The sequence below is a fragment of the Stenotrophomonas sp. AS1 genome (assembly GCF_048957655.1).
Lineage (GTDB): Bacteria > Pseudomonadota > Gammaproteobacteria > Xanthomonadales > Xanthomonadaceae > Stenotrophomonas > Stenotrophomonas bentonitica_A.
The window spans coordinates 1-228844 of sequence record NZ_JARVXM010000003.1 but is presented as its reverse complement, the minus strand read 5'-3'; the positions used below and the strand labels follow the sequence as shown (position 1 = coordinate 228844).

Annotated in this window: 207 protein-coding genes, 8 tRNA genes and 1 pseudogene (1 of these 216 cut by a window edge); 131 read left to right on the top strand and 85 right to left on the bottom strand. The window is 66.8% G+C overall.

The window, feature by feature from the left end; all coding sequences use genetic code 11:
- Window positions 1-324: the start of a TonB-dependent receptor gene (locus PV764_RS05330; protein ID WP_421116264.1), read on the bottom strand. 2718 nt of this gene lie to the left of the window's left edge; the window shows 324 of its 3042 coding nt (coding positions 1-324); it begins with the start codon at window positions 322-324; the stop codon falls past the left edge of the window.
- Window positions 325-596: 272 nt separating this feature from the next.
- Between PV764_RS05330 and dcd the strand changes: the two genes are divergently transcribed.
- On the top strand, window positions 597-1169 hold the full coding sequence (gene dcd, locus PV764_RS05325) for a dCTP deaminase (RefSeq protein ID WP_019182646.1): 573 nt from the start codon (window positions 597-599) through the stop codon (window positions 1167-1169).
- A gap of 272 nt (window positions 1170-1441) precedes the next feature.
- On the opposite strand, the gene PV764_RS05320 is transcribed toward dcd, so the two are convergent.
- Genes PV764_RS05320 through PV764_RS05310 form a run of 3 tightly spaced genes read right to left on the bottom strand, consistent with a single transcriptional unit; the run spans window position 1442 to window position 2721 of the window.
- Window positions 1442-1609 carry a LiaI-LiaF-like domain-containing protein gene (locus PV764_RS05320; RefSeq protein ID WP_019182647.1) on the bottom strand — a complete coding sequence of 56 codons (168 nt, stop codon included), beginning with the start codon at window positions 1607-1609 and terminating at the stop codon, window positions 1442-1444.
- Window positions 1610-1624: 15 nt separating this feature from the next.
- Complete coding sequence (locus tag PV764_RS05315; protein WP_019182648.1) at window positions 1625-2047, bottom strand: HIT domain-containing protein; 423 nt, start codon at window positions 2045-2047, stop codon at window positions 1625-1627.
- Window positions 2044-2721, bottom strand: coding sequence for a dienelactone hydrolase family protein (locus PV764_RS05310; RefSeq protein WP_102788068.1), 678 nt, complete (start codon window positions 2719-2721; stop codon window positions 2044-2046). Before PV764_RS05310 ends, PV764_RS05315 begins: the two co-directional genes overlap by 4 nt.
- A gap of 203 nt (window positions 2722-2924) precedes the next feature.
- On the opposite strand from PV764_RS05310, the gene rimO reads away from it, so the two are divergent.
- Together rimO and PV764_RS05300 are read left to right on the top strand one after the other, a co-directional pair.
- Window positions 2925-4289: a 30S ribosomal protein S12 methylthiotransferase RimO gene (rimO, locus tag PV764_RS05305; protein WP_261997113.1), complete on the top strand. Its 1365-nt coding sequence runs from the start codon at window positions 2925-2927 to the stop codon at window positions 4287-4289.
- The gene (locus PV764_RS05300; protein WP_421116263.1) at window positions 4286-5119 is read left to right on the top strand and encodes a DUF3025 domain-containing protein; all 834 of its coding nucleotides are present in this window, start codon (window positions 4286-4288) and stop codon (window positions 5117-5119) included. Before rimO ends, PV764_RS05300 begins: the two co-directional genes overlap by 4 nt.
- 110 nt (window positions 5120-5229) lie before the next feature.
- Here PV764_RS05300 and greB read toward each other — a convergent pair whose 3' ends face one another.
- Both greB and PV764_RS05290 read right to left on the bottom strand, forming a co-directional pair.
- Window positions 5230-5733 carry a transcription elongation factor GreB gene (greB, locus tag PV764_RS05295; protein WP_019182651.1) on the bottom strand — a complete coding sequence of 168 codons (504 nt, stop codon included), beginning with the start codon at window positions 5731-5733 and terminating at the stop codon, window positions 5230-5232.
- Window positions 5734-5788: 55 nt separating this feature from the next.
- On the bottom strand, window positions 5789-7294 hold the full coding sequence (locus PV764_RS05290) for a helicase HerA-like domain-containing protein (protein ID WP_019182652.1): 1506 nt from the start codon (window positions 7292-7294) through the stop codon (window positions 5789-5791).
- A 121-nt stretch (window positions 7295-7415) separates the two neighbouring features.
- Here PV764_RS05290 and PV764_RS05285 point away from each other — a divergent pair, with 121 nt between their 5' ends.
- Both PV764_RS05285 and PV764_RS05280 read left to right on the top strand, forming a co-directional pair.
- Window positions 7416-9020 (top strand): transglycosylase SLT domain-containing protein, encoded by a 1605-nt coding sequence (locus tag PV764_RS05285; RefSeq protein WP_046273248.1) that lies wholly within the window; start codon window positions 7416-7418, stop codon window positions 9018-9020.
- A 114-nt stretch (window positions 9021-9134) separates the two neighbouring features.
- Complete coding sequence (locus tag PV764_RS05280) at window positions 9135-9476, top strand: ribonuclease E inhibitor RraB (RefSeq protein WP_046273247.1); 342 nt, start codon at window positions 9135-9137, stop codon at window positions 9474-9476.
- Between the two features lie 99 nt (window positions 9477-9575).
- On the opposite strand, the gene asd is transcribed toward PV764_RS05280, so the two are convergent.
- Complete coding sequence (gene asd / locus PV764_RS05275; protein WP_046273246.1) at window positions 9576-10418, bottom strand: archaetidylserine decarboxylase; 843 nt, start codon at window positions 10416-10418, stop codon at window positions 9576-9578.
- Window positions 10415-11065, bottom strand: a complete 651-nt coding sequence (locus tag PV764_RS05270; protein WP_019182656.1) for an SCO family protein — start codon at window positions 11063-11065, stop codon at window positions 10415-10417. Before PV764_RS05270 ends, asd begins: the two co-directional genes overlap by 4 nt.
- A 147-nt stretch (window positions 11066-11212) precedes the next feature.
- On the opposite strand from PV764_RS05270, the gene prmB reads away from it, so the two are divergent.
- From prmB to PV764_RS05235, 7 genes are all read left to right on the top strand, one after another.
- Entirely contained in the window at window positions 11213-12142 is a 930-nt protein-coding gene (prmB, locus tag PV764_RS05265; RefSeq protein ID WP_019182657.1) for a 50S ribosomal protein L3 N(5)-glutamine methyltransferase, read from the top strand.
- Window positions 12139-13242, top strand: a complete 1104-nt coding sequence (aroC, locus tag PV764_RS05260; protein ID WP_019182658.1) for a chorismate synthase — start codon at window positions 12139-12141, stop codon at window positions 13240-13242. The genes prmB and aroC overlap by 4 nt, the downstream gene beginning before the upstream one ends.
- A complete protein-coding gene (locus tag PV764_RS05255) occupies window positions 13235-14290 on the top strand; it encodes a 2-hydroxyacid dehydrogenase (RefSeq protein ID WP_421116262.1) in 1056 nt (351 codons plus the stop codon). Before aroC ends, PV764_RS05255 begins: the two co-directional genes overlap by 8 nt.
- A gap of 207 nt (window positions 14291-14497) precedes the next feature.
- Window positions 14498-15523 (top strand): aspartate-semialdehyde dehydrogenase, encoded by a 1026-nt coding sequence (locus PV764_RS05250; protein WP_019182660.1) that lies wholly within the window; start codon window positions 14498-14500, stop codon window positions 15521-15523.
- Between the two features lie 88 nt (window positions 15524-15611).
- On the top strand, window positions 15612-17675 hold the full coding sequence (locus tag PV764_RS05245; RefSeq protein WP_046273316.1) for a FimV/HubP family polar landmark protein: 2064 nt from the start codon (window positions 15612-15614) through the stop codon (window positions 17673-17675).
- Window positions 17676-17821: 146 nt separating this feature from the next.
- Complete coding sequence (gene truA / locus PV764_RS05240; protein WP_046273243.1) at window positions 17822-18595, top strand: tRNA pseudouridine(38-40) synthase TruA; 774 nt, start codon at window positions 17822-17824, stop codon at window positions 18593-18595.
- Complete coding sequence (locus tag PV764_RS05235; protein WP_019182664.1) at window positions 18592-19248, top strand: phosphoribosylanthranilate isomerase; 657 nt, start codon at window positions 18592-18594, stop codon at window positions 19246-19248. The genes truA and PV764_RS05235 overlap by 4 nt, the downstream gene beginning before the upstream one ends.
- A gap of 140 nt (window positions 19249-19388) precedes the next feature.
- On the opposite strand, the gene PV764_RS05230 is transcribed toward PV764_RS05235, so the two are convergent.
- On the bottom strand, window positions 19389-20279 hold the full coding sequence (locus tag PV764_RS05230; protein ID WP_019182665.1) for a LysR family transcriptional regulator: 891 nt from the start codon (window positions 20277-20279) through the stop codon (window positions 19389-19391).
- 95 nt (window positions 20280-20374) lie between these two features.
- On the opposite strand from PV764_RS05230, the gene trpB reads away from it, so the two are divergent.
- The 5 genes from trpB (at window position 20375) to glmM (ending at window position 25485) form a co-directional block, all read left to right on the top strand.
- Entirely contained in the window at window positions 20375-21601 is a 1227-nt protein-coding gene (trpB, locus tag PV764_RS05225) for a tryptophan synthase subunit beta (protein WP_019182666.1), read from the top strand.
- Window positions 21598-22296: a hypothetical protein gene (locus PV764_RS05220; RefSeq protein WP_046273241.1), complete on the top strand. Its 699-nt coding sequence runs from the start codon at window positions 21598-21600 to the stop codon at window positions 22294-22296. The genes trpB and PV764_RS05220 overlap by 4 nt, the downstream gene beginning before the upstream one ends.
- A gap of 1 nt (window position 22297) precedes the next feature.
- On the top strand, window positions 22298-23110 hold the full coding sequence (gene trpA / locus PV764_RS05215; RefSeq protein ID WP_019182668.1) for a tryptophan synthase subunit alpha: 813 nt from the start codon (window positions 22298-22300) through the stop codon (window positions 23108-23110).
- Between the two features lie 138 nt (window positions 23111-23248).
- Window positions 23249-24133: an acetyl-CoA carboxylase, carboxyltransferase subunit beta gene (gene accD, locus PV764_RS05210; RefSeq protein ID WP_019182669.1), complete on the top strand. Its 885-nt coding sequence runs from the start codon at window positions 23249-23251 to the stop codon at window positions 24131-24133.
- Complete coding sequence (gene glmM / locus PV764_RS05205; RefSeq protein WP_019182670.1) at window positions 24133-25485, top strand: phosphoglucosamine mutase; 1353 nt, start codon at window positions 24133-24135, stop codon at window positions 25483-25485. Before accD ends, glmM begins: the two co-directional genes overlap by 1 nt.
- A 72-nt stretch (window positions 25486-25557) precedes the next feature.
- Here the strand turns inward: glmM and PV764_RS05200 are convergent, their stop codons facing one another.
- Window positions 25558-26412 (bottom strand): polysaccharide deacetylase family protein, encoded by an 855-nt coding sequence (locus PV764_RS05200; RefSeq protein ID WP_421116261.1) that lies wholly within the window; start codon window positions 26410-26412, stop codon window positions 25558-25560.
- Window positions 26399-27550 (bottom strand): glycosyltransferase family 4 protein, encoded by a 1152-nt coding sequence (locus PV764_RS05195; protein ID WP_070425592.1) that lies wholly within the window; start codon window positions 27548-27550, stop codon window positions 26399-26401. Before PV764_RS05195 ends, PV764_RS05200 begins: the two co-directional genes overlap by 14 nt.
- A 392-nt stretch (window positions 27551-27942) precedes the next feature.
- Between PV764_RS05195 and PV764_RS05190 the strand changes: the two genes are divergently transcribed.
- From PV764_RS05190 to pnp, 27 genes are all read left to right on the top strand, one after another.
- A complete protein-coding gene (locus PV764_RS05190; protein WP_421116260.1) occupies window positions 27943-28878 on the top strand; it encodes an isopenicillin N synthase family dioxygenase in 936 nt (311 codons plus the stop codon).
- Window positions 28879-29345: 467 nt separating this feature from the next.
- Window positions 29346-30101 carry a triose-phosphate isomerase gene (gene tpiA, locus PV764_RS05185; RefSeq protein WP_046273238.1) on the top strand — a complete coding sequence of 252 codons (756 nt, stop codon included), beginning with the start codon at window positions 29346-29348 and terminating at the stop codon, window positions 30099-30101.
- Window positions 30102-30156: 55 nt separating this feature from the next.
- Window positions 30157-30597, top strand: coding sequence for a preprotein translocase subunit SecG (secG, locus tag PV764_RS05180; RefSeq protein WP_026069698.1), 441 nt, complete (start codon window positions 30157-30159; stop codon window positions 30595-30597).
- A 49-nt stretch (window positions 30598-30646) separates the two neighbouring features.
- Window positions 30647-30731, top strand: a tRNA-Leu gene (locus PV764_RS05175).
- Between the two features lie 112 nt (window positions 30732-30843).
- Complete coding sequence (locus tag PV764_RS05170) at window positions 30844-31200, top strand: NADH-quinone oxidoreductase subunit A (RefSeq protein ID WP_026069699.1); 357 nt, start codon at window positions 30844-30846, stop codon at window positions 31198-31200.
- On the top strand, window positions 31191-31745 hold the full coding sequence (locus PV764_RS05165; RefSeq protein ID WP_019182677.1) for a NuoB/complex I 20 kDa subunit family protein: 555 nt from the start codon (window positions 31191-31193) through the stop codon (window positions 31743-31745). Before PV764_RS05170 ends, PV764_RS05165 begins: the two co-directional genes overlap by 10 nt.
- A 32-nt stretch (window positions 31746-31777) precedes the next feature.
- Window positions 31778-32530 carry an NADH-quinone oxidoreductase subunit C gene (locus PV764_RS05160; RefSeq protein ID WP_019182678.1) on the top strand — a complete coding sequence of 251 codons (753 nt, stop codon included), beginning with the start codon at window positions 31778-31780 and terminating at the stop codon, window positions 32528-32530.
- Window positions 32527-33834, top strand: a complete 1308-nt coding sequence (locus tag PV764_RS05155; protein ID WP_046273237.1) for an NADH-quinone oxidoreductase subunit D — start codon at window positions 32527-32529, stop codon at window positions 33832-33834. The genes PV764_RS05160 and PV764_RS05155 overlap by 4 nt, the downstream gene beginning before the upstream one ends.
- 94 nt (window positions 33835-33928) lie before the next feature.
- A complete protein-coding gene (gene nuoE, locus PV764_RS05150; protein ID WP_019182680.1) occupies window positions 33929-34456 on the top strand; it encodes an NADH-quinone oxidoreductase subunit NuoE in 528 nt (175 codons plus the stop codon).
- Window positions 34457-34459: 3 nt separating this feature from the next.
- Window positions 34460-35800 (top strand): NADH-quinone oxidoreductase subunit NuoF, encoded by a 1341-nt coding sequence (nuoF, locus tag PV764_RS05145; protein ID WP_019182681.1) that lies wholly within the window; start codon window positions 34460-34462, stop codon window positions 35798-35800.
- On the top strand, window positions 35797-38031 hold the full coding sequence (gene nuoG / locus PV764_RS05140) for an NADH-quinone oxidoreductase subunit NuoG (RefSeq protein ID WP_019182682.1): 2235 nt from the start codon (window positions 35797-35799) through the stop codon (window positions 38029-38031). The genes nuoF and nuoG overlap by 4 nt, the downstream gene beginning before the upstream one ends.
- Window positions 38028-39134, top strand: coding sequence for an NADH-quinone oxidoreductase subunit NuoH (gene nuoH / locus PV764_RS05135; protein WP_019182683.1), 1107 nt, complete (start codon window positions 38028-38030; stop codon window positions 39132-39134). Before nuoG ends, nuoH begins: the two co-directional genes overlap by 4 nt.
- 3 nt (window positions 39135-39137) lie before the next feature.
- Window positions 39138-39626 carry an NADH-quinone oxidoreductase subunit NuoI gene (gene nuoI, locus PV764_RS05130; RefSeq protein ID WP_017355930.1) on the top strand — a complete coding sequence of 163 codons (489 nt, stop codon included), beginning with the start codon at window positions 39138-39140 and terminating at the stop codon, window positions 39624-39626.
- 9 nt (window positions 39627-39635) lie between these two features.
- Complete coding sequence (locus PV764_RS05125) at window positions 39636-40292, top strand: NADH-quinone oxidoreductase subunit J (RefSeq protein ID WP_026069700.1); 657 nt, start codon at window positions 39636-39638, stop codon at window positions 40290-40292.
- The gene (gene nuoK / locus PV764_RS05120; RefSeq protein WP_019182685.1) at window positions 40289-40594 is read left to right on the top strand and encodes an NADH-quinone oxidoreductase subunit NuoK; all 306 of its coding nucleotides are present in this window, start codon (window positions 40289-40291) and stop codon (window positions 40592-40594) included. The genes PV764_RS05125 and nuoK overlap by 4 nt, the downstream gene beginning before the upstream one ends.
- A gap of 7 nt (window positions 40595-40601) precedes the next feature.
- The gene (nuoL, locus tag PV764_RS05115; RefSeq protein ID WP_019182686.1) at window positions 40602-42794 is read left to right on the top strand and encodes an NADH-quinone oxidoreductase subunit L; all 2193 of its coding nucleotides are present in this window, start codon (window positions 40602-40604) and stop codon (window positions 42792-42794) included.
- A 23-nt stretch (window positions 42795-42817) separates the two neighbouring features.
- A complete protein-coding gene (locus tag PV764_RS05110) occupies window positions 42818-44326 on the top strand; it encodes an NADH-quinone oxidoreductase subunit M (RefSeq protein WP_019182687.1) in 1509 nt (502 codons plus the stop codon).
- 36 nt (window positions 44327-44362) lie between these two features.
- Window positions 44363-45823: an NADH-quinone oxidoreductase subunit NuoN gene (gene nuoN, locus PV764_RS05105; protein ID WP_046273236.1), complete on the top strand. Its 1461-nt coding sequence runs from the start codon at window positions 44363-44365 to the stop codon at window positions 45821-45823.
- A gap of 121 nt (window positions 45824-45944) precedes the next feature.
- A tRNA-Met gene (locus PV764_RS05100) sits at window positions 45945-46021 on the top strand.
- Between the two features lie 217 nt (window positions 46022-46238).
- Window positions 46239-46315, top strand: a tRNA-Met gene (locus PV764_RS05095).
- A gap of 472 nt (window positions 46316-46787) precedes the next feature.
- Window positions 46788-47378 carry a ribosome maturation factor RimP gene (rimP, locus tag PV764_RS05090; protein ID WP_019182689.1) on the top strand — a complete coding sequence of 197 codons (591 nt, stop codon included), beginning with the start codon at window positions 46788-46790 and terminating at the stop codon, window positions 47376-47378.
- A gap of 4 nt (window positions 47379-47382) precedes the next feature.
- A complete protein-coding gene (gene nusA / locus PV764_RS05085) occupies window positions 47383-48894 on the top strand; it encodes a transcription termination factor NusA (RefSeq protein ID WP_019182690.1) in 1512 nt (503 codons plus the stop codon).
- Between the two features lie 95 nt (window positions 48895-48989).
- Complete coding sequence (gene infB, locus PV764_RS05080) at window positions 48990-51632, top strand: translation initiation factor IF-2 (protein WP_019182691.1); 2643 nt, start codon at window positions 48990-48992, stop codon at window positions 51630-51632.
- Between the two features lie 75 nt (window positions 51633-51707).
- Entirely contained in the window at window positions 51708-52130 is a 423-nt protein-coding gene (gene rbfA / locus PV764_RS05075) for a 30S ribosome-binding factor RbfA (RefSeq protein ID WP_019182692.1), read from the top strand.
- 118 nt (window positions 52131-52248) lie between these two features.
- A complete protein-coding gene (gene truB / locus PV764_RS05070; RefSeq protein ID WP_019182693.1) occupies window positions 52249-53160 on the top strand; it encodes a tRNA pseudouridine(55) synthase TruB in 912 nt (303 codons plus the stop codon).
- Window positions 53161-53333: 173 nt separating this feature from the next.
- On the top strand, window positions 53334-53594 hold the full coding sequence (gene rpsO / locus PV764_RS05065) for a 30S ribosomal protein S15 (protein WP_019182694.1): 261 nt from the start codon (window positions 53334-53336) through the stop codon (window positions 53592-53594).
- A gap of 147 nt (window positions 53595-53741) precedes the next feature.
- Window positions 53742-55853: a polyribonucleotide nucleotidyltransferase gene (pnp, locus tag PV764_RS05060; RefSeq protein WP_019182695.1), complete on the top strand. Its 2112-nt coding sequence runs from the start codon at window positions 53742-53744 to the stop codon at window positions 55851-55853.
- Between the two features lie 246 nt (window positions 55854-56099).
- Here pnp and PV764_RS05055 read toward each other — a convergent pair whose 3' ends face one another.
- A complete protein-coding gene (locus PV764_RS05055; protein ID WP_026069701.1) occupies window positions 56100-56483 on the bottom strand; it encodes a VOC family protein in 384 nt (127 codons plus the stop codon).
- Window positions 56484-56847: 364 nt separating this feature from the next.
- Between PV764_RS05055 and PV764_RS05050 the strand changes: the two genes are divergently transcribed.
- From PV764_RS05050 to PV764_RS05040, 3 genes are read left to right on the top strand one after another with little or no spacing between them, the layout of a single operon-like run.
- A complete protein-coding gene (locus tag PV764_RS05050; RefSeq protein WP_421116259.1) occupies window positions 56848-57126 on the top strand; it encodes a hypothetical protein in 279 nt (92 codons plus the stop codon).
- Window positions 57048-58028 (top strand): glycoside hydrolase family 18 protein, encoded by a 981-nt coding sequence (locus PV764_RS05045; protein WP_421116258.1) that lies wholly within the window; start codon window positions 57048-57050, stop codon window positions 58026-58028. Before PV764_RS05050 ends, PV764_RS05045 begins: the two co-directional genes overlap by 79 nt.
- A gap of 50 nt (window positions 58029-58078) precedes the next feature.
- Window positions 58079-59677: a winged helix-turn-helix domain-containing protein gene (locus PV764_RS05040; RefSeq protein ID WP_421116257.1), complete on the top strand. Its 1599-nt coding sequence runs from the start codon at window positions 58079-58081 to the stop codon at window positions 59675-59677.
- Here PV764_RS05040 and PV764_RS05035 read toward each other — a convergent pair.
- The 4 genes from PV764_RS05035 to PV764_RS05020 all read right to left on the bottom strand — a co-directional run bounded on the left by PV764_RS05035 (window position 59646) and on the right by PV764_RS05020 (window position 62969).
- Window positions 59646-60725: a serine hydrolase domain-containing protein gene (locus PV764_RS05035; protein ID WP_421116256.1), complete on the bottom strand. Its 1080-nt coding sequence runs from the start codon at window positions 60723-60725 to the stop codon at window positions 59646-59648. The two genes, PV764_RS05040 and PV764_RS05035, sit on opposite strands and share 32 nt — an antisense overlap.
- Window positions 60726-60833: 108 nt before the next feature.
- Window positions 60834-62399, bottom strand: a complete 1566-nt coding sequence (locus PV764_RS05030; RefSeq protein ID WP_421116255.1) for a PepSY-associated TM helix domain-containing protein — start codon at window positions 62397-62399, stop codon at window positions 60834-60836.
- 10 nt (window positions 62400-62409) lie between these two features.
- Complete coding sequence (locus PV764_RS05025) at window positions 62410-62673, bottom strand: hypothetical protein (RefSeq protein WP_019182701.1); 264 nt, start codon at window positions 62671-62673, stop codon at window positions 62410-62412.
- Window positions 62673-62969, bottom strand: coding sequence for a hypothetical protein (locus tag PV764_RS05020; RefSeq protein WP_046273234.1), 297 nt, complete (start codon window positions 62967-62969; stop codon window positions 62673-62675). Before PV764_RS05020 ends, PV764_RS05025 begins: the two co-directional genes overlap by 1 nt.
- 409 nt (window positions 62970-63378) lie before the next feature.
- On the opposite strand from PV764_RS05020, the gene thrS reads away from it, so the two are divergent.
- From thrS to PV764_RS04975, 9 genes are all read left to right on the top strand, one after another.
- Window positions 63379-65283 carry a threonine--tRNA ligase gene (gene thrS, locus PV764_RS05015; RefSeq protein WP_019182703.1) on the top strand — a complete coding sequence of 635 codons (1905 nt, stop codon included), beginning with the start codon at window positions 63379-63381 and terminating at the stop codon, window positions 65281-65283.
- Window positions 65284-65331: 48 nt separating this feature from the next.
- Window positions 65332-65871 carry a translation initiation factor IF-3 gene (gene infC, locus PV764_RS05010; RefSeq protein WP_172838068.1) on the top strand — a complete coding sequence of 180 codons (540 nt, stop codon included), beginning with the start codon at window positions 65332-65334 and terminating at the stop codon, window positions 65869-65871.
- Between the two features lie 482 nt (window positions 65872-66353).
- Window positions 66354-66551: a 50S ribosomal protein L35 gene (rpmI, locus tag PV764_RS05005; protein WP_017355265.1), complete on the top strand. Its 198-nt coding sequence runs from the start codon at window positions 66354-66356 to the stop codon at window positions 66549-66551.
- Between the two features lie 10 nt (window positions 66552-66561).
- Entirely contained in the window at window positions 66562-66921 is a 360-nt protein-coding gene (rplT, locus tag PV764_RS05000; protein ID WP_017355264.1) for a 50S ribosomal protein L20, read from the top strand.
- Window positions 66922-67116: 195 nt separating this feature from the next.
- Window positions 67117-68112, top strand: coding sequence for a phenylalanine--tRNA ligase subunit alpha (locus PV764_RS04995; RefSeq protein ID WP_019182705.1), 996 nt, complete (start codon window positions 67117-67119; stop codon window positions 68110-68112).
- A gap of 90 nt (window positions 68113-68202) precedes the next feature.
- A complete protein-coding gene (gene pheT / locus PV764_RS04990) occupies window positions 68203-70584 on the top strand; it encodes a phenylalanine--tRNA ligase subunit beta (RefSeq protein WP_019182706.1) in 2382 nt (793 codons plus the stop codon).
- A 26-nt stretch (window positions 70585-70610) separates the two neighbouring features.
- Window positions 70611-70910, top strand: coding sequence for an integration host factor subunit alpha (locus PV764_RS04985; protein ID WP_005410432.1), 300 nt, complete (start codon window positions 70611-70613; stop codon window positions 70908-70910).
- Window positions 70891-71247, top strand: coding sequence for a MerR family transcriptional regulator (locus PV764_RS04980; protein WP_019182707.1), 357 nt, complete (start codon window positions 70891-70893; stop codon window positions 71245-71247). Before PV764_RS04985 ends, PV764_RS04980 begins: the two co-directional genes overlap by 20 nt.
- 67 nt (window positions 71248-71314) lie before the next feature.
- Window positions 71315-71391: transfer RNA gene (locus PV764_RS04975), tRNA-Pro, on the top strand.
- A gap of 86 nt (window positions 71392-71477) precedes the next feature.
- Here PV764_RS04975 and PV764_RS04970 read toward each other — a convergent pair.
- Both PV764_RS04970 and PV764_RS04965 read right to left on the bottom strand, forming a co-directional pair.
- Window positions 71478-72440: a hypothetical protein gene (locus PV764_RS04970; RefSeq protein WP_019182768.1), complete on the bottom strand. Its 963-nt coding sequence runs from the start codon at window positions 72438-72440 to the stop codon at window positions 71478-71480.
- Between the two features lie 82 nt (window positions 72441-72522).
- A complete protein-coding gene (locus PV764_RS04965; protein WP_026069711.1) occupies window positions 72523-72984 on the bottom strand; it encodes an Lrp/AsnC family transcriptional regulator in 462 nt (153 codons plus the stop codon).
- A 119-nt stretch (window positions 72985-73103) separates the two neighbouring features.
- Between PV764_RS04965 and PV764_RS04960 the strand changes: the two genes are divergently transcribed.
- The 4 genes from PV764_RS04960 to PV764_RS04945 all read left to right on the top strand — a co-directional run bounded on the left by PV764_RS04960 (window position 73104) and on the right by PV764_RS04945 (window position 75696).
- The gene (locus PV764_RS04960) at window positions 73104-73721 is read left to right on the top strand and encodes a LysE family translocator (RefSeq protein ID WP_019182770.1); all 618 of its coding nucleotides are present in this window, start codon (window positions 73104-73106) and stop codon (window positions 73719-73721) included.
- Between the two features lie 31 nt (window positions 73722-73752).
- Window positions 73753-74598 carry a 3-methyl-2-oxobutanoate hydroxymethyltransferase gene (panB, locus tag PV764_RS04955; RefSeq protein WP_421116254.1) on the top strand — a complete coding sequence of 282 codons (846 nt, stop codon included), beginning with the start codon at window positions 73753-73755 and terminating at the stop codon, window positions 74596-74598.
- A 372-nt stretch (window positions 74599-74970) separates the two neighbouring features.
- Complete coding sequence (locus tag PV764_RS04950) at window positions 74971-75426, top strand: GNAT family N-acetyltransferase (RefSeq protein WP_046273232.1); 456 nt, start codon at window positions 74971-74973, stop codon at window positions 75424-75426.
- Window positions 75427-75522: 96 nt separating this feature from the next.
- A complete protein-coding gene (locus tag PV764_RS04945) occupies window positions 75523-75696 on the top strand; it encodes a DUF1328 family protein (protein ID WP_019182774.1) in 174 nt (57 codons plus the stop codon).
- Between the two features lie 94 nt (window positions 75697-75790).
- On the opposite strand, the gene PV764_RS04940 is transcribed toward PV764_RS04945, so the two are convergent.
- From PV764_RS04940 to PV764_RS04925, 4 genes are all read right to left on the bottom strand, one after another.
- Window positions 75791-76561 carry a transporter gene (locus PV764_RS04940; protein WP_019182775.1) on the bottom strand — a complete coding sequence of 257 codons (771 nt, stop codon included), beginning with the start codon at window positions 76559-76561 and terminating at the stop codon, window positions 75791-75793.
- Window positions 76562-76696: 135 nt separating this feature from the next.
- Window positions 76697-77113: a hypothetical protein gene (locus tag PV764_RS04935; RefSeq protein ID WP_046273231.1), complete on the bottom strand. Its 417-nt coding sequence runs from the start codon at window positions 77111-77113 to the stop codon at window positions 76697-76699.
- Between the two features lie 38 nt (window positions 77114-77151).
- On the bottom strand, window positions 77152-77364 hold the full coding sequence (locus PV764_RS04930; protein ID WP_046273230.1) for a hypothetical protein: 213 nt from the start codon (window positions 77362-77364) through the stop codon (window positions 77152-77154).
- Window positions 77365-77366: 2 nt separating this feature from the next.
- The gene (locus PV764_RS04925) at window positions 77367-78155 is read right to left on the bottom strand and encodes a MipA/OmpV family protein (protein ID WP_019182778.1); all 789 of its coding nucleotides are present in this window, start codon (window positions 78153-78155) and stop codon (window positions 77367-77369) included.
- A 115-nt stretch (window positions 78156-78270) separates the two neighbouring features.
- Between PV764_RS04925 and PV764_RS04920 the strand changes: the two genes are divergently transcribed.
- The 3 genes from PV764_RS04920 (at window position 78271) to PV764_RS04910 (ending at window position 80624) form a co-directional block, all read left to right on the top strand.
- Window positions 78271-78945, top strand: coding sequence for a response regulator transcription factor (locus tag PV764_RS04920; RefSeq protein WP_019182779.1), 675 nt, complete (start codon window positions 78271-78273; stop codon window positions 78943-78945).
- Window positions 78942-80306, top strand: a complete 1365-nt coding sequence (locus PV764_RS04915) for a sensor histidine kinase (RefSeq protein ID WP_421116253.1) — start codon at window positions 78942-78944, stop codon at window positions 80304-80306. Before PV764_RS04920 ends, PV764_RS04915 begins: the two co-directional genes overlap by 4 nt.
- A gap of 69 nt (window positions 80307-80375) precedes the next feature.
- Complete coding sequence (locus PV764_RS04910) at window positions 80376-80624, top strand: hypothetical protein (RefSeq protein WP_019182781.1); 249 nt, start codon at window positions 80376-80378, stop codon at window positions 80622-80624.
- Window positions 80625-80636: 12 nt separating this feature from the next.
- Here the strand turns inward: PV764_RS04910 and PV764_RS04905 are convergent, their stop codons facing one another.
- Window positions 80637-80903, bottom strand: coding sequence for a peptidase (locus PV764_RS04905; RefSeq protein WP_174704337.1), 267 nt, complete (start codon window positions 80901-80903; stop codon window positions 80637-80639).
- 282 nt (window positions 80904-81185) lie between these two features.
- On the opposite strand from PV764_RS04905, the gene PV764_RS04900 reads away from it, so the two are divergent.
- The 3 genes from PV764_RS04900 (at window position 81186) to PV764_RS04890 (ending at window position 83273) form a co-directional block, all read left to right on the top strand.
- On the top strand, window positions 81186-82226 hold the full coding sequence (locus tag PV764_RS04900; RefSeq protein ID WP_421116374.1) for a linear amide C-N hydrolase: 1041 nt from the start codon (window positions 81186-81188) through the stop codon (window positions 82224-82226).
- A gap of 61 nt (window positions 82227-82287) precedes the next feature.
- Entirely contained in the window at window positions 82288-82548 is a 261-nt protein-coding gene (locus tag PV764_RS04895) for a hypothetical protein (protein WP_284128939.1), read from the top strand.
- A gap of 167 nt (window positions 82549-82715) precedes the next feature.
- A complete protein-coding gene (locus tag PV764_RS04890; protein WP_046273229.1) occupies window positions 82716-83273 on the top strand; it encodes a DUF3011 domain-containing protein in 558 nt (185 codons plus the stop codon).
- A gap of 116 nt (window positions 83274-83389) precedes the next feature.
- Here the strand turns inward: PV764_RS04890 and dxs are convergent, their stop codons facing one another.
- The 9 genes from dxs to PV764_RS04845 form a co-directional block, all read right to left on the bottom strand.
- Window positions 83390-85300, bottom strand: a complete 1911-nt coding sequence (dxs, locus tag PV764_RS04885) for a 1-deoxy-D-xylulose-5-phosphate synthase (protein ID WP_046273228.1) — start codon at window positions 85298-85300, stop codon at window positions 83390-83392.
- A gap of 116 nt (window positions 85301-85416) precedes the next feature.
- Window positions 85417-86076, bottom strand: coding sequence for an HNH endonuclease (locus tag PV764_RS04880; protein ID WP_019182787.1), 660 nt, complete (start codon window positions 86074-86076; stop codon window positions 85417-85419).
- 260 nt (window positions 86077-86336) lie between these two features.
- Window positions 86337-88130 carry an acyl-CoA dehydrogenase C-terminal domain-containing protein gene (locus PV764_RS04875; RefSeq protein WP_284128941.1) on the bottom strand — a complete coding sequence of 598 codons (1794 nt, stop codon included), beginning with the start codon at window positions 88128-88130 and terminating at the stop codon, window positions 86337-86339.
- Window positions 88131-88177: 47 nt separating this feature from the next.
- A complete protein-coding gene (locus PV764_RS04870) occupies window positions 88178-88663 on the bottom strand; it encodes an LEA type 2 family protein (RefSeq protein ID WP_046273225.1) in 486 nt (161 codons plus the stop codon).
- 174 nt (window positions 88664-88837) lie between these two features.
- Window positions 88838-89377 carry a lipocalin family protein gene (locus PV764_RS04865; RefSeq protein WP_046273224.1) on the bottom strand — a complete coding sequence of 180 codons (540 nt, stop codon included), beginning with the start codon at window positions 89375-89377 and terminating at the stop codon, window positions 88838-88840.
- 123 nt (window positions 89378-89500) lie between these two features.
- Window positions 89501-90217 (bottom strand): hypothetical protein, encoded by a 717-nt coding sequence (locus PV764_RS04860; protein ID WP_019182791.1) that lies wholly within the window; start codon window positions 90215-90217, stop codon window positions 89501-89503.
- A gap of 126 nt (window positions 90218-90343) precedes the next feature.
- Window positions 90344-90937, bottom strand: a complete 594-nt coding sequence (locus PV764_RS04855; protein ID WP_421116252.1) for a hypothetical protein — start codon at window positions 90935-90937, stop codon at window positions 90344-90346.
- A 38-nt stretch (window positions 90938-90975) separates the two neighbouring features.
- Window positions 90976-91051: transfer RNA gene (locus PV764_RS04850), tRNA-Phe, on the bottom strand.
- 203 nt (window positions 91052-91254) lie between these two features.
- Window positions 91255-92436 (bottom strand): YbfB/YjiJ family MFS transporter, encoded by a 1182-nt coding sequence (locus tag PV764_RS04845; protein ID WP_046273222.1) that lies wholly within the window; start codon window positions 92434-92436, stop codon window positions 91255-91257.
- Between the two features lie 92 nt (window positions 92437-92528).
- Between PV764_RS04845 and PV764_RS04840 the strand changes: the two genes are divergently transcribed.
- Entirely contained in the window at window positions 92529-93335 is an 807-nt protein-coding gene (locus tag PV764_RS04840; RefSeq protein WP_052727519.1) for an AraC family transcriptional regulator, read from the top strand.
- Here PV764_RS04840 and PV764_RS04835 read toward each other — a convergent pair.
- A complete protein-coding gene (locus tag PV764_RS04835; RefSeq protein ID WP_046273221.1) occupies window positions 93325-93714 on the bottom strand; it encodes a hypothetical protein in 390 nt (129 codons plus the stop codon). The genes PV764_RS04840 and PV764_RS04835 overlap by 11 nt on opposite strands.
- Before the next feature lie 223 nt (window positions 93715-93937).
- Between PV764_RS04835 and PV764_RS04830 the strand changes: the two genes are divergently transcribed.
- A complete protein-coding gene (locus PV764_RS04830) occupies window positions 93938-94960 on the top strand; it encodes an NADP-dependent oxidoreductase (protein WP_284129009.1) in 1023 nt (340 codons plus the stop codon).
- A 124-nt stretch (window positions 94961-95084) separates the two neighbouring features.
- Window positions 95085-95255, top strand: a complete 171-nt coding sequence (locus tag PV764_RS04825) for a hypothetical protein (protein WP_019182797.1) — start codon at window positions 95085-95087, stop codon at window positions 95253-95255.
- Between the two features lie 69 nt (window positions 95256-95324).
- Here the strand turns inward: PV764_RS04825 and PV764_RS04820 are convergent.
- Both PV764_RS04820 and PV764_RS04815 read right to left on the bottom strand, forming a co-directional pair.
- Window positions 95325-95400: transfer RNA gene (locus PV764_RS04820), tRNA-Ala, on the bottom strand.
- A 103-nt stretch (window positions 95401-95503) separates the two neighbouring features.
- The gene (locus tag PV764_RS04815) at window positions 95504-95692 is read right to left on the bottom strand and encodes a hypothetical protein (protein WP_019182798.1); all 189 of its coding nucleotides are present in this window, start codon (window positions 95690-95692) and stop codon (window positions 95504-95506) included.
- Window positions 95693-96171: 479 nt separating this feature from the next.
- Between PV764_RS04815 and PV764_RS04810 the strand changes: the two genes are divergently transcribed.
- Window positions 96172-98403, top strand: coding sequence for a TonB-dependent receptor (locus tag PV764_RS04810; protein WP_421116373.1), 2232 nt, complete (start codon window positions 96172-96174; stop codon window positions 98401-98403).
- Between the two features lie 86 nt (window positions 98404-98489).
- Here PV764_RS04810 and rnd read toward each other — a convergent pair whose 3' ends face one another.
- Window positions 98490-99569, bottom strand: coding sequence for a ribonuclease D (gene rnd, locus PV764_RS04805; RefSeq protein ID WP_421116251.1), 1080 nt, complete (start codon window positions 99567-99569; stop codon window positions 98490-98492).
- A gap of 228 nt (window positions 99570-99797) precedes the next feature.
- Here rnd and PV764_RS04800 point away from each other — a divergent pair, with 228 nt between their 5' ends.
- On the top strand, window positions 99798-101693 hold the full coding sequence (locus PV764_RS04800; RefSeq protein ID WP_421116250.1) for a formylglycine-generating enzyme family protein: 1896 nt from the start codon (window positions 99798-99800) through the stop codon (window positions 101691-101693).
- 103 nt (window positions 101694-101796) lie between these two features.
- Window positions 101797-102699 (top strand): M48 family metallopeptidase, encoded by a 903-nt coding sequence (locus PV764_RS04795; RefSeq protein WP_070470864.1) that lies wholly within the window; start codon window positions 101797-101799, stop codon window positions 102697-102699.
- Between the two features lie 30 nt (window positions 102700-102729).
- On the opposite strand, the gene xseA is transcribed toward PV764_RS04795, so the two are convergent.
- A complete protein-coding gene (xseA, locus tag PV764_RS04790; protein WP_421116249.1) occupies window positions 102730-104070 on the bottom strand; it encodes an exodeoxyribonuclease VII large subunit in 1341 nt (446 codons plus the stop codon).
- Window positions 104071-104131: 61 nt separating this feature from the next.
- On the bottom strand, window positions 104132-105220 hold the full coding sequence (gene queG, locus PV764_RS04785; RefSeq protein ID WP_046273216.1) for a tRNA epoxyqueuosine(34) reductase QueG: 1089 nt from the start codon (window positions 105218-105220) through the stop codon (window positions 104132-104134).
- Between the two features lie 72 nt (window positions 105221-105292).
- Between queG and PV764_RS04780 the strand changes: the two genes are divergently transcribed.
- The 6 genes from PV764_RS04780 (at window position 105293) to PV764_RS04755 (ending at window position 112851) form a co-directional block, all read left to right on the top strand.
- Complete coding sequence (locus PV764_RS04780) at window positions 105293-106771, top strand: NAD(P)H-hydrate dehydratase (protein ID WP_421116248.1); 1479 nt, start codon at window positions 105293-105295, stop codon at window positions 106769-106771.
- A 2-nt stretch (window positions 106772-106773) separates the two neighbouring features.
- Window positions 106774-107256 carry a tRNA (adenosine(37)-N6)-threonylcarbamoyltransferase complex ATPase subunit type 1 TsaE gene (tsaE, locus tag PV764_RS04775; RefSeq protein ID WP_019182806.1) on the top strand — a complete coding sequence of 161 codons (483 nt, stop codon included), beginning with the start codon at window positions 106774-106776 and terminating at the stop codon, window positions 107254-107256.
- An 82-nt stretch (window positions 107257-107338) separates the two neighbouring features.
- Window positions 107339-108955: an N-acetylmuramoyl-L-alanine amidase gene (locus tag PV764_RS04770; protein WP_421116247.1), complete on the top strand. Its 1617-nt coding sequence runs from the start codon at window positions 107339-107341 to the stop codon at window positions 108953-108955.
- Between the two features lie 104 nt (window positions 108956-109059).
- Window positions 109060-110934, top strand: coding sequence for a DNA mismatch repair endonuclease MutL (gene mutL / locus PV764_RS04765; protein ID WP_421116246.1), 1875 nt, complete (start codon window positions 109060-109062; stop codon window positions 110932-110934).
- A gap of 10 nt (window positions 110935-110944) precedes the next feature.
- On the top strand, window positions 110945-111886 hold the full coding sequence (locus PV764_RS04760; RefSeq protein ID WP_019182809.1) for a DUF1684 domain-containing protein: 942 nt from the start codon (window positions 110945-110947) through the stop codon (window positions 111884-111886).
- Window positions 111887-111888: 2 nt separating this feature from the next.
- Window positions 111889-112851, top strand: coding sequence for a TraB/GumN family protein (locus tag PV764_RS04755; RefSeq protein WP_019182810.1), 963 nt, complete (start codon window positions 111889-111891; stop codon window positions 112849-112851).
- Window positions 112852-112953: 102 nt separating this feature from the next.
- On the opposite strand, the gene phaR is transcribed toward PV764_RS04755, so the two are convergent.
- The 3 genes from phaR to gluQRS form a co-directional block, all read right to left on the bottom strand.
- Window positions 112954-113493 carry a polyhydroxyalkanoate synthesis repressor PhaR gene (phaR, locus tag PV764_RS04750; RefSeq protein ID WP_019182811.1) on the bottom strand — a complete coding sequence of 180 codons (540 nt, stop codon included), beginning with the start codon at window positions 113491-113493 and terminating at the stop codon, window positions 112954-112956.
- Window positions 113494-113674: 181 nt separating this feature from the next.
- Window positions 113675-114415, bottom strand: coding sequence for an acetoacetyl-CoA reductase (gene phbB, locus PV764_RS04745; protein WP_019182812.1), 741 nt, complete (start codon window positions 114413-114415; stop codon window positions 113675-113677).
- A 53-nt stretch (window positions 114416-114468) separates the two neighbouring features.
- Window positions 114469-115374, bottom strand: a complete 906-nt coding sequence (gluQRS, locus tag PV764_RS04740; RefSeq protein ID WP_421116245.1) for a tRNA glutamyl-Q(34) synthetase GluQRS — start codon at window positions 115372-115374, stop codon at window positions 114469-114471.
- A gap of 93 nt (window positions 115375-115467) precedes the next feature.
- Here gluQRS and htpX point away from each other — a divergent pair, with 93 nt between their 5' ends.
- On the top strand, window positions 115468-116340 hold the full coding sequence (gene htpX, locus PV764_RS04735) for a protease HtpX (protein ID WP_019182814.1): 873 nt from the start codon (window positions 115468-115470) through the stop codon (window positions 116338-116340).
- Between the two features lie 113 nt (window positions 116341-116453).
- Here htpX and PV764_RS04730 read toward each other — a convergent pair whose 3' ends face one another.
- Window positions 116454-117281 carry an inositol monophosphatase family protein gene (locus PV764_RS04730; protein WP_019182815.1) on the bottom strand — a complete coding sequence of 276 codons (828 nt, stop codon included), beginning with the start codon at window positions 117279-117281 and terminating at the stop codon, window positions 116454-116456.
- 119 nt (window positions 117282-117400) lie between these two features.
- Here PV764_RS04730 and PV764_RS04725 point away from each other — a divergent pair, with 119 nt between their 5' ends.
- The 3 genes from PV764_RS04725 to PV764_RS04715 are packed head-to-tail and all read left to right on the top strand — an operon-like array spanning window position 117401 to window position 121282.
- Window positions 117401-118174 (top strand): RNA methyltransferase, encoded by a 774-nt coding sequence (locus PV764_RS04725; RefSeq protein WP_019182816.1) that lies wholly within the window; start codon window positions 117401-117403, stop codon window positions 118172-118174.
- Between the two features lie 55 nt (window positions 118175-118229).
- On the top strand, window positions 118230-119159 hold the full coding sequence (locus PV764_RS04720) for a phosphate/phosphite/phosphonate ABC transporter substrate-binding protein (RefSeq protein WP_019182817.1): 930 nt from the start codon (window positions 118230-118232) through the stop codon (window positions 119157-119159).
- Window positions 119156-121282, top strand: a complete 2127-nt coding sequence (locus PV764_RS04715; protein WP_070425552.1) for a putative bifunctional diguanylate cyclase/phosphodiesterase — start codon at window positions 119156-119158, stop codon at window positions 121280-121282. Before PV764_RS04720 ends, PV764_RS04715 begins: the two co-directional genes overlap by 4 nt.
- Here the strand turns inward: PV764_RS04715 and epmB are convergent, their stop codons facing one another.
- Complete coding sequence (epmB, locus tag PV764_RS04710) at window positions 121283-122287, bottom strand: EF-P beta-lysylation protein EpmB (RefSeq protein ID WP_284129017.1); 1005 nt, start codon at window positions 122285-122287, stop codon at window positions 121283-121285.
- A 126-nt stretch (window positions 122288-122413) separates the two neighbouring features.
- Here epmB and efp point away from each other — a divergent pair, with 126 nt between their 5' ends.
- The 5 genes from efp to PV764_RS04685 all read left to right on the top strand — a co-directional run bounded on the left by efp (window position 122414) and on the right by PV764_RS04685 (window position 126730).
- Entirely contained in the window at window positions 122414-122983 is a 570-nt protein-coding gene (gene efp / locus PV764_RS04705; protein WP_019182820.1) for an elongation factor P, read from the top strand.
- Window positions 122984-123236: 253 nt separating this feature from the next.
- Window positions 123237-124580 (top strand): TRZ/ATZ family hydrolase, encoded by a 1344-nt coding sequence (locus tag PV764_RS04700; RefSeq protein ID WP_019182821.1) that lies wholly within the window; start codon window positions 123237-123239, stop codon window positions 124578-124580.
- Window positions 124581-124596: 16 nt separating this feature from the next.
- Window positions 124597-125328 (top strand): bifunctional 2-polyprenyl-6-hydroxyphenol methylase/3-demethylubiquinol 3-O-methyltransferase UbiG, encoded by a 732-nt coding sequence (gene ubiG, locus PV764_RS04695; protein ID WP_421116244.1) that lies wholly within the window; start codon window positions 124597-124599, stop codon window positions 125326-125328.
- Window positions 125321-126004: a phosphoglycolate phosphatase gene (locus PV764_RS04690; protein WP_284129020.1), complete on the top strand. Its 684-nt coding sequence runs from the start codon at window positions 125321-125323 to the stop codon at window positions 126002-126004. The genes ubiG and PV764_RS04690 overlap by 8 nt, the downstream gene beginning before the upstream one ends.
- A gap of 18 nt (window positions 126005-126022) precedes the next feature.
- Window positions 126023-126730 carry a squalene/phytoene synthase family protein gene (locus PV764_RS04685; RefSeq protein ID WP_261997019.1) on the top strand — a complete coding sequence of 236 codons (708 nt, stop codon included), beginning with the start codon at window positions 126023-126025 and terminating at the stop codon, window positions 126728-126730.
- A gap of 77 nt (window positions 126731-126807) precedes the next feature.
- On the opposite strand, the gene PV764_RS04680 is transcribed toward PV764_RS04685, so the two are convergent.
- The 3 genes from PV764_RS04680 to yidD are packed head-to-tail and all read right to left on the bottom strand — an operon-like array spanning window position 126808 to window position 129254.
- On the bottom strand, window positions 126808-127650 hold the full coding sequence (locus tag PV764_RS04680; protein WP_046273206.1) for a M23 family metallopeptidase: 843 nt from the start codon (window positions 127648-127650) through the stop codon (window positions 126808-126810).
- Complete coding sequence (locus PV764_RS04675; RefSeq protein ID WP_046273205.1) at window positions 127650-128996, bottom strand: dihydroorotase; 1347 nt, start codon at window positions 128994-128996, stop codon at window positions 127650-127652. Before PV764_RS04675 ends, PV764_RS04680 begins: the two co-directional genes overlap by 1 nt.
- On the bottom strand, window positions 128997-129254 hold the full coding sequence (gene yidD / locus PV764_RS04670; RefSeq protein ID WP_019182827.1) for a membrane protein insertion efficiency factor YidD: 258 nt from the start codon (window positions 129252-129254) through the stop codon (window positions 128997-128999).
- 272 nt (window positions 129255-129526) lie between these two features.
- Here yidD and dksA point away from each other — a divergent pair, with 272 nt between their 5' ends.
- Window positions 129527-130798, top strand: coding sequence for an RNA polymerase-binding protein DksA (gene dksA / locus PV764_RS04665; protein WP_046273204.1), 1272 nt, complete (start codon window positions 129527-129529; stop codon window positions 130796-130798).
- A 66-nt stretch (window positions 130799-130864) separates the two neighbouring features.
- Here the strand turns inward: dksA and PV764_RS04660 are convergent, their stop codons facing one another.
- The 3 genes from PV764_RS04660 to cysS all read right to left on the bottom strand — a co-directional run bounded on the left by PV764_RS04660 (window position 130865) and on the right by cysS (window position 134072).
- Entirely contained in the window at window positions 130865-132118 is a 1254-nt protein-coding gene (locus PV764_RS04660) for an MFS transporter (RefSeq protein WP_046273203.1), read from the bottom strand.
- Window positions 132115-132555, bottom strand: a complete 441-nt coding sequence (locus PV764_RS04655; RefSeq protein WP_019182830.1) for a SufE family protein — start codon at window positions 132553-132555, stop codon at window positions 132115-132117. The genes PV764_RS04660 and PV764_RS04655 overlap by 4 nt, the downstream gene beginning before the upstream one ends.
- 149 nt (window positions 132556-132704) lie before the next feature.
- Entirely contained in the window at window positions 132705-134072 is a 1368-nt protein-coding gene (gene cysS / locus PV764_RS04650) for a cysteine--tRNA ligase (RefSeq protein WP_046273202.1), read from the bottom strand.
- Between the two features lie 255 nt (window positions 134073-134327).
- Between cysS and PV764_RS04645 the strand changes: the two genes are divergently transcribed.
- The 11 genes from PV764_RS04645 to PV764_RS04595 all read left to right on the top strand — a co-directional run bounded on the left by PV764_RS04645 (window position 134328) and on the right by PV764_RS04595 (window position 146078).
- Entirely contained in the window at window positions 134328-134900 is a 573-nt protein-coding gene (locus PV764_RS04645) for a hypothetical protein (RefSeq protein ID WP_046273201.1), read from the top strand.
- Window positions 134901-135260: 360 nt separating this feature from the next.
- Window positions 135261-136271: an N-acetylornithine carbamoyltransferase gene (locus PV764_RS04640; RefSeq protein ID WP_019182833.1), complete on the top strand. Its 1011-nt coding sequence runs from the start codon at window positions 135261-135263 to the stop codon at window positions 136269-136271.
- Between the two features lie 131 nt (window positions 136272-136402).
- Window positions 136403-137596 (top strand): argininosuccinate synthase, encoded by a 1194-nt coding sequence (locus PV764_RS04635; protein WP_046273200.1) that lies wholly within the window; start codon window positions 136403-136405, stop codon window positions 137594-137596.
- Window positions 137597-137793: 197 nt separating this feature from the next.
- A complete protein-coding gene (locus PV764_RS04630; protein WP_421116243.1) occupies window positions 137794-138882 on the top strand; it encodes an acetylornithine deacetylase in 1089 nt (362 codons plus the stop codon).
- Window positions 138883-138955: 73 nt separating this feature from the next.
- Entirely contained in the window at window positions 138956-140281 is a 1326-nt protein-coding gene (locus tag PV764_RS04625; protein WP_046273198.1) for an acetylglutamate kinase, read from the top strand.
- 5 nt (window positions 140282-140286) lie between these two features.
- Entirely contained in the window at window positions 140287-140886 is a 600-nt protein-coding gene (locus PV764_RS04620; protein ID WP_019182837.1) for a GNAT family N-acetyltransferase, read from the top strand.
- Window positions 140883-141836, top strand: coding sequence for an N-acetyl-gamma-glutamyl-phosphate reductase (gene argC, locus PV764_RS04615; RefSeq protein ID WP_046273197.1), 954 nt, complete (start codon window positions 140883-140885; stop codon window positions 141834-141836). The genes PV764_RS04620 and argC overlap by 4 nt, the downstream gene beginning before the upstream one ends.
- A 75-nt stretch (window positions 141837-141911) precedes the next feature.
- The gene (gene argH, locus PV764_RS04610; RefSeq protein ID WP_046273196.1) at window positions 141912-143207 is read left to right on the top strand and encodes an argininosuccinate lyase; all 1296 of its coding nucleotides are present in this window, start codon (window positions 141912-141914) and stop codon (window positions 143205-143207) included.
- Between the two features lie 70 nt (window positions 143208-143277).
- On the top strand, window positions 143278-143538 hold the full coding sequence (locus PV764_RS04605) for a YciI family protein (protein WP_046273195.1): 261 nt from the start codon (window positions 143278-143280) through the stop codon (window positions 143536-143538).
- Window positions 143539-143551: 13 nt separating this feature from the next.
- Window positions 143552-144700: a glutamate 5-kinase gene (gene proB / locus PV764_RS04600; RefSeq protein ID WP_046273194.1), complete on the top strand. Its 1149-nt coding sequence runs from the start codon at window positions 143552-143554 to the stop codon at window positions 144698-144700.
- Window positions 144701-144815: 115 nt separating this feature from the next.
- Complete coding sequence (locus PV764_RS04595; RefSeq protein WP_046273193.1) at window positions 144816-146078, top strand: glutamate-5-semialdehyde dehydrogenase; 1263 nt, start codon at window positions 144816-144818, stop codon at window positions 146076-146078.
- A gap of 96 nt (window positions 146079-146174) precedes the next feature.
- Here PV764_RS04595 and pgaD read toward each other — a convergent pair whose 3' ends face one another.
- From pgaD to PV764_RS04570, 5 genes are all read right to left on the bottom strand, one after another.
- Window positions 146175-146660: a poly-beta-1,6-N-acetyl-D-glucosamine biosynthesis protein PgaD gene (gene pgaD / locus PV764_RS04590; RefSeq protein WP_421116242.1), complete on the bottom strand. Its 486-nt coding sequence runs from the start codon at window positions 146658-146660 to the stop codon at window positions 146175-146177.
- Window positions 146657-147904, bottom strand: a complete 1248-nt coding sequence (pgaC, locus tag PV764_RS04585) for a poly-beta-1,6-N-acetyl-D-glucosamine synthase (protein WP_019182844.1) — start codon at window positions 147902-147904, stop codon at window positions 146657-146659. Before pgaC ends, pgaD begins: the two co-directional genes overlap by 4 nt.
- A gap of 7 nt (window positions 147905-147911) precedes the next feature.
- Window positions 147912-149807 (bottom strand): poly-beta-1,6-N-acetyl-D-glucosamine N-deacetylase PgaB, encoded by a 1896-nt coding sequence (pgaB, locus tag PV764_RS04580; protein ID WP_421116241.1) that lies wholly within the window; start codon window positions 149805-149807, stop codon window positions 147912-147914.
- Between the two features lie 10 nt (window positions 149808-149817).
- Window positions 149818-151854, bottom strand: a complete 2037-nt coding sequence (gene pgaA / locus PV764_RS04575) for a poly-beta-1,6 N-acetyl-D-glucosamine export porin PgaA (protein ID WP_046273189.1) — start codon at window positions 151852-151854, stop codon at window positions 149818-149820.
- 346 nt (window positions 151855-152200) lie between these two features.
- The gene (locus tag PV764_RS04570; RefSeq protein WP_421116240.1) at window positions 152201-153418 is read right to left on the bottom strand and encodes a CynX/NimT family MFS transporter; all 1218 of its coding nucleotides are present in this window, start codon (window positions 153416-153418) and stop codon (window positions 152201-152203) included.
- A gap of 507 nt (window positions 153419-153925) precedes the next feature.
- Between PV764_RS04570 and PV764_RS04565 the strand changes: the two genes are divergently transcribed.
- The 6 genes and pseudogenes from PV764_RS04565 (at window position 153926) to PV764_RS04540 (ending at window position 166394) form a co-directional block, all read left to right on the top strand.
- Window positions 153926-155635 carry a ShlB/FhaC/HecB family hemolysin secretion/activation protein gene (locus PV764_RS04565; RefSeq protein ID WP_421116239.1) on the top strand — a complete coding sequence of 570 codons (1710 nt, stop codon included), beginning with the start codon at window positions 153926-153928 and terminating at the stop codon, window positions 155633-155635.
- Between the two features lie 55 nt (window positions 155636-155690).
- Window positions 155691-164545: pseudogene (locus PV764_RS04560) on the top strand (hemagglutinin repeat-containing protein).
- The gene (locus tag PV764_RS04555) at window positions 164542-164949 is read left to right on the top strand and encodes a hypothetical protein (protein ID WP_421116238.1); all 408 of its coding nucleotides are present in this window, start codon (window positions 164542-164544) and stop codon (window positions 164947-164949) included. The pseudogene PV764_RS04560 and the gene PV764_RS04555 overlap by 4 nt, the downstream one beginning before the upstream one ends.
- 28 nt (window positions 164950-164977) lie before the next feature.
- Window positions 164978-165391 (top strand): hypothetical protein, encoded by a 414-nt coding sequence (locus tag PV764_RS04550; RefSeq protein WP_284129034.1) that lies wholly within the window; start codon window positions 164978-164980, stop codon window positions 165389-165391.
- Window positions 165384-165815 carry a hypothetical protein gene (locus tag PV764_RS04545; RefSeq protein ID WP_284129035.1) on the top strand — a complete coding sequence of 144 codons (432 nt, stop codon included), beginning with the start codon at window positions 165384-165386 and terminating at the stop codon, window positions 165813-165815. The genes PV764_RS04550 and PV764_RS04545 overlap by 8 nt, the downstream gene beginning before the upstream one ends.
- 60 nt (window positions 165816-165875) lie before the next feature.
- Window positions 165876-166394: a hypothetical protein gene (locus tag PV764_RS04540; protein ID WP_152663728.1), complete on the top strand. Its 519-nt coding sequence runs from the start codon at window positions 165876-165878 to the stop codon at window positions 166392-166394.
- A 315-nt stretch (window positions 166395-166709) separates the two neighbouring features.
- Here the strand turns inward: PV764_RS04540 and PV764_RS04535 are convergent.
- From PV764_RS04535 to PV764_RS04515, 5 genes are all read right to left on the bottom strand, one after another.
- Window positions 166710-166786, bottom strand: a tRNA-Pro gene (locus tag PV764_RS04535).
- Window positions 166787-166925: 139 nt separating this feature from the next.
- A tRNA-Pro gene (locus tag PV764_RS04530) sits at window positions 166926-167002 on the bottom strand.
- Between the two features lie 48 nt (window positions 167003-167050).
- The gene (gene cydX, locus PV764_RS04525) at window positions 167051-167164 is read right to left on the bottom strand and encodes a cytochrome bd-I oxidase subunit CydX (protein WP_019182852.1); all 114 of its coding nucleotides are present in this window, start codon (window positions 167162-167164) and stop codon (window positions 167051-167053) included.
- Window positions 167165-167194: 30 nt separating this feature from the next.
- Entirely contained in the window at window positions 167195-168349 is a 1155-nt protein-coding gene (gene cydB / locus PV764_RS04520; protein ID WP_019182853.1) for a cytochrome d ubiquinol oxidase subunit II, read from the bottom strand.
- A gap of 15 nt (window positions 168350-168364) precedes the next feature.
- The gene (locus PV764_RS04515; protein ID WP_019182854.1) at window positions 168365-169954 is read right to left on the bottom strand and encodes a cytochrome ubiquinol oxidase subunit I; all 1590 of its coding nucleotides are present in this window, start codon (window positions 169952-169954) and stop codon (window positions 168365-168367) included.
- A gap of 227 nt (window positions 169955-170181) precedes the next feature.
- Between PV764_RS04515 and cydD the strand changes: the two genes are divergently transcribed.
- From cydD to PV764_RS04500, 3 genes are all read left to right on the top strand, one after another.
- Complete coding sequence (gene cydD / locus PV764_RS04510) at window positions 170182-171912, top strand: thiol reductant ABC exporter subunit CydD (protein ID WP_019182855.1); 1731 nt, start codon at window positions 170182-170184, stop codon at window positions 171910-171912.
- Window positions 171909-173579: a thiol reductant ABC exporter subunit CydC gene (gene cydC, locus PV764_RS04505; protein ID WP_019182856.1), complete on the top strand. Its 1671-nt coding sequence runs from the start codon at window positions 171909-171911 to the stop codon at window positions 173577-173579. Before cydD ends, cydC begins: the two co-directional genes overlap by 4 nt.
- Window positions 173580-173685: 106 nt before the next feature.
- Complete coding sequence (locus PV764_RS04500; protein WP_284129036.1) at window positions 173686-175020, top strand: S41 family peptidase; 1335 nt, start codon at window positions 173686-173688, stop codon at window positions 175018-175020.
- A gap of 31 nt (window positions 175021-175051) precedes the next feature.
- Here the strand turns inward: PV764_RS04500 and PV764_RS04495 are convergent, their stop codons facing one another.
- From PV764_RS04495 to ccmA, 11 genes are all read right to left on the bottom strand, one after another.
- Window positions 175052-175336, bottom strand: a complete 285-nt coding sequence (locus PV764_RS04495; RefSeq protein WP_284129618.1) for a DUF1294 domain-containing protein — start codon at window positions 175334-175336, stop codon at window positions 175052-175054.
- A 50-nt stretch (window positions 175337-175386) separates the two neighbouring features.
- Complete coding sequence (metX, locus tag PV764_RS04490) at window positions 175387-176499, bottom strand: homoserine O-acetyltransferase MetX (RefSeq protein ID WP_019182859.1); 1113 nt, start codon at window positions 176497-176499, stop codon at window positions 175387-175389.
- A 73-nt stretch (window positions 176500-176572) separates the two neighbouring features.
- Window positions 176573-177601, bottom strand: coding sequence for a tetratricopeptide repeat protein (locus tag PV764_RS04485; protein ID WP_421116372.1), 1029 nt, complete (start codon window positions 177599-177601; stop codon window positions 176573-176575).
- Window positions 177595-178077, bottom strand: a complete 483-nt coding sequence (locus PV764_RS04480) for a cytochrome c-type biogenesis protein (RefSeq protein WP_421116371.1) — start codon at window positions 178075-178077, stop codon at window positions 177595-177597. The genes PV764_RS04485 and PV764_RS04480 overlap by 7 nt, the downstream gene beginning before the upstream one ends.
- Entirely contained in the window at window positions 178046-178657 is a 612-nt protein-coding gene (locus PV764_RS04475) for a DsbE family thiol:disulfide interchange protein (protein WP_070425522.1), read from the bottom strand. The genes PV764_RS04480 and PV764_RS04475 overlap by 32 nt, the downstream gene beginning before the upstream one ends.
- Before the next feature lie 9 nt (window positions 178658-178666).
- On the bottom strand, window positions 178667-180580 hold the full coding sequence (locus tag PV764_RS04470; protein ID WP_421116237.1) for a heme lyase CcmF/NrfE family subunit: 1914 nt from the start codon (window positions 180578-180580) through the stop codon (window positions 178667-178669).
- Window positions 180581-181042 (bottom strand): cytochrome c maturation protein CcmE, encoded by a 462-nt coding sequence (gene ccmE / locus PV764_RS04465; protein ID WP_019182864.1) that lies wholly within the window; start codon window positions 181040-181042, stop codon window positions 180581-180583.
- A complete protein-coding gene (ccmD, locus tag PV764_RS04460) occupies window positions 181039-181224 on the bottom strand; it encodes a heme exporter protein CcmD (RefSeq protein WP_019182865.1) in 186 nt (61 codons plus the stop codon). Before ccmD ends, ccmE begins: the two co-directional genes overlap by 4 nt.
- Window positions 181221-181985, bottom strand: a complete 765-nt coding sequence (gene ccmC / locus PV764_RS04455; protein WP_019182866.1) for a heme ABC transporter permease CcmC — start codon at window positions 181983-181985, stop codon at window positions 181221-181223. Before ccmC ends, ccmD begins: the two co-directional genes overlap by 4 nt.
- A 123-nt stretch (window positions 181986-182108) precedes the next feature.
- Window positions 182109-182804, bottom strand: a complete 696-nt coding sequence (gene ccmB / locus PV764_RS04450) for a heme exporter protein CcmB (protein ID WP_019182867.1) — start codon at window positions 182802-182804, stop codon at window positions 182109-182111.
- Window positions 182801-183430: a heme ABC exporter ATP-binding protein CcmA gene (gene ccmA / locus PV764_RS04445; RefSeq protein WP_070425518.1), complete on the bottom strand. Its 630-nt coding sequence runs from the start codon at window positions 183428-183430 to the stop codon at window positions 182801-182803. Before ccmA ends, ccmB begins: the two co-directional genes overlap by 4 nt.
- Window positions 183431-183532: 102 nt before the next feature.
- Between ccmA and PV764_RS04440 the strand changes: the two genes are divergently transcribed.
- The 3 genes from PV764_RS04440 (at window position 183533) to PV764_RS04430 (ending at window position 186169) form a co-directional block, all read left to right on the top strand.
- Window positions 183533-184681, top strand: coding sequence for a pyridoxal phosphate-dependent aminotransferase (locus tag PV764_RS04440; RefSeq protein WP_070425517.1), 1149 nt, complete (start codon window positions 183533-183535; stop codon window positions 184679-184681).
- Between the two features lie 17 nt (window positions 184682-184698).
- The gene (locus PV764_RS04435; RefSeq protein WP_421116370.1) at window positions 184699-185505 is read left to right on the top strand and encodes an amidohydrolase; all 807 of its coding nucleotides are present in this window, start codon (window positions 184699-184701) and stop codon (window positions 185503-185505) included.
- 229 nt (window positions 185506-185734) lie between these two features.
- Complete coding sequence (locus PV764_RS04430; protein WP_019182871.1) at window positions 185735-186169, top strand: hypothetical protein; 435 nt, start codon at window positions 185735-185737, stop codon at window positions 186167-186169.
- 148 nt (window positions 186170-186317) lie between these two features.
- On the opposite strand, the gene PV764_RS04425 is transcribed toward PV764_RS04430, so the two are convergent.
- The 3 genes from PV764_RS04425 to PV764_RS04415 are packed head-to-tail and all read right to left on the bottom strand — an operon-like array spanning window position 186318 to window position 190029.
- A complete protein-coding gene (locus PV764_RS04425) occupies window positions 186318-188078 on the bottom strand; it encodes a pseudouridine synthase (protein ID WP_421116236.1) in 1761 nt (586 codons plus the stop codon).
- Window positions 188071-189108: an SMC-Scp complex subunit ScpB gene (gene scpB, locus PV764_RS04420; protein WP_019182873.1), complete on the bottom strand. Its 1038-nt coding sequence runs from the start codon at window positions 189106-189108 to the stop codon at window positions 188071-188073. The genes PV764_RS04425 and scpB overlap by 8 nt, the downstream gene beginning before the upstream one ends.
- Window positions 189109-189123: 15 nt before the next feature.
- Entirely contained in the window at window positions 189124-190029 is a 906-nt protein-coding gene (locus PV764_RS04415; protein WP_421116235.1) for a segregation and condensation protein A, read from the bottom strand.
- Between the two features lie 346 nt (window positions 190030-190375).
- Here PV764_RS04415 and PV764_RS04410 point away from each other — a divergent pair, with 346 nt between their 5' ends.
- From PV764_RS04410 to PV764_RS04365, 10 genes are all read left to right on the top strand, one after another.
- Window positions 190376-190675, top strand: a complete 300-nt coding sequence (locus tag PV764_RS04410) for a YciI family protein (protein ID WP_019182875.1) — start codon at window positions 190376-190378, stop codon at window positions 190673-190675.
- A complete protein-coding gene (locus PV764_RS04405) occupies window positions 190672-190941 on the top strand; it encodes a BolA family protein (RefSeq protein ID WP_070470362.1) in 270 nt (89 codons plus the stop codon). Before PV764_RS04410 ends, PV764_RS04405 begins: the two co-directional genes overlap by 4 nt.
- Before the next feature lie 148 nt (window positions 190942-191089).
- Window positions 191090-192127: a LacI family DNA-binding transcriptional regulator gene (locus PV764_RS04400; RefSeq protein WP_019182877.1), complete on the top strand. Its 1038-nt coding sequence runs from the start codon at window positions 191090-191092 to the stop codon at window positions 192125-192127.
- A gap of 90 nt (window positions 192128-192217) precedes the next feature.
- On the top strand, window positions 192218-195277 hold the full coding sequence (locus PV764_RS04395; protein ID WP_019182878.1) for a TonB-dependent receptor: 3060 nt from the start codon (window positions 192218-192220) through the stop codon (window positions 195275-195277).
- 226 nt (window positions 195278-195503) lie between these two features.
- A complete protein-coding gene (locus tag PV764_RS04390; protein WP_019182879.1) occupies window positions 195504-197117 on the top strand; it encodes a glucoamylase family protein in 1614 nt (537 codons plus the stop codon).
- A 33-nt stretch (window positions 197118-197150) separates the two neighbouring features.
- A complete protein-coding gene (locus tag PV764_RS04385; protein WP_421116234.1) occupies window positions 197151-198467 on the top strand; it encodes a sugar ABC transporter substrate-binding protein in 1317 nt (438 codons plus the stop codon).
- Window positions 198464-199345, top strand: a complete 882-nt coding sequence (locus PV764_RS04380; RefSeq protein WP_019182881.1) for a carbohydrate ABC transporter permease — start codon at window positions 198464-198466, stop codon at window positions 199343-199345. Before PV764_RS04385 ends, PV764_RS04380 begins: the two co-directional genes overlap by 4 nt.
- Window positions 199342-200178 (top strand): carbohydrate ABC transporter permease, encoded by an 837-nt coding sequence (locus tag PV764_RS04375; RefSeq protein ID WP_019182882.1) that lies wholly within the window; start codon window positions 199342-199344, stop codon window positions 200176-200178. The genes PV764_RS04380 and PV764_RS04375 overlap by 4 nt, the downstream gene beginning before the upstream one ends.
- On the top strand, window positions 200175-203357 hold the full coding sequence (locus tag PV764_RS04370) for a discoidin domain-containing protein (RefSeq protein ID WP_261996995.1): 3183 nt from the start codon (window positions 200175-200177) through the stop codon (window positions 203355-203357). The genes PV764_RS04375 and PV764_RS04370 overlap by 4 nt, the downstream gene beginning before the upstream one ends.
- The gene (locus PV764_RS04365) at window positions 203357-204235 is read left to right on the top strand and encodes an endonuclease/exonuclease/phosphatase family protein (protein WP_019182884.1); all 879 of its coding nucleotides are present in this window, start codon (window positions 203357-203359) and stop codon (window positions 204233-204235) included. The genes PV764_RS04370 and PV764_RS04365 overlap by 1 nt, the downstream gene beginning before the upstream one ends.
- Window positions 204236-204512: 277 nt before the next feature.
- Here the strand turns inward: PV764_RS04365 and PV764_RS04360 are convergent, their stop codons facing one another.
- The gene (locus tag PV764_RS04360) at window positions 204513-207941 is read right to left on the bottom strand and encodes an Rne/Rng family ribonuclease (RefSeq protein ID WP_284129039.1); all 3429 of its coding nucleotides are present in this window, start codon (window positions 207939-207941) and stop codon (window positions 204513-204515) included.
- Between the two features lie 403 nt (window positions 207942-208344).
- Here PV764_RS04360 and PV764_RS04355 point away from each other — a divergent pair, with 403 nt between their 5' ends.
- Window positions 208345-209322, top strand: coding sequence for an RluA family pseudouridine synthase (locus tag PV764_RS04355; RefSeq protein WP_026069733.1), 978 nt, complete (start codon window positions 208345-208347; stop codon window positions 209320-209322).
- Between the two features lie 214 nt (window positions 209323-209536).
- On the opposite strand, the gene zupT is transcribed toward PV764_RS04355, so the two are convergent.
- The 3 genes from zupT to PV764_RS04340 form a co-directional block, all read right to left on the bottom strand.
- Window positions 209537-210346, bottom strand: coding sequence for a zinc transporter ZupT (gene zupT / locus PV764_RS04350; RefSeq protein WP_019182887.1), 810 nt, complete (start codon window positions 210344-210346; stop codon window positions 209537-209539).
- Window positions 210347-210531: 185 nt separating this feature from the next.
- Complete coding sequence (locus tag PV764_RS04345; RefSeq protein ID WP_019182888.1) at window positions 210532-210951, bottom strand: energy transducer TonB; 420 nt, start codon at window positions 210949-210951, stop codon at window positions 210532-210534.
- A gap of 4 nt (window positions 210952-210955) precedes the next feature.
- Window positions 210956-211297, bottom strand: a complete 342-nt coding sequence (locus PV764_RS04340; RefSeq protein ID WP_019182889.1) for a 4a-hydroxytetrahydrobiopterin dehydratase — start codon at window positions 211295-211297, stop codon at window positions 210956-210958.
- 90 nt (window positions 211298-211387) lie between these two features.
- On the opposite strand from PV764_RS04340, the gene PV764_RS04335 reads away from it, so the two are divergent.
- Window positions 211388-211987 carry an NfuA family Fe-S biogenesis protein gene (locus PV764_RS04335; RefSeq protein WP_019182890.1) on the top strand — a complete coding sequence of 200 codons (600 nt, stop codon included), beginning with the start codon at window positions 211388-211390 and terminating at the stop codon, window positions 211985-211987.
- A 9-nt stretch (window positions 211988-211996) separates the two neighbouring features.
- Window positions 211997-213739 (top strand): hypothetical protein, encoded by a 1743-nt coding sequence (locus PV764_RS04330; RefSeq protein ID WP_284129040.1) that lies wholly within the window; start codon window positions 211997-211999, stop codon window positions 213737-213739.
- Between the two features lie 108 nt (window positions 213740-213847).
- Here PV764_RS04330 and PV764_RS04325 read toward each other — a convergent pair whose 3' ends face one another.
- Both PV764_RS04325 and PV764_RS04320 read right to left on the bottom strand, forming a co-directional pair.
- Window positions 213848-214294, bottom strand: a complete 447-nt coding sequence (locus PV764_RS04325; RefSeq protein ID WP_284129041.1) for a barstar family protein — start codon at window positions 214292-214294, stop codon at window positions 213848-213850.
- Entirely contained in the window at window positions 214291-214755 is a 465-nt protein-coding gene (locus tag PV764_RS04320) for a ribonuclease domain-containing protein (RefSeq protein WP_019182894.1), read from the bottom strand. The genes PV764_RS04325 and PV764_RS04320 overlap by 4 nt, the downstream gene beginning before the upstream one ends.
- Before the next feature lie 266 nt (window positions 214756-215021).
- Between PV764_RS04320 and PV764_RS04315 the strand changes: the two genes are divergently transcribed.
- Entirely contained in the window at window positions 215022-215633 is a 612-nt protein-coding gene (locus PV764_RS04315; protein WP_019182895.1) for a superoxide dismutase, read from the top strand.
- A gap of 80 nt (window positions 215634-215713) precedes the next feature.
- On the opposite strand, the gene PV764_RS04310 is transcribed toward PV764_RS04315, so the two are convergent.
- On the bottom strand, window positions 215714-216562 hold the full coding sequence (locus PV764_RS04310) for an endonuclease/exonuclease/phosphatase family protein (RefSeq protein WP_019182896.1): 849 nt from the start codon (window positions 216560-216562) through the stop codon (window positions 215714-215716).
- Window positions 216563-216739: 177 nt separating this feature from the next.
- On the opposite strand from PV764_RS04310, the gene PV764_RS04305 reads away from it, so the two are divergent.
- Both PV764_RS04305 and PV764_RS04300 read left to right on the top strand, forming a co-directional pair.
- Window positions 216740-218302, top strand: a complete 1563-nt coding sequence (locus PV764_RS04305; RefSeq protein ID WP_070470348.1) for an oligopeptide:H+ symporter — start codon at window positions 216740-216742, stop codon at window positions 218300-218302.
- 7 nt (window positions 218303-218309) lie between these two features.
- Window positions 218310-218933 (top strand): rhomboid family intramembrane serine protease, encoded by a 624-nt coding sequence (locus PV764_RS04300; RefSeq protein ID WP_019182898.1) that lies wholly within the window; start codon window positions 218310-218312, stop codon window positions 218931-218933.
- A 154-nt stretch (window positions 218934-219087) separates the two neighbouring features.
- Here the strand turns inward: PV764_RS04300 and PV764_RS04295 are convergent, their stop codons facing one another.
- Window positions 219088-219267 carry a hypothetical protein gene (locus PV764_RS04295; protein ID WP_019182899.1) on the bottom strand — a complete coding sequence of 60 codons (180 nt, stop codon included), beginning with the start codon at window positions 219265-219267 and terminating at the stop codon, window positions 219088-219090.
- Between the two features lie 213 nt (window positions 219268-219480).
- Between PV764_RS04295 and PV764_RS04290 the strand changes: the two genes are divergently transcribed.
- Genes PV764_RS04290 through cfa form a run of 3 tightly spaced genes read left to right on the top strand, consistent with a single transcriptional unit; the run spans window position 219481 to window position 221836 of the window.
- The gene (locus tag PV764_RS04290; RefSeq protein WP_019182900.1) at window positions 219481-219783 is read left to right on the top strand and encodes a GNAT family N-acetyltransferase; all 303 of its coding nucleotides are present in this window, start codon (window positions 219481-219483) and stop codon (window positions 219781-219783) included.
- 23 nt (window positions 219784-219806) lie between these two features.
- Window positions 219807-220703 carry a DUF3298 and DUF4163 domain-containing protein gene (locus tag PV764_RS04285; RefSeq protein ID WP_026069735.1) on the top strand — a complete coding sequence of 299 codons (897 nt, stop codon included), beginning with the start codon at window positions 219807-219809 and terminating at the stop codon, window positions 220701-220703.
- Window positions 220704-220717: 14 nt separating this feature from the next.
- Window positions 220718-221836 (top strand): cyclopropane fatty acyl phospholipid synthase, encoded by a 1119-nt coding sequence (gene cfa, locus PV764_RS04280; RefSeq protein ID WP_019182902.1) that lies wholly within the window; start codon window positions 220718-220720, stop codon window positions 221834-221836.
- A gap of 75 nt (window positions 221837-221911) precedes the next feature.
- On the opposite strand, the gene PV764_RS04275 is transcribed toward cfa, so the two are convergent.
- The gene (locus PV764_RS04275; protein ID WP_421116233.1) at window positions 221912-224083 is read right to left on the bottom strand and encodes a M3 family metallopeptidase; all 2172 of its coding nucleotides are present in this window, start codon (window positions 224081-224083) and stop codon (window positions 221912-221914) included.
- A gap of 341 nt (window positions 224084-224424) precedes the next feature.
- Here PV764_RS04275 and PV764_RS04270 point away from each other — a divergent pair, with 341 nt between their 5' ends.
- Entirely contained in the window at window positions 224425-224907 is a 483-nt protein-coding gene (locus PV764_RS04270) for a glutathione peroxidase (protein ID WP_046274194.1), read from the top strand.
- A gap of 228 nt (window positions 224908-225135) precedes the next feature.
- On the opposite strand, the gene PV764_RS04265 is transcribed toward PV764_RS04270, so the two are convergent.
- The 3 genes from PV764_RS04265 to PV764_RS04255 all read right to left on the bottom strand — a co-directional run bounded on the left by PV764_RS04265 (window position 225136) and on the right by PV764_RS04255 (window position 228630).
- On the bottom strand, window positions 225136-225681 hold the full coding sequence (locus PV764_RS04265) for a TlpA disulfide reductase family protein (protein WP_019185906.1): 546 nt from the start codon (window positions 225679-225681) through the stop codon (window positions 225136-225138).
- 202 nt (window positions 225682-225883) lie between these two features.
- Entirely contained in the window at window positions 225884-226663 is a 780-nt protein-coding gene (locus tag PV764_RS04260; RefSeq protein WP_046274192.1) for a ferredoxin--NADP reductase, read from the bottom strand.
- A 95-nt stretch (window positions 226664-226758) separates the two neighbouring features.
- Complete coding sequence (locus tag PV764_RS04255) at window positions 226759-228630, bottom strand: ABC transporter ATP-binding protein (protein WP_070470337.1); 1872 nt, start codon at window positions 228628-228630, stop codon at window positions 226759-226761.
- Window positions 228631-228844: the final 214 nt, after the last annotated feature.

The window sequence follows — 228844 nt, the reverse complement described above, 5'->3', positions numbered from 1 at the left end:
GCTGGATGCCGAGGCGAAGCTGGCAGTGGTCGACTGGCCGGCGACGACATTGACGCGCGTGGTGTTCACCGCACTGCCGCCACTGAAGGTGGTGACCTCATAAGTGCCGATGGGCAACTGCGAGAAGCTGAAGCGGCCGTCGGTTCCGACGGTGACTTCGCGGGTGGCACCGGAGGCCAGGCTCTTGACCTGAACCTTCTCCGCCGTAGCGCTGCCGTTGATGTTGCCGGAGGTGCTTTGTGCGAAAGAGGTGCCGATGCATGCGCTCAACATCAAGGCGAGTGCGGTACGGGCGAACTTGCGTCCATGGATGGTGTGTTTCATCAGATTCCTTTGCGTGATGCTTTACGGTGACTGAATATCCCTACCTGAATCGAGTGTTCAGGCTTAATGAAACCATAATGAACAGTTCTTCGCGGCGCAACCATTCTGTAAAAATGAGATAATCAGAAGTTATATGTCTCACTTTAGAGTGAGCGTGGTTGGGCTGATTCGCGCCTTTCCCGGTCACGCTGAAGCGCGTAGGCGAGCATCACAGGTCGCTGTAGAATCGCTGGCCCGGGCGTCTGTCCAATTGTTCCCAGCCAGGATCGAACATGAGCATCAAGAGTGACCGCTGGATCCGTCAGATGGCCGAGCAGCACGGCATGATCGAGCCGTTCGAAGCTGGCCAGGTCAAGCAGGCCAACGGCCAGCGCATCGTCAGCTACGGCACCTCCAGCTACGGCTACGACGTCCGTTGCTCGCGCGAGTTCAAGGTGTTCACCAATATCAACTCCACCATCGTGGACCCGAAGCACTTCGATCCGGGCAGCTTCGTGGACATCGTGGGTGATGAGTGCATCATCCCGCCCAACAGCTTCGCGCTGGCGCGCACCGTGGAGTACTTCCGCATCCCGCGCGACACGCTCGTGGTGTGCCTGGGCAAAAGCACCTACGCGCGCTGCGGCATCATCGTCAACGTGACCCCGCTGGAGCCGGAGTGGGAAGGGCATGTGACCCTGGAATTCAGCAATACCACGCCGCTGCCGGCGCGCATCTACGCCAATGAAGGCGTGGCGCAGATGCTGTTCTTCCAGGCCGACAAGGACGATATCTGCGAGACGTCCTACAAGGACCGCGGTGGCAAGTACCAGGGCCAGACCGGCGTGACCCTGCCGCGGACCTGATGATCACGCGGGTGGCGCGGCGCACCTGATCGATCCCCGGGCGTGCTGCCGCGTCCGCGCCTGGTAGAGCCGACCGTTGGTCGGCTGCTTCTGCGGTTACCGTTACCCATCAAGGGGCGACCACAAAAAAAGCGCGGAGTACTCCGCGCTTTTTTTGTGGCTTGGTCCGACGTGCGGCGTGGTGACCAAAAGCAGCGGACCGAAAAGCAGCGGACCGAAAAGCAGCGGGCCCAAAAGCAGCGGGCCGAAAAGCAGCGGACCAACGGTCCGCTCTACTTGCCTCGGCCGAACAGCAGGCCGATGCCAACCGCCACCAGCACGACCGGCCACCAGGTGAGGATCAGCTTTCCCATGTTCATGTTGGTCCAGCCCAGATTGCTGGCCAGCAGGAACAGGCCGACAAGGATCAGGACGATGGCGGCGACAAGGTTGGAACGCATCAGGGGCAGGGTCCGCTAGGGCTGGGGCGAATATCCTAGCCGTTCCTTCCAGAGTGCGACACGCTCGGCCAGCACCTCTGGGTCAAAACGGTGTGCCTGCCCCTGGCCCCAGACCGGGCCCGGCCATGCCGGATCGCCGACATGGCGCCCGATCACATGGAAATGCAGCTGGCGCACGATGTTGCCCAGCGAGCCGATGTTGATCTTCTCGACCCCATCGGTGCCCTTGAGCGCCTTGCACGCCCGGTTCAACTCGGTCCGCAGCTTGTCCTGCTGCTCGCCATCCAGGTCGATCCATTCGGTCACGCCACTCAGGCGTGGGACCAGGATCAGCCAGGGATACCTTTCATCGTTCATCAATCGCACTTGCGATAACGGCCCTTCTGCTACCAGTACGCTGTCGGTGGCCAGGCGTGAATCCAGTTCGAACTCGCTCATCCAAGATGCTCCGCAAAGAAGTCCAGGGTGCGTTCCAGCGCCAGGTGGGCGCTGTCTGGATCATACGCATGTCCGACGCTGCGGTTGAAGGCATGATCGGCCGGGTAGACGAACGTGGCCATCTGCGGCAGCTTCTCGCGGTGGGCCTTGATCGCTTCAGGCGGGATGCTCTTGTCCTGGGCGCCGAAGTGGAACATGACCGGCGCCTTGGGCGCTTCGTCCAGGTACTTCACATTGCGGGCGCCGTAATAGCTGACTGAGGGCAGGCCCAGGCGCAGCGCGGAGAGCAGGGCGATGCTGCCGCCCCAGCAGTAGCCCACCGTGCCGACCTTGCCAGCCGGTGCCAGCCGCGACGCGGCGGCCCGGACGATCTCCAGCGCTTTTTCCACCCCGAGTTCGTCCACCATCTGCAGGCCGGCGGCCACGCCTTCACTGTCGTAAGGCAGTTCCGGCGGTTCGGTCCCGTCCGGGGCCGAGTCGGCCAGGTCGAAGAACGAGGGGGCCAGCACCGCATAGCCCTTGGCGGCATAGTCGTCGGCCACCGCGCGGATGTGCGGGTTGGCGCCGAAAATCTCCTGGATCACCACCAGGCCCCCGCGCGGTTTGCCTGCCGGCGTTGCCTGCCAGGCGCGGACCGGTCCGTAATGCGTATCGAGCGTGATCCACTCACCCATGGTGTGAGACTCCGTTGGTTCAGGCATTCATTATCGGCCCCGCGCGGGTTAGCGTGATGTCAGCGGGCATGCGGTATCTGGCGGGATCGACCCGATCCGGTTCAGGGGCGCGGGCTGAACGCCGGTATACTTGCCGCCGTTTCCGGCCCCAGGTCCCCACGCCATTCCGGCATGGGCCCAGGCCCCCAGAGTCCTTGCGATCCATGTCCCAGCTGAACCCCAAAGTCGGCTTCGTCAGCCTTGGCTGCCCGAAGGCCCTTGTCGATTCCGAGCGCATCCTGACCCAGCTGCGGTCCGAGGGCTACGACATCGTTCCCTCTTATGACTCGGCCGACGTGGTGGTGGTCAACACCTGCGGCTTCATCGATTCGGCCGTGACCGAGTCGCTGGATGCGATCGGCGAGGCGATGAACGCCAACGGCAAGGTGATCGTCACCGGTTGCCTGGGCAAACGCCCGGAGCAGATCCGCGAGGCCTACCCGAACGTGTTGGCGGTGTCCGGTCCGCAGGACTACATGAGCGTGATGGAGGCCGTGCACGCCGCGCTGCCGCCCAAGCACGATCCCTTCGTGGATCTGGTGCCCGATTACGGCATCAAGCTGACCCCGCGCCATTACGCGTACCTGAAGATTTCCGAAGGCTGCAACCACAAGTGCAGCTTCTGCATCATCCCCTCGATGCGCGGCAAGCTGGTCTCGCGCCCGGTGGATGAGGTGCTGCGCGAAGCCGAGCGGCTGGTGCGTGGTGGCGTCAAGGAACTGCTGGTGGTGTCCCAGGACACCTCGGCCTATGGCGTGGACGTGAAGTACGCCGAGCGCATGTGGCGTGACAAGGCCTACCAGACCCGCCTGAAGGCGCTGTGCGAAGGCCTCTCCGAGCTGGATGCGTGGACCCGCATGCATTACGTCTACCCGTACCCGCACGTGGACGAGATCGTGCCGCTGATGGCCGAGAACCGGATCCTGCCGTACCTGGATATCCCGTTCCAGCATGCCAGCCCGCGCATCCTCAAGCTGATGAAGCGCCCGGGCGCGGTCGACAAGACGCTCGAGCGCGTGCAGCGCTGGCGCCAGCTGTGCCCGGACATCACGGTGCGCTCGACCTTCATCGTCGGCTTCCCCGGCGAGACCGATGCCGAGTTCGAGGAGCTGCTGAGCTTCCTGGACGAGGCGCAGCTGGACCGCGTCGGTGCGTTCGCTTACTCGCCGGTCACCGGCGCGACCGCCAACGATCTGCCCGGTGCGGTGCCCGAAGAAGTGAAGCAGGAGCGCCTGGCCCGCTTCATGGAGCGCCAGGCGGAGATTTCCGCCGCGCGCCTGGAAGCCAAGATCGGCACCGTGCAGCAGTGCCTGGTCGATGCCATCGAAGACGGCATCGCGGTGGCCCGTTCCAAGGCCGATGCACCGGAGATCGACGGTCTGGTGCATATCCAGAACGCGGAAGAAGCCAAGCTGCGCGTGGGTCAGTTCGTCGATGTGGAGATCACCGAGAGCGACGACCACGATCTGTTCGGTGACGCGATCCTCGCCGCCGAAGCGCGCAAGCCGTTCGATCTGCACGTGCTGTGATCGTATCGGCGTCGGCTGCCGATACTGGCGGTCGACGCCGCTTCATCGCACCACCGCGCAACGCGGTGGATGCGGCCTGCTTCGCACAGCCGATCTATGCCGGGCTGCGCGAGTTCCAGGATCTGATGGGCGCATCCGACTGGCCCACCATCGCAGCACTCGATGCGCGCCTCGCGTTGCCAGACAAGCATCTGGCCGAGCAGGACGAGGCGTTGCTGGCCGACGGCCTGCACTATGAAACGCGCATCGCCGGGCGCGGCCGGATCGCCACGCGTGCGGACAACTGGCATGACCTGTTCAACGCCCTGATCTGGGCGCGTTACCCTGCCATCAAGCGCGCGCTCAACCAGCAGCAATGCCGGCACATCGCGGCGATGGCGCCGGGGCAACGCAACCGTGCGCAGGCTGCACTGACCCAGTTCGACGAAACAGGCGTGATCGTGCGGGTGCGCGACCCTGCGCTGCTGGGCGCATGGGACCGGCACGACTGGCCGGCGCTGTTCGTGGACGGAGCAGGGCACTGGCGCAACGGTGATATCGCCGTCGCGGCGGTGATCGGGCATGCGCTGCTGGAGCAGGCCCTGCTGCCGGACCGCCTGCTGGTCGGCAAGTGCGTGGTGGTACCGAGTGATGACGATGCCAGTGCGGTCGCGGCGGTGGCGCAGGCCATCGCGGACGGTGAGCGGCTTGGTGATCCGTTGGAGCTGCGTCCGTTGCCGTTGGCGGGGATTCCCGGGTGGCACGCGCGGCAGGCGGCGGCCTTCTATGCGCAGGCCGACTACTTCCGCCCGTTGCGCCCGGGGCGCGTGTATCCCACAGCGCTGGGGTGATTCGGCGGCTGCAGTGATGATGTGCGCGCATTTCACGTAGGGCGTGGCACTACTCCCGGTGGTTTCCAACATCCCCGGTAGATCCACGCCACGCGTCGATGCACTTGCCGTCAGCCGGGATACGCCACCGACAGGATCGCAAACCCATGGCGGCCACTGGGCAGTTCCACTTCGAACTCATCGTCCACGCGCTTCTTCAGCAATGCGCGGGCCAAGGGCGAATCGATGCTGATCCAGCCGGCACCGGCGTCGGTCTCGTCCGGACCAACGATGCGGTACACGTGGATATCGCCCGAGTCGACGTTCTCCAGCTCGACCGTCGCGCCGAAGAACACGGCGTTCGGATCGGTCGGCGCCGTATCGACGATGCGCAGCGCCTCCAGTCGCTTGGTCAGGTAACGCACGCGCCGGTCGATCTCACCCAGCTGCTTCTTGCGGTAGGTGTATTCGGCATTCTCGGAGCGGTCGCCTTCCGCGGCGGCGGCGGCCAGCGCCTTCACCACCTCCGGGCGCTTGTGCCGCCACAGTTCATCCAGTTCGGTCTTCAGCCGCTGGTGGCCCTGTGCGGTGATCAGGGCCGTGCTTTTTTCCGCGGGGGGACGCCAACGCGACATCAGGTCTGCTTGTGCTCGTCAAAAGGTGCCGCGCCATGCGGCGCGACACGGAGTATCAGCGCTTTCCGCCGAAAATACCGCCCAGCAGGCCGCGCACGATCTGGTTGCCCAGCTTGGTGCCGACGGTGCGCGTGGTCTGCTTGGCCATGGTTTCGATCATGCCCTGGCGGCGCTTGGTGCCGAAGATCGCATCCTTGATCGACTGGCCGAAGCCGCCTTCCTGCGCCTCATCCTGCTGGCGGGTGCGGGCCTTGGGCGCATCGGCCTGCTCGACCGCCTGCTGCGCGCGCTGCGCCAGCCGTTCCGCCGCCGATTCGCGATTGATCGCGGTGTCGTAGCGGGTGCCGACCGGGCTGCCGGCGCGCACCTGCGCACGTTCGGCCTCGCTGATCGCACCCATCCGGCAGCGCGGCGGTGCGATCTGGGTCTGCTGCACGGGGGAGGGGATGCCCTTGTCCTGCAGTGTGGAGACCAGCGCCTCGCCGGTACCCAGCTTGGCCAGCGTGGCAGCCACGTCCAGTTTCGGATTGGGCACGAAGGTTTCGGCGGCGACCTTCACCGCCTTCTGGTCGCGCGGGGTGAACGCACGCAGCGCGTGCTGCACGCGGTTGCCGAGCTGGCCAAGAATGTTGGCCGGCACGTCATCGGGGAACTGCGAGCAGAAATACACGCCCACGCCCTTGGAACGGATCAGCCGGACCACCTGCTCGATGCGCTGCGCCAACGCGGGCGGTGCGTCATCGAAGAGCAGATGCGCTTCATCGAAGATGAAGACCAGCTTGGGCTTCTCCAGATCGCCCACTTCCGGCAGTGTTTCGAACAGCTCCGAGAGCAGCCACAGCAGGAAGGTCGAGTACAGCCGCGGTTTCAGTACCAGCTGGTCGGCGGCGAGGATGCCGATCACGCCGCGGCCGTCGTGGTTGACGCGCATGATGTCGGCCAGCTCCAGCGCAGGCTCGCCGAAGAAGGCCTCGCCGCCGTCCTGCGACAGGCGCAGCAGCGAACGCTGGATGGCCGCCACCGTCTGCGCGCTGACCAGCCCGTATTCGGTGGAGATGTCCTTGCGCTCTTCGGCGACCAGGCCGAGCAGGGCGCGCAGGTCATCCAGGTCGAGCAGCAGCAGGCCGCGGTCGTCGGCGAGCTTGAACACGATGTCCAGCACGCCGGCCTGGGTGTCGTTGAGCTCCAGGATGCGGGCCAGCAGGGTCGGGCCCATCTCGCTCACCGTGGTGCGCACCGGGTGGCCGAGCTTGCCGTACAGGTCCCAGAAAATGGTGGGGCTGGCGGCGGGCGCGTAGTCGGCCACGCCCAGGTCCTTCGCGCGCTGCAGCAGCGCATCCGTCCCGGCACCGGCTACGGCGAGGCCGGACACGTCACCCTTCACATCAGCCAGGAACACCGGCACGCCGATCCGCGAGAAGCCTTCGGCCAGCGTCATCAGGGTGACGGTCTTGCCGGTACCGGTCGCGCCGGCCACCAGGCCGTGCCGGTTGCCCAGCCGCGGCAACAGGGTGACGGGGATATCGTCGGTGATGCCTTTGCCGAGCAGAATCGGATCCATGGTCAACTCGCAGTGTGAATAGGCGGGATTCTAAACGTCGGCACTGACCGGCCGGCAGACGGGTTGCCCCGATGCAAGCGGCACGGCTACTCTGCCCCATCGTTCGCACACAGTGCCAAAAATGCCCGTTCCTGTCTTGCTTGTCCGTGGTTGGCCGTTGCTGGCGGTCGCCGCGATGCTGTCGTTCGTCCCCGAGGCCCATGCCCAGCGCGTCTCCGCCCGCGACAAGGCCAAGGTGGAGGCGCTCGATCAGCGCATGACAGCCGCCGAGAAGCGCTACAACGCGGCGCTGGTGCTGGTGAACAATGCCGACCCGAAAGGCACCAACGAGGCCGATGCCGCGCTGGAGGACATGGAGGATGTGATCAGCGCCTGCGTGGCCCAGAAGGGCTGCCAGGTCAGCAACCTGCTGCCGACCTACAAGCGCCTGCTCAAGAGCAACGCCGACAGCCAGCAGGACAGGGAGGACGGCACCGTCATCGCCGACGGCACCCTGCTGGAGGCCGACCCGGACCATGTCGGCCCGCTGGCTGCCGACGTGCCCGAAGCTGCCCGCGCCGCAGCGCTGCTCAATGACAAGCGCCACGCCTTCGACACCATGGTCGAGTACAACCCGGCCGTGCAGGCGGGCATCCGCCGCTGGCTGACCGACATGCGCCCGGCGCTGCTCACCAGCTACGAGAACTACCAGAACCTGCGGGCGGTGATGTGGCCGGAGTGGGAAAAGCGTGGCCTGCCCGAAGCGTTGCTGTTCGGCATCATGGCCAAGGAATCCAACGGGCGGGTGCATGCGTCCTCGCGTGCGGGCGCGGCGGGGTTGATGCAGTTCATGCCGGCCACCGGCCGTCGTTTCGGCCTGGGCCCGGATGGCACCGGCTTCGACACCCGCTTCGATGCGCGCAGCGCGGCCGAGGCCAGCGCCACCTACCTCAACGAGCGCATGCGCGAGCTCAACAACAGCGTCGAGCTGTCGCTGGCCGGTTACAACGGCGGTGAGGGCCGTGCCATCCGGGTGTTCCGCCAGTATCCGGGCCAGAGCTTCTGGACCGACAGCGTCTACAACCAGTTCCCGGGCGAGACCAAGGACTACGTGCCGATGGTGATCGCCGCGGCCTGGATCTATCTGCACCCGCAGCAGTACGGCGTGGAGTTCCCGAAGATCAGCGCACAGCCGGCCACCATCCGCCTGGCCAAGTCGACCACGATCTATGAACTGACCATCTGCCTGGGCAGCACCGGCACCCGCGACGGCTACATGCGCGCGCTGCGCAACCTCAACCCGCGCTATGAGGCCGACGGCTGGATTCCGGCCGGCACCACCATCAACGCGACCACCCGCATCGCCGGGCTGTACAACCGCTTCTGTGTCAGCGGCCCGCGTGCCGATCTGGCCCGCACCCTGATCACCGCCGACCTCAATGCGGCGATCGTTCGCCCCACGGCGGTGAGCTACACCGGCAACGTGGCGGTCGGCAGCGTGGTGCCGGTCGCCCAGGCCCAGGCGATGCCAGCGGTGACCCCGGCCGCCCCGGTGGCGGTCCCGGCCGCCAAGCCCAAGGCCAAGCCGGCGCGCAGCTACAAGGTCGGCAAGGGCGAGACCCTGGGCAAGATCGCCGCCAGGTTCCAGTGCGACGTGCCCACGTTGGCGCGGGCCAACGGCCTCAAGGCCCCGGCCTATTCGCTCAGGCAGGGCCAGAGCATCAAACTGCAGGGCTGCGACAAGTAAGCCATAACCGGGTAGGCTCGCCGGCATCACGCCTGCGGCCGCCCGGCCCAGCACATCCATCGCAGCGTCGGCCACGTGCCGGCGCTCACCGCAACACGCATACAGGACAGCAAGATGGATATCACCGCAATCAACGAGATGTTCGCCAACATCCGTGAAAACACCGATTGGGACCTCAACGGCCCGATGCTGTGGGGCTACTTCTTCGTCAACACCACCCCGGAGCCGCTGCACGGCCTGGGCGAGAAGCTGGTCGAACTGGGGTACACCCTGGTGGAAGTGTTCGAACCGGATCTGGAAGAGGGCGAAGCCCCGTACCACGTGCTGCACGTGGAGCGCGCCGAGGTGCACACCGAAGCCTCGCTGGATGCCCGCAACCACGAGCTGCAGGCCCTGGCCGAAGCGAACGGCGTGGAAGACTACGACGGCATGGACGTCGGCCCGGTCGAGGTCTGATCGAGCGGAACATCGCACACAAAAAAACGCCCCGGTTTCCCAGGGCGTTTTTTTATGGGCGTGAGCCCGGGTAGTGCCGGCCATGTGCCGGCCCTACCGTCACTTCAGGGTGGCCAGCGCCTGCCCCAACTGCACCGCATGCTCGGCGTCCAGATGCGGCGCGAACTCGGCCACGCCTGGCGGCAGCAGCACGATCACGGTCGAGCCGTAATTGAAGCGCGCCATCTCCGCAAAGCGCTCCAGGGTGATGCCCTTGCCGCGGTAATCCTTGCGGGTGATGGTATCGCCGTAGGCCGGGATCTCCTCGCCGCCCCACACCGTCTCCACGCCGGAGACCAGCAATGCGCCGACCATCACCGAGACCATCGGGCCGAAATCGGTATCGAAGTGGCAGACCAGGCGCTCGTTGCGGGCGAACAGCCCGGGCACCTTGTTCACCGCCGCCGGCCCGACACTGAACAACCGACCCGGCACATGCACCGTCTCGCGCAGCGTGCCGGTCCACGGCATGTGCACGCGGTGGTAATCCTTCGGCGAGAGATACACCGTGGCGAACAGGCCGTGGTGGAAGACTTCCGCATCCTTGGCATCGCCCAGCAGTTCGGCGGCGGTGAAGGACTGCCCCTTGGCCTGGAAGATGCGCCCGTCCTCGATCGTGCCCAGCTGGCTGATCCGGCCGTCGGCCGGCATGACCAGCGTGCGCGGATCGGCATCGGCCACGCGCGCGCCCGGCTTCAACGCACGGGTGAAGAACTGATTGAAGGTGCGGTAGCTGCGCGGGTCCGGGTTGGCGGCTTCGGCCAGGTTCACGCCGAACTTGGCGGTCACGGTATCGATCAGCCAGCGCGAGATCCGCGGGTTGCTCGAGTACGCCAGTCTGCGCGCCATGGACGACAGCAGGCGGTGGGGCAGGGCGTAGCTCAGCGTGGTCATCAAACTCATGGGGCGGATTTCTCGGTCAGCAGTTGCAGGTCGCGGGCGATGGCCTGCGCTTGGAAAGGAGGGCGGATCAGGCCGGCCAGGCGGCCTTCCGGGTCCAGCACGGCCAGGCTGGCCGAGTGCTCGAGGGTGTAGTCCTCGGGGTTTTCATCGAAATGCTTGCCGGGCACCTTCTGGAACACGAAGCCCAGCGAGGTGGCGAAGCGCTCCAGCGAGGGCACATCCGCCGTGGCCGCCAGCGTGTCCTTGTGGAAGGCGTGGACGTACTCGCCCAGCCGCGCCGGGGTGTCGCGCTCGGGATCGACCGAAATGAAGACCAGCCGCGGGCGCAGTGTTTCAGGCAGGGCTTCCCACTGCTTCTGGGCCTGGGCCAGATCGGCCAGCGTGGTCGGGCAGACGTCCGGGCAGAAGGTGAAGCCGAGGAACACCAGGGTCCAATGGCCCTTCAGCTCGCCGGGGATCAGGCGGGTGCCGTCGGACTGGCCGAGGTTGAAATCGGGCAGCGGGCGCGGCTGCGGGTAGAACGTGATCGATTCCGTGGCCGGTCGTTCACCGCCCGGCTTGGGCGCGAAGACCTTCTGGGCCACGACCAGGCCCAGCCCGGCGGCCAGGGCGATCAGCAGGATGATGCCGACATTGCGATTGAACATAAGGGCCCCGTCCCGGAAGTGGCCACCATGATAGAGGGATGCGGGCGATGGCGTCCCATGCGGCAGCCGCACCCGTTTCGACTGCAACGGATGCCCCGGCCCGCCCCAGCGCCTATAATCGAGGGCCACTTTGTCTGTTGCCCCGCCATGACTGCCGAAACGGCCGCCGAACTCCACACGATCATCGACCTGATCCGCTACGGCACCAGCCGTTTCAACGCCGCCGGGCTGACCTTCGGGCACAGCTACGACAACGCCCTGGACGAAGCCACCCAGCTGGTCCTGCACAGCCTGCACCTGCCGCATGACCTTGGCCCGGCCTATGGCCAGGCGCGCCTGCTGCAGGACGAAAAGGTCCGCGTGCTGGAGCTGTTCCAGCGCCGTATCGACGAGCGCATCCCGGCCGCCTACCTGACCGGTGAGGCCTGGTTCGCCGGCCTGAGCTTCAAGAGCGACGCGCGCGCCCTGGTGCCGCGCTCGCCGATCGCCGAACTGATCGAGTGCGGCTTCGAGCCGTGGCTGGCCGGCCGCGATGTCCATCGCGCCCTCGACCTGTGCACCGGCTCGGGCTGCATCGCCATCGCCATGGGCCACTACTACCCGAACTGGGAAGTGGACGGTGTGGACCTCAGCGACGAGGCCCTGTCGCTGGCCGAAGAGAACAAGGAACGGCTGCAGACGCCGAACGTCACCCTGCTCAAGTCCGACCTGTTCAACGGCCTGACCGGCCGTCATTACGACCTGATCGTCACCAATCCCCCGTACGTCACCAACGACGAGACCGATGCCCTGCCGCAGGAATACTCCTACGAGCCGGAAATGGGCCTGCGTGCCGGCGACGATGGCCTGGACCTGGTGCTGAAGATCCTGCGCGATGCCCCGCTGCACCTGAGCGAGGATGGCCTGCTGATCTGTGAAGTGGGCGAGTCCGAGCAGCACCTGTACAAGCTGCTGCCGGAAGTGGATTTCCGCTGGGTCGAGTTCAAGGTCGGCCAGATGGGCATCTTCGCCGTCGAGTGCCGCGAACTGATCGCGCACAGTGCCCGCATCACCGAACTGGCAGCGCAGCGGCCGTGAGTTCCAACAGCTTCGGCAAACTGCTGACCGTCACCACCTTCGGCGAATCGCACGGTCCGGCGATCGGCTGCGTGGTGGACGGCTGTCCGCCGGGGCTGGAGATCAGCGCCGACGAATTTGCCCACGACCTGCAGCGGCGGGCCACCGGCAAGAGCCGGCACACCTCCGCGCGGCGCGAAGCCGATGAGATCGAGATCCTGTCCGGGGTGTACGAAGGCCGTACCACCGGCACCCCGATCGGCCTGCTGATCCGCAACACCGACCAGCGCAGCAAGGATTACACCAACATCGCCCAGCAGTTCCGTCCGGGCCATGCCGACTACAGCTACTGGCAGAAGTACGGCATCCGCGATCCGCGCGGTGGCGGTCGTTCGTCCGCGCGCGAAACCACCATGCGCGTCGCTGCCGGCGTCATCGCCAAGAAGTGGCTGCTGCAGCGCCATGGCGTCACGGTGCGTGGCTATCTCTCGCAGCTGGGCGAGATCACCCCGACCGGCTTCGACTGGTCGGTGGTGGAAGACAACCCGTTCTTCTGGCCGGTCGCCGATCAGGTGCCGGCGCTGGAAAGCTACATGGATGCGCTGCGCAAGTCCGGTGATTCGGTCGGCGCGCGCGTCAACGTGGTGGCTGACGGCGTGCCGCCGGGCTGGGGCGAGCCGATCTACGGCAAGCTCGATGGCGATCTGGCGGCCGCGCTGATGAGCATCAACGCGGTCAAGGGCGTGGAGATCGGCGACGGCTTTGCCAGCGCCGCGCAGAAGGGCACCGAGCACCGTGACCTGCTCACCCCGCAGGGCTTTGCCAGCAACCATGCCGGCGGCATCCTCGGTGGCATTTCCACCGGCCAGCAGGTCACCGCCTCGATCGTGCTCAAGCCGACCTCCAGCCTGCGCCTGCCCGGTGCCACGGTGGACGCCAGCGGTGCCTCGGTCGAGGTGATCACCACCGGTCGCCACGACCCCTGCGTCGGCATCCGCGCCACGCCGATCGCCGAGGCGATGATGGCACTGGTGCTGATGGACCAGGCGCTGCGGCATCGCGCCCAGTGCGGCGATGTCGGCGAGATCACCCCGCGCATCCCGGGCACGATCGATGGCTGACCCGCGCCCCAAGGTCTGGGTCAGCCAGCCCCTGTTCGACGATGTCGTCGCGCAGCTCGGGCAGCATTTCGACCTGACCATGACCGGCGACGTCACCCGCTATACGCCGCAGGGGCTGGCCGAGCAGTTGGCTGGCGTCGATGGCGCGCTGATCACCCTCAACGAACGCATCGGCGCGGCCGAGATCGCCAACGCGCCGCGACTGCGCGCGATCGCCAACGTCGGTGTGGGCTACAACAACCTGGATATCGACGCGCTCAGCGCCGCCGGCATCCTGGCCAGCAACACCCCGGACGTGCTGACCGAGACCACGGCCGACCTCGGGTTCGCGCTGCTGATGGCCACCGCGCGCCGCATCACCGAATCCGAGCGCTGGTTGCGCGATGGCCAATGGGGCCAGTGGTCGTTCCAGACCATGCTCGGTGCGGATATCCACGGCAGCACGCTGGGCATCCTCGGCATGGGCCGCATCGGCCAGGGCATCGCCCGCCGCGGCGCGCACGGCTTCGGCATGCGCGTGCTGTACCACAACCGCTCGCGGCTGCCCGAGGCCACCGAGGCCGAGGTCGGTGCGCAGTACGTGGACCTGGACACCCTGCTGGCGCAGGTGGATCACCTTGTCCTGGTGCTGCCGTACAACGCCTCCTCGCATCACATCATCGATGCCGCCGCGCTGGCGAAGATGAAGCCGACCGCCACCCTGGTCAACATCGCCCGTGGCGGCATCGTGGATGAGCTGGCGCTCGCCGATGCCCTGGCCAAGGGTCGCCTGGCCGCGGCCGGGCTGGATGTGTTCGAAGGCGAGCCGACGGTGCGCCCGGAGCTGCTCGCCCTGCACAACAGCGTGCTGACCCCGCATATCGGCAGTGCCAGCCAGGCCACGCGCCGGGCGATGGTGCAGCTGGCCGTGGACAACCTGACCGCCGCACTGGGGCAGGGGCCGAACGCGGGCAACCCGCCGAGCGCGATCAACGCCGACGCTGTCGCTGCCGTGAAAACCGGCGGCGCGACCGTGGGCGGCAAAAAAATCGACGACGCAAAACGATAGGGAACCGCGCTGGCCAACAGGCGAGGTTCCCGAACCGGAAGGTGCCGACCGTCGGTCGGTACACATCCCCAAGGCACGGCAGGTACCGATCGTTGGTCGGCACGCACATTCAACATTCCGGCAGGTACCGACCGTTGGTCGGTACACATCCCCCCAAACAAGGCAGGTACCGACCGTTGGTCGGTACGCCCAACACGAGGTTCCCCCATGAGCAATCCAGATCGTCGTTTCCACGTCGCCGTCGTCGGTGCCACCGGTGCTGTCGGCGAAACCATGCTGGCCATCCTGGCCGAGCGCAACTTCCCGATCGCCACGCTGAGCCTGCTCGCGTCCTCGCGTTCGGCAGGTGGCGAGATCGAGTACCAGGGCGAGAAGATCAAGGTCCAGGACCTGAGCACCTTCGATCCGAACGGCGTTGACATCGCGCTGTTCTCCGCCGGTGGCAGCGTCTCCAAGGAATTTGGCCCGAAGTTCGCCGCCGCCGGTGCGGTGGTGATCGACAACTCCTCGGCCTTCCGTTACGACGATGACGTGCCGCTGGTCGTCTCCGAAGTGAACCCGGAGGCGCTGAAGCACCGCCCGCGCGGCATCATCGCCAACCCGAACTGCTCGACCATGCAGATGCTGGTCGCACTTGCCCCGCTGCACCGCCAGTACGGCATCGAGCGCATCAACGTGGCGACCTACCAGTCCGTCTCCGGCGGTGGTCGCTCGGCGCTGGAAGAGCTCGGCAAGCAGACCGGCCAGCTGCTCAGCTTCCAGGACATCGACCCGCAGCGCTTCCCGGTGCAGATCGCGTTCAACCTGATCCCGCATATCGATGACTTCCAGGACAACGGTTTCACCAAGGAAGAGATGAAGCTGGTCTGGGAAACGCGCAAGATCCTCGGCGATGACAGCATCCTGGTGAACCCGACCGCCGTGCGCGTGCCCGTGTTCTACGGTCACTCCGAAGCGGTCACCATCGAAACCCGCGACAAGGTCACCCCGGATGCCGCGCGCGAACTGCTGGCGCGTTCGCCGGGCGTGGAAGTGGTCGACAAGCACGAGGCCGGTGGCTATCCGACCCCGGTCACCCATGCCTCGGGCACCGATGCCGTCTACGTCGGGCGCATCCGCGAGGATCTGTCGCACCCGCGTGGCCTGAACCTGTGGATCGTCTCGGACAACATCCGCAAGGGCGCGGCCCTCAATGCCGTGCAGCTGGCCGAGCTGGTCGCCGCCGAAGGCTGATCGCGCGGTGGTCGGCGGCATGGGGATGCCGCCGACAGCCCGCATTGAAACATCGCCGATCACGGGGGGAGCCGCTATATTGGCCGCCATGAAGAACCGGGCTCCGGGCGCAGTGCGTCCGCTCAAGTATGTATCGACGCTGCTGCTGGCCCTGGCCAGCAGTTCGGCCATGGCCCTGGGCCTGGGCGATATCCGGGTGCTGTCCAAGCCGGGCCAGCCGCTGCTGGCCGAAATTCCCGTCATTTCCGCCGATCCTTCGGAACTGGAAAACCTCCGCGTCGCGCTGGCCTCGTCGGCCACGTTCGCCCGGGTGGGCCTGGAGCCGCCGTCCGGGCTGGTCAGTGAGCTGCAGTTCGAGCTGACCCGCAATGCGCAGGGCCGCGCCGTGGTGCGCGTGAGCAGCCAGGCACCGGTCGCCACGCCCTCGTTGAATTTCCTGATCGAAGCCGACTGGGGGCAGGGCCGCCTGGTCCGTGAGTATTCCGCCCTGGTGGACGCGCCCAACAGCGCCGCCACCGTGGCCGAGCCGGAGATCGTCGCCCCTGCCGGCGCGATGTCCAACGCCATCATCCGTGAGCCCGCACCAGAGGCCGCACCTGTTGCCGCCACGCCGTCGCGTGGTGCGCAACCGGCCACCACGCCGCGCCCGGCCGCGCCACGTGCGGCACCCAGTGCGCCGGTCGCCGCTGATGGCAGCGTTACGGTGCAGCGCGGGCAGACCCTCTCGCAGATCGCCGGCTCGCTGGCCCGCGAGCAGGGCATCAACCGCGACCAGGCGATGATCGCGCTGCTGCGGGCCAATCCCGATGCCTTCATCCGTGGCAACGTGAACCTGCTCAAACAGGGCGCGGTGCTGCGCACGCCGGGCGCCGACGGGGTGGCGCAGATCGATGCAAAGCAGGCTGCGGCGATCGTGCGCGAGCACACCGCGCAGTGGCGGCAGTCGCGTGCGGCGATCCCGCAACCGGCCGACAGTGGCGTCGCCGCAGCGCCGGCACCCGCCACCGCGGCCCCGGCCGCCACCCAGGGCGCTCGCCTTGAAATCGCGCCGGCCGTTGCCGCCGCAGGCACCACCGCAGGTACAACCACCGGCACCGCTGCCGGCACCGAGGGCGACATGCTGGCTAACGAACAACTGCGACAGGCCAAGGAAGACGTTGCCACGCGCGATGCCGAGATCCAGGAACTGCGTGAGCGCGTGGCCGAGCTGGAAAAGCTCAAGGCGCAGCAGGCCTCGCTGATCGAGATGAGGGACACCGACCTGGCCGCCGCGCAACAGCGTCTGGAGCAGGCGCCCGGTACGCGCGACAGCGCCGGCGGTGGCTGGTACTGGCTGGGCCTGGTCGTGCTGCTGCTGGTGGTCGGGGGATGGGCGCTGCTGCGCCGCCGCAAGCCGTCGCCGCTGCCGCCACTGGCGCGTGATGGGCTCGACGGCGCCTCGCTGGCCGCGGCCGTGCCGGCGGCCGACCAGGGGGACGAACTGGCCGCACAGCGCGATGACGCGCACCGCTTGCCCGACGAGCAAGCCGTTGCCGACGCCGACGTCTATGCCGGGCTGCGCCGTGAGCCGGTCTTCTCGCCCACGCCTTCCATGCACGACGCCGAGCCGCAGGTTCCTCTCGATGATCCTCGCTGGAGCGCCCCCGCGACGGACGAAGCGCCGGTGTTGCCGGAGGTCGAGCCCACCGCTGCATCCGCCTACGGCATCGAGGCCGACGCGCAGCATGTGACCGTGGACGATGCGCTGTTCCGTGACCCGGCACCGCTGATCGAGCCGCCGGCGCACGCGTTGGAAGCCCAAGCGCACCCCTCGTTCCGCGGCGTCTTCGAATTCCCGGACGAATCCGTGGCCGGCGAAGCGCACGGTTCAGAGGCGAGCGATGATCACGCTGGCTTCGACGCTGCGCCGGTCATCGCCAGTGCGGACGACACGGCCCGCGCGGATGACATTGCCGATGCTGCTGCTCCGCCAGCCGACGAGGCCCCCATCGCCCCGGTCGGCAGCCCTGGCCGCGACCGCCTGGAACTGGCCATTGCCTATCTGGACCTCGGTGACGCCGAGACCGCGCGCACGCTGCTGCACGAAGTGGCCGTCGGTGCCGACCCGCACAGCCAGGCCGAGGCGCGCGAACTGTTGGCGCGGCTGGGATGAGCCACGTCCGCCCGATGGCAATCCGCGCACGCCCGCTGGAGCACGTCGCGTTCGCTTCCAGCGAACCGGCCGTGTGGTCCGAGCGCGACGCTGCCTGATGCACCACCCGGCGCTTGCGCCGGTCCCCCAAAACACAGAGGTTCACCATGCGCTACGCACTGGGCGTGGAATACGACGGCAGCGAATTCAAAGGCTGGCAGCAGCTCGGTGAGAGCGGCTGCCCGAGCGTGCAGGCCAGCCTGCAGGAAGCGCTGTCCTCGGTGGCCAATGCGCCGATCCAGGTCGTGTGTGCCGGGCGTACCGATGCCGGCGTCCATGGCGAATGCCAGGTCGTGCATTTCGATACCGACGTCGTGCGCGATCCGCGCAGCTGGATGCTGGGCACCACCACCCGCCTGCCGCGTTCGATCGCCGTGCGCTGGTGCGTTCCGGTGGCCGATGAGTTCCATGCGCGCTTCGCCGCGCGCGCGCGCCGCTACCGCTATCGCCTGCTCAATCGCCAGGTCCGCCCGGCGCTCTATCGGCAGACCTTGAGCTGGGAGCGCCGGCCGCTGGATGCCGGGCTGATGCATGCGGCAGGGCAGGCCCTGCTGGGCGAGAACGACTTCAGTGCCTTCCGCAGCGTGCAGTGCGAGGCCCTGCACGCGCGCCGGAACATGCAGTCGCTCTCGGTGACCCGCCAGGGCGAGGTGGTGGAGGTCGCCGTTCAGGCCAATGCATTCCTTCATCACATGGTGCGCAATATCGTCGGTTCACTGATTCTGGTCGGTTGTGGTGAGCAACCGGTCTCGTGGATGGAGCAGTTGCTGGCCGGGCGCGACCGTACCGTCGCCGGCCCGACCGCTCCGCCGCAGGGATTGGTCTTCGTTGGTCCCCTGTACCCCGACAACTGGCAGCTGCCTGCCGAGGTCACCTTATGAGCCGCTCCTTCTACCGCACCCGTATCAAGTTCTGCGGCATGACCCGTGCCGGTGATGTGCGCCTGGCCGGCGAGCTCGGCGTGGACGCGGTCGGCTTCATCTTCGCCCGCGAGAGCAAGCGCCGGGTCGCCCCGGCCGAAGCGCGCGCGATGCGCCAGGCGATCGCGCCGATGGTGGATGTGGTGGCCTTGTTCCGCGACAACAGCAAGGAAGAGGTGCGCGAGGTACTGCGTACCGTCCGGCCGACCCTGCTGCAGTTCCACGGGGACGAAGACGAGTCGTTCTGCCGCAGCTTCAACATGCCCTACCTGAAGGCCGTGGCGATGGGCGGCAAGGATGAGGTCAACGCCCGTCAGCTGCAGCTGCGATACCCCAGCGCGGCCGGGTTCCTGTTCGACAGCCACGCTCCCGGCGGCGGCGGCGGAACCGGCGTGGCCTTCGACTGGACCCGCCTGCCGACCGGTCTGCACCGGCCGTTCCTGCTGGCGGGGGGAATCACCCCGGACAACGTCTTCGATGCGATCGTGGCGACCCTGCCATGGGGCGTGGATGTCTCCAGCGGCATCGAGTCCGAGCCGGGCATCAAGGACGGGTACAAGATGCGCAAGTTCGTGGAAGAAGTGCGCCGCGCCGATTGCCACGAAGCGGATTGATCCGCAGGCCCCACGCGTAGGCCACGACCGTTGGTCGTGGCGGCGTCATTCCGCCCGCTGCGCGGTAGTGCCGGCCGCTGGCCGGCAACCTGATAAATCTGCCGCCGTCCGGCTGGCCACGACCGTTGGTCGTGGCGCGCTCATCCCGCCAGCTGCGCCGTGAGCCAGTCCGCCAGCGCATCCACCCGGGGGTCCGCCGCGCCCTCCGGGGTCGCCAGAACCCAGAACCCGCCGGTCGCGCCGAATCCCCACGGTGCCAGCAACCGACCTGCGGCCAGGTCATCGGCGACCAGCGGCTCCGGCGCGATCGCCACGCCAAGGCCCGCGACCGCCGCTTCCAGCAGGTAGTACAGATGCTCGAAGCCGCTGCCCAGCTGCAGCTGCGCCGGGTCCAGCCCATGCGACAGCGCCCATGCCGGCCATGCCTGCGGGCGCGAGGTGGTATGCAGCAGGGGCTCGGCCAGCAACGCTGCCGGCGGCTGATGGCGCAACCGTGCCGCCGCTGGGTGGTGGGGGCTGATCACCACGCCCACGCGCTCGGGGGCCAGTTCCCGCACCTGCCACCCGCGCGGCCACGGTGGCTGGGCCAACAGCAGGACCGCATCCAGACCCTGCTGTTCGCTGGTGAAGCTGCCGTCCTGGGCAGACCAGTGCAACGGCAGCTGGGGCAGGGCGCTCTGCAGCGCCTGCAGGCGCGGAATCATCCAGCGCGCCAGGATGCTGCCACTGCAGCCGAGCACCAGCGCTTCGGGCCGCTGTTGGCGCTTGAGCGCCACGACCGCCTCGCGGATCTGTTCGAAGGCGCCTTCGCAGGCGGCCTGCAGGTCCTTGCCGGCGCGGGTCAGGCGCAGCCCACGGCCTTCCCGCTGGAACAATGCAACGCCCAGGTACTCTTCGAGCAGACGCAACTGGCGGCTGATCGCGCCATGGGTGACATGCAAGGCGTCGGCCGCCCGGCCGACCCCGCCCAGGCGGGCGGCCGCCTCGAAGCTGCGCAGCGCATTGAGCGGGGGCAACGGTCCGTCGGTCATGTGAGTTTTCCTGACAGGTCGCGACAGATATTATCGATATTCCTGTCATGACAGGTGCGTTAAATTGGCAGCCTGTCTCCACCGGCTGTCGCGCTATGTCCGCTTCCCCCACTTCCCCCATCGTCGATTTCCACGCCTACCCCGATGCCAACGGCCATTTCGGCCGCTATGGCGGAAGTTTCGTCGCCGAGACCTTGATCGGGCCGCTGCAGGAGCTGGCCGCCGCCTATGACCAGGCACGTCGCGATCCGGCCTTCATCGCCGCCTATGACAAGGACCTGACCCACTACGTGGGCCGTCCCAGCCCGATCTACCATGCCGAGCGCCTGAGCCAGCAGGTCGGCGGTGCGCAGATCCTGCTCAAGCGCGAGGACCTCAACCACACCGGCGCGCACAAGATCAACAACACCATCGGCCAGGCGCTGCTCGCCGCGCGGATGGGCAAGAAGCGCATCATCGCCGAAACCGGTGCAGGCCAGCATGGCGTGGCCAGTGCCACCGTAGCCGCACGCCTGGGCCTGGAATGCGTGGTCTACATGGGCGCCACCGACATCGAGCGGCAGAAGATCAACGTCTACCGCATGAAGCTGCTCGGCGCGACAGTGGTGCCGGTCACTTCCGGCTCGGCCACCCTCAAGGACGCGCTCAACGAGGCGATGCGCGACTGGGTCACCAACGTGCGCGACACCTTCTACATCATCGGCACCGTGGCCGGCCCGGATCCGTATCCCCGCATGGTGCGCGATTTCAACGCGATCGTCGGCCGCGAAGCCCGCGCGCAGATGCTCACCGATTACGGTCGCCTGCCCGATGCGATCACCGCCTGCGTCGGCGGTGGCAGCAATGCGATCGGCCTGTTCCACGCGTTCCTCAACGATCGCGACGTGCGCATCGTCGGCGCCGAAGCGGCCGGCGATGGCATCGAGACCGGCCGTCACGCCGCCTCCATCGCGGCCGGCCGCCCGGGCGTGCTGCATGGCAACCGCACCTATGTGATCTGCGATGACGACGGCCAGATCACCGAGACCCATTCGGTCTCGGCCGGGCTGGACTACCCGGGCGTCGGCCCGGAGCACGCCTTCCTGGCCGATGCCGGGCGCGCCGAGTACGTGGGCATCACCGATGACGAAGCGCTGGCCGCGTTCCACCAGCTGGCGCACAGCGAAGGCATCCTGGCAGCGCTGGAATCCAGCCATGCGGTGGCGCAGGCGATCAAGATCGCCCGCGAGCTGCCGCGCGACAAGCTGGTGCTGTGCAATCTGTCCGGCCGCGGCGACAAGGATGTACACACCATCGCTGCGCGCGAGGGTCTGGTGCTGTGAATCCGCTGCTGCGCCAGGGAAGTGCGCTGCTGATGGTGGTCGGCCTGACCGGATGCACGCCGCCGGATCCGCCGGTGCTGCCGGCGCCTGCCGCAGCGGTCGGTGCGGTCGCACCGGCGCGGCAACTGGCCAGCAATGACGATGACATCGCCAATCGCCCGATCGAGGACGAGCCGGCGCCGCCTGCCGCGGCGGAGGCCACCGTGGCTGACGAGGCCGCCCCTTCGGTGGTCTCGGTCGCGCTGGATCATGCAGGCGATGTGCTGATCGGGCAGCGCTTCACCGAGCTCGCCGCCGATGGCCCCTGGCATTCGGCCGGGCTGAGCGAGGGCGAGCCGAGCGGTGCGTGCGAGTACTACGAGCGGGGCAACCTGCCCGAGGGCGTGTCGATGATGGTCGAGGACGATCACGTGCAGCGCTTTGAACTGGCCCCGATCGAGGACTCCTACGAGGCCATCACCCAGCCGGGGCCGTTCGGGCTGCGCCTGGGCATGACGCTGGAGGAAGCGCTCAAGCGCTTGCCGCCGGGCAGTACGCGCGCACCGCATGCCTATGACCCGGAAACGGGCGAATACCTGACCTGGCAGGACCCCGGCTCGGATCTGGCGATCCGGCTGGAGATCTTCGACGGGGTGATATCGAAGTTGTACTGGGGCGCCAGTGGCGCCGTTGAACTGATTGAAGGATGTGCCTGAGATGTCCGTGGACCGTATCGATGCCTGTTTTGCCCGCCTGCGCGCTGAAGGTCGCAAGGCGCTGATTCCCTTCATCACCGCTGGTGACCCTGGCCTGGACGCCACCGTGCCGGTGATGCACGCCCTGGCGGCTGCCGGTGCGGACGTCATCGAACTGGGGGTGCCGTTCTCCGACCCGATGGCCGACGGCCCCACCATCCAGCGCAGCTCCGAGCGCGCGCTGGGCCGCGGGGCAGGGCTGCGCTACGTGCTGGAAACGGTCGCAGCCTTCCGGCGGGACGATGCCACCACCCCGGTGGTGCTGATGGGCTATCTCAACCCGATCGAGATCCATGGCACGGCCCGCTTCGCGCAGTCGGCGATCGCCGCGGGCGTGGACGGCATCCTGCTGGTCGACCTGCCGCCGGAAGAAGCCGCCGAAACCCGTGAGATCTTCACCGCGGCCGGTCTGGCGCTGATCCTGCTGGCCTCGCCGACCACGGCCGACGCTCGTCTGGATACCTTGTCCGCGATGGCCGAAGGCTACCTCTACTACGTCAGCTTTGCCGGTGTGACCGGCGCATCCGAACGCCTGGACAGCAGCGCCGCCAGTGCCCGCCTGCGCGACCTGCGCAGCCGCTCCAGCGTGCCGGTGGTGGCCGGCTTCGGGATCAAGGATGCGGCCAGTGCGGCGGCCATGGCCGTGGAGGCCGATGGCGTGGTGGTGGGCAGTGCACTGGTGGCCGCATTGGGCGAGGCGCCCGATGCCACGGGCGCAGCACGGACCGCGCAGGCATTCCTCACGCCGCTGCGACGCGCTCTCGACGCCGCCTGAAGCACGCAAACGTACGTACCAGAATGGTTTACGTCAGCCCCCCGGCAACCGCCGGGGGGTGCCCGAGCATGGAAACGGTGAGCTAGACTGTCCGCCTTTGCGGCCCCCGGGCCGCCCTGAACGGAAGTAGCATCCCGCATGAGTTGGCTCAGCAAGTTGATGCCGTCTGGCATCCGCACCGACAACGTCCCCAGCAAGAAGCGCAGCGTCCCCGAGGGCCTGTGGGAGAAGTGCAGCAGCTGCGGCAGCGCGCTCTACCGTCCTGAGCTGGAAGAGAACCTGGAAGTCTGCCCCAAGTGTGGCCACCACATGGCCATCCGCGCGCGTGCGCGCCTGGCCGCGCTGTTCGATGCGGACAGCACCACCGAGATCGGTGCGCGCCTGGGGCCGACGGACCTGCTCAAGTTCAAGGACCAGAAGAAGTACAGCGAGCGCATCAAGGCCTCGCAGAAGAACACCGGCGAGTACGACGCACTGATCGCCATGCAGGGCCTGATGAAGGGCCGCCCGCTGGTCGCCTCCGCGTTCGATTTCGCCTTCATGGGCGGCTCGATGGGCTCGGTGGTCGGTGAGCGTTTCTCGCTGGCTGCGGAAAAGGCATTGGAGATCGGTGCGCCTTACGTGTGCTTCTCCGCCAGTGGCGGCGCGCGCATGCAGGAAGGCCTGTTCTCGCTGATGCAGATGGCCAAGACCTCGGCCGCGCTGGGTCGCCTGCGCGATGCCGGCCTGCCGTACATCTCCGTGCTGACCCACCCGACCACCGGTGGCGTGTCGGCCTCCTTCGCGATGCTGGGCGACATCAACATCGCCGAGCCGCAGGCATTGATCGGCTTCGCCGGCCCGCGCGTGATCGAGCAGACCGTGCGCGAAAAGCTGCCGGAAGGGTTCCAGCGTTCGGAGTTCCTGCTCGAGCACGGCGCGATCGACCAGATCTGCGACCGCCGCGAGATGCGCGATCGCCTGTCCGAAATCCTGGCCATGCTGGCACGCCAGCCGGCGCCGGCACCGGACGCGGCGGCCTGATGGCGTCGCGCAAGTATTTCGGCACCGACGGCATCCGCGGCAAGGTCGGTGAGGGCGTCATCTCCGCCGATTTCGTGCTGCGCCTGGGCAATGCGCTCGGGCGCGCGCTGACCGAGCGCAACGGGCACCGCCCGGTGGTGGTGATCGGCAAGGACACCCGCATCTCCGGCTACATGTTCGAAGCCGCGCTGGAGGCCGGGCTGGTCGCGGCCGGTGCGGACGTGCAGCTGCTCGGCCCCATGCCGACGCCGGCGGTGGCCTTCCTCACCCGCACCCTCGGTGCGGATGCGGGCATCGTCATCAGCGCCTCGCACAACCCGCATTACGACAACGGCATCAAGTTCTTCTCCGCCGATGGCGAAAAGCTCGATGACGCCACCGAGCTGGCCCTGGAAGCGGCGCTCGATGCGCCGTTCACCACGGTCGAGTCCGAGCGGCTGGGCAAGGCCATGCGCGCGCGGGATGCGGTCGGCCGCTACATCGAATTCTGCAAGGCCAGCGTGCCGCGCGGGTTCGATCTGCGTGGGCTGAAGATCGTGCTCGACTGCGCGCACGGTGCCACCTACCACGTTGCCCCGCTGCTGTTCCGCGAGATGGGCGCGCAGGTGGTCAGCATCGGTGATGCACCCAACGGGCTGAACATCAACGATGGCGTCGGCTCGATGCACATCGACAATCTGGCCGCGAAAGTGCGCGAAGTCGGCGCTGATTTCGGCATCGCCTTCGACGGTGATGGCGATCGAGTGCTGATGGCTGATGACCAGGGCAATCCGGTCGATGGCGATGACCTGCTGTTCGTGCTGGCCCAGGCCTGGCAGCGCAGCGGTCGCCTGCATGGCCCGGTGGTCGGTACGTTGATGACCAACTTCGGCCTGGAGCAGGCACTGGAACGGCTGAACATCCCGTTCCAGCGCAGCAACGTCGGTGACCGGTACGTGCATCAGGCGCTGGTGGAAAACAACGGCGTGCTCGGCGGCGAAGCGTCCGGCCATCTGCTGTGCCTGGACCGCGCCACCACCGGTGATGCGATCGTCAGTGCGCTGCAGGTGCTGGAAGTGCTGCGCCGTGACGGCACCTCGCTGCGCCAGGTGCTGTCGGTACTCAACAAGGTGCCGCAGAAGACCGTCAACGTGCGCCTGCAGGGCGCTGCCAAGGCCACCGTACAGGCCGAGAGCGTGCAGGCTGCGCTGCTGGCTGCACAGCAGGCAGTGAAGGGGCGCGGCCGCGCGTTCCTGCGGCCCTCGGGCACCGAGCCGGTGGTGCGTGTCACCGTCGAGGCCGACAGCGCCGAGTTGATGCAGTCCACGCTGGACAGCCTCTCGGCGGCGGTGAAGGCGGCGGCCGCGGCCTGAGCCGGGCAGCGAGGCCGGAAACTGGAAACGCCCCGGGAAACCGGGGCGTTTTCGTTGCGGCGGGGTAGCGCGTTACGGCCCCGGCACCATCTTCTTTTTCTTCGCCTTGAAGCGGTTGAACAGCGGCGCGATCAGTGGGTGGTAACTGTAGGCGATGCGCTTGCGCAGCCAGCTCGCCGGCCGGTTGCGGATCGCGAAACGGTAGATGTGTTCTGGATCGCCACCGACCACGTTGCGGCCGAACGGATGGGTGGTATGCAGGTACTTGAAGCCGTGCGCCCGCGCGATCTGCACGTAGTCCTCGTCGAAGTCGCCGTACGGCCAGCACAGGGTGTCCGAGACCTCGCCCAGCTGCTGCTGCAGGATGTCGCGCGCCACCGACAGGTCGCCGGCGATGCCCTGGCGCTTGTGCTCGCGGGAGATCGCCTGCTTGAGCCAGCGGGTGTGCGTGTGCGTGTGGCAATGCACTTCGAAGGTGCCGGCGGCGATCATCGCGCGCGCCTCGCTCCAGCGCATCATCACATCGTCCGGGCGGTTGTCGCGCAGGATCGCCTCCTCGCAGCCGCGATGGTCCGGTGTCGCGGGCAGGGTGGCGCCGGGCTGGCCCGCATGCGGGCGGACATCGCCTTCGCCCATCCAGCCGGTCACCACGAAGACGACCGCGTGCATGCCGTACTTGGCCAGGATCGGATGGGCGTACACCCGGTTGTCCAGGTAACCGTCATCGAAGGTGATCACGATCGACCTGGCCGGCGTCGGCTTGCCCGCGAGGAAATCCGCGTACTGGTCCAGCGTCAGCGAGGTCCAGCCATTGGCCGCCAGCCAGGCGATCTGGCTTTCGAAGTTTTCCGGCGAGACCGTGATCATCCCCGGGGACGGGGAGACATGGTGGTGCATCAGCACCGGGACGGATCTAGCGTTGGCCATGGCCCAGTTCCTTCAACCACTGGTGGTAATAGTGTTCGGTCGCTTCAGTGTGACCGGTCGGGGTGAAGCGGTGCGCGCTGCGCATCCATTCCCAGCCCGCCAGGCCCATCTGCTGGCGGCGGTCGGGCTGTTCGATCAGGGTGCGCAGTGCGTTGGTCAGCGCGGCCTGGTCGCCCAGCGGCGCGAGCAGGGCATTGCTGCCTTCCACTACCATCTCCGGTACGCCGCCCACGCGCGTGGCCACGATCGGCACGCCGACGTAGGCCGCCTCGAGGAACACCGTGCCGGCCGCTTCCTTGTGGGTGGCCAGCGCGAAGATATCGAAGCCGGCCATCAACCGGCAAGCGCCCTGGCGGTAGCCCAGCAGGTGCACCTGCGCGGCGATGCCGAACTGCTCGCGCAGGGCGATCAGGCGATCCATCACCGGCTGGCCATCACCGACGATCACCAGCTGCACGCGCGGGTTGGCCTGGCAAAGTGGCGCCATCGCCTTGAGCAGCTCCAGGTGGCCCTTGGGTTCGCGCAGCACTGCGACACAACCGACCACGATCTGCTCGTCGCTGAAGCCCAGTTCGGCGCGCACGTCGGCGCGGGTGTCCTGCAGGCACTGCCACGGGTCGCGCTTGGCGATCTGCGACCACTGCGGCGGCACCGCGATCGGCGGGACGATTCCCACACGCGCATCGTCGATGCCGCGGCTGACCATCAGTTTCTTGACGAAGCTGCTCACGGTCATCACCCGGTGGGGCAGGCCGGTGTAGGTCAGCAGCGAGTTGATCGGGCTCATCAGGTGGCGCGAACGCACCACCAGCGGCGTGCCGCCCAGGCGGGCGCCGGCGGCGGCAATCAGGCTGTCGCGGCGGCTGGTGGTGTTGACCACGTCATAGCCATGGCGACGTACCAGGCGCGAGACCGACCAGATGCCGCGCAGCATGCGCAGCAGGCCGCCCATCCTGAGCGCGTGCACGGTGAAGCCGGCTTCGCGTGCCATCTCGCCCAGCCGCGCGCCGGGCTGGCACAGCAGCGAGACGTCATGGCCGCGATCGCGCATGGCCAGCATGTGGCGGTAGATGTAGATCTCCTGCCCGCCAAATCCCTTGGCAGCCTCGGTATGGAGAATTTTCAGTGGAGCGTTCATCGGTGGACAGTCCATGTGTGGAAACGCGCCCGCGGCAGGCGCGGGCGGCCGTCGTCATTGCCTGCGGAATCGCGCCAGCGCATCCCATGCGCTGTGCGGTGCCGTGGGTGGGAGGTCGTGCGTGCACATCGGCCACGGGGTCGGCCCTGCCGGCGTGAGCCGGCGCAACGCCATCGGCGATGAGGGGGAGGGCAGGGCATCCATCAGGCGGGCGGGGCAAGGAGTAAAGGGGGCGGCGCGTCAGCGTCACCGTTGGCCCGTTCTGGCCGTCTGGGCGCGCGCATTGTATCGGTTTGTATCAATGTATCGGTGGCGGGGTTGGCCCGATCTGGCACAATGTTCAGCCGGGCCACAGCTGGCCCACCGACCACCATGAACAAGCAGGAATCGCTGTGAGCCAGATCCCCACCCTCGACATCACCCGTTTCGACACCGACCGCGATGCGTTCGTGGCTGAGCTGGGTGCGGCCTACCGCGAATGGGGCTTTGCTGGCATCCGCAACCACGGCATCCCGCAGGCCGATATCGACGCCGCCTACGAGGTCTTCAAGGCCTTCTTCGCGCTGCCCGAAGAGACCAAGCGCCAGTACCACGTGCCGGGCAGTGGCGGCGCGCGCGGCTACACGGCCTTCGGCGTGGAGACCGCCAAGGGCTCGCAGCACTTTGATCTGAAAGAGTTCTGGCACATCGGCCGGGAGATCCCGGACGACTCCCCGTACCGTGAGGTGATGGCCCCGAACCTGTGGCCGAGCGAGGTGCCGGGCTTCCGCGAGCGGGGTTACGGGATCTACCAGGCGCTGGACAAGCTGGGCTCGCGCGTCCTGTCGGCGCTGGCGCTGCACATTGGCCTGCCGGAGGACTTCTTCACCGACAAGACCAACAACGGCAATTCGATCCTGCGCCCGATCCATTACCCCCCGATCACGGCGGAGAACATCCCGAACGTGCGCGCCGGGGCCCATGGCGACATCAACTTCATCACGCTGCTGGTCGGCGCCAGTGCGGCCGGCCTGGAAGTGCAGTCGCACGAGGGCAAGTGGGTGCCGTTCACCTCCGACGCGGACACCATCGTGGTCAACATCGGCGACATGCTGCAGCGCCTGACCAACCATGTGTACCCCTCCACGATCCACCGCGTGGTCAATCCCCCGGGCGAACAGGCGCGCCAGCCGCGCTACTCGGTGCCGTTCTTCCTGCACCCGAACCCGGATTTCCTGATCGACGTGCTGCCGACCTGCATCACCCCGGAGAACCCGAGCCGCTACCCGGAGCCGATCACCGCCCACGGCTTCCTGGAAGAGCGCCTGCGCGAGATCAAGCTGAAATGAGCCACGAAGGCCGCCGAAAGGCGGCCTTCTTCATTCCAGTAGTGCCGGCCGCTGGCCGGCTCCAGACATACTGGCCCTGCTGCATTCAGCTATTCGCTGCTACGTGTTGGGCGATCGCTGCCATGCCCAGCCGGGACGCGCCGTAAACCCGTCCATGGGGGCTCGACGTGCGCCATCCATGGCGCCCGACGGTCCCGGCTGGGCACGGCAGCGCTCGCCCCCGACAGATTTCCTCGTCGGATGGCAGGGCAGGGCAGACTCAATGCCGACCGGGCGCTTCGTAGCTGTTCCATGCAGGCCGACCCACTGTCAGAGGGCAGGCACGTCCACCGGCCCCGACGCCCTTGCTTCTAACTTTCGTCCGCAGCGGAAAATAAATATCCAATTGAAATGTAAGCGTTTTCCCACCAACGCCATTTCGTTGCATCCGTTATCATGGCCGGCTGATACCCAAAGGAGCCCCCGCCATGCGCCGCAAGATCGTCGCCGGTAACTGGAAGCTGCACGGCAGCCGCCAATTCGCCACCGACCTGGTCAGTGACCTGGTTGCCGACCTCCCGCTGCAGGGCGTCGACGTCGTGGTCCTGCCGCCGCTGCCGTATCTGGGCGAGCTGGTCGAAGCCTTCGAAGGCCGCGCCGTCGCGTTCGGCTCCCAGGATGTCAGCAGCAATGAAAAGGGCGCCTACACCGGTGAAGTCTCGGCCACCATGCTGGCCGAAGTCGGGGCCCGCTACGGCCTGGTCGGTCACTCCGAGCGCCGGCAGTACCACGCTGAAAGCAGCGAACTGGTCGCCCGCAAGTTCGCCGCCGCTCTGCATGCCGGTCTGACCCCGATCCTGTGCGTCGGTGAGACGCTCGAGCAGCGCGAAGCCAACCAGACCGAGGCGGTCATCGCCGCCCAGCTGGCCCCCGTGCTGGATCTGGTCGGGGCCGCAGGGTTCGCCCAGGCCGTGGTCGCCTATGAGCCGGTCTGGGCCATCGGCACCGGCCGGACCGCCTCCAAGGAGCAGGCCCAGCAGGTCCACGCGTTCATCCGTGGCGAAGTGGCCAAGCTCGATGCTAGAATTGCGGATTCACTGTCGATCCTCTATGGCGGCAGCGTGAAGCCCGACAACGCCGCGGAACTGTTCGCACAGCCCGATGTCGATGGTGGGCTGGTGGGCGGCGCCTCGCTGGTGGCCGCGGACTTCCTTGCCATCGCTGCCGCGGCGGCGGGGCGCTAATTAGTTACGTTGTCGGCCCAACCGCCGGCACGACATGTCCGAGGACGGATTCGAAATGCTGATGTTGATCCTCAATGTGGTCTACGTGCTGGTCGCAGTGGCCATGATCGCGCTCATCCTGATGCAGCGTGGTTCCGGCGCGGCCGCAGGGTCGGGTTTCGGTGCCGGCGCCTCGGGCACCGTGTTCGGCGCGCGTGGCGCGTCCAACTTCCTGTCCAAGTCGACCAAGTGGCTGGCCGTGGTGTTCTTCGGCATCAGCCTCTTCATGGCCTGGTACGCCAGCCATGGCTCGCGCCCGGCGGCGCAGCAGGACCTCGGCCTGATGTCGGCGCCGGCCGCCACTGCGCCGGCCGCACCGGCAGGCGAGCTTCCGGCCGTGCCCAAGGCCCCGGAAACCCCGGCGCAGCAGCCTGTTCCGTCGGCCACTGTGCCGGCTCAGGCGGAAACTCCGAAATCTGGTGAAGAAAAGCCTTCGGAAGGCACCCAGACTCGCTGAAGACGGTTACAATATGCGGCGCACTGGAGAACAACCGGTGCGATCGTAAGCCCAGGTGGCGGAATTGGTAGACGCACTACCTTGAGGTGGTAGCGACGAGAGTCGTAGGGGTTCGAGTCCCCTCTTGGGCACCATTTGTTTGTAAGCGGGTTCGTCTGGCGCGCAAAGCGCCAGGTAGCGGTATCCGTCCACTCCCCCATGCCAAAGCGCCTGCAGGCGCAGCGGCAGAGGCAAGAGAGAATCGCTGTGCTGGCCGAATATTTGCCGTCTCTGCTGTTTCTGATCGTTGCCACCGGTATCGGCGTTGCGCTGATGCTGGTTGGCCGATTCCTCGGTCCCCGACGTCCTGATCTTAAAAAGCTCTCGCCGTACGAATGCGGCTTCGAGGCTTTCGAGGACGCGCGCATGAAGTTCGATGTGCGCTACTACCTGATCGCGATTCAGTTCATCGTATTTGATCTGGAAATCATCTTCATCGTGCCGTGGACCCAGGTCTTCATGGAACTGGGCGCACGTTCGCTGGTCACGATGGGCCTCTTCGTAGGCATGCTTTTCCTCGGTTTCATTTACGTCTGGAAGAAGGGAGCGCTGGAATGGGAGTAATTCAGACGCTCGACGGCCTGATGAACAACCCGGTCCCGGAAGGGCGGGTCGATGACATCCTGCGCCCCGAAGGCGACAACCCCCTGCTCGAAAAGGGCTACGTGACCACCAGCGTCGATGCGCTGTTGAATTGGGCGCGTACCGGTTCGATGTGGCCGATGACCTTTGGTCTGGCCTGCTGCGCAGTGGAAATGATGCACGCCGGTGCGGCGCGCCTGGATCTTGACCGTTACGGCGTGGTGTTCCGCCCGTCGCCGCGTCAGTCCGACGTGATGATCGTGGCCGGCACCCTGGTCAACAAGATGGCTCCGGCCCTGCGCAAGGTCTATGACCAGATGCCGGACCCGAAGTGGGTCATCTCGATGGGCAGCTGCGCCAACGGTGGCGGCTACTACCACTACTCCTATGCAGTAGTGCGTGGCTGTGACCGCGTGGTGCCGGTGGACATCTATGTCCCCGGCTGCCCACCTACCGCCGAAGCGCTGGTGTACGGGATCCTGCAGTTGCAGAAGAAGATCTGGCGTACGCAGACCATCGCCCGCTGACATCCCTCCTGACAAGAGCACGCCAAGCCCCCATGGCAGAGCAAGCACATTCCTTCATCGACCGACTTTCCGCACGTTTCGCAGGTGCGCAGGTCTTCGTGGTCGAACCCCGCGGCGAAGTGACGCTGGAAGTGCCCGCCGCTGACTGGCATGCCACCGCTCTGGCGCTGCGCGACGAATTCGGTTTCGAGCAGGCCGTTGACCTGTGCGGCCTGGATTATCTCGGTTATGGCAGCGACGAATGGGATACGGCCGATGTGTCGTCCCAGGGTTTCAGTCGTGGCGTCGAGGGCAAGTCCGTCGGCCGTTTCGCCTGGGGTGAATTCCCCACCCGCGAAACCAGCGATGGCGCCCAGCCGCAGCCGATCCCGCTGCAGCGGTTTGCCGTGGTCGCCCAGCTGCGTTCCTACCAGCACAACCTCACCATGCGCATCCGCTGCTTTGCGCCGAACGAGGAACTGCCGGTGGTCGCCTCGCTGACCAACATCTGGCCGGGCCTGAACTGGTTCGAGCGCGAAGCGTTCGATCTGTTCGGCGTGATCTTCGAAGGTCACCCGGACCTGCGCCGCATCCTGACCGACTATGGCTTCGTCGGCCATCCGTTCCGCAAGGATTTCCCGCTGATCGGCAACGTCGAAGTGCGCTACGACGAAGAAAAACAGCGCGTCATCTATGAACCGGTGACCTCGGTCGAACCGCGTGTCGGCGTGCCGCGCGTGATCCGTGACGACGCCCGTTTCCAGACCGCTGCCGGTGAATCCGCGCAGTCGGAGGCAAGCAAGTGAGTGAATTCACCCAGGCCAGCCAGGCCTTTGCGAGCAACCCGGCCGAACTGCGCCAGGAGATCCGCAACTACACGATGAACTTCGGTCCGCAGCATCCGGCCGCGCACGGTGTGCTGCGCCTGATCCTGGAAATGGACGGCGAAACCATCATGCGTGCCGACCCCCACGTGGGCCTGCTGCACCGTGGTACCGAAAAGCTGGCCGAGTCCAAGCCGTTCAACCAGTCGATCGGCTACATGGATCGCCTGGATTACGTGTCGATGATGTGCAACGAGCACGCCTACGTGCGCGCGATCGAGACCCTGATGGGGATCGAGGCGCCGGAGCGTGCGCAGTACATCCGCACCATGTTCGACGAAATCACCCGCATCCTGAATCACCTGATGTGGCTGGGTTCCAACGCGCTCGATCTGGGCGCGATGGCGGTCATGCTGTACGCCTTCCGTGAGCGCGAAGAGCTGATGGACTGCTACGAAGCGGTCTCCGGCGCGCGCATGCACGCAGCGTACTACCGTCCGGGCGGCGTCTACCGTGACCTGCCGGACCACATGCCCAAGTACAAGGAATCGCGCTGGCACAAGGGCAAGGCCCTGAAGAACCTCAACGCCTCGCGCGAAGGTTCGCTGCTGGACTTCCTGGAGAACTTCACCGTCGAGTTCCCCAAGCGCGTGGACGAATACGAGACCCTGCTGACCGACAACCGTATCTGGAAGCAGCGTACGGTCGGCATCGGCGTGGTCACCCCGGAACTGGCCCATGCCTGGGGCATGACCGGCGTGATGCTGCGTGGCTCGGGCATCGCCTGGGATCTGCGCAAGAAGCAGCCGTATGCCAAGTACGATGCGGTCGAGTTCGACATCCCGCTCGGCAAGGAAGGTGACTGCTACGACCGTTACCTGTGCCGCGTGGCCGAGATGCGCGAATCCAACCGCATCATCAAGCAGTGCGTCACCTGGCTGAAGGCCAACCCGGGCCCGGTCATGGTCAAGAACTTCAAGGTCGCGCCGCCCAGCCGCGAAGACATGAAGGACGACATGGAAGCGCTGATCCATCACTTCAAGCTGTTCAGTGAAGGCTACTGCGTTCCGGCCGGCGAAACCTACGCCGCCGTCGAAGCGCCCAAGGGCGAGTTCGGCTGCTACCTGATGTCCGATGGCGCCAACAAGCCGTTCCGCGTGCACCTGCGCGCGCCGGGCTTCGCCCATCTGTCCTCGATCGACTCGGTCGTGCGCGGGCACATGCTCGCCGACGTGGTGGCCATGATCGGCACCTACGACCTGGTGTTCGGTGAGGTGGACCGGTGATCGCATCCGCTTGCACGATGCCTGACACCCGCCGGCTGCTGCCGGCGCTGCAGGTTCTGGTTTTTAACGATTTCGTATTCGCTGAGGTCGGCCGATGAAGGCGACAGGTAATTTCGAGGCGGCGCGCGACGTCGACCCGATGGTGGTCTTGAGTGACAAGACCCGTGCGCACATCGATCACTGGCTGGCCAAGTTCCCGCCGGATCGCAAGCGCTCGGCTGTCCTGCAGGGCCTGCACGCCGCACAGGAACAGAATGCGGGCTGGCTGACCGACGAGCTGATCGCCGGCGTCGCCAAGTACCTGGACCTGCCGCCGGTGTGGGCCTACGAGGTCGCCAGCTTCTATTCGATGTTCGAACTGGAGAAGGTCGGCCGCCACAACGTCGCCTTCTGCACCAACATCAGCTGCTGGTTGAACGGCGCCGAAGACCTGGTCGCGCACGCCGAGAAGAAGCTCGGCTGCAAGACCGGTCAGTCCACCGCCGATGGCCGCATCTACCTCAAGCGCGAAGAAGAATGCCTGGCCGGTTGCGCCGGTGCGCCGATGATGGTCATCAACGGCCATTACCACGAGCGCCTGACCGTCGAGAAAGTCGACGAGCTGCTGGACGGGTTGGAGTAAGACATGGCACATCATCACGCACCCAGTGGTCCGGTCGGTCCCGCACCGTTGCCGCACCAGGTGGTCTACACCACCCTGCATTACGACACTCCGTGGTCGTATGAAAACTACCTCAAGACCGGCGGTTACGCCGCCCTGCGCAAGATCCTCGAAGAGAAGATCTCGCCGGAGCAGGTCATCGAGATGGTCAAGCAGTCCAACCTGCGCGGCCGTGGCGGCGCGGGCTTCCCGACCGGCCTGAAGTGGTCCTTCATGCCCAAGGGCACGATGCAGAAGTACATCCTGTGCAACTCGGATGAATCCGAGCCGGGTACCTGCAAGGACCGCGACATCCTGCGTTACAACCCGCATTCGGTGGTGGAAGGCATGGCGATCGCCTGCTACGCCACTGGCTCGACCGTGGGCTACAACTACCTGCGTGGCGAGTTCCACCACGAGCCGTTCGAGAACTTCGAGCAGGCCCTGGCCGACGCGTACGCGAACGGCTGGCTGGGCAAGGACATCCTCGGCAGCGGCGTGGACATCGACATCTACGGTGCGCTGGGCGCCGGCGCGTACATCTGCGGCGAAGAAACCGCGCTGATGGAATCGCTGGAAGGCAAGAAGGGCCAGCCGCGCTACAAGCCGCCGTTCCCGGCCAACTTCGGCCTGTACGGCAAGCCGTCGACGATCAACAACACCGAGACCTATGCCTCGGTGCCGGCGATCATCCGCAACGGTCCGGAGTGGTTCCAGGGCCTGAGCCTGACCAAGAACGGCGGCCCGAAGATCTTCTCGGTCTCCGGCTGCGTGCAGAAGGGCGGCAACTTCGAAGTGCCGCTGGGCACCACCTTCGACGACCTGCTGGAAATGGCAGGTGGTCTGAAACCGGGCCGCACGCTCAAGGGCGCGGTCCCGGGCGGCGTCTCGATGCCGGTGCTGAAGGCTGAGGAGCTCAAGGGCCTGCAGATGGACTACGACACCCTGCGTGCCCTGGGCACCGGTCTGGGGTCGGGCGCCATCGTGGTGCTGGACGACAGCGTCTGCTGCGTCAAGTTCGCCTGCCGCATCAGCCAGTTCTTCCACAAGGAATCCTGTGGGCAGTGCACCCCGTGCCGTGAAGGCACCGGCTGGATGCACCGCGTGCTGGAGCGCATCGTCGCCGGCAAGGCCACGATGGAAGACCTGCATCAGTTGAAGACGGTGGCCGGCCAGATCGAAGGCCACACCATCTGTGCGTTCGGTGAAGCGGCGGCATGGCCCATCCAGGGCTTCCTGCGCCAGTTCTGGGACGAATTCGAGTACTACATCGTCAACGGTCATTCGATGGTTGACGGCAAGAAGGTGGAGGCAGCCGCCGCATGAGCGCGCAACCCGTAAACCCGAGCGTGCCACCGGATCATGTGACCGTCGAAATCGACGGCCAGTCCCTGGTCGTGCCCAAGGGCTCGATGATCATCCAGGCCGCCGACAAGGCCGGCATTCCGATCCCGCGCTTCTGCTACCACGAGAAGCTGCCGATCGCCGCCAACTGCCGCATGTGCCTGGTCGACGTGGAAAAGTCGCCCAAGCCGGCACCGGCCTGCGCCACGCCGGTCATGGATGGCATGAAGGTCGCCACCCGCAGTGAAAAGGCGCTGAAGTTCCAGCGCTCGGTGATGGAATTCCTGCTGATCAACCATCCGCTGGACTGCCCGATCTGCGATCAGGGCGGCGAGTGCGAGTTGCAGGACGTTTCGCTGGGCTATGGCCGTTCGGTCAGCCGCTTCAACGAGCGCAAGCGCGTGGTGCCCGACGAGGACATCGGTCCGCTGGTGGCCACCGAAATGACCCGCTGCATCCAGTGCACCCGCTGCGTCCGCTTCACTGCCGACGTTGCCGGTACCTACGAACTGGGTGGCATGTACCGCGGTGAAAACCTGCAGATCGGCACCTACGACGGCAAGCCGTTGACGACCGAGCTGTCCGGCAACGTCGTCGATGTCTGCCCGGTCGGCGCGCTGACCAACAAGGTGTTCCAGTTCCGCGCCCGTCCGTGGGAACTGACCGCGCGTGAGTCGCTGGGTTACCACGACGCGATGGGCTCGAACCTGTTCCTGCACGTGCGTCGCGGCGAAGTGCTGCGCGCAGTGCCGCGCGACAACGAAGCCGTCAACGAATGCTGGCTGTCCGATCGCGACCGCTATTCGCACCAGGGCCTGTACAGCGATGACCGTGCGGTCAAGCCGCTGCGCAAGGTCAACGGCGAGTGGAAGGAAGTGAGCTGGGCTGAAGGCCTGGCCGCCGCCAAGGAAATCTTCGCCGCGAACCAGGGCGACGACCTCGGCGTGCTGGTGCACCCGTCGGCCTCGAACGAGGAGGGCGCGCTGCTGGCCCGCCTCGCCAGCGGCCTGGGCACCACCAACATCGATCACCGCATCAACAACCGCGACTTCTCCGACGCCGCCACCGCCGAAGTCTTCGGCCTGCCGCTGGCCGAGATCGAAGGCGCGGACAGCATCGTCGTGCTCGGCAGCAACATCCGTCACGAGCTGCCGCTGCTGCATGCCCGCCTGCGCAAGGCACAGACCACGCGCAACGCGAAGATCCATGCCGTCAATCCGGTCGACTTCGATTTCGCGTTCAAGCTGGCCAGCAAGCAGATCGTTGCCCCGTCGGCCTTCATCGACGCGCTCGGCAATGCCGACCTGCGCGACGCGGTCAAGGGCGCCAGCAATGCCGTGCTGATCGTCGGTGGCATCGCCGAAAACCACCCGCAGGCTGCCGCGATCCGCGCCGCCGCGCGTGATTTCGCTGCCGCGACCGGTGCCAAGCTGTGCCGCATCCCGCAGGGCGCCAATGCCGTGGGCCTGACCCGCGCCGGCGTGCTGCCGGCCGGCAAGGACGTCAACGCCATGCTGGCGCAGCCGCGCAAGGCCTACGCCATCTACGGCATCGAGCCGGGCCTGGACTTCGCCGACGCCGCCGCTGCCCGCAAGGCACTGGCCGGTGCCCAGGTGGTGGCCTTCAGCCAGTTCGCCTGTGCCTCGACCCGCGATGTGGCCGACGTGATCCTGCCGATCGGCGCGCTGCCGGAAGTGGATGCCACCTTGACCAACCTCGATGGTCGCGAGCAGTCGGCGCGTGCCGGCGGCAAGCTGCCGGGCGAGGCGCGTGAAGGCTGGCGCGTGCTGCGTGCACTGGGCGGCGAACTGTCGCTGACCGGTTTCGAGTTCACCGATCTGGCCGGCCTGCGCGCCAGCCTGGCCCCGGTCAGCGTCAACGTGTCGTCTTCGGCGGCCACGCCGGTAGCGGGCGAGGGCCTGGAAGTGACCTCGACCGCCGCGATCTACCGCACCGATGCGGTGGTCCGTCGTGCCCAGGCGCTGCAGTCGCATCCGCTCAACAACGCCCCGCGCATCGTGCTCAACGCCGACGACGCTGCCCGCCTGCAGTTGGTGGAAGGCCAGATGGCCAAGGTCGGCACCGATGCCGGCCGTGCCACCTTGCCGGTGGTGGTCGACGCCCGCGTTGCCGCTGGGTCGGTCTGGATTGAATCGGGCCACGGTGCAACCGCACCGCTGGGTGCCGCACGCGTAACGGTGGTGGCTGCATGAACGAATTGCTGTTGAACGCGGTCGACCCGCTGCACCAGTGGCTGCTGTCACTGGGCGACATCGGCGCGCTGCTCTGGATCATCCTGAAGATCCTGGTGATCGCCATGCCGGTGATCATCTCGGTGGCCTTCTACGTGGTCTGGGAGCGCAAGCTGATCGGCTGGATGCACGTGCGTCATGGCCCGATGTATGTCGGCATGGGCATCTTCCAGGCCTTCGCCGACGTCTTCAAACTGCTGTTCAAGGAAATCATCCAGCCGAGCAGCTCGCACAAGGCGATGTTCATCCTTGCGCCGCTGATCACCCTGGGCCCGGCCTTCGCGGCCTGGTCGGTGATTCCCTTCGACGCCCGGATCGTGCTCTCCAACGCCAACGCCGGCCTGCTGTACCTGCTGGCGATGACCTCGCTGGGCGTGTACGGCATCATCCTGGCCGGTTGGGCCTCCAACTCGAAGTACGCGTTCCTCGGTGCGATGCGCGCCTCGGCGCAGATGATCAGCTACGAAATCGCGATGGGCTTTGCCCTGGTCGGCGTGATGATCGCCTCGGGCAGCCTCAACCTGAGCAACATCGTGATGGCGCAGGCGGGCAGCTCCGGTCTGTTCGACTGGTTCCTGCTGCCGCTGTTCCCGCTGTTCATCGTGTACTGGGTGTCCGGCGTTGCCGAAACCAACCGCGCGCCGTTCGACGTCGTGGAAGGTGAATCGGAAATCGTGGCCGGCCACATGGTCGAATACTCCGGTGGTGCGTTCGCGCTGTTCTTCCTGGCCGAATACGCCAACATGATCCTGATCAGCTTCCTGATCTCGATCTTCTTCCTCGGTGGTTGGCTGAGCCCGTTCCAAGGTTGGTTCGACATCCAGCTCAGCAACCAGGCCATTGCGCCTTGGGTTGAGTGGATCTGGGTGGGCGGCTGGCCGTGGCTGCTGCTGAAGGTCTTCTTCTTCGCCAGCTCCTACATCTGGTTCCGTGCCAGCTTCCCGCGCTTCCGTTACGACCAGATCATGCGTCTGGGCTGGAAGGTCTTCATCCCGCTCACCATCTTCTGGATTGCAGTGACGGCGTTGATGGTGTTTTACGGCGTGATCCAGAAGGGCGTCTAAGCGATGAACCGAATTACCCATTACTTCAAAAGCCTGCTGCTCCTTGAGCTGCTCGGTGGTCTGTGGCTGACCCTGAAGTACGCCTTCAAGCCCAAGTACACGCTGATGTACCCGATGGAGAAGTTCCCGCAGTCGCCGCGTTTCCGCGGCCTGCACGCGCTTCGCCGCTACCCCAACGGCGAGGAACGCTGCATCGCATGCAAATTGTGCGAAGCGGTGTGCCCGGCGCTGGCGATCACCATCGATTCGGCCAAGCGCGAGGACGGCACCCGCCGTACCACCCGTTACGACATCGATCTGTTCAAGTGCATCTTCTGCGGCTTCTGTGAAGAAAGCTGCCCGGTGGACTCGATCGTCGAGACCCACATTCTCGAGTACCACTTCGAGAACCGTGGCGAGAACATCGTTACCAAGCCGCAGCTGCTGGCCATCGGTGATCGGCTTGAAGCCGAGATCGCCGAGCGTCGCGCCGCCGATGCCGCTTTCCGCTGAGGTCGAATGATGGATTGGGTAAATATCAGTTTCTGGGTCTTCTCCATCGTGGCGGGCATTTCCGCTGCGGCGGTGATCAGCGTGCGCAATCCGGTCTATGCCGTGTTGTGCCTGATCCTGACCTTCTTCTCCGTGGCCTGCATCTGGATCCTGGTCGGCGCCGAGTTCCTGGGCGTGGCCCTGGTGCTGGTCTACGTCGGCGCGGTCATGGTGCTGTTCCTGTTCGTGGTGATGATGCTGGACATCGATCCCTCCAACCTGCGTGAGGGCTGGGTGCGTTACCTGCCGCTCGGCCTGGTGGTGGCGGTGACGATGCTGGTGCAGATGCTGGTGCTGATCGGCGTGAAGGGCAGGGCGGTCAATCCGTTCCCGGCCGACAACGCTGCCGCGCTGGCTGCCGACACGTCCAACATCACCTGGCTGGCCCGCAGCCTGTTCACCGAATACCTGCTGCCGTTCGAGTTCGCCGCCGTCATCCTGACCGTGGCCGTGGTTGCCGCCGTGATGCTGACCCTGCGTCGCCGCACCGGCCTGAAGACCCAGAACCCGTCCGAGCAGACCATGGTCAAGGGCAGCGACCGCCTGCGCGTGGTCAAGATGGACGCGGAGAAGCCGGTCGTGCACACCAACATCAAGCCGTCCAGCAACGAGGAGGCGCAGCCATGATCACGCTTGGCCACATTCTGGCGCTCGGCGCGGTGCTGTTCTGCATCAGCCTTGCCGGCATCTTCCTCAACCGCAAGAACATCATCGTGCTGCTGATGTCCATCGAGTTGATGCTGCTGTCGGTCAACATCAATTTCGTCGGGTTCTCGCGTGAGATGGGTGATACGGCCGGACAGCTGTTCGTCTTCTTCATCCTGACCGTGGCCGCGGCCGAGGCCGCCATCGGCCTCGCGATCCTGGTAACCCTGTTCCGTACTCGCCGCACCATCAATGTCGGCGAAGTCGATTCGCTGAAGGGCTGATCCGTAGATGGAAATCACTCTCTCCAAGAGTCTGTTGATCGCAGTGGTGCTCGCACCGCTGTTCGGCAGCATCATCGCCGGCCTGTTCGGTCGTCAGGTCGGTCGCGCTGGCGCGCAGGCGGTCACCATCCTCGGCGTGGCGGTCAGCTGCGTGCTGTCCAGCTATGTGCTGTACATGCTGCTGTGGGGCGGCGCCCAGCCGTTCAACCAGAACATCTATACGTTCTTCGAAGTGGGCCAGTACTCGGCGCACGTCGGCTTCATGGTCGACAAGCTCACCGCGATGATGATGGTCGTGGTGACCTTCGTGTCCTTCCTGGTGCACGTGTACACCATCGGCTACATGCAGGATGACCCGGGCTACCAGCGGTTCTTCAGCTACATCTCGCTGTTCACCTTCTCGATGCTCACCCTGGTGATGAGCAACAACTTCCTGCAGCTGTTCTTCGGCTGGGAAGCGGTGGGCCTGGTCTCGTACCTGCTGATCGGCTTCTGGTTCAAGCGCCCGACCGCCATCTTCGCCAACATGAAGGCCTTCCTGGTCAACCGTGTCGGTGACTTCGGCTTCATCCTCGGCATCGCCGGCGTGTTGTGGGTGTTCGGCACCCTGGATTACGCCACCGTGTTCGCCAACGCGCAGGTGCTGGGCCACCCGGATGCGCTGATCCAGATCTGGTCGGGCACGATCAACCTGTTCGGCACCTCCATTCCGGTGATGAGCGAGCCGGTGATCTGGTCGGTCGCCACCGTGATCTGCATCTGCCTGTTCATCGGTGCGATGGGCAAGTCGGCCCAGGTGCCGCTGCACGTCTGGCTGCCGGACTCGATGGAAGGCCCGACCCCGATCTCGGCCCTGATCCACGCCGCGACCATGGTCACCGCGGGCATCTTCATGGTCACCCGCATGTCGCCGCTGTTCGAGCTGTCCCAGACCGCGCTGAACTTCGTGCTGTTCATCGGTGCCACCACCGCGTTCTTCACCGGCCTGATCGGCATCGTGCAGAACGACATCAAGCGCGTCGTCGCGTACTCCACGCTGTCCCAGCTGGGCTACATGACCGTCGCCCTGGGTGTGTCGGCCTACTCGGCGGCCGTGTTCCACCTGATGACCCATGCCTTCTTCAAGGCGCTGCTGTTCCTCGGCGCGGGCTCGGTGATCATCGCCATGCACCACGAGCAGGACATGCGCAAGATGGGCGGCCTGCGCAAGTACATGCCGATCACCTTCATCACCATGTGGATCGGTACGCTGGCCCTGGTCGGCACCCCGTTCTTCTCCGGCTTCTACTCCAAGGACACCATCATCGAGGCCGCGCAGCACCACGCGCATGTGTCCTCGAGCTGGGTGGCGACCTACGGGTACTGGGCGGTGCTGGGTGGCGTGGTCGTCACCAGCTTCTACAGCTTCCGCCTGCTGTTCCTGACCTTCCATGGCAAGGAACGCTTCCGCGATGCGCATGACGATCACGGCCATGGCCATGACGATCATCACGCCGCAGACGCGCACGCAGCCGACGCCCACCATGGCGACGCGCATGATGACGATCATGGCCACGGCCATGGCGCGCATGAGCCGCACGAAACCCCGTGGGTGGTGACGCTGCCCCTGATCCTGCTGGCGATCCCCTCGATGGTCATCGGTTTCTTCAGCATCGGTCCGATGCTGTATGGCACCGACTGGGCCGGCCACCACGCCGACACCGCCATCCCGGGCCAGGTGCATTCGTTCTTCACCGGCATCGTTGATTTCTACGACCCGGCGCGCAACACCATTGGTGCGCTGGCCGAAGAATTCCACGGCCCGGTGGCTTTCGCGATCCACGGCATGATGGCCCCGGCCTTCATCCTGACGGTGGTCGGCTTCCTGCTGGCGGCGCTGTTCTACCTGTGGAAGCCGGAACTGGCCGGCAAGGCCCGCAAGACCTTCGCGCCGATCGTGTCGGTGCTGGAGAACAAGTACGGCTTCGACAAGCTCTGGATCGGCGGTTTCGCCGGCGGCGGTATCAAGCTCGGCAAGGTTTCGCGCGCGATCGACACGAATGTGGTCGATGGTGTGGTGGTCAACGGTTCGGCGCGCCTGATCGATCTGGCGGCCAACCTGCTGCGTCGCACCCAATCCGGTTTCCTCTATCACTACGCCTTCGCGATGATCATCGGCCTGATTGCCCTTCTGGGCGTCCTGATGCATTACCTGCGTTGATGACCTGTACGGAATAAGAAGACGTGTCGAACTGGCCCCTACTTAGTGTTCTCATCTGGCTGCCGATCATCGGCGGTGCATTGATCCTTGCCATCCGGGATGCCCAAACCGCCCGGTGGGCGTCCCTGGGCGTCGCGGTGCTGACCTTCGTGGCCAGCCTGTCGCTGCTCAGCGGCTATGACACGGGAATCGACGCGCTGCAGTTCGTCGAGACCCGCGCCTGGATCCCCGCCTACGACATCGGCTACAACCTCGGCGTCGACGGCATCGCGATCGCGCTGATCCTGCTGACCACGCTGGTCTCGGTGCTGGCCCTGATCGGTGCCTGGAGCGCGATCGACAAGCGCGTGAACCAGTACGTGGCCGCCTTCCTGATCCTGGAAGGTGTCACCGTCGGTATCTTCTCGGCGACGGACGCGATGCTGTTCTACGTGTTCTTCGAAGCGATGCTGATCCCGATGTTCCTGATCATCGGTGTCTGGGGCGGCCCGCGCCGCATCTACGCCGCGCTGAAGTTCTTCCTGTACACCTTCCTCGGCTCGGTGCTGATGCTGGTGGCCCTGATCTACCTGTACCTGAAGGGCGGCAGCTTCCAGCTGGCCGACCTGTACCAGCTGCAGCTGTCGGGCAAGGAACAGACGTGGATCTTCTTCGCCTTCCTGATCGCCTTCGCGGTCAAGGTGCCGATGTTCCCGGTCCACACCTGGCTGCCGGACGCCCACGTGGAAGCGCCGACCGCCGGTTCGGTGATCCTGGCCGCGATCGCCCTGAAGATCGGTGGCTACGGCTTCCTGCGCTTCAACCTGCCGATCGTGCCGGACGCCTCGCATGAGTGGGCCTGGCTGGTGATCGCGCTGTCGCTGGTGGCGGTGATCTACGTTGGCCTGGTCGCCCTGGTGCAGGACGACATGAAGAAGCTGATCGCCTATTCGTCGATCGCGCACATGGGCTTCGTGACCCTGGGTACCTTCATCGCCATGTGGCTGGTGCGCGACGCCGGCAACCCGGATGCCGCCCGTCTGGGCCTGCAGGGCGCGATGGTGCAGATGGTTTCGCACGGCTTCGTGTCCGGCGCGATGTTCTCCTGCGTCGGCGTGCTGTATGACCGCATGCACAGCCGCCGCATCGCCGATTACGGCGGCGTGGTCAACGTGATGCCCTGGTTTGCCACCTTCGCCATGCTGTTCTTCATGGCCAATGCCGGCCTGCCGGGTACCAGCGGGTTCGTCGGTGAATTCATGATCATCATGGCCAGCTTCCAGCGCAATCCGTGGCTGGCACTCGGCGCGGCGAGCACCCTGGTGATCACCGCGGCGTATACGCTGTGGCTGTACAAGCGCGTGTTCTTCGGTGAAGTGGCCAACGCCCATGTCGCCGAGCTGAAGGACATCAACGGTCGCGAGTGGCTGGTGTTGGGTGTATTCGCCGTGGGCACCCTTGCCCTGGGCCTGTACCCCAAGCCGCTGACCGACCTGATGGAGCCCTCGATCGCGAAGCTGGCGATGCAGATCGCATCCAGCAAGCTGCTGTAATCGGGCCGTCGAGAGTATTGATTCCAGGATTTGATGATGACCACCTCGCCGCTGTTGCCACTGACCGCCGCTGACCTCCCGCCGCTCGCTCCCGAGCTGGTGCTGGTCGGCAGTGCGTTCGCCCTGTTGATGCTTGATCTTTTCATCAGTGAGAAGAACAAGATCTGGACCCACCTGTTCTCGATCGCTGCGCTGGCGGTCGTGTTCTTCATGCTCGCCACCGGAGTGGGCGGGCAGGGCGAGGTCTTCCACGGCATGTTCGTCCGCGACAACGCGGCCGATGTGATGAAGACCGTGATCGTGCTGTGCAGCGGCCTGACCCTGATCTACGGCTGGAGCTACCTGCGCGAGCGCAAGCTGTACCAGGGCGAGATCCCGGTGCTGATCCTGTTCGCCACCGCAGGCATGATGATCCTGGTCTCGGCCGGCAGCCTGCTGATGGTCTACCTCGGCCTGGAACTGCTGGCGCTGTGCTCCTACGCACTGGTCGCCAGCAACCGTGAAAACGGCCTGGCCTCGGAAGCGGCGATGAAGTACATCGTGCTGGGTTCGCTGGCCTCGGGCCTGCTGCTGTACGGCATGTCGCTGATCTACGGCGCCACCGGCTCGCTGCATCTGGATGCGATCAACGCTGCCATTCCGCACACCGAAGAGAAGATGCTGCTGCTGACCGGCGCGGTGTTCATGATCGCCGGCGTGGCCTTCAAGCTGGGTGCCGCCCCGTTCCACATGTGGCTTCCCGACGTGTACCAGGGTGCCCCGGCACCGGTCGCGCTGTTCATCAGCTCGGCCCCGAAGCTGGCCGCGTTCGGCATGGCCTACCGCCTGCTGGAGATGGGCGTGGGTCCGCTGGCCGACGAGTGGAAGTACCTGATCGGTGGGCTGGCCGCACTGTCGCTGGTGATCGGCAACCTGATGGCGATCGCGCAGACCAACCTCAAGCGCATGCTGGCCTTCTCGACCGTCTCGCACATCGGCTTCCTGCTGATGGGCATGGCCGGCGGTGGCGAGCGTGGCTACTCGGCGGCGCTGTTCTACGCCCTGAGCTACGCGATCATGTCCACGGCCGCGTTCGGCGCGATCATCGCGCTGTCGCGCAATGGCTTTGAAGCCGAGAAGATCGAAGACTTCAAGGGCCTCAACGCCCGCAACCCGTGGATGGCCGGCCTGGTGCTGTGCATCATGGCGTCGCTGGCAGGCATCCCGCCGTTCCTGGGCTTCTGGACCAAGCTGGCCGTCCTCGGCGCGGCGATCCAGGGCGACATGCTGTGGCTGGCCATGGTCGGCGTGATCTGCGCCGTGATCGGCTGCTTCTACTACCTGCGCGTCATCAAGGTCATGTACTTCGATGAGCCGGTGGGCGAGCCGCTGCCGGCCAACAACGACCGCGTGCTGGGCGTGGTGCTGGGCGTGAACGCGCTGGCGCTGCTGGCCCTGGGCGTGGCGTGGAACCCGATCATGGTGTGGTGCCAGCAGGCATTTGCACAAATTTCGTAAAAAACGATACAAACGTGCGCAACTCGTGTAATATTCATCTCCTGAGTTGTTGATGCAGCGGTTTCGCCAGAAGATCGTTGCTAGGAAGTCCCCCGGGCCTTCCGCACTCATCCGCTTCTGCTGCGGGGTGGAGCAGTCTGGCAGCTCGTCGGGCTCATAACCCGAAGGTCGCAGGTTCAAATCCTGCCCCCGCTACCATATAGCTCCGGTGCAAACCGGAGGCAGTGGACGAATCAAGCGATACCGGAAACGGTGTCGCTTTTTTCGTTCCAGGCCCGGTAGAGCCGACCGTTGGTCGGCTGCTCTCCTGGGCAGGGGAGGAAACCGTCCCCCGGCTGCCGTTCCTCGATGCGAGGTATTCGTTTCAACATGGGGTTGCACGGGAATGAAAACTCCCTTACAATTCCGCTTCTGCTGCGGGGTGGAGCAGTCTGGCAGCTCGTCGGGCTCATAACCCGAAGGTCGCAGGTTCAAATCCTGCCCCCGCTACCACAGAAAATCTGCAGTGCAGATGCAGTAGACGAAAAGGCGATCTCGGTAACGAGGTCGCTTTTTTCGTTGGGTCACGGCGCCTTCTGCGGACCTGCCCGCGCCGCTGCCCACGACGAGGGTCACAGCTTGGCTGTTCAGCTTTCCGAACAGGGACACCAGAGGCCACCCCAACCATTGCACCAGCGCGGTGCAACGGCTATCATCAGTGGCTTAGCGGACTGTCTATTCCTATCCCCTCAAGGGATATGAACAGGCCCCGCGACCGGCTTCCAGGAACGGCAACCTGTACCCAGGCCGCCGTGACCCCCCGGAACGCTGGGCTCGCAGATTCGCACCACGTGCGCATCTGCACCGGAATCCAGCATGACCGGAGTTGTACCGGACAGGGGCCCAACGGGCCCTTTGTTGTTTCCGGAAGGTGGTCCAAGCCATGGACCAGACCGTATTTCTTTTCAACGAATCAAGGCCGACTGTGAGCGACAAGGCAACCGAAATCGCGAATCTGCTCGCCCCCACCGTTCAGTCGCTGGGTCTCGAGCTGCTGGGCGTGGAATATCTGACCGCCCCGGGTGGTGCCACGCTGCGCCTGTACATCGACGTGCCGCTGGCCGAACAGCCCGAGCGTATCGTCAACATCGACGACTGCGAGCGCGTCAGCCGCGAAGTGTCCGCCCAGCTGGACGTCGAAGACCCGATCACGGCGAACTACACGCTGGAAGTGTCTTCGCCGGGCGTGGACCGCCCGCTGTTCACCGGTGAGCAGTTCCAGCGCGCCATCGGCGAATCGGCCAAGGTGACGCTCAGCCTGCCGCAGGACGGCCGCCGCCGTCTGCAGGGCGAGATCCTCGCCGTGGATATCGAACAGGGCACGGTGACCTTCAAGGTCGACAATGCTCCGTTCACCGCCGACATCGAAAACATCGACAAGGCACGCATCATGCCGGACTGGGCCGCCCTCGGCCTGGCTCCGACCAAACCGACTGGCCCGGCACCCAAACAGGGTGGCAAGGCGAACAAGAAACCATCCAACGAGCCGGCGGCCAAAAAGCCGCGCGCGGAGTGAGCCAATGAGCAAGGAACTTTTGCTGGTAGTGGATGCGGTCGCCAACGAAAAAGGCGTCCCGCGCGAAGTCATCTTCGATGCCATCGAGGCAGCGTTGGCTTCGGCTGCCAAAAAGCGTTACCCGGAAGAAGAAGTGCTGGCCCGTGTGTCGATCGACCACAAGGACGGCAACTACGAAACCTTCCGCCGCTGGGAAGTGGTGGCCGATGACGTGGTCATGGAGTCTCCGGACCGCCAGATCCGTCTGATGGACGCCATCGATGAAGCCGACGGCGTGGAAGTCGGCGATTTCATCGAAGAGCAGATCGAAAACCCGGACTTCGGCCGTATCGCCGCGCAGGCCGCCAAGCAGGTGATCGTCCAGCGCGTGCGCGAGGCCGAGCGTCAGCAGGTGGTCGATGCGTGGAAGGATCGCGTTGGCGAACTGGTCACCGGTGTGGTCAAGCGCGCCGAGCGCGGCAACATCTATGTGGACCTGGGCGGCAACGCCGAGGCCTTCATTCCGAAGGACAAGGGCATTCCGCGCGACGTGCTGCGCGCTGGCGACCGCGTGCGCGGTTACCTGGCCGAAGTCCGTTCGGAACCGCGTGGCCCGCAGCTGTTCATCAGCCGCGCCGCCCCGGAATTCATGATCGAACTGTTCAAGCTCGAAGTGCCGGAAGTCGGCCAGGGCCTGGTCGAGATCAAGGCCTGCGCACGTGATCCGGGCGACCGCGCCAAGATCGCCGTGCTGGCCCACGATTCGCGTACCGATCCGATCGGTGCCTGCATCGGCATGCGCGGTTCGCGCGTGCAGGCCGTGTCCAACGAGCTCAACGGCGAGCGCGTGGACATCGTGCTGTGGAACGAGAACCCGGCCAACTTCGTCATCAATGCGATGGCGCCGGCGGAAGTGCAGTCGATCATCGTCGATGAAGAAAAGCACTCGATGGACCTGGCCGTGGCAGAAGAACGCCTGGCCCAGGCGATCGGCAAGGGCGGCCAGAACGTCCGTCTTGCCAGCCGCCTGACCGGTTGGCAGCTCAATGTGATGACCCAGGACCAGGTGACCGCCAAGTCCGAGGCAGAGCAGGGCGTTGCCCGCCAGCTGTTCATGGACAAGCTGGAAGTGGATGAGGAAATCGCCGCCATCCTGGTGACCGAAGGCTTCAACACCGTGGAAGAAATCGCCTACGTCCCGGTCGGCGAACTGCTGGCCGTGGAAGGCTTCGACGAAGACATCGTCGAAGAGCTGCGTGCCCGTGCCCGCGATGCGCTGCTCAACGAAGCGCTGGCGGTGGAAGAAGGTCTGGAAGACGGCTCGCCGTCGGAAGACCTGCTCGCCCTGGAAGGCATGGACGAGGCAACCGCCTACGCCCTGGCCGGTCACGGCGTGCGTACCAGTGAGGACCTGTCGGACCTGGCCGCCGACGAGATCCTCGAGTTCGGCATCGAGGACATGGACCAGGAGCGCGCCGCCGCCCTGATCCTTGCCGCCCGAGCCGAGGAGATCGCCCGCCTGGAGCGCGGCGAATGAGCCAGCGATGAACAGTGCCCTGACCCGCTCAGGGCTTAGACTCCGCGCTGCCTTCGCACGTTTCGAGGGAGCGCCAACCAGATCATAGGATCCGAATGTCGCAGCAAACCACCATCCGCAAGCTTGCCGAACTGGTCAATACCCCGGTCGATAAACTGCTCGTACAACTTGCCGAAGCCGGCATGAAGTTCAGCGGTCCCGACCAGGTCGTGACCAGTACCGAGAAGGTGAAGCTCCTGGGCTTCCTTCGTCGCTCGCACGGCAAGACCGAGCAGCCCGTTGAGAGCACCGACGAAGCCGCCAAGAAGATCACCCTGAACCGTCGCAAGTTGCAGGAAGTGACCGTCAGTGCCGGCCGCAGCAAGACCACCGTCAACGTGGAAGTGCGCCAGAAGCGTACCTACATGAAGGACGCCAGCGGCAAGCCGATGACCGCGGATGAGGAGCGCGCCGACATCCTGCGCAAGCTGGAGGAATCCCGCCAGCGCAATCTGGACGAGCAGCGCGCACTGGCCGAGAAGGACCGTGCGCGCGATGAAGAGATCGCCCGCAAGCGTCAGGAAGAAATCGACGCCAAGGAACGTGCCGAAGCCGAGCGCAAGGCGGCTGAAGCCGCTGCCGAAGCGGCCAAGAACGCACCGCCGGCCCCGGCCCCGGTTGCCGCCAAGCCGGCTGCTGCCGATGCACCGGCGCGCAATGCGCGCCCGGCGGCACCGTCGGCTGCCCGTCCGGCGCCGCGTTCGGACGATCGCAACTCGAACAACAACAACAACCGTCCGGGCGCCAAGCGCGACGACGATGGTGGCAACCGCTTTGCCGGTCAGCTGCATCTGTCGGCCGCCGATCGTGCCCGCCGCGGCAACAACAGCAACTCGCGCGGTCGTCCGACCGGGCGCGTGCAGCACGGCAGCCGCCGTGACAGCAACCAGTCGCGCAGCGGCGGTGGTGCCCATGGCTTCGAACGTCCGGTCGCTCCGATCGTGCGTGACGTCACCATCGGCGACACCATCACCGTCGCCGATCTGGCCCAGAAGCTGGCCGTCAAGGGCGGCGATGTGGTCAAGGCGCTGTTCAAGATGGGCGTCATGGCGACCATCACCCAGACCATCGACCACGACACCGCCGCGCTGGTGACCGAAGAACTCGGCCACAACGTGATCCGTGCCAACACCAACGACGCCGAAGACGCGCTGCTGGCGCTGGCCGGTGGCAACCAGGGCGAGCCGGTGGCACGTCCGCCGGTGGTCACCATCATGGGCCACGTCGATCACGGCAAGACCTCGCTGCTGGATTACATCCGCCGCACCAAGGTCGCCACGGGCGAAGCCGGTGGCATCACCCAGCACATCGGTGCGTACCACGTTGAAACGCCGAAGGGCGTGATCAGCTTCCTGGATACCCCGGGCCACGCGGCGTTTACGTCCATGCGTGCCCGCGGTGCCAAGCTGACCGACATCGTGGTGCTGGTGGTGGCGGCCGATGACGGCGTCATGCCGCAGACCAAGGAAGCCATCCAGCACGCCCGTTCGGCGGGTGTGCCGCTGATCGTGGCGATCAACAAGATCGACAAGTCCGGCGCCGATCCGATGCGCGTCAAGAACGAGCTGCTCACCGAGCAGGTCGTGTCCGAAGACTTCGGTGGCGATACCCAGATGGTCGAGATCTCGGCCAAGGCCGGCCTGGGCATCGACGACCTGCTGGACGCGATCTCGATCCAGGCCGAACTGCTGGAGCTGAAGGCCGTGGCCGACGGCCGCGCCAGCGGCGTGGTCATCGAGTCCTCGCTGGACAAGGGCCGTGGCCCGATCGCCACCGTGCTGGTGCAGCAGGGTTCGCTGAAGAAGGGCGATTACCTGGTCTGCGGTATCCAGTACGGCCGCGTGCGCGCCCTGTTCGACGAAACCGGCGCACAGCCCGACCAGGCTGGCCCGTCGATTCCGGTGCAGGTGCTGGGTCTGTCCGGCGTGCCGGATGCCGGCGATGACTTCGTCGTGGTCGAAGACGAGCGTCTGGCCAAGGACGTCGCGCAGCAGCGCGAAACCAAGCGCCGTGAATCGCGCCTGGTGCAGTCCGCTGGCAGCCGCATGGAAGACATCATGGCGACCCTGGGCAAGGGCGATGGCCAGCAGGTGCTGAACCTGGTGATCAAGGCCGACGTGCAGGGTTCGGTGCAGGCGCTGAGCCAGGCACTGGTCGCGCTGTCCAACGACGACATCCGCATCAACGTGATCCACTCCGGCGTGGGCGGCATCACCGAGTCGGACGCCAACTCGGCGGTTGCCTCCAAGGCCACCGTGATCGGCTTCAACGTGCGTGCCGACGCCTCCGCGCGTCGCATCATCGAGTCCAACGGTGTGGACCTGCGTTACTTCTCGATCATCTATGACGTGATCGATCAGGTGAAGCAGGTGGCCTCCGGTCTGCTCGGCGTGGAAATCCGCGAAGAGATCATCGGTATCGCCCAGGTCCGCGATGTGTTCCGCAGCTCGAAGTTCGGTGCGGTCGCAGGCTGCATGATCATCGAAGGTACGGTGAAGCGCAGCAAGCCGATCCGCGTCCTGCGCGACAGCGTCGTGGTCTTCGAAGGCGAGCTGGAATCGCTGCGTCGCTTCAAGGAGAACGTCGAGGAAGTCCGCAACGGTACCGAATGCGGTATCGGCGTGAAGGCTTACAACGACGTCAAGCCGGGTGACCAGATCGAGTGCTTCGAGCGTATCGAAGTGCCGCGCACCCTGTAATGTTCCAGGCCGGACCGCATCTCGCGGTCCGGCTTTTTCGCTTTCGCATCACCCTTCAAGACGAGTCCGCCTACCGTGCCAAAGACCTTCCATCGAACCGACCGTGTTTCCGCCCAGATCCGCCGTGAACTGGGAACACTCGTGCACAACGCAGTGCGTGAACACGGCCTGCCTTCGGTGAGCGTCTCCGACGTGGAAATCACCCGTGACATGGCGCATGCCAAGATCTTCGTCACGGCGCTGATGCCCGAACGTTCGGTGGAAGCGATGAAGGGCCTGAAGGAACTGGCCTGGGGCCTGCGCATGGAGCTGGCGCGTGCGATGAAGCTGCGCCACGTGCCCGAACTGCACTTCCACTACGATGATTCGGTGGATCGCGGCGAGCGCATCGACAACATCCTGCGCGATCTGCCCGATACGCTGGCGGCAGAGAAGAGCCGGCAGGGCGATGACGACGGTGGCGACGATGCTGCCGACGAAGGCGAAAAGAACGCCTGATGGACCAACAGCCCGCAAGGGCTGTTGTCTTATGGGGTGGGGCCTGTCGCAGTGCGACCGCTCCGCCGGAGGCCGGATTGACCGGCAGCGCCACACGGCGCCGATTTGAATTGAATGCATGGCACCCCGAATTTCGTTCCGTCGCCTGGATGGCATCCTGCTGCTCGACAAGCCGACCGGCATGAGCTCCAACGCAGCCTTGCAGGTGGCACGCCGTCTGTACCGCGCCGAGAAGGGCGGCCACACCGGCAGCCTGGATCCGCTGGCGACTGGCCTGCTGCCACTGTGCTTTGGTGAAGCCACCAAGATCGCCGGCCTGCTGCTCGGCTCGGCCAAGGCCTATGACGCCGAGGTGGTGCTGGGCCAGACCACCGATACCGATGATTCCGATGGCGCGGTACTGCGCGAGCGGCCGGTGCCGGCCATCAGCGCGGCCGAGCTGGAGGCTGCCCTGGCACCGCTGCGCGGTCGCATCCGCCAGCGCGCTCCGATCTACTCCGCGCTCAAGCAGGGCGGCGAGCCGCTGTATCTGAAGGCGCGCCGCGGTGAGGCGATCGAGGCTCCCGAACGCGACGTGGAGGTCCACGCCCTGGAGGTGCTGGACCAGCAGCCGACCCGTCTGTCGCTGCGGGTGACCTGCGGTTCAGGCACTTACATCCGCAGCCTGGCCCGCGATCTGGGTGAGACCCTGGGCTGCGGCGCCCATATCGCCGGCCTGCGCCGGCTGTGGGTGGATCCCTTCCGTGACGCGCCGATGGTCACCCTTGAGACCCTGCGTGGCCTGGCCGAGCAGGGCGATGAGGCCGGCATGGAGGCCCTGCTGCTGCCGCTGGACGCGGGTCTGGCGCATTACCCCCGGGTTACGCTGAACGAGGAGCAGACCCCTCGGTTCCGCGTGGGCCAGCGCATCCGCGATGCTGGCTGGCCGCAGGGTGGGGTAGTCGTGTTCGGGCCGGGCGAGGCGATCCAGGGCCTGGGGCAGGTCGACGAGACCGGTCTGCTGGCCCCGCAGCGCCTGTTCAACCTCTGACCGGCCACGGCCGGGCACCACCTCGGTCCTTGTCCCGGACGGCCGCTGACGTTACAATTTCGCGGCCTTTTCAGGCTTCCCGCGTTCTGCGGGTTCATCCTTTCGTTAACGGCGAGTCGCGCGGTACGTCAACCTGACGTTTCTGCGGGCCACGCATCCAAGAGAAAACTGATATGTCGATCGACACCCAGAAGGTCATTGAAGAAAACAAGCGCAGCGCGGCTGACACCGGCTCCCCGGAAGTCCAGGTCGCCCTGCTGACCGCCCGCATCGAACTGCTGACCGGCCACTTCAAGACCCACAAGAAGGATCACCACAGCCGTCGTGGTCTGCTGCAGATGGTCAACCGTCGCCGCAGCCTGCTCGACTACCTGAAGAAGAAAGACGCTCCGCGTTACAAGGCCCTGATCGAAAAGCTCGGCCTGCGTCGCTAAGCACGAACCCCCACCGCGGCGCAGGAATGCGCCGCGGTTTTGTTTTGGTAGTACCGCAATAAACGCCTGGGCCGGACAACCGGTCACCCGTCGGCGGCAAGGGTCGCCCGCGGTCCATTGAAGAAAGCATCATCCAAGGAAACCCCCGTGGCAAAAATCACCAAAACCTTCCAGTACGGCAAGCACACCGTCACGCTTGAAACCGGCGAAATCGCCCGTCAGGCCGGCGGTGCCGTCATCGTCAAGTTCGACGACACCGTGCTGCTGGTCTCCGCCGTTGCCGCCAAGAGCGCGCGTGAGGGCCAGGACTTCTTCCCCCTGACCTGCGACTATCAGGAGAAGTTCTACGCAGGTGGCCGTATCCCGGGTGGCTTCTTCAAGCGCGAAGGCCGCGCGACCGAAAAAGAGACGCTGATTTCGCGCCTGATCGATCGCCCGATCCGTCCGCTGTTCCCGGAAGACTACAAGAACGAAGTTCAGATCATCGCCACGGTGATGTCGCTGAACCCGGACATCGATGGTGACATCGCTGCCCTGATCGGCGCCTCGGCCGCGCTGTCGCTGGCCGGCACCCCGTTCAAGGGTCCGATCGCCGCCGCCAAGGTGGGTTACAAGAACGGTGAGTACATCCTCAACCCGACCGTGACCGAACTGAAGGATTCGGAGCTGGAACTGGTTGTCGCCGGTACCGCCAACGCCGTGCTGATGGTGGAATCCGAAGCCGCGCTGCTGTCCGAAGACGTGATGCTGGGCGCTGTGACCTTCGGTCACCGCGAAATGCAGAAGGTCATCAACGCGATCAACGAGCTGACCGTGGAAGCCGGCACCAAGCCGTCGACCTGGGAAGCCCCGGCCAAGAACACCGCGCTGATCAGCGCCCTGCAGGAAGCCATCGGCCCGCGCCTGGGCGAAGCCTTCCAGGTGCGCGACAAGCTGCAGCGCCGTGACGCCATCTCGGCGATCAAGAAGGACGTGACCGAGTCGCTGGCAGGCCGTGTGGCCGCTGACGGCTGGAACCCGGCCGAACTGTCGAAGGAATTCGGCGAGCTGGAATACAGCACCATGCGCAACTCGGTGCTCGACACCAAGGTCCGCATCGACGGCCGTGCGCTGGACACCGTCCGCCCGATCTCGGTGAAGACCGGCATCCTGCCGCGTACCCACGGTTCCTCGCTGTTCACCCGCGGTGAAACGCAGGCCATCGTGACCATCACCCTGGGCACCGCCCGTGATGGCCAGGTCATCGATGCCGTTGCCGGTGAGTACAAGGAAAACTTCCTCTTCCATTACAACTTCCCCCCCTACTCGGTGGGTGAGACCGGCCGCATGATGGGCCCGAAGCGTCGCGAAATCGGCCACGGCCGCCTCGCCAAGCGCGGCGTGCTGGCAGTGATGCCGTCGCTGGAAGCGTTCCCGTACACCATCCGCGTGGTCTCGGAAATCACCGAATCCAACGGCTCCTCGTCGATGGCCTCGGTCTGCGGTTCCTCGCTGGCCCTGATGGACGCCGGCGTGCCGGTCAAGTCGCCGGTGGCCGGTATCGCCATGGGTCTGGTCAAGGAAGGCGATCGCTTCGTCGTCCTGTCCGACATCCTGGGTGACGAAGATCACCTGGGCGACATGGACTTCAAGGTGGCCGGTACTGCTGAGGGCATCTCCGCCCTGCAGATGGACATCAAGATCGAAGGCATCACCGAAGAGATCATGAAGCAGGCACTGCAGCAGGCCAAGGCTGGCCGTCTGCACATCCTGGGTGAAATGGCCCACGGCCTGACCGCCCCGCGCGAAGAGCTGTCGGACTACGCGCCGCGCCTGCTGACCATCAAGATCCACCCGGACAAGATCCGCGAAGTGATCGGCAAGGGTGGTTCCACCATCCAGGCCATCACCAAGGAAACCGGCACCCAGATCGACATCCAGGATGACGGCACCATCGTCATCGCCTCGGTCAACGCCATCGCTGCGCAGGCTGCCAAGGCCCGCATCGAGCAGATCACCTCGGACGTCGAGCCGGGCCGCATCTACGAAGGCAAGGTCGCCAAGATCATGGACTTCGGTGCGTTCGTCACGATCCTGCCGGGCAAGGACGGTCTGGTCCACGTGTCGCAGATCTCCAGCGACCGCGTCGAGAAGGTCGGCGACGTGCTGAAGGAAGGCGATGTGGTCAAGGTCAAGGTCCTGGAAGTCGACAAGCAGGGCCGTATCCGCCTGTCGATGAAGGCCGTCGAAGAAGGCGAAGGCGCCGCTGCCGCCGAGTGATCGGCCCACGCCGATCGGAGGGTAGGTGAGGACCGTTGGTCCTCACGCTTTCCGGATGGTAGGTGAGGACCGTTGGTCCTCACGCTTTCCGGATGGTAGGTGAGGACCGTTGGTCCTCACGCTTTCGCAGACAAGAAAAAGCGGGCTTCGGCCCGCTTTTTTTGTGCCCGCATGTCCAACCAACAGCGCCGGTTCGCGGTGGAGTGCCATGCCATGCCACGCATGGCTGCCGTTGGGTGGGGCGCATTACGCCAGATAGCGCGATACCTCGATCAGATTCCGGTCCGGATCGCGGAAATACACCGACAGGATCGGTCCGGTCGCACCCGTCCGCTGGACCGGTCCTTCTTCGACGGTCACGCCCTGCGCCTGCAGGTGCGCCAGGATCTCGTCCATGGTCGCGTAGGTGATCAGGCACAGGTCCGCCGAGCCCGGTGTCGGCCGTTCGGCCTTGGGGTCGAATTCGTTGCCGTGCGCATGCAGGTTGATCTTCTGCAGGCCGAAGCGCAGCGCCTTGCGTCCCTCGCCGAAGATATCCACCTCCATGCCCAGCACGCGGTGGTAGAACTCACAGGTCGCGGCGACATCCGCCACGGTCAGGACCAGGTGGTCCAATCGGTCGATATGCAGGTCGGTCATCGGTGTCACGCAGCAGGCAGTCACTATCGCTGAACTGTAAAACCGATGACGCAAGGCGGGGGTGAACACCTGTCGCCGTCAGGCATGCACGCATGCAGGCATACATGCGGGCGGCGCGGGCGGGCGGCGCGGCAGAGCGGGACAGACCGCGCGAACGTCCGCTGCGGGCGGCGACTTCGAGTGACGCGTCCGTGGCGCGTACCGGGTGTTGCCGCACGGCCTGTGGACAGCCGCCAGGCCTGCGTGGGTCAGCCGTCAGTGTCCGCTGGACGGATTCGCAGGACATCACCGCGCAAAGCGCCCGCGCACCACAGCACGCTGCTAACGTGGCTTCGCCTTCGCCCCGGGAGATCCCATGTTCCGTCCAACCGTCGCTGTCCTGGTCGTTCTGATCGCCAGCGTGATGCCGCAGGCCGCCTCCGCCACGGAGTCGTTGCCCAAGGTGATCGGCGCGTACTACCCGGGGGGGGCGGCGGACCGCTACCCAGTGGAGACCATTCCGGCCGATACGCTCACCCATCTGTTCTATGCGTTCGCCACCATCGACCAAGGTCAATGCCTGGTCGCGCCGCAGGCCGATGCGCATTTCAGGGCACTGGCCGCGCTCAAGCGCATCCGACGCTGCACACCCTGATCTCGATCGGCGGCTGGAACGCAGGCGGGTTCTCCGATGCGGCGCTGACCGCGGAAAGCCGCGAACGCTTCGTGGCCTCCTGCGTGGCGATGTTCTTCGAGCGCCATCGCGGCAGCTTCGATGGCGTGGACATCGATTGGGAGTTCCCGGTATATGGCGGCCCGACCCAGATCACCGACCACCCGGAAGATCGCCGCAACATGACCCTCCTGGTGCGCGAGTTCCGCCGCCAGCTCGATGCGCTGGACAAGAAAGACGGCCAGCACCGGCTGGTCACCGCCGCGCTGCCCGCCGGCCGCGTGCAGACAGATGGCCCGTATGATCCGGCCCGCAGCTATGAACTCAAGGAGCTCGGCCGCACGCTCGATTTCATCAACCTGATGAGCTACGACATGGGCACCGGCTTCTCGGCGGTGTCCACCTTCAACGCGCCGCTGCACGCGGTGCCGGAAGATCCGCTGTCGCCGGAACTGAAACGCTGGAACAGCGTGGCCGGGGCGGTGGCCTACTACGAGCAGCACGGTGTGCCGAAAGACAAGCTGGTGCTCGGCGTGCCGTTCTACGGCCGTGGCTTCCAGCTGGAGAGCGATGCCAACCAGGGCCTCTACCAGCACTACAGCGCGCCGCATCCGGCCGGCGACTGGCGGCAGATCCAGGCCAGCATGCTCGGCCAGCCCGGCTGGGAGCGGCACTGGCACCCGGTCGCGCAGACGCCGTGGCTGTACAACGCCACCGGGAAGGTCTTCGTCAGCTATGAGGATCCTACCTCGATCGGTCTGCGCGCCAGCTTCGCCAAGGACAGCGGTCTGCGCGGCGTCTTCATGTGGGAGCTGACCGGTGACGACGCGCAGGGCAGCCTGCTCAAGGCCATGGTGGCACCGTTCCGGGAACCTGCGAAGTAAGCGCGCCGAAGGCCGCCGCCACGCACGCGGCGTGCCCTATGCTTGCCGCCATGGAGACCGTCCGCCTGCTGGATCTGCACATCGACCGCCCTGCCCAGCAGGTGCGGCGAGGGGATCAGGTATTGCCGGTCGGCGGGCTGAGTTGGCGGCTGCTGGACTGCCTGCTGGCCCACGGCAACGCCGTCGTCGATTTCGACACGCTTGCCGATCAGGTCTGGGCACCGGCGGTGGTCGGCGAGGATGCGATCAGCCAGCGGGTGAAGCTGCTCCGGCAGGCGCTGGGCGATGACGGCCGCCGGCCGCGCTACATCCGCTCGGTTCGTGGCCGTGGCTACCAGTTGTGCGCCTCGCCGCAGCCGGTGATGCGTAATGCCGTTGCCAGCGCCAGCACGGAGGGCGCTCCCGTCGCACCCGGCGCGCGCGCACCCGCACGGTGGGTCTGGCTGGCTGGGGTAACGGTCGCCGCTGCTGCCGTCGTGTTCACCTTGGTACGTCCCGCCAGCGCACCGGCGTCGCCAGCGGAGGCGGTCCTGCAGCGGGCCGCCTATTACGCGGGTATCGGCCAGGCCAGCAACAACGAACGGGCGATCGCGTTGTACCGCCAGGCGCTGCAGATCGACCCTGAATCGCTTATCGCACGGCGTGGACTCGCCCGAGCGCTGGCGGCCGATGCCTGCTTGTTCAACGGCGCGCGCGAGCGTGCGCAGGAGGCGCTGGTGTTGAGCAGCCAGCTGGTGCTCAAGGCGCCGGAAGATGCCGCCGGCTGGGCCGCACGCGGCTATGCCCACGACTGCCTCGGTGCGATGTCGCACGCCATGGCGGACTACCGGCAGGCACTGCGGCGCGACCCGGGTGACGAGCGCACGCACGCATCGCTGGCCTATCTGCAGCAGGAAAAAGGCGACCTCGCGCAGGCCCTGCAGGACAACCTGTCGTTGCGCGCGCCCGAGCGGGTTCGGTTCCGCGACGTGCAGGTCGCACGCGAGCTTGAGCTGTTGGGGTTCACCGATGCGGCCGCTCGCCGGCACGCGCACAACTTCCAGCTCTATCCGGACAATGTGTTCGCCAACATCGCCTGGCCGCACAGCCTGTTGGCAATGGGGGAGTCGGCCAAAGCACAGCAGGCGCTGGATCAGGCACTGGCTCGCGGGACGCCACATCCGCAGTTGCTGCGCCTGCAGGGCGAGATGCTGTTGTTGAGCGGGAATCGGAAGGGCGCCGCCGAAGCCTTCGAGCAGAGCCGGGCATTGCGCCCGCAGCAGTCGATGGGGCAGACCCTGGCCGGCCTCTATGGCGATTCGGCGCCTGCCCCGACCTGGATCGCCGAGCGCCTGCAGATGCTGGAAGGGCAAGGCGATGATGGCTGGTCCGACACCGCACTGGAGCGTGCGATGTTGCTGCAGGCCCAGGGCGATGAGGCCGCTGCGCTGGTGGCCCTGCATCACGCGGTGAACGCTGGCTTCCGCGACGCGGCGTGGTTGCGCGCCACCCCTTTGTTTGCGCCGCTGCACGGTGCGGCCGGCTGGCAGGAACTGCTCGACACGATCGAGACAGACGTATCCGCCCAGCGCGCCCGGGTGTTGGCCGCCCCATGGCGGCCAACAGACCTCGATGGCCTCAGCGCAGCGCGGGCAGCAGGAACTCGGTAAGGATGCGGCGCGACTGCGGGTGGGCGTAGCTGCGGTTGTAGGCCTGGCTGGTGATCACCGCGACCAGCTTCTTGCCGGGTATCACGAACACGTAGTTGCCGCCGTTGCCGGACATCGTCCAGACCGTGGTCTGGTGCCCATCGACCGGAAGCTTCAGCCCCCACCACTGATAGCCGTAGTCGCTGCCATCACCGGTGGTGGCCTGGGCGCTGACCATCGCGCGGACATAGCGCGCCGGGATCAGCTGCTTGCCCTGCCAGCGCCCCTCGGCGAGCACCAGCTCGCCCAGCCGCGCGAGGTCCCGGCTGCGGTAGCGCGTCCCGCCGCCGCCCATGCCGATGCCCTCCGGAGAGCGGTTCCATCGGCGTGTGGTGATCCCCAGCGGTCGTTCCAGCGCCTGCGCGGCATAGTCGGCCAAGGGCTGCTTCGTGGCCTGTTCCAGCACCGCGCCGAGCACGAAGGAATTGGCCGTGCAGTAGGCATGCGCGCGACTGTGCGGGCTGTCTTCCGGGCGCGTCATCCACGGTGCGAAGCCCTTGACCGGCAGCGACAGCACGAAGTCCAGCCAGTGCTCGGTCACGTACATGCGTTCCTCGTGGCCGGCCGAGAACGCGTTTTCGTCATCACATTCCCACAGCGTGCTCATGGTGAGCAGGTCTTCCACGGTGGTGGCGCGCAGTCGCGGGTCGACCGGATGGTGGGCCGTGAACGCCGGGAAGTAGTCGTACACGCGGGCCTGCACGCCGGGCAGGGAGCCGTCGCCGATGGCGGCGCCGACCAGCATCGCGGTGACACTCTTGCTGGCCGAGCGCACGTCGTTGAGGGTGTCCGCCGAGCCGCCGTTGAAGTAGCCCTCGTACGCCACCTGGCCGTCCACCAGCAACACGATGCTGGTGACTTGCTTGATGTCCTGGGTGGCGATCGCCGACTCCAGCGCGGTGATCCGGGCTGCGTCCAACTGGGTGGGCCCGGCCAGTGCGGTCGGTGGCAGGACAACCGCCAGGGCGAAGATCAGCGCGGCGGAAAAACGGGGGCGACAGGGGTGCATGGGCAAGGCTCCTCGAGATGAGGGCCGACTACGCCATGGGGCGGTCTGAAGTGCTGGAAACCCGGCTGAAGAATTCTGAAGGCCCGCCGCAGCAAGCCTTCGAGGCGATCAGCGTGGTGCACTCCAGACGCTGTTCGGATCACCATGCCGTGCCCGGCGCAGGCTCGCACGCGCCAGGGTGGCAAAACCAAAGGCCAGTGCCAGCGCCACCGCGTCCACCCAGAACAGCGGCCAGTAGCCCCGTGCCGCGCTCGCCCACGGCCAGAAGCCGGTCAGGGCGCCATGCATTACCGCTACCAGCGCGGTGCTGATCGCGGCCGCCCACAGCAGCTCACGGGCCGCCTGGTCGGGGCGACGCAGCGCCGCCCACAGGGCGCAGACGCCCCAGGTGACGAAACAGATCCAGCGGATGCCGTGGTCCACCGCCTGCGGCGCGACCTGCTCCAGGATCTGTGCGCCGACGAAGCTGGCCGAGATCGCCACGCACAACCCGATGCATACCCCCACGGTCGCGCGGGCCATGTTGATCTGCGCGCGACCTTGTTCGACCTGGCGTCGCTTGCGCCGCGATTCGATCCACAGCAGGTTGCCGGAGTAGAACAGGAAGGCGCCGCCCAGGCCGAGCAGGAAGTACAGCCACACCACTACGCCATTGCCGAATTCACCGAAATGCAGCGCATAGGCGGCACTCAGGGTGGCGTGGTTGGCATCGCGTTGGCCAGGCAACTGGCTGCTCAGCAGGCGGCCGCTGGCCGCATCCAGGCCGACCGCGCCGAGCGGCCCCAGGGTGCCGCCGGATTCGCCGGTGATCTCGATCGTGGCGTTGGCATCGCCGGCATGGGCGAGCTTGAGGAAGGCCGGCTCGAAATCAGCTACGCCCTGCGCCCGGGCCACCTCGATGGCGCGGGCATGCAGCATGCGCAGGTTGGTTTCATCGCCTGGCTGGCCGCTGGGCTCGCGTATCGGCGCGGTGTCCATCGCTGCCGGCACCGCCTGCAGCAACTTGCCGTCGAAGATCAGCGGATTGAGCGCCGCCATCTGCAGGAAGATCAGGCAGAGCAGTGCGCCGGTCACCGCGAACATCAGGTGGAAGGGCAGGCTGAGTACGCCGATCACGTTGTGCGCGTCCTGCCACATCTGCTTGAGGTTGCGGCCCGGGCGCAGCGCGAACAGATCGCCCAGCAGTCTGGGCAGGTGGATGACCAGCCCGCTGAGCAGGGCCACGCCATACAGCAGGCTGACGATGCCCATCAGGTAGGTGCCCGCGACCGGCAGGCCGAGGCTGTAATGCAGCTCGTTGACCAGCTCCGCCAGCCCGGTCTGCGGGGGCGTGACACTGCCGTCGTAATGGTCCAGCCACGCGTACAGCCAGGTGCCCTTGGCATCCTGCCAATACGCGATCGGCTGCGGGTGATCGCCACCGGGGAAGGTCATGCCGACGTGGGCACGCGCGGCCGGGTGGCGTTCGAGCACGCCATCGAGCAGGCGTTGCGCGTCGTCCAGGCTCGCGGCCGGCGTGTCCACCGCATGCGGGGTCTGCCACAGCGGCAGATCGTGGTGGAACAGGGTCAGCGCGCCGGCGTAGAACGCGACGAACAGCGCGAAGCCGGCGACCAGGCCGACCCACGTGTGCACGGTGGTGAAGGTACGCAGGGTCTGGGAACTGAACTTCATCGCATCGCTCTCATTGCACCGCGCCGGTCAGGCGCAGCAGCCACAGCAGGCCGAACCCGGCCACGGCGGTGGCACTCATCACGGCCCACGCCCGCAGCCCGGTGCGGAAGCTGAAGGCCCAGATCGCGGCCAGCATCCACAGCGGGATGAACGCGATCAGGCTGGGTACCAGCGCGTTCTGCCACGGCCCCGGCGGCAGCCAGGCGATCAGCCCGGTCGCCGCGGCGGCCACGAAGAACCCCGCCAGGACGCCGGCGCCGGCCCGTGCCCACATCAGCGTGTCACCTGCGCCGGCCGGTGCCAGGCGGCGAGCAGGGGCAGCGCGATCGCCACCAGCATCCAGCTGCACAGCATCACCACCACGCCGGTGGCGATGCCCAGATTGGCGATCCACAGCCAGAGCGCCGCCACCGCGGCGATCAGGCTGATCTGCCGGCCCAGGCGGCCGGCCCGGCGCAGGCGCGGCCAGCGGCAGTGCGGCGAGGCGGCATACAGCGCCAGCGCCGAGAACGCCGAGCCGGCCAGCGCCAGGCTGCAGAAGCCAAGCGAGGTCAGGGCGACCGTGATCATCGGGTGGCCGCCAGCGCACGCGGCAGGGCGCGGCAGGCCGGGAAGGAAGCGGGGCAGGGCATGGGGGAATCCAATCGGCAACCCTGTCCTGGTCAGGACAGTAACCCGCGCATGGTAATCATTGCCGTTTATGGGCGCCACACGTACACATTCAGGCGCCTGGGCGGGGGGGCACGCCGGCGCGCGGCGGCGCATTCATCGGCAGATTGGTTTAAGATCAGGGCATCTCTATCGAGGCAACAAGGTGGCCCGCGCCCTGCGCCGGTCTAGCGTGTGACATGAGCACTACCACCGCCCACCGCTGAACGCCCCCGACGGCCCCTGACGCAGGCGCCTTTGTGGCGCTTTTTTATTGCCTCGCCCCCGGATTCTCCAGGCCCCCTGCGGGCCACCAGACCAAAGCACTCTCATGATCGCGATCACGCTCCCCGACGGCAGCCGCCGTGAATTCGAACATCCCGTCAGTGTCATGGACGTCGCCCAGTCGATCGGCGCCGGCCTGGCCAAGGCCACCATCGCCGGTTCGGTGGATGGCGTGCTGGTCGATGCCAGTGACGTCATCGACCACGATGCCAGCCTGCGCATCATCACCGCCAAGGACGAGGAGGGCGTTGAGATCATCCGCCACTCCGCCGCCCATCTGGTTGGTCATGCGGTCAAGCAGCTGTACCCGGACGTCAAGATGGTGATCGGCCCGGTCATCGCCGAAGGCTTCTACTACGACATCTACTCCGAGCGTCCGTTCACGCCCGAGGACATGGCCGCCATCGAAAAGCGCATGGCTGAGCTGATCGCGCAGGACTACGACGTGATCAAGAAGGTTACCCCGCGTGCGGAGGTCATCGAGATCTTCAAGGCGCGTGGCGAAGACTACAAGCTGCGCCTGATCGAAGACATGTCGCCGGAGATCCAGGCGATGGGCATGTACTACCACCAGGAATACGTGGACATGTGCCGCGGCCCGCACGTGCCCAACACGCGCTTCCTGAAGGCCTTCAAGCTGACCCGCATTTCCGGCGCCTATTGGCGCGGCGACGCGCAGAACGAGCAGCTGCAGCGCGTCTACGGCACCGCCTGGGCCGACAAGAAGCAGCTCGATGCGTACATCAAGCGCATCGAAGAGGCGGAGATGCGCGACCACCGTCGCATCGGCAAGCAGCAGGACCTGTTCCACCTGCAGGAAGAGGCCCCGGGCCTGGTGTTCTGGCACCCGAAGGGCTGGGCGCTGTGGCAGGTGGTCGAGCAGTACATGCGCAAGGTGTACCGCAATACCGGCTACGGCGAAGTGCGCTGCCCGCAGATCCTGGACGTGTCGCTGTGGCAGAAGTCCGGCCATTGGGACAACTACCAGGACGCGATGTTCTTCACCGAGTCGGAGAAGCGTACCTACGCGCTCAAGCCGATGAACTGCCCGGGCCACGTGCAGGTGTTCAACCAGGGGCTGCACAGCTACCGCGATCTGCCGATCCGCTACGGTGAGTTTGGTGCCTGCCACCGCAACGAGCCCTCCGGCGCGCTGCACGGCATCCTGCGCGTGCGTGGCTTTACCCAGGACGACGGCCACGTGTTCTGCACCGAAGACCAGGTCGAGGCGGAAGTGACCGCGTTCCACCAGCAGGCGCTGGCGGTGTACCAGCACTTCGGCTTCGAGGAGATCCAGGTCAAGATCGCGCTGCGCCCCGAATCGCGCCTGGGCGATGACAGCACGTGGGACAAGGCGGAGGGCGCATTGCGCTCGGCCCTGTCCAGCTGCGGGGTGGAATGGCAGGAGCTGCCGGGCGAGGGCGCCTTCTACGGCCCAAAGATCGAGTACCACCTCAAGGATGCCATCGGCCGTACCTGGCAGTTGGGCACGATGCAGGTCGACTTCATGATGCCTGGCCGCCTTGGCGCCGAGTATGTGGACGAAAACAGCCAGAAGAAGCATCCGGTCATGCTGCACCGCGCGATCGTCGGTTCCATGGAGCGTTTCCTGGGCATCCTGATCGAGCACCATGCCGGCCAGTTCCCGGCCTGGCTGGCCCCGACCCAGGTGGTGGTGGCCAATATCACCGACGCTCAGGCTGAATACGTCAGTGAAGTCAGGAAAACCCTTGCAGATCAAGGGTTCCGCGTGAACGCCGATTTGCGCAACGAGAAGATCGGATATAAGATTCGCGAGCATACGCTGCAGCGGGTCCCGTACCTGCTGGTGGTTGGCGACCGTGAGAAGGAAAATGGCGCCGTGGCCGTGCGTACGCGCTCTGGCGAAGATCTGGGCAGCATGTCCGTCCAGGCCTTCATCGAGCGGTTGCAGGCAGAACAGTCCGTGTAAGAAAGTCCCGGCCCTGCGGATGCTCCGCGATGGGCCGGTTTGATTCCTCTGGGAGATTGCAATATCAGTACCCCTGACAACAAACAGAACCGCAAGAATCAGGAAATCCGGGTGCCGCGCGTCCGCGTGATCGGCAGCGACGGAGAAATGATTGGTGTGTTGACGCGTGACGAAGCGCTGTCGATGGCCGAAGACGAAGGTCTGGACCTGGTCGAGATTCAGCCGCAGGCTGATCCGCCGGTGTGCAAGATCATGGACTTCGGCAAGTTCAAGTTCGAAGCGCAGAAGAAGGCCAACGAGGCCAAGAAGAAGACCAAGCAGGTCGAGATCAAGGAAGTGAAGTTCCGCCCGGTCACCGATGAAGGTGATTACCAGATCAAGCTGCGCAAGATGCGCGGGTTCCTGGAAGAGGGCGACAAGATCAAGGTCAACATCCGCTTCCGTGGCCGTGAAATGAGCCATCAGGAACTGGGTCGCGAGATGGCCAGCCGGATCGAGGGTGATCTGGGCGAAGACATCGTGATCGAGTCCCGTCCGCGCCTTGAAGGCCGGCAGATGGTGATGATGATCGCGCCGAAGAAGAAGTAACCGGCCATCGGGCCTGGCCCGAACCGGCGGGAAGTAGAGCCGACCGTTGGTCGGCTGGACAGCCCACCGCGGCAAAGGTAGAGCCGACCGTTGGTCGGCTGCCCAGCCCCGGCCGCACCTCTTCGCGCACCACGCAGCGGGCGCCCATCGGCGCCTTCTGTCGTTTCCCGCGCGCGGCCTGGCGTCACGCCCGGGCTCGCGCCCGTTCCGTTCCGTTCAGGTTCGGCCGCGCCGCGGTAAACACCCGCCCAATCAAGCGTTTGCAACTGTCCGTATACACGGGCATAATGGGCGGCCCCGTTTTGCGGGGGTGCTGTTTTGAACGGTTTCCCGCCCCACAAAGGCACGCTGTTCCAACGGCAAACAGGACCGGCCTGGTTCCCATCGGGGATCCCGGGCTTACAAGCAGGCAAGGGCACGGACGGAAAGTGTGGCAATGCCACCGCCCTGGTCAGTGACAAAACATCATCAAGGACATAGCAATGCCCAAGATCAAGACCAACCGGGCGGCGGCCAAGCGTTTCCGCAAGACCGCCTCCGGCAAGTTCAAGGCTGGCCACGCCAACCGCAGCCACATCCTCACGAAGAAGTCGACCAAGCGGAAGCGCAATCTGCGTCAGACGAACCATGTTCGTGCAGAAGACGCAGGCCGTTTGAACCGTATGCTTCCCTACCTCTGAGGACTGACCCATGGCACGAGTAAAGCGTGGCGTACAGGCGCGTCGCCGCCACAAGAAAATTCTGACCCTGGCGAAGGGTTACTACAACGCTCGCCGCAAGGTCTTCCGCGTTGCCAAGCAGGCCGTGATCAAGGCACAGCAGTACGCCTACATCGGCCGTAAGCAGAAGAAGCGCAATTTCCGTTCGCTGTGGATCACCCGCATCAACGCGGCTGCCCGCATCAACGGCCTGAGCTACAGCCGTTTCATGAACGGCCTGCTCAAGTCCGGCATCACCCTGGACCGTAAGGTTCTGGCTGACATCGCCGTGCACGACGCAGCTGGTTTTGCTGCACTGGCCGAAAAGGCCAAGGGCGCACTGGCGGCATAAGTCCATTCCCCTGCCGTTGCCGTTCACGCGCAACGGCTGTGGGTAAGGCAAATGCATGGGGAAGGGCGCAAGTCCTTCCCCATTCTTTTTTGTGTTGGCGGTGGCCCTCCCGGTGCCATCGATCGACAGCGCTGGCGACGGGGGTCGGCCCGACGCGCATCGCGATGGCATACCGACGCGAGGCTCCGGCTATCCATGAGTGACATCCAATCCCTGACCACGCAGGCACTGGCCGACGTGGCCGCTGCCCAGAGCCCCGACGCGCTGGAAGCCCTGCGCGTGGCCCTGCTGGGCAAGAACGGCAGCATCACCGCCCAGCTCAAGCAGCTCGGTGGCCTGCCGGCCGATGAGCGCAAAGCCGCCGGCGAAGCCATCAACCGTGCCCGTGACGCGCTGACCAGCGCGCTGGGTGATCGCAAGACCGTGCTGGAAGACGCTGCGCTGGACGCGCGCCTGGCCGCCGAAGCGATCGACATCACCCTGCCGGGCCGTCGCGAAGAGCGCGGTGGCCTGCACCCGGTGACCCGTACCCTGGAGCGCATCACCGAGATCTTCGGCCGCCTGGGTTACGAGCTCTCCGAAGGCCCGGAAATCGAAGATGACTGGCACAACTTCGAAGCGCTGAACTTCCCGCCGCACCACCCGGCGCGCGCGATGCACGACACTTTCTATTTCGGCGATGGCCGCCTGCTGCGCACGCATACCTCCGGTGTGCAGGTGCGCTACATGGGCGAGCACGCTCCGCCGCTGCGCATGATCGCGGCCGGGAAGGTGTACCGCAGCGACAGCGACCAGACCCATTCGCCGATGTTCCACCAGGTCGAAGGCCTGCTGGTCGACGAGCACTCCACGTTCGCCGATCTGAAGGGCACGCTGTCCGAGTTCGTGCGCGCGTTCTTCGAGCGCGATTTCGAGATGCGTTTCCGTCCCAGCTACTTCCCCTTCGTGGAACCCGGCGCGGAAGTGGACATCGCCTGGCAGCAGCCTGACGGCAGCACCCGCTGGCTGGAAGTGCTTGGCTGCGGCATGGTCCACCCGAACGTGCTGCGCAGCGTCGGCATCGATCCGGAGCGCTACACCGGCTTCGCCTTCGGCCTGGGCGTGGAGCGCTTTGCGATGCTGCGTTACGGCGTCAACGACCTGCGCGCGTTCTTCGAAAACGACGTGCGGTTCCTGAAGCAGTTCGCGTAACAGCGTAACCGCCGGGCAGCCCCCGGCGCTACGTCGCACCACCATTCATCACGGCCCAGGCGCCTGCGCCGGGCCCACCAGGGTGACACCATGAAATTCTCTGAAAACTGGCTGCGCAGCCACGTCCCGACCACCGTCTCGCGCGATGAACTCAGCGCGGTGCTGACCGCGATCGGTCTGGAAGTGGAAGAGGTCGATGCGCTGGGCGATGGCCTGCAGCATGTGGTCGTGGCGAAGATCATTTCCGCCGAACGCCATCCCGAAGCCGACCGCCTGCAGATCTGCCAGGTCGATGCGGGGCAGGGCGAGCACCTGCAGATCGTATGCGGTGCGCCGAACGCGCGCCCGGGCCTGGTCGCACCGCTGGCAATGGTGGGCGCCCAGATCGGTGATCTGAAGATCAAGCCGGCCAAGCTGCGTGGCGTGGAATCCAACGGCATGCTGTGCTCGGCCAAGGAGCTGGGCCTGGACACCGATGCGTCCGGCCTGTTCGAACTGCCCGACGATGCGCCCGTCGGCCAGACCCTGGTCGAGTACCTCGGCCTGCCCGACGCCAGCATCGAGATCAAGCTGACCCCGAACCGCGCCGACTGCTTCAGCATCCGCGGCATCGCCTTCGACGTGGCCGCTGCGTGCGCCAGTGAAGTGGTGCCGTTCGACGCTGCGCCGGTGGCCGCCGTGGGCACGCGTGAACTGTCCATCCAGCTGGACGCGGGCGCCGAAGCACCGCGTTACGTTGGTCGCGTGATCGAGGGCGTCAACGCCCGTGCCGCGACCCCGCTGTGGATGGCCGAGCGCCTGCGCCGCAGTGGGGTGCGCCCGGTGTCGCTGCTGGTGGACGTCACCCAGTACGTGATGCTCGAGCTCGGCCAGCCGATGCATGCCTTCGATCTGGGCACCCTGCAGGGCAGCATCGGCGTGCGTCGTTCGCGTGCGGGTGAGACCCTGAAGCTGCTCGATGGTCGCGACGCCGCGCTGGACGACAGCTTCCTGCTGGTCACCGATGCCGACCGCCCGATCGCGCTGGCCGGCCTGATGGGCGGCTTCGATACGCGCGTCACCGACGACACCACCAACGTGTTCCTGGAGGCCGCGCACTTCGCGCCCGCCGCGATCATGGGCCGTGGCCGCAAGCTGGGCCTGCACACCGATGCCGGCCACCGCTTCGAGCGCGGTGTCGACCCGGTGCTGCCGCGCGCGGCGATCGAGTACGCCACCCGCCTGATTTTGGACCTGGCCGGCGGCACCCCCGCGCCGGTCACCGAGGCCGTGCGCGACGCCGACCTGCCGGCGACCGCCACCATCGGCCTGCGCCGCGCCCGTATCGCGCGCGTGCTGGGCATCCAGATCGCCGATGCCGATGTGGAGCGCATCCTGCGCGCGCTGGGCATGGACGTGGCCCCGACCGCTGATGGCTGGCAGGTCACCGCGCCGAGCCGCCGTTTCGATATCGCCATCGAAGAAGACTTGATCGAAGAGCTGGCCCGTATCCACGGGTACGAGCAGATTCCGACCACGCTGCCGGGCGGTGCCTCGCGCATCGCCATGCCGACCGAGACCCGCCTGGACGACCTGAGCGTGCGCCGCCAGCTGGTGGCCCGTGACCTGCAGGAAACCATCAATTACGCCTTCGTCGATGCCGCGCTGCTCGCGCAGTGGCAGCTGAGCGAGGGTCTGGTCGCGCTGGCCAATCCGCTGTCGGCCGAACTGGCGGTGATGCGCCCGTCGCTGCTGCCGGGCCTGGTCGCCACCCTGGGCCGCAACGCCGCCCGCCAGCTGGGCCGCGTGCGCCTGTTCGAACTGGGGCGCGTGTTCCACCAGCAGGCTGGCGAGGGCCAGCCCGCGCCGCTGGAAACCCAGCGCGTGGCTGCCGCGATCTGTGGCGATGCCGACACCCAGCAATGGGGCCTGCCGACCCGCAAGGTCGACTTCCATGACCTCAAGGGCGACCTGGAATCGCTGGCTGGTGCCAGCGGCGCCGAGCTCGAGTTCAGGCCCTCGCAGCGTCCGTACGGCCACCCGGCACGCTCGGCCGAGGTCTACCGTGACGGCGTGAGCCTGGGCTGGATCGGCCAGATCCACCCGCGGCTGGCCAAGGCCATGGATATCGACGTGGACGTGGTCGCCTTCGAGCTGGACCTGGCCCCGCTGGCCGCCCGCGCCCTGCCGCGCGCCACCGACCTGTCGCGCTTCCCGTCGATGCGCCGCGATCTGGCCTTCCTGGTGCCCGAGGCCGCCGCCTGGGCCGACCTGGAAGCGACCCTGCGCCGGGCTGCCGGCCCGCTGCTGCGCGAGGTCACGCTGTTCGACCGGTACGTCGGCCAGGGGGTCGAGCCGGGCTTCAAGAGTCTCGCTATGGGCTTGATTTTGCAGGACAAGTCGCGCACTCTGACGGACCGCGACGTGGATGCGGTGGTGGCCGAGGCGGTCTCTGCCATGGAGCGTGAACATCACGCCCGGATCCGCGGTTGAGCGGGAAGCATGGGGGATAGCAGGCAATGGCATTGACCAAGGCGGAGATGGCCGAGAAGCTGTTCGACGAAGTCGGTCTGAACAAGCGCGAAGCCAAGGAATTTGTCGACGCGTTCTTCGATGTGCTGCGTGAAGCATTGGAACAGGGACGTCAGGTGAAGCTGTCCGGCTTCGGGAATTTCGACCTGCGGCGCAAGAACCAGCGCCCGGGTCGCAACCCCAAGACCGGTGAGGAAATTCCGATTTCCGCCCGTACGGTGGTCACCTTCCGTCCGGGCCAGAAGCTCAAGGAAAGGGTAGAGGCATATGCTGGATCCGGGCAGTAACCGAGAACTTCCGCCGATACCGGCCAAGCGCTACTTCACCATCGGTGAGGTCAGCGAACTGTGCGACGTCAAGCCGCACGTGCTGCGCTACTGGGAAACCGAGTTCCCCAGCCTGGAGCCGGCCAAGCGCCGCGGCAACCGCCGCTATTACCAACGCCACGACGTGCTGATGGTCCGCCAGATCCGCGGCCTGCTCTACGAGCAGGGCTACACCATCGGCGGCGCGCGCCTGCGCCTGGAAGGCGCCGATGCGCGCGAGGAATCGGCGCTGAGCAACCAGATCATCAAGCAGACGCGGATGGAACTGGAAGAAGTGCTTCAATTGCTGCGCCGCTGAACCATTTTTCACGCAAACCCGTTATACTCGTCGGCCCGCTGAGAGGCGGGGACATTGCCAGCATCATCGGGGCGTAGCGCAGCCTGGTAGCGCATCTGCCTGGGGGGCAGAGGGTCGTCGGTTCAAATCCGGCCGTCCCGACCAATGTTGGTGATTCGATCAAAGGCTTGTGCAGCGATGCGCAGGCCTTTTTTCTTTGTGGGCTGCTTACCCGCGGCGGTGCTCACGGCTCAGCGAATGTACCCGGACCGCAAGATCACCTCATCCACCGCCGCCACATCGTCGTACCGCAGCTCGATCAACGTGGCGATCGCCTTGGCTTTGTCCGGTTGTGCCGCGTAGTACGCGCTGGCGATGCGATACCCCACGTAATAACCCAGATCACTGACGCCGAAACGGTTGGCGCTGCTGTTGTACAGCCAGTCGCGGTAGTCGTTGCCGCGACGGTCCGCCTGGAACTGCCGCTTGAGCTCGGCCTCGTGCGTCGGTCCATACACGTACAGCGGCAGGTCGGGCTTCTTTCCGGTGACCCGTTCGGCCACCAGTTCCGCCACGCCCTCACGCAGCGCGTACTGCGCCAAGGTGTCGCCGGCCTCGATCTGCTGGGTGTGGATGTACTCGTGGATGTTGTTCTGGCCGTTGTTGTGGAATGGCTGGGAGGCATAGAACGTGCGCAGTCGCGTCTGCAACGGCTGGGGAAGTTCGGACACGTCCACGGTGTCATCGCCCAGGGCGAGTTCGGCGCCGATCAATACCTTGTCGTCCAACGTGGTGCCGCCGGTGCGCAGCACGCCGATCGCATAGGTGATGCTGGCCGGGCGCAATGCCGGATACAGGCGTTTCAACGTGGCAAGGTCAGCTTCCAGCCCGGTGGTCGCAGCGAAGGCCCGGTGGGTCAGCGGGCGCACAGACGCCCAGTAGCGCGGCCAGGCATCGATCGCGGCCACGTACTGCCCGGCGGTATAGGCGCGGGCCTGCATCAAGGCATGCAGGCCGGGCGTGCCCCTGTCGATGTAGAGCAACTGGATGAGCTGCTGTCTGCGCGCTGGGTCTGGTTCGCTGCGGATCGCATCGTGGGCGATCCAGAAGTTCTCGATGTCGGCGGTGACCACCTGCGCCGAGCCGTGTTGCTCGGCCGCGGCCGAGCCCAGCGGCAGTAGGCCAGCGATGAGCAGCGTCGGGAGTATCCGCATCCATGGCTTCATGTCGTTCCTCGTCCGGTGGCTGTCCCACCGTTGGATGCCGGCAGCGGCCAGAAGGTTTAGAGCCGTCGCCTCACTGAGCGTGCAACGGCAACGGCCGGTCGATCACCACATCCTTCATCACCAGGGTCGAGGTCAGCCGCTGCACGCCGGGCAGGGCGGAAAGGTGTTCGTCGTAAAGCTGCCGGAACGCGGCCAGGTCGCGGGTGATGACGTGCAGCAGGTAGTCCGGATCGCCGAACAGGCGCTGCGCCTGCAGGACCTGGGGCACCTCGGCGACAGCCTGCTCGAAAGCGTCCACGGCGTGGCGGTCGCCGTCGCGCAGGGTGATGAACACCAGCGCCGAGAACTTCAGGCCCAGCGCGGCGGGATCGAGCTCGGCGCGGTAGCCCCGGATCGCGCCGGACTGTTCCAGCGCCCGCACGCGACGGTGGCAGGGCGAGACGCTCAGGCCGATGCGCTCGGCCAGTTCGGTCACGGTGAGGCGGCCGTCCTTCTGCAGCTCGGCAAGAATCCGCTGGTCGGTGATGTCCATGCGCAAGAGTTTCCTCCTGAGTGGCCGTGCCGGGCAAGTATTTGGAAGCACATTCCAAAGGAGCGGGAATATTCTTCTGTCTGGCACACGGATCGCGGCAAGACCGCCCTTTGGACCCCATGCAACCCAGCGTCATTGCCGCCTTCTGGGCGGTCTCGATCCTCTTCGTGCTCACCCCCGGCGCGGATTGGGCGCACGCGATCGCTGCCGGCCTGCGCGGGCGCGCGGTAGTGCCGGCGGTGGCCGGGTTGTTGTCCGGTCACCTGCTGGCGATCGGGCTGGTCGCTGCGGGCGTCGGCGCGCTGTTCGCCCAGGCACCGGTCGCGCTGCACGTACTGACCGTCCTGGGCGCGCTGTATCTGCTGTGGCTGGGCATCGGGCTGCTGCGCCATCCGCCGGTCGCCGCCGCCGAAGCGGGGCAGGCCGTGGCGGGCTGGCGCCACTGGGCGGTCAAGGGCGCCTGCGTGAGCGGGCTCAATCCCAAGGTGCTGTTGCTGTTCCTGGCGCTGCTGCCCCAGTTCATTTCCGCCAGCGCGGCATGGGCGATGCCTGTGCAGATCCTCGCGCTGGGCATGGTGCATCTGGTCAGCTGCGCGGCGGTCTATCTGGCCGTCGGGTATGGCGCCGGTGCCGTGCTGCGCACCCGCCCCCGTGCATCACGCGTGGTCGGCCGCATCTCGGGCGCCGCGATGATCCTGATCGCGGTGCTCTTGCTGAGCGGAACCGGCACACTCTGACCCCACGTTGTTCCCCACCAGGATCCTTCGCATGACCGAACAGCTCCATCCCTACGCGACCCCGGGCAGTGCCCCGGTCCCGGCCCCGCGCGTGCGTATCCCGCATCTGCAGCAGATGAAGGAGCGCGGCGAGAAGTGGGCGATGCTCACCGCCTACGACATGTATACCGCGGCGATCTTCGAAGACGCCGGCATTCCGGTGCTGCTGATCGGCGATTCGGCGTCCAACAACGTGTTCGGCAACGACTCGCTGCTGCCGGTCACGGTCGATGAGCTGATGCCGCTGGTGCGCGCGGTGAGCCGCTGCACGCGCCGGCCGCTGGTGATCGCCGATCTGCCGTTCGGTTCCTACCAGGCCTCGCCGGAGCAGTGCTTCCATACCGCCGTCCGTTTCATGAAGGAAGGCGGGGCGCATGCTGTCAAGCTGGAGGGCGGCATCGAGATGGTGCCGCAGGTACGCAAACTGGTCAGCTGTGGCATTCCGGTAATGGCGCACATTGGCTTCACGCCGCAGTCGGAGCATCAGCTGGGTGGCTTCCGCGTGCAGGGGCGGGGCGACGATGGCGCGCGCCTGATCGAGGAAGCGCGTGCGCTGGAGGCGGCAGGTGCGTTCGCCGTGCTGATGGAGATGGTGCCCGGCGCGGTTGCCGCCCAGATCACCGCGGCGCTGAAGATCCCCACCGTCGGCATCGGGGCGGGCAGCGACTGCGATGCACAGGTGCTGGTCTGGCAGGACATGGCCGGGCTGCGCACCGGCAAGCTGCCGCGCTTCGTGAAGCAGTACGCGGACATGCACGGGCTGCCGCAGAAGGCGGCACGTGAGTTCGCGGCTGAGGTGGGGGCAGGCACGTTCCCCGGCCCGGAACACACGTTCTGATCGACAGGCGTATCGCCTGAGGCGCGTGCCCACCCCGCCCAATGCCGCCGGTCAGCATCCGGTGCTGGATCATCTGGAGCTGATCGTGGGCGCGCAGGGCGATGCGCAGGGGCTGAGCATGCACACGCGGGTGTTCGGGGCTGGCGATTGGACCGGGCAGGGCGCGTGGCGCTCGGTGTCCTGGGTGCTGCCGGTGCCCGCACGCGGCGGGTTCGTCCGTGCCCGGGGCAGCAGTACTGCCGAGCGCTCGCCACTGCCCGATGTGCCGGGTGAGGATCCCTGGCCTGCCCCCGCATGCGACGAAGAATGGGCGGGTAGGGGCCATCGGGGTAGAGTGACTGCTCAACCCCATGGACGAGGAAAGAGAAAAAGATGGCGGTGCGCACCTTGCTAGCGGCGGATCTGGAACAGGCCAGCCGCATCTGTATGGCGGCCTTCATGGGATCGGTGGCCGATTCACTGACCCCAGTGGGTATCGAGACGTTTTCCCGCATCGCTTCGGTGGAAGGATTCCGTACGCGGATGTCGCACGACAACCTCATGCTGGTGTTCGAACAGCAGGACCGTATCGTCGGTGTGGCGGAGCTCAAGGAGGGCCGCCACGTGGCGATGTTGTTCGTGGACCCTGCCGCTCAGCAGCAGGGCATAGGCAAGGCGCTGATGGCCGCCATGATCGATCACGCACGCGTGGATGTGCTGAGTGTCAGCGCTTCGCTGTCGTCGGTGCCGGCGTATGAGCGCTATGGCTTTGCGTGCGCAGGCGAGGCGGCCGAATCCTCCGGCCTGAGGTATCAGCCGATGAACATGCAGCTCATGGCCCGCCCCTGACTTCACACCGTTCAGCCGACGCGTTCACGAAGGTGAGACAGCCCAGTGGCTACGGTGGAGTCCTGTCATTCAACCCGATTCGGGGAAAGGATCATCATGATCAAGTGGGCCATCATTTTTGCTGTCATCGGCCTGATCGCCGGCGCCCTCGGTTTTGCGGGCATCGGTGGCGCCGCCATCGGCATTGCCAAGTTCCTGTTCTGGGCGGGCATCATCATCGCCGTCGTGCTGTTCGTACTGGGCATGACCATCGCCAAGAAGGTGACCTGACCGGGCGCGCGCCTGCGCCAACGGTCAGGAACGAAGGCCTGCGCGATTTCGCGCAGGCCTTTTCATTGGTGGCTCTCGTTCCAGCGCACGCAGCTCACTGGAAATACACCGATACCCCCAGCCCGGCCTGCGTGTCCGGGCTGTCCTCATCCAGGCCCACGTCGAACGAGGCATCCAGCTGGACTGTCGGGGTCACCATCCAGGTGATGCCAGCCCCCGCTATTCCGGTCGAAGGCTCACCGTCGCTATCGGTGAAGCCCGCCTCCAGATAGGTGCTGATGGTATCGGTGGCGGCAAAGCTCAGGCTGGGTGCCCAGGTCACGCTGTCCTCGCTGCCACCGCGGGTGACATTGGCGTACAGCGCGCCGGTCCAGTGATCGTTGAACGCGTACTCGTAGCTCGCACCCAGCGCGTACTGCGTGGCGCCTTCGCTGAAGTCGCGCGAGCCGGTGGCGAAGGTGGTACTGGCCAACAGCGCCACGGCGTGCGTGTCCGAGGGCAGGGGCAGGGCGAACTTCAGGCCGACGCCCACATCACCGGCACCGCTGCTGCGCTCGGCGGGGGCATTGCGCGGTGCCACGCGCAGATGGTTCCAGGGCGAGGTGAAGGCCTGCAGTTCCACATGGCTGGCCAACCCGATACGGAGGTTGATGTCGGCACTGTACTGCGTGCTCAGCACCCCCCCGTCGTCGCGGTCGCGGCTGAAAGCGGGCAGCCCCGCCTCGAGCGCGACGCCACCGCGGGGCAGGGTCGAGGCGGCAAAGCCCATGCCGGGGCGATCGAAGGCCAGGTCCGGCGGCGCGTCCTGCTGCGCGTGCACCGCACCGGAGAACAGCAGGGAAACCAGCAGGGCCCAACACCGCATGCGCACGCTCCAGGCCGGCCGATACCGGCATCAGGCGCAGTCAGCCTGCCCCTTGGCCAGAATGTAGCACGGTGATTTCGGCGGTCATGTGCAGGTGTCGGCGACACCCGCCCGAAGGGCGGTGTGCGATGTCGCTCAGCGCGCCGGCCGGGTCATGGCGATGAGGGCATCACGCACGCGCTCGGTCGCCGCGTCCGGCGTGGCGTCACAACCGAGCACGCAGGCGCGGAGCAGGAAGCCATCGGCGGCATGCCGCGCGGCGGTCAGCTGCGCATCACCACGGTCCAGCGGATGGTCGCGCAGGACCGCATCGAGCCACGCACGCCGTGCGGTGATCCAGTCGCTGTCGACGTGGTGCGGCCGGCACTGCGCACTGATGGTGCGCCCGATATCGAACAGCTCGGCGATGTAGGCACGCGAGAACCGGCCATGGGCCTGGCTGTCACGGTCCATGCGCTGCTGGATCGCGCGGTGGAGATTGGCCACGATCGCATGCGCGGCCAGGTCATCATTGGCTGCTCGCAGCAGCAGGGTATCGGTTGCGTTGTGCATTCGCGCCTCCAGGACACCGGTGGGGGAAAAACGTGGGTTCAGCCGCGTGGCAGCGCCGGACCGCCCTGCCGCAGCAGCGTGTCCAGCAGCGCGACAACGCGTTCGCCCTGGCCTTGGCAGGCCAGTTCGAACGTGGTCTGCCCGTCGAGCGCGGGCAGGGGGGAATGCAGAATCCATTCAAGAACGGCGGCGCGGTCCGGTTCGATCTGCAAGGCCAGATCCGCGACACGACGTACGATTCCCTGACGCATGATCAGAATCCGTAACTGAGGGAGAGGGCGGCGGTGTCCATGTGATCGCCACGGGTCATCGGGCTGTCGCGCACGGCATCGGCCAGCGACGTGCGACGGATCGATGCGGTCGCGGTCCAGCGGGGGCCCAGCGGCATCACCGCGGCGATGTCCATGTATGGCGACACGCCGCTGCCGGCCGAGTAATGCGCCAGGCCACTGCGGGCCGCTTCGCGCTGGCTCACGCCGAAGTAGTAGTCGTTGAGATCGGCGCTGGTGTAGGTCACCCCCACCGCGGGCATGAAGGTCACGCGGCCGGCGGGAACCGGGTAGGCGTATCGGGCATCGGCCGAGAAGCCGCCCCCGTGCCCGGTCACTTCGGCCTGCGCGTTGGCCTGCAGCACGCCCCAGTCGGCCTGGTGGCGCCAGGACACGCCCAGCATCCCGGACAGGCTGCGGTTGTCCAGCTGGCGCAGCTGCGGGTCATGACTGTCCCGGCGTTTGAAGCGCATCACGTACGGCGAGGCGGTGAGTGCCAGTTCGGACTGCGCGGTCTGGTGGAGGCGATAGCCCACGCTGCCACCGCGGAAGAAGAACGAGCGGCCTTCCCAGCTGACGATCGGGGCGGCCAGGCGGTCGGTGTCATAGCCGGCGTACGGGGCCTTGAGGGCGACAACGGCGATGCCGACGCTTCCTTTCCTGCCCGCTTCGGGGGCATCGGCGGCCTGGGCGCCGGTGGCGGTCAACGCAGTGCCCAGGGCCAGGCCAAGCAGAGCGGAAGAAGGACGCGAAAAGCGGAAACGGACGTGCATGGACCTGCCGAAGGGGAACAACCGGAGCCTCATGGTGGGCGCCCTACATTGTCGGAACGTTACGTCGGCCTGCGCGGTACCATCGCCTCCTTCGTACCCCGCAGGCACCGCTCCCATGCGCCTTCTTCTCCTGGAAGATGATCCGGAAATGGCCAGCGCGATCCAGGTCAGCCTGGCGCGCCATGGCATGGTGGTCGACGTGGTCGGCTCGATGGCCCAGGCCGATGAAGCGCTCAAGGCCGGCGTACACCAGATCCTCCTGCTGGACCGCCAGCTCCCCGATGGCGATGGCGCCAGTTTCGTCCAGGTCGCCCGTGAGCGGGTGCCGAACCTGCCGGTGATCATGCTGACCGCGCGCGCTTCGGTGGCCGACCGGGTCACCGGGCTGGATGTCGGTGCCGATGATTACCTGACCAAGCCCTTCGCCGTGGAAGAACTGCTCGCACGGATCCGCGCGATCTCCCGGCGCCCCTCGCAGATCACCCTGCCGGTGTTGTCACTGGGCCGGCTGCAGTTCGATTTCGTGGCGCGCGAGGCACGCGTTTGCGATGTGCTGCTGGCATTGCCGCGGCGGCAGCTGCTGGTGCTCGAAGCGCTGGCGCTGCGCCAGGGGCGCACGGTGGGCCGCGCTTCGTTGCTGGAGGCCGTGTACGGTTTTGACGATGCCATCCAGTCCAACGCGCTGGATGCGCATGTCTCCAAGCTGCGCAAGGCGCTGCTGGAAGCCGATGCCGGCGTGGAGATCCATGTCATGCGCGGCATCGGATACCTGCTCAAGGACACGCCGTGAGACTGCTCAAACCCGATTCCCTGGCCTTCAACCTGGTCTGGAAGGTGTGCCTGATCCAGGCGGCGACCATCGCGCTGGCGTTGAGTGCGATGGTGCTGACCTACGGCGACCGTCGCTCGGCCTACATCGACTGGAAGACCAGTGACCAGATCGCATCGGCGATCTCCGTTGGCGCCCAGGGGCTGGAGGCGGATCCACCGAAGGTCGCCCTGGCCGTGCCGCGCCCGCCGGCCACGTTCTGGTTCGCCGCCGCCGACGAACGCGGCCGGCGGCTGGTGCATGGCGAGGTGCCCGTGCAGTACCGCCCGTTGGTCGCGCGGCTGGATCACATCGAGCGGACCGATATCCGCACCCGCATCAATGCCGATGCGCTTGCCGTGCGCGTGGTGGTCGTGGATCGGCCCGAAGGGCGATTGCACGTGGCGGTGGGCGGCATTCCCGAACGCAGCATCGTGCGGCAGCTGCTGTTGATCTTCCGCTATCTGGGGGGCTGGATCGCATTGCCGGTGCTGGTGATCACGCTGGTGGTGGCGCCGTGGGTGATCCACCGCGCGCTGCGCGGGGTCAACCGCGTGGCAGCGCAGGCGGCCGCGATCCAGGTCAACGAGCGTGGCAGCGGCCTGGATACGCGTGCGGTACCGCTGGAGATCTACCCGCTGGTGGATGCGTTCAACGCGGCGGTGCGCCGCATCGGTGAAAGCTACGACGCCCAGGACCGCTTCCTCGCCGGCGCTGCGCATGAGCTGCGCATGCCGATCGCGATTCTGGCCACGCGGCTGGCCGATCTCCCGCCCGGCGAGGCACGCTCGCGCCTGCAGCTGGACCTGAGCCGCCTGAGCAACATCGCCGAGCAGCTGCTGGATCTGCAGCGGCTGGACCGCCACGGCAGCCAGTCGCAGCGCATCGACCTCTCCGCACTGACCCGTGAGGTTGCCGCCGACGTGGCGCCGCTGGTCGTGGATGCCGGTTACGGCTTCTCGGTGGACGCCCCCGACCAGCCGATCTGGGTCCGCGGCGATCCACATGCACTGCACCGTGTCATCGCCAGCCTCCTGCAGAACGCCATCGCCCACGGCGGTGGCCGCGGCATGATCGCGGTGGCGCTGCACGATGACGGCAGCCTGTCGGTCAGCGATGAAGGCCCTGGTGTGCCCGAGGCCGAGCGGCTGTCCGTGTTCGAGCCGTTCCATCGGTTGCGGCCCAGCGGCAGCGGCAGCGGGCTGGGCCTGCATCTCGCGCGTGAGATCGTGCTGCGGCATGCCGGCACCATCGCCGTGGACAGCGCCCCCGGTGGTGGCGCGCGGTTCCTGGTGGTGCTGCCGGTGGATCCGCGGCCGGTGCTGGCAGCGACCCCGGCATGACCAATGGCAGGTGATCGGGCAGAGGCATCGTGGGACAACGGACAGGTCCCCCTTTCAGGTGCCGGTTCGATGCGCGTACGTTCGCTGTTCGGTGTGATCGTGATGTCCGGCCTGGCCCTGTCTGGCCTGTCCGGGTGCGCCACCTATGACGATGTCGCCTCGCGCCCGCAGTGCGAGGATTCGCCGCAGGTGAAGGACCTGCCGGCGCAGGTCGCCCGCCGTGAAAGCCGCTGCAATGAGTTGAACATCCGGTTCAATGACGGAGGCGGTGGCGACAGCAAGCCGCTCGATTTCGGTGGCAAGAACAAGGACGGCTGATCCCGTGTGGGATCAGCGTTTCGCCGGCCCGGCCGGCGGCTCAGCGCAGTAGGCGGTGATGACCTCGGCGGTATTCTCCAGCCCCTTGGCCTTCGCCAGCTCCCAAGGACGTTCGCACTGCTGTGTGCGTTCGCACCAGCGGTAGCCTGCCGAGCCGATGCACCCGTGCGCATCGCGGTCTGCGCCCGGTACGCCCGCAGTGGGTGAGGGTGGCGGTGCAGGATGGGCGCAGGCGGTGAGGGCGGCGAGCAGGGGAAGCAGGGCGGCTCGAATGGACATGGACCCTCCATGGGCGCTTGAGGTCGCAGGCAGTCTCGCGCTGGGTCCGTCGATGCCACGTGCAGGATGCCGGGTTCACTCCTCCATCACTTGGCGTGGGCTGATATGACGCGGAACGGTTCCGCCGATGCTGCGTTGTAGTGCATGACCAGCGCCGTGGAAGCGATGATGCGTTGAAGCAGGATGCTTGCGACGAGTCTGCGTGGGTATCGCCTGTATCAGGTTCGACGCCAGCTTGTCAGCGCCACGGCCAGGAGGCACGCCATGAAACTGCTGTTTTCGATGCGTCACATTACGCTTGCTGCGGCACTCACCTTTGTCTGCGCCCAGTCCGATGCCTGCACGCGCGTGGTGTACCTGGGCGACAACCAGGACGTGATCACCGCCCGCTCGATGGATTGGAAAAGCGATGTCGCCACCAATCTATGGGTGTTGCCCAAAGGCATCAGCCGCGATGGCCAGGCCGGGCCGCGCTCGATCCGCTGGACGTCGCGCTACGGCAGCGTCGTCGCCACCGGCTACGACATCTCCACCACCGACGGCCTCAACGAAGCGGGACTGTCAGCCAATCTGCTGTGGTTGGCCGAATCGGAGTACCCACAGCAGCGTGGCAGCAAACCCGGGCTGGCGATTTCGTTGTGGGCGCAGTACGCGCTCGACAATTTCGCCACCGTTGCCGAGGCCGTCGCCGCGCTGGAACGCGAGCCGTTTTCCATCGTGACCGACAAGGTGCCGGGCGAATCGCGACTGGCCACGCTGCACCTGTCCTTGTCCGACGCCAGCGGCGACAGCGCCATCGTCGAATACATCAACGGCAGGCAGGTGATCCATCACGATCGCGTTTACCAGGTGATGACCAACTCGCCCGTGTTCGACCAGCAGTTGGCGCTGAACGCGTACTGGCAGGAGATTGGTGGCACCGTGATGCTGCCCGGCACCAACCGCTCGGCCGATCGGTTCGCACGCGCGAAGTTCTACATCAACGCCATTCCCAAAAGTGAAGATCCGGTGGTGGCGCTGGCGAGCGTGTTCAGTGTGATCCGCAATGTGTCCGTGCCCTATGGAATCACCACGCCGGGGGAGCCGAACATTTCTTCCACCCGCTGGCGAACTGTCGCCGATCACAAGCGCAAGCTGTATTTCTTCGAATCGGCGATGACCCCCAATACCTTCTGGGTGGATCTCAACAAGGCCGATTTCTCGCGCGGTGCGCCGGTGCTGAAACTCGACCTGGGGCCGGACCAGCGCAATGTGTTCGCCGGCGACGCGCTGCCCCGATTCCAGCCGGCCGAACCTTTCCGGTTCCTTGGTACCGATAGTTGAGCAAAATCAGACTAATCCGATACCCGTAGGCTGCGGCCTGCTCTATCGTTCCTGCTGAGGGATGGATCCCTCCCGTCGTGAGCTTCTCGCCCAGGCATGCCGCAAAGGAACGATCCGCATGGTGATCAAACTGCAACATATCGAACGCCGCTGGCACGTCGTGCATCCGGCCAAATCCGCACCGATCGCATTCCGCAACGGTGCCACCGCCTTTGACTTCGCCGATGCCCTGGCGCGCGAGCATTTTGCCGAAACCGGCAACAGCAGCGCCGTCCGGGTGCAGGTGCTGGAAACCTACGTGGACGCCGTGCGCTACGGCTGAGCGGCCGTGAAGTAGCCACCAGAACGGATGTGACCGGCTTCGGTCGGCTCAGTCAGCCTCGCGTCGGGTACCTAAATAGGGCATGAAATCAGCGACTTCTGGGCTATGTCGCCCGGCCGGACGATCACCGATCCTGTGCGCCTCCCCACACAGCATCGAGGTCCCCCATGTCCAACAACCGCCCTTCCCAGGCAGCCAGACGATTGCGCTGGGCCGTGGTGCCGGCCCTGATGGCGCTGGCCGGTGCCGCCCAGGCGCAGAACTACGACCGCTACTACGACGACGGTTACAGCGGCGGCCCGGTGCGTTGCGAGTCCATCAAGAACCGCACGCAGCAATGCGCCTTGCCGGGCCGTGCCCGTCTGGTGCGGCAGATCTCCGGCTCGCCCTGCGTGGAAGGGCAGACCTGGGGCCAGGCCCGCAACGGCGTATGGGTGACGCAGGGTTGCCGGGCCGAGTTCATCGCCGAAGGTGGCCGCGGCGGCCGCTGGAATGGCGGCGGTGGCTGGGGGCACAACGGCGGCGGCAACAGTGGCCGGGGCCAGATCCTGACCTGCGATTCCAATGACCATCGCCGTCAGCGCTGCGTGGCCAATGTGCGCCGCGAGGCGCGGCTGATCCGCCAGACCTCGCGCAATGCCTGCATCGAAGGCCGCACCTGGGGCTGGGACCGTACCGGGGTCTGGGTGGACGGCGGCTGCCGGGCACAGTTCCAGATTTACTGAGGGCCGCTGCACAGCGCCAGGGTGCGTGATGCAGGCTGAAACGAACGAGGCCGCGTCGAACAGACGCGGCCTCGGTGTTTCTGCGGCGAGCCCACCCGACGGTGGCCGACAGCGCGTCAGCCCGCTGCGCTGAGCGCCTGGCCGCTGTTGACCAGCATTGGCCAGCGCTTGAGCACGGCCTGGCGGATGCCGGCGGCATCGATGCCGGCTTCGGCCAGCAGGTCTTCGCGGCTGGCATGGTGCTGGAAGCTGTCCGGCAGGCCCAGGTGCAGGAACGGCTTGAGCACGTTCTCGGCATTGAGCAGCTCGGCCACGCCGGAGCCGGCACCGCCGGCGACCACGTTGTCTTCGATGGTGACGAAGCCTTCGTGGCGCTGCGCAAGGTCCAGCAGCAGGGCACGGTCCAGCGGTTTGATGAAGCGCATGTTGACCACGGTCAGGCCCAGCTCGCGGCCCACCTGTTCGGCGGCGGTCACGGTGCTGCCGAAGGCGAGCAGGGCGATGCGGCTGCCCGGCAGGCGCAGCTCGGCCTTGCCGATTTCCAGCGTGGACAGGTCGGTGCCGGCCGCAACACCGGTGCCGCTGCCGCGCGGGTAGCGCACCGCTGCCGGGCCGGCATGACGCAGGCCGGTGGTCAGCATCTGGCGGCACTCGGCCTCATCGGAGGGGGCCATGACCACCATGTGCGGAACGCAGCGCAGGAAGCTCAGGTCCAGGTTGCCGGCATGGGTCGCGCCATCCGGGCCGACCACGCCGGCGCGGTCGATCGCGAACAGCACATCCAGCTCCTGCACGGCCACGTCGTGGACCAGCTGGTCGTAGGCGCGCTGCAGGAAGGTCGAGTAGATCGCCACCACCGGCTTGGCGCCCTGGGTGGCCATGCCCGCCGCCAGGGTCACGGCGTGCTGTTCGGCGATGGCCACATCGAAGTAGCGGTCCGGGTATTCCTTGCTGAAACGCACCAGGCCAGAGCCCTCGCGCATCGCCGGGGTGATGCCCATCAGCTTCGGTTCGGCTGCGGCGGCATCGCACAGCCAGTCGCTGAAGACGTCGGTATAGGTGGGCTTCTTGGTCCCGCCCTTGGCGACCAGGCCCTTGTCCGGATCGAACGGGCCAACCGCGTGGTAACCGATCTGGTCACCTTCGGCGCGCTCGTAACCCTTGCCCTTGGTGGTCATCACGTGCAGCAGCTTCAGGCCTTTCAGGCTCTTGAGCGTTTTCAGCGTGGCGACCAGCGCCGGCACGTCGTGGCCGTCGATCGGCCCGGTGTAATGGAAGCCCATTTCCTCGAAGAACGTGGACGGCACGAACATGCCCTTCCAGTGTTCTTCCCAGCGCTTGACGAAGCGCGCGGTCGGGTTGTGCTTCTTGTCGCCGAGGATCTTCTTGCCGCCTTCGCGCAGCGCGTTGAGCGTGCGGCTGCCGGTGGCCCGGCCGAGCATCTTGGTCAGCCCGCCGACGGCCTCGGAGATCGACATGTTGTTGTCGTTGAGGATCACCAGCAGGTTCGGTTCCTGCTCCATGCCGCCGGCGTGGTTGAGGGCCTCGTAAGCCATGCCGGCGGTCATCGCGCCATCGCCGATCACGGCCACGACCTTGCGGTCATCGCCTTCGGCCTGGCGTGCGATCGCCATGCCCAGCGCTGCGGAGATCGAGGTCGAGGAATGGCCGACGCCGAAGGTGTCGTACTCGCTTTCCTCGCGCTTGGGGAACGGCGCGACGCCATCCTTCTGCTTGACCGTGTGGATCTCGTCGCGGCGGCCGGTCAGGATCTTGTGCGGGTAGGTCTGATGGCCCACGTCCCAGACCAGCTGATCCACGGGCGTCTGATAGAGGTAGTGCAGGGCGACGGTCAATTCGATCACGCCCAGGCCGGCGCCGAAATGGCCGCCGCTCTTGCCCACCGACTCAATCAGGTAGGCACGCAGTTCATCCGCGATCGCGGGCAGTTCGGATTCATCGAACCTGCGCAGGTCATCCGGTGACTGGATGCGCGCAAGGCGGGGATAGCGGGCGGAGTCGATCATGTTTATCGCGCTTCTTCTGAGCGCCTATTTTCCCCCCCAAATGGGGGTGGGGCAAGCAAACCGCCTTTTCAGTGAGTAAACGGTGACGGCAGCTGCGACAGAACGTCGCAGCGCACTCACGCGCAGAGCTTGGACCGCTTGGGCAGCTGCGCCTTCAGGAACGCCATCTGGTCGGCCAGGATGTTGCGGTTGGAGAGGATCATGTGTTCGATCCAGCTGGGCCGGTAAGGCACGGCCAGCAGCGGCATGCCGGCCTGCTGCGGGGTCCGGTTGCTCTTGCGCGAGTTGCAGTGGAAGCACGCACTGACCACGTTCTCCCACACGTCCAGGCCGCCCTTGGAGATCGGCATGACGTGGTCGCGGGTCAGTTGCGGGCGGTTGAACTGTTGCCCGCAGTACAGGCACAGATGCGCATCGCGCGCGAACAGGGCCGGATTGGAGAGATTCGGGGTGGGGTCGATCGCACGGGAACGGGCATGCCCGCGGGCGGCGATGATCGGGTGCAGGTCCAGCCCGCTCTGCAGGCCAGTGGTGCGGCAGATGCCGCCGCGGATGTGCAGGCAGGGGTCACCGAGGGTCCAGGCGACCGCACCGCGTGCGTAGAGGCAGGACGCGTCCTGCCAATTGATCCAGTCGAGCACGCGCCCGTGGGCGTCCAGGGCCAATAACCGTACCGAGCCGGGCCGATGCAGCGTAACGATCGGCGATACCTCGGCGACCGGGGCGGACGAGGCTCCGGTATCGATCAGACCCAAGCGTGTAGTGTCTGTCTCCATCGGGAAAACAGCTTATACCCGAATCGTTACCAAATGGGTATAGGCGGCAAGCGCCTACCCATTCGGTAACGATTCGGCCCCGGGCATTCCACCTTATCCCCGCGCCGTTGGCGCGCCCCCTTGAACATCAAGGGGGCTTTTCTCCAGAACGTGTATCGGGGTGCCGACCAACGGTCGGCACCTAGCGACGATCAGGTATCGGTGCTCCGACTGGCGGTCGGCACCTGCCGACGATCAGGCGTCGGTGGTCCGGCGACCGATCAACCTTCGCCGAAATGCGCGTCGGTCATCGCCATCAGCGGTTCGGCGCCGGCCTGGATCGCGGCGGCGTGGCTGAGCGTGCGGGGCAGCACGCGGGCGAAGTAGAAGCGGGCGGTCTCGCGCTTGGCCTGCTTGAACGCAGCGCTCTGCGCGGAGGCATCGGCGGCAGCGACGCTGCGTGCCCACCAGTAGGCCAGCACCACATAGCCCGAATAGAACAGGTAATCGAAGCTGGCCGCGCCCAGTTCGTCCGGGTTGGTGGCCGCGCGCTGCAGGGTCGCCAGGGTCAGCTTGCCCCATTCGTCCGCCTTGGCGCGCAGCGGGGCGATGAACTCGGCCAGCGCCGGGTTGCCTTCATTGGCCTTGGCGAAGGCCTCGATCTCGGCCAGCATCAGTTTCAGGCCGGCGCCCTGGCTGGAGGCGGTCTTGCGACCGATCAGGTCCAGCGCTTGGATGCCGGTGGTGCCTTCATACAGCGTGGTGATGCGGGCATCGCGTGCCAGCTGCTCCATGCCGTGCTCGCGGATGTAGCCGTGGCCACCGAAGCACTGCAGCGCGTTGTAGGTGTTCTCGATGCCCCATTCGGTCTGGCAGGCCTTGGAGATCGGGGTGAGGAAGCTCACCAGGGTGTCGGCGCGTTCGCGTTCGCCGGCATCCTGCGCATGGTGGGCGACGTCGATCAGGGTGGCCGCGTGCAGGGCCAACAGGCGGCTGCCTTCCACCAGCGATTTCATGGTCAGCAGCATGCGCCGCACATCCGGGTGGACCAGGATCGGGTCGGCCGGCTTTTCCGGGTTTTTCGGGCCGCTCAGCGAACGCGACTGCAGGCGCTCGCGGGCGTACTTCAGGGCGTTCTGGTAGGCGCGTTCGGACAGGCCGATGCCCTGCAGGCCGACGCCCAGGCGTGCGGTGTTCATCATGGTGAACATCGCCTGCAGGCCCTTGTGCGGTTGGCCCACCAGATACCCTTCGGCGCCGTCGAAATTCATCACGCAGGTGACCGAACCCTTGATGCCCATCTTGTGCTCGATCGAGCCGCAGCGCAGCGCATTGCGCTCGCCCATCTTGCCCTCGCGGTCCACCTTGAACTTCGGGGTGACGAACAGCGAGATGCCCTTGGCGCCGGCCGGTGCATCCGGCAGCTTGGCCAGCACCAGGTGGACGATGTTGTCGGTCAGGTCGTGCTCGCCGGCGGTGATGAAGATCTTGGTGCCGGTGATGGCGTAGCTGCCGTCCGCGTTGGGTTCGGCCTTGGTCTTGAGCAGGCCCAGGTCGGTGCCGCAATGCGGTTCGGTCAGGCACATGGTGCCGGTCCAGCGGCCTTCGATCAGCGGCTTGAGGAAGGCCTCCTGCTGCCACGCTTCACCGTGCTGCTTGAGCGCCTCGATGGCGCCGTGGGAGAGCAGCGGGAAGTTGCCCCACGCCAGGTTGGCGGCATTGATCATTTCGTTGAGCGGCACGCCCAGCGTGTGCGGCAGACCCTGGCCACCCAGCTCCGGCGCAGCGGTCAGGCCGGTCCAGCCGCCCTCGACAAACTGCGTGTACGCCTGCTTGAAGCCAGGCGGGGTGGTGACCTCGCCGGTGCTCTGGTCCAGTACACAGCCGATCTCATCGCCCACGCTGTTCAACGGCGCCAGCACGCTGGCACTGAAACGGCCGGCTTCTTCCAGTACGGCATCCACCACATCGGCGGTGGCATCGGCCAGGCCGAGGCGCGCGAACAGCGGCTCGACCTTGAGCACGTCATGCAGGGCGAAACGGATATCGGAAAGCGGGGCGGTGTAGCTGCTCATCGGGGACGGTCTCGATCAGTGGCGAAGGGTGGCGGACAGCCCGCCGGTCAGCGCAGGACGCCGGGCAGGCCAGGGGCCTGGTTGAGCGTGCTGCGGCTGTCAATCTCGAAGGTGCGTTGCTTCTTTTCCTGCGGGGTCGCGCTCACCGAACCCTTCAGCGAATAGGCCAGGGTACGGTTGCCGGCCAGCGCGTCGGCCATCACCAGGCGCGCGCCCGAGCTCGGCTTGAGGTCGACGTTGACCACATCGGCCGACACGCCACCAATCGACAGCGCCGGCTGCAGCTGCAGCGCACCGGCGTCCTGATCGCTCACCTTGAGCTGCAGGGACACGTTGTCGAAGGTCATGGGCATGGAGCTGAAGTTCTGCAGGCGCAGCGCGACGGTCCAGCTGCCATCGGCACGCACCGTCAGTTCCTGCACGCTGGCGGCCGGCTCGGAGACGCGTTTGACCGTCTTGTTGCAGGCGGCAAGGGTCAGGCAGGCGACGGCGATCAGGCCGATGGGCAGGGCGGAACGGAAGCGGTGGGACATGGCGCAATCCTCGGGCGGATACTGCATGGGTATGAGCATACTACGGCGTATGGTGTCCGTGCTGCTCCGGGGCAGCAGGGGGCAAGGGTAGGGCACCGGGGTGACCGGGCCACGTGCTTTTAGTCTGGGGGAACACGGCCGAGCGGCGGCGCGGCGCGTGGCCGGCGTGCCAGGTCAGTCCAGCGGCGCCATCACCCGCAACGGGGCCAGGTCATAGCCCATCGCCTCGGCACGCGCCTTGAGCTGCTCGAACAGGGCGGTGTCCATGCTCGGCGAACGCGAGAGGATCCACAGGTATCTGCGGTCCGGCTCGCCGACCACCGCCCACTGGTAGCCCGGATCCAGGGCGATCACCCAGTAGTCGGCCCAGACCAGCGGGACCCAGGAGAGCCAGTCCGGCACGAAGCGCACCTGCAGCCTGCCAGGGTGGCCCTCGACGGGCCGTGCCACGCCATCCGCGGCGACGCGATCGCCATCGGCCTGGCGGCATGCGTTGTGCACGCTGATCCGGCCATCGGCGCGCAGGCTGTAGGTGGCGGTGATGTCGCCGACGCACTTCTTCTGGAACGATACCGGCAGGTGCGCGATCTCATGCCACTGGCCGGCGTAGCGGTCCATGTCCAGCGCCTCCACCGAGGTCACCGGCGCGGCCGCCCAGGCCGACCCGGTAGCGGCGAGGGCGAGCAGGGCACTGATCAGATAGCGGCTGCGCATTGTCGACACTCCACACAAGACGCAGCGAGCTTAGGCACAGGCAGGACGGAAATTGTGAATATTCCGTCATGCAGTGGCCGCCCCACGTCGCTGGCGTGCGCGTGGCAGCGTGCGGCACCCGCGCTACCGACTGTCAGCGGAGAGTTCCCGCGTGGCGTTGCCGTTCTCGTCCAGGAAGCGCACCTTGGCGTCTCCCGAGGGCGTGACCACCAGTTCGAGCCGCGGCTTTCCTTGACCATCGCGCAGGGTCAGCATGGCATCGCGCGCATCAGATTTGCCAAGGAACACGCGCTCGGTGATCGCAGGTACGCCATTCCGATGAAGTGCTTCGTCCCGCTTGGAGAAGAACGGACGGTCCAGGCCGTCGGCAACGTCATTGAAGGTCAGCCCTGCCGAGTGTGTCCCTGCTTCGTCCACGCCCAGCAACTGCATCTGCTGGTCCTGCTGATAGCGATCAAAGGTCAGGCTCATGCCGCTGGAGGGCTTGCCGTTCTTGTCGAGCGAGCCGTTGTAGATCAGCCCGCCGTTTTCCGTGCCTTCATCGTTGAAGAACAGCATGCCTGCCATCGGGCGCGGATGCGGTTGCTCTTTGTTGTGGATGAGCACCCCGGGAAAGAGCGTGCGATTGGAGATCGCCAGTCGCAACGTCCCATCAGGTTCCTTGATGTTGATGCGCTGGGCATCGATGACGTCGAAGCTGGCGCTGCGCTGCGACGTCGCCCCCATCATCAACGCCGCCACGGCCAGGACGCCGAACCCCGCGTAGCCCAGCGTGAGTCTTCGTTGACTGCGTTTCAGCTGCGCGATCTGCGCCTGCAGCACGTCGATGCCGTTCGACATTCACTTCTCCCTGTGTGCGCGGCCATGAGGTGCGAACAAGCGTGGCCGCAGACGCCCTGTCCGCCAGGTGAGCATGCCAGCGCGTGGCGAAGAACGGCAAGGCATGCCATTGCGTCACGCAGGACATCATCCCTGGTCGCTTTGCCCGCTCTGCAATGCGCGATGGATCTCCGCATCGATCATCGCTTCGTCGTCGCGTGCGGCCCAGCGGCTGATCCTGACGATCACCAGCACCGCGGCGGCGATGAGGTAGGCGGCAGGCACGACCACCAGACTGGCGAACAGTGCGGGGGCGAGTTCGTGTGTGAGCTGCCAGTGCTTCACCACCGCCACCAGCGGAAAGATGAGCAGGCTGACGAACATGCCGATCACCAAGGTGCGGATGAAGGGGTGCATCTGGAACGCACCTTCCAGCCGCGCGCCGCGCTCGGTGGGAATGCACTGGCCGATGAAATACGGCTTGAACGAATTGGAGACGAAGGGGCGTTTCCAGCACAGGCGGATCCGTTGAGCGGAGACCTTCCCGCGCATCCCCGCGGCAGAAAGGCGAGGGCCGTGCTGGATCGACTGCCTGAGCTGCAGCACGGTCGCCTCGAGCGGGTGCGTGCTGTGGAAGACAGCATGGCGTTTGCCGAACAGCGCGGCGAACAGAGCACGAACCATGTGCAGACCCCCCTTCCTTGAACGATGCGCGATGTAGCCTGGGCGAACGCCAGACAAAAAAAATGACCTGCATTTCTGCAGGTCATCTGAAATTGTGGTGGCCGGGGACGGAATCGAACCGCCGACACGGGGATTTTCAATCCCCTGCTCTACCAACTGAGCTACCCGGCCACTTCATCGCTGCGTTGCCGCTGGCGAGGACGCGAATAATACGGAGGTATGAGGGGTTCGGCAAGCGTTTCGCGAAAAAAATTTCACATTTGTTTCCAAACCCTTGTCCGCCCACATCCAAGTGCTTGATCCACCGGGCTCGAGCACATCACCGAAGCGCATGAACGTCGGTTCAGGCGGATGCGTTGCGCCGGTGCAGTTGATCAGCCCGGGGTGGATCGTGCGTCGTTGGGCATGCACCACAACAGCACGATGCCGATCACCATCATGATCGCCGCCAGCACCAATGCGCCCTGGTAGCTGCCGCTGTCGCGCGCCAGCGTGCCGGCGATCGCGGGGGCGATGATCTGGGCGACGCCGTAACTCAGCGTCAACGTCGCCATCGCCTTGGCAGGATTGTGCGGGTAGTGGCGACCGACCACGGTCAGGGTCAGGCTGACGATGCCGGCGAAGGTCAGGCCGAACAGCACCGCGCTGGCCGCGCCGGCCCACAGCCCGCCATCCAGCAAGGGCAATACGAAGGACGTGGCCTGCAACGCATACGCGAGCATCAATGCACGGATCAGGCCGAGCCGGTTAGACAGCCGGTCCCAGGCAAACGTCGAGGGGATGGCGGTGAGGCCGACCAGCATCCACACCCAACTGCCGTGGCTGGCGAAGGCAGGGGTCTGCACCAGGATGGCGACGATGAAGGTCGCGCTGACCACGAAGCCGACCCCCGCGCAGAAGTACGAGGCGATCAGCAGCCAGCGCCAGCGCCGCCCGGGTGGCGGGGGAGCGTTGGCACCCGTCGTGCTGGAGATCGCTGCCGGCGGCGGCATCCATGCCCAGGCCGGGATCAGGAACACCACCGCGAGGGTGCCCAGGGCGATCCACTGCCGGGAGGACGCCAGTTGATCGGCCATCGCCGCAGCTGCCAGGCCCGAGACCGCGATCCCCACCCCGAGGCCGGCGAAGTGCAGGCCGAGCTGTGGGCGGCGCTGATGGGCGAGCAGCCAGTTGAGCACCAGCCCGGAGGCGAGCAGCAGGCCGGCGGTGCTGGACAGGCCGGCCACGAAGCGCAGCACGCCCCAGAAGGCCATGTCCGTGGTGGTGCCCATCAGGCCGGTGGATACCACTGCCAGGACCAGTCCGATGCGGTAGAAGCGGAATTTCAGTTGCATGTCGCCGACCCGGGCGACCAGCACGGTGCCGGCCAGGTAGCCCAGATAGTTGAACGTTGCCAGCCAGCCGCCGGCGGCGGCCGTGAGCCCGGCGTCGAGCCGCATCACCGGCAGCAGCGGGGTGTAGGCAAAGCGCGCCAGGCCAACCGTGAGTACCAGCGCGCAGATGCCGGCCGTGATGACCTGCCAGGCGCGGCGGGGAGGTGGGACCGTGAGGGACATGGATGTGGAGGGCAGCGGGGAGGGCCCATCGTCGTGGACGGAGGTGATCGCGTCTTTCGATAGAATGACCCATCCTGTCGATGAGACGTCACATGGCCATGGTTGAATCCACTGCCCCGGGTTGGCGCGAAGTTCCGGTGCCGCCGCTGCGGCGTCTGCCCTGGCCGGTGGTGGCGCGCAGCCAGCGACTGGAGGCCGGCGAGCGCTTCCCGCCGCACGTGCACGGCTGGAACCAGCTGGTCCATGCCAGCACGGGTGTGCTGCAGGCCAGCGCCGGGCAGGCACGTCACGTGATCACCCCGCAGCAGGCGCTGTGGGTGCCGACCGGCACGCTCCATCACACGGGCGCGTTGAACACCTCGGCGTTCCGCAATCTTTACGTGGCCGATGGGCCGGAACTGGGTATGCCCACGCATTGCGTGGTACTCGATGTGTCACCGCTGCTGCGCGAACTGATCATTGAACTCGATCGCACCGTGCCCGATCACGACCGCACCTACTACGCCACGTTGTGCACCCTGATCACTGCGCAGTTGCCGCGCCAGCGGCAGCACACCCGGCACCTGCCGTGGCCGCAGGATGCGCGCCTGCAGCGCTGGTGCCAGGCGCTGTACGAGCAACCCGCCGATACCCGCAGCGTGGAGGACTGGGCGCCCTTGCTGGGTGCATCGCCGCGTACCCTGGCGCGCCACTTTGAACGCGAGACCGGCATGCGCCTGCGTGAGTGGCGGTTGCGGCTGCGCCTGCTGCGCGCCATCGAGTGGCTGGCGCAGGGGCGTTCGCCCACGGTAATCGCGCACGAGCTGGGCTATGCCTCGGCGTCGGCGTTCAACTACATGTTCCGGATCGAGATGGGCATGAGCCCGCTGCAATGGAGGCGCGCACGCCCTACGGCGTGACCGGGCAGGCCAGGCTGACCAGGCGGTCATCCTCGAAGCGTGCGCGGATCATGCCGTTGTCGGCTTTGCCTGCGGGCCACTCCGCTTCGGCCCCTGCACCGGGCAGGGGATTGCCCAGGTGGAAGTACACGCGGCCACGGCTGTCGCCGACCTGCACCTTGTTGCATGCCACGATGGGTGAAGCCATCTCGCCGCAGTCGCCCTGCAGCAGGCACAGGCGCGTGTGGCACTTGCCTGCACCGGACGACCAATGGCCCTGCGCGGCCAGGCAGCCGGGCTCGGTCGCCAGGATTGCCCAGCATGCCAGGCCGAACACGGTGGTGGCGGACATCAACCCGGGCAGCAGGTAGCGGCGTCGGCGGGAAGCGGGAACGTTCATGACGCGATCATGCGCCCTGGCCGGCGGCGCGGGCAACGCATGCGCGGTGCAGCGTACGGATGGAATGCTGTGACGCCATCGGGACGATCGGTCCCTGTCGCACAAGGTGATTGCACAGCCGCGTCGTCCTGCACCGATGGAACGCTGTTTTACCCCCCGCCCGCACGTGCCCGGACGGCGTACTGTCGGGATTCCTTTTCCGTCTCCCCGGAGCGATCCGCTGATGAACGCGCTCACCAACACCCGCATCGTGCTCGCTTCTCGCCCGAACGGTGCTCCCGTCTCATCCAACTTCCGTATCGAGCACGTGCCGGTGCCCGCGCCTGGCCCGGGCGAGGTGCTGCTGCGCAATCGCTATCTGTCGCTGGATCCCTACATGCGTGGTCGCATGGAGGAGGGGCCGTCCTACGCCGCACCGGTTGCGCTGGATGCGGTGATGGAAGGGCGCACCGTTGCTGAAGTGCTCGCCTCCAACCATCCCGGTTTCGCCATCGGCGAGCATGTGCTGGCACCGGGCAACTGGCAGACGCACGCGGTCATCCATGGCGATCAGCTCAGCCGCAAGCTCGAGGACAACGACCTGCCGATCAGCACTGCACTGGGCGTGTACGGCATGCCCGGATTCACGGCGTACGTGGGCCTGCAGGAAATCGGCAAGCCGCAGCCGGGCGAAACCCTCGTGGTGGCGGCTGCCAGTGGCCCGGTGGGCGCAACGGTGGGGCAGATCGCCAAGCTGCAGGGGGCGCGCACGGTCGGCATTGCCGGTGGCGAGCAGAAGCGCGCGTACCTGGAAACACTGGGCTTCGATGTGGCGCTGGATCACCGCGCCGACGATTTCGCCGCGCAGTTGCGCGCGGCGGTGCCCGACGGCATCGATGTCTACTTCGAGAACGTCGGCGGGCATGTGTTCGATGCGGTCGCGCCGCTGCTCAACGATTTCGCGCGCATTCCCGTGTGCGGCACCATCGCCACCTACAACGCGCGCGGCGCGGTGCTGCCCGGGCCGGACCGGCTGCCGGGTTTCATGAGCCAGGTGCTGCGCCAGCGCCTGACCGTGCGCGGCTTCATCCAGTCCGACCTGCACGCCTTCTTCCCGGCGTTCCTGCGCGAGATGGGGCAGTGGCTGAAGGACGGCCGCGTGCAGTATCGCGAAGACATCGTGGAGGGCCTGGAGAACGCGCCCGAGGCATTCTTCGGGCTGCTCAAGGGGCGCAACTTCGGCAAGCTGGTGGTCAAGCTGGCTTGACCGGCGTATCGCGCGTGAGCGCGACGTGTGCAGGAGCGCGACGATCATGATTCGTGCATCACGATCGGCTGGTTAGTCTGCCGTTGAAGACGCCGTCCCGGTGCCCGCATCAGTGAGTAGAACCATGGCAGACACCAAGCCCAGCGAACAAGGCAAGCAGGAAGGCATCGAAGAGAGCCAGCAGGACCGCAAGCAGGATGAAACCGCCAAGCAGCGGCCGGCGCAGACCGATCAGGCGATCCACGATGCAGGCACGCGCCGGCCGGAGCGCAAGGACAATCCCGAGGGCGCGTAAGCAACCCGCGCAACCTGCAGAAACAACAACGCCCCGGAAACCTGGTTTCCGGGGCGTTGTCTTGAATAGTGGTGGAGCCAAGGAGGATCGAACTCCTGACCTCGTCGATGCGAACGACGCGCTCTCCCAGCTGAGCTATGGCCCCACGGGTGGTGCAACTGCGTGGCGTACCCGACCTCGGCCGTACCTCGCGATGGGCCTAGTCTAGCGCCGACCGGCGTTGCCTGCCAAGGGGTGCCTGGTCTGGGTCACGGGCCGGCGCCGGGTGTCCTGCCAGGTGCCCGTTCGACCTGCCGCAGCAGGGCTTTGTCCAGCTTGGCCGCCACGCCGACGCTGCGCCCGGCCAGGTTGGCCACCACGAAGCTGACCGGACTACCCAGCACCTGCGCTGTCTCGGACAGGCTCAACCCGTCGTCCTGCTCCAGCCACTGCGCCATCCCGGCGGTGGCCGCGCGCAGGGCATCCTCCAGCGAGTGGCCTGCTCATGGATGACCGGTTCAGTGTTCGCCGCCGCCAGGGCGACAAGTGCCGGGCGACATGTGACCGATGGCCGGGTAGGCGTCAAACCCGAACGCTGCCCTTCCGGCGCGCGCGTGGGCCGGGCATAATCCGCGCCAGAAAACGCGGCCGCATAGCCAGTGGACCAGGGGGGCCGGACAGCCGTCGCCCAGAACGCCCTGACACCAATCTGCAACATCCAGCCAATACCGTGCCGCATCGCTGTCTCCACAGCGGTGTCGATTTCCTATGGTGCCCGGCCATCTCGCCGGCTGCCCCGATCTGTACTACCAGAGACCTCTGCATGCCCGCTCTACGCCACGCCCCTGTGTCGACGCGTCTTCTTTCCCGTTCCCTGCCGACCGCCCTGCTGCCGCGCCGCCACGCCCTGGCGCTGGCCTGCGCTTCGGCTGCGCTGATGTTGTCCGCTGCCGCCTCGGCGCAGGACGCGCAGTCGGCCAGCGCGACCTCGCTGGACACCATCACCGTTACCGCCGACCACCGCGAGCGCAACCTGCAGGAAGTGCCGGTCTCGGTCGGTGTAGTGCAGGGCGAGAAGATCCGCGACTACACCGCCGGCGGCGACGACACCCTGCTGGCACTGTCGGGCAAGGTGCCCAGCTTCTACGCTGAAACCACCACCGGCCGCATCTTCCCGCGCTTCTACATCCGCGGCCTGGGCAACATCGACTTCTACCTGGGTGCTTCGCAGCCGGTCTCGATCATCCAGGACGACGTGGTGCTCGAGCACGTGGTGCTGAAGTCCAACCCGGTCTATGACGTGGACCAGATCGAAGTGCTGCGCGGCCCGCAGGGCACGCTGTTCGGCCGCAACACCACCGCCGGCATCGTCAAGTTCGACACCATCAAGCCGAGCCAGGACTACAGCGGCCGCGTGCAGGCCAGCTACGGTACCTACGGCAGCGTGGCGATCGACGGCGGCTTCGGTGGCCCGATCAACGATATCGCCTCGTTCCGCGTGTCGGCGCTGTACCAGCACCGCGATGACTACGTCGACAACACCTACCGCGGCCCCAGCGCCGATGGCACGGTCTCGCCGAAGAAGAACGCCATGGGCGGCTTCGATGACCGCAACGTGCGCGCGCAGCTGCTGCTGCAGCCGAGCGAGAACTTCTCGCTGCTGGCCTCGGCCCACGCACGCGACTACGACGGCACCTCGACCCTGTTCCTGCGCAGCGCGCTGACCAAGGGCTCCAACAAGACCGACGTGCCGCGCGACCAGGTCGCCTACGACGAAGCCGACAACAACCCGCAGGCCTACAAGACCTACGGCGGCTCGGTGAAGGCCATCTACGATTTCGGCAACGTCTCGCTGACCTCGATCACCGCCTACGAAACCACCTCCGGCTACAGCCGCGGTGACACCGACGGCGGCGCGGCCGTGAACTACCCGGTCAACGGCGTGCCGAACGGTTACGGCCAGTCGATGGGCCAGATCCGCGATCTGGACCAGTGGACCCAGGAGTTCCGCCTGGCCAACGCCGACGACAACCGCCTGAAGTGGCAGGTCGGCGCGTTCTACTTCGACGGTCGCGACACCACCGATTTCTACCAGCGCGCCTGGTTCCTGCAGGGCAACGCGCGCAACCCGAACAACTGGGTGCGCCTGCGCAACGTCAACACCTCCTGGGCCGGCTTCGGCCAGGTCAGCTATGACGTGACCGACAAGTTCACCCTGACCGCCGGCCTGCGCCAGACCAAGGACGAGAAGAAGACCCGCCTGCTCAAGACCGCCGATACCGCCGCCGGTGCCGTGACCTACAAGGGCCGCACCTACGTGGAGATGTCCGACACCACGCCGAGCTGGGATTTGAGCGCGATGTATGCGTTCAACCCGCAGCTGAGCGTGTACGCGCGCGTGGCCCGCGGCTTCCGCGGCCCGACCATCCAGGGCCGTTCGGCCGTGTTCAATGCCGACTTCACCACGGCGAACTCGGAAACCATCCTGTCCTGGGAAGCGGGCATCAAGAGCAGCCTGTGGGACAACCGCCTGCGCGTGAACGCGGCTGCGTTCACCTATGTGGTCAACGACATCCAGCTCAACGGCAACGATTCGGACGGCAACGGCGTGCTGTTCAATGCCGACAAGGCCAAGGCGTATGGTCTGGAAGCGGACATGGAACTGCGTCCGATCCCGAACCTGGCCCTGAGCGCCGGCGTCAGCCTGCTGCACAGCGAAATCCAGGACGACCGCGTGTACGCCCAGGTCTGCGCCCTGAACGGCGCCGTGGTGTGCACCGTGAACGACCCGACCATCAAGGTCGGTGCCAACACCTTCGCGCAGATCAACGGCAACCCGCTGCCGAACGCACCGAAGTACAACATCAACCTGGCTGCGCGTTACGACATGCCGGTCAATGACGCCGATGTGTTCTTCGTCTCCACCGACTGGAACAAGCAGGGTTACACCAGCTTCGTGCTGTACGACTCGGCCGAGTTCAACTCCAAGGGCAGCTTCGAAGGCGGCCTGAAGCTGGGCTACTCCGCCAACTACGGTGCCTGGGAAGTGGCGCTGTTCGCGCGCAACATCACCAATGAGAAGAACCTCAAGGGTGTGATCGAGAACTACATGGCGGCGGTGTACAACGAACCGCGCACCGTGGGTGTGTCGCTCAACATGAACTGGTAAGACCCACGTCGCCGGTGCTGCGCTGCTGCGGCACCGGTGCGTCGGATCCAAGAGACAACGCCCCGCAGATGCGGGGCGTTGTCGTTTCAGGCAGGTGGCAGCAGAGGGGCCAGGATCGGCTCGAGCTGCGCCTGGCGCCAGCCGGCCAGCGCCGTGGGCCACTGGCGGCGTTCGATGTAGCTTTCCAGGTGCTTGCGCGAGGCCAGTACGCCGTCGGGCAGGCCGAGTTCGGCACTGCGCGCGCTGACCGCATCCTGCAGCCGCTTGAGGGCCTGCTTGTTGGCATCGTTGGCCGGCAGCGCCAGCGGGGCGTCGGCTTCATCGGCAAGCGGGGTGATCAGCGCCTGCCAGACCTGCGCGGCGAGTTTGCGCGGGGCCTTGGGGAAGCCTTCCATCAGTTTGGACAGCGCATCCACATCGGCCGGCGGCGTGCGTGCCAGCACGGCGGCCAGTTCGTTGTCGAGCACCCAGCTGCGCGGCTTGTCGCTGGCACGGGCCTGCACGTCGCGCCAGCGCAGCAAGCGCAGCAGGCGCAGCTGTGCCGGGGTATCCATGAACTGCGCCGAGCGCATCGCCACATGCGGCCAGCGCTCTTCATCGTGTTCCACACTGGCGAGCAGGCGCTCGGCATCGTCCTGCAGCCACTGGCGGCGGCCGAGTTCTTCCAGGCGTGCGTCGATGGTGTCGTGGATCTGGAACAGGTACTCCACGTCGTCGGCGGCGTACTCCAGCTGTGCCTCCGAGAGCGGGCGGCGCATCCAGTCCGAACGGGTCTCGCCCTTGGCCAGGGTGACGCCGGTGACCGCAGTGACCAGCTTCTGGTACCCCATGCCGCCGCCGATGCCGGCCAGCGCAGCGCCGATCTGGGTGTCGAAGAGCGGGCGTGGCAGCACGCCGCAGGCGACCTTGAAGGTGACCAGGTCTTCGCTGGCGCTGTGCATGATCTTGAGGATCGAGGTATCCGTCAGCCACGGGGCAAGGGCCTCGTTCATGCCGGGGATCAGCGGGTCGATCAGCAGGATTTCATCGCCGACCGCCATCTGTACCAGGGCCAGTTGCGGCCAGTAGGTGCGCTCGCGGATGAACTCCGTGTCCAGGCCGATGCGGGTGGGGCGCTGGCGGAAGCGCTCGTCCAGTTCCGCCGGGGTTTTGATCCAGTAAGCCACGTGGGATTCCATGTACTGCAAAGGGGTGCTCAGGTCGGGGAGGATAGCCTAACCCCGTGCCACGGCCGGCATGCCTGCGCAGTGCGATGAACGCCCGGGCCGCCAGCGGTCGCCGCCCGCGACGGTGGCGATTATGATGATCGCCTGTCCGCACCTGCGGCATGCTGCCTGGAACGCGACTGCACCCGGGGCACACGGCGTACGGCAGGGTGCAGGCACTGCAAGACGATGCCATGCCCCAAGGACCCCCATTTGCGACCGTCAGGCACATTGCCGCTGCTGTTCACCGCACTGCTGGGGGGGCTGGCCGCCTGTTCGCCCGCGCCTGCGCCCGCCCCGGCAACCCCAGCGGCCACGCCCGCTGCGCCGCGGCCCACGCCCAGCGCACCGGTGGCGCAGGTCACCATCGGTGGCGAGGATGCGGCCGAGACCGTGGAGCGCTGGCAGCCACCTGCGGTCACCCTCGTGGACGGCGAAGCCGCGCAGGCACGCCGTGACGCCGCGCGCGCCTTCGAGGAAGACCGGCTGTACCGCAGCGCCGAAGATGCGATTCCGATCTGGCTGGCGCTGCTGGAGCGCGATCCCAAGGACAGGGTGGCCCAGGCCGGCCTGAAACGCGCCCGTCAGCGTCTGCTGGAGGAAGCGTCCGCCTTGTTGGACCGCCCGCTCAAGCAGCGTGAGGCGCTGGCCCAGGCCAGCGAGATGGCCCTGGTCCTGCTGACCCTGGCGCCCGACGATGCCAAGGTACGTGAGCTGCAGTCGCGGGTGGAGATCGCCCAGCGCGTGGTGGCCTACAACCGCGCCGGTGAAGAGGATCTGCGTGCCGATCGCATCGGCGAAGACGGCGATGGCGCCATCCCCAATTTCCGCGAGGCGCTGGCGCTGGATGCGGACAATCCTCGGGCCCGGCAGGGGCTGGCCGCCGCAGAGAGCGCCCTGATCCGGCGTGCGGAAACGGCCGCGCGGGCCACTGACTTTGCGACCGCGGGGACGTGGCTGGCCGAAGCGGCCAAGGTGCGTGACTCTTCGATCACCATCGCCGATGCCTTCGAGCGCATCGAGAACATCCGCTCTGACACCCTGGCGCGGCTGCGCAACGAGGGCCTGCGTGATCTGGCCACGCCGCAGGGTCTCAAGCCGGCGCGGCAGAAACTGGAAGATGCCCTGCGCATCGCATTGCCCGGCGATCCGGTCGTGGGCCAGCTGCGCGAGCGCATCGAACTGGTCACCCATTACGGCAGCTTCCGGCCGCGGCAGGTGTTCAGCGATGCCCTGCGCGATGGTGGCCGCGGGCCCCAGATGATCGTGGTGCCGCATGGCGGATTCCAGATGGGCGCCGCCGAGAACGAACTGGGCGCGACCGATGCCGAGAAACCCTCGCATTACGTGCGGTTCGAGCGCGGCTTTGCGATGTCGATCACCGAAGTGACGGTCGCCGATTTCCGCCGCTACGTGCAGGCCACCAAGGCGCGCCCACGTGCCACGCGGCGCGGCCATTCGATCGTGTACGACGAGCGCAGCGGCAACTTCGTCCGCCGCAGCGGCGTGGACTGGCAGTCCGATTACAACGGCGCCGAGGCGATCGCGAACCTGCCGGTGATGCACGTCAGCGTGCGCGATGCCGAGAATTACGCGACCTGGCTGTCCGAACAGACCGGACGCTCGTACCGGCTGCCCAGCGAGGCCGAATTCGAATACGCGCTGCGCGCGGGCAGCAGTGGCCGCTACCCGTGGGGCGATGCGGGCACGCCGCCCGCGCGTGCCGGCAATTTCACCGGCGCCGAGGATGTCTCACCCTCCGGCCGGCACTGGTACAACGCCTTCGTCGGCTACGGCGATGGATACTGGGGGCCGGCGCCGGTGGGCAGCTTCGATCCCAACCCCTGGGGCCTGCACGATATCGCCGGGAACCTGAGCGAGTGGGTGGCCGACTGCTGGCATGCCAGTTACCGGCGGGCACCTGCAGATGGCGTGGCCTGGTTCAACCCCGGCTGCCGGCAGCGCGTGATCCGTGGCGGCAACTGGGCCAACGCACCGGCACAGACCCGCGCGGCGTGGCGGCAGTCGCAGGACTCGGACACCACCAGCGCCCGGATCGGCTTCCGCCTGGTCCGCGGTATCTGACAAGCGGCGCGCCGGGCCGGATTTTCACCCGGCCACCCACCGCGCGTTCTAGGATTGGCGCAGTGTCGGGCAGGGTGCCGCGGCCATCTCAGGAAGCAAGCGCATGCGCAACGATCCATTCGGCGGTCAGCAGCAGGGCCGCGCCCGGCGGCCGGGCCTGTTCGGCAACATCCGCTGGTGGGTACTGCTGGCCTTCGCCGGCTATGCCGCGTTCTACTGGTTCTCCAACCGTGCGGTGGATCCGTACACCGGCGAAAGCGTGTTGATCGACAGCTCGCTCGATGCGAGCCAAGAGAAAGCGCTCGGCCTGCAGGCCTACCAGGAAATCCTGGCCCAGGAGCGGCCGTTGGATCCCAATGCGCCGCAGTCGCGCGAGATCCAGGCGATCGCCCAGCGCTTGATCGCCAAGGTGGACGTGGTGGAAACCGCGCTCGCCGAGGAACATGGGTTGAAGCCTGCGCACTTCGCGCGTGACTTCGAATGGGAGGTCAACGTGATCCCCTCCGACCAGGCCAATGCGTTCTGCCTGCCGGGCGGGAAGATGGCGGTCTATACCGGGTTGATTCCGGTCGCGCGTACGGTGGATGCGATGGCGGTGGTGATGGGGCATGAGATCGCGCATGCCTTGCTGCGTCATGGGGCCCAGCGCATGGCGCAGCAGAAGATGACGCAGATCGGGCAGATGGCCGGCGCCGCCAGCGGCATGGACCCGCAACAGCAGCAGATGATGATGTCGGCGATGGGCTACGGCTACCTGTTGCCCTATGCGCGCAGCCATGAAACCCAGGCCGATGAAGTGGGCCTGATGCTGGCCGCCGCAGCGTGCTTCGACCCGCAGGAAGCGATTCCGCTGTGGGAGCGGATGGGGCAGGCCAGTGGCGGGCAGTCGACCTCGGAATTCGCGTCCACGCATCCCAACCCGGGCACGCGCATCCAGAACCTGCAGGCGTTGATGCCCAAGGCAATGGAATACCGTCAGAAGTTCTGCGAAAGCGCGGGGCGTTGAAGGCGAACGACGTGGCGTGGGCGCGCTGGGTCAGCGCGCCGGTTCGTTGACCGTTACGTCGATCACGCCGTCCTGCACGCGTGCCTTGAGCGTATCGCCGGGGCGCACCTGTAACGGCGAACGCACCAGGCTGCCATCGTCCTCGCGGGTCAGGATGGCGTAACCGCGCGCGACGGTAGCCAGCGGGCTGACCGCTTCCATCGAACGGGCGAGCGCGCGCAGGCGCAGATTGTCGCGCTGCAGCTGGCGGCCGATCGCACTGTCCGCACGCGGCAGCAGCCGTTGCAGGCGCTCACGCAGGGCATCCAGCCGGCGCTGCGGGTGACCGCTGCGCAGTACAGCCGCGGCGTGGCGCAGATGGGCCAGGCGGCCCTGATGCTGTGTCGTCCACGCTGCGTGCAGGCGACGCGCGACATCCTGCTGGCGGCGCTGCAACAGCTGCAGGCGTGATTGCGGGCTCTGTGCGTTGAGGCGCAGCAGGGCGCGGTCCGCGCGCTGCATCGCTTGCCCGAGGCTGTGCCGCTGCAGCTGTGCCAGGCGCGCATCCAGGCGGCGCACGCGCAGCAGCAGGTCGCGCTGGTCGGGTACCAGCAGTTCGGCCGCGACCGAGGGCGTGGGCGCGCGCAGGTCGGCGGCGAAATCGGCGAGGCTGAAGTCGGTTTCGTGACCCACCGCAGAGACCACCGGTGTCTGGCTGGCGGCAATCGCGCGGGTCAGCTGCTCGTCGTTGAACGCCCACAGATCTTCCATCGAGCCGCCGCCGCGGGTCAGCAGGATGACATCGTAACGGCCGCTGGCATCGGCCGAACGCAGCAGCGAGGTCAACTGCGCGGCGGCGCTGTCGCCCTGCACCAGGCTGGGCAATAGATCCACTTCCAGCATCGGGAAGCGCCGTTCCAGCACGCTCAGCACGTCGCGCACCGCCGCGCCGGTGGGCGAGGTGATCACCGCCAGGCGGCGCAGATGGGCCGGCATCGGCCGCTTGCGCTCGGGCGCGAACAGGCCCTCGGCCTCCAGCCGCGCCTTGAGCTGCTCGAAGGCGCGGCGCAGGGCGCCTTCGCCGGCTTCTTCCATGTGGTCGAGCACCATCTGGTACTCGCCGCGGGCTTCGTACAGGGTCAACCGGCCCCGCGCGAGCACGCGCATGCCTTCGCGCGGCACGAACTTCAGCCACTGGCTCTTGGGCTTGAACAACGCCGCGCGGATCTGCGAGCGCGCGTCCTTCAGCGTGAAATACATATGGCCCGAGGCCGGGCGGGTAACGCTGCCCAGTTCGGCTTCCACCCAGATCAGCGGGAACGCGCCTTCCAGCAGGTCGCGGGCCAGGATGTTGAGCTGGCTGGGCGTGAGAATCTGCGCGCTGCGGTCCATGGGGGGCATCAGGCCAAACGGTACGAACGGGGGGCCATGGTCGCACGTCGGCGGCGATGCTTCATCCCGCGGTGGCGCGGTCGGCGTGCTGCTGCAGGGCCCAGGCCACATGCTCGCGCACGATCGCCGAAGGGTGCTCGCGCCGTGCCTGCAGCGCGGCCAGGGTCTCGGCATGGGTCGGCGCATTGCCCAGCGCCACGGCGATGTTGCGCAGCCAGCGTTCATGCCCGCTGCGGCGGATCGGGCTGCCTTCGGTGCGGCGCAGGAACTCGTCTTCTTCCCAGGCGAACAGCTGGGCGAGCGAGGCAGTGTCCAGGTCATTGCGCGCGCGGAAATCCGGCTCGTCGGTGCGCTTGGCGAACTTGTTCCAGGGGCAGACCAGCTGGCAGTCGTCGCAGCCGTAGATGCGGTTGCCCATTGCGGTGCGCATCTCCTCGGGAATCGCACCGTCATGTTCGATGGTGAGATAGGAAATGCAGCGGCGTGCATCCAGGCGGTGCGGGGCGATGATCGCCTGGGTCGGGCAGACATCGATGCAGCGCGTGCAGGTGCCGCAGTGCGCGCTCGCGGGTGTATCCACCGGCAGCGGCAGGTCGATGTAGATCTCACCGATGAAGAACCACGAACCGCCCTGCTTGTCGATCAGGCAGGTGTGCTTGCCGATCCAGCCCAGCCCGGCATTGCGCGCGAGGGCGCGCTCCAGCACCGGGGCCGAATCGACGAACACGCGGTAGCCGAAGGGACCGATCTCGGCGGCGATGCTGTCGGCGAACTTCTGCAGCCGGTTGCGCATCAGCTTGTGGTAATCGCGGCCCAAGGCGTAGCGCGCTACGTAGGCGCGGTCGCCATCATGCAGGGTGTTCCAGGCTTCGGCGTCATCCTTGTGGCCGTAATCCATGCCGACCGAGATCACCCGCACCGTGCCCGGCAGCAGTTCATCCGGCCGCGCGCGCAGGGTGCCGTGCCGCGCCATCCACTCCATCGTGCCGTACAGGCCCTTGCCCAGCCAGTCGGCCAGGTGGGCTTCGTCCTCGCGCAGATCGATCCCGGACACGCCGCAGCGCTGGAAGCCATGCACGCGCGCGATCGCACGGATGCGGTCGGCGGCGCGGGCCAGGTGGACGGGGGCGGGGAGGGGGACGGCGGACATGGCCTGGGCGGAAACGGAGCCTGGGAAGGGCGCGGCAAGGCTGCGCCTGGGCGACAAGTATAGAATCCCGGCATGCCCGAGCTTGCTGAACTGTTCGATATCGCCGCCGCGCGCCGCCTGGATGCGCAGGCCAGCGCCCTGCTGGGCGATGGGGGAGCCTCGCTGATGCAACAGGCCGGCTTGGCCGCCTTTCACTGCCTGCTGGAGCGCTGGCCACAGGCGCAGCGCATCGGCGTGGTGGTGGGGGCCGGCAACAACGGCGGCGATGGCTATGTGCTGGCCGGTCTGGCCCGTGCAGCCGGCCGCCAGGTGACGGTGCTGCGGCTGGCGACCGATGCCCCGGCCACGACGTTGTCGCAGCAGGCCGAGCAGGCGTTCATCGCCGCCAGCGGTGCCGTGACGCATTTCGATGGCCGCCTGCCGCAGGTGGACCTGCTCGTGGACGCGATGTTCGGCATCGGCCTGAACCGCGCGCCAGCCGGTGGGGCGGCCGATCTGATCAACGCGATCACTGCCTCGGGCCTGCCGGTACTGTCGCTGGACGTGCCCAGTGGCGTGGATGCGCAGACCGGTAACGTGCCGGGCGTCGCCATCCGCGCCACGGTCACGCTGCAGTTCATCGTGCGTCACCAGGGGCTGTATACCGGCGCGGCGCTGGAGCATGTTGGCGGGCGCCGGCTGGCCGCGCTGGAACTGCCCGCCGGCGCCGACCAGGGCGTGCAGCACAGCGCCGAGTGCTGGCAGCAACCACGCCTGCGCGCACAATTGCCGGCCCGCCGCGCCAACACCCACAAGGGCGAATCCGGCCACGTGCTGTGCGTGGGCGGCAATCTCGGCAGCGGCGGCGCGGTGATGCTGGCCAGTGAATCGGCATTGCGCGCGGGCGCAGGGCTGGTGAGCGTAGCGACCCGGGCAGCGCATGTCGCACCGCTGCTGGCGCGGCTGCCCGAAGCCATGGTGCATGCCGTCCAGGATGCGCAGGACCTGCAGGCGTTGCTGCCACGCGCCGGAGTGATCGCGATCGGGCCGGGCCTGGGCCAGGACGACTGGGCCCACGAACTCTGGCGGCAGGTGCTGGCCAGCGGCAAGCCGCTGGTGATCGATGCCGATGCCCTGAACCTGTTGGCCAAGGCACCGCAGCCGCTCGGTGATGCGATCCTGACCCCGCACCCGGGCGAGGCCGCGCGCCTGCTCGGGTTGAGCACGGCGCAGGTGCAGGCGGACCGCTTCACTGCCGCCAAAGCGCTGGCCGACCGGTTCCACGCGGTGGTGGTGCTCAAGGGCGCCGGCAGCGTGGTCGCCGCGCCCGACTCGGTGCCGCGGGTGATCGCCGCCGGCAACCCCGGCATGGCCGTGGGTGGCATGGGCGACCTGCTCACCGGCATCATTGCCGCCCTGCGTGCGCAGGGCCTGGGCGCGTTCGATGCGGCCAGTACCGGCGCTTTGCTGCACAGCCTGGCCGGCGATGCCGCCGCCAGTGACGGCCAGCGGGGCCTGCTTCCCACCGATCTGCTGGCGCCGCTGCGCCGGCTGGTCAATCCGGACGTTTGAACATGATCGAGTTTTTCCTCGCGCAGACCCAGGACACCGACCTGCTCGGGCAATGGCTGGCCGCGACCCGTCCGCCGCAGGCGGTGATGCAGCTGCAGGGCGACCTGGGGGCTGGCAAGTCCACCCTGGCCCGCGCCCTGCTGCGCGCGCTGGGCGTGCAGGGCGCGATCCGCAGCCCGACCTACACCCTGGTGGAACGCTACCCGCTGGCCGACGGGCACGAGGCCTGGCATCTGGATCTGTACCGGATCGGCAATGCGCAGGAGCTGGATTTCCTGGGGCTGGACGAGGGCAGCGCCTCGCTGTGGCTGGTCGAATGGCCCGAGCGCGGCGCCGGTGCGCTGCCGCCGACCGATCTGGAAGTCGCACTGGAGATCCATGGTCAGGGGCGGCGCGCCCGGCTCACGGCGACCAGTCCTGCCGGTCGCGAATGGCTCGAACGGCTCCCCCAAGGGGGCGACTTGCAGGCCCTTTCTGTCGGCTGACACTAGGAACCACCGGCAGGTTACGGATTATTAAGGGAAAAGGAGTTGCATTTCATTCAGCGCGGTGATTGAATCCAGACCCATGCCAATGGGGAAATCACTCACCGCCATCTGCACTGCCGTCGGACTCTGTCTGGCGAGCGCGCTGTCGTGGGCGGGCGAAGTCCGCCAGGTGGCCGTGGAGACCGGTGCGACCGGTACCCGTGCGGAGATTTCGCTGGCCGGCAGCGGGGGTTACAAGACCCTGTCCCTGGCCGGTCCGAACCGCCTGGTGGTCGATTTCCCGGACTCCAGCGCGATCCGCAACCTCAAACTGCCGGCGCCCAAGGGTGTGGTCACGGCGGTCCGAACCGGGCAGCCGGTGCCGGGCACGTTCCGCGTGGTGTTCGACCTGGCCGAATCGGTCGCGCCGTTCCGCCCGCAGATGATCAAGCAGGGGGATCAATCGCGGCTGGTGATCGAGTGGCCGGGCGATGCGCCAACGTCCACCCGCGTGGCCAGCGCGCCGACCCCGACACCTGCTGCTGCGTCTTCGCCGACGCCTGCGCCACCGGCGTCCACGCCGGCCGCAGCCGCTCCGACCCCCGCGCAGGCCGCTGCCCAATCCGCACAGGCGCGCAGCGATGCCGCGCGCGCCACCGCCTTGCTGACCGCCTCGGTGCGCCAGCAGGCCAGCGCCACCGTCGCCACCTCGGCACCGGCGCCGGGCCCGGCGGCGACCACCGCCACCACCGTCAACGTGGCCGCTGCCGGCACCGCCAATGCCGCCAGCAACAGCGCTTCACCGGCCGCCATCCTCGCCGGTCAGTCGACCACGGCCGTGGTCGCCAGTGCGCCGGTGCCCACCCCGGTGCCGACGCCCACCCCGGTGACGCCGCAGGAGAACCCGCGTCCGGCGATGCCCAGCGACGCCTCGCGGGTGAAGATGCGTGCCGGCATGCGCCCGCTGGTGATCGCGATCGACCCGGGCCACGGTGGACAGGATCCCGGCGCGGTCGGCCCGACCGGCAAGCGCGAAAAAGACATCACCCTGGCAGTGGCGCGTGAACTGGCCCGCCAGGTCAACGCAACGCCCGGCCTGAAGGCTTACCTCACCCGCGACAGCGACGTGTTCATCCCGCTGCCGATGCGTGCGCAGAAGGCGCGCGCCGCCAAGGCCGACATGTTCATCTCGATCCACGCCGATGCCGCCGAGAACCGCGCGGCCACCGGTTCGTCGGTCTACGTGCTCTCGACCAAGGGCGCGTCCTCGCAGCGTGCGCGCTGGCTGGCCGACAAGGAAAACGCCGCCGATCTGGTCGGTGGCGTGCGCCTGCAGCAGACCGAAGGCACCCTGGCCAACGTGCTGCTGGATCTGGCCCAGAGCGGTTACATGAAGGCCTCCGAAGACGCTGCCGGGCATGTGCTGGGCGGCCTGAAGCGGATCGGCAAGAACCACAAGCCCAACATCGAACGGGCCAACTTCGCGGTGCTGCGCACCTCGGACATGCCGGCGATGCTGGTCGAAACCGCGTTCATCTCCAACCCGGATGAAGAGCGCCGCCTGATCGATCCGGCCTACCAGCGCCAGATCGCGGGGGCCGTGCTTGATGGCGTGCATACCTTCTTCAGCCGCCAGCCGCCGCCGGGCACCCTGTATGCTGCGCGCGCCCAGGCCGAGATCGACGCCGCCGGTACCGTGGCGGGCGGCAGCAAGTAAGCCCGCCAGCCACCGCCCCGCGCACGCTATCATCACGGGATGACGTCTGTTTCCCGAATCCCCCTCGCCGCTGCGCCCCTCACCTCCGTCAGCCGGAGGTGCGCATGAGCATCCGCCAGCTTCCCGAGATCCTGATCAACCAGATCGCCGCTGGCGAAGTGGTCGAGCGGCCCGCGTCCGTGGTCAAGGAACTGGTCGAGAACGCGCTGGACGCCGGCGCCACGCGGGTTGATATCGACCTGGAAGAGGGCGGCGTGCGGCTGATCCGCATCCGCGATGACGGCGGTGGCATTGCACCGGAAGAGCTGCCGCTGGCGGTGTCGCGCCATGCGACCAGCAAGATCGCCAGCCTGGATGATCTGGAGTCGGTGGCCACGCTCGGCTTCCGCGGCGAAGCGTTGCCGTCGATCGCCTCGGTCAGCCGCTTCACCCTGAGCTCGCGCCGTGCCATCGACGAGCACGGCTCGGCGTTGCAGATCGAAGGCGGCCGGCTTGGCGAGGTGACCCCGCGCGCGCATGCGCCGGGCACCACGGTCGAAGTGCGCGAGCTGTTCTACAACGTGCCGGCCCGCCGCAAGTTCCTGCGCGCCGAGCGCACCGAGCTGGGCCATATCGAAGAGTGGCTGCGCTCGCTCGCGCTGGCGCGGCCGGATGTCGAGCTGCGCGTGTCGCACAACGGCAAACCTTCGCGCCGCTACAAGCCCGGCGATCTGTACTCGGACGCGCGCCTGGGCGAGACGCTGGGCGAAGACTTCGCCAACCAGGCGCTGCGCGTGGACCACAGCGGTGCCGGCCTGCGCCTGCACGGCTGGATCGCGCAGCCCCATTACTCGCGGGCCAGCACCGATCAGCAGTACCTGTACGTCAACGGCCGCTCGGTGCGTGACCGCAGCGTCGCCCACGCGGTGAAGATGGCCTACGGCGACGTGCTGTTCCATGGTCGCCAGCCGGCGTATGTGCTGTTCCTGGAGCTGGACCCGACCCGTGTCGACGTCAACGTGCATCCGGCCAAGCATGAAGTGCGCTTCCGCGATTCGCGCCTGATCCACGATTTTGTGTACCGCACGCTCAAGGAAGCGCTGGCGGAAACGCGCGCCGGCATGACCGCTGCCGGCACGCAGGTGCACGCCACGGAGAGTGCCGCGACCGCGGCGCCGGCCTACGGTCTGCCGTCGTCAGGCAATGGGGGCTATGCACTCGCCGGCAGTGGTGGCGGTGGGGGTGGCATGGGCGGCGACTGGCGCCCGCAGCAATCGCCACTGGGCCTGCGCGTGGCCGATGCCCCCTCCGCCTATGCGGCGCTGTATGGCGCGCCCGGTGGCACCGCCGCCGGCGGCAGCCTGCCGCCGATGCCAACCGAAAGTGGTTTGCCAGTCACGGCGGCCGACAGTGGCGTACCCCCGCTGGGCTATGCGATCGCGCAGCTGCATGGCATCTACATTCTCGCCGAAAATGCCGAAGGCCTGATCGTGGTGGACATGCATGCCGCGCACGAACGCATCGGCTATGAGCGCCTGAAAACCGCACACGACGGCATGGGCCTGCATTCGCAGCCGCTGCTGGTGCCGATCACCCTGGCGGTCGGCGAGCGCGACGCCGACACCGCCGAACGCGAAGCGGAGACCTTGACCTCGCTGGGCTTTGAAGTCACCCGCGCCGGCCCCGGCTCGCTGCACGTGCGCAGCATTCCCGCCCTGCTGGCCAATGCCGAGCCAGAGGCGCTGCTGCGCGATGTGCTGACCGACCTGCGCGAGCATGGCCAGAGCCGTCGCATCGCCAGCGCCCGCGACGAACTGCTGTCGACCATGGCCTGCCACGGCGCGGTGCGCGCGAACCGGCGCCTGACCGTGCCGGAAATGAACGGCCTGCTGCGCGACATGGAAATCACCGAACGCTCGGGTCAGTGCAATCACGGCCGGCCGACCTGGGCCCGTTTTTCGCTGGCGGAAATCGACCGCTGGTTCCTGCGCGGACGTTGAGAGGACGGTCATGGGCAAGCACTGGGGAGTGTGGGCGGCGGTATTGCTGCTGGCAGTGAGCGTGTCGGGATGTGGCGAAAAAGCGGTGGATGCCCCTGCGAAGGTGGCGATCGATCCAGCCTTCGAGGCCGAACAGCAGCAGTGGCGCCAACAGCGCTACGAGCAACTGCATGCCGCCGACGGCTGGACCAGCCTGGTCGGCCTGCATTGGCTGGAATACAAAGCGCATTACATCGGTCGCGGCCCGGGCAGCGGCATCCGCCTGGCGGTCGGCCCGGACAAGCTGGGCATGGTCGCGCGCGAGGGTGACACCGTCTGGTTCACGCCCGAGCGTGGGGTGGCGATGCAGGTGGATGGCAAGCCGGTCACCGGCCGCATCCGCTTCTTCAGCGATCGCGATCCGACCCCGACCGTCATCGCCTTCGACGACGGCAAGGGCCGACTCAGCCTGATCCATCGCGGCGAGCGGTTCGCGCTGCGGGTCAAGCACGCCGACGCGCCTTCGCGGACGAACTTCACCGGCTTGACGTACTGGCCGGGCGGCGCGTCGTGGCGCGTCACGGCGCGCTTCGTGCCGCACCCGGCCGGCCAGACGCTGCCGATCGTGGACATCACCGGCCTGACCACGAACATGCCCAATGCGGGCGCCCTGGAGTTCGAGCGGGACGGCCGCACCTGGCGGCTGGAAGCCATCGGCGAGCCGGGTCGCGCGCTGTTCGTGATCTTTGGTGACCGTACCAGTGGTCACGGCAGTTATCCGGCCGGCCGTTATCTGGATCTGCCTGCGCCGGATGACCAGGGCCGCGTGGTGATCGATTTCAACCAGGCCTACAACCCGCCGTGCGCGTTCACGCCCTTTGCCACCTGTCCGCTGACGCCCCCTGAAAACCGCCTGGACCTGCGCGTGGACGCCGGTGAGCAGGCGTACCACGCCCCCGAAGGAGAGGCTTGAACATGTCGATGTTGTCGCGTCTGTTGTCCCCGTTGCTGATTGCTGCGGGCCTGTTGGCCGGCACGGTCAGCGCCGACGCGCGCCCGGTCGCGCCGCGTGCACCCGCAGCCGCCAAGGCCAGTCCGCCGGTTCCACTGCTGTGGAAGGTCACCGGCCCGGGCGACAGCCGCGTGTACCTTCTGGGCTCGTTCCATCTGCTGCAGCCCACGGACTACCCGCTGTCGGCGGATGTCGACCAGGCCTTCGCCGCCTCGCAGCGGGTGGTGTTCGAACTCTCGCCGCAGGACATGGAGTCGCCCGAACTGGCACAGAAGATGGTGCAGGCGGCGATGCGTACCGATGGCTCGGAACTCAAGCGCGACCTCGATGCGGCCACTTGGACCCGGCTGCAGGCCTATGCGCAGGAAAACAAGCTGCCGCTGGCCCAGTTGCAGGGCATGAAACCGTGGTTCGTCGGCCTGACCATCACCCTGAGCCAGTTCACCAAGATGGGCCTGGACCCGGCGCTGGGGCTGGACCGGCATTTCATGACACGGGCCGCCAGCGCGGGCAAGGCGACTGCCGGTCTGGAGGATATCGACACGCAGATCGCGGTGCTGTCGGGCATGTCGGCCAAGGAACAGCAGCAGATGGTGGCCGAAGCCCTCGAGCAGGCCGGCAAGGGCGATGAAATGGGGCGCAAGCTGCACGATGCCTGGCGCCGCGGAGACGACAAGCTGCTGTGGACCTCGATGGCCACCGAGATGCGCGGCCAGTACCCGCAGCTGTACAAGCGCATCAACACCGACCGCAATGATGCCTGGGTGCCGAAGCTGCAGCAGCACCTGCAGGCCGGGCAGGGGGGCACGCTGGTGGTGGTCGGCACGCTGCATCTGCTGGGCAACGATGGGGTCGTGGAGAAGCTGCGCGCCAAGGGATACAAGGTCGAGCGCGTCTGCACCGGTTGCGCCAAGCCCAAGCGCTGAGGGCATCGGGCACAGGGGCGTCGACAGTGACGCCTGGCCCCGGAACGAGAAAAGGCGCGGCCCGGAGGCTGCGCCTTTTTCTTTTCTGCAGCGGAACCGGTCTCAGCGGCGGGTCTTGCCTGCGCCCGGCGCCGGGGTTTCCGGCTTCTTGCCGGTTCCCGTGCCGGTACCGGTACCGGTTCCGGTGCCGCCCGGGCGGCCGCCGAAGCCGGTGCCCATGTTGCGCTGGAAGTCCTGCCACATTTCCATGTTGCGCTCGGTCAGCTGGTTCATCATCGCCCACGGGGTCTGGCCGAGCAGATTGCCCATCTGCTGGCGGAACTGCTGCTGCTGGTCCAGGAAGACCTGCATGCTGCGCTCCAGGTAATTGCCCATGAAGCCCTGCAGCGAATCGCCATAGAAGCGGATCAGCTGGCTGAGCAGCTGGGTGGACAGCATCGGTTCGCCGTCCTGTTCCTGGTCGGCGATGATCTGCAGCAGCACCGAGCGGGTCAGGTCATCACCGCTCTTGGCATCGCGCACCTCGAAGTCCTCACCATCCAGGATCAGCTGGCGCACATCCTCTATGGTGATGTAGCTGGAGATTTCCGTGTCGTAGAGCCGGCGGTTCGGATACTTCTTGATAATGCGGGTCGCAGCCATGAAGCAGTCACTCATCACAGTAGGCGCGCAGCATGGCGCAGTGCAGCAGCCTATGCAACCGCCATAAGTAGCAAGGGCCCGCATTTATGTTGCGCAGCATAGGGTGCAGCAATTTGGCCCTTCGCCCGCCGTTGGCACGCGCATCCCGCCCGGTCCGCGCGCCCTCGGCGCAGCGCCGCCCTTACCACCCCATGTGGTGGCCACCGTTGATGTCCAGGTTGGAGCCGGTGATCCAGGAGGCCTCCTCGTTGACCAGGAACGCCACCGCGTAAGCGATTTCCTCCGGCTTGCCGAGGCGGCCGGTAGGAATGTCGGCGATGATCTTGGCGCGCACTTCGTCCGGCACGGCCATCACCATGTCCGTTGCCACGTAGCCCGGAGAGATGGTGTTCACGGTGATCCCGAAACCCGCGTTCTCACGGGCCAGGGAAATGGTGAAACCGTGCATGCCGGCCTTGGCCGCCGCGTAGTTGGCCTGGCCGTACTGGCCCTTCAGGCCGTTGATCGAGCTGATCTGGATGACCCGGCCCCAGCCGCGGCGGCGCATCCCCTCGATCACCGGGCGGGTGACGTTGAACACCGAGTTGAGGTTGGTGTTGATGACATCGTGCCACTGGTCCGCACGCATGCGATGGAACGTGGTGTCGCGGGTGATGCCGGCGTTGTTGATCAGGATCTCGACCGGGCCCAGCGCCGCTTCGACGGCCTGCACCATGCTTTCGGCTGTGTCCGGCTCGGATACATCGCCCGGAAAGATCGCCACATCGCAGCCGCGGGCCAGCATCTTCTCGCGCCAGGCCTTGGCCTTGGCCTCGTCACGGTAGTTGGTGGCGACCCGATGGCCCTGGTCGGCCAGGCGTTGGCAGATGGCAGTACCGATACCGCCGGTACCACCGGTGACCAGTGCGACGCGAGATGTCATGAGCAGCTACTCCGAAAGGCAGGGCCAACAAGGGGGAACAGGATTCTGCAACATCAGCGGGCAAAAGGGGCAGCCCCGTCAGCCGCTTGCCGCATGGGGATGTCGCCCGGTGGCAATCGCACCGGATCGAAGCAGGCCGCCGCCTGGTGCAGCCAACCGGAAACGTCCTCGACACCCGCGCCGATCGCCGGGTCCTGGCCGAGCTGCGCCCAGGCCCGGCGCAGGGCCGGCAGCGGGTCGGCAGGGTCGATCGGCAGTGCGGCCTCGGACTTGGAGAGCTTGCGCCCATCGGGACCCAGCAGCAGCGGCAGATGCAGGTAGCGCGGGGTCGGCAAGCCCAGCGCCTGCTGCAACAGGATCTGGCGTGGGGTGGAGTCGAGCAGGTCCGCGCCCCGGACCACGTCGGTCACGTGCTGCGCGCCATCGTCGACCATCACCGCCAGCTGATATGCCCAGTAACCGTCGGCCCGGCGCAGCACGAAGTCGCCGACCTCGGCGTGCACGTCCTGCACGATCCGGCCCTGCAGGCCGTCCTCGAACCCCACCACGCTGCCTGGCGGTACCCGCAGCCTCACCGCCGGTTGCGCACGCGCGGCGCGGGCCACGCAGTGGTGATGGATGCCGCCCTGCGCGGCCAGCTCGCTGCGGCTGCAATGGCAGGCGAACGCCTTGCCCTCGCGCAGCAGCCGGTCCAGCGCCGCCTGGTACAGCGCGCCGCGCTGGCTCTGGTGGACGATCGGCCCGTCACTGCACAGCCCGAAGGCTGCCAACACGGCCAGTTGGCCGTTCACCGCACCGGGCACCGTTCGAGGAGGATCGACATCCTCCACCCGCACCAGCCAGCGGCCGCCGGCATGGCGCGCGAGCAGCCAGCTGCCCAGCGCCGCCAGCAGCGAGCCGGGGTGCAGCGGGCCGGTGGGCGAGGGCGCGAAGCGCCCGCAATAGGAGGAATCGGACATGGACTATGAATCGTCGGTCAGTTTGCGACTTGAATTCAAGCTGAAGTCCCCGCAGATTTGCAGTCATCAACCTCCAACGAGCGTCCTTTTCCCATGTTCAGTCGCATTGCTCTCTTCCTGCTGACCAACTTTGCGGTGCTGATCCTGGCCGGCATCGTGATGTCGGTGGCGGGCGTCAATCCCAACCAGATGAGCGGCCTGCTGATCTTTGCAGCGATCTTCGGCTTCGGTGGCTCGTTCATTTCCCTGCTGCTCTCCAAGTTCATGGCCAAGCGCTCCACCGGCGCGGTGGTGATCACCGAGCCGCGCAACCAGACCGAACGCTGGCTGCTGGCCACGGTCGAGCGCCAGGCCCGTGAAGCCGGCATCGGCATGCCCGAAGTGGCCGTTTACGACGGTCCGGAAATCAACGCCTTCGCCACCGGCGCCAACCGAAACAAGGCGCTGGTCGCGGTCTCCACCGGCCTGCTGCACAACATGAGCGAAGACGAAGCCGAAGCCGTGCTGGGCCATGAAATCGCCCACGTCGCCAACGGCGACATGGTCACCATGGCCCTGCTGCAGGGCGTGCTCAATACCTTCGTGATCGTCCTGGCCCGCATCGTCGGTGGCTTCATCGACAGCGCCCTGTCCGGCAACCGCGAAGGCGGCGGCCGCGGCTTTGCCTACTACATCATCGTGTTCGTCCTGGAAATGGTGTTCGGCCTGTTCGCCACCATGATCTCCATGTGGTTCTCCCGTCACCGCGAGTTCCGCGCCGACGCCGGTGGCGCGCACCTGGCCGGCCGCCAGAAGATGATCGCCGCCCTGGAGCGCCTCAAGGTCAACCACGGCCAGAGCACCCTGCCGACCCAGATCGCCGCCTTCGGCATCGCCGGCGGCGCCGCCAGGAAGCTGTTCATGAGCCACCCCCCGCTGGACGAGCGCATCGCCGCCCTGCGCGCTGCCAACAACACCGTGGTGTGATCCGCACCGCGATGCGCTGACTACAACGCCCGGCTTTCGCCGGGCGTTTTTGTTCCCACACACAACAACGGCGCCCGAAGGCGCCGTCGTCATGCAGACCAGAACCAGCCCGATCAGAACTTCGCGTCGAACTCGGCCGCGTAGCCGGTATTGACCAGCACCTTCTGCAGCGCATCGCTGATCTTCACATTGCCGGCAACGATCTGCTGGGTTTCCGGACCACGGCTGTCCATGCGGGCCGGCGTGGCGCCCTTGAAGTCGCATACGCGGCCACCGGCTTCGCGGACCAGCAGCACACCGGCGGCGATATCCCAGGCCTTCACGCCGGCCTCGAAATACGCGTCGGCACGGCCACAGGCCACGTAGGCCAGATCCAGCGCGGCCGAGCCCGTGCGCCGCACGTCTTCGGCCTGCACCAGCAGCGCGTCCACCGCCTTCAGCTGTGCACTCGTGCGCTGGCGCTCACGCGGGGCAAAACCGGTATGGATCATCGCGCCGCCCAGATCCTTGCGCTCGGCAATACGGATACGGCGGTCATTGAACACCGCGCCGGCACCCCGGCTGGCGGTGAACAGCTCATTGCGGAGCGGATCGAAGATCACCGCGTCGATCGGCTCACCGTTCTCGACCAGGGCGATGGAGACGCAGTAATGCGGGAAGCCGCGCAGGTAGTTGCTGGTGCCGTCCAGCGGATCGATGACCCACATGTAACGGTTGACCGACTGCACGCCACCTTCCTCACCCATGATCCCGTACTCGGGATAGGCGCGCTTGAGTTCCTTGACGATGACCTTTTCCGCATCTGCATCGACTTCACTGGCATAGTCCATGCGGCCCTTCTGCACGACGTTCAACGCCTCGAGCTTGTTGATGTTGCGCAACAGGACGTTGCCGGCGAGGCGGGCGGCCTTGACCATGACGGTGACGGCGGGTTTCTGCATGGCGAAAAGCTCCCGTAAAGGCAGAGTAGGGGTTTGGCGGGGGAAAAGAGCGGTCCCGGCGCAGAGGCCGGTCGCACAGTTTACCATTTGTCGCTGTCCTGCTCGCATTTGGCCCGTTCATGTCCGTAGAAACCGCTCCCGCCCGCATCCGCTTCGTCCTGGTCGGCACCCAGCACCCCGGAAACATGGGGGCGGCCGCACGGGCCATGAAAACCATGGGGCTGGGCCGCCTGGTCCTGGTCGCGCCCGAGAAACCGCTGGATGAGGAGGCCTTCCGCCGCTCGGCCGGCGCCGAGGATGTCCTGGGCGATGCCCCGGTGGTGGCGACCCTGGCCGAGGCCGTGGCCGACTGCCGCTTCGTGTTGGGCTGTACCGCCCGCTCGCGCCGGGTCCAGCTGGAAGAACTGCTGCCGGCCGTGGCCGCCCAGCGCGTGCTGGCCAAGGCCGCCGAACCGGCCGAGGTGGCCTTCGTGTTCGGCCGCGAGCGCACCGGCCTGACCAACGAAGAGCTGCAGCTGTGCCATGCCGCCGTCCATATCCCGTCCAACCCTGAGTTCAGCTCCTTGAACCTGGCGGCCGCTGTCCAGGTCCTGGCCTACGAAGTGCGCATGGCGATCCTGGGCGCAGCCGATGCGCCGGTCGCCGCGCCGGCCGAGCCCGGCTTCGGCGAAGCCCCGGCCAGCCATGCGCAGGTCGAAGGCCTGTTCGGCCAGCTTGGCGACACCCTGGATGAAATCGACTTCCACAAGGGCCGTGCGCCTGAATCGGCGATGCGCAAGCTGCGCCGCCTGTTCCTGCGCACCGAACTGAGTGAACAGGAAGTGCGCCTGCTGCGCGGCATCCTGTCCGACGCACAGCGCATGGCGCGATTGGCGACCAACAAGCCTCTGTAAGCTGACGCAGTTCTCATTTTTTCGGGTAGTCTGTCTCGATTCCTTGGGGGGAGTGATGGGCTTGTCGGGACTGCGAAGGCTGCTGCAGAGCGTACTGCTGTGTCTGGCCATCGCCGCGATGACCGGTCCGGCGTTTGCCGGACCCGCCCATGTCCTGGTGCTGGGACGGATCAGCGACGACCCGAGGTCACACTATGCGCAGCTGCAGCCCCTGCTCGATTACGTGATTCCGCGCCTGCACGACGTCGGCATCACCGAAGGCCGGATCCTGATGGCGCGTGATACCCAGCAGATGGGCAGCTACCTGCGCCGCGGCCGCGTGGACTGGGTGACCGAGACCTCCGGCACCGCCGTGGCATTGGGGCTGCGCAGCGGTGCCAGGCCCTTGCTGCTGACCGAACGCAGCGGCGTGCGCGAGTACCACACCGTGTTCTTCGTGCGCCGCGACAGCCCCATCCAGACGCTGGAAGCATTGCGCGGGCACACCCTGGCCCTGCAGAACACGGCCTCCACCAGCGCCTACCTGGTGCCGGTGATGACCCTGTTGCAGCACGGCGAGACACCGGAGATTCTCTCCTCGCTGGGCGATGTCGCCGCCCCGGACACCGTCGGTTACGTCTTCGCGCGCTCGGAGGCGAACATCGCCACCTTCGTGCACAAGGGCCTGGTGGATGCCGGTGCGGTGAGCAGCGTGGACTGGTCTGATGGCAAGCGCATTCCGGCCAACTTCCTGCGTGATTTCCGGGTCATCCATCGCACCGAACCGTATCCGCGTGCGGTGGAGATGGTGCGCGAAGGGCTGGATCCGAAGGTGCGCGACCGGCTGCAGCAGGTGCTGCTGGATGCCGCATCCGATCCCCAGGCGCAGCCGGCATTGAAGACATTTTTTGGTACTTCCGGGTTCCACCGGGTGGATGCGCAGATGCAGCACCGGCTGGATGAATTGAAACAAGGCTTGACGCGCGTGCGGATGGAAGTGGAATGAGTCGCTTGGGTTCGGGAATGCAGGCCCGCTTCGTGCTGGCGATGGGCGGCGCGATGCTGGTCGTGGTGGCGATCGTGGCCGTGGTGCTGGGGCGCCAGGCGACGATGCAGGACGAGGTGCAGCATCTCAGCGGCACGGTCATCCATGACCTGTTCGACCGCAGTGTGCGCAGCCGTGGTGAAGCACTGGCCCGCGAGTTGTCCGATGCGCTGGCCAACCCGCTGTACTACAACGACCTGGAGCAGGTCGGGGCGCTGGTGCGCAACACCTCGCGGCAGCAGGTGGTGCGCTATGTGCTGGTGTTCGACGAGAACGGCAGGCTGATCCACGACGGCACGGTGGACGTGCTGGAGTTCGGCCAGCCGATGACCGACCCGCTCGCCGCCGGTGCCGCCGGCGCGCGCGAGCTGGTGGTCCAGCAGTCGCCCAAGGTGCTCGACAACGCGATGCCGATCATGATCGGCAACCAGCGGATCGGCGGGGTGCGCGTGGGCATGGCGCTGGACGATGTGCAGGCCATGGAGCAGCAGGCCAACCAGACCCTGGGCGACCGCCTGCAGCAGGTCGGCAAGCGCCACCTGGGCTGGCTGCTGCTGATGCTCGGGCTGCTGGTCGGGATTGGTGCGGTGGTGATCATCTACGTGCAGCGCACCCTGGTGACGCCGATCCGCTGGCTGGCCGGGGCGGCGCGCCAGATCGAGGCCGGTGACTACACCCTGCAGATGCCGGAGATCCGGCGCCAGGATGAAGTCGGTGAGCTGATGCGTGCATTCGGTCGGATGAGCCAGGCGATCGCCCGGCACGACCGCGAAGTGCGGCACATGGCCTATACCGATGCCCTGACCGGGCTGACCAACCGGCTGGCATTCCGCGAGGCGCTGGACCACCGGCTGATGGCCGCGCGGGCCTCCGGCCACCGGCTGGGCCTGCTGTTCGCGGACATGGACGACTTCAAGCGCGTCAACGACACGCTCGGCCACGAGGCCGGCGACGAGGCGCTGCTGCAGTTCGCCCAGCGCATCAGCGCGGCGGTGGCCCAGGCCGGTGGGGACGAGGCGCTGTTGGCGCGCTTTGGCGGCGATGAATTCGTGATCCTGATCGGGGAGGGCGATGTCGCTGCCGGGGCCCGCGAACTGGCCGAGATCCTGGTGCGCGAACTGGGCAAGCCGCTGGTGGTGCAGGGCCGGGAGCTGTTCCTGGGCTCCTCGATCGGCGTGACCCTGTTCCCCGATGACGCTGCCGACGCCACCACGCTGCTCAAGAACGGCGACATCGCGATGTACCAGGCCAAGATGGCCGGCAAGAACTGCTACCGCTACTACAGCCGGGCGATGGACCATGCGGTCGAGCGCCGCGTGCACATGGAGCAGGAGCTGCGCGGTGCCTGGGAGCGGGGCGAGCTGCGGCTGGCCTACCAGCCGATCTTCCGCACCCGCGACCGCCGCATGGTCGGCGTGGAAGTGCTGCTGCGCTGGCAGCACCCGACCCTGGGCACGATCCCGCCGTCGGTCTTCATCGAAGTGGCCGAGCAGAGCGGGCTGATCGAAGTGATCGGCCCCAAGGTGCTGCGCGCGGCCTGCACCGAGGCGGTGCAGTGGCCGGTCGGGGGCGATGGGGAAGGGCTGTTCGTTTCGGTCAACGTCTCCCCGCGGCAGTTGCGCGGCGGCGAACTGCCCACGCTGGTCGCCGACTGCCTGCGCGACACCGGCCTGCCGGCCTCGCGGCTGCACCTGGAGCTGACCGAAACGGCGGTGATCGGCGATGAAATGCTGGCCGCCGCCCTGCTGGACAAGCTGCACCGGACCGGCGTGAAGGTGTGGCTGGACGATTTCGGGACCGGTTTCTCCGGCCTGAGCCACCTGCGCCAGGTGCCGGTGGACGGGGTCAAGATCGACAAGAGTTTCGTGGCCGACATGCAGCGCGATGCGGACGACCTGGCCCTGACCACGGCCATCATCGCCATGGCCCATGCCCTGGGGATCACCGTGGTGGCCGAGGGCATCGAGCAGGAAGTGCAGTTCGACCTGCTGGCCCAGCGCGGTTGCGACCTGGCCCAGGGTTACTGGCTCAGCCATCCGGTCAGCGCGACCGATGTGGTGCAGCTGCTCGAATCGGGCAGCTGATCAGACCGGGCGCTTGCTGCTGTCGCCGGAGATCTCGCGGACCAGCTTGGGCACCAGGTAGCCGGACAGGCGCGCAGTGAGCTGCGCATGCAGGTCCTTGGCGGTGTCGTCGGCCACTTCGAAATGGGCCACGCCCTCGACCCGGTCCACCTGGTAGAGGTAATAGGGCAGCACGCCGGCGGCGAAGCTGCGCTCGCTCAGTGCCTGCAGCGCCTGGATCGAATCGTTCACCCCGCGCAACAGCACCGCCTGGTTGAGCAGGGTGGCACCGGCCGCGCGCAGGCGCGCCATCGCGGCATCCACCGACGCATCGAACTCGTTGGCATGGTTGGCATGGATCACGAACGCCACCGGCCACGGCAGCGAGGCGATCCACTGCACCAGTTCGTCATCCACGCGTTCGGGCAGGACTACCGGCAGGCGGCTGTGGATGCGCAGCCGGCGCAGGTGCGGAATCTGCTTCAGCGCCGCGGTCAGCTCGACCAGCTTGTGCGTGGCCAGCGACAGCGGATCGCCCCCGGACAGGATGACCTCATCGATGTCCGGGTCCTGGGCGATCGCGTCCACCGCATCACGCCAGCCCTCGCGGGCGGCGTTTTCGGTGCCGTAGTCGAAATGGCGGCGGAAGCAGTAGCGGCAATTGATCGCACAGCTGCCGGTGGTGACCAGCAGGGCACGGCCGCGGTACTTCTGGATGACCCCGGTGGCCTTCTTGGCCGCACCGTCGCCGACCGCATCCAGGCTGAAGCCGGGCACGACCTTCAGCTCGTCGGTGATCGGCAGGACCTGGCGCAGCAGGGGGTCATGGCGGTCGCCGTGGCGCATCCGGGCCGCGAAGCCCTGCGGTACGCGCACCGCGAACTGGCCGGCCGCCTTATCCGAGACCCCCAGCGCCACCGGATCCAGCCCCAGCTGCCGCAGCAGCTCGCGCGGGTCGCGGATCGCCTCGCGCCACCGTTGCTGCCAGCGGACGGGGGCGGCCAGGGGCGTGGCGGAAAGCTGCATGGAATGGGGGCCTGCGGTTATCATGTGGGTCAGAAATATCGAGTCACCCCACCGGTGTCGGTGGGATTTCCCATTCTATCCGGCTCGCCGCGCCTGCGCGGCGTTTGCCCATTCAGGAGTTTCAGCATGGCCACTGTTGGCATGAACGACGTCAAGAACGGGATGAAGATCCTGGTCAACAATGAACCAGCGGTCATCACCGAGACCGAATACGTCAAGCCGGGCAAGGGCCAGGCCTTCACCCGCATGAAGTACCGCTTCATCAAGTCCGGCCGCGTGGTCGAAATGACCATGAAGGCGACCGATGACGTGGAGAAGGCCGACGTCGTGGATACCAACATGGACTTCATGTACAGCGACGGCGAGTTCTGGCACTTCATGGACCCGGAATCCTTCGAGCAGGTCCAGGCCACCAAGGCCGGCATGGGCGGCGCGGAGAAGTGGCTGAAGGGCGAAGAGTCCTGCATCGTCACCCTCTGGAACGGCGAGCCGATCTTCGTCCAGCCGCCGAACTTCGTCGAGCTGAAGATCACCGAGACCGATCCGGGCGTCCGTGGCGACACCTCGGGCGGCGGCGGCAAGCCGGCCACCCTGGAAACCGGCGCGGTGGTCCGCGTGCCGCTGTTCGTCAACCAGGATGAAATCATCAAGGTCGACACCCGTTCGGGCGAATACTCCGCACGCGCCGGCAAGTAATCCGGCAAAGCCGGATTACGGTAGAGCCGACCGCTGGTCGGCTGCGGGACCGGCCAGTCACCGCACCGGGTAGAGCCGACCGTTGGTGGGCTGCAGTACCGACCGGCCACCGCACCGTGTAGAGCCGACCGTTGGTCGGCTGCGGTACCCACCGGTCACCGCACCCGGTAAAGCCGACCAACGGTCGGCTCTACCCCCCAAGCGTCCCGGTCGCCCACGCCTTCGGGTCGTCCGCCCAGCACAGTGAGCACGCATGACCGACACCGCCCGCATTCCCGAAGCCTGTGACCTGTTGATCGAAGCCGGTTACGTGGTCCCGATCGAACCGCATGCGGTGGTGCTGGAAGACCATGCCGTGGCCGTGCGTGGCAGCGAGATCATCGCGATCCTGCCGCGGGCCGAGGCGCGTGCGCGTTTTGCCCCGAAGCAGACCGTCTCGCGCCCCGATGCGGCGCTGATGCCGGGCCTGGTCAACGCGCACACCCACAACCCGATGACCCTGCTGCGGGGCGTCGCTGACGACCTGCCGTTGATGGTCTGGTTGCAGCAGCACATCTGGCCGGTGGAAGCGGCGGTGATCGGACCGGAATTCGTGGCCGACGGCACCACCCTGGCCATCGCCGAGATGCTGCGCGGCGGCACCACCTGCGCCAACGAGAACTACTTCTTCTCCGACGTCCAGGCCGCCGTCTACAAGCAGCACGGGTTCCGTGCGCTGGTCGGCGCGGTGATCATCGATTTCCCGACTGCCTGGGCCAAGACCGACGACGAGTACTTCGCCAAGGCCGGCGAACTGCACGACCAGTGGCGCAACGATCCGCTGATCGGCACCTCGTTCGCGCCGCATGCGCCGTATACCGTCAACGACGCCAATTTCGAGCGCGTGCGCATGCTGTCCGACCAGCTGGACATGCAGGTCCACCTGCACACGCATGAAACCGCGCAGGAAATCAGCGACTCGCTCAAGCTGCACGGCCAGCGCCCGCTGGCGCGCCTGGACCGGCTGGGCCTGGTCAACGACCGCCTGATCGCCGTGCACATGACCCAGCTGACCGAGGCCGAAATCCACCTGTGCGCCGAGCGCGGCGTGAGCGTGGTGCACTGCCCGGAATCCAACCTCAAGCTGGCCTCCGGCTTCTGCCCGGCGTGCGCGCTGCAGCGTGCGGGCGTGAACCTGGCGATCGGCACCGACGGCTGCGCCAGCAACAACGACCTGGACATGTTCAGCGAGAACCGCACTGCGGCGATCCTGGCCAAGGCCGTCGCCAATGACGCGACCGCGCTGGACGCGGCCACCACGCTGCGTGCGGCCACGCTGGGCGGCGCGCGCGCGCTGGGCTTCGGTGACCGCATCGGCTCGATCGAAGTCGGCAAGCAGGCCGATCTGGTCTGCGTGGACCTGTCCGCACTGGAAACCCAACCGCTGCACCATGTGCTCTCGCAGCTTGTGTATGCCGCCGGCCGCCATCAGGTCAGCGATGTCTGGATCGCCGGCCAGCCCAAGCTGGTCCAGCGCGAACTGGTCGGCATGGACACCGCGGCGATCGTCGCCAACGCGCGCCAGTGGCGCGAGCGTATCCGACACATCCGTGCTTGATGCACCAAGGATCCCCATGAACACCCCCCATGCGTCCACCAATTTCGATCAGGCCGAACTGGACAAGTTCGCCGCCCTCGCCAACCGCTGGTGGGACGTCGACGGCCCGCAGAAGCCGCTGCATGCCCTGAACCCGGTGCGCCTGCAGTACGTCGCCCGGCGCGTGACCCTGCGCGGCGCCCGCGTGCTGGATATCGGCTGCGGTGGCGGCCTGTTCAGCGAAGCGCTGGCCAAGGAAGGCGCGGACGTGACCGCGATCGACCTGGCCCCGGAGCTGGTCAAGGTCGCACGCCTGCACGGGTTGGAGACCGGCGTCACCGTCGACTACCGCGTGCAGGCCGCTGAAGACCTGGCCGCCGAACAGCCGGGCAGCTTCGACGTGGTCACCTGTATGGAAATGCTCGAGCACGTGCCGGACCCGGGCGCGATCATCGCCGCCTGCCACCGCCTGCTCAAGCCCGGCGGCCAGCTGTTCCTCTCCACCGTCAACCGCACCCCGGCCGCGTTCGCCGTGGCGATTGTCGGCGCCGAGTACGTGGCGCGGTTGCTGCCCAAAGGCACGCACCACTACCAGGATTTCATCAAGCCGGCCGAGCTGGGCAAGTGGCTGCGCGAGGCCGATTTCGACCTGCGCGATGTCAGCGGCATGGCCTATGAGCCGTGGCGCAACCGTGCCCGCCTGAGCACGCGCACCGACATCAATTACCTGGCCCACGCGGTCAAGCCGGACGACGTCGCACGTGTCTGAGGCCGGTTTCCCGCCGGCGGTGCTGTTCGATCTGGACGGCACCCTGCTGGACAGCGCGCCGGACATGCTGGCCACCGCCAATGCGATGCTGGCCGCCCGCGGGCGCGCGCCGATCACCCTGGACGCGCTGCGCCCGGTGGTCTCCAAAGGCTCGCGTGCGATGGTCTCGGTGGCGTTCCCCGCGCTGGGGCAGGTCGAGCGCGATGCGCTGGTGCCGGAGTTCCTGGAGCGCTACGAAGGCCTGATCGGCCAGCACGCCGTGTTGTTCGACGGCATCGCCGGCATGCTCGAGGCGCTTGATGCGGCCGGCTGTGCCTGGGGCATCGTCACCAACAAGCCCGAATACCTGGCCCGGCTGATCGTGCCGCAGCTGGGCTGGGAACAGCGCTGCAAGGTGCTGATCGGCGGCGATACCCTGGCCCAGCGCAAGCCGCATCCGCTGCCGCTGCTGATCGCCGCCGAACGCATGGGCATCGCCCCGGGCACCTGTGTCTATGTGGGCGATGACGAGCGCGACATCGTCGCCGCCAACGCCGCCGGCATGGCCTCGGTCGCCGCGTTGTGGGGCTACCGGCTGGACGCCGACGATCCGCTGGCGTGGGGTGCCGATACCCTCGTCGCACTGCCCGAACACCTGCAACATGCCAAGGCGTGGCCGCTTCCGCGCACGCTCTAGCCTTTCAAGGAATACATCGTGAGTACTTCCAGCGCCCTGGACAGTTTCCTGGACAAGTGGCGGACCCGCTGGCCCGAGTGGCAGGTGGCCGAACGCTTCGTTCCCGAGCGCCAGCGCACCCTGGTGGTGGCGTGGTTCTCGCTGCTGCAGGAGTTCGACGACATCCTCAACACCGCCGGCGACCCGATGCCCTCCGACGCCAAGCTGGCGTGGTGGGGCGAGGAACTGCGCAGCTGGTCCGTGCAGCGCTCGCGCCATCCGCTCGGCCGGGTGCTCGAGCCGGTCCGCGCGCCGTGGGCGCAGCTGGCAGATACCCTGCCGGACCTGATCGAAGCGCGCGCGGTACCGGTTGATCCGGCCCAGGCGCTGCGGTCATTGCAGGCCTATGCGGCCGCAGTGGCCGCGGTGGAAGCGGTGATGTTCCAGACGCCGGCGCGTGGCGATGTCGCCACCCCGGTGCTGGTGCAGACCCTGGCCCAGCGCCTGCACGAGAGTGGCGTCGCGGCCATTCCGCGTTCGCTGCTGGCCGAGGACGACAGCGCCGCGCCACGCCGGTGGGCGCAGCAGCTGCTGGCGAAGTGGCCGGCCCGGGTCGCAGGCCCGCGCCCGCGCCGTCTATACGCCGCCTTGGCGCGCGCCCGGCAGAAGACCTGGGCGCAGGACCGCCAGTACCAGGCCACGCCGATGCGTACGCTGTGGCTGGCCTGGTGGGCGGCGCGCGGCTGACTGTTTCTGGCGGGTGCGGACCTTGGTCCGCACGCTCTGTGCGATCGTGCCGACCAGGATCAGCACCCACCACAGCGTTACTTCCGTTCCAGCACCAGCAGCGGATCGATGCGGGTATCGAACCAGTTCATGCCCCAATGCAGGTGCGGCCCGGTCGCGCGGCCGGTCGCGCCCACGGCGGCAATCACCTGACCCTGTTCAACGCGGTCGCCGACCTTCACGTCGATACGCGACAGGTGCAGGAAGTTCGAGCTGATCCCGAAGCCGTGATCGAGCAGCAGCGTGCCACCGGTCAGATACAGGTCGGGGCCGGCGAAGGTGACCACGCCCGCCGCCGGTGCCTTCACCGGGGTGCCGGTCGGCACCGCGATGTCCATGCCCGAATGGCCTGAGCCGGGTTGCCCGTTGTAGACGCGCGCATTGCCGAAGCGGCCGCTGATCCGGCCCTGGACCGGCCAGATGAAGGCCTGCGCGAAGTCCGCGCGGTTGTCATCGCGGGCACGCGCGGCGGTGACCTGGGCCTGCTCACGCTTGATCCGCTCGGCGATCGCAGGGGGTGGATTGACCGTTTTCGGCGGCACGCCGTTGACCCGCTCGGTCGGCCAGTCACGCGGGGTGACCGCAATGCTGACCGTCTCGCTGCCGCCGTCCGGGGGCTTCACCTGCACCTGCAGCGGGCCCTTCTCATCGCGGCCGATGCCGAACACCACGCTGCCGTACCCGCTCACGCGCAGGGTGCGGCCGCCGTACTGCACGACGCTGCCGGCCGGCACCTTGCCGATCACCATCGCGCCCTGCGAGGCACTGGCCGGGAACACCACGCGCGCCTCGGCCTGGGCCATGACGGGCGAGGGCAGCAGACTGCCCATCGCCGCGACGCCGGCGGCCGCCAGGGCCGCACTCAGCAACCGTGCCCGCATCAGCGGTCGAAGCTCATGCGCTGGCCATTCGGCGAGCCCACCAGCTTCTCGCCATCCCATGCCAACTGCCCGTTGACCCAGGTCGAGGCGATGCGCGAGCGGAAGGTGGTGCCCTCGAAGGGCGACCAGCCGCACTTGGAGAGCACGTCTTCACGCTTGACGGTGAAGGGCACGTCTTCGACCAGCACCAGATCGGCAAAGTAGCCCTCGCGCAGGTAACCGCGCTGGCTGACGTCGAACAGCTGCGCCGGGGCATGCGCGAACTTCTGCACGACCTGGGTGATCTCCAGTTTGCCTTCGTGCACCAGCTCCAGCGCGGCCACGAGCGCGTACTGCACCAGCGGCAGGCCGGACGGCGCCTGTGCGTAGGGCTTCTGCTTCTCTTCCCAGGTGTGCGGCGCGTGATCGGTGGCGAGCACGTCGATCACGTCATCGGCCACGGCGCGGGTCAGCGCCTCGCGGTCGCTGGCTTCCTTGATCGCCGGGTTGCACTTGATCAGGTTGCCCAGGCGCGCGTAATCGCTGCGGTCAAAGCGCAGGAAATGGATGCAGGTTTCGGCGGTGATCTGCTTGCGGCTGCCATCGGCGCGGATCAGCGGGCCACGTTCGAACAGGGCCAGCTCATCGGCGGTGGAGATGTGCAGCACGTGCAGGCGGGTGCCGTGCTTCTTCGCCAGCGACACGGCCAGCTCGGAGGACTTCAGGCAGGCCTCGCGCGAGCGGATGTCCGGGTGCTGCTCGGCACTGAGGGCATCGCCGTACTTCTCGGCGTACTCCTTGGCCTTGGCGTCGATCATCGGCGTGTCTTCGCAGTGCGTGATGATCGGCGTGGGCGCATCGCGGAAGATCGCATCGAGCGTTTCCGGGTTGTCGACCAGCATGTTGCCGGTGGAGGCCCCCATGAAGACCTTGATGCCCGGCGCCGTCTTGGGGTCCAGCGACTGGATGTGGGCCAGGTTGTCGTTGCTGGCGCCCATGTAGAAGCCGTAGTTGGCGCGCGCACGGCCGGCGGCGGCATCGTACTTGGCCTGCAGGATCTCGGCATTGAGCGTGGGCGGGTTGGTGTTGGGCATGTCCATGAAGCTGGTCAGGCCCCCGGCGACGGCCGCGGCCGATTCGGTCGCGATGTCGCCCTTGTGGGTCAGGCCGGGCTCACGGAAATGGACCTGGTCGTCGATCATGCCGGGCAGCAGCCAGCGGCCGGCGGCATCGACCACGGTTTCGCCCGGACGGGCGTCCAGGCCGGGGCCGATCTGCGCGATGCGGCCATCTTCGATGCGCAGGTCGCCCTGGGTGATGGTGCCTTCGTTGACCAGGCGGGCGTTGACGATGAGCGTGGAGGACATTCAGTGTTTTCCTGTGCAGCGGCAGGCGGCGTCGTGCGCGGCACGCGGCGGCACCTCGTCGATACCGCCGGGATGGAAGGGATGGCAGCGGCCCAGCCGGCGCGCGGCCAGCCAGCTGCCGCGCGCGGGGCCATGGGTGGCGATGGCTTGCATGGCGTATTCAGAACAGCTGGGCATGAAGCGGCAACGCGGCCCCAGCAGCGGGCTGATGAAGCGCTTGTAGAAGCGCAGCAGGGCGATGAGCAGGCGTGAGATCACCCCCCAATCTTATTCCAGTTGGCATGAAGGCCGCATTTGTCGCAGGATGGGGCGTTGGACCCGTCCGCACCCACGCGCGCGACGGGCCGCCCCGGCGGTGTCGCCGGGTCAGGTACCGAACTGCGCACGTCGGCCCGCCAGCCAGGTGGACCGGTCGCACGCCTTGCGACTCCGGGGCTGAACGGAGTAGGCGGTGTGGTTGCTGCTGCTGGTCGGGTAGGCTATAAAGGCCCGCTTTCCCGGGCCCCGGGGAATCCAAGGAAGAGCGTTTCGTGGCTGCTAAAAAAACTGCAAAGAAGGCCGTCAAGGCCGCCAAGAAAACCGCCAAGCCTGTTGTAAAGAAGTTGGCGGCCAAGTCCGTTGCCAAGAAGCCGGCCGCCAAGCCGGCGGGCAAGCCTGCATCCAAACAACCGGCTGCCAGGACGGCACCCGTCAAGAAGGCGGCCAGCAAGTCGCCCGCCAAAGCCGTCAAGAAGGCGGTCGCCAAGAAGCCTGCTGCCAAGACGGTGGTGGCCAGGAAGACCGTCGCCAAGAAGGTCGTTGCCAAGAAGTCGACGGTCGCCAAGCCGGTTGCCACGCCCGCCAAGCGCGCGGCGGGCAAGCCGGTGAGCAAGGCGCCCGTCAAGAAAACCGCTGCCAGCAAGACGGCGGCCAAGAAGACCGTGACGCCTGCTGCCGCCAGACCGGCATCCAAGCCGGCACCGGCGAAGAAGACCGCGGTCAAGCAGGCACCGGCCACGCCGGTGAAGGCCAGCAAGACCGCCAGCAAGCCCGTGGCATCCAAGCCGGCCGCCAAGCCGGTTGCAGCACCCGTAGTGAAGTCCGCACCGAAGCCGGCACCGCCGGCCCCGGCCAAGTCTGTCCCGGCCAAGAGCGCGGCCAAACCTGTCACCCCTCCGGCCTCCGCGCCGGCGCCGGTCGCAGCCGCCCCCGCCTCCAAGGCCCCGCAAAACAAGAATCCCGTGCCCGTTTCGAAATCGCCTGCAAAAACCCCCGCCAAGTCCGAGTCCGCCCCCAAGCCCGTGTCCCGCCCGGTCGGCAAGGTCGCCGTTGCCGTGGCAGCGCGTTCGGCCGCCCCGGCCCCGCGCACCAAGGTGAAGGTGGTGGAATACAAGACTGACGAAGCCACCGGTCGTCCGATCCTGCCCGACGGTTACAAGCCGAGCGCGGAAGAGGAATACATGAGCCCGCTGCAGCTGGAGTACTTCCGCCAGCGCCTGCAGCACTGGCGCAATGATCTGGTCGAGGAATCCAAGCAGACCATCGCGAATCTGCAGGAAGAAGTGCGTGACATCGGCGATGAGGCCGAGCGCGCCACCCGCGAGACCGAGAACTCGCTGGAACTGCGTACCCGTGATCGTTACCGCAAGCTGATCGGCAAGATCAACAGCACGCTGAAGCGTCTGGAAGACGGTGACTACGGTTTCTGCGTGGATACCGGCGAAGAGATCGGTCTGGATCGTCTGGAAGCCCGTTTGACCGCTGAGCGCACGATCGATGCGCAGGAGCGTTGGGAGCACCTGCAGAAGCAGCAGGGCGACTGATCGCGCTGTTGGTTGTGCTGTTCTACGAAAAACCCGGCTTCGGCCGGGTTTTTTTTGGCCAAATCCTCAATGCAGATCGCGCAGATTCAACCGCCGCAGCGTCGGATTCTTCCAGGCCGTGATCCCGGCCACGCTCAACACCGCAAAGCCGCCCAGCACCACCGCCGGGACCAGCCCCAGCAGCTTCGCCATCGTGCCCGCATAGAACGCGCCCAGCTCATTGGACGAACTGATGAAAATGCCATTGATCGACGAGACCCGCCCGCGCATCTCCTCCGGCGTCGCCAACTGCAGAATCGTCGAACGCACCACCACCGAGACACCATCGAAGGCACCGTAGAACAGCAGGATCGCCGCCGACAACCAGAAATTCGACGACAACCCGAACCCGATCACGCACAGCCCGAAACCGGCCACCGCGAACAACAGCACGCGCCCTGCATTGCGCTGCAACGGGCGACGCGCCAGCCACAGCCCCACGCATACCGAGCCCAGCGCCGGCGCCGCACGCAGCACGCCCAGGCCTTCCGGGCCGTGGTGGAGGATCTCGTGCAGGAACGCCGGCAGCATCGCCACCACCCCGCCGAGCAGCACCGAGAACATGTCCAGCGCCATCGCCCCGACCATGATCCGGTTGCCCAGCACGAAGCGGCCGCCCTCGGCGATGCTCTTGAAGATCGGCGCCGCCGGGCCCGTATGCACCGGCTCGGAGACACGCAGCGCCGCCAGGCAGCCCAGCGCGATCAGCGACACGCCGACCGCCACGCCGTAGGCCACCCCCTTGCCGCCCCAGGCCACCAGTACGCCGCCCAGCGCGGGGCCGGCCACCATGCCCGCCTGGAACACCACCGCGCCCAGGCCAGCGCCGCGCGCGTACTGGGTGCGCTCCAGCACACGGGCGAACAGCGCGTTGTAGATCGGCGAGAGGAACGCGCGGACCATGCCGGTCAGTGCGATCGCCGCGTAGATCGGCCACACCCCGTGGAACGGCAGCCAACCCTGGGCCACCGCGGTCAGCACCAGCGCGGTCATCACCAGCCCGCTGCAGGCGACCATGCCCAGCCGGCGGCGGGGCAGGTGGTCGACCAGGTAGCCGGCAAATGGCGCCACGCAGAAGAATGGCAGTACCTCGGCCAGGCCGATCAGGCCCAGCGAGAACGGATTGCGGGTGACTTCGTAGATATGCCAACCGACCGTCACCGCGACGATCTGGTAGGAGAGCATCGCGAAGATGCGATACGCCAGCACCAGCGAAAAGCCCGGGCGGGCCAGCAGTTGCAGGGCGCTGTCGGGCTCCTGCGGATCGGCGGAGAGCGTCACGACTGCGCTTGCGCGGTGTCGCGGATGAAGGCCAGCATCGCCGCCACGCCGTTGCTGCGGGTCGGCGAGAGGTGACGCGACAGCCCGATGTCCTGGATGTAGCTTGGCTCGGTGGCCAGGATCTCGGCAGCGGAACGGCCCGAGTACACGCGCAGGGCCAGGTAGATCAGCCCGGAGACGATCGCCGAATCACTGATCGCGTGGAAGCGCAGGGCCTCGGCGTTGCCCTCCGGCACGATCCAGACCATGGACTGGCAACCGAGCAGGCGGTGCGCTTCGGTTTTCCATTCTTCCGGGAAGGCGGGCAGCTTGCGGCCCAGGTCGATCAGGTACTGGTAGCGCTCGGACCAGTCACCGAAGAACGCGAATTCCTCGGCGATGGCAGCCTGGGCTTCGGCGGCGGTGGGTTCGAGCGGGAACGGGGAGGTGGGGGTCATGGGGGCTCCGGGTCGGTGTTCGCCGTCCGTGGGTGACCGTGCGTTTGCGGGGGAAGCAGCCTGGCCGTCCGTGGCCGGGCCTGTGTCGTGGCAACGCCCGGCGGACCGGGCAGTGTCTGGCAGCGCCCGACGGTCAGCCGGGCGGTCGTTCAGCGTCTGCGCGACCAGCGCACGCCCTGGGCGGTGTCTTCCAGCACGATGCCTTCGGCGGCCAGCTGGTCACGGATCGCATCGGCGCGGGCGAAGTCACGCGCCTGCTTGGCGGCGGCGCGTTCGTCGATCAGGGCCTGGATGGTTGCATCGTCATCGGTGCCGCCTGCAGTACCGAACCAGGCGGCCGGCGCCTGCTGCAGCAGGCCCAGTGCCAGACCGGCGCCGAGCAGGGCGGATTTCCAGTGCGCCTTGTCGGCGTCGCCGGCCCTGCGTGCCTCGCCGGCGATGCGGGCCAGCTCGGCCAGTGCCTGCGGCGTGTTGAGGTCGTCATCCAGCGCGGCCTCGATCTCGGCTGGAATCACCGCAGCGGCCTCCACGTCGACCAGGTCGCGCAGGGTGCCGTACAGGCGGTCCAGCGTACGCACCGACTGCTCGATCAGCGCGTCGGACCAGTCCAGCGGCTGGCGGTAGTGGGCCGACAGCAGCGCATAGCGCAGCGCCTCGGGGGCATGCTGGCGGACCAGGTCGTGCACGCGCTCGATGTTGCCGATCGACTTGCTCATCTTGGCGCCGCCGAAGTTGAGCATGCCGTTGTGCAGCCAGAACCGGGCGAACGTCTGCCCGCCGTGCGCGCACTCGCTCTGCGCGATCTCGTTCTCATGGTGCGGGAACTGCAGGTCGACGCCGCCGGCATGGATGTCGATGGTCGGCCCCAGATGCGCGGCGGCCATCGCCGAGCACTCGATGTGCCAGCCCGGGCGGCCACGGCCCCACGGCGATGCCCAGCCCGGCAGGTCGTCGCTGGAGGGCTTCCACAGCACGAAGTCGCCCGGGTCGCGCTTGTACGGCGCCACGTCGACGCGCGCGCCGGCCAGCATCTCGTCCGGGTCGCGGCGCGAGAGCTTGCCGTAATCGGCGTAGGAGCTCACCGAGAACAGCACATGGCCTTCGGCCGCATACGCGTGGCCGTTGGCGATCAACTGCTCGATCATCGTGATGATGTGTGGGATATGCGCGGTGGCTTCCGGCTCGATGTCCGGCGGGACCACGCCCAGCGCGGCCATGTCCTCGCGGTAGGCGGCGGCGAAGCGGTCGGTGATGGTGCTGATCGGGACCTGCTGCTCGCGCGCGGCCGTGTTGATCTTGTCATCCACGTCGGTGATGTTGCGGGCATAGCGCAGGCCGCCGAAACGGCGCCGCAGCAGGTCGGCCAGCACCCCGAACACCACCGGGCCACGGGCGTTGCCGATGTGGACGTAGTTGTAGACGGTGGGGCCGCACACATACAGGGTCGGACAGGTCGGATCGAGCGGGGTGAACGGTTCGAGCTGGCGTGTCAGGTTGTTGTGCAGGCGCAGGGTCATGAGGGTCGGGAGCGGGGGTAAGCGGTCGATTTTAGAACGTGTCGGGGCCTTTGGGGGGATGCGGGGCAGGGCATGCAGGCGTTCGCGTCACCACGGCCGCTGGCTGAAGGCTTCAGCCGATCGGCCCCGTGGAGGCGCGCCCCGGGGCCGCGTCTGGGCCCGGCCTATGGGCATACGCGTCACGGAAGGGTAATGTTCAGCCCCTTGTGCCTGGCACTGCCTAAACTATCCCCCTTGTCCTTTTCCTTGTTGCCAATGAAATCCGCTTCGTTGTTGACGCTGGTCTGCCTGCTCGGAAGTGCCGCCTTCGGGGCGTGCGCCCAGGACGGTGAGGTGCGCAACCGGGTGGTGATCGTGGAGAACGTCAAGTTCGACTACGCCCAGGTGCTCAACGTGGAGCCGGTCTTCCAGACCCTGCGCGCCACGCGTACCGAGGAGCACTGCGAGCCGGTCTCCACCCGCACGCTGGCTCCGGTCAACGTCACCGGCGAAGAGCCGCAGGAAGACAAGGGTCGTTTGGGACGTTTCATGGATTCGGTGCGCTCGATCTTCCGCCGCGAAGATGGCAGCACCGATGAGAGTGGCTATTCGGAAACCGTCGTGGTGGAGGCCGCGCCGGCCAATACCGGTCCACTGCTGACCCGGGACTGCAAGATCATTCCGGTGGGCCGTGAGTTCCGCCGCCCGATCGCCTATGACGTGGACTACGTCTACAAGGGCACCAAGTACCGCTCGCGCCTGCCCGAAGACCCGGGCAACCGGCTCAAGATCCGGGTCTCGATCACCCCCTGGGTCGGCAATGAACAGGCCGGCGGCGCCAATCCGTGACCCCTCCCGTCGCCCCATCGGCGACACCTTCAACCTGAATTTCCATTCAGGCCTTGCACCCACCCCGGGTGCATGCAAAGATGGGCGGCCATGAAACTCACCGACTTCCAGCACGACACCAGTGCCGCCCGTATGGCTACGGGCATGACGTCGCGTGCCCGCCGACCGGAACCCCACATTTTCGCTGGGTAACCGGAGCTTCGTGCTGTCTGTTCGGAAAACCCAGCCCCCGCGCTGGGTTTTTTCGTTTCTGCGATCTGAAAAGTTTCATCTGTATGTTTTTTGTTGAGCCCTGACCGCGCCCCGGCGCCCCCAACCTCCGCCGGAAACGGTGGAAAACCAGCCGCAAAGGATCGATCGATGTCCCTGAAGCACTTCCTGAACACCCAGGACTGGAGCCGCACCGACCTGGATGCCCTGCTGACCCAGGCCGCGCTGTTCAAGCGCAACAAGCTGGGCGACGAGCTCAAGGGCAAGTCGATTGCCCTGGTGTTCTTCAACCCCTCCATGCGTACCCGCACCAGCTTCGAGCTGGGCGCGTTCCAGCTGGGCGGCCACGCGATCGTGCTGCAGCCGGGCAAGGATGCCTGGCCGATCGAGTTCAACCTGGGCACGGTGATGGACGGGGATACCGAAGAGCACATCGCCGAAGTGGCCAGGGTGCTGGGCCGCTACGTCGACCTGATCGGCGTGCGCGCGTTCCCGAAGTTCATCGACTGGACCAAGGACCGCGAAGACGAAGTGCTCAAGAGCTTCGCCAAGTACTCGCCGGTGCCGGTGATCAACATGGAAACCATCACCCACCCGTGCCAGGAACTGGCCCATGTGATGGCGCTGCAGGAACACTTCGGCACCCAGGACCTGCGCGGCAAGAAGTATGTGTTGACCTGGACCTACCATCCCAAGCCGCTGAACACTGCCGTGGCCAACTCGGCGCTGACCATCGCCACCCGCATGGGCATGGACGTGACCCTGCTGTGCCCGACCCCGGATTACATCCTGGATGAGCGCTACATGGGCTGGGCCGAGCAGAACGTGGCCGAGAGCGGTGGTTCGCTGCAGGTGAGCCATGACATCGCCAGCGCCTACGCCGGCGCCGATGTCGTCTACGCCAAGAGCTGGGGCGCGCTGCCGTTCTTCGGCAACTGGGAGCCGGAGAAGCCGATCCGCGACCAGTACAAGCACTTCATCGTGGACGAAGCCAAGATGGCGCTGACCAACAACGGTGTCTTCAGCCACTGCCTGCCGCTGCGTCGCAACGTGAAGGCGACCGACGGCGTGATGGATTCTGCGCAGTGCATCGCGATCAACGAAGCCGAGAACCGCCTGCATGTGCAGAAGGCGATCATGTCGGCGCTGGCAGGACGATAAGCAGCACGGCGGCCGTAGAGCCACGCCATGCGTGGCTTCGCGGCGCCCAACGAATAGCAGCCACGCATGGCGTGGCTCTACCGCCTCGAAAAACGCATTCCACATTGCATTCCTACTTGGACCTGACCCCCATGAGCAAGAAAGACATCGTCCTGGCCTTCTCCGGCGGACTCGACACCAGCTTCTGCGTGCCCTACCTGCAGGAGCGCGGTTACAACGTGCACACCGTGTTCGCCGATACCGGCGGCGTGGATGACGAAGAGCGCGATTTCATCGAAAAGCGTGCCGCCGAACTGGGCGTCACCAGCCACGTCACCGTCGACGGCGGTCCGGCCATCTGGAGCGGTTTCGTCAAGCCGTTCGTGTGGGCCGGTGAGGGCTACCAGGGCCAGTACCCGCTGCTGGTCTCGGATCGTTACCTGATCGTGGACGCCGCGCTCAAGCGCGCCGCCGAACTGGGCACCAACACCATCGCCCACGGCTGCACCGGCATGGGCAACGACCAGGTCCGCTTCGACCTGGCCGTGAAGGCACTGGGCGACTACCAGATCGTCGCCCCGATCCGCGAGATCCAGAAAGAACACACCCAGACCCGCGCCTACGAGCAGAAGTACCTGGAAGAGCGCGGGTTCGGCGTGCGGGCCAAGCAGCAGGCCTACACCATCAACGAGAACCTGCTCGGCCTGACCATGTCCGGCGGCGAGATCGACCGTTGGGAAGCCCCGGGCGAGGGTGCCCGCGGCTGGTGCGCACCGCGCAGCGAATGGCCGGAACAGGCCCTGACGGTCACCCTGAAGTTCGTCGAAGGCGAAGCGGTCGAGCTGGACGGCAAGGCGCTGCCGGGTGAGCAGATCCTGGCCAAGCTCAACAAGCTGTTCGCCCCGTACGGCGTGGGCCGTGGCGTGTACACCGGCGACACCGTGATCGGCCTGAAGGGCCGCATCGTGTTCGAAGCGCCGGGCCTGGTGTCGCTGCTGGCCGCGCACCGCGCGCTGGAAGATGCCGTGCTGACCAAGCAGCAGAACCGCTTCAAGCCGGACGTGGCGCGCAAGTGGGTGGAGCTGGTGTACGAAGGCTTCTACCACGACCCGCTGAAGACCGACATCGAGGCCTTCCTGAAGTCCTCGCAGGCCAAGGTCAACGGCGAAGTGGTACTGGAAACCCGTGGTGGCCGTGTGGACGCCGTTGCGGTGAAGTCGCCGCACCTGCTCAACACCAAGGGTGCTACGTATGCGCAGTCGGCCGACTGGGGCGTGGAAGAAGCGGAAGGCTTCATCAAGCTGTTCGGCATGAGCTCCACCCTGTACGCGCAGGTGAACCGCTAAGGCGATGCACCGGGGTGCCGGCCCCTGGCCGGCGCCTCGCAACGCCGATGGATGGTAGTGCCGGCCGCTGGCCGGCGCCTCGCAACGCCGATCGATGGTAGTGCCGGCCGCTGGCCGGCGCGTGGCACGGCTGGATCATTGCAGAGCCGGCCAGCGGCCGGCACTACCGATGTTGAACTCTACGGATACTCAGACACATGCTTGAACAGACACTCGATCACCTGCAGCAGCTCGTGTCCTTCGACACGCGCAACCCGCCGCGTGCGATCACCACTGGCGGCATCTTCGATTACCTGCGTGCGAACCTGCCCGGGTTCACCGTGGAGGTGATCGACCATGGTGACGGTGCGGTCAGCCTGTATGCGGTGCGTGGCACGCCGAAGTATCTGTTCAACGTGCACCTGGATACCGTGCCGGACTCGCCGCATTGGACGTCCGACCCGCACGTGATGCGGCGCGCCGAGGACCGCGTGATCGGCCTGGGCGTGTGCGACATCAAGGGCGCTGCGGCGGCCCTGGTGGCCGCGGCCAACGCCAGCGATGGCGATGCCGCGTTCCTGTTCTCCAGCGACGAGGAGGCCAACGACCCGCGTTGCATCGCCGCCTTCCTCGCCCGGGGCATTCCGTACGAAGCGGTGCTGGTCGCCGAGCCCACGATGAGCGAAGCGGTGCTCGCGCACCGTGGGATCAGCTCGGTGCTGATGCAGTTCACCGGCCGGGCCGGGCATGCCTCGGGCAAGCAGGATGCGGCCGCCAGTGCCTTGCACCAGGCGATGCGCTGGGGCAACCGCGCGCTGGACCACGTCGAGTCGCTGTCGCACGCGCGCTTTGGCGGGCTGACCGGCCTGCGCTTCAACATCGGGCGCGTGGAAGGCGGCATCAAGGCCAACATGATCGCACCCGCGGCCGAAGTGCGTTTCGGCTTCCGCCCGCTACCGTCGATGGATATCGATGCGCTGCTGGCCACCTTTGCCGGTTTTGCCGAACCGGAGGCCGCGGTGTTCACCGAGACCTTCCGCGGGCCGAGTTTCCCGGCCGGCGATATTGCCGAAGCAGAAAATCGCCGTCTGGCTGCGCGTGACGTGGCCGATGCCTTGGATATCCCGATCGGCAACGCGGTGGATTTCTGGACCGAGGCCTCGCTGTTTTCGGCCGGCGGTTACACCACGCTGGTGTACGGCCCGGGCGACATCGCCCAGGCCCACACCGCCGATGAGTTCGTGACGCTGGAGCAGCTGCAGCGTTACACCGAGTCCGTGCACCGCATCATCGCGCACGGCGCCTGATCGAATGACGCCGTCGTGGTCCCCCACTGACGGAATTCCCATCGCGGCTGCGGCCGCCTGCGACGATATCGAAATGCCTTCTTCCCAGCCCCACCGCCAGACCCGTCAGACCATCGTGCGCCTGCTCTCGAGCATGGCCAGCGCGAAGGAGATCAGCCAGTACCTCAAGCGTTTCTCGCAGCTGGACGCCAAACGCTTCGCCGTGGTCAAGGTCGGCGGCGCGGTGCTGCGCGATGACCTGGACGCGCTGACCTCCTCGCTGTCGTTCCTGCAGGAAGTCGGCCTGACCCCGATCGTGCTGCATGGTGCCGGCCCGCAGCTGGACGCCGAGCTCTCGGCGGCCGGCATCGAGAAGCAGACCGTGAACGGCCTGCGCGTGACCTCGGCCGAAGGCCTGGCGATCGTGCGCCGGGTGTTCCAGGCCTCCAATCTGCAACTGGTCGAAGCGCTGCAGCAGAATGGCGCACGCGCGACCTCTATCACCGGGGGCGTGTTCGAAGCCGAGTACCTGGACCAGGCCACCTACGGCCTTGTCGGTGAGGTCAAGAAGGTCAATCTGGCCCCGATCGAGGCCAGCCTGCGCGCCGGGTCGATCCCGGTGATCACCAGCCTGGGCGAGACCCGCTGCGGGCAGATCCTCAACGTCAACGCTGATTTCGCCGCCAACGAGCTGGTGCAGGAACTGCAGCCTTACAAGATCATCTTCCTGACCGGCACCGGCGGCCTGCTGGATGAAGAGGGCAAGGTGATCGATTCGATCAACCTCTCCACCGAGTACGACCAGCTGATGCAGCAGCCGTGGATCCATGGCGGCATGCGGGTCAAGATCGAACAGATCAAGGACCTGCTGGATCGGCTGCCGCTGGAATCCTCGGTCTCCATCACCCGCCCGGCGGACCTGGCCAAGGAACTGTTCACCCACAAGGGCTCGGGCACGCTGGTGCGCAAGGGCGAGAAAGTGCTGCGCGCCACCCGCTGGGACGAACTCGATCTGCCGCGCCTCAAGCAGCTGATCGAATCCAGCTTCGGCCGCACCCTGGTGGCGGATTACTTCCAGAAGACCAAGCTGCTGCGCGCCTACGTCAGCGAGAACTACCGCACCGCGGTGATCCTCACCGATGAAGCGGAAGGGGTCTACCTGGACAAGTTCGCGGTGCTGGATGACGCGCAGGGCGAAGGCCTTGGCCGCGCGGTCTGGAATGTCATGCTGGACGAAACCCCGCAGCTGTTCTGGCGCTCGCGCAACGGCAACCCGATCAATCACTTCTATTACGCCGAATCCGATGGCTGCTACAAGCAGGGCCACTGGAAGGTGTTCTGGTTCGGCGCCGATGGCTTCGACCGCATCAAAGCGTACGTCGAGCATTGCGCCGCACGCACCCCCAGCCTGGAGGGCTGAACCCGATGAATCTTGCCGATTGGACCAAGGTCCCCACGCTGGCCGGCACCCATGCCCGGCTGGAGCCGCTGCAGATGGCGCATATCGATGGCCTGCGCGGCGCACTGGGGGATGGCACCTTGTCCAAGCTCTGGTACACCCAGGTGCCGAGTGCGAAGACCATGACCGCCTATGTCCAGGCCGCGCTGCAGGCGCAGGCCGAGGGCAAGGTGTTGCCGTTCGTGGTCCTCAACGATGCCGATGAAGTGGTCGGCACCACCCGCTACTACGATCTGGACGCTGAGGTGCCGCGCCTGAGCATCGGCTACACCTGGTATGGCGAAGCCGCCCAGCGCACCGGCATCAACACCGAAACCAAACTGATGCTGCTCACCCATGCCTTCGAGCGGCTGGAATGCCTGAGCGTGGTGTTCGAGACCAGCTGGTTCAACGTCACCTCGCGCACCGCGATCGCGCGGCTGGGCGCCAAGCAGGACGGCGTGCTGCGCAACCACAAGCGCCACCCGGACGGCACCCCGCGCGACACCGTCATCTTCTCCATCATCGATGCGGAATGGCAGGGGGTGAAACGCCACCTGCAGCACCGCCTGGACGCACACGCATGAGTACCAAGATCTTCACCGTCGGCATCGTCGGCGCACGTGGCCACACCGGCGCCGAGCTGATCAAGCTGATCGCCGCCCACCCGAGCCTGCAGCTGGGCTTCGTCTCCTCGCGCGAGCTGGCCGGCCAGCGCGTGAGCGATCACCACGGCGACTGGCAGGGTGAGCTGCAGTTCGAAAACCTCGACGCCGACGCTGTCGCCGCCAAGGGCATGGATGCGGTGATCCTGGCACTGCCCAATGGCCTGTCCGCGCCGTTCGTCACCGCGCTGGATGCGGCCAGGCCGGACACGGTGATCGTCGATCTGTCGGCCGATCACCGCTTCGAGCCGAGCTGGTACTACGGCCTGCCGGAGCTGACCCGCGGTGATTACCTGGGCCAGAAGCACATCAGCAACCCGGGCTGCTATGCCACCGCGATGCAGCTGGCGATCAGCCCGCTGCTGCAGCAGCTGGCCGGCCCGCCGCAGTGCTTCGGTGTCTCCGGTTACTCCGGTGCGGGCACCACGCCCTCGGACAAGAACAACCCCGAGCTGCTGCGCGACAACCTGATGCCGTATGCACTGACCAACCATGTGCACGAGCGCGAAGTCACCGCGCACCTGCGCGTGCCGGTCGAATTCATGCCGCACGTGGCGCCGCACTTCCGCGGCATCACCATGACGGTGAACCTGTGGCTCAACACGGTGGTCAAGCGCGAGGATGTGATCGCCCTCTACCAGAAGTATTACGCCGATGAGGCGCTGATCGAGGTGCTCGACGAAGCGCCGTGGGTCAGCCAGATCGCCGGCCGGCATGGCGTGCAGATCGGCGGCTTCGACGTGGCCCCCGGCGGCAAGCGCGTGGTGGTGGTGGCGACCTTGGACAACCTGCTCAAGGGCGCGGCCACCCAGGCCATGCAGAACCTCAACCTGGCGCTGGGCCTGGACGAACTGGCCTCGATCCCGCACTGAATTCCCACGGCGCCGCGCGGTCCGCTGCGCGCGCCCTGACAACCCGGCGGAGCGATTCCGCCTACGGAGCAAGACATGGCAGACCTTCTGTGGCAGAAGCCCGGCGTGGCGGTAGACGCCAAGATCCAGACCTTCCTGGCCGGCGACGATGTGATCCTGGACCGCGAGTTCTTCCTCTACGACGTGGCGGCCAGCAAGGCGCACGCGCAGGGCCTGGAGAACATCGGCATCCTCGGCAATGACGAGCGCATCGGCCTGCAGCGCGAGCTGGACGTGCTCGCCGAGGATTTCAGCAGTGGCGCGTTCGTGCTGGATGAGCGCTTCGAGGATTGCCACTCGGCGATCGAAGCGCGCCTGACCGAGCGCCTCGGCGATGCCGGCCGCAAGATCCACACCGGCCGCAGCCGCAACGATCAGATCCTGGTCGCCACCCGGCTGTGGCTGAAGGACAAGCTGCTGCGCGTGGCCGAACTGAGCCGCGAGATCGCCAAGGTCGCGCTGGATCGCGCCGAGGCCGAGAAGGACCTCCCCGTGCCGGGCTACACCCACATCCAGCGCGCCGTGGTGTCTTCGGCGGGGATGTGGTGGGCCGGCTGGGCCGAGGCCTTCATCGACAACGCGATCCGCGCGCACGACACGTTCAACCTGGTCGATGCCAATCCGCTCGGCACGGCCGCCGGCTACGGCGTGAACCTGCCGCTGGACCGCGCGCACACTACTGAAGCGCTCGGCTTTGCACGCATGCAGATCTCGCCGATCTACGCGCAGCTGTCGCGCGGCAAGTTCGAACTGGCGGCGCTGGAAGCACTCGGCGGCGCCACCCTGGACCTGCGCCGCATCGCATGGGACCTGTCGCTGTTCACCAGCGGCGAGTTCGGCTTCGTGGCGTTGCCGGCGCAGTACACCACCGGCAGCTCGATCATGCCGAACAAGCGCAACCCGGACGTGATCGAACTGATGCGAGCCACCCATGCCAGCGTGGCCGCGGCCCGCACCGAGATCGAGCAGCTGCTGTCGCTGCCCTCGGGCTACCACCGCGATCTGCAGAGCAGCAAAGGCGCGATCTTCCACGGCTTCGGCCGCGGCCTGGCCGCGCTGGAACTGCTGCCGGCGCTGCTGGCCAACCTGGAATGGCGCGACGACAAGCTGCGCGCGGCGATCGACTCGGGCATGTACGCCACCGATGTCGCGGTGGAGGCGGCCGTGGCCGGTGTGCCGTTCCGCGAGGCCTACAAGGCCGCCGCCGCGGCGGCGGACACGGCAGGGCAGGGGCGAACCCCCGAAGGCAGCCTGGCCGCGCGCGTGTCGCCCGGCGCGGCGGCCGACCTGCGGCTGGATGAACTGCGCGCCCGCTGGGCGGCGCTGGTGTGATCACGACGGCGGCCGCGAGGCCGCCGTTTTTGCAACGTCTCGCCGGGCCTTGCCTGGAGAAAGGAGCGCCATGAAAACCTGTTACCTGGTGATGGTCACCCGTACGCCGGACTTCCGCGATGAGGTCGGTGCCGAACACGCGCGTTTTCTCGATGAGGTGCGTGCCCGCGGCCAGCTGCTGTTGACCGGTGGCTTCACCGACAAGAGCGGCGGCGCCTACGTGCTGCAGGACATCGCCGACCTGGCCGCTGCGCAGGCGCTGGTCGACAGTGATCCGCTGCTGTTGCACGGCAGCGCCACCGCCCGTATCCACGAATGGAGCACGCGCTGAGCGCGCCGACCACATGAACCAGCCCGTGCCTTCGCCGTTTACCGAACAAGCCGTCCCGCAGTGGAAACGCGCCGTACTCAAAGTGGGCAGCAGCCTGCTGGCCGCTGACGGCGGCGGCCTCTCGCCACGCCACGCACTGGGCCTGGCCCAGTTCGTCTCGGCCAACGTGTTGGCTGGGCGCGAGGTGGTGATCGTATCCTCCGGCGCGGTTGCGGCCGGAAGGGCGATCGTGCCGCGCGCGCTGGAAGCCGGCGCGGCGATGGCAGCGCGGCAGGCGCTCGCGGCGCTGGGCCAGGCACAGCTGATCGGGCTCTGGCAGCGCTTTTTCGAACGCCCGGTGGCGCAGGTGCTGCTGACCCATGATGACCTGCGCAATCGCCGCCGTTACCTCAACGCCCGCGCCACGCTCAACGAGCTGTTGCGGTTGGGCGCGCTGCCGGTGGTCAACGAGAACGACACCGTCTCGGTGGACGAGCTCAAGCTCGGCGACAACGATAACCTCGCTGCGACCGTAGCCGCGTTGATCGACGCCGATGTGCTGTTCATCGCCACCGATATCGACGGCCTGTACAGCGCCGACCCGCGTCGCGATCCGCAGGCACGGCCGATCCATGACGTGCCGGAGTTGACCGTGGAGGTCCTGGCGATGGCCGGCGGCGCCGGCAGTGGCGCCGGTACCGGTGGCATGCACACCAAGCTGGAAGCCGCAGCCAAGGCCGGGCGGGTGGGCATCGAGACCTGCCTGTTCAACGGGCGCAGTGCCGAGGTGGTGCGTGCGCTCAGCCAGGGGCGGTTGTTCGGCACCCGCATCCATGCCGCGCAGACCCGGGTGGCCGCGCGCAAGTACTGGCTGCGGCACGCGCCGCTGGAGCCGGGCGCGATCCTGGTCGATGCCGGCGCAGCCGATGCCCTGCGTGGCAAGGGTGCGTCGCTGCTGCCTGGCGGGGTGCTGGGCGCCGAGGGCGACTTCCGCCGCGGCGACATGGTCGAGATCCGGCAGCGCCTTGATAGTGGGGAGATCTGCCTGGCGCGCGGCGTCAGCCAGTATTCGGCCAGCGACATCCGCCGCGTCGCCGGGCGCCACTCGCGCGACATCGAGAGCGTGCTGGGCTACAACTACGGTGGCAACGTCATCCACCGCGACGATCTGGTGTTGCTGTAAAGCGTAAGAACATCCACGGTAGAGCCACGCCATGCGTGGCTGCGCAACCTGGGTCCGTTCGACATCCCCCGGCCACGCATGGCGTGGCCCTATCGTTTTTTCCGAGGATATTGAGATGGTCGCCAGCTCCACCACCGACATCCGCAGCCAGGCGCTGGCCTGCCGGGACGCTGCCCGGCAGCTGGCGCAGTTGTCTGCGTCGGCCAAGGCCGATCTGCTCGACGCGATGGCCGCCGCGCTGGAAGCCGATACCGATGCGATTCTCGCGGCCAACGCCCGCGATCTTGCGGCGGCGACGGAAAAGGGCATCGGCACCGCGATGCTGGACCGCCTGGCACTGAACCCGCAGCGTCTGGCCGGTATCGCCGCCGCGCTGCGCGAGGTCGCTGCGTTGCCCGATCCCGTCGGGCAGGTGACCCGCGATGACGTGCGTCCCAATGGCATCCGGGTGCAGAAAGTGCGCGTGCCGCTGGGCGTCATCGCGATGATCTACGAAGCGCGCCCGAACGTGACCGCCGACGCCGCCGCGCTGTGCATCAAGGCCGGCAACGGCGTGATCCTGCGCGGTGGCTCGGAGGCGATCCACTCCAATACTGCCATTGCCGCCTCGCTCAAGCGCGCGCTGCGCGAGGCGGGCGTCGCCGATGCCGCATTGACCCTGGTGGAGGATCTGCGCCGCGAGACCATGCTTGCCCTGCTGCAGCTCAACGATGTGATCGATCTGGCGATTCCACGCGGTGGGGAAGGGCTGATCCGGTTCGTGGCCGAGCATGCCCGTGTTCCGGTGATCAAGCACTACAAGGGTGTCTGCCATCTGTACGTGGACCGCGCCGCCGACCCCGCGCTTGCGCTGCGCCTGCTGGTGGACGGCAAATGCAGCCGACCCTCGGCCTGCAACTCGCTGGAGACGCTTCTGGTCCATGCCGACCTCGCGCCGAGCTTCCTGCCGCTGGCCGCGCAGGCACTGGCCGAGCGCGGCGTGCGGGTGCGCGCCGACGCGATGGCGCGGCAGTGGCTGCCCGATGCCGAGCCGGCCAGCGAGGAGGATTACGCCGCCGAGTATCTGGATCTGATCATCGCCGTGCGCGTGGTCGATGACCTCGAGCAGGCACTGATGCATATCCAGCAGTACAGCTCGGACCATACCGAAGTGATTGCCACGGAAGACGCCGCGGCAGCCGAGCACTTCGTGCATGCGCTGCGCTCGGCGGTGGTGATGGTCAACGCCTCTTCGCGCTTCTCCGACGGGGGCGAGCTGGGCCTGGGTGCGGAGATCGGCATCTCCACCACCCGCCTGCACGCCTATGGCCCGATGGGGCTGGAGGCGCTCACCGTCGAACGCTTCGTCGTCCGCGGCGAAGGCCAGACGCGCGCGTGACCCGGTAGAGCCGGCCGCTGGCCGGCTCCTTCGCATCCTGGCAATCCGTGGCGCCGGCCAGCGGCCGGCACTACCGGTCTGCCAACACCCGCGCGATTACCGGTATGCGACCGCCAATGCCCCCGCGGTGACCCGTACCGGCCGCGCGTGCTCGTCCATGTGCAGCGTCAGCGACTTGCCATCGGCCAGCGACGCGGCCACGGCCACGCTCGCGCCGAGGTCGTGCGCCATCTCCTCGCGGGTCACATCGTCATGCGGCAGCCGGCGCTCCTTGCCGGTGAACCGCATGCGGTTGTACTCGGCCCAGGCGATCAGCAGCGCCGCGCAGCACAACAGCATCACCGGCAGCGCGATCACCACGAACGGATCGACCGTCTGCTTCTGTTCGTACAGCTGCGCCCATGCCATCCGCCCGCCGAGCAGCCACGAGATCAGCGTTACCAGCGGTGCCCACAGGTAGAAGTAGAACGCCCAGAAGGCGATGGTCACAAAGCCCCAGGCGGTGCGCTGCAGGCGCGGTTGCTGGCGCGGTTTCTGGATCAGCCGCGAATCGAAGCGGCGGGTGGATTTGACGGTGTTCATCGGATACCCCGGTCAGGACTGACCCAGACCGCGCGCTTGCCACGACGTTTGAACAACGTCTTGGGGAACGCCACCAGGGTCGTGAACAGACTGATGAGCCAGTACGCCATCGGGTACCAGATCACCCAGAAGTAGTTACGTCCAATATGCGTTTCGTAACGGCGGTCGATGATCAGGCTGCTGGCGAACTGCATCAGGCAGACCAGGGCCAGGATCACACCATGCCACTGTGGCAGCAGCGTGGCGATGTACAGCTCCGGCGGCAGCACCATGAACTTGCCCACCGCCCACAGCACGATGATCGCCAGCATCGTGTAGGCCCACAGCACGCTGAGGATGTACTCCAGCAGCACGCCCCACATGCGGCGCTTGCGCCAGTGGAACAGCGAGCCGCCATGCCGCAGCAGCACTTCCACACCGCCCTGGGCCCAGCGCAGGCGCTGCCGCCACAGCCCTTTCAAGGTTTCCGGCATCAGGATGAAGCACAGCGCATTGGGCTCGTAACGGATGTCCCAATGGTCCAGCTGCAGGCGCCAGCTGATGTCGATGTCCTCGGTCACCATGTCATCGGACCAGTAACCGATCCGGTGCAGGGCCGTGCGACGGAACGCGGCGATCACCCCGGAGATGGTGAAGATGCGCCCGTACACCCGCTGCGCCCGCTTGATCATGCCGATGATCGAGGAGAACTCGGCCACCTGCAGCCGGCCCAGCAGGGTGGAGCGGTTGCGGATGCGCGGGTTGCCGGTGACCGCGCCCACGCGCGGGCCCGAGGTCAGGTGCCACACCATCCAGTGCGTGGCGTACTCCTCCAGCATCGCATCGCCATCGATGCATACCAGGAACTCCGAACGTGCCGCCAGCGCGCCCATGCGCAGCGCATTGGCCTTGCCCAGGTTGCGGTCCAGGTGCACCACCCGCAGCCGCGGGTGCAGGGCGGCCAGCGCATCCAGCCGCGCGCCGGTATCGTCGCTGCTGCCATCGTTGATGGCGATGACTTCGAAATCCGGGTAATTCTGCTTGAGCGCCGAGCCAATCGTGTCGTCCAGATTCTCCGCTTCGTTGTGGCAGGGGATCAGGATCGAGGCGAACGGATAGACATCCATCGGCGGCGGGTCATCACGGTCACGGGCCTTTCGCTCGCGCCGGAAGAAGTAATACAGGCCGCCGGACATCCAGAAGAACGCCATCACCATCGGGTAGAAGAAGGCGAACTGGAACAGCGCGTAGAGAAGAGGATGCATGGCGACCTCACTTTTCCTCGTACGGGAAGCTGCGGGCCGACATGGCCGCGCGGGCGTCATACGTGGAGGGACGTCCGGCGATGAAATCATCCGGATACCAGGCGAAATGACGCACGCCCTGCGCCTGTAGACGACGGATCTGCGCGCGCAGGCGGTCGCCGGGGATCGGCTTGCCGGTGCGCCAGTCCAGCGTCTGCAGCTCGAACATCGTCTGCGACAACTGCGGATCGTGCTGCTTCACCGCCACCACCAGCCGGTCCAGCCAGCGTTCCGGGCTGCGGCTGCCTTCCATCCACGGCATCGCCATCAGGGCGGTGTGGTCGTAGGCCTTGTTGAACAGGTCCAGGCGCTGGGCGAACCAGCTGGCGCTCTGCGGTTCCAGCACCGGCTGGGCATACAGGTTGCGCACGGTCCCCAGCTTCGGCCGCCAGCGTTGCGCGGCGTTGCGCAGCTCCAGGGTGAAGTCGATCAGCGCCTGTGTACGTGCGCCATCCTCGCCTTCGGGCGGCAACTGGGTCAGCTCGGTGTCGCGCAGGTAGGCGTCATCGTGGAAGAGCAGGCCCTCGAAGTACGAGTTGATCGCCAGGTCTTCGTAGATGTCATCGATGATCCTGCGGACCTGCGGCCGGGTGAAGTCCAGCCGGAAGATGCCGTCGCTTTCCGGGCTCTCGATGGCCAGGGCGTTGCGGATGGCCGGGTCCTTGAGCTCGTAACCCAGCACCGGCAGCCACGCGAACACCTTCACCCCGGCGCGGGTCTTGAGCTGCCACGCCACGCGGTTGAACAGGTCCGCACGCATCGGCAGATGCCGGTTGGGGAAGTACAGCGCATCAGCCGAGCCATTGCCGTCCGGATCGGCGAAGGCCTGCAGGAACACGTGGGTCGGGCCGATCTTCTTGACCCGGTCGATCAGCGCATCCAGGTTCTTGCCCTGTTGCACCGGGTCGGCATCGTAGACGGCATCCAGGTCGATCTGCAGCGCACGCATGCCATCGCGTTCCACATCCCGGCGCAGTTCGTAGGCCAACTGCACCACGGTCGGGTTGTTGGTCACCAGCAGGCGCGCCAAGCCATGCAGATCGGCTTTGACCGGCGTACTGCGCCCTTCCAGGTCGAACGACACCGGCATGCCCAACTGCTCGGCGATATCGTTGCTCAACGCGTTATAGGCGGCGTACGGCCATATGATCGCCTTCGGGGTGACCCCGACATTGCGCTCGATGCGCTCCACGCTGCGGCCCAGGTCGGCGCGCAGCCGGGCTTCGTACTCGGCCGCGGTTTCATAGGCTTTGCGGGTCGGGTCGTAGATGCGCGTGATCACCGCCGGCGTGGAGTTGCCCTGCGGGTTGGACTGCACGCCATGGTGCAGATTGTCGGTGTGGCTGGCCAGTTCGATCAGCCCGCTCTTCTGCATCTCGCGCAGCTGCGCCCAGGTCAGGAAATCATCGCGGGTGAACGGGCGGTAGCCGTAATCGATCTGGCGCCCGGCCGGCATGTCCACGTAATCGGTGATCACGGCGACCAGCGCCGGATAGTTGTAGGCGCGCAGCAACGGGAAGACCTTGCTGTACACACTGCGCAGGCCGTCATCGAAGGTCAGCAGCACCGGCTTGGGCGGCAGCGGCGTGCCGCCCTGCGAGGCGGTGATCAGCTGCGACAGCGAGACCGGGTGATACCCGTGCGCGGACAACCAGTCCAGGTGCGCGGCGAAGTTCTGCGTGCTGACGGCATACGCATCCGGGTCGCCACGTTCGGCCACCTCATCGCGGATGTCGTGGTAGCTGAGCACCAGCAGCCCGTTATCGGCCGCATCAAGCACGGCCGGTCGTTGCTGGGCCTGGGCCGGCAGCACGACGGTGAGCAGGGCCAGCAACAGCCAGTGGGTCCAGCGTTTCAAGTCCATGTGCCGCATGTCATTCTCCCCACCGCAGGCCGGCATCCAGGCCGATGTGTCGTTCACGCTGCCCGTCATAGACCGGTCGCGACCAGCTGATGCCGTACTCGAAAATGCGCCCCTCGCCGAGCTGCCATTCGTGGCGGTACTCCGCCGAGGGCACGATCGCGCTGCCATAGCCCTGCTGCCAGTACTGGCCCACCGAGACCGTCAGGCGATGCCGGAAGTGGCGTTCGTAGTGGCGCCACAGCTGCTGGTCCACGCGCAGGCCGATTTCCACCGAGTGATCCTCGGACGGATTGAAGTAGGGCACGTCGTCGCGGCTGCCGCGGCTGGCGTACAGGCTGCCAAGGCCGTCCAGGAACACGGTGGGCCGCGTCATCAGGCGCTGCTCGATGGCGGTGCTGACGGTATCGCGGCGGTTGCCGTCGTCGTAACGGAACTGGCTGGCGCCCAGGCTCCAGTGGGTACGTTCATCGCGACGATAGTCCGCCGCCAGGGCGATGCTGTCGGCGGTGATGCCCGAGACACGTGCCTGCATCGAGGCATCCGGATCGTTGCGTGCGGCCGTGATGCCGGCATGCCATTGATCGCTGAACTGCCAGCCGAACCCGGCGCTGAGGCCGGTATCGCCGATGTGGTCATTGGCGCGGTTGACGAAGGCTTCGGCATCGGCGCGCCCGTAGCGATAGCGCGTGCCCACGCCGACCCGCAGCGGGTCGATGGTCTGGTCCTGGAAATCCACGCTGCGCCGGTCGGCGAAGGCGACCAGTCGCCAGCGGTCGTCCAGGACCGGCGACTGCACTTCCACGCCGTAACGGCCGTCGTCGTTGCCCAGCGGTGAGGCTCCGCCACCGCCGGAGCTGCGGCCGCCTTCGGCGTAGGCATGCCATTGCCAGCCGCGATGCGCACGCCAGCTGCGGTCCATGCGCTGCACGGAAGGCTGGTTGGGGTAGGCGGCAAGCAGGGTGTCGTGGAGGGGGCGCGCCAGGTCATCGCGCTGGATCTGCACGTAGGCGTCGTACTGGCCCAGCCGCGCCGGGACGTCACGCGGGTCCAGCGTGTTGGCCATGCTGTAGCGCTCCAGCGCCCGGCGTGGCCAGCCGCGCATCAGGTAGATGTTGCCCAGCGAGGACTGCGTGCCGGTGTTGCCCGGCCCGATCTCGACCATCTTCTCCAGGTCATGTTGGGCGGTGGGCAGATCGCCGCTGTAAGCGCGCACCATGGCCAGGTTGAGATCGGCCTCGTAGCGCGGCCAGTTCGCATACGGCGCTTTGGCACCGTTTGCCCAGCGCCAGGCCGGCTCATCGGCCTGCCACTTCTTCAGCAGGGCGATGGCGGTATCAGCCTGCTCGTCTTCCAGATAGGCGTAGGCCAGTTCCGACCGCGCCTGCGGCAGCGACGGATCGGCCTTGAGCGCCGCTTCCAGTACCGGGATCGCCTCGGCGGGATGCTGGGTGGCCATCAGCGAATCGCCGACGGCGGCCAGCAGGTAGTTGGGAACGGGGTGCCCTTCGGCGAGCAGGCTGCGGTACTCATCGCGTACCTGTGCATGGCGGCCCAGCCGGTTGAGCAGGATCAGGCGGTCGTAGCGGATTCTCAGCGGGGCCTGCTGCACGGTGGTGCCGTCGCGCTCGAGGTACTGCTGCATCTGCACCAGGGCCGCATCGGCTTCATCCAGGCGGGTGTCCTCGCTGGGGCCGTAGGCCAGGCTCCAGCCCACGAGTTTGGCCAGGTAATTGCCTTCCAGCCGTTCTTTCTGGGCGGCGTCGAACAGGTCCGGTCGTGCCAGGTACAGCTGCCAGGCGCGGTGCGCGTTGCCGATGTCGGACAGGGTCAGCACCTGCAGCCGATACAGCAGTTCGTCGTCGGGCGATTGCACCCGGGCCCGCTCGATCGCGGCCAGCGCATCCAGCCAATGGGCCTGGTCACGGTAGTGGCCGATCTCGGCCAACGCATCCGCCCGCGGGTCGGCGGCAGCCGGAGCCGGAGCGGAGAAAGCGAGTGCGGCGCATGCCAGGCCGACGCTGAGCGCCAGCGGCCGATGGTCGTACATGGAACCCCCCTTGGAGCGTCCTTTCAAAAGTGCGTAGCGTCAAAAGTGTGACGCACATCACATGCCAATCGTGCCTGACTGCGCAGTTGTTGCCAAATCGTGAAGACGCGGGTACGACCGATCAGCCCCCGGGTGGAACCCGGAGGGGAGAGGCAAGTCATTGAATTGCTACGCGTTCAACCCATGTCGCCGGCATGGAAAGCGCACTCCATCGCGATGAAGCTGTTCAGCCGGCTGGCGGCGCCAGCGGCTCCGAACACCGCCCGGTGCAGCACACCGGGTCAGTTAGCGACACGCTACGTCAGCAGTTGCGCACAACGCGTGTAGATGGACGCGCCAGCGGCGCTTACCACTGGTCTTCGAGCTTCTGCGGTTTGCAGGCGACCCATGAGGCGCACAACAGCACCACCGCGCACAGCACCAGGAAAGCAAACGGCAGGTGCCAGCCGTTGCTGACGGCATGCAGCCAGCCGAACAGGAACGGGCCCAGGCAGCTGAAGGCATAGCCCACGCCCTGCATGAAGCCGGACAACGCGGCAGAGCCCGCGGGCGTGCGGGTACGCAGGTTGATCAGGGTCAGCGCCAGCGGGAAGGTGGACGGCCCGATGCCGAGCAGCACCGCCCACAGCCACGGGGCCTTCATCGGCGCGAACAACAGGCCGGCGAAGGCGATCAGGAACGCGCTGAAGCCGATCAGCACCAGCCCGAACGGGTTGCGCAGGCGCACGGCCAGGGCTGGCATGGTCAGCGACGGCAGCAGGCCGCAGGCCGCGAAGATGGCCACCATGATGCCGCCGAAGGCCGGCGTCGCACCGGCTTCGACCACGATCCTCGGCAGCCAGGTGAACATCGAGTACGTCATCAGCGAGGTCATGCCGAACATCAGCGTCATGCCCCAGGCCAGCGGGGTTTTCCAGACCTTGCCGTGCGGCGCGCTGGACGGATCGTTGGCCGCGCTGATCGTGTCCGGGTGCGGCCGTGCACGCGAGAGCATCAGCCACGGCAGCGCCGCGGCCAGCGACATCAGCGCCCAGATGCCCAGCGACACACGCCAGCCCGCCTGCTGCGCGACCGGGACCGCCAGCAGGGCCGGCATCATCGTGCCGATCTGCAACACGGTGATGTAGAGCGTGCTCATGGTGCCCACGCGGTTGGCGAAGTAGCGCTTCACCAGCGGCGGTACCACCACGTTGCCGATGCCCATGCCGGCCAGCGCCACCACCGAGCCGAACAGCAGGCTGCCCACGCCGCCGGCCATCGACCGCAGCAGCAGCCCTACGGTGGCCAGGCTCATGGCCAGCAGGGCGGTCCGTTCCAGGCCCAGGCGACGAGCCACTGCCGGGGTGGTCACGCCGAACAGGGCGAACGCTGCGGTCGGCAGCATGCCAAGCACGCCGGTCATGGTGGTGCCGAAGCCGAAGGTCTGGCCGAGCACATCCAGCAGCGGGGTCAGCGAGGTGACCGCGGTGCGCAGGTTCAACGCAGCCAGCAGGATCGCGGCGAATGCAAGAAGGCGCCCGTGCAGCAGGGACTGGGACGGTGGAGTGGGGTGATTCATCAGCATGTTTCCTGACAGGTGGCGCACCGCGGCCATGCCGGCGCGCGGGTGCAACGGCAGAGACCGGCCAGTGGCCGGCAGCTGCGGGGTAGGGGACTGGGCCGCTGCCGTAAGCAGGGCCAGGACCGGGCATTGTACGGGTTCGATCCCGACAGGTCGCGCAGGGTGGGGCGAGGTGATGCGGCGCCGACGCGACGGGCCCGGCCGCGGGCACGATGCCGCGCCGCGCGCAGTGCGAGGCGCTACGTGTGAAAACGCCTTCACAACAAGGGCCACGCGGTCCCCTTCCATGTGCGCTGCGTCAAAAAAATGACTATTTAGGAAAATCCCTACAAGCGAGCGGGCGGTTCTCTTACGGGGTGGGTGGGGTTTTTGACGGTTCTCATGTCGCGAATAGCTCTTAAATTGGCGGGCCTCCATAGGGGCGGTCTATAGCGAACGATGGTTCGTGCCAGCCCACGTTCGAGATCCTGCATGCCAAACAACGCACTACCCACCCCGGCTCGCGCCGGTATGCACCGCGCTTCCCGGCGCACACTGCTCCTGGCCCCGCTGGCCGCCGCCGTCGCATTGATCTGCACGCCGGTGCATGCCCAGCAGCTGCCCGCCCCCGATCAGGAGCTGCTTCGCCAGCAGGAGCGCGAACGCGCCCTGCGCGAGCAGCTTGAAACCCGGCCCGATGCACGTCTGCAGGACGCACCGGTGGCCGCTCCGGAGCGGCTGCCCCGGGACGAAGCACCCTGCTTCGTGATCAACCGGATCACCCTGGAAGGCGAGCAGGCCGACCGTTTCCAGTGGGCGTTGCCCGCAGCCAACGTCAAAGGCGATCCGGCGCTCGGCCGCTGCCTGGGCACCACCGGCATCAACGTGGTGATGTCGCGGGTACAGAACGCGATCGTCGAGCGCGGCTACGTCACCACGCGCGTGTTGGCCCAGCCGCAGGACCTCACCACCGGCACGCTGGCACTGACCGTGGTGCCCGGCACGCTCCGCCAGATCCGTTTTGCCGAGGGCACCCATCGCGACGCCACCCTGTGGAACGCGATCCCGGCACGCAGTGGCGACCTGCTCAACCTGCGCGATATCGAACAGGGGCTGGAGAATTTCAAGCGCGTGCCGACCGCCGAGGCCGACATCCAGATCAGCCCGGCCGAAGGCGCCGACGCCGCACCTGGCCAGAGCGACCTGGTGGTGCAGTGGTCGCAGCAACGGCTGGTCCGCTTCAACCTCAGCCTGGACGATTCCGGCAGCAAGGCCACCGGCAAGACCCAGGCCGGTGCGACGATGTCGCTGGACCACGCGCTGCGCCAGAACGACCTGTTCTACGTCAACCTCAACCATGACGTGTTCAGCGGCGGCAAGCGCGGCACCAAGGGCTTCACCTTCCACTACTCCGTGCCGGTCGGCTACTGGCTGTTCGGCGCCACGCGCAGCGGCTACGAGTACGAGCAGACCGTGGCCGGCAACCAGCAGTCGTATCTCTACAGCGGCGAGAGCTACAACGCCGAAGTACGGGCCACGCGCCTGCTGTTCCGCAACGCGAGCAGCAAGACCAGCATGTATCTGCGTGCCTGGGAGCGCGACTCGCGCAACTTCATCGACGACACCGAAATCCTGGTCCAGCGCCGGCGCATGGGCGGCTGGGAGCTCGGCCTGAACCACCGTCACTTCATCGGCCAGGCCACGCTCGATGGCACTGTCGGCTTCCGCCGTGGCACCGGGGCCTTCGGCTCGATCGCAGCGCCCGAGGAGCTGTTCGGTGAAGCCACCTCGCACCCGAAGATCTACTTCGCCGACGCACAGCTCAGCCTCCCGTTTCAGCTCGGCCAGCAGCGCCTGCGCTACACCGGCAGCTGGCGAGCGCAATGGAACCGTGGCGGGCTGGTGCCGCAGGACCGCTTCGCGATCGGCGGCCGCTACACCGTGCGCGGCTTTGATGGCGAGATGTCGCTGATGGGCGAGCGCGGCTGGTTGATCCGCAACGATATCGGCCTGGCCCTGGGCGGCGGGCAGGAATTCTACGTCGGCGCCGATTACGGCCATGTCGGCGGCAGCGCCACGCAATGGCAGGTAGGCAATGACCTGGCGGGCAGCGTGATCGGCCTGCGTGGGTCGTATCGCGGCCTGTACTGGGACGGCTTCGTCGGCGCCCCGCTGAAGAAGCCCTCTGGTTTCCAGAATGCCTACACCGTCACCGGATTCACCCTGAGCTGGTCGTTCTGATTTCAGTGCGGGCGCGTTCGCGCCGCACCGACCGCACGCATACAAAGGAATTGTCATGAACAAGCATCTGTACCGCCTCGTGTTCAACCACGCCCTCATGCTCTGGCAGGTCGCCGCGGAGATCACCCCGCGCCCCGGCGGCGCCGGTACCGGGCAGGATGGCGATCGCACGGCGGCACTGCGCCCGATGGCGTTCGCGCTGTGGGTGATGATGGGCTGGGTAGGCGTAACCGGCCTGGCGGCGGCGCAGGTGGTCGCGGACCCGAATGCCCCCGGGAACCAGCGCCCGACCGTGCTGGAAACCGCCAACGGCACGCCGCAGATCAATATCCAGACGCCGAGTGCCGCCGGTGTTTCGCGCAATACCTACCAGCGCTTCGACGTTGACCAGCAGGGCGCCATCCTCAACAACTCACGCGGCAATACGCAGTCGCAGCTCGGTGGCTGGGTGCAGGGCAATCCCTGGTTGGCCGGCGGCACCGCACGGGTGATCCTCAACGAGGTCAATGGCGCCAACCCGAGCCAGCTGCGCGGCTATGTGGAAGTGGCCGGCGACCGCGCGCAGGTGGTGATCGCCAACCCGGCCGGCATCGATTGCGATGGCTGCGGCTTCATCAACGCCAACCGCATCACCTTGACCACCGGCACCCCGATGTTCAATGGCGGTGCGCTGGAGGGATACCGCGTGCAGGGCGGAGCGATCCACATCTTCGGTGCCGGCATGGATGCCAGCCGGGTCGACTACACCGATCTGATCGCACGCTCGGTGCAGCTCAATGCGGGCCTGTGGGCACAGCAGCTGCAGGTCACCACCGGCGCGAACACGGTGAGCGCCGATCTGGGCCGCGTGCAGGCGCAGGCCGCCGAAGGCAATGCGCCGCAGTACGCGCTCGATGTGGCCCAGCTGGGCGGCATGTACGCCAACAAGATCCTGCTGATGGGCACCGAGCACGGCGTGGGCGTGCGCAACGCGGGCAACCTCGGGGCGCAGACCGGCGAACTGGTCGTGACTGTCGATGGCCGGCTGGAAAACACCGGCAAACTGCAGGCGCGCGACGATACGCGTATCGCTGCCAGCGGCGGTGTGCGCAACGAAGGGCTGGTCAGTGCCGGGCGTGAACTGAACCTGCGCACCGGTCAGGATCTGGACAACACGGGTGGCCAGCTCAATGGTACCCGTCTGGATCTGGAGGCGGCGTCGCTGGTCAACCGCGGCGGCAGCATCGAACAGGCTGGCGTGCAGGCCCTGGCGGTGCAGAGCGGGCGCCTGCAGAACCGTGACAAGGGCAGCATCGGCGCACTGGCCCGGCAGGACGGTACGGCGCCGACCTCACCGGGCGATGGCGACGGCACGGGCAGCCCGGGCACGGGAACCGGCAACGGCAACGGTGGCACCGATGGCAGCACCCCGGGCTCGACACCGCCGGCCACCGCGCCGCTCGCACAGGGCCGCGTGGTGATTGCCGGCGTGCTCGACAACGATGCCGGCGCGGTCCTTGCCGGGGGTGATATCGATCTGCGCGCGGGCGATGTGGACAACGACGGCGGTCGCCTCGGGGTGCGCGACCTGGCCGTGGAGGGGGGCGGCCTGTCCAACCGGCAGGGCGAGCTGACCACGGGGCGCGACCTGCTTGTGCAGGGCCAGGCGCTGAACAACGACGCCGGCGTCATGAACGTCGGCGGCGCGCTTGATGCGCGCACCGCGCAGCTGTCCAACCGCAGCGGCACGATCGCCCACAGCGGCAGCGCACCTGCGCAGCTGCAGGTGGCGGGCACGTTCGACAACACCGGCGGCAGTCTCGCCAGCAACGCTGCCGCGCTGGCACTGACCAGCGCGGTGCTGGTGAACACCGATGGCAAGCTGATGCACGCCGGCAGCGACGGCCTGCAGCTCACCACCGGCATGCTGGACGGCCAGCGCGGCGAGATCGCCACGGCCGGCACACTTACCCTGCGCGCAGGGACGGTCGATCACCGCCAGGCGGAACTGCAGGCCGGCAGGCTCGATGTCCAGGTCGATACGCTCGACAACCGTGGCGGCCAGCTGCTGGCCACGGGCAGCGAGGGCAACCGTATCGGGGCGACGAGTGCACTGGACAACGACGGCGGCACGCTCGCCAGCAACGGCGATCTGGCCATCGATACCACCTTGCTGCGCAACGCGGGCGGCCAGGTGCAGCAGGCCGGCAGCGGCCGTTTGGATATCAACGCCACAACGCTGGCCGGGGCGGGCGGCAAACTGCTGAGCAATGGCGCGCTGCAGCTGCAGGGGCAGGCGATTGATGTCTCCGGTGGCATCACCTCGGCGGCGCGCATGGCGATCGATGCCGGGCAGCTGGACAACCGTCGTGGCGAACTGATCGCCACCGGCACCGACGCGCTGGCCCTGCGGGTGACCAACGCGCTGCTCAACGACAACGGCCAGATCATCGGCAACGGTGCGCTCGCCGTACAGGCCGGGAGCCTGGCCAACCGCGACGGCAAATTGCTGGCGGCAGGTGAGGCGGCCTCCACGCTGCAGGTGAGCGGCGCGATCGACAACCAGCGCGGGACGCTGGCCAGCGCCGGTGATCTGAGCCTTCGGGCCGGCCAGCTGGACAACCAGGCCGGCACGGTCCAGGCGGCCGGCGACCGTGCATTGCAGCTGGGCGTGGACGGCTTGCTCGACAATCGCCAGGGCGGCCTGGTTGCCTCCGGCGGTGCGCAGCAGCTGCGCGCCGGCAGCCTCGACAACCGCGGCGGCACCGTCAACGCGGGCGATACGCTGGACGTGGCGGTCGCCCACACCCTCGACAACAGCGCCGGCATCCTCGCCGCCGAGCAAACGCTGCAGGTGCAGGCCGGCCGCATCGTCAACCGTGACGCCGGCACGCTGGCCTCGGTCGAGGGGGATGTCACGCTCGACAGTGCAACCGATATCGACAACACCGCCGGTGTGATCCAGGCCGAACGTGCGCTCTCGGTCGCCAGCCAGGGACTGGCCAACGTGCGCGGCACCCTGGCCGGTGCATCCCTCGCACTGGACACCGGCCTGGGCAGCGTGGACAACAGCGAGGGCATCCTCGCCGCCACCGCCGGCACGCTGGATGTCCGCAGTGGTGCGCTGGAGAACCGCGCTGGCCTGCTGCAGTCCAGTGCGGCGATGCGCATCGATACCCACGGCCAGCGGCTGGGCAATACCGACGCGGGCGCGCGCGGTGGCATCGTCAGCGGTGCCGGGCTGACCCTGCGTGCCGGTGAGCTGGACAATCGTGCCGGCCTTGTCCAGGCGCAGACGGCGCTGGACGCGCGGCTGGCCACGCTGGACAACCGCAGCGGCGGGCAGGTGGGCAGCGGGGCCTCGTTGCTGCTGCAGGCGCAGCGCGTGGACAACAGCGGCGGCCGCCTGCAGGCGAGCGAGAATCTGACGCTGGATCTGAGCGGTGAGCTGGTCAACCAGGCCGGCCTGGCCGTGGCCAGTGGCGATCTGGTCGCCCATGCCGCGCGCATCGACAACCGCGCCACCGCTGGCGGCAGCACTGCACTTGGCCTGCAGGGTCGCAACGTGGATCTCGCCGCCGCGCAGATCGACAACAGCGCCGGCATGATCGCCGCCGACAAGCGCATCGCGCTGCAGGCCGGCGATGCACTGTTCAACCAGCAGGGGCTGGTGTCTTCGGCGGGCAGCCTGGACGTGCGCGCCGGCCAGGTCGGCAACGCCGATGGCACGCTGCTGTCGGCGGGCAACCAGACGCTGCATGCCAGCGCACTCAATGGCACCGGCCGGGTGCTGTCGCAGGGCGACCTGGTGCTGGCCCTGCAGCAGGACTACCGCAACGATGGCCAGATCACCGCCAATGGCAAGGCCACGGTCTCCACGCAGGGGCTGTGGACCAACGCGGGCAAGGTGCAGGCCGGCGATCTGGACCTGCACGCCGGCCAGATCGACAACCTGGCCACTGGCGAGATCAGCGGCATCCGCACCCAGGTGCGCGCCGATGGCGTGCTCGGCAACCGCGGGCTGATCGACGGCGTGGATACCCGCGTCGATGCCGATGTGATCCTCAACGTAGGCACCGGCCGCATCTACGGCGACCGCCTGTCGATCGGTGCCACCACCCTGGTCAACAGTGATGAAACGCTGGAGGGCGTCACCCGCGCAGCCACCATTGCTGCGCGTGAGCGCCTGGACATCGGCGCCGGCACCGTGGTCAACCGCGAGCAGGCGCTGATCTTCAGTGCCGGCGGTGGCGAGAGCGCACTCAACATCGGCGGTGCGCTGGATGCGCAGGGCCATGCAGTCGGTCGCGCCGGCTCGGTGCACAACGCCAGCGCGACCATCGAGTCGCTGGGTGGCTTGAGTATCGATGCCACGCGCCTGCTCAACAGCAACGAGCATTTCGCCACCTCTGAAGTGATGGTGGTGGGCCCGACCAAGAAGCTGTACATCCAGCCCAAGGGCACGCCCGGCATGCATGATGCCAGCGAGTTCACCTGGTCCAGCTGGAGCCGTGCCGGCAAGTACTGGTGGAAGAACGGCAACGGCGACGTCAAGGACTGGACCCAGTACGACGTCACCCACACCGAGTACGAAACCCAGGTCACCTCCAGCGCGCCGGGTCGCATCATTTCCGGCGGCAACATGACGCTGCGTGGCGATGAGCTGATCAACGACAAGAGCCAGATCCTGGCCGGCGGCGCGTTGCTGGGCGATCTCGGCAACCTCCGCAACATCGACGCATTCGGCGAGTACCGGGTGCACGAGGAAGGCACCAGCCAATACACCTACAGTCGCTGGCGCGGTGGTTTCAAGCGCTATCACGAGCGCAAGTGGGACCGGAAGATCGCCTATCGCCCGGCCGATGAAGTGCGCACCATCAATCTGGGCGTGACCCGGACGGCCGAGCACACCCGCGACGGTGGCAGCGGCTACCAGGTGGGCGGGGTCAGCACCGGTTCCGTCGGTGGGCAGGTCGGGGGCGCGGCCGATGCCGGTGCCGTGGGTGGGCAGCGCCAGGTGACGGAAGTCAGCGCCAGCGTGGCCTCGCTGGCCGGTCCCGACAGCACGGCGGGCACCGGTGCGCAGGGCGCGGCGGGCAACCAGCCGACCGTGATCCGCACCATCGGCGTGGAGGCCGAACTGCCGCAGAGCAGCCTGTTCCAGAGCGGGCCGAATGCCGGCCAATACCTGGTCGAAACCGATCCGCGTTTTGCCGATTACCGCAACTGGCTCGGTTCGGAGTACCTGCTGCAGAAGATGGGCGTGGACCCGGCCAACGTGCAGAAGCGGTTGGGCGATGGGTTCTACGAACAGAAGCTGGTCCGCGATCAGGTCGCCCAGCTCACCGGCCGCCGCTTCCTGGATGGCTATGCCGACGATGAAGCGCAATACCGCGCGCTGCTCGACAATGCGGCCACCATCGCCGACGCATGGGGCCTGCGCCCCGGCGTGGCGCTGACCCCGGCACAGATGGCCCAGCTCACCAGCGACATCGTCTGGCTGGTCGAGCAGCGCGTCACCCTGGCCGATGGCAGCACCACCACCGCACTGGTTCCGCAGGTGTATGTGCGCGTGCGCCCCGGCGATATCGACGGCACCGGCACGCTGCTGGCCGGCCGCTCGGTGGAGCTGAACCTGCGCGGCGATCTGGTCAACAGTGGCACCATCGCTGGCCGCACCGCGGTGAAGATCGACGCGCAGAACCTGCGCAACCTGGATGGCCGCATCAGCGGTGATGCGGTCAGCGCCAACGCGCGTACCGATCTGGACAACCTCGGCGGCCTGATCGATGCGCGCAGCGTGCTGGTCGCCAGTGCCGGCCGCGATCTCAACATGGTCACCACCACCCGCAGCGGTCAGAACACCGCGGGGTTGAGCGACTTCAGCCGGACCAACATCGACCGCGTGGCCGGGTTGTTCGTGAGTGAGGCTGGTGGCACGCTGCTGGCGAGCGCGGTGCGTGATGTTCGTCTTGACGGAGCCGAGATCGTCAACGCGGGCTCCGGTGGGCAAACGGTGATCGCCGCCGGCCGCGACCTGTCACTGGGCACCGTACGGGAGGCGCGGCAGGAGAACAACGTGCGCAATGCCGACAATTATCTGCGCAGCGGGTACAACCGTGGCGTTGGTACCAATGTCCGGACTGTCGGCGATGTCCAGCTGCAGGCAGGTCGGGACATGGAGTTGCAGGCAGCGACGGTCAACAGCGCCGAGGGTGCCCTGGTCGCGGTGGCGAGCGGCAACCTCAACATCGGGGTGTCCGAAGACAGTTACAACTGGAGCGAGGGTCGAAAGCACCGGCATAGCGGCCTGCTCAACACCACGACCCGCACCACCCGCGACAGCCTCGATGAAACCGTTGCTCAGGGCAGCACGGTTGGCGGGAACACAGTGGCCATCCAAGGACGCAACGTCACCGTCACCGGCAGCGATGTGATCTCCGATGTCGGCACCACGATTGCCGCCGACCAGGATCTGGTGATCCAGGCCGCTCGCGAATCGGCGACGGAAAGCCACTTCAAGAAGAAGGAGCAGAGTGGCCTGATCTACAACGGTGGCGCTGCGATCACGGCCGGCACGCAGATGCAGAGCGACGACAACAAGGCCACGCGCAACACCGCGGCGGGGTCGACCGTCGGCTCGCTCGCAGGCGATGTCGTGCTGCTGGCGGGCGGGGCGTATCGCCAGATTGGCAGTGACGTCCTCGCGCCGGAGGGCGATGTGGACATCCACGCGCGTGAGGTCGCGATTCTGGAGGGCCGCGAAACGCAGACGACGGCGCAGGAGAGCAAGTTCAGGCAGGCCGGTCTCACTGTTGCGGTCACTGCGCCGGTGATCACTGCACTGCAGACCGCCGGCAACATGGCAAGTGCGACCAGCAAGACCTCTGACTGGCGTAAGCAGGCGATGGGTGCTGCGACAGCAGCGGGTGCGGTGAAGGAAGGCGTCGATGCGGTCGGCGCGGATCCTGGCGCGGCTGGCGGGTTGAACATTTCCATCACCGTGGGGGCCAGCAAGAGCGACAGCCGGACGACAACGCAGAGCGACACGGCGGCAGCGTCATCGATCCGGGCCGGCGGCGACGTCCGTATCAGTGCCACGGGCGCTGGCAACGCGTCGGATATCACGATTCAGGGCAGTGACGTAACGGCAGACGGCAACATCCGCCTCAAGGCGGACGGAGACGTCGCGCTTCTTGCGTCCCGTGACGTGATCGAAATGGAGCGCAAGAGCAGCAGCGCCAGTGGCGGCGTAGGCGTGGCCATCGCTGTGGGCTCGGGCGGTGCCAGCGCCGGCATCACGGCCAATGCCAGTGCTTCGCGGGGCAGCGGCAAGGGCGAGGACGTCTACTGGAACACTACGCACCTGACTGCAGGAGAGTCGTTGGTCATCGAATCGGGCGGCGACACCACCTGCGTGGCGCGGTAGTTTCAGGTGAGCAGGTGGCAATGAACGTCGGTGGCAACCTGGCGGTGGAGAGTCTGCAGGATACCCACAGCTTCCACAGCAAGGACAGAACCGTCGGGGGCAGCGTCACTTTTGGTGCGGGTTTCAGTGGCAGTGCCTACATGCTCAACCAGAAGAGCGACAGTGAATTTGCCAGTGTCACCGAGCAGTCGGCCATTCGTGCGGGTGACGGCGGCTTCCAGATCAATGTGGATGGGACGACACAGCTTGTCGGTGGTGCAATCAGCTCCAGCGATGCAGCAATTGATGCCGGCAGGAATCGACTTCAGACAGCTGCACTGGTTGTCAGCGACATAGAGAACACTTCGAGCGCGAAGGCCAGTAGCGGCGGAATCGGTGTCACCGATGAAACCTTCTCCGGCTTGTACGGCGCCACCAAGACGATCATCGGCAACAAGCTGATCCATGGCGACGCCAGTGACGGCTCGCAGGGGACAACCCGTGCGGCGATCAGCGATGGCGCTGTATTGATCACGGATGATGAGCTCCAGCGCGCGCTGACTGGCAAGGGGGCAGAACAACAGGTGGCCGGGCTGAATCGCGACACGCTGAACGCCCATCAATCTGCCGCGCTGATCGATCTTGAACGTCTCGAGGAGCGTGCCGCTGCGGAGCACGCGATCACTGGCGAAGCCTTCCGCCAAGGCACTGCGTGGACGACGGATCTGGTGCATAAAGCAGCGACGGAGCAAAGTCGCATTGTCCTGCAGACCTGTGAAGCGGTCGGGACCAACTGCCGTCAGACCGAACTGGCGTTGGAGGATGTCCAGGCCATTGACGGCAAGCTGTACATCTTCAACAACGGCATTTTCAACGCTGAGCCCTACGCGCTTGCCACAGGTGCGAAGCAGAACACCAATGAAGCTAACGCGTCCGGGGTGTATTACATCCTGAACCCTTACACTGGCAACAAGGTGGCCGAAGGGCTGTATGCGATGTACGACAAAGCCAATGGCATCCTGGGCAGCCTTACGGGCGTCATGCTGCCTGTGACGGCCGCATCGCAGACCAACATTGCGCTGCTGAAGCGTGCCAGGGAGGAGGGATGGGAGTTCAATGCCGTCAATCACAGCCGCGGCAGCATGACCTTCACCAATGCGATGTTGCAGCTTCGAGGCGACGACCAGAAGATGTTCCCCATCGGCTACATCCTCTACAACGGGGCTGCAGCTAATGCACAGCAAGCACAGGGGTTGGTCGAGTTGATTGGTGACGCCAGGGGAGAGGTATGGCAGAACACCCATCCGACGGACATCGTCGGCAGCTGGCGCGTCATTCTTGGCGGAAACCCGGCGACTTCCGAGAAGAATCAGGGCAGCTTCCCGGGGTCGCACAGTGCCTACGTGGGTTACCTGCCCGCGGACGGTACGGAGCTGCGGTCCATCACGGACAAGGTGTGGGGCATCGGTAAAATCAATCAACCTGTCAGGCAGGTCCCCAAACATGAGGCTGAAAAACGATGATCAGGAAGTACACCTCGATGCTGGCGGCGGCCGCGCTTCTCACCGTTGCCGGATGTGCCGCGGCACCTGCGGCGCCGGGCCGGGTGGCCAAAACGGACATTGGACCCGTTCCGGCGGGCTCCGTTCGCGTCATGCCCACCAAACAGCACTGGCGTAAGGCAGGTGCCAGCAAAGCCGACGCAGACCAGGCTCGGCAGCAATGCAGCCAGGAGATGCGGAACAATGAAGAGTACGCCGGGCTGCTGAAGGAGAGCTCGGTGATTACCAAGATCTGGCACGCTGATCGCACCGCTGCGCAGAAAAAGCGGCACAAGGAAATTGGCACGCGGCTGAGTCAGCTGAGTGACGCGTGCATGACCGGGAAAGGATTCGAGTTCGTGCCTGGTGGGTTCCCGGTGGACTGAGTGCGGTGACCAGGATGCTGCTTTCCCCATGCCGTTCATCTCCCGCGATCATTTCGCTTTGCGCATCTGTCGCACAATGACCGTGCTGGCCGTGCTGACGGGCGTGACCGCTTGCGGCGCAGGCGGGTTGTGGATGAATGGCAATCCCGCTGCGACCCGGCACCTCAGCCCGCCGGGCCACGAGTGGACCCGGCCGGATGCGAGCGTCCTGGTACGCGACATGGATTGGCAGGCGTGCGGTGGCCAACGAAGTGGGAACATTTCGGCAGACCGGCGAGGGGCTACTCCTCAAGAGGATGCCGAGCTTTCGCGCGAGAAACTCTACGCTGCGCAACGTTGCATGTTGGGAAAGGAGTATCACTACATCGGTTCCTGCGAAGGCGATATTCCAGGCCGCTATCCCGCTTGCCAGTCCGGTTCGGGGAGATTGCTGCATGATTGAGCCGTCTGCGCAACGACAGCTCAGAGCGGCTGGAGCTGCATTGGCAGTCGCGTTGCTGTCCGGTTGCGTGATTGGCAATGGCCGCATCTGTGGGCCGCAGACACCGATGATCTACTGCGATAAAGCGGCGTATGAGCGGCTGGCCAACCCACCTTCATTGATGGAAAGCTGGCAGCACCCGTCCAATACACCTGAAGCGCGTCAGCTCGACTGGGTGTCCTGCGGGGGGACGGAGAAGGGGAGCTATGCGGTGGTGCCAGGCACTACAGGTGCTGAGACGGCCGCGCGCTCCGGTGCGAAATTCGATCAGATTCAACGTTGCATGATGGGTAGACAGTATCAGTACACCGGTACCTGCCAGGGTGAGATTCCCAGTCGTTTCCCTGCATGCCAGCGCGCGGAGGGGGCCGTGCCGCAGCGCTGATGCGCCGAGGCGTATGCGGTCCTCCATCCAGTGCGTATCACTATCCTTGGGAGCCAGAACATGCAGTCATTCTTTCGTCCACTATCTGGATCGTCTGCCCGCCTCGCGCTTGGTTTGACTCTCCTGGGCATCGCCGGCGCAGCGTGCGCTGATCCTGAGCTGCCCGAAGCGCCGCAGTCTGCACAAGCAGTGCGATGCGCGGCCTTCTACATTGATGTTCCCTCGGCAGGCAATCCCGTGGCCAACCTCATGCTGGGCTCGGTGGTGAGCAAGGCTGCATGGATGGATCAGTTGAAAGCGCTCATGGCCCGGGGTGCCGAGCCACCGATGACCCGCCTGGTCGTCGCCGGTGAGAGCGAAGATGTCACACGAAAAGCAGTCCAGTCGGCGCTCGGCAGCTTCAAGCAGCAGCGCCTTTCCTATCTGACCCTCACGGTCGCAGGCCAGTCGCCGAAGATGCAAGGGCTGCAACGCAGCGCCGAGCAGCTTGGCATCACTTTCCGCGCGGCGACCCCTGAACGCTCGGCCGCATCACCCGAGGCACGGGCGGATGCGTATCTTCGGGGCGTGTGTGATTGAGCTGCACCCACCCCGTCACCGCCCTGTGCCTGGCCCTCAGCCTCAGCGTCTGCGGCATCGGCGGCATGTGGATGAATGGTGATCCATCGGTCGGCCGTATCCTCGTGCCACCGCGGGATACCTGGGAGAAGCCAGGCAACGGTGGCGCGGCCCGCGATGCCGATTGGCGCGATTGTGGCGGGGCCGCCAATGGCGTTTACCACGTCTCCACGCCGGAGGGTTCCAGCGCGGCGGCGATCCAGCAGGCCCTGGGCCCCAGACACAAAAAAACCCGGAGGACAGTGATGTCTTCCAGGCTTGATTGTGACCATCAGATGGTCGGGGAGACAGGATTCGAACCTGCGACCTCTACGTCCCGAACGTAGCGCTCTACCAGACTGAGCTACACCCCGTAAGGAGCCGCCTATTGTATCGATCCCGCCGGTCGGCGGCAAGGGGGGATCGCGTTTTTCACCTTCGGTGCCGTGTTGCCACGGCCCTTGATAAAGAAGCCTGGAAACGTGTTCCCAGGCTTCAATACGACCACCGGAGTGGTCGGGGAGACAGGATTCGAACCTGCGACCTCTACGTCCCGAACGTAGCGCTCTACCAGACTGAGCTACACCCCGAAGGAGCCGACAAGGATACGGTGTGAAGACCCGATCGGCAACCTTTTTTTAGCCTTCTTCGTGATCCGTACGGCTCTGCTCGCGGGCTTCGAACCACATGCCGTTGAGAATGGCCACGACCGAGGCCAGCCCTGCACCCAGAATCCAAGCGAAGTACCACATGGTAAGTCTCCTATGGCGCCGTGGGGCGCATCAGTAAGCGTTGGGGTTGTCGCTCATGTCTTCGGCCGTGGTCTTGCCCTTCATCACGCGGTAGACCCAGGAGGTGTAGGCGATGATGATCGGCAGGAATATGGCCGTGGCGATGAGCATGATCCCCAGGGTCAGGTGGCTGGACGAGCTGTCCCAGACGGTCAGGCTGGAGCCCGGCTGGCTGGAGGAGGGCAGCAGGAACGGGAAGATTGCAAAGCCGACGGTCAGGATGATGCCGGTGATCGAGGCCCCCGAGGCCACGAAGGCCAGGCCGCCACGGCGGGCCCGCAGCAGTACCGCGCTGGCCAGCGCACCCACCAGCCCGAGGATCGGGGCCAGCAGGGTCAGCGGCATGCTCTGGTAGTTGCGCAGCCAGCCACCGGCCACCGCACCGACGGCAGCGGTCTTGAGCAGCGGGTTGGTCGGGCCATCGGTGACCACCTGCGAGGTGATCTGGTAGCCCGGCAGGCCGAAGGCCACCCAGACGCCGGCCAGGGCGAACAGCACGAAGGTCAGCACCGCCGCGACGCTGCCATAGCGGGCCGAGCGCTCGGCCACCGGGCCGTCGGTCTTGAGCACCAGCATCGCCGCACCATGCGAGACCACCATGGCCACGCTCACCAGGCCGGCCACCAGGGCGAACGGGTTGAGCAGGCCGATCAGGGTGCCGGTGTAGAAGATGCGCATGCTGTCATCGAAGTGGAACGGCACGCCGACCAGCACGTTGCCCACCGCCACGCCGGCGATCAGTGCCGGCAGCAGCCCGCCGACGAACAGCGCACGGTCCCAGTTCTCACGCCAGCGCTTGCTGGGCATCTTGCTGCGGTACTTGAAGGCGACCGGGCGCAGGATCAGCCCGAACAGCATCAGGAACACCGCCAGGTAGAAGCCGGAGAAACTGACCGCGTACAGCGGCGGCCAGGCGGCGAAGATCGCACCGCCACCCAGCACCAGCCACACCTGGTTGCCTTCCCACACCGGGCCGACGGTGTTGATAACCAGCCGGCGTTCGTCATCGGTCCGGGCCACGAACGGCAGCAATGTGCCCACGCCGAGGTCGAAACCGTCCATCACCGCCCAGGCGATCAGCAGGATGCCGAGCAGCAGCCACCAGATCACGCGGAGCGTGGTGTAATCGAGTCCAATGAATTCCATCTGGGTTCTCCTGCCTTACGCCCGACCGTGGGTCGGCGCAGCGGCATTGGGGGAAAGGGACGTGGCTGCAGCCTGCAGCGACGGCAGGATGTCGTCCGGGCCCTTGCGGATCGCCTTGAGCATCAGCTTGACTTCGATGACCAGCAGCACCGTGTACAGCCCGGTGAACACCGCCAGCGTGGTCAGGATTTCATGCAGGGCCAGGCCCGAGGCGGCGTAGAAGGTCGGCAGCACGCCGTCCACCGCCCACGGCTGGCGGCCGTACTCGGCCACGAACCAACCGCATTCGATCGCGATCCACGGTGCCGGCAGCGACCACAGGGCGAGCTTGAGGAACCAGCGCTTGTCCTGGAAGTTGTGGCGGCACGAGTAGTAGAAGGCCAGCGCGAAGAAGGCGATCAGATAGAAGCCCAGCCCGGCCATGATGCGGAAGGTCCAGAACAGCGGGGCGACCCGCGGCACGGTGTCCATCGCGGCCTTGGAGATTTCTTCCGGGGTGGCGTTGAGGATGTCCTCGCGGTAGCGCTTGAGCAGCAGGCCGTGGCCCAGATCCTGCCAATGACGGTCGAACATCTCACGCGCTTCGGCGTCGTTCTTGTCCTTGCGCACGCGTTCCAGCGCGCCGTAGGCCAGCTGGCCACCCCGCACGCGGTGCTCGGCACGTTCCACCAGCTCCAGGATGCCCGGGATCGGCTGGTTCAGCGAACGGGTGGCGATCAGGCCCATCAGGTAGGGGATCTTGATCGCGTAATCGTTCTGCTGGGTGGTCTGGTTCGGAATGCCGAAGGCGGTGAAGTCGGCCGGGGCACGCTCGGTTTCCCACATCGCTTCGATTGCGGCCAGCTTCATCTTCTGGTGTTCGCTGGCGGCGTAACCGCTCTCGTCACCGAGCACCACCACCGACAGCGAGGACAGCAGGCCGAAGGCCGCCGCCACCGCGAAGGAGCGACGGGCCATGTCCTTGTGCTTGTTGCGCAGCAGGAACAGGGCGCTGATCGACATCACGAACACCGCGCCGGTCACGTAGCCGGCGCTGACCGTATGCACGAACTTGGCCTGCGCCACCGGGTTGAACAGCACGGCGGCGAAATCCACCACCTCCATGCGCATCGTTTCCGGATTGAAGATCGCGCCGGTCGGGTTCTGCATCCAGCCGTTGGCGATCAGGATCCACACCGCCGAGAGGTTGGTGCCCAAGGCCATCAGCCAGGTCACGGTGAGGTGCTTGACCGGGCTCAGGCGCTTCCAGCCGAAGAAGAACAGACCGATGAAGGTCGCTTCCAGGAAGAACGCCATCAGGCCTTCGATCGCCAGCGGGGCGCCGAAGATGTCACCCACGTAGTGGCTGTAGTACGACCAGTTCATGCCGAACTGGAACTCCATCACGATGCCGGTGGCGACGCCGATCGCGAAGTTGATGCCGAACAACGTGCCCCAGAACAGCGTCATCTGGCGCCAGACCTGTTTGCGGGTCATGACGTAGACGCTCTCCATGATGGCCACCATGAACGACAGGCCAAGCGTGAGGGGAACGAAAAGGAAGTGGTACATCGCGGTCAGAGCGAATTGCAGCCGCGACAGTTCTACGACTGTCTGATCAATCATGGCCTGGCTACCTCGTTGGGTTTTGCCGTTTCAGGTGGCGGGAAGGGGGGTCTACGGGGTGAATTCTGTGACCAGCAACTTCAAACAGCCTTGATTCAGATCAATGTACAAACGCACTCGCACGGGGATCGTATGCCATCCCGCCCCTGCGACCGCTGGCCGCACGGGGGCGGGGCCAGCACCTACTACAATCGACGGAACCTCCCTGTGGCCGCCAGTGACTTGTTTTGAGCATACCCCCCGACGCGTCGATTGTTGAGACAACCGCCCTGCGCCGGCAGCGCCTGCACTGGCTGGGCGGGCTGGCCGCCGCCGCGCGCGGCAAGCAACGCCTGGCGGCGATCTGCATCTGCCTGTCCGGCGCGCTGCTGATCGGCCAGGCGGCCGCCATTGCGTGGCTGATCCAGGCCGTGCTGGTCGATCATCGCCCGCTGGCCGAGGCCACCCCGGTCCTGCTGGGGCTGCTGGCGGTGCTCGGGATCCGCACCCTGCTGGGCAGCGTGACCCAGGCCGCCGCCGGGGACGTCGCCGATGCCGCGCGGCTGGCCCTGCGTGAACGTGTGTACCAGCGGCTGCTCGGCCGCGGCCCGCTGTGGCTGCGCCAGCAGCGCACCGGTGAGCTGGGCGAACTGATGCTGGCCCATGCCGATGCGATCGAGAATTATTACGCCGGGTACCAGCCGGTCCGCATCGAAGTGGTGGTAGTGCCGCTGCTGATCGCCATCGCCGTGGCCTGGACCGATTGGGTGATCGCGCTGATCCTGCTGTTCACCGCGCCGCTGGTGCCGTTCTTCATGATGCTGGTCGGCTGGGGCGCTGAAGCGGCCGGGCGCGCGCAGTTGGGCGAACTGGCGCGGATGAGCGGCCACTTCGCCGATCGCATCAAGGGCCTCGGCCTGCTGCGCCTGTACGGGCGCGGCGAGGCCGAGCTGGACGGTGTGGCCACCGCGGCCGAAGGGGTGCGCGAGCGCACCCTGAAAGTGCTGCGGATCGCTTTCCTCTCTTCGACGGTGCTGGAGTTCTTCGCCTCGGTGAGCGTCGCGATGGTCGCGCTGTACCTGGGCCTGAGCTACCTGGGCCTGATGTCGCTGCATGCGCAGGTGCCGACCCTGGGCGTGGGCATGTTCTGCCTGCTGCTGGCACCGGAGTTCTACGCGCCGCTGCGGCGATTGGCCGCGCACTATCACGACCGCGCCAATGCGCTCGCCGCCGCGGCGGAAGTGGAGCGCCTGCTCGGCGAGCTGCCTGCCGCAGCCGTTGTCGATGACGCACCGCCCGCCACCGCGCGCGCGCCGGAGCTGTTGGAACAGCACGCGCCCCCGGTGGTCGTACGCGATGTCAGCCTGCGCCCGCTCGGTGCGCACCACGATGTGGTGCAGCGCCTTTCGTTCCAGATCGAGCCGGGGCAACGCGTCGCGCTGGTCGGGCCCAGTGGCAGCGGCAAGAGCACGCTGCTGGAAGCGCTGGCCGGGTGGCTGCCACCGCGCGAGGGCAGCATCGTGCTGCGCCCCGGGCTGGACGTGGGCTATGCCGGTCAGCGCCCGTATCTGTTCCACGGCACCATCGCCGACAACCTGCGCCTGGCCGCACCGGGGGCGACCGACGCGCACCTGCGCGCCGTGGCCGAGGCCGCCCAGGTGATGCGCTTCGCCGCCGCGTTGCCGCTGGGGCTGGACACGGTGATCGGCGAGCGCGGCTTCGGTCTGTCCGGTGGCGAAGCGCGCCGCATTGGCCTGGCGCGGCTGTTGCTGCGCGATCCACACCTGCTGCTGCTTGACGAGCCGACCGCCTTCCTCGATCCGGAGACCGAAGCCGATCTGCTGCGCACCCTGGCTGCCTTCGCGCGTGGGCGCAGCGTGGTGATCGCCACCCACAGCGAAACCGCCATGCGGTGGGCCGACACCCGCCTGACATTGACCGCTGGCGGTGCACGCCTGGCCTCGGAGGTGTCGCCATGAAGGCTGCCCGGATCGATTCGCTGAAGGGGGTGTTCGCCCGGCACCGCGGCCGGCTGCTGCTGACCGTGCTGCTGCTGTGGACCACGATGCTGGCCGGCACTGCGTTGCTCGGGCTGTCCGGCGGGTTCCTGACCGCCGCCGCCTTGGCCGGGGCCGCCGGGCTCGGCAATGGCTTCAACTTCTTCTCGCCCTCAGCGGGCATCCGCGGGCTGACCATGGCGCGGATCGTGTCGCGCTACTTCGAAAAGCTGGTGGGCCACGATGTCACCCTGCGCATCGCCCGCGACCTGCGCGTGTGGTTCTTCCGTCGCGCGCTGCCGCTGGCGCCGGCACGGTTGGCAGGGGTGCGCACCGGTGAACTGCTGGCGCGGCTGATGTCCGATATCGGCGAGGTCGACGGTCTGCTGGTGCGCGCGATCGGCCCGCTGCTGGCGCTCGGTGGCATCTCGCTGGTCGCGGTGGTAGCGGCCGGCATCATCTATCCGCCGGCGGCCGGTCTGCTGGCGCTGCTCGCAGTGCTGATCGGCGTCGGCGTGCCGTGGTTGACCGTGCGCGGCGCCGCGGACCAGGAGCGTGACCGCGCGCTGCACCGCGCGCAGCTGCGCACGCAATCGTTCGAAGGCCTGGAAGGCGCGGCCGACCTCGCCGCGCTGCAGGCGCGCGAGCATTGGAACCAGCGCGTGCTGGTGGCGTCCAAGCAGCTGAAGTCACGTGACAAGCGCCGTCGCTGGCGCCTGATCAGCGGCAACGCGCTGCATGGCCTGTGCGCCGCGGGGGGGCTGGTGGCGATGCTGTGGCTGGCCCTGCAGGCCTTCGAGCGCGGCAGTGTGGATGCCGCGTTGGCCGCCGCGCTGGTGTTCCTCACTGTCGCACTGCTGGAGCTGTGGGCCGGCATCGGTCTGGCCTGGCAGTCGTGGTTGTCTGGCCGCGTCGCCGCGGTGCGGCTGGAGGCCATCGTGGATCAGGCGCCGGGCGTGGTCGAGGCGCAGGCGCCGGTGGCCGTGCCCGCGGTGCCGGCCACGCTGCAGTTTGATCAGGTAGTGTTCCGTTGGCCCGGCCAGGCGAGGGTGCTGCTGGACCAGGTGCAGCTGCAGCTCGCGCCGGGCGAACGGATCGCGATCCGCGGTGACAGCGGCAGTGGCAAGACCACGCTGTCCTCGTTGTTGCTGCGGCTATGGGATCCCGAGGCGGGCAGCGTGCGTTACGGCGATGCCGATATCCGCGGATTCGCGCAGGCCGACTGGCACCGCCAGATCGCCTGGCTGCCGCAGAATGCGCCGGTGTTCGCCGGCACGGTGGCGGACAACCTGCGGCTGGGCGATGTAGCGGCCAGCGACGCGCGCCTGTGGCAGGTGTTGGCAGAGGTACGACTGCAGGCGTGGGCCGAACAGATCGGCGGGCTCTCGGCATGGGTGGGCGAGAACGGCGCGACCATGTCGGCCGGGCAGGCGCGGCGCCTGGCGCTGGCACGTGCGCTGCTGCGTGATGCGCCGATCCTGCTGCTGGACGAACCGACCGAAGGCCTGGACGTGGATACCGCGCATGCGTTGTTGCACGACATGGTCGCGGCGCTGGGCAACCGCAGTCTGTTGATGATCACCCACGACGAACTGCCGGACGGCATCGTGCATCGCAGTTATCGTTTGCGGGATGGAAAGCTGACATAAGCCTTCTTCCTGAAGGACCGCAGGAAGCACAGTGCCTGCGAACTGTCTGGCCAATGCAATGCGCTTGACCTAGGATCGTGGTTCAACGTGAACAAGGATGTTGAGCATGAATCGCAGGGTCGCATTCGTCCTTTTGCTGGGTCTCTTCAGCGGTGGCGCATCGGCGGACACCGTCTGGAAAGGCACCAGCGTGAATTCGATCACATGGGGCACGGGCGACATTCTGGAAACCCAGGGTGGGGCGCTCAGCGTGTCCGCCGAATCGACCGGCACGGAAAACTTCGTCGGCGCCATCACCGCGATGGATGCAGCTCCTTACCGGGGCCGGGAGGTGGTTCTGGCCGGCACCATGTCGGTCAAGGATGGCGCAGGCCGTGCCGCGCTGTGGATGCGTGCGGACGGGGCAAACGGCCGATTGGCGTTTGCAAGCTCGGCTGGCACGCCCGTGCGCGCCGGTGAGGGGCCACAGGCGAGAGAACTCCGGCTGTACATTCCGTCCGGAACGACCAGCCTCAAGCTCGGTGCAACATTGGACAGTGCCGGGCATGTCGTTGTCGAGAAGATGACGCTGACGGCGGAGGCGGCCACGTCGGGCGGAGTGTCCGCCTATGACATGGTGGAGTACGCCCTCGCTGCCATTCGCGACAATGCGTTGAACGCCGCGAACGTCGATTGGGAAGCCGAGCAGCAGACGCGTCTGACGCCGGCACTGAAACGCCTCCCCGCACAAGAGGCCTATGGCAGCATCAGAGCGGTTCTGGATCTGCTGGCAGATCGCCATAGCTTCCTGCAACACCCCAGGGAAGCCGCCGCCTACCGCCAGTCCGCTGTTGCATCGAGAGACATCGAGGCCAGACAGATGCAGGACATCGGCTACGTCCTGGTGCCGGGCCTGCGCGGGACCGAAGCCACTGCCGCTGAAGCGTTTACCACCGGGCTCTGTGAGCACATCGAACGATTGGCGCCGACGTCAGCCAAGGGCTGGATCGTCGATCTTCGCCAGAACACGGGCGGCAACATGTGGCCGATGCTGAGCGGGCTGCACGCGTTGCTGGGCAACGGAAGCATCGGCGCATTCCGGGACCGGGAGGGCGTTGCCACCGCGTGGCGCCCACGCGCCGGCCGTGCCTGCGCAGTCGACCTTTCCAGCAGCCGCGTGGCCGTTCTCGTCGGCCCGAAGACGGCAAGCTCTGGAGAAGCGGTGGCCGTCGCCTTCCGGGCCCGCCCTGGCACCCGATTCTTCGGGCAGCCGACGGCCGGTCTCGCAACGGCCAACCGTTCCTATCCGCTGCCTGATGGTGGCGCGCTGCGGTTGACGAGGGCCGTGATGCTTGATCGCTCGGGTGAAGCCTATCTGGACGGGATAAAACCCGAGGAGCGCGTTTCAAGTGATCAGGACGCCATCGACATGGCGGCTGCGTGGCTTCGCTCGTCGCCATGAAGCAGCGCTGCGTGCACGCAATGTTCCAGGGTCATGCCCGCAGCAGCACCGCAAGCGCCAAGACGTTGGCCAGCACGCACAGGGCGAACACCCATTGGAAGGCGCTCTTGCGATGCTTGTGGCGGAACACCGACTGGCCCAGCAACGCGCCAGGCCAACCGCCCGCGAAGGCCAGCAGTTGCAGGGTGCGTTCGGGTGTGCGCCAGTTGCCCAGGCGTGCGGCACGTTTGTCATGCCCGTAGAGCGCAAAGGCGACAGCACTGGTGAGTGCGTACCATGCGGCCAGCCACTGCGGTAACAGCCCAGTCACCGCCATCGCGATCACCGCGCCGATCACCGCCAGCGCCAGATAGCGGCGCGCACGCGTCACAGCCCGTGCAGGAACCCGCTGACCGCCGGGCCGAACCGGGCGAAGTCGACCAGGAACGCATCATGGCCCTGCGGCGAATCCAGCCCGATGAACTGCGCATCTGCACCGCCGGCGCGCAGGCCGTCGGCGATCTGCTGTTGCTGCTGCACCGGGAACAGGATGTCGGTGTTGGCGCCGATCGCCAGCGCCTTGTCCACCTGGATCTTCGCCAGCCCGGCCATGACGTCGCCGTCGGCGTATTCGGCCAGGTCGAACCAGTCCATCGAGCGGCTCAGGTACAGATAGCAGTTGGGATCGAAGAAGCGCACGAAGCGGCGGGCGTGGCCTTCCAGGTAGCTTTCGACCTGGAACTCCAAGCCGAACGGATCGTCATCAGCCTGGTCCGAATCCAACCGCACGCGGCCGAAGCGGCCATCCCATTCCAGGGCGGATCGATAGGTGATCACGCCGAGCTTGCGCGCCATGCGCATGCCCGATTCCGGGTAGGCCTGGTCGGTGTAGCGACCGCCATTCCACTGCGGATCAAGCCGGATCGCCTCGCGCTGCAGCGAGCGGATCGCGATCGAGAACGGCAGCGCCTGGGCACTGCCGGAAATGTTGATATGGCTGCGTGCGATGCCCGGATGCAGCAACAGCAGCGCCAGCGCGGTCATCCCGCCCATCGAATTGCCGATCACGCAGGCCAGTTCGGTGACGCCCAATGCGCGCACCACCTCCACCGCCGCACGCGCGCCATCTTCGATCGACAGCTCGGGAAAGCGCAGGCCATACAGCTCGCCGGTGGCCGGATCGATGCTGGCCGGGCCGGTCGATCCCTTGCAGCTGCCCAGCGAGTTCACGCAGATCACGAACCAGCGATCCGTATCGATCGGCTTGCCCGGGCCGACCATCGCCTCCCACCAGCCGGCGGCCGGGTTGTCGGCGTTGGCCGCGGCATGCGCATCGGGGGAGAGCCCGGTGACGATCAACACCGCATTGCCGGCGTCCGCGTCGAGCGTGCCCCAGGTTTCGTAAGCCACGTGGGCATCGCGCAGCTCACCGCCGCGCTTGAACGCGAACGGCGAGGGCAGGGCGTGGTAGCGGGTGCCGGGGGGAATGAATTCAGTCATGCGCGCATTTTAGCCGGGCGCCGCGATGGCGCCGTGGTGGTGGGCGGCACGCTGCGTCGCGGCCGCGCACCGATCAAGGGCGATCAAACACCAGTGGCACCGGCCCGGCATGCGGCAGGCGCACCCGTACCGGGGCGGTTTCCACATCGTCCGGCTGGCGGTTGGCCTGGCCCGAACGCGACAGCCGCGCGAAGACCTCCACCTCCTGCACCTGCGACAGCGTGCTGGTCGGCATCGGGCTGTCGCCATCGCCGAGCGTGACCACCAACGGCAACCGGCTGGCCGGATGTTTCTGTACGGCGATCGGCATCGGCGGGCCGTCGGGTGCGCGCGCGATCACGAACACCGTGGCGTTGGCCAGCGCCGGATCCGGAGCGGTTTCCGACGCGAACCGCACCTGTACCGCGAGCGCGTGGTTCCCGGCCGCCGCAGGGGCCGCCGCAGGGGCCGGCGTCTCCGGCAGGGGCGGGAGGCCGGCATTGCTGCGCGCGATGGCGATCTGCTCGCGCAGCGCGCGCGCCGCGCCCGGCTCCAGCCGTGGCAGCAGGGCTTCCCAGGCGGCCGCAGCCTCGGCGTCCTGCCCGCGCTGACGCAGCGCGATGCCGATCAGCCAGCCAGCGCGTTCGCTCTCCGGCGCGAGCGCGTTGGCGTGGCGCAGCCACTGCAGGCCCTGGTCATCGAATTGTTTGCCCGGCGCTGCCTGGGCCCGTGCCTGGGCCGCTTCGACCAGCACGCCAGGGTCGTCCGGCGCGAGCCGCACGGCCCGGTCGAACGCCGCCGTGGCCTCGTCCAGCTTGCCCAGCGCCAGCTGCGAGCGGCCGAGCAGTGCCCAGCCATCGGCGCGTTGCGGATCTTTCGCCAGCGCCTGCTCCAACGCCTGGACGCCATCTTCCAGCGTGGCGGGCTCGTCGTTGGCCGCGGTCCGCTCGGCGGCATCCGGCGTGCCGACCAGCAGGTACAGCGCGCCACCGGCCAACCCAAGGGCCAGCATCGCGATCACGAAGGGGCCGCGTTGGCCGCCTGCACGCAGCGGCCGCAACACGAGTGCAGCGACGGCAGCGGCGACGACCGCAGCGCTCAGGGCCATCCAGAGACTCACCAGCGCTCCTCGCTCTTGTCCATCGGTTCGATCCCACGGCTGCGACGGCGCACCACCCAGATCAATACGCCGGCACCGATCAGCAATGCCACCGGCGGGCCGAACCAGAGCAGCGCATTGCGGGCCTCCATCGGCGGCCGGTACAGCACGAACTCGCCATAGCGGTCGACCAGGAACTGCTTGATCTGTGCATCGCTGTTGCCCTGCTGCATCAGCACCAGCACTTCCCGGCGCAGGTCGTGCGCGATCTGCGCATTGGAATCGGCCAGCGACTGGTTCTGGCACTGTACGCAGCGCAGCTCGGCAGCCAGCGCATGGAAACGGGCTTCCTCGGCGGCGTCGCGGTACTGCAACGGGGTCGGGTCGGAGACGGCCTGCGCCATCACCGGCAACGCCACGGCCAGCGTCAGCGCGATCAGCGCGACGCTGGCCAGCCGGACAAGGCGGTTACGGCGAAGCGGGCAGCTGCGGCTGGGCATCGGCATGGGCACGCTCCACCTTTTCCAGTTCCGGGATCAGCTGGGTATCGATCACGCGCTGGCTGAGCGCGCCGCTGTACTTCCAGCGCACCACGCCGCTGGCGTCGACCAGGAAGGTCTCGGGCGCGGCGGTGACGCCCCAGTCGATCGCAGTGCGGCCTTCGATGTCGCTCAGCACCAGCACGAACGGATTGCCCAGCTGTTCCAGCCAGCGCAGCGCATCGGCCGGCTCGTCCTTCCAGTTGTAGCCGATCACGCGCACGCGCTTGGTTTCGGCGAATCGGGTCAGGATCGGATGTTCGTCACGGCAGGCCGCGCACCAGCTGCCCCAGACATTGAGCACATACGGGGCGCCGCGCAGCTCGGTGCTGCTGACCTTGATCTGTGGATCGTGCAACACCGGCAGTTCGAAGGCCGGGGCCGGCTTGCCGATCAGCGCCGAGGGCAGCACGTCGCGGTCCGGTGCGCCGGATTTCATCACCCCGTAGATCATCAGCCCCAGCAGCCCGAAGAAGAACAGCACCCCGATGACGATGGCCACGGGCGGCAGCGGACGGGAGGCGGGGCGGGGATCGGACACGGGAAACTCCTAGAGACGACGGAAACGACGATCGGCAGCGGTGACGAAACCACCCAGCGCCATCAGCAGCGCGCCCAGCCAGATCCAGCGGACGAACGGTTTGATGTGCACGCGCACGGCCCATGCATTGTTGCCCAGCGACTCGCCGAGTGCCACGTAAACATCCCCGTTGAGACGGGCGTGGATGCCGGCCTCGGTCATCACCTGCCCGCCACTGGCGTACAGGCGTTTTTCCGGATGCAGCAGGGCCAGCTGGCGGTCATGCTGGAGCACGCGCAGGTGGCCGCGATCGGCCACGTAGTTCGGTCCCTGCTGGTGGTCCACGCCTTCAAAACGCACCTCGTACGTGCCCACCACGAGCGACTGGCCGGGGGCCAGCGCGACTTCGCGCTGCACGTTCAAGGCCTCCACCAGCAGCGCGCCGGCCAGGAACACGGCCACGCCACCGTGGGCAAGCAGCATGCCGACCATTTCGGCGGTGAACTTCCCATTGCCGCGCAGGCGGGTCCAGACGAAGCGCCCGGTACCCAGCGCCACCCAGGCCGCACCGGTCACGCCGGCGGCGGTCTTCAACGCGCCCTGCGGCGCCATGAAGTAGGCGACCACGCCGAGCAGCACGGCCAGCCCGGCCCACGGGGCCAGCATCGCCAACCGGCGCGAGGCCTGGTCGCGCTGCCAGTTGACCAGCGGCCCGAACGGCAGCAGCGCCACCAGCGGCGCCATCAACACCACGAACAGCGTGCCGAAGTAGGGCGGCCCCACCGACACCTTGCCCAGACCCAGGGCATCGGCCAGCAACGGGTACAGCGTGCCGAGCAGGACCATGCCGCAGGCCGCGGCGAGCAGCAGGTTGTTGGCCAGCAGCAGGGTCTCGCGCGAGGTCGGCAGGAAGCCGCGGCGCGGGTCGTCACTCGTCAGCGCACCGGCGCGCAGCGCGTACAGCAGCAGCGCGCCGCCGATCACCAGCGCCAGGAAGATCAGGATGAAGGTGCCGCGCGAGGGATCGGCGGCGAACGAGTGCACGCTGGTCAGCACGCCCGAGCGCACCAGGAAGGTGCCGAGCAGCGACAGTGCGAAGGCAGCGATCGCCAGCAGCAGCGTCCAGCTGGCGAAACTGCCGCGCTTTTCAGTGACGGCCTGTGAGTGGATCAGCGCCGCACCGGCCAGCCAGGGCATGAAGCTGGCGTTCTCGACCGGATCCCAGAACCACCAGCCGCCCCAGCCCAGTTCGTAATACGCCCACCAGCTGCCCAGTGCGATGCCGATGGTCAGAAAGCTCCAGGCCACGTTGGTCCACGGCCGCGTCCAGCGCAGCCAGCGCGCGTCCACGCGGCCTTCCAGCAGCGCGGCGATCGCGAATGCGAACGGCACCGAGAAACCCACGTAGCCGATGTACAGCATCGGCGGGTGGATGATCAGCCCGGGATCCTGCAGCAGCGGGTTGAGGTCACGTCCTTCCAGCGGCGCCGGAATGAGCCGCGCGAAGGGATTGGAGGTAAAGATCAAGAACGCGAGGAAGCCGATGCTGATGATGCCGAGCACCCCGAGCACGCGCGCGCAGACCTCGGCCGGCAGCCGCTTGGACCACAGCGCAACTGCGCCGCACCACAGCGCCAGCACCAGCGCCCACAGCAGCAGCGAGCCTTCATGCGCGCCCCAGACCGCGGAGTAACGGTAGGCCAGCGGCAGCAGCGAGTTGGAATTCTCGGCCACATAGCGCACCGAGAAATCCTGGGTGACGAAGGCTGCTGTCAGCACGCCGAACGCGCCCAGCAGCAGCGCCAGCTGGGCGTACGCCGCCGGTCGCGCCACCGCCATCCACGTGGCGCGGCCACGATGGGCGCCCCACAACGGCAGCACGGTCTGCAGCACGGCCATCAACAGCGCGGTGACCAGCAGGATCTGCCCCAGTTCCGGCAGCACTCAGTACGTCTCCGGTGCCGGCACGGGCACATCGTGCTTGGTGTGCGCCTGGCCCATTTTGTCGGCTACTTCCTTGGGCATGTAGGTTTCGTCGTGCTTGGCCAGCACTTCTTCGGCGACGAAGCGGCCGTCCTGCAGGCGCCCGGTGGCGACCACGGCGGTGCCCTCGGCGAACAGGTCCGGCAGGATCCGCGAGGTGACCACCGGCAGGGTGGCATCGCCATCGGTCACCACGAAGTGCGCATCCAGCGAGCCGGGTGCGCGCTGCAGCGAGCCTTTGACCACCATGCCGCCCAGGCGGAACCGGGCATGGTCGCCGGCATCACCGCGCAGCACTTCGGAGGGCGTGTACAGGTAGGCGATATTGCGTTGCAGGGCCATCGCCACCAGCGCGGTCGCCAGACCGGAGGCCAGCACCAGCAGCATCACCCAGAGCAGGCGGCGACGCCGGACCGGATTCATCGGGTCAGCTCCGGCGCGAGCGGCGGTGCGCTGCCGGCGGCCGTGCGGGCCTGCTGGCGCTGCTGGCGGCGCGCGGCCAGGCGGCGCGCCCAGCGCAGGCGCAGCCAGGAACCGATGGCATCGCTGCCCAGCACCAGCACGAACACCGCATAGGCGGCGATCACGTAGGGCAGGTGGGTCATGGGCGGGTGTCCTCCAGCGGTGCACGGGTGCCGGCGGTGACCCAGGCCTTGCCGGCCTCGCGCAGCAGGTTGTCGGCGCGGGCCTTGGCCAGCAGGGAGCCGGCGAACCACAGCTTGGTGCCGATCACCATCAGCCACAGTGGCAGCGCCATGCTGGCATCCAGCGTGGACTCGCCGAACAGGCGGATGGTTTGGCCCTGGTGCAGGCTGCCCCACCATTCCACGGAATAGCGGATCACCGGCAGCAGGCTCACCCCGACGATGGACAGCAGGCCCGCCGCGCGCGCGGCGCTGCGACGGTCCTCGATGGCGTGGTAAAGGCCGATCACGCCCAGGTACAGGAACAGCAGGATCAGCTCGGTGGTCATGCGCGGGTCCCAGTCCCACCAGGTGCCCCAGGTCGGCTTGCCCCAGATGCTGCCGGTCAGCAGGGTGATCAGGGTGAAGCCGGCGCCGAGCGGGGCGCAGGCCATCGCCAGTACCTCGCAGGTCTTGATCCGCCAGATCAGCGCGATCGCCGCGTACAGCGCCATCAGCGCGAACACGAACAGGCTCATCCACGCGCTGGGGACGTGGATGTAAAGAATGCGGAAACTGTCCAGCTGCTTGGAATCAGCCGGCACGACGGCCAGCGCCTGCCAGATACCGACCAGCAGCACCGGTACCGCCGCCAGGTAGAACACCCGCGACCAGCGCGCGGCGAAGCGGTCGAAGGTGGGCGGGGAACCGAGTTGGTGGAACCATCGGACGATCGGGTGCATGCGGCAGTGGCTATCCAACGAAAGGCGGCGATGAAACGGACGTGGAGTGGCTCGGCAACGGATGACGCGGAGGCAGGTAACGCTCACAACACAGCACACGCCACCGACAGTACGCCATACCGCTCAACTCAGCGAGATGCGGATCGCCGCGGCTGTCGCCAGCGGGGCCAGCACCAGCGCCACCACCAGCCCGGCGCCCAGCATCAGCAGGGCGCCGATCGGGTCCTGGCCGCGGGCGACCGCGGCCACGCTGCCCGCGCCGAACACCAGCACCGGCACATACAGCGGCAGGGCCAGCAGCGCCACGAGAATACCAGAGCGCCGGATGCCGACCGTCAGCGCGGCGACCACCCCGCCGATGAGGCTCAACAACGGCGTTCCCAGCAGCAACGATGCCAGCAACATCGGCAGCTGGTCATGCGGCAGATGCAGCATTTCCGCCAGCAGCGGCGACATCACGATCAACGGCAGGGCGGTGGTGACCCAGTGCACCAGCACCCGCACCAGGACCAGCCAGGCCAGCGGAACCGGGGCCAGCAGCCATTGCTCCAGCGAGCCATCTTCGGCATCGCTGCGGAACAGCGAGTCCAGCGCCAGCTGGCCGGCCAGCAGCACCGCCAGCCACATCACCGCCGCGGCCACGCGCGCCATCGCCTCCGGGTCGCGGCCCAGCGCCAGTGCGAACAGCACCACCACCAGCAGTGCGAACAGCAAGGGCTGCAGCGCATCGCCGCGGCGCCGCCAGAGCAGGCGCATGTCGCGGGCAATCAGGGCCCGCGCGGTCTGCCACAGACCCGGTTCGGTTCCTGGCGCGATCATGCCGCCGCTCCCAGGGTCAGCAGGCGCGTGCGCACCGGGGGGGCCGCGTAGGCGCCGTGGGTGGTGACCAGGGCGGCGCCGCCGCTGCGCAGGTGCGCGGAAATCATGCGGTTCACCAGGTTGATGCCGTCCAGGTCGAGATTGGCGTAGGGCTCATCGAGCAGCCACAGCGGCGCGGGCGAGAGCCAGATGCGGGCCAGCGCCAGGCGGCGCTTCTGGCCGGCCGAGAGCTGTCGCACCAGGGTGTCTTCATAGCCGGCCAGGCCGACGATCGCCAGCGCGTTGCCGGGCATCTGGCGGGCGCGGCGGCCGTGCAGTCCGCACAGGAAATGCAGGTTCTCCAGCGTGTCCAGGTCCGGCTTGAGTGCGGGCAGGTGGCTGAGATAGGCCACATAGTGGGCGCGCTCCTTGTGCCCGGCGCGCTTGCCATCGATCTCCACCTGGCCGCTGCCGGCGCGCAGCAGCCCGGCCAGCACCCGCAGCAGGGTGGTCTTGCCGGCACCGTTGTCGCCCTGCACCAGCAGGGCTTCACCGGCATCCACGTGCAGGTCCAGCGGGCCGAAGACGGGTTCGTCGTTGCGACTGAAGCCAAGGCCATGCGCGGCCAGCAACGGAGGGGCGTTCAAGGGGCGGGATCTTTGCACCGGAATGGGCCGCCATTGTATCGGGGGAACGGGTCGGATGATTTGCGTACACTGGGAGTTCCCCCGGTTCTTTCCGTGCTGCCGATGCAACCGCAAACCAAGCTGCCCAAGGTGGGCACCACCATCTTCACCGTGATGTCCCAGCTCGCTGCCGAACACGGCGCGGTCAACCTTGGTCAGGGCTTTCCGGATTTCTCCGCACCGCAGCGGCTGATCGATGAAACCATCGCCGCGATGCAGGGCGGGCTCAACCAGTACCCGCCGATGACCGGCGTGGCGCCGCTGCGCCAGGCCATCGCGCAGAAGTCGCTGGATCTGTACGGCGCGCAGGTTGATCCGGACACCGAGATCACCGTCACCAGCGGCGCCACCGAGGCGATCTTCAATGCCATCCACGCCGTGGTCCGCCCGGGCGAGGAAGTGATCGTGCTCGACCCGGCCTACGACTGCTACGAACCGGCGATCGACCTGGCCGGTGCGCGCGCCGTGCACGTACCGCTGGACCCGCAGACCTTCGCGGTGGACTGGGACCGCGTGCGTGCGGCGATCAGCCCGCGCACCCGCCTGCTGATGGTCAACACCCCGCACAACCCGTCCGGCGCGATGCTCACGGCCGATGACATGCAGGCCCTGGCCGATGTGCTGCGCGGCACCGACATCTACCTGATCTCCGATGAGGTGTACGAGCACATCATCTACGACGGTCGCCGCCACGAATCCTCGCTGCGTCATCCGGAACTGCGCGAGCGCGCGTTCGTGATTTCCAGCTTCGGCAAGACCTACCACTGCACCGGCTGGAAGATCGGGTATGCGATCGCGCCGCCGGCGATGACCGCCGAATTCCGCAAGGTGCACCAGTACAACACCTTCACCAGTTTCGGGCCGGCCCAGTACGGCTTCGCCGCGATGATCCGCGACGAGCCGCAGCATCATCTGGAACTGGGCGCGTTCTACCAGGCCAAGCGCGACCGCTTCCGCGAGCAGCTGGCCGGTACCCGGCTCAAGGCGCTGCCGGTGCCGGGCGGTTATTTCCAGCTGGTGGATTACTCGGCGATCAGCGATCTGCCCGACCACGAATTCGTGAAGTGGCTGACGATCGAGAAGGGCGTGGCGGCGATCCCGCTGTCGCCGTTCTATGAGACCGCGCCCGCCGGCCAGCGCCTGGTTCGCCTGTGCTTTGCCAAGAACGACGCCACGATGGACGCGGCGATCGAACGCCTGCGGGCCCTGTGATGAGCACAGTGACCGAGCTGCAGGACCTGCGCATTTCCCTGGTCCAGGGCGACACTCGCTGGCACGACCCGGCCGGCAACCGCGCCCATTACGGCGCGCTGCTGGCGCCGCTGGCCGGGCAGACCGATCTGGTGATCCTGCCGGAAACCTTCACCAGTGGCTTCTCCAACGACGCCATCGACAAGGCCGAAGGCATGGACGGCCCGACCGTGGCGTGGATCCGCGAGCAGGCCGTGCGGCTGGGCGCGGCGGTGACCGGCAGCGTGCAGCTGCGGGTAGGCGAGGGCGTCTACAACCGTCTGCTGTGGGCCACGCCGGATGGCGAGCTGCAGTACTACGACAAGCGCCACCTGTTCCGTTACGGCGGCGAGCATGAGCGCTATGCCGCCGGCCGGCAGCGCCTGAGCGTGGAGTGGAAGGGCTGGCGGATCAATCCGCAGGTCTGCTATGACCTGCGTTTCCCGGTGTTCTGCCGCAACCGTTACAACGTAGAGCGCGCCGACCAGCTGGATTTCGATCTGCAGATTTTCGTGGCCAACTGGCCCTCGGCACGCGCCTACGCCTGGAAGACGCTGCTGCGCGCGCGCGCGATCGAGAACCTCTGCTACGTGGCGGCGGTCAACCGGATCGGCGTGGACGGCAACGAGCTGCATTACGCCGGCGACAGTGCCGTGATCGATTTCCTGGGCCAGCCACAGGTGGAAGTGCGCGAACGCGAGCAGGTGGTCACCACCGCCATCTCGGCAGCGGCCCTGGCCGCGCACCGCGCGCGCTTCCCGGCGATGCTTGATGCGGACAGCTTCAGCCTGCAGGAACGCAGCTGAAACGGTAGTGCCGGCCGCTGGCCGGCTCTGCACGTTGCAGGATTGCCTGGAGCCGGCCAGCGGCCGGATCTCATGGGCGTTGCAGGATTGCCTGGAGCCGGCCAGCGGCCGGCACTACCGGGGCCGCTCGGGCTGAACAGACGCCGGATGCGCGTGGAGTGCATCATCCGCGCCACACGCGCACGCTGCTAGATTCGGCGCGTTACCCCTTCAGTACGAGCGGACCCGCATGAAGAAGTTCTCCCTGGCATTGATCGCATTGGCTGGTATCTCGGCCGTCCCGGCTGCGCAGGCCGCCGGCAACATCGATTGCGAGCTGCACTACAACCTGGCCGGGTGGTCGGTGCTGTACAAGACCGCTTCCGGCACGGGCACCATCCAGTGCGACAACGGCGCACGCATTCCGGTCAAGATCACCGCCAAGGGCGGCGGCCTCACCGTGGGCAAGTCCAAGATCGTCGATGGCAAGGGCAAGTTCTCCGGCGCCTACTCGGTCAACGACCTGATCGGCTCCTATGCCGCCGTTGAAGCGCACGCAGGCGCTGACAAATCCAGCAATGCTCAGGTCATGACCAAGGGCGATATCTCACTGGCCCTGGCGGGCACCGGCAAGGGTTGGGACCTGGGCGTGGGTGTAGGCCGCTTCACCATCGAGCGACGTTGAGGTAGAGCCACGCCACGCGTGGCTGCACCACCGTCTCCGGCATGACGCGCAGCCACCCATGGGTGGCTCTACACGACCGGGTTGATCGCCGCCCGCGCGGACCCAACAAAAAACCCCGGCCGAAGCCGGGGTTTTTTTGTGTCACTGATCAGCCGCCGCGCGGGCCGCCACCACGGTGACCGCCGCCGCCCGGGCCACGGTTGCCGCCGGGACGACCGCCCGGGCCGCCCGGACCGCGACCAGCCGGGCCCCGGTTGCCGCCCGGACCACCGGGGCCGCGATTGCCGCCAGGACCGCGCGCATTGGCGCCGCCCGGGCCACGGTTGCCACCCGGACCACCCGGACCGCGGTTGCCCGCCGGGCGCGCGCTGCCGTACGGGCTGGCGCCCGGATTGGCGTGGTCGGACGGGAAGCTCGGCGCATTGCCCGGATGGCCATACGGATGGCGGGACGGACCCTGGCCACCCTGGGCGCCGCGGTTGCCACCGCCGCCCGGACCGGCCGGACGGCCCTGGCCGCCATAACCGCCACGGCTTTCGCCACCGCCGGCATAACCGCCGCGGCCTTCAGCGCCGCCACCGTAGCTGCCGCGACCCGGGCCGCCTGCGCCACCCGGACCCTTCGGCTTGCCGTACGGACGGCCCTGGCCGCCGGCGCCTGCGCCGGCACCCGGACCGCGCGCACCCGGGCCACGGGCAGCGCCCGGGCCGGCATTGCGGTGGCCGCTCGGGCCGGTGCTGACACCGTCGGGCACATACCAGCTGCGGAACGCGGCCGGGTTGCCTTCCGGCAGCGCACGGTTGCCCTTGTCCGGGCGCGCCTTGAACGGGCGCTGCGACTGCTTGGCTGCTGCTTCGCCGCTGACCGTCAGGCCACCCTTGAAGCCGCCGCCCTTGCCGCCGCGGCCACGGCCGCGCTCTTCGCGCACGTTGTCGAAACGACGCAGTTCGCGGCCTTCATCGGCCGAGTTGTGGCCGTTGACGTAGGCGTTGCCACGGCCACCCTCGCGCGAGACGCGCACAGTGGTCTTGGCGGCGCGGCGCTGGCCGATCACCGGCTGCAGGGTCAGCGCCGACGGCGCGCCTTCTTCCAGCTTCAGTTCGGCGCGCAGCGCTTCGACCTGCTTGGCCGGCAGTTCGACCGACTGGCCACGCAGCAGTTCGCGCGGCAGGCTCACCTTGCCGTAGCGGGTGCGCTTCAGGCGGCTGACCTGGCAGCCCTGCGATTCCCACAGGCGGCGCACTTCGCGGTTGCGGCCTTCCTTGACGACCACGCGGAACCAGTCGTGCGAGTCGGTGCCGCCGATGCGTTCGATCTCGTCGAACTTGGCCGGGCCGTCTTCCAGCGCGACGCCACGGGCGAGGCGGTCGACGATGCTGTCCGGCACCTTCTCTTCGCCTTCCGGGGCACGCACGCGCACCACGTATTCGCGCTCGACCTCGTAGGAGGGATGCATCATCGCGTTGGCCAGCTCACCATCGGTGGTCGCCAGCAGCAGGCCGGTGGTGTTGATGTCCAGGCGGCCGATCGCGATCCAGCGCGCGCCCTTCAGGGCAGGCAGCGCTTCGAACACGGTCGGGCGACCTTCGGGATCTTCGCGCGTGGTCACTTCGCCTTCCGGCTTGTTGTAGGCCAGCACGCGCGACGTTTCGGTCAGCGCGGTGGCCACGAAGCCACGGCCGTCCAGTTCGACTTTGTCGCCGCTCTTGATCGACTGGCCGGTCTGCGCGACCTCGCCGTTGACCTTGACCAGGCCATCGGCGATGCGCTGTTCCAGCGCGCGGCGCGAACCCAGGCCTGCCTGCGCCAGCACTTTGTGCAGGCGCTCTTCGAGCTTGGGCTGTTCGGAGGCGGTTTCGCGCTTGAGCGAAAGCTTGTTCAACGACGGCTTGCGGGGGGTGTCACTCATTTACTTGGCTCCGGCCGGCAACGGATGCGTCGGCCTCTGGTTCGGGATCGGCTTCGTCAACAGCCACGGTCGTCTTCGCGACGGCGTTGTTTTCGGTTTCGTTCTGGGGCGCCGCGCGCTCTCCCGGCGCGGTATCGGGTTCGCCATCGCTGGCGGTCGTATCCGCGTCGTCGTCGGCAGGCGACAACGGCGCATGGGATGGGGTGTCCGAAGCGTCCGCATCGGCGGAAGCTTCGCTATTGTCCGGATCTGCCGGCTGCTCCGCCAGCCGCGCCGAGGCCAGCGCCACGCGGGCGGCCAGGCGGGCGGCGGCCGGGTCCACCGGGTCTGCAGGATCCACCGGCGCTGCAGGATCCAGCGGCTCCGCAGGGTCCGTCGGCGCCGGGGCGTCGTCGTCGTTGGCCGCGTCGCTGTCCAGCGCCGCATCCGGTGTCGCCGCGCCTGCGGGCAGGCGGCCGGCCGGCTGGCCTTCGCTGTCCAGCGGCAGCTGCGGTTCCAGCTCACCCAGGTCGCGCAGCTCGGACAGCGGCGGCAGTTCGTCCAGGCGCTTGAGGCCGAAATAATCCAGGAAGCCCTTGGTGGTGCCGAACAGCGCCGGCTTGCCGGGCACGTCGCGGTGGCCGATCACGCGGATCCATTCACGCTCTTCCAGGGCCTGGATGATGTTGCTGCTGACCGCCACGCCGCGGACCTGTTCGATCTCGCCGCGGGTGATCGGCTGGCGGTAGGCGATCAGGGCCAGCGTTTCCAGGGTGGCGCGGGTGTAGCGGGTCTTGCGTTCGGTCCACAGCCGGGTGATGTAACCGTGCACCTCGCTGGTGACCTGGAAGCGGAAGCCGGAGGCCACCTCGACCAGTTCCACGCCGCGATCCTGGCAGCCCTCGCGCAGCAGTTCCAGCGCGCGTTCGATGCTGCCCGGCGGTGCCGGTTCCTCTTCCGGGAACAGACCCTGCAGCTGCGCCAGCGTCAACGGCTCGCTGGCGGCCAGCAGGGCGCCTTCGACAATACGGTTGATCAGCGGTTGATCCATACGTGGGTCGGGTGCTCAGTCGGATTCGTTGGCGGCGTCGTTGTCGTCGAACTCACTGTTGAACTGCAGCGGTTCGTTGGTGTTGCCGGCGGCCAGGGACTTGACGTAGATCGGCGCCAGCGGAGCTTCCTGGACGATGTCCAGCAGCTGTTCCTTGGCCAGTTCGAGCAGGGCCAGGAAGGTGACCAGCACCCCCAGCTTGCCTTCTTCGGCGGTGAACAGCGTTTCAAACCGGTAGAACCTGCCGTCTTCCAGACGACCCAGCACGTCGCCCATCCGCTGGCGCACGCTCAGTGCCTCGCGTTTGATCGCGTGGCCGGTGAACAGCTCGGCGCGCTTGAGCACGTCGTGCAGCGCCATCAGCATTTCCTTCAGATCCACCGGCGGCGGCAGCTTGACGGCCGCGCGGTCGGGGACGAAGGCGTGGGCCACGGTGGTGTCGCGGTCCTGGCGGGGCAGGCTGTCGATGCCTTCGGCGGCCTGCTTGAAACGTTCGTACTCCTGCAGCCGGCGCACCAGCTCGGCGCGTGGATCGGCTTCCTCGCCCTCGATGCTGGGCGGCCGCGGCAGCAGCATCCGCGACTTCACTTCGGCCAGGATCGCCGCCATCACCAGGTATTCGGCCGCCAGTTCGAAGCGCAGCTCCTGCATGACGTTGATGTACTCGACGTACTGGCGGGTGATCTCGGCCACCGGGATGTCCAGGATGTCCAGGTTCTGCCGGCGGATCAGGTACAGCAGCAGGTCCAGTGGACCTTCGAAGGCATCCAGGATGACTTCCAGCGCGTCCGGTGGGATGTACAGGTCCTGCGGGATCTGCAGGACCGGCTGTCCATGCACCACGGCCAGCGGCATTTCCTGCTGCTGTGGGGCGGGCACTCGGGTTGGCGGGTTCGCGTCGGGCGCGAGTTCGGCAGTCATCAAATAGACGTCAGTATTGCAACGGACCGGTCGCCGCACCATGCCAGCGTCCGGAACGGTCCCGGGCGGCAGGATGGCAAGCCATGACACGCCTGGGTCGGCGCGGTTCCACACTTCAAACAGCAAGGCGCGCCGCGATGGGCAGCGACAGAACTACGGGGAGGTCGTCTACGTGTGCTGGTGTGGGGCAGTGGATCGGTCGTCGGCTGGCGGTGGAGCCGGGGGCCGACGGGGCGCTGCGTCCAGCCACGTGCAATGGAGCTAAGACTACGGGGTTGGGGCGCCAGTGTCCAGCCAGCCCCGCTAGAATGCGCGGGATCGATTCAACAAGACCTCGGAGTTGCCCGTGTGGTATGTGATTGAAGGCTATGACGGCACCGATGTGCTGGCCGCCCGTCTGGCGTCGCGCCCGGCCCATCTGGCCCGGCTGCAGGCCCTGCAGGATGAAGGCCGGCTGCTGCTGGCCGGCCCGTGCCCGGCCATCGACAGCGAAGATCCCGGCCCGGCCGGCTTCAGCGGCAGCGTGGTGATCGCCGCGTTCGATTCGCTGACCCACGCCCAGGACTGGGCCGCCGCCGATCCCTATGTGGAGGCGGGCGTCTACGTGCGCGTCCAGGTGCGTCCGTTCCGCAAGGTCCTGCCATGAACCGGGTCGAGCGTATCCGCGAGGCGCTGCAGCAGGCGCTGGATCCGGAGCTGCTGGAGGTCAAGGACGACAGTCATCGCCATGCCGGCCACGAGGGCGCGCGTGATGGTCGGGGGCACTTCAAGGTGCACGTGGTCAGCGCAGCCTTCGAAGGAAAGCTCCCGCTGGCGCGCCATCGGGCCGTCTATGCGGCCCTGGGGACGATGATGGAGACCGATATCCACGCGTTGTCCATTCGCGCCGAGACACCGGTCAAAAACCGCTGAAACCCTTGTCCCGCCTTGTCCTGGTAGGTCCCGGATAGGGCCGCCATGGACAGCTTTTGGTTACCGCCGTACGACATGAGGCTAACGTAGTGTTTACATCCGGGTTTGAAAACGCTTACATTCCGCGCCAAGCCCAGATCTCTAAGCCGTGGAGGGCGGCGAAGTGAACAAGGCAGCGATCACTATCAAAGATGTCGCCCGTGAAGCCCGTGTCTCTGTTGCCACGGTCTCGCGCGCACTCAATGGCCATGAAAATGTTGCCGAGCCCGTGCGCAAGCTGGTGCTGGAGGTGGCGGCGCGACTGCGCTACACCCCGCACGCAGCGGCCCGGAGCCTGAGCAGCCGACGGACCAACACCATTGGCGTGGTGTTGCCCGATCTCTATGGCGAATTCTTCTCCGAACTGATGCGCGGCATCGATGGGGTGGCCCGCGAGCGTCGCCAGCATCTGCTCGTGTCCAGTTACCACGGTGACCAGGAGCAGCAGGGCGCGGCCCTGCGGGCCATGCGCGGCCGTGTCGACGGGTTGCTGGTGCTCTCGCCGTATGCCGAGAGCCCGGGCTTCCTGACCGACAACCTGCCGCAGTCGTTGCCCACGGTGCTGATCAACACGTATCTGCCCGAGCAGGATCATCCGGTGCTGAGCATCGATGACCATGCCGGCGCGATGGCCATGACCCGCCACCTGTTGGACGTCGGGCATCGGCGCATCGCCTTCATTTCCGGTCCGGACCTCAACTACGACGCCCGTGAGCGCCTGCGCGGTTTCCGCGATGCGCTGGCGGCCTTCGGCGATGCTGCCGAAGGGATCGAGTTGCCCGGTGACTTTGACGAAGCTTCCGGCCATCGCGCCGGACAGGAGTTGCTGGCAGCCGGCACGCTGCCCGACGCGGTGTTCGCCGCCAACGACATGATGGCGCTGGGGTGTCTGTATGCGTTCGCGCAGGCAGGCGTCCGTGTCCCGTTCGATGTCGCGTTGGCGGGGTTCGATGACATTCCGCTGGCACGTTTCGTTCACCCATCGTTGACAACGATGCAGGTGAGTATCGCCGACCTCGGCGATAAGGCCGCGACGCGCCTGCTGCAGTTGATGGATGGCAACAACACAGAAGGGGCCGGCGACAAGCAGACGCTTGTACCGACCCTGATCGTGCGTGATTCGAGCAGAGCCAGAACCGAGCAGTAGGTCACGACCGTTGGTCGTGACGCCCTAAAAAAACGCACCACATAAAACGACAGGGGCCGCAAAGACGGCCACCACCACCCGGAGAGTTACATGACGTATTCCAATCACCGCAACCGCGCGCCCGCACGCAGTCTGTTGTCCAGCGCGCTGGTCACCTGCCTGATGCTGGGCGCCGCCCCGAGCGTGATGGCGCAGTCGGCCACCTCGTCGCTGCGCGGCCAGGTCGCCGAGGCTGCCGCCGGCACCGAAGTCACCGCCACCAACGTGGCCAGCGGCACCGTGCGCCGCGCCACCACCCGTGCCGATGGCAGCTACTCGCTGATGGGCCTGGACCCGGGCACCTACAACGTCGTGGCCAATGGCCAGACGCAGAAGGTGACGGTCACCGTGGCCTCCACCGCGACCCTGAACTTCAGCGGCGCGCCGGCCAACGGCGGCACCGCCAACGCCACCAACCTGGACACGGTCAACGTCATTGCACCGACCCTGCTGCAGGAAGTGCGTACCTCCGAAGTGGGCAAGACCGTCAGCCTGCAGCAGATCCAGACCACCCCGCAGGTGTCGCGCAACTTCCTGGAATTCGCCGACGCGGTCCCGGGCCTGATCTTCACCCGTGATGCCAAGGGCAACACCTCGCTGCGCGGCGGTGCCACCAACTCCGACGGCACCAACGTCTACATCGACGGCGTGGGCCAGAAGAGCTACGTCAAGGGCGGCGGCGTGGCCGGCCAGTCCGGCAGCGCCGGCAACCCGTTCCCGCAGCTGGCGATCGGCGAATACAAGGTCATCAGCGGCAACTACAAGGCCGAATACGGCCAGGTGTCGAGCGCGGCCGTGACCGCGGCCACCAAGTCCGGTACCAACGAGTTCAAGGGTGAAACCTTCTACCGTTACACCAACGAAGACATGCGCGCCAAGACCCCGGCCGAGCGCCAGGCTGGCCAGAGCAAAGAGGCATCGGCCGAGAAGGAATACGGTTTTGCATTGGGTGGCCCGATCATCCAGGACAAGGCGCACTTCTTCGTGACCTACGAAGCCAAGCGCTTCGACCTGCCGGTCACCATCGCGCCGGACGGCGCGGTTGGCCGCGCTGCCGCCCTGCTTCCGCCGGAAGGCGCCGCCGGCCTCGGCCCGGCCAGCCAGCCGTTCCAGCAGGATCTGATCTTCGGCAAGATCGACTTCGAGCCGACCGACAACGATCGCATCGAGCTGACCTTCCAGGACCGCGATGAAACCCAGTCGCAGTTCAGCGGCCAGACCTCGCCGGAAGCCGGCCGTGAAGTGGTCAACACCGACCGTCGTTACGCCCTGCGCTGGAACCACAGCGGCGAGCGTTACTACAACGAACTGATGGTCACCCACGAAGATTCGTTCAACAACCCGACCCCGCTGACCCTGGCCAACGGCATCACCTACACCGCACCGGACGGCACCGAAGACCGCACCGTGGTGAAGATCGGTGGCGCATCGGCGCTGGATTCGCAGGTGAAGGGCCAGAAGGGCTGGTCGATCGAAGACAACCTCACCCTGGACGGCATCGAGTGGCAGGGTGACCACACCATCAAGATGGGCGCCAAGTACAAGCAGATCGATCTGTACGCATCCGATGCCGCGCAGATCAATCCGACCTTCACCTACAGCCTGGGTGATCCGGACTTCCCGTCTTCCATTCCGTACAAGGCGCAGTTCGTCAAGCCGGTGACCGGCGTGTCGGGCGTGTCGGGCGAAGTGCGCTCGAAGTCCAAGCAGATCGGCCTGTTCATCCAGGACGACTGGCAGGTCAACGACCATCTGCAGCTGAACCTCGGCCTGCGTTGGGACTACGAGAAGACCCCGTCCTACCTGGACTTCGTGACCCCGCAGCAGGTGGTCGACGCGATCTATTCGCAGGATCCGCGCGCGGCCGCGGGCCAGACCTACGCCGATTCGCTGGCGCTGGGCGGCCTGAACATCGGCGACTACATCAGCAACGGCCACAACCGCAAGGCGTTCAAGGATGCCTGGCAGCCGCGCCTGGGCTTCTCGTATGACGTCAACGCCGACGAGCAGCACGTGTTCCACGGTGGTGCCGGTCGTTCGTATGACCGCGATCTGTTCGACAACCTGCAACTGGAAACCACCAAGCTGGCCCTGCCGCAGCCGACCATCTACTTCCGCAACCCGGCCACCGGCACCTGCATCGACGGCCAGGCCGCCTGCTATGACTGGAACCCGAACCTGCTCAACGGCATCGGCAACCTGCAGGCCCTGGTCGGTTCGACCAGCAACGCCGGCCTGGAAGTCGATCTGCTGAACAACAACCTCAAGGTGCCGTACTCGGACCAGTTCAGCTTCGGCATGAGCAACCAGGTCGGTGAGTGGCTGACCGATGCCACCATTTCCCGCACCCTGAGCTACGACGGCTTCGCCTTCACCCTGGGCAACCGTTACCCGACCGGCCAGTTCTTCGATGACCCGCGCCTGTGCGGCGGCACCGACCCGGGCCTGAGCCAGGCCTGGAGCTGCAACGTGCCGGGCTTCGGCAGCCTGATCATCGGCCAGCAGGGCATCAAGACCCGTGCGACCCAGGTCCTGCTGTCGGCGCAGAAGCCGTTCACCCAGGAAAGCGGCTGGGGCACCTCGGTGGCCTACACCTGGACCACCGCGCGCCACAACCGTGACATCAACGAGAAGTACGCGTTCGACCGCGGCCTGATCGAAGATTATCCGACCATCCGTTCCAACGGCGCGCCGCGCCACCGCCTGGTGGTCACCGGTTCGTACGCGGGCTTCTGGGGCATCACCTTCGGTGGCAAGGTCACCCTGGCTACCCCGACCGCCGTCAACGACTGGTACCCGGTGCCGCAGGCCAGTGGCTACAACCTGCCGACCCCGCAGGCAGCCGTGCCCAATGCCAATGGCAAGTTCCTGCTGGGTGGCAAGATCTTCGGCTACCGTTCGGTCGATCTGCAGGCGACGAAGACGTTCAAGATGCCGGGCGAGACCGAGCTGTACGCTCGTATCGACATCATCAACGTGTTCAACTTCGACAACTTCTCGACCTACAACTACGTCAAGACCAACGGCAAGCTGCAGGCCAGCTACAACGAGACCGGCGACATCATCGGTACGCCGCGTCAGGTCAAGGCAGAAGTCGGCTTCCGCTTCTGATGCAACAACGGCCCCGTCTTCGGACGGGGCCGGTTTCATGGCAATGGCTGGCCTTCGGGCCAGTCCATTGTCCAGGCCGCTGCCACGGAGGGTGGCAGCGGCCTGGGCAATGACCCGCTTGTTCGGACCACGCACGCGTGGTTTTTTTAAGCGGCGTTCTGTAAACGATTTCAGGTCATTGGACGTTATGCTTCCCAGTCACGAACACCGTAGAAGGAGTTGGCCCATGCAGGCACGCCACCTGTTGACCGCTGCGGCGATCAGCGTCGCCGCCGTTGCCTGTCAGCCGCAGGCCCAGCAGGAGCCGGCCAAGCCCAAGCCGCCCGTGATCCTGGTCGAGGCGGATGTGCCGCCGCGGCCGATGAAGCCGGAACTGCCGCCGCTGTTCGACGATATCGAGCGCCGCACCTTCCAGTTCTTCTGGGATACCACCAACGAGGTCAACGGGCTCAGCCCGGACCGTTACCCGTCGCGCCCGTTCGCGAGCATCGCCTCGGTGGGCTATGCGCTGACCGCGTATCCGATCGGCATCGAGAACGGCTGGGTCAGCCGCACCCAGGCGATCGACCGCACCCTGCTGACGCTGAAGTATTTCCGCGACCTGCCGATGGGCCCGCAGCGCACCGGCAAGGCCGGTTACAAGGGCTTCTACTACCACTTCCTGGACATGCAGGAAGGCCGCCGCTACGACAGCTGGGTGGAGCTCTCCAGCGTGGATACCGCGCTGCTGATGATGGGCGTGCTGTTCGCACAGTCTTATTACGACGGTGACGACGCGCGCGAGAAAGAGATCCGCGAGATCGCCGACACGCTCTACAAGCGCGTGGACTGGCCCTGGCTGCAGCAGCGCGCACCGCTGATCTCGATGGGCTGGTTCCCGGAGAGCGGCTTCATCGATCACGACTGGATGGGCTACAACGAGGCGATGATGGTCTACATCCTCGCGCTCGGCTCGCCGACCCACCCGGTCAGCCCGGACGCCTGGACGGTCTGGACGCGCACCTACGACAACGACTGGGGCGTCTACCAGGGCCAGGAATACCTGTCCTTCGGCCCGCTGTTCGGCCACCAGTACACGCACGTGTGGGTGGACTTCCGCGACATCCAGGATGCCTACATGCGCGAGCGGGGCAGCACCTACTTCCTCAACAGCCGCTCGGCCGCCCTGGCGCAGCGCGAATACGCGATCGCCAACCCGATGAACTGGAAGGATTACGGCCAGAACGTGTGGGGCCTGACCGCCAGCGACGGCCCGCAGAACACCACCCAGGAATACCGCGGCGAGCAGCGCCAGTTCCGCCATTACTCCTCGCGCGGCGCGGGCCTGCGCGAGAATTTCGATGACGGCACCATCGCGCCGACCGCCGCGATCTCCTCGATCGTGTTCGCTCCGGAAGAGGTGATCCCGGCCGCGGTGGAGATGCACAAGCGCTACGGCGATTACATCTACTCCAGCTACGGGTTCCTGGATTCGTTCAACCCGAGCTTCAACTACGACATCCCGATCAAGACCGGTCGCCTGGTCCCGGATCGCGGCTGGGTGGCCAGCGATTACATCGGCATCGACCAAGGCCCGATCCTGACCATGATCGCCAACTACCGGAACGATTTCGTCTGGAACGTGATGAAGAAGAACGCGCATATCCGCAAGGGTCTGGAGCGCGCCGGCTTCAGCGGTGGCTGGCTGACGCCGGAAGGCGAGGACCAGCCGATGGAACTGCAGAAAGATGAAAAGGCGGCCTCGGCCCGCTCGGTCGGCATCGCCGAATCGCGCGCGGCAGCCGCCCAGGAACAGAAGAACAATTCCAATTCGAACCGCAACCAGCAGCAGGGGAAGTAAGCAGTGCCATCGTCGTCGCGCCCGAAGCTGGGGTTGAGTCTGTTGCTGCTGCTGGTCGGCAGCCTGTTGTTGAGTGCCTGCCGAAAAGAACCGGAAGGCGTGACCGTGCGTTTCTGGGCGATGGGCCGCGAGGCCGAAGTCGTCACCGGCCTGATCCGTGAGTTCGAGGCGGAAAACCCGGGTATCCATGTGGATGTGCAGAACATCCCGTGGACGGCCGCGCATGAAAAGCTGTTGACCGCGTTCGCGGCCGACGGCCTGCCGGATGTGTGCCAGTTGGGCAATACCTGGATTCCCGAATTCGCCGAGCTCAATACCCTGACCCCGCTGCAGCCCTACGTTGCGCAGTCCAAGGTCGTGGACCCGGCCGATTACTTCCAGGGCATCTGGGATACCAACGTCATCCATGACGAACTGGTCGGCGTGCCGTGGTACGTCGATACCCGCCTGCTGTATTACCGCAAGGACATGCTCGCCAAGGCCGGTTATGACCATCCGCCGCGCACCTGGGAGGAGTGGAACGCGATGATGGCGGCGATCAAGAAGATGCAGGGCGCGAACCGCTATGCCGTGTTGATGCCGATCAACGAGTTCGAGCAGCAGCTGTCCTTCGCCCTGCAGCAGCCGGACCCGCTGCTGCGCGATGATGATACCCGCGGCAACTTCAGCAGCCCCGGCTTCCGCAGGACGCTGGGCTTCTACGAGAACATGTTCGCGCAGGGCTGGGCCCCGCGCATGTCCGAGACGCAGATCTCCAACGTCTGGGATGAATTCTTCCGTGGCTTCAACGTGTTCTACGTGTCCGGCCCCTGGAACATCCGCGAGTTCAAGAAGCTGCAGCCCAAGGCGCTGGAAGGGCAGTGGGGCACCGCTGCGCTGCCGGGCCCGGACGGCGCCGGCGCCGGCATCGCCGGTGGAACCAGCCTGGTGATCTTCCGCTCCTCGCAGCAGAAGGAAGCGTCGTGGAAGCTGATCGAGTTCCTGTCGCGCCCGGCGATCCAGGAACGCTTCCATTCGATCATCGGTGACCTGCCGCCCCGGCGCAGCACCTGGGATTACCCCTCGCTGGCCAACGACCCGTTGGCGCAGCCCTTCCGCGACCAGCTCGAGCGGGTCAAGCCCACGCCGAAGGTGCTGGAGTGGGAGCGCATCGTGCAGGAAATGCGGATCATCACCGAACAGGTGGTGCGTGGTGGCATGGATCAGGACGTGGCAGTGAAAGAACTGGACAAACGCGTGGACAAGGTCCTCGCCAAACGCCGTTGGATGCATGAGCAGCACCGGCGCGACGCCTCCGGGGTGAGCGACAAGCAGCACTCCAGCGCGGTCGCCACGGAGGCGGCGCCATGAAGCAGCGTTCGCTTGCCGGCTGGATGTTCGCCGGCCCGGCCATCCTGGTCATCGCGGTGTTCTTCGGCCTGCCGGTGTTCTCGGCACTGGCCCTGAGCATCACCGATTTCGATCTGTACGCGCTGGCCGACGGCGAGAACCTGCGCTTCGTCGGCCTGGGCAACTACATCGACCTGCTGCAGACCCCGATGTTCTGGAAGTCGCTGTGGAACACCACCTACTTCGTGATCGTCGGTGTGCCGATGTCGATCGCGGTGTCGCTGGGCGCGGCGATCCTGCTCAACGCCCCGGCCGCGCGCTTCAAGGCGCTGTTCCGCACCGCACTGTTCGCCCCGGTGGTGACCACCCTGGTGGCGGTGGCGGTGATCTGGCGCTACCTGTTCCACACCAGCTACGGCCTGGTGAACTACGGCCTGGGCCACCTGGGCATCAGCCCGATCGACTGGCTGGGCGACCCGAACTGGGCGATGCCGACCATCATGCTGTTCGCGGTGTGGAAGAACTTCGGCTACAACATGGTGATCTTCCTGGCCGGCCTGCAGGCGATCCCGCATGACCTGTACGAGGCGGCCCGGATCGACGGCGCCTCGCGCTGGAAGCAGTTCCTGCACATCACCCTGCCGATGCTCGGCCCGGTGCTGCTGGTGGTCGGCGTGATCACCGTGTCCGGCTATTTCCAGCTGTTCGCCGAGCCCTACGTGATGACCCGTGGCGACCCACTGCAGAGCACCGTCAGCGTGCTGTACTTCATGTTTGAAGAAGGCTTCAAGTGGTGGAACCTGGGCCGCGCCTCCGCGGTGGCGTTCCTGCTGTTCCTGATCATCCTGGGCGTGACCAGCATCATGCTGCGTTTCGGCCGCAAGAGGCAGTTGGTATGAGTCGTGAAATCGGTCAATCGCGCTGGCACGCCTGGTGGGTCAATGGTGGCCTGCTGGTGCTGGCCGCGCTGAGCCTGGCGCCGCTGTTGTGGATGCTGTCGGTGTCGTTCATGCCGACCGGCGAGGCGGCGCATTTCCCGCCGCCGCTGCTGCCCTCGTCGCTGACGACCGCGAACTACCATGAGTTGTTCGCCCGTACCGGCATGGCCAACAACTTCGTCAACAGCCTGATGGTGTCGCTGGCGATCACCTTCGGCTCGCTGCTGCTCAACACCATGGCCGGCTATGCCTTCGCCAAGCTGCGCTTCGCCGGCCGCGAGCGCATCTTCCAGCTGCTGCTGGCCGCGCTGGTGATCCCGGCGCAGGTGGCGATGCTGCCGCTGTTCCTGCTGATGAAGCAGCTGGGCCTGGTCAACAACTTCGGTGGCGTGATCGTGCCGGCGCTGGCGACCGTGTTCGGCATCTTCCTGGTCCGCCAGTACGCCCGTTCGATCCCGGACGAGCTGCTCGAAGCGGCCCGGATCGACGGGGCAGGGGAGCTGCGGATCTTCTTCCAGATCGTGCTGCCGATGCTCAAGCCGGTGCTGGTGACGCTGTCGATCTTCACCTTCATGGCCGCGTGGAACGATTTCATGTGGCCCTTGATCGTGTTGACCGACCAGGAGCACTACACTCTCCCGGTGGCCCTGGCCACGCTCTCGCGCGAGCACATCATGGACGTTGAGATGATGATGGCCGGCGCGGTGGTCACGGTGGTTCCGGTGCTGCTGCTGTTCCTGGCATTGCAGCGTTATTACATCCAAGGTCTGTTGCTGGGGAGTGTCAAAGGGTGAAGCATGCCGTCGTCGCGGTGGGTCTGGGTCTGGTCTGGTCACTGGCGGCCTCGGCCGCACCGCCGGCGACGCCGGTGCTGCCCGCACCCAAGGTGCTGGACAGCTTCGACGACATGACGCCCTGGAAGCTGGTCGTCTCCGACCAGGTCAGCGGCTCGCTGCGCAGCGTCGCCGGCAACGGCGGCGGGCGCGCGCTCTGCCTGGACTACGACTTCCACAACGTGTCCGGCTACGTCGGCATCCGCCGCGAGCTGGGCATCCAGTACCCGGAGAACTACCAGTTCGGCTTCCAGCTGCGCGGTGACTCCCCGGCCAACGATCTGCAGTTCAAGCTGATCGACGCCAGCGGCGACAACGTCTGGTGGGTCAACCGGCCCGGCTATGCCTTCCCCAAGGCCTGGGCACCGGTGCAGTACCGCAAGCGCCAGATCGACAAGGCCTGGGGGCCGGAAACGGACCCGACGCTCAAGCGCAGCGCCGCGATCGAGTTCACCATCTACAGCAAGGTCGGCGGCAAGGGCACGGTCTGTTTCGACCGGCTCACGCTGCAGGGACTGCCGGCGGCCGATACCTCTTCGCTGAGCCCATCGGTGATCGCCGATACCGCCACCGCGCTGCAGAACCGCATCGTCGATGGCAAACCGGACACGGTCTGGATCAGCGGCGGCGTGGCCGAGCAGACCATCACCCTGGACCTGCACAAGGTGCGTGAGTTCGGCGGGGCGGTGATCGAGTGGCTGCCCGGGCTGGAGGCCACGCGATATGAAGTGCGCTCCTCGGCCGACGGGCGCAGCTGGGACACGCGCCGCGAGGTGACCGCCGGCGGCGGTGGCCGCGACTGGCTGGCGCTGCCGGATACCGAGGCGCGCTATCTGCGCTTCGACCTCAAGGGCGGCCCGAGCTGGCGCTACGGCATCCGTGACATCACGCTCAAGCCGCTCGAGTTCGCCGACACCCCGAATGATTTCGTCCGCTCGGTGGGCGCCGACCTGCCGCGCGGTTCGGTGCCGCGTGGCTTCACCGGTGAACAACCGTACTGGACGCTGCTGGGCCTGGATGGCGGTCGCGAACAGGCCCTGATCGGCGAAGACGGTGCGCTGGAAGTGGCCAAGTCCAGCTTCAGCGTGGAGCCGTTCGTGCTGGTGGACAACAAGCTGCTGAGCTGGGCCGACGTCAAGACGAGCCAGTCGCTGCAGGATGATTACCTGCCGATCGCCAATGTCGGCTGGACCCACGACAAGGCCGGCCTGCAGGTCACCGGCTTCGTGCAGGGCACGCCGGACAATGCGCAGCTGGTCGGGCGTTACACCCTGCGCAACCCGGACAAGGTCGCCCACGAGTACACCCTGGCCCTGGCGGTGCGCCCGTGGCAGGTCAACCCGCCGACCCAGTTCCTCAACACCGTTGGCGGTGTGAGCCGGATCGACAACCTGTCGGTCGACCCGACCCATGTGGACGTCAACGGCAAGCCGCGCCTGTATCCGGCGCAGGCGCCGGATGCGGCCTTCGCCACCGCCTTCGACAGCAAGCTGGACGTGGTCCACCTGGCCAGCGGCAAGCTGCCGGGCACCACCGAAGTGAAGGACGGCACCGGCCTGGCCTCCGGCGCGCTGCTGTACCGCTGGAAACTGGAGCCCGGCCAGAGCCGGGAGGTCGCCATCGTGCTGCCGCAGACCGGCAACTGGACGATGCCCAAGGCCTTTGATGCCGCCAAGGCGCAACAGCAGGTCGCCTCGATGTGGCGGACCAAGCTGGACCAGGTGACGCTGCAGGTGCCGGCCGCCGGCAAGCCGCTGGCCGATACCCTGCGCACCGCGCTGGCGCACATGCTGATCTCGCGGATCGGGCCGAGCATCCAGCCGGGCACGCGCTCGTACTCGCGCAGCTGGATCCGCGACGGCGCGATGATTTCCGAGGGCCTGCTGCGCATGGGCCGTAGTGATGCGGTGCGCCAGTACGTGAACTGGTACGCGCCGTACCAGTTCGACAACGGCAAGGTGCCGTGCTGCGTGGACTCGCGCGGCAGCGATCCGGTGCCGGAGAACGACAGCCACGGCGAGCTGATCTTCAACATCGCCGAATACTGGCGCTACACCGGCGACACCACCTTCCTGGAAGTGATGTGGCCGCACGTGCAGGGCGCCTACCAGTACATGGAGCAGCTGCGCCTGAGCGAGCGCACCGAGGAAAACCGCGCCCGCAACCCAGCCTTCTACGGAATGATGCCGGTCTCGATCAGCCACGAGGGCTATTCGGCCAAGCCGATGCATTCCTACTGGGACAACTTCTGGGCGCTGCGTGGCTACAAGGATGCCGCGATCATCGCCAGCACCCTGGGCAAGGCCGAGGCAATGCAGATCAGCGAGTCGCGCGATCAGTTCCGTGACGACCTGCAGGCCTCGTTGCTGGCAGCGACCGCGCAGCACAGCATCGACTACCTGCCCGGTTCGGCCGAGCTGGGCGATTTCGACGCGACCTCGACCACCATCGCACTGGCCCCTGCCGGTGAGCAGGGGCGCCTGCCGCAGCCGTACTTGAACAACACCTTCGAGCGCTACTGGAGCGAGTTCGAAGCGCGTCGTGATGGCAAGCGCGAGTGGAAGGACTACACCCCGTACGAGTGGCGCAACGTGGCTGCGTTCGTGCGCCTGGGCTGGCGCGACCGCGCCTGGCAGGCGACCGAGTTTTTCTTCAAAGACCGCGCGCCGCAGCCCTGGAACCAGTGGGCCGAAGTGGTCTCGCGCACGCCGCGCAAGCCGTTCTTCCTGGGCGACCTGCCACACGCCTGGGTGGCCTCGGACTTCGTGCGCTCCGCGCTGGACATGTTCGCCTACAGCCGCGACATCGACGACAGCCTGGTGCTGGCCGCCGGGGTGCCGTCGCGTTGGCTGGAAGGCAAGGGGGTCGGCGTGCAGGGCCTGCGTACGCCGAACGGTCAGCTCAACTACGCACTGGTCCGCAATGACAAACAGCTCACCCTGACCGTGTCGGCCGGCCTGATTCCGCCCGCCGGTGGCGTGGTGTTGCCATGGCCGTACAGCGGCGAGCCGGGCGCCACCACCATCAACGGTGAACCAGCGCAATGGGTGGGCGGCGAGCTGCGGGTGATGCAGGTGCCGGCCAAAGTCGAGATCGAAATTCCGGCATCGGTACGCCGGGCGGAACGCAAGGCACCGTAATGCGGCAGATGACGAAGTTGAGGCGCGGCCTGCTGGCCGCCGTGCTGGCGTTCGCGCCGGTGGTCGCGATGGCGCAGGCCAACGGGACAGGGGCCACGCAGGAGATGACCATGGTCACCTTCAACCTGCACCACGACCGCGAAAACTGGCCGGCCCGCCGCCAGGTGATCCTGCGTGAGCTGCAGACCCTGCAGCCCGATGCGATCGCGTTGCAGGAGGTGATCCAGAAGCCCCATGTGCGCAACCAGGCCGCGTGGCTGGCGCGCAAGCTGGGCTATGAGTACCAGTTCGTTTCCACCGATCCGCCGGGGCGGTTCAAGCGCTATGGCAATGCACTGCTGACCCGGCGCCCGGTGCTGACGCGCAACGACCACCTCTTGGCACCGATCAACGACTACCGCACCGTGGCGCATCTGCGCATCGATGTGGACGGTCGGCCGGTCAACGTCTATGCCACGCACTTGAACGAGCGCTCGGACGAGGTGGGCAGCCGCATCCGCGGCGAGCAGGTGGCCGATCTGCTGACGTTCATCGCGCAGACCGCAGGTGATGCGCCGGTGGTCGTGGCCGGGGACTTCAACGCGCTGGTGGATGCAGGTGACCTGAGCGAGCTGCGCAATCACTACGGCGACAGCTACGGCAGCGTGCACGTCAACAACGAGCTGGCCCAGGTCAGCACGCTCAACCGGCATTACTACGATGCGCCATCGCGCATCGACCATATCTTCTTCCAGCAGGATCGCCTGCTTGCCCGCGAAGCGAAGCTCCTGTTCGATCAGCCGTACGCTGATGGCCGCTGGGCCTCGGATCACTACGGCGTGTGGACCCGGCTGCAGTTCGCGCCGGGTACCGGCAACGCCGGCGCGACGACGCCCTGAGGCGCGCGCCGCGTCGTCGGTGATGGTGTAGCGCGCTACCGGCTGCCTCCACGGATGACGTGGATCTGCCCTTGATGCGACCGATCCGGGATCCACGCATGGCGTGGATCTACCCTTGCTGCATCCCACGGCCTGTGTAGATCCACGCCGTGCGTGGATACGCTCAACGCCGCCATCATGACTGCCTGACCGGCGCCGCTGGCTCCGCCATCCAACCGCCCAAACGCAGACAGCGGCCCGAAGGCCGCTGTCTGTTTGTTGCGTCACTCACCCAGGATCAGAGCGTGTCTTTCTTTTCCTGGTCAGCCTTGTCGCCTTCATCGGCCTGCGGGGCATCGGTGGGGATGTCCTCGCGGGCCTCGGCCTGGGCGGCCTGTTCGGCGGCATTGGTGGTGGCCGGGGCTTCGCTGGCGGTCGCACCGAACAGCTGACCGTTATGCACGACCGGGCCGGCCGGGGCCGATTCGGTGCGGGCCTGCGGGGCTGCCGGCTGTGCCGGGGCCTGGGTCGCATCGACGGCATCCAGCATGCTGGTCTGCACCGGCGCGGCGGTCGGCTCCTTCACTTCTTCCGGGGCGGTCTCGACGACCGGGGCCGACGGAGCAGCGACCGGAGCCGGAGCTGCCGGAGCAGCCACCGGAGCCGGAGCCGCCGGAGCAACCACCGGGGCCGGAGCCACCGGAGCAGCGACCGGGGCCGGAGCTGCCGGAGCAGCCACCGGAGCCGGAGCCACCGGAGCAGCCACCGGAGCCGGAGCCGCCGGAGCAGCCACCGGTTCAACCACACGCGGTGCTTCCACCGGTGCAGCCGGCTGCGCAGCGGCCGGGGTCGGCTTCGGGCTTTCCACGAACGGCACCGGGTCGTTGTAGGAGGCCGGGGCCTTCTCGGCGACCGGTTCGGCTGCCGGGGCAGCGGCCTTTTCAACGACCGGGGTCGGTGCCTTTTCGGCGACCGGTGCTGCCACCGGCGCCGGAGTCGGCTCGGTGTGGCCCGCCGTCACGACCGGGCTGCTGACCACCGCCACCGGAGCGGCAGCGGCGACAGCGGCTGCCGGAGCCGGGCGCGGGGCCTGGACCGGGGCAGGGGTGGCGGCCGGCGCGTTGCCGGATTCGTCGTCGAACTCGAACTCCGGCTGCGGCTGACCATGGTTGGCGACCTGGCGCTCGGCCGGGGCGGCGGTGTCGCCGTCCTGATCGCCATCCTGATCGTCGCCCTCGTCATCCAGACCGTTCTCGTCACCATTGAGGCCATCGCTGCCGGCGGCCTGCTCACCGTTGCCACGACGACGACGACGGCCACCGCGACGACCACGACGACGACGCGAAGCGCCTTCGCCGGTACCGTCTTCGGCGTTGGCCGGGGCGTCACCCTGTTCGGTGGCCTCGCTCACTGCAGCCTGCGCATCCTCGGCCACAACGGCCTTGGTCGCGTCCTGCGCGTGGGCAGCCGATGCAGCAGTATCGGTGGCGACCACGGCAGCGGCGGCGATCACCGCGGCATCGGCGGCGACCGGGGCAGCGGTGGTCGGCTTGGGTGCATCGGCCTGCGGCTGGCGCGCGGGCTTTTCGCTCACGGCCGGCTTGTCGCCGTCATTCTGCTGGGGCTTGGCCTGGCCGTTCTGGCCCTGCTTCTGCTTCAGCTTCGGCTGCTGCTGGTCATTGCGCGCTTCATTGCGCGGCTTGGCCGGCTGCTGCTCGTTGCGCGGCTTGCCCTGGCTGGGCGCCTGCACCTGTGCTGCGTTGCCATTGGCCGGTGCGGCGGTGTCCTGGCGGCGCTCGTCACGACGCTCGCCCTTCGGGCCGCGCTCGCCACGCTCACCACGGTCCTTGCCACGGCCCTGCGCCTGCGCATTGCCGTTACCGCCGCGCTCGCCACGCTCATCGCGGCGGCCGTTGCGGTCCTTGCCGTTGCGGTCCTTGTTGCGACCGTTGCGGTTGCCGTCCTGGCCCGGGCGGCTGCTCGGCTGCGGTGCGGCGGCCGGGGCCGGTTCGCCACCGAAGATGCGCTTGAGCCAACCCACCACGCCGGTGGCGGCCGGGGCGGCAACAGGGGCGGCGACCGGGGCCGGTGCGGCCACCGGTTCCGGGGCTTCACGCACCGGGGCCGGCTGGCTGTGCTTGACCTGGGTCACCACCGGGGCGACCGGGATGTTCAGCTGGGCCTTGGTCAGTGCATGCACGGGCAGCTTGCGCGGGGTGCCGCGCTGGTAGCTCGGCTTGCCGCTCTCTTCGCCCAGCTCGTTCTCGCGCAGGCGGGTCACTTCGTAATGCGGGGTGTGCAGCTGCTCATCGGCCACGATCACGATCGGCGCGTCATGGCGCTGTTCGATCTCACGCAGCGCGCTGCGCTTTTCGTTGAGCAGGTAGTTGGCGATCTCGACCGGGGCCTGGACCAGCACCTGCCCGGTGTTCTCCTTCATCGCATGCTCTTCAGCCACGCGGATGATGGACAGCGACAGCGACTCGACGCTGCGCATGCGGCCATGGCCATCGCAACGCGGGCAGACGATCTGGCTGGATTCGCCCAGGCTCGGGCGCAGGCGCTGGCGGCTCATTTCCATCAGGCCGAAGCGCGAAATGCGGCCCAGCTGCACGCGCGCACGGTCGTACTTGAGCGCGTTCTGCAGGCGGTTCTCGACTTCGCGCTGGTGCTTGTTGGAGGCCATGTCGATGAAATCGATGACCACCAGGCCGCCCAGGTCGCGCAGGCGCAGCTGGCGGGCCACTTCTTCAGCCGCTTCCAGGTTGGTCTGGAAGGCGGTGTCCTCGATGTCGCTGCCCTTGGTGGCGCGCGAGGAGTTCACGTCGATGGCGGTCAGCGCTTCGGTCTGGTCGACCACGATCGAGCCGCCGGACGGCAGGCGGACGTTGCGTTCATACGCGCCTTCGATCTGCGATTCGATCTGGAAGCGGTTGAACAGCGGGATGTCGTCCTTGTAATGCTTGAGCTTGCGCAGGGTCTGCGGCATCACCTGCTGCATGAACTCCTGGGCGGTCTCGTACAGCTCCTCGGTGTCCACCAGGATCTCGCCGACATCGGCGCGCAGGTAGTCACGCAGGGCGCGCACGATCAGGCGCGATTCCTGGTAGATCAGGAACGAGGCCGGCTTGGTCAGCGCCGCTTCGGCGATCGACTTCCACACCTGCAGCAGGTAATCCAGATCCCACTGCAGCTCTTCGGCATCGCGGCCGACGCCGGCGGTGCGGATGATCACGCCCATGTCGTCGGGGATGTTCAGCTTGTCCAGCGCGTCTTTCAGCGCGGCACGGTCTTCGCCCTCGATGCGACGCGAGACGCCACCGGCGCTCGGCGAGTTCGGCATCAGGACCATGTAGCGGCCAGCCAGCGAGATGAACGTGGTCAGGGCAGCGCCCTTGTTGCCGCGCTCTTCCTTGTCCACTTGGACCACGACTTCCTGGCCTTCACGCAGCAGCTCGCGGATGCCGGCCTTGTTGTGGTCGACGCCAGCCTGGAAGTAATCGCGGGAGATTTCCTTCAGCGGCAGGAAGCCATGGCGCTCACCGCCGTACTCGACGAAGGCCGCTTCCAGTGAAGGCTCAAGGCGCGTGATGCGGCCTTTGTAGATGTTCGACTTCTTCTGTTCCTTGGACGGCTGTTCGATGTCGATGTCGTACAGCGTCTGGCCATCCACGATGGCTACCCGCAGCTCTTCAGCCTGCGTGGCATTGATCAGCATTCGCTTCATTCTTGCGTTCCTCGCGCGCTGCTACCGCGCGGAACGCCATGGGGTTTCGCTTCTGGTCACGCTTCACCGCCCATCGCGCATGCGCGGGGAGGGCGGTTTGGGTTTCCAGCGCTACGACACCACGGCAGGCCGCGGGAGCGCTTCATTTGTTTTGGTTTGGGTGTAACTGGGCCGGAGGCAGCTTTCAGCCAGGCTGGAGCGCCACAGGGACATGTTCAGCGCGAATGTGTGTCAGACATCCGGCGATGGCCGGGACCGCCGGTGAGCCGCTAACATGGCCGCCCCGGGGGCGGTGGCTGCGCACTGTGCCGGAATCGCGGGAAGTCGGGCTTCTGGCCCAGAGCAACTTCCAACGAAATCAATCCCTTATCTCGCCCGCCGAGTGTAACAGAATAAAAGGCCAATGACCGTTACCGAGCCCACCCCCAAAGCCGCTGAAGCCATGACCAGCGTACGTATCATCACTGTTCCGGCCGACCGTGCCGGGCAACGCCTGGACAACTTCCTGCTCGGCCAGCTCAAGGGTGCACCGCGCAGCCTGATCTACAAGCTCGTGCGAAGTGGCCAGGTCCGCGTCAATGGCGGCCGCGCCAAGGCCGAGCGCAAGCTGGAGGGCGGCGACGAAGTCCGGGTGCCGCCCGTCCGTCTCAACGAAGAGGGCGACAAGGCTGGCCCGCCGGCCGCGTTCATGAAGCGGCTGGAAGATGCCATCGTGTTCGAAGACGATCGGCTGCTGGCGCTGAACAAGCCGTCGGGCGTGGCCAGTCACGGCGGCAGCGGCATCAGTTTCGGCGCCATCGAAACCCTGCGCGCACTGCGGCCGGGCAAGACCCTGGAGCTGGTCCATCGCCTGGACCGGGATACCTCCGGCCTGCTGATCGTGGCCAAGAAGCGCTCGGCCCTGAGCGAGCTGCAGGCGCTGCTGCGTGAAGACCACGGCGCCGGCATCCGCAAGCGCTACCTGACGCTGCTGGCCGGCCGCATGCCCGATGGCACCATGACCGTGGACGCCCCGCTGCACGTGGGCCTGCGCCAGGGTGGCGAGCGCCACGTGCAGGTCAATCCGATCGGCAAGGAGTCGATCAGCCACTTCAAGGTGCTGGAGCGCAAGGGCGGCCATTCGTACTGCGAAGTGCGGATCGAAACCGGCCGGACCCACCAGATCCGCGTGCATGCCCAGCATCTGGGTCATCCGGTGGCCGGTGACGACAAATACGGCGATCCGGACGTCAACAAGCGGCTTCGTGAGCAGATCGGCCTGAAACGGCTGTTCCTGCACGCGGCCTCGCTGGAGTTCGCGCTGGATGCGGGCAAAACCCCTTATCTGATCAATGCGCCGCTGGCCGAGGAGCTGGTCGAGGTCTTGAACCGGCTCAAATAAGGCCGACCGACAAGGGTAGTGCCGGCCGCTGGCCGGCTCTGCACAATCCCGACCGATAAAGGTAGTGCCGGCCGCTGGCCGGCTCTTCACGGTGTCGATCGACATCCGACGTCGGGAAGCGCCGGCCAGCGGCCGGCACTACCGGGCGGTGGGACCCTGCGCCGACGTTACCCGGTTGAAAGGGCCCGGAGTTGCCGGGATGGAGCCCTCGGCATCACCACTTGAACAGCACCAGGCTGATCGCCAGGCTGCCCATGCCGGCCACCAGGCCGTACACGGTTTCGTGGCCCTTGGCGTAGCGCTTGGCCGCCGGGAGCAGTTCGTCCAGGGCCAGGAACACCATCACGCCGGAGATGATCCCGAACACCCAGCCGAAGGTGGCATGGTTGAGCACCCCGGACAGGGCGACATAGCCGATCGCCGCACCGATCGGCTCGGCCAGCCCGGACAGCAGGCTGGCGCCGAACGCATAGAACTTGTTCTGGGTGGCGAAATACACCGGCACCGCGATCGCGATGCCCTCGGGGATGTTGTGGATGGCGATGGCGAAGGCCAGCGGCATGCCGACCGAGGGGCTCTCCAGGGTGGCGAAGAACGTCGCCAGCCCCTCGGGGAAGTTGTGTGCGGTGATCGCCACGGCGGTCAGCAGGCCGACCCGCTTGATGTAGGCCTTGTTGTTGTCGCGGAACAGCGGGTCCTGCTTGTCCAGGCTCTCGTGCGGGTTCGGGATCAGGTGGTCGATCACCACGATCAGCAGCACGCCGACCAGGAAGGCCGCGGTGCCGTAGGCGAAGCCCAGTCGGGCGTCATAGGCCTGGGTGAATGAATCGATGGCCTTGTTGAGGATCTCCGTCAGCGAGACGAAGACCATCGCGCCACCGGCAAACGCCAACCCGAACGCCAGCAGGCGCGGGTTGGGGCGGCGCGAGAACAGCACCATCAGGCTGCCCAGCGCGGTGGCCAGGCCGGCGGCCAGGGTGACCGCCAGGGCGATCCATACGTTTTCACTGGAAATATCAGGCATCCGCCAACGCGTCCTTGTACGAGAAAAGTGCGCCGTGCGGTCCCCACCTCCCCACCGGGCCGCTGAAATGCGGGGCTCCGTGGGGGCGGTGTTCACCGGGCGCGTGGCGACGCGTCGATCCGACGGGCGCCTTGACGATCCATGATGCGCGGCTTGCGGCGGCTGACCTCAACACCCTGCGGCGATCAGCCGCCGCGACGCAGCCGTTCTTCGATCGCGAAGCACTCGTCCGGCTTGGGCTGCGGCGGATTGAAGCTGACCGGTACCTGGATCGTGGTCGAGACCGTCTGCCCGGCACGGGTGCCGGCCTTGAACTGCCAGGCCTGGACCGCCTTCTGCGCCTGCTCGTCGAGCTGGGCGTTGCCGCTGCCACTGGCGAGCTGGACCTGGCTGGGCTGGCCGTCGGCGGCGATGGTGACCTTGAACGTACTGGTGCCGCCGATGCCCTGGCACGCCAGTTCGATGGGGTACTCCGGCGGTGGCGTCTTGACCGCGGCGACCTCCGTGGGCGCCGCGACCGGGGCGGCCGGTTGTTCGGGCGTCTTGTTGCAGCCGGCCAGGGCCGCCACGGCAAGGCTGGACAGCACGATGTACTGCAGTTTCATGGGCTTACTCCGTCAGGGCCGAGGCTTTCGCCGCGCAGATGAAGTCGTTTTCGCTCAGGCCACCCACATCATGGGTGGAGAATCGCACCACGGCGCGGTCGTAATGCACGCCCAGGTCCGGGTGGTGGTCTTCGCGATGGGCAACCCAGGCCAGGGCGTTCACGAAGGCCATGGTGCCGTGGTAGTTGTCGAAGCGGAAGGTGCGGGTCAGCGCCTGGCCGGCCTCGGCCAGCTCCCATCCGGGAATCTGGGCCAGCAGCTCGGTGACCCGGGCGGTGCCGAGCTTGTGGTCGCTGCCTTTGCGCGGCACGCAATGGGCCTGCGCCAGCGGAATCAGGTCGGCCATGGGTTCCTCCACATCTGGATGACTGAACAATGCGCGGTCCGGTGTATAAACCAAATGAGCGCATAACAAGGGATTGGCTAGAATAGCCCGATGATCCAGATATCCGACACTGCCCAATCCTATTTCCGCAAGCTGATCGAGCGTGAGGCCGTGCCCGGCATGGGTGTGCGCCTTACCGCCGTCGATGCGGGTACCCCGCGCGCCGATGCCCGCCTGGAGTTCGCCGATCCCGGCGAGCTGCTCGGTGATGAGTGGGCGGTGGACTGCGATGGCTTCACCCTCTACGTGGCCGCCACCAGCGTGGCCTGGCTTGATGGCGCCGAGATCGATTTCGTCACCAACGCCACCGGCAGCCAGCAGCTGACCATCAAGGCGCCGAAGATCAAGGGCGAGGCGCCGACGGAAGGTTCTTCCCTGGTCGAGCGCGTGCGCTGGGTGGTGGAGAACGAAGTCAATCCGCAGCTGGCCTCGCATGGCGGCAAGGTCGCAGTGCAGGAAGTCTCGGCCGAGGGCGTGGTGCTGCTGCGCTTCGGCGGCGGCTGCCAGGGCTGCGGCATGGCCGACGTCACGCTCAAGCAGGGCATCGAAAAGACCTTGATGGGACGTGTGCCCGGCATCACCGCGGTGCGCGACGCGACCGACCACGAGAGTGGCGACGCGCCGTACATTCCCCGCGGCACGGCTGCCTGATCGCGCTGCGTGCCACTGCGCCGGGCTGACGACATCCTCGATTGGCTGCTGGCTCGCCAGCCGGACAAGCGCATTCTCGAAAAAACCACGGGCCTCCCCTATGGGTGGGGCCTGTGGCTGCGCGCGTTGTCGCCATTGCCGCGGCCGTTCCGGGCCAGCGAAGTACTTGCCGAACTGGCCCAGCGTGAGCCGATGCCCACTGGTGGGCGCCTGCCCGAACTGAGTTTCATCCAGGCGATGCGCCGGCTGCTCTGGCAGGGCTGGGACCCGGCCCCGCGCGATCAGCGCTGGATGCGCTGGACCTCTGCGCTGATCAGCGCGCTGCTGCATCTGATGTTCGCGCTGTTGTTGCTGTGGGTGGCCTTGATCCGCCCGCCAAGCGAGCCCGAACAGGGCGGCGAGAGCGGGCGCGTGCAGGTCGAGTTAGTCGGCCGCGGCACCCCGCAGCAGGAGCAAGGGGCGTCACCGGCCGCTGCCGAGCCGGCCACGGCGGACGCGGCGATCGCTGCGGCGATGGCCAATGCGCAGGCGATGGCGCAGGCCGAAGCGGATGCGCGCACAGCATCGGCCCCGCAGCCGGCCGCGGCGCCGGCACCGCCAAGCGAGCCACAACCGGCGCCACCGGCGCCCGCCACGCCGGCGGTGGAGCAGCCCGTCCAGGCGACCGAGGTGGCCCAGGCCACGACCGATTTCGTGGTGCCGCCGACCAGCGTGCCGCGCACCGAAGTGCGGGTGATGACGCGCGAGCCGCAGGACATCGCGGTGCGTGAGCGCACCGTGGTCACGGTGGAAGCGCCGACGCCGCGTACCACCGTGCCGACTCCGCGAACGGCCGAACCGCAATTGCGCACGCCCGAGCTGACCGTGCAGGAGCGGCAGGTCACGGTGGTCGAAGCCCCGACCCCCACCGTGGCCATTGCCGGGCCCCGGGTGGAGGCGACCATGCCGCAACGTGAGGTGCAGGTGCGCGAACGCGAGATCCGGCCGGTGACCGCGCCGGCGGTGAACGTGGCCACGCTGCCCACGCGCGAGGTGGCCGTACCGGGCCGATCGCCTGAGGTCGCCGTGCGCGAACGCGCGGTGCCCAACGCCGCACCGCGTCCGGCACCGCCATCACCGGCCGCGGCGAGCAGTACGACGACGGCGCCGGCGGCCGCCAATGCCAGCACGGCCGCCAGCACGTCCACGTCGCCGACCGCGACCCGCGCCCCGGCGAGCCCATCCAAGGCACCGCCCGGCAGCTGGACCACGCCCAACCGGTCCGATGACTGGGGCGCGGCCAATCATCCGCAGGACGCCGATCTCAACGGCCGTGCCGTCAGTGCGACCCAGGGCAATGGCAGCAGTCTGTTCAAGGCCGATGGCAGTGTGCGCGTGCCCGGCCAGGAGGGTCACGGCAACAGCGAGCGCGGCGCACCGGGCGGCGAGAAAGATGGCTGGAGCAAAGAACGCATCGCGCAGTCCGGCACCTGGCTCAAGCGCCCGCCGTACGACTACACCCCGACCTCGTTCGACAAGTACTGGGCGCCCAACGAATCGTTGCTGGCCGAATGGGTCCGCAAGGGCATCAAGGCGGTGGAGATTCCGATCCCTGGCACGAGCTCGTCGATTTCCTGCGTGATCTCCGTGCTGCAGTTCGGCGGCGGCTGTGGCTTGAGCGATCCGAACATGCAGGACCAGCCAGCCATCGCGCGTCCGCCGCCGGACATCCCGTTCAAGAAGGAACTGCAGGAAGACAACGGCAGCCGATGAGGCGCGGCCTCGGCGGCGGGTAGAGCCACGCCATGCGTGGCTGGGTTTCGGCCGGGTGTCACGGCGCCTCGCAGCCACGCATGGCGTGGCTCTACCGGATGCTGGGCGTTACGCTGCGGGGTCCGCGTCCGGTTCCACGTCCGCGTCCTGCAGCGCGACGAACGCCCAGAACGGCACGTTGCTCTCGCCCCAGTAGCGGCTGGCTTCGTCCAGCACATCCAGCAGCGTGTCGAACTCCGCGCCCGCCTCGCTGCGCAGCGTATCGGCGTCGTTGAAGAACAGGGAATAGCCATTGGCCGGCAGCCACGCCAGGTCACGCAGGTTGTCGGTCAGTGCATCCCAGTTGCCGCCGAAGCCGGTCGGGAAGTCCAGGCGGGCGGCCAGCCGCATCAGCAAAGTGCGCTTGTCCTGGCAGCCGGCCAGGTCGATCTGGATCACACGCAGGCCGGCATCGCGCATCGCCGCCGACAACGGGGCGACATCATCGTTGCCGATCGCATAGATGCCGGCGTTGTTGATGTCGTGCAGGCCCAACTCGAATCCGTCATGCGTCATTGCCAGCTCCCGGCAGGTGGAACGTCGAAACTGCGGAACGTTTCATAGTGATCATCGGTATAGAACCAGCCAGTAGGGGGGGTGCCGCCGGTGACAATGCGCCGTGCGCCGCGATTGCCTGCGCCGGGCGTGTCCACCGTGTATTCGTGGTAATAGCCGCGCGGCCGCTGCGGCAGCCGCTGTTCGCGGTTGCTGAAGATGCTGCCGTCCTGGCGGTGCGGGAACGGGCCGCCACGCTGGATCAGCGCGATGGTGTCGCGCGCTTCGGCCGGCAGGAACGGGGGCAGGGGATCGCGCGTCGTCCGGCTCGATGACGTCGGTGCAGGGGCGGCCGGCGCGCTGTCGGGCTGGGTCAGCGATGGCGCAAACTGCGGCGCGGGCGGGCGCTGGGCCAGCTTGATGGCGGCCAGGCCTCCCACCAGCAGCACGATGGCGATCAACAACAACAGCGGCTTGCGCATGAGGGGCCAGCGAAGAGGGGCGAGGCCACTACTCTACTGCGATCATCGCCCGGCACGGTGAGGCCCAGCCGAACAGGCATGCTGCACCGCGGGGCCTGCGCCGCACCGGTGTACACCGTCACTGTCGCGTAACGCGGCCGACACGCCATCGACCACGCAGGACGAAGTTTCCTTTACATCGCCCTTGGTAAGCTTGTCGGCCATCCCCATCATCGACTCCGCAACGCCCGGTCTTTGCCGGGTGAGTGAGCTACCAGGAGAACCACATGGCCTATACCCTCCCCAAGCTGTCCTACGCCTACGACGCGCTCGAGCCGCATATCGACGCAGCGACGATGGAAATCCACCACACCAAGCATCACCAGACGTACATCAACAACGTCAACGCTGCGCTGGAAGGCACCGAATATGCCGACCTGCCGGTGGAAGAGCTGGTCAAGAAGACCAAGTCGCTGCCGGAAAACCTGCAGGGCGTCGTGCGCAACAACGGCGGCGGCCATGCCAACCACACCCTGTTCTGGACCGTGATGTCGCCCAATGGCGGCGGCGCTCCGGTCGGTGACGTCGCCAAGGCGATCGATTCGCAGCTGGGCGGTGTCGAGAAGTTCAAAGAGGCCTTCACCAAGGCCGCGCTGACCCGCTTCGGCAGCGGCTGGGCCTGGCTGAGCGTCACCCCGGACAAGAAGGTCGTGGTGGAAAGCAGCGCCAACCAGGACAGCCCGCTGATGGACGGCAACACGCCGATCCTGGCCCTGGACGTGTGGGAACACGCGTACTACCTGAAGTACCAGAACCGTCGCCCGGAATACATCGGCGCGTTCTTCAACGTCGTCGACTGGAACGAAGTCGAGCGTCGTTACCAGGAAGCCATCGCCTGATCGGCACGGTTGCCTGAAACACCAACGGCCAGGCAGTAATGCCTGGCCGTTTTTCGTTGGGCCTCCGCAAACGGTGCCGGTCAGGGCGCGCTGGTGCTTTCCGGCGTCTGCAGGCGCAGGGTGGCCATGGTGCCCAGCCGCATCGCCGCAGCGTCGCCCTCGCTGGCCGGCAGCTTGATGCTGTCCTGGCGGATGCCGCCGAAGTGCTTCACCTGGAACAGCACGTCCAGGCCGTGCCCCCGTGCCGCGCCGGCCAGCGACGGCGGATCCACGCGTTCGCCGGGGTTCTTGCGGGCCGGCTGGAAGCCCGGGGTACTTCCCACCAGCTCGGTGATCTCGGCCGAGAAGTCGCCGGCGATCAGCGAAGGCAGGCCGTCGGCGGTCGCGCCGATCCAGGTCATCAGATCGGTGGTCTGGTGCCGGCGGATCTGCGCGTCGTCCGGTTCCGGGCGAAGCCGGGCCACGTAGATGTTGATCAGTTCCTCGCGCAGCTTGACCCGCAGCATCCCGGCCGCGCTGAACTGCCCCGGCGGGTGCAGCAGGGTGACGGCGTCATCCGTCACCGGCAGCCGGGTCAGCATGGCGCTGCCGTGGCGCAGCGGCTGGCTGGGCGGATCGGCGGTGACGAAATCGCAGCTGTAGCGCAGCCGGCTGGCCAGCCAGCAGGCGGGGTTGCGGCCCTGGGTCTGCAGCACCCGCTGCACCGCAATCACGTCCGGCTGCATCGACTCCAGCAGCTGCAGCACCTGGTCACGCCGCTGTTGCCATTGGGCATCGTCCTGGGTCGGCAGTTCCAGCGTGGCGATCTTCAGCGAGGGCAGGGCGTCCTCGGCCTGGCGCGCGTGCGCGCCGGCGGCGGGCGCGGCCAGCAACAGCAGCAGGATCCAGCCTGTCCAACCTCGGGTCCCACCGGTGATGTGCGTGCGCATAACGATAAGTTTACGCTTTCGCCGTCGACGATCCGTGACACGGGTGCCATCGCGCGGATGGGATTCCGGCCCGCCTGCCATGTCCGGCGGCCCCTGTCATGCAGCTGTGCAGCGTGCGCTGGGGTGGGGGCTTCCGGTAATCTTGGTCCTTTCGTGTTCGCAGGACAGCCCCACAGGATGAGCAATATCGCAGCCGCCAGCGCCGGCAAAGGAAAGATGCCGCGCCAGATTCCCTACATCATCGGCAATGAGGCCTGCGAACGCTTCAGCTTCTATGGGATGCGCAACATCCTGGTGCAGTTCCTGATCACCTCGCTGCTGCTGCAGGAGATCACCGCCGATGGCCGGGCCGGCGAGGCCAAGGACATCATGCACAGCTTCATGATCGGCGTGTATTTCTTCCCGCTGCTCGGTGGCTGGCTGGCCGACAAATTCTTCGGCAAGTACCACACCATCCTGTGGTTCAGCCTGATCTATTGCGCCGGCCACGCCTGCCTGGCCATCTTCGAGGACAGCCGCCAGGGCTTCTTCGTCGGCCTGGGCCTGATCGCGCTGGGTGCCGGCGGCATCAAGCCGCTGGTGGCCTCGTTCATGGGCGACCAGTTCGACCAGAGCAACAAACATCTGGCCAAGGTCGTGTTCGACGCCTTCTACTGGATCATCAACTTCGGCTCGCTGTTCGCCTCGCTGCTGATTCCGCTGGCGCTGAAGAACCTGGGTCCGTCGTGGGCCTTCGGCATCCCGGGCATCCTGATGTTCGTGGCCACCTTCGTGTTCTGGATGGGCCGCAAGCGCTATGTGCTGGTCCCGTTGCCGCCCAAGGACCCGCATTCGTTCGGCAACGTGGTGCGTACCGCGCTGTCGGCGCAGGTGCCGGGCAAGGGCCGTCCGGGTCGTACCCTGGCCATCCTCGGTGCGGTGCTGGCGGTGGCCTCGATGGGGCTGGTCGGCAGCCTGGGCATCGTGATCTGCCTGTGCATCGCGCTGGTCCTGCTGTTGGCCGGCATCGGTGGCGGCACCTGGATCCAGCTGGACCGCGCCCGCGCCGTGCACCCGGCCGAGGCGGTGGAGGGCGTGCGCTCGGTGCTGCGCGTGCTGGTGATCTTCGCCCTGACCACGCCGTTCTTCTCGCTGTTCGACCAGAAGGCCTCGACCTGGGTCCTGCAGGGCCAGCAGATGGCGATGCCGAGCTGGTTCACCGCCTCGCAGATGCAGGCGCTGAACCCGCTGCTGGTGATGATCCTGATCCCGTTCAACAACCTGGTGCTGTACCCGATGCTGCGCCGCTTCGGCTTCGAGCCGACCGCGCTGCGCCGGATGACCGCCGGCATCGCCTTCAGCGGCCTGGCCTGGATCGTGGTCGGCGGTATCCAGGTGATGATGGATGGCGGCAACGTCATGTCCATCTTCTGGCAGATGCTGCCCTACGCGCTGCTGACCTTCGGTGAAGTGCTGGTCTCGGCCACCGGCCTGGAGTTCGCCTACAGCCAGGCGCCGCAGGCCATGAAGGGCGTGGTGATGAGCTTCTGGAACCTGACCACCACCATCGGCAACCTGTGGGTGCTGCTGTCCAACGCGGCGGTGCGCAACGACACGGTGACCCACCAGATCGCCAGTACCGGCTTGAGCGAGGCGGCGTTCCTGATGTTCTTCTTCGCCGGCTTTGCGTTCCTGGCGGCGTTGGCCTTCGGTTGGTATGCCAAGCGCTATCGTATGGTCGACAACTACCGCACCGCCTGAGCCTGACATGACCCCAGTCAACCTGCTGCTGATCGCCATCACCGTCATCGTGTCGTGGATGGCGTTCAAGAACCGTGCGCTCGCCGACCGCCTGATCCTGTGGCCGCCGGCAGTGGACCGCAACCGTCAGTACGATCGCCTGATCACCTACGGGTTCATCCACGCCGATCTGTCCCACCTGGCGTTCAACATGATCACGCTGTTCTTCTTCGGCGGCTTCATCGAACAGGTGATGCTGCAGTTGAGCGGCAGCTACCTGACCTATCCGGCGTTCTACCTGGGTGCGTTGCTGGTCTCGATCCTGCCCAGCTACCTGAAGAACCAGAAGAATCCGAACTACCTCAGCCTGGGGGCATCGGGCGCGGTCTCGGCAGTGCTGTTCGCCTTCATCCTGATCAAGCCGTGGTCGATCATCCTGGTGCTGTTCATTCCGGCCCCGGCGATCATCTATGCGGTGTTCTACGTCGGCTACAGCATCTGGATGGACCGCCGTGGCGGCGACCGCATCAACCACAGCGCGCACCTGGCCGGTGCGGCCTTCGGCGTGCTGTTCATGCTGGCCATGCAGCCGAGCATCTTCAGCCACTTCCTGCGTGAGCTGAGCAACCCCACCTTCCGCCTCGGCGGTTGATTCGGCGCGTACCGACCAACGGTCGGTACCTACGACGTGGTATCTGGCGCGGGGTGGGGCGTACCGACCAACGGTCGGTACCTACCGACGGTGGGTCGATGCGTCGTCGCGCCGGGGGGTAGCTCACGACCGTTGGTCGTGAGCCCGGCAACCGTCAGGCGGCCTTCTTGCCGTCCACGCCATAGGTGCTGAGCAGCCGGGCGTAGACCTCGTGGTTGATCTGGTCGAATTCCCAGCCCTGGGTCTGGCCGTTCACGGCCAGCTGGAACAGGCCCTCGAGCAGGGAGCTGTCGGCATCGCCGTGGGCGGCGGGGGCAGGTGCGGTGTTGTCCATGCGGACCTCCGGAAGAGCGGGTGCGTGCAGGCAGGTGTTCGCAAAAGCCATGCCAGCTTTTACGCCCTGTCCGGATCCGATATCGGCATGGCGGCTCCAGCCTTTAGGGCCGGATGTGACGCGCCACGTCGCTGCTTGCCCCTGTTCAGGCTTCACGCGATCATGGCGGCCGGCTGCGCACTATCGCTGCAGTCGCCGCAGGAGACACCGCTCATGGCTTCGGTCACGCCGCCCGGACTGGCTTACGAGGTGGAGCACGATCTGGCCCATCACCGGTTCCAGGCCCGGGTCAAAGGGCATCTGGCGCTGCTGGATTACCAGATCAAGCGCAAGCGGATGATCATCACCCACACCGAGGTGCCCGAGCCGATCGCCGGCCGCGGCGTGGCCGGTGAGTTGACCAAGGTGGCGCTGCGCTACGCGCGCGAACACAGATTCAAGGTAGTGCCTGCCTGCGCGTACGCCGAAGCGTTCCTGCAGCGGCACGAGGAGTACGACGACCTGCTGGTCCGATGAGGGCAGCGGGTCATGCTTCAGGGATGGCCGATCATGATAGTGGGTTACAACAAGGGGATTTCAGGATGAACATCGCAGGAAACCGTTGCGCGCTGCGCACCAGCGCGTTGGCCTTGGCTATGGGCTTGGTGGTGGTGGCAGGCTGCAAGCGCGACGGTGACGCACAGGCGCCGGTGGCAGCGGCCGATACCGCCGCCGAACCGGCTGCACCGACGGCGACGCCGGATGCGCCGGTCGAGCTGCGCGACGTGATCGAGACCTCGCCGCAGGCGGTGGTCGGGATTACCTATCCGCCGGACATCGCACGGTATCCGGGCCTGGCCAAGACGCTGGGCAGCTATGCCGACAGCGCCCGAGCCGAGCTGCAGCAGGCGCTGGACGGGCTGGGAAACGACAAGCCGACCATGCCCTACGAGCTCTCGCTGACCTTCGAGAAGGTGCTGGAGACGCCGCAGCTGGTGGTGGTGACCGCCGATGGCAGCCGTTACACCGGTGGCGCCCACGGTGAGCCGCTGGTGGCACGCTTCGTATGGCTGCCGGAGCAGCAGCAGATGCTGACCGCCGACAAGCTGGTGGCCGATGCCAAGGGCTGGAAGGCGATCAGCGACTACGTGGCCGACCAGCTGCGCGAACGCGTGGCCACGCGCCTGAGCGGCGATGAGATGGAGCCTGCGCAGATGCAGGAATCCCTGCGCAACGCCAGCCGGATGATCGCCGATGGCACCGGGCCCAGCGCGGACAACTTCAGCCAGTTCCAGCCGCTGACCGGTTCCGACGGACGCATCTCTGCGATACGCTTCGTGTTCCCGCCCTACCAGGTAGGGCCGTACTCGGACGGCACGCAGACCGTGGACGTCCCGGCCGCCGTGCTGGTGCCGCACGTGGGTCAGGATGTCGCGGGGTTGTTCGCCCGGGGCTGATCGACGGAGGCGATGTGGACGCTGGGCTGCAACGACGGGTCACGGGGTTGCTGCACGAAGCGGGGGTCACCGTTGGCGGTGACCAGCCGCAGGACATCACGGTGCACGACCCGCGCTTCTATGCACGGGTCATGGCCCAGGGCTCGCTGGGCCTGGGCGAGAGTTACATGGACGGGCAGTGGGATGCCCGCGCGCTGGACGACTTCCTCTTTCATCTGATGCAGGCGCATCTGGACGAACGCGTGCACGGCTGGCGCGATCTGGCCGATGCGATCAAGGCGCGGGTGTTCAATCTGCAGGCCGGCGCCGGCAGTTTCGAGGTCGGCCGTCGCCATTACGACCTGGGCAATGATCTGTACGAGGCGATGCTCGGCCAGCGGCTGGTCTACAGCTGCGGTTACTGGCGCGAAGCTGCGGACCTGGACACGGCGCAGGAGGCCAAGCTCGATCTGATCTGCCGCAAGCTGGGCCTGCGCCCCGGCCAGCGCATTCTGGATATCGGCTGCGGGTGGGGCGAGGCGCTGAAGTTCGCGGCCGAGCGCTATGGCGTCTCCGGCGTCGGCGTGACGATCTCGCAGGAGCAGGCGGACTATGCGCGGCAGTTGTGCGCGGGGTTGCCGGTCGAGATACGGTTGCAGGACTACCACGACGTGGAGGAGTCCTTCGACGCGATCCTGTCGGTGGGGATGTTCGAGCACGTGGGCGACAAGAACTATCGCGGGTACTTCGAGATGGCGCGGCGCTGCCTGCGGCCGGAAGGATTGTTCCTGCTGCATTCGATCGGCAGCAATCTGTCGCGGCATCGCACCGATCCGTGGATCGCAAAGTACATCTTCCCGAACTCGATGCTGCCCTCGGCGGCGCAGGTGACCGACGCGTTCGAAGGGTTGTTCGTGCTGGAGGACTGGCACAACTTCGGCACCGATTACGACCGGACCCTGCAGGCGTGGCGGGCCAACATCGAGGTGGCGTGGCCGCGCCTGGATGCGCAGCGGTATGACGAACGGTTCCGCCGGATGTGGCGATTCTATCTGGCCGGTTCGATGGCGAGTTTCCGCTGCCGGCATGCACAGTTGTGGCAGCTGGTGTTGTCGCCCAATGGCGTGCCTGGAGGCTACGTAGCGCCACGGTGAGATGAGCTGGCGGCACAAAAAAAACGCCCGGCGGTGCCGGGCGTTTTTCGTTGTGCACGTCGTTGAGGCGGACGCTTACTTCTTGCCGTCACCCGAGGTCAGGCCGCGCTTTTCGAGCAGCGGCTCGATCTGCGGGGCATGGCCGGCGAAGTTCTGGAACAGTTCCATTGCATCCACGCTGCCGCCCTTGGAAAGCAGGGTTTGGCGGAAGTGATCGCCGTTCTTGCGGCTCAGGCCGCCGTTTTCGCGGAACCACTTCTGGGTGTTGGCGTCGAGCACTTCAGACCAGATGTAGGCGTAGTAGCCGGCCGAGTAGCCGCCCATGATGTGGCTGAAGTACGGGGTCTTGTAGCGCGGCGGGACCGGCGCGTAGAAGATGCCGTCCTTGGCCAGGGCCTCGGCTTCGAACTTCATCACGTCCTTGGCGGCCGGGACCTGGTCCGGACCGATCTGGTGCCAGCGCTGGTCGAGCATGGCCGCACCGAGGTATTCGGTGGTGGCGAAGCCCTGGTTGAACTTGGCGGCGGCGACGACCTTGTCGAGCAGGGCCTGCGGCATGGCCGTGCCGTTCTGGTAGTGCTTGGCGTAGTTCTTCAGGATGACCGGGTCATCGGCCCACATCTCGTTGACCTGCGAGGGGAACTCGACGAAGTCGCGCGGCACCGAGGTGCCCGAGAAGTAGGGGTACTTCACGTTCGAGAACATGCCGTGCAGGGCGTGGCCGAATTCGTGGAAGGTGGTGGTCACTTCATCCCAGGTCAGCAGGGTCGGCTTGCCGGCCGGCGGCTTGGGGATGTTGAGGTGGTTGGCGACCACCGGCTTGAAGCCGGTCAGCTCGGACTGCGAGACGTACGAGTTCATCCACGCACCGCCGCGCTTGGAGGCGCGTGCATACGGGTCGAAGATGAAGATCGCCAGCTGGCTGCCGTCGGCATCGAACACGTCATAGACGGTGACGTCGTCGTGGTAGACCGGCAGGTCGGTGCGCTGCTTGAAAGTCAGGCCGAACTCGAGCTGGGCGGCGTGGAAGACGCCGTTTTCGAGCACGTTCTTCATTTCGAAGTACGGCTTGAGCTGGGATTCGTCGAAGTTGTACTTGGCCTGGCGGACCTTCTCGCTGTAGAACGCCCAGTCCCATGCTTCCAGCTTGAAGGTGGGCTTTCCGGCGGCCTTCTGCTCCTTGTCGATCATCGCCTGCAGGTCGGCGGCTTCGCGCTTGGCGTTGGCGACGGCGGCCGGGGCGAGCTGGCCGAGCATGGCGTTGACCGCTTCGGGGGTCTTGGCGGTCTGGTTGGTCAGGTTGTAGGCGGCGAAGTTCGCAAAGCCCATCAGCTTGGCCTTGTCGGCACGCAGCTGCATGATGCGCGAGACCAGGGCGGTGTTGTCGTACTCACCGCCGCGGCTGCCGCGGGTGATGGAGGCTTCGTAGATCTTCTGGCGCAGGGCGCGGTTGGCCAGGTTGGTCAGCGGCGGCTGGCCGGTGGTGTTGAGCAGGGTGATGACGTACTTGCCGTCCTGGCCACGGGCCTTGGCGGCTTCGGCAGCGGCGGAGATCTGCTCCTGCGAGAGGCCGTCCAGGTCCTTGACGTCATCGACGGTGATCGCCGAGGCATTCACTTCGGCCAGCACGTTCTGGCTGAACTTGGTGCCCAGGTTGGCCAGCTCGGCGTTCATTTCCTTGAGCTTGGTCTTGTCGGCTTCGGACAGCTTGGCGCCGGCGCGGACGTAGCTCTCGTAGTACTTCTCGACCAGGCGCATGCCTTCGGCGTCCAGGCCGAGCTGGGTGCGGGTGTCATACAGGGTCTGGATGCGGGCAAACAGCTTGCCGTTGAGCGCGATGGCGTCGCTGTGCGCGGCGAAGCGGGCGGAGTAGTCGGCCTGCAGCTTCTTGCGTGCGTCGTTGGTATCGGCACCGACCAGGCTGAAGAACACGGTGGTGGCGCGGTCCAGGGTCTCACCGCTCTTTTCCAGGGCGATGAGGGTGTTGTCGAAGGTCGGCTTGGCCTTGTTGTTGGCGATCGCGTCCACTTCCTTCAGCTGCTGGGCCATGCCGGCGTCGAAGGCGGGGGCGAAGTCGCTGTCCTTGATCTTGTCGAACTGCGGGAAGTGCAGCGGCAGCGGGCTGTCGGCGAAGAACGGGTTGGCCTGCTGGGCGGTGGTCGCGGCCGGGGTGGCGGCGGTGGCGGAATAGGCGGGCAGGGCCAGGCCGAGGGTCACGGCGACGGCGAGGGCAAGACGGGTGGTCAAGGGGAATTCTCCGGTCAGACAAGTCTTTGAGGGTAACCCGGGCCGTTGGGGAGCGGCTTGTGTCGAAAGGCATGTTTTGGCCAGGCCAGGGCATTGCGAAGGGTGCGGCCACTGCAAGAGCCAGCCCGGTCGTTGCCGTCCCGAGGCGTAGTGCCGGCCGCTGGCCGGCTCCTCAGCCCACCGACCGGCTCCTCAGCCCACCGACCGGCTCCTCAGCCCATCAAGAAGCGTAGTGCCGGCCGCTGGCCGGCTCCTCAGCCCACCGGCCGGCTCCTCAGCCCACCAGGCCGAACACGCTGGGCGAGCTAAGATGAGAGGCCTTTCCACCGGAGCTCCCTGCCATGACCACTGCCTTCGATTTCCCGTTCGTGGATCTGTCGGGCCAGCCACAGGCGTTGGCGCAGTACCGGGGCAAGGTGTTGCTGCTGGTCAATGTGGCCAGCAAGTGTGGCTTTACGCCGCAGTACGAGGGGCTGGAGGCGTTGTGGCGCGAATTCGGGCCGCGCGGGCTGGTGGTGATCGGGTTCCCCTGCGATCAGTTCGGGCACCAGGAGCCGGGCGATGCGGCGCAGATCGGGGAGTTCTGTTCGCTGACCTATGGGGTCAGTTTCCCGATGTCGGACAAGGTGGAGGTCAACGGCGACGGCGCTGATCCGCTGTGGCAGTGGCTCAAGGCCGAGAAGGCCGGGGTGCTGGGCACGCGCGGGATCAAGTGGAACTTCAGCAAGTTCCTGGTCGGCCGTGATGGGCAGGTGCTGGCGCGGTATGCGCCGACCGACAAGCCCGAGTCGCTGCGCGGCGACATCGAGGCGGCGCTGGCGTAACGCCGGGCTCTGCCCGACTCCGTGATCCCGGTAGTGCCGGCCGCTGGCCGGCTCCTCGCATCACCGGATGGCCACATGTCCCAGCCACGCATGGCGTGGCTCTACCGGCTTGCATCACCGGTTCGCCCAACGTTCCAGCCACGCATGGCGTGGCTCTACCGGCTCGCATCACCGGATTTCCCAACGTTCCAGCCACGAATGGCGTGGCTCTACACCACAGCGGTGGAATCAGCCGCCTGCTTTCCGGTTGCGCACGTCTTCGGGCAGGAGGGCGAGAATGTCGTCGACGATTTTCGGCAGACTCTGCTCGGAGTAGCCGCGATGCACGCCGGCGATGCTGCCGTCGTGGCCGATGATGAACATGTGCGGGATGGTCTGGATGCCGTACTGGTCGCTGACCTCGCCCTTGGCGTCGTGGATGTAGTCCAGTGGCGGGGCCTTGCGGCTGCGGGCGATGGCGGCGAAATCGGCGCGCGGTTCCTTCAGGTTCACCGCGTAGACCTGCAGCGCGTCATGCCCGATGACCTTCTGCAGCTGGCCCAGGATCGGCAGTTCCTTGCGGCACGGGCCGCACCACGAGGCCCAGAACGTGACGATGACGACCTTGCCGCGCTGGCTGGCCAGGTCCACCACATTGCCCTGGCGGTCCTTGCCCAGGATCTGCGGCGGGATATCGCCGGCTCTCGGTGAGGGCGTTGCGGGCGCGGCGGCGCTGGCAGCCAGGCTCATGGCGAGCAGCAGGCAGGCGAGGGCGGGGCGGATCTTCCTGATCATCGGTACGGCTCCAGGTCAGGCCCGGCCGTTGCCGGGCTGACGCGGAATATAGCCCAACGTGCATGCGATCGTTGCCGCGAGAGCCGACCAAGGGTCGGCTCTCGCGGCAGGGCCGCGGTCGGCGAATCAGCCCCGTAGAGCCGGGCTCTGTCCGGCTGGCGCGCAGGTTGGTCGATCAGCCGCGCGGAGCCAGGCGCCGCGATTACTTCTCGACGAACGCGCGTTCGAAGACGTAGTGGCCCGGGGTGCCGATGCGCGGCGAGGTCTGGAAGCCGCGGCTGTCCAGCACGGTGCGCAGGTCGGCCAGCATCTGCGGGCTGCCGCAGATCATGGCGCGGTCGTTTTCCGGATCCAGCGGCGGCAGGCCGAGGGTCTTCTGCATCTCGCCGCTTTCCATCAGCGAGGTCAGGCGGCCTTGGTTGGGGAAGGCTTCGCGCGTGACGGCCGGATAGTAGAGCAGCTTGTCGCCGATCATCTCGCCGAGGAATTCGTGCTCGCGCAGTTCCTTCTCGAACAGCTCGCGGTAGGCCAGGTCCTTTTCGTAACGCACGCCGTGGGTGAGGATCACCTTGTCGAAGCGCTCGTAGGTTTCCGGGTCCTTGATCACCGACAGCCACGGCGCCAGGCCGGTGCCGGTGCCGAGCAGGTACAGGTGCTTGCCCGGGTGCAGGTCGCTGATCAGCAGGGTGCCGGTAGGCTTCTTGCCGACCAGCACCTTGTCGCCCGGCTTGATGTGCTGCAGGCGCGAGGTCAGCGGGCCGTCCTGCACCTTGATGCTGAAGAACTCCAGGTTTTCTTCCCAGTTGGCACTGGCGATGGAGTACGCGCGCAGCAATGGGCGCGCTTCGGTTTCCAGGCCGATCATCACGAACTGGCCGTTCTCGAAGCGGAAGCCGCTGTCGCGGGTCGTGGTGAAGCTGAAGTAGGCGTCGGTCCAGTGACGGACCTCAAGCACCGTTTCGGCGCCAAAAGCGGAAGACATGGGGGTGGGGTTCTGGTCGGTTTCGTCGGGTCTAGTTTATCTTAAATGAGATAAATTCTCATTGACTGGCCGGACAGGCCTGTCGTGTCTGGGTTTCAGCGGTAACCGGCCGCCTGCAGTTCGAACAGTTCGGCATACCGGCCGCCCTGGGTCATCAGCTCGGCATGGGTGCCGCTGGCCTCGATCCGGCCGCCGGCCAGCACCAGGATGCGGTCGGCCATGCGCACCGAGGAAAAGCGGTGCGAGATCAACACCGCAGTGCGGTTGTCGGACAGTTCCTTGAAGCGCTGGAACACCTCGAACTCGCTGCGCGCATCCAGCGCCGCGGTCGGTTCATCCAGGATCATGACCTGCGCATCGCGCATGTAGGCCCGCGCGATCGCAATCTTCTGCCACTGGCCACCGGACAGGTCCACGCCCATCTTGAAGCGGCGGCCGATCAGCTGGTCGTAGCCACCGGGCAGGCCGGCGATCACCTCGTCGGCCATGCCGCGCCGGGCGGCATCGCGGATGCGGGCGTCGTCGCCCATCGCCTCGACCAGGCCGACGCCGATGTTCTCGCCGGCGCTGAGGTTGTAGCGCACGAAATCCTGGAAGATCACGCCCATGTTGGCGCGCAGGTCATCCAGGTCGTAGTCGCGCAGGTCGCGGCCATCGAGCAGGATGCGGCCTTCATCGGGGTCGTACAGGCGGGCCAGCAGCTTGACCAGGGTGGTTTTGCCGGCACCGTTCTCACCCACCAGCGCCAGTACTTCACCGGCACGCAGGTCGAAATCCAGATGCCGCACCGCCCAGCTTTCGGCGTCGGGATAGCGGAAACCGACGTTCTCGAACACGAAGCCCTGGGTGATCGGCTGCGGGATGGCGATGGCATCCGGGCGCGAGTGGATTTCCGGTTCGATCTGGAAGAACGAGAACAGATCGTCCAGGTACAGCGCCTGGCCGGCAACCTGTGAAAAGCCGATCAGCAGGCCTTCCAGCAGCTGGCGCAGGCGCAGGAAGCTGCCGGCCAGGAAGGTGAGGTCGCCGATCGAGAAATCGCCGCGCACGGTGCGCCAGGCGATGTAGGCGTAGGCGGCGTAATAGCCCAGCGTACCGAGTGCTGCCAGCAGCGTGCCCCAGATCGCACGCTTGCGGGCCAGCGCACGGTTGGCGAGATAGAACTTCTCGGCGAGTAGTTTGTAGCGATCGATCAGGAAGCGATGGAGGTTGAAGATCTTCACCTCCTTGGCGGTCTCCACGCTGGCCCCGATCTGGCGCAGGTACTCCAGCTGGCGGCGCTCGGGCGTCCACTGGAAGTTGAGGCTGTAGCCGGCTGCGTTGAAGTGCGATTCGCCGATGAAGGCCGGGATCAGTGCGACCGCCAGCAGCAGGATCAACCACGGCGCGTACACGATCAGGCCGACCGCGAGGCTGGCCACCGTGATGCTGTCCTGCACCTGGCCGAACAGCTGGCTCATCAGGTTCATCCGGCCCATGGTCTGGCGCCGTGCCCGGTCCAGTTTGTCCTGCAGGTCGGGGTCTTCGAAATCCTCCAGGTCCAGCTCGGCGGCGTGTTCCATCAAGCGCACGCTGGTGACGTTGGTGAACAGCTCCGACAGCAGGGTATCGGCGTAGCTGACCATGCGGCCAAGCAGGTCCGAGGCCATCGCCAGGCCGAACTCGAGCGCGAGCAGGCCCAGCAGGGGATTGAGCAGGCCACTGGACAGCGCCTCGCCGAACGGCGGGAAGCCGGCATCATGCTGGCTGAGCTGCACGGCGGCATCGATGATCAACTTGCCGACGTACAACATCGCCACCGGCAGCAACGCACGGATCACGCGCAGGCCGAGGCTGGCCAGGGTCAGCCCCGGGCTGGTCTGCCAGACCTGGCGCAGGAACGGGGGCAGGTTGCGCATCGCATTGACGCGCTCACGCAGGCTGGGATTCTTCTGGCCGGGTGCACCGGCAGCGGGGGAGGCGGGCATGGGCGGTATTGTGCGCGCCGTGACCGTGGTTGATGCATGAAGTCAGTGCCTGCGCAGATTGCAGACGCGTACGTCCCGCAGAACGGTGCAGCCGGTACACCGCTACCCGGTAGTGGGGGGGGGGGGGGGGGGGGGGGGGGGGGGGGGGCCGGGGGGGGGGGGGGGCCGGGGGGCGGGCCCCCCCCCCCCGGGGCGCGGCGGGGGGGGGCGGCCG

Bases quoted from the DNA above. Each gene is read 5' to 3' on its own strand.
- dcd (WP_019182646.1), top strand. From the start codon at position 597: ATGAGCATCAAGAGTGACCGCTGGATCCGTCAGATGGCCGAGCAGCAC.
- PV764_RS05320 (WP_019182647.1), bottom strand. From the start codon at position 1,609: ATGCGTTCCAACCTTGTCGCCGCCATCGTCCTGATCCTTGTCGGCCTG.
- PV764_RS05315 (WP_019182648.1), bottom strand. From the start codon at position 2,047: ATGAGCGAGTTCGAACTGGATTCACGCCTGGCCACCGACAGCGTACTG.
- PV764_RS05310 (WP_102788068.1), bottom strand. From the start codon at position 2,721: ATGGGTGAGTGGATCACGCTCGATACGCATTACGGACCGGTCCGCGCC.
- rimO (WP_261997113.1), top strand. From the start codon at position 2,925: ATGTCCCAGCTGAACCCCAAAGTCGGCTTCGTCAGCCTTGGCTGCCCG.
- greB (WP_019182651.1), bottom strand. From the start codon at position 5,733: ATGTCGCGTTGGCGTCCCCCCGCGGAAAAAAGCACGGCCCTGATCACC.
- PV764_RS05290 (WP_019182652.1), bottom strand. From the start codon at position 7,294: ATGGATCCGATTCTGCTCGGCAAAGGCATCACCGACGATATCCCCGTC.
- PV764_RS05285 (WP_046273248.1), top strand. From the start codon at position 7,416: ATGCCCGTTCCTGTCTTGCTTGTCCGTGGTTGGCCGTTGCTGGCGGTC.
- PV764_RS05280 (WP_046273247.1), top strand. From the start codon at position 9,135: ATGGATATCACCGCAATCAACGAGATGTTCGCCAACATCCGTGAAAAC.
- asd (WP_046273246.1), bottom strand. From the start codon at position 10,418: ATGAGTTTGATGACCACGCTGAGCTACGCCCTGCCCCACCGCCTGCTG.
- PV764_RS05270 (WP_019182656.1), bottom strand. From the start codon at position 11,065: ATGTTCAATCGCAATGTCGGCATCATCCTGCTGATCGCCCTGGCCGCC.
- prmB (WP_019182657.1), top strand. From the start codon at position 11,213: ATGACTGCCGAAACGGCCGCCGAACTCCACACGATCATCGACCTGATC.
- PV764_RS05255 (WP_421116262.1), top strand. From the start codon at position 13,235: ATGGCTGACCCGCGCCCCAAGGTCTGGGTCAGCCAGCCCCTGTTCGAC.
- PV764_RS05250 (WP_019182660.1), top strand. From the start codon at position 14,498: ATGAGCAATCCAGATCGTCGTTTCCACGTCGCCGTCGTCGGTGCCACC.
- PV764_RS05245 (WP_046273316.1), top strand. From the start codon at position 15,612: ATGAAGAACCGGGCTCCGGGCGCAGTGCGTCCGCTCAAGTATGTATCG.
- truA (WP_046273243.1), top strand. From the start codon at position 17,822: ATGCGCTACGCACTGGGCGTGGAATACGACGGCAGCGAATTCAAAGGC.
- PV764_RS05235 (WP_019182664.1), top strand. From the start codon at position 18,592: ATGAGCCGCTCCTTCTACCGCACCCGTATCAAGTTCTGCGGCATGACC.
- PV764_RS05230 (WP_019182665.1), bottom strand. From the start codon at position 20,279: ATGACCGACGGACCGTTGCCCCCGCTCAATGCGCTGCGCAGCTTCGAG.
- trpB (WP_019182666.1), top strand. From the start codon at position 20,375: ATGTCCGCTTCCCCCACTTCCCCCATCGTCGATTTCCACGCCTACCCC.
- trpA (WP_019182668.1), top strand. From the start codon at position 22,298: ATGTCCGTGGACCGTATCGATGCCTGTTTTGCCCGCCTGCGCGCTGAA.
- accD (WP_019182669.1), top strand. From the start codon at position 23,249: ATGAGTTGGCTCAGCAAGTTGATGCCGTCTGGCATCCGCACCGACAAC.
- glmM (WP_019182670.1), top strand. From the start codon at position 24,133: ATGGCGTCGCGCAAGTATTTCGGCACCGACGGCATCCGCGGCAAGGTC.
- PV764_RS05200 (WP_421116261.1), bottom strand. From the start codon at position 26,412: ATGGCCAACGCTAGATCCGTCCCGGTGCTGATGCACCACCATGTCTCC.
- PV764_RS05195 (WP_070425592.1), bottom strand. From the start codon at position 27,550: ATGAACGCTCCACTGAAAATTCTCCATACCGAGGCTGCCAAGGGATTT.
- tpiA (WP_046273238.1), top strand. From the start codon at position 29,346: ATGCGCCGCAAGATCGTCGCCGGTAACTGGAAGCTGCACGGCAGCCGC.
- secG (WP_026069698.1), top strand. From the start codon at position 30,157: ATGCTGATGTTGATCCTCAATGTGGTCTACGTGCTGGTCGCAGTGGCC.
- PV764_RS05165 (WP_019182677.1), top strand. From the start codon at position 31,191: ATGGGAGTAATTCAGACGCTCGACGGCCTGATGAACAACCCGGTCCCG.
- PV764_RS05160 (WP_019182678.1), top strand. From the start codon at position 31,778: ATGGCAGAGCAAGCACATTCCTTCATCGACCGACTTTCCGCACGTTTC.
- nuoE (WP_019182680.1), top strand. From the start codon at position 33,929: ATGAAGGCGACAGGTAATTTCGAGGCGGCGCGCGACGTCGACCCGATG.
- nuoF (WP_019182681.1), top strand. From the start codon at position 34,460: ATGGCACATCATCACGCACCCAGTGGTCCGGTCGGTCCCGCACCGTTG.
- nuoG (WP_019182682.1), top strand. From the start codon at position 35,797: ATGAGCGCGCAACCCGTAAACCCGAGCGTGCCACCGGATCATGTGACC.
- nuoH (WP_019182683.1), top strand. From the start codon at position 38,028: ATGAACGAATTGCTGTTGAACGCGGTCGACCCGCTGCACCAGTGGCTG.
- nuoI (WP_017355930.1), top strand. From the start codon at position 39,138: ATGAACCGAATTACCCATTACTTCAAAAGCCTGCTGCTCCTTGAGCTG.
- PV764_RS05125 (WP_026069700.1), top strand. From the start codon at position 39,636: ATGGATTGGGTAAATATCAGTTTCTGGGTCTTCTCCATCGTGGCGGGC.
- nuoK (WP_019182685.1), top strand. From the start codon at position 40,289: ATGATCACGCTTGGCCACATTCTGGCGCTCGGCGCGGTGCTGTTCTGC.
- nuoL (WP_019182686.1), top strand. From the start codon at position 40,602: ATGGAAATCACTCTCTCCAAGAGTCTGTTGATCGCAGTGGTGCTCGCA.
- nuoN (WP_046273236.1), top strand. From the start codon at position 44,363: ATGACCACCTCGCCGCTGTTGCCACTGACCGCCGCTGACCTCCCGCCG.
- nusA (WP_019182690.1), top strand. From the start codon at position 47,383: ATGAGCAAGGAACTTTTGCTGGTAGTGGATGCGGTCGCCAACGAAAAA.
- infB (WP_019182691.1), top strand. From the start codon at position 48,990: ATGTCGCAGCAAACCACCATCCGCAAGCTTGCCGAACTGGTCAATACC.
- truB (WP_019182693.1), top strand. From the start codon at position 52,249: ATGGCACCCCGAATTTCGTTCCGTCGCCTGGATGGCATCCTGCTGCTC.
- rpsO (WP_019182694.1), top strand. From the start codon at position 53,334: ATGTCGATCGACACCCAGAAGGTCATTGAAGAAAACAAGCGCAGCGCG.
- PV764_RS05050 (WP_421116259.1), top strand. From the start codon at position 56,848: ATGTTCCGTCCAACCGTCGCTGTCCTGGTCGTTCTGATCGCCAGCGTG.
- PV764_RS05045 (WP_421116258.1), top strand. From the start codon at position 57,048: ATGCCTGGTCGCGCCGCAGGCCGATGCGCATTTCAGGGCACTGGCCGC.
- PV764_RS05040 (WP_421116257.1), top strand. From the start codon at position 58,079: ATGGAGACCGTCCGCCTGCTGGATCTGCACATCGACCGCCCTGCCCAG.
- PV764_RS05035 (WP_421116256.1), bottom strand. From the start codon at position 60,725: ATGCACCCCTGTCGCCCCCGTTTTTCCGCCGCGCTGATCTTCGCCCTG.
- PV764_RS05030 (WP_421116255.1), bottom strand. From the start codon at position 62,399: ATGAAGTTCAGTTCCCAGACCCTGCGTACCTTCACCACCGTGCACACG.
- PV764_RS05025 (WP_019182701.1), bottom strand. From the start codon at position 62,673: ATGTGGGCACGGGCCGGCGCCGGCGTCCTGGCGGGGTTCTTCGTGGCC.
- PV764_RS05020 (WP_046273234.1), bottom strand. From the start codon at position 62,969: ATGATCACGGTCGCCCTGACCTCGCTTGGCTTCTGCAGCCTGGCGCTG.
- thrS (WP_019182703.1), top strand. From the start codon at position 63,379: ATGATCGCGATCACGCTCCCCGACGGCAGCCGCCGTGAATTCGAACAT.
- rpmI (WP_017355265.1), top strand. From the start codon at position 66,354: ATGCCCAAGATCAAGACCAACCGGGCGGCGGCCAAGCGTTTCCGCAAG.
- rplT (WP_017355264.1), top strand. From the start codon at position 66,562: ATGGCACGAGTAAAGCGTGGCGTACAGGCGCGTCGCCGCCACAAGAAA.
- PV764_RS04995 (WP_019182705.1), top strand. From the start codon at position 67,117: ATGAGTGACATCCAATCCCTGACCACGCAGGCACTGGCCGACGTGGCC.
- pheT (WP_019182706.1), top strand. From the start codon at position 68,203: ATGAAATTCTCTGAAAACTGGCTGCGCAGCCACGTCCCGACCACCGTC.
- PV764_RS04985 (WP_005410432.1), top strand. From the start codon at position 70,611: ATGGCATTGACCAAGGCGGAGATGGCCGAGAAGCTGTTCGACGAAGTC.
- PV764_RS04980 (WP_019182707.1), top strand. From the start codon at position 70,891: ATGCTGGATCCGGGCAGTAACCGAGAACTTCCGCCGATACCGGCCAAG.
- PV764_RS04970 (WP_019182768.1), bottom strand. From the start codon at position 72,440: ATGCGGATACTCCCGACGCTGCTCATCGCTGGCCTACTGCCGCTGGGC.
- PV764_RS04965 (WP_026069711.1), bottom strand. From the start codon at position 72,984: ATGGACATCACCGACCAGCGGATTCTTGCCGAGCTGCAGAAGGACGGC.
- PV764_RS04960 (WP_019182770.1), top strand. From the start codon at position 73,104: ATGCAACCCAGCGTCATTGCCGCCTTCTGGGCGGTCTCGATCCTCTTC.
- panB (WP_421116254.1), top strand. From the start codon at position 73,753: ATGACCGAACAGCTCCATCCCTACGCGACCCCGGGCAGTGCCCCGGTC.
- PV764_RS04950 (WP_046273232.1), top strand. From the start codon at position 74,971: ATGGCGGTGCGCACCTTGCTAGCGGCGGATCTGGAACAGGCCAGCCGC.
- PV764_RS04945 (WP_019182774.1), top strand. From the start codon at position 75,523: ATGATCAAGTGGGCCATCATTTTTGCTGTCATCGGCCTGATCGCCGGC.
- PV764_RS04940 (WP_019182775.1), bottom strand. From the start codon at position 76,561: ATGCGGTGTTGGGCCCTGCTGGTTTCCCTGCTGTTCTCCGGTGCGGTG.
- PV764_RS04935 (WP_046273231.1), bottom strand. From the start codon at position 77,113: ATGCACAACGCAACCGATACCCTGCTGCTGCGAGCAGCCAATGATGAC.
- PV764_RS04930 (WP_046273230.1), bottom strand. From the start codon at position 77,364: ATGCGTCAGGGAATCGTACGTCGTGTCGCGGATCTGGCCTTGCAGATC.
- PV764_RS04925 (WP_019182778.1), bottom strand. From the start codon at position 78,155: ATGCACGTCCGTTTCCGCTTTTCGCGTCCTTCTTCCGCTCTGCTTGGC.
- PV764_RS04920 (WP_019182779.1), top strand. From the start codon at position 78,271: ATGCGCCTTCTTCTCCTGGAAGATGATCCGGAAATGGCCAGCGCGATC.
- PV764_RS04910 (WP_019182781.1), top strand. From the start codon at position 80,376: ATGCGCGTACGTTCGCTGTTCGGTGTGATCGTGATGTCCGGCCTGGCC.
- PV764_RS04905 (WP_174704337.1), bottom strand. From the start codon at position 80,903: ATGTCCATTCGAGCCGCCCTGCTTCCCCTGCTCGCCGCCCTCACCGCC.
- PV764_RS04900 (WP_421116374.1), top strand. From the start codon at position 81,186: ATGCGTCACATTACGCTTGCTGCGGCACTCACCTTTGTCTGCGCCCAG.
- PV764_RS04895 (WP_284128939.1), top strand. From the start codon at position 82,288: ATGGATCCCTCCCGTCGTGAGCTTCTCGCCCAGGCATGCCGCAAAGGA.
- PV764_RS04890 (WP_046273229.1), top strand. From the start codon at position 82,716: ATGTCCAACAACCGCCCTTCCCAGGCAGCCAGACGATTGCGCTGGGCC.
- dxs (WP_046273228.1), bottom strand. From the start codon at position 85,300: ATGATCGACTCCGCCCGCTATCCCCGCCTTGCGCGCATCCAGTCACCG.
- PV764_RS04880 (WP_019182787.1), bottom strand. From the start codon at position 86,076: ATGGAGACAGACACTACACGCTTGGGTCTGATCGATACCGGAGCCTCG.
- PV764_RS04875 (WP_284128941.1), bottom strand. From the start codon at position 88,130: ATGAGCAGCTACACCGCCCCGCTTTCCGATATCCGTTTCGCCCTGCAT.
- PV764_RS04870 (WP_046273225.1), bottom strand. From the start codon at position 88,663: ATGTCCCACCGCTTCCGTTCCGCCCTGCCCATCGGCCTGATCGCCGTC.
- PV764_RS04865 (WP_046273224.1), bottom strand. From the start codon at position 89,377: ATGCGCAGCCGCTATCTGATCAGTGCCCTGCTCGCCCTCGCCGCTACC.
- PV764_RS04860 (WP_019182791.1), bottom strand. From the start codon at position 90,217: ATGTCGAACGGCATCGACGTGCTGCAGGCGCAGATCGCGCAGCTGAAA.
- PV764_RS04845 (WP_046273222.1), bottom strand. From the start codon at position 92,436: ATGTCCCTCACGGTCCCACCTCCCCGCCGCGCCTGGCAGGTCATCACG.
- PV764_RS04840 (WP_052727519.1), top strand. From the start codon at position 92,529: ATGGCCATGGTTGAATCCACTGCCCCGGGTTGGCGCGAAGTTCCGGTG.
- PV764_RS04835 (WP_046273221.1), bottom strand. From the start codon at position 93,714: ATGAACGTTCCCGCTTCCCGCCGACGCCGCTACCTGCTGCCCGGGTTG.
- PV764_RS04830 (WP_284129009.1), top strand. From the start codon at position 93,938: ATGAACGCGCTCACCAACACCCGCATCGTGCTCGCTTCTCGCCCGAAC.
- PV764_RS04825 (WP_019182797.1), top strand. From the start codon at position 95,085: ATGGCAGACACCAAGCCCAGCGAACAAGGCAAGCAGGAAGGCATCGAA.
- PV764_RS04815 (WP_019182798.1), bottom strand. From the start codon at position 95,692: ATGGCGCAGTGGCTGGAGCAGGACGACGGGTTGAGCCTGTCCGAGACA.
- PV764_RS04810 (WP_421116373.1), top strand. From the start codon at position 96,172: ATGTTGTCCGCTGCCGCCTCGGCGCAGGACGCGCAGTCGGCCAGCGCG.
- PV764_RS04800 (WP_421116250.1), top strand. From the start codon at position 99,798: ATGCCATGCCCCAAGGACCCCCATTTGCGACCGTCAGGCACATTGCCG.
- PV764_RS04795 (WP_070470864.1), top strand. From the start codon at position 101,797: ATGCGCAACGATCCATTCGGCGGTCAGCAGCAGGGCCGCGCCCGGCGG.
- xseA (WP_421116249.1), bottom strand. From the start codon at position 104,070: ATGGACCGCAGCGCGCAGATTCTCACGCCCAGCCAGCTCAACATCCTG.
- queG (WP_046273216.1), bottom strand. From the start codon at position 105,220: ATGTCCGCCGTCCCCCTCCCCGCCCCCGTCCACCTGGCCCGCGCCGCC.
- PV764_RS04780 (WP_421116248.1), top strand. From the start codon at position 105,293: ATGCCCGAGCTTGCTGAACTGTTCGATATCGCCGCCGCGCGCCGCCTG.
- tsaE (WP_019182806.1), top strand. From the start codon at position 106,774: ATGATCGAGTTTTTCCTCGCGCAGACCCAGGACACCGACCTGCTCGGG.
- PV764_RS04770 (WP_421116247.1), top strand. From the start codon at position 107,339: ATGCCAATGGGGAAATCACTCACCGCCATCTGCACTGCCGTCGGACTC.
- mutL (WP_421116246.1), top strand. From the start codon at position 109,060: ATGAGCATCCGCCAGCTTCCCGAGATCCTGATCAACCAGATCGCCGCT.
- PV764_RS04760 (WP_019182809.1), top strand. From the start codon at position 110,945: ATGGGCAAGCACTGGGGAGTGTGGGCGGCGGTATTGCTGCTGGCAGTG.
- PV764_RS04755 (WP_019182810.1), top strand. From the start codon at position 111,889: ATGTCGATGTTGTCGCGTCTGTTGTCCCCGTTGCTGATTGCTGCGGGC.
- phaR (WP_019182811.1), bottom strand. From the start codon at position 113,493: ATGGCTGCGACCCGCATTATCAAGAAGTATCCGAACCGCCGGCTCTAC.
- phbB (WP_019182812.1), bottom strand. From the start codon at position 114,415: ATGACATCTCGCGTCGCACTGGTCACCGGTGGTACCGGCGGTATCGGT.
- gluQRS (WP_421116245.1), bottom strand. From the start codon at position 115,374: ATGTCCGATTCCTCCTATTGCGGGCGCTTCGCGCCCTCGCCCACCGGC.
- htpX (WP_019182814.1), top strand. From the start codon at position 115,468: ATGTTCAGTCGCATTGCTCTCTTCCTGCTGACCAACTTTGCGGTGCTG.
- PV764_RS04730 (WP_019182815.1), bottom strand. From the start codon at position 117,281: ATGCAGAAACCCGCCGTCACCGTCATGGTCAAGGCCGCCCGCCTCGCC.
- PV764_RS04725 (WP_019182816.1), top strand. From the start codon at position 117,401: ATGTCCGTAGAAACCGCTCCCGCCCGCATCCGCTTCGTCCTGGTCGGC.
- PV764_RS04720 (WP_019182817.1), top strand. From the start codon at position 118,230: ATGGGCTTGTCGGGACTGCGAAGGCTGCTGCAGAGCGTACTGCTGTGT.
- PV764_RS04715 (WP_070425552.1), top strand. From the start codon at position 119,156: ATGAGTCGCTTGGGTTCGGGAATGCAGGCCCGCTTCGTGCTGGCGATG.
- epmB (WP_284129017.1), bottom strand. From the start codon at position 122,287: ATGCAGCTTTCCGCCACGCCCCTGGCCGCCCCCGTCCGCTGGCAGCAA.
- efp (WP_019182820.1), top strand. From the start codon at position 122,414: ATGGCCACTGTTGGCATGAACGACGTCAAGAACGGGATGAAGATCCTG.
- PV764_RS04700 (WP_019182821.1), top strand. From the start codon at position 123,237: ATGACCGACACCGCCCGCATTCCCGAAGCCTGTGACCTGTTGATCGAA.
- ubiG (WP_421116244.1), top strand. From the start codon at position 124,597: ATGAACACCCCCCATGCGTCCACCAATTTCGATCAGGCCGAACTGGAC.
- PV764_RS04680 (WP_046273206.1), bottom strand. From the start codon at position 127,650: ATGCGGGCACGGTTGCTGAGTGCGGCCCTGGCGGCCGCCGGCGTCGCG.
- PV764_RS04675 (WP_046273205.1), bottom strand. From the start codon at position 128,996: ATGTCCTCCACGCTCATCGTCAACGCCCGCCTGGTCAACGAAGGCACC.
- PV764_RS04655 (WP_019182830.1), bottom strand. From the start codon at position 132,555: ATGACCCCCACCTCCCCGTTCCCGCTCGAACCCACCGCCGCCGAAGCC.
- cysS (WP_046273202.1), bottom strand. From the start codon at position 134,072: ATGACCCTGCGCCTGCACAACAACCTGACACGCCAGCTCGAACCGTTC.
- PV764_RS04645 (WP_046273201.1), top strand. From the start codon at position 134,328: ATGAAATCCGCTTCGTTGTTGACGCTGGTCTGCCTGCTCGGAAGTGCC.
- PV764_RS04640 (WP_019182833.1), top strand. From the start codon at position 135,261: ATGTCCCTGAAGCACTTCCTGAACACCCAGGACTGGAGCCGCACCGAC.
- PV764_RS04635 (WP_046273200.1), top strand. From the start codon at position 136,403: ATGAGCAAGAAAGACATCGTCCTGGCCTTCTCCGGCGGACTCGACACC.
- PV764_RS04630 (WP_421116243.1), top strand. From the start codon at position 137,794: ATGCTTGAACAGACACTCGATCACCTGCAGCAGCTCGTGTCCTTCGAC.
- PV764_RS04625 (WP_046273198.1), top strand. From the start codon at position 138,956: ATGCCTTCTTCCCAGCCCCACCGCCAGACCCGTCAGACCATCGTGCGC.
- PV764_RS04620 (WP_019182837.1), top strand. From the start codon at position 140,287: ATGAATCTTGCCGATTGGACCAAGGTCCCCACGCTGGCCGGCACCCAT.
- argC (WP_046273197.1), top strand. From the start codon at position 140,883: ATGAGTACCAAGATCTTCACCGTCGGCATCGTCGGCGCACGTGGCCAC.
- argH (WP_046273196.1), top strand. From the start codon at position 141,912: ATGGCAGACCTTCTGTGGCAGAAGCCCGGCGTGGCGGTAGACGCCAAG.
- PV764_RS04605 (WP_046273195.1), top strand. From the start codon at position 143,278: ATGAAAACCTGTTACCTGGTGATGGTCACCCGTACGCCGGACTTCCGC.
- proB (WP_046273194.1), top strand. From the start codon at position 143,552: ATGAACCAGCCCGTGCCTTCGCCGTTTACCGAACAAGCCGTCCCGCAG.
- PV764_RS04595 (WP_046273193.1), top strand. From the start codon at position 144,816: ATGGTCGCCAGCTCCACCACCGACATCCGCAGCCAGGCGCTGGCCTGC.
- pgaD (WP_421116242.1), bottom strand. From the start codon at position 146,660: ATGAACACCGTCAAATCCACCCGCCGCTTCGATTCGCGGCTGATCCAG.
- pgaC (WP_019182844.1), bottom strand. From the start codon at position 147,904: ATGCATCCTCTTCTCTACGCGCTGTTCCAGTTCGCCTTCTTCTACCCG.
- pgaB (WP_421116241.1), bottom strand. From the start codon at position 149,807: ATGGACTTGAAACGCTGGACCCACTGGCTGTTGCTGGCCCTGCTCACC.
- pgaA (WP_046273189.1), bottom strand. From the start codon at position 151,854: ATGTACGACCATCGGCCGCTGGCGCTCAGCGTCGGCCTGGCATGCGCC.
- PV764_RS04570 (WP_421116240.1), bottom strand. From the start codon at position 153,418: ATGCTGATGAATCACCCCACTCCACCGTCCCAGTCCCTGCTGCACGGG.
- PV764_RS04565 (WP_421116239.1), top strand. From the start codon at position 153,926: ATGCACCGCGCTTCCCGGCGCACACTGCTCCTGGCCCCGCTGGCCGCC.
- PV764_RS04555 (WP_421116238.1), top strand. From the start codon at position 164,542: ATGATCAGGAAGTACACCTCGATGCTGGCGGCGGCCGCGCTTCTCACC.
- PV764_RS04550 (WP_284129034.1), top strand. From the start codon at position 164,978: ATGCCGTTCATCTCCCGCGATCATTTCGCTTTGCGCATCTGTCGCACA.
- PV764_RS04545 (WP_284129035.1), top strand. From the start codon at position 165,384: ATGATTGAGCCGTCTGCGCAACGACAGCTCAGAGCGGCTGGAGCTGCA.
- PV764_RS04540 (WP_152663728.1), top strand. From the start codon at position 165,876: ATGCAGTCATTCTTTCGTCCACTATCTGGATCGTCTGCCCGCCTCGCG.
- cydX (WP_019182852.1), bottom strand. From the start codon at position 167,164: ATGTGGTACTTCGCTTGGATTCTGGGTGCAGGGCTGGCCTCGGTCGTG.
- cydB (WP_019182853.1), bottom strand. From the start codon at position 168,349: ATGGAATTCATTGGACTCGATTACACCACGCTCCGCGTGATCTGGTGG.
- PV764_RS04515 (WP_019182854.1), bottom strand. From the start codon at position 169,954: ATGATTGATCAGACAGTCGTAGAACTGTCGCGGCTGCAATTCGCTCTG.
- cydC (WP_019182856.1), top strand. From the start codon at position 171,909: ATGAAGGCTGCCCGGATCGATTCGCTGAAGGGGGTGTTCGCCCGGCAC.
- PV764_RS04500 (WP_284129036.1), top strand. From the start codon at position 173,686: ATGAATCGCAGGGTCGCATTCGTCCTTTTGCTGGGTCTCTTCAGCGGT.
- PV764_RS04495 (WP_284129618.1), bottom strand. From the start codon at position 175,336: ATGGCGGTGACTGGGCTGTTACCGCAGTGGCTGGCCGCATGGTACGCA.
- metX (WP_019182859.1), bottom strand. From the start codon at position 176,499: ATGACTGAATTCATTCCCCCCGGCACCCGCTACCACGCCCTGCCCTCG.
- PV764_RS04480 (WP_421116371.1), bottom strand. From the start codon at position 178,077: ATGCCCAGCCGCAGCTGCCCGCTTCGCCGTAACCGCCTTGTCCGGCTG.
- ccmE (WP_019182864.1), bottom strand. From the start codon at position 181,042: ATGAATCCGGTCCGGCGTCGCCGCCTGCTCTGGGTGATGCTGCTGGTG.
- ccmD (WP_019182865.1), bottom strand. From the start codon at position 181,224: ATGACCCACCTGCCCTACGTGATCGCCGCCTATGCGGTGTTCGTGCTG.
- ccmC (WP_019182866.1), bottom strand. From the start codon at position 181,985: ATGCACCCGATCGTCCGATGGTTCCACCAACTCGGTTCCCCGCCCACC.
- ccmB (WP_019182867.1), bottom strand. From the start codon at position 182,804: ATGATCGCGCCAGGAACCGAACCGGGTCTGTGGCAGACCGCGCGGGCC.
- PV764_RS04440 (WP_070425517.1), top strand. From the start codon at position 183,533: ATGCAACCGCAAACCAAGCTGCCCAAGGTGGGCACCACCATCTTCACC.
- PV764_RS04430 (WP_019182871.1), top strand. From the start codon at position 185,735: ATGAAGAAGTTCTCCCTGGCATTGATCGCATTGGCTGGTATCTCGGCC.
- PV764_RS04425 (WP_421116236.1), bottom strand. From the start codon at position 188,078: ATGAGTGACACCCCCCGCAAGCCGTCGTTGAACAAGCTTTCGCTCAAG.
- scpB (WP_019182873.1), bottom strand. From the start codon at position 189,108: ATGGATCAACCGCTGATCAACCGTATTGTCGAAGGCGCCCTGCTGGCC.
- PV764_RS04415 (WP_421116235.1), bottom strand. From the start codon at position 190,029: ATGACTGCCGAACTCGCGCCCGACGCGAACCCGCCAACCCGAGTGCCC.
- PV764_RS04405 (WP_070470362.1), top strand. From the start codon at position 190,672: ATGAACCGGGTCGAGCGTATCCGCGAGGCGCTGCAGCAGGCGCTGGAT.
- PV764_RS04395 (WP_019182878.1), top strand. From the start codon at position 192,218: ATGACGTATTCCAATCACCGCAACCGCGCGCCCGCACGCAGTCTGTTG.
- PV764_RS04390 (WP_019182879.1), top strand. From the start codon at position 195,504: ATGCAGGCACGCCACCTGTTGACCGCTGCGGCGATCAGCGTCGCCGCC.
- PV764_RS04380 (WP_019182881.1), top strand. From the start codon at position 198,464: ATGAAGCAGCGTTCGCTTGCCGGCTGGATGTTCGCCGGCCCGGCCATC.
- PV764_RS04375 (WP_019182882.1), top strand. From the start codon at position 199,342: ATGAGTCGTGAAATCGGTCAATCGCGCTGGCACGCCTGGTGGGTCAAT.
- PV764_RS04365 (WP_019182884.1), top strand. From the start codon at position 203,357: ATGCGGCAGATGACGAAGTTGAGGCGCGGCCTGCTGGCCGCCGTGCTG.
- PV764_RS04360 (WP_284129039.1), bottom strand. From the start codon at position 207,941: ATGAAGCGAATGCTGATCAATGCCACGCAGGCTGAAGAGCTGCGGGTA.
- PV764_RS04355 (WP_026069733.1), top strand. From the start codon at position 208,345: ATGACCGTTACCGAGCCCACCCCCAAAGCCGCTGAAGCCATGACCAGC.
- zupT (WP_019182887.1), bottom strand. From the start codon at position 210,346: ATGCCTGATATTTCCAGTGAAAACGTATGGATCGCCCTGGCGGTCACC.
- PV764_RS04345 (WP_019182888.1), bottom strand. From the start codon at position 210,951: ATGAAACTGCAGTACATCGTGCTGTCCAGCCTTGCCGTGGCGGCCCTG.
- PV764_RS04340 (WP_019182889.1), bottom strand. From the start codon at position 211,297: ATGGCCGACCTGATTCCGCTGGCGCAGGCCCATTGCGTGCCGCGCAAA.
- PV764_RS04335 (WP_019182890.1), top strand. From the start codon at position 211,388: ATGATCCAGATATCCGACACTGCCCAATCCTATTTCCGCAAGCTGATC.
- PV764_RS04325 (WP_284129041.1), bottom strand. From the start codon at position 214,294: ATGACGCATGACGGATTCGAGTTGGGCCTGCACGACATCAACAACGCC.
- PV764_RS04320 (WP_019182894.1), bottom strand. From the start codon at position 214,755: ATGCGCAAGCCGCTGTTGTTGTTGATCGCCATCGTGCTGCTGGTGGGA.
- PV764_RS04315 (WP_019182895.1), top strand. From the start codon at position 215,022: ATGGCCTATACCCTCCCCAAGCTGTCCTACGCCTACGACGCGCTCGAG.
- PV764_RS04310 (WP_019182896.1), bottom strand. From the start codon at position 216,562: ATGCGCACGCACATCACCGGTGGGACCCGAGGTTGGACAGGCTGGATC.
- PV764_RS04305 (WP_070470348.1), top strand. From the start codon at position 216,740: ATGAGCAATATCGCAGCCGCCAGCGCCGGCAAAGGAAAGATGCCGCGC.
- PV764_RS04300 (WP_019182898.1), top strand. From the start codon at position 218,310: ATGACCCCAGTCAACCTGCTGCTGATCGCCATCACCGTCATCGTGTCG.
- PV764_RS04295 (WP_019182899.1), bottom strand. From the start codon at position 219,267: ATGGACAACACCGCACCTGCCCCCGCCGCCCACGGCGATGCCGACAGC.
- PV764_RS04290 (WP_019182900.1), top strand. From the start codon at position 219,481: ATGGCTTCGGTCACGCCGCCCGGACTGGCTTACGAGGTGGAGCACGAT.
- PV764_RS04285 (WP_026069735.1), top strand. From the start codon at position 219,807: ATGGCCGATCATGATAGTGGGTTACAACAAGGGGATTTCAGGATGAAC.
- PV764_RS04270 (WP_046274194.1), top strand. From the start codon at position 224,425: ATGACCACTGCCTTCGATTTCCCGTTCGTGGATCTGTCGGGCCAGCCA.
- PV764_RS04265 (WP_019185906.1), bottom strand. From the start codon at position 225,681: ATGATCAGGAAGATCCGCCCCGCCCTCGCCTGCCTGCTGCTCGCCATG.
- PV764_RS04260 (WP_046274192.1), bottom strand. From the start codon at position 226,663: ATGTCTTCCGCTTTTGGCGCCGAAACGGTGCTTGAGGTCCGTCACTGG.
- PV764_RS04255 (WP_070470337.1), bottom strand. From the start codon at position 228,630: ATGCCCGCCTCCCCCGCTGCCGGTGCACCCGGCCAGAAGAATCCCAGC.